Origin of the sequence: Halorussus ruber, from assembly GCF_004765785.1 — an archaeon.
GTDB classification, from domain to species: domain Archaea; phylum Halobacteriota; class Halobacteria; order Halobacteriales; family Haladaptataceae; genus Halorussus; species Halorussus ruber.
Genome location: NZ_SBIT01000007.1, coordinates 163,861 through 345,812 on the forward strand (window position 1 = coordinate 163,861; position 181,952 = coordinate 345,812).

Genomic DNA, 181,952 nt, shown 5'->3' on the forward strand with positions numbered 1-181,952 from the left:
CACCTCGCCGACCGAACCCCCGGCGGAGCGGACCTCGGGGTCGTCCTGACCAACGACGCCGACGCGCCCGTGCTGGAGAAAGCCGACAAGCGCGGCATTCCCACGGAAGTCGTCGAGCGCGAGGAGGGAGAGTCCCGCAAGGACCACGAACAGCGCGTGGTCGATGCACTCGCGGACTACGACTTCGACCTCGTCTGCCTCGACGGGTACATGCGCATCCTCTCGGATACCTTCCTCGGCGAGATGCCCCTGACGCTGAACGTTCACCCCTCGCTCCTGCCCGCCTTCCCCGGGATGGACTCCCACCGGCAGGTCCTCGACTCGGGCGTCAAGACCACGGGTTGTACGGTCCACGTGGTGACGGACGCGACCGACGACGAGGGAGCGGTCGTCGAAGACGACGTCGACGGCGGCCCCATCGTCACGCAAGAGCCGATTCCGGTCTACGAGGGCGACGACGAGGCCGACCTGAAAGAGCGCGTCCTCTACGAGGGCGAGTTCAAGGCCTACCCCCGCGCCGTGAAGTGGTTCGCGGAAGGCAAGTTGGAGGTCGCCGACGACCGGAACGAGGTCCGCGTCGAGGCCGACGAGGGCGGGGAGTTCCCGGCCCGGAAGGTCGAGACCGCCGACCGCGCGGCCGATTTGCGGTACGGCGAGAACCCCCATCAGGACGCCGCGCTCTACGGCGACGCGACCTGCGAGGAGGCCAGCGTCGTGGACGCGCCCCAACTCAACGAGGGCGCGAAGGGGATGGGCTACAACAACTACAACGACGCCGACGCCGCGCTGAATCTGGTCAAGGAGTTCGACCGCCCCGCCGCCGCGGTCATCAAGCACACCAACCCGGCCGGATGCGCCACCGCCGACACCCTCGCGGAGGCCTACGACCGGGCGCTCTCGACCGACCCCAAGAGCGCGTTCGGCGGCATCGTCGCGCTCAACCGGGAGTGCGACGAGGAGACCGCCGAGCAGGTCATCGACTCGTTCAAGGAGGTCGTGGTCGCGCCGGGCTACACCGACGCGGCGCTCGACACCCTCTTCGAGAAGGAGAACCTGCGCGTGCTGGATGTCGGCGACGAGGATTCCTTCGGCGAGATTACCGAGACCACGACCGAGAAGGACCTCGTGGGCGGGCGACTCGTCCAAGAGCGTGACCTGCAAGCGCCGACCCGCGACGAGCTGGAAGTCGTCACGGAAAAAGAGCCGACCGACGACCAGCTCGACTCGCTGCTGTTCGCGTGGCAGACCATCAAGCACGTCAAGTCCAACGCCATCCTGTTCGCCGACGGCACCGAGACGGTCGGCGTCGGCGCGGGGCAGGTCTCCCGCGTGGACGCGGTCGAGATTGCCAAGATGAAGGCCGAGAAGGACGCCGAGGGCAAGTCCGCCGAGGGCGCGGTCATGGCCTCCGACGCCTTCTTCCCCTTCCCCGACGCCATCGAGGCCGCCGCCGAGGCGGGCATCGAAGCGGTCGTCCAACCCGGCGGCTCGGTCAACGACGACGACGTCATCGAGGCCGCCGACGAACACGACATGGCGATGGTCTTCACCGGGAGCAGGTGCTTCCGGCACGACTGACGAACCAGCCGTAGATTCCGCTCCGCCGACCACTCCACCGGTTCCACTTCGTCGAACAGCCACCACAGGTGGGATGAAGGGGCCGCCCGGTCGCAGTCACGTGAGCGAAGCGGACGTGACCTTGGGAGACGCAGTTTGTCTCCCAGCGCCCGAAGGGCTTGGTCGCTTGCTCGGCCACTATCTGCGCCGGGCGGTGTCTCACCGAACGAAGTGAGGTGATGGCTCGGAAGTCGCAGTCCGCGCAGGCCGAAGGCCGAGCAACGACCGCGACCGGGTGGGGCTTCAAGAAGCGTTCACGGTCGCGTTTTTCTCGAACTCGCGTTTTCTATCGCATCGTTCCCAATCGTCTCGCCAACTCCCGACCTCCCGTAGAGGACGAGATTCAAGTGCGGTCGTCGCCAACGACCACGTGATGGGACTCGCAGACGACCCGAAAGTCAAACTCCTCGGCGGCGGCTTCGCGCTCTCGCTGTTCGCGCTCGTCGGCCTCGTCGGGTTCGGACTCGTCGCCGCGCTCTCGACGCTCGCCGCGCCGCCCGCGGCAGGCTCGCTCGTCTTCGCCGTCCTGAGCGCCGTCGCGCCGTATCTCGTGGCGTCGGCGCTGGTCGGGACGCTCTCGTTTTTCCTGCTGGTCGGGCTTACGATTACGGCGGTCCGGAGCGCCTCCATCCCCCGCAACGAGCGCCTCGCGCGCTTCGCAAGACTGCTCGAACGCTACTCCTCGGAGGCCCGAGAACTCAGACTGTCCGAGCGCCTCGAACCCACGACCGAGGACCGCATCGACCAGTTGAAACAGGAGTACGTCGAGGGCGAACTCACCGAACTGGAGTACGAGCGCCGCCTACAGGACCTGATGGCCGACGACAGCGTGAGCGACGAGCGCGTCCGGCGCGAGTACGAGCGGACCGACCGGACGGGGCGAGAACGCGAGTACGAGTGGTGACGGACGACTGGTCCGCCTGCGAGAAGACAACTATTTGTTTGCTAGAGAAACCTAATTAGTTCCTAGAAAACAATTTTGATGGTGTTGTCTCGTCTCCCCACTCGGACGACCGCGACCGTCCGCTCGATCGATTCGACGCCCCAGTTCAGTTGACCCGGTCGATAATACTCTCGATTCGGTCGCGTAGGTCGGACTCCGATACTCTAAAGCGCGCCGCGTTTCTTCACGCAGACATGGACTACCACGAGGCGGCGAACTTCCTGTTCGACTTGCGGCGGTTCCGCCCTAAGCCCGGGACGGAGTCGACCGCGGAGTTGCTCGCCCACCTCGGAAATCCCCACGACGGGGTCGATTTCGTGCAGGTGGCGGGGTCGAACGGGAAGGGTTCGACGGCCCGGATGGCCGAGCGCGCCCTGCGAGAGGCGGGCCTCGACGTCGGACTCTACACCTCCCCGCACTTCGACGACGTGCGAGAGCGGGTGCAGGTCAACGGCCGCAAGATTCCGAAAGCCGCGCTCTCGGAGTACGTCGAGTCGGTCCGAGAGTACGTCAACGACCGCGCCGCGGACGGCGAGTCGCCGACCTTCTTCGAGGTCATGACCGGACTCGCGCTCTGGCACTTCGGCCGCGAGGAGGTGGACGTCGCGGTCCTCGAAGTCGGCATCGGCGGCAAGTACGACGCCACGAGCGTCGTGGACCCGGTCGCCAGCGCGGTCACCAGCGTCACGCTCGAACACACCGGCATCATCGGCGAGACTATCGCGGAAATCGCCCACGACAAGGCTCACGTCGCGCCCGACGAGGCACCGCTCGTGACCGCGACGACCGGCGAGGCCTTCGACAACGTTCGGGCCCACGCCGGGGACGTGATTCGCGTGGGTGCGGAGGACGACGCGGACACCGAAGGCGAAATAGACGTACAGGTCGAGTACGGCGGCCGGACCAACCACACCGAGGCCGCCATCTCGATTTCCGGCCCCGACTGGGAAGTCGAGACTGCGACTCCCCTCCTCGGCGAGTATCAGGCCCGGAACGCTGGCGTGGCGGCCGTGCTGGCCCGGCAGGTCGGCGACGTGACCGAGGAGCAACTGGCCCGCGGCCTCCGGAAGGCCGACTGGCCCGGCCGGTTCGAGGTCATGGGCCGGGACCCCGTCGTCGTCCTCGACGGGGCGCACAACCCCGGCGCGTGCGAAGCCCTCGCCGACACCCTCGGAGAGTTCGAGGACGAAATCGACGACCTCCTCCTCGTCTTCGGCGCGATGCACGACAAGGACCTGCGGGGCATGGCCGAGGCCCTGCCGACCCCTGACCGAGTCGTCGCCTGCCAGCCGAATCTCGACCGCGCCGAGGACGAGGCGGTCGTCGCCCGCGCCTTCGAGGAGGCCGGTGCAGGCGAGGTCTTAACTCGGAACGCGGTCGAGGGCGCGCTGGAGAACGCCTTGGACGCCGCCGACGAGGACGACCTCGTGGTGGTCACGGGGTCGCTCTACGCCGTCGCCGAGGCCCGGACCCGGTGGACTCGCGCCGAGATTCCCAAGCGCATCCGGAATCTGGACGACGCCCGCGAGGCCTTGGAGGGCGCTGACGTGACCAGTCCGGGCGTCTGGCGGATGCGCGGCAAGTCGGTCCATCGCGTCCTCAAGACTCGCGTGCAGGTCCGACAGGCCCGTTACCTCAAAGAGGAGATGCTGAGCCTCGGCGGGGAGTGCGCCCTCTCGGGCATCAACGAGCAGGACGACGAGAACGTCGACGTGGTGCTGATGGGCACGCTGGCCCAGTTCAAGCGCCTCGCCGGGAAACTCGACGGCCAGCCCTACGGCCTGTCGGTGTTCGCCGACGACGTGCGCGAGGCGCTGGGAATCCAGACCGCACCCGACCGCCGGGGCTACCCGTGGGAGGACGGCACCGCGGTCATGGGCATCCTGAACGTCACGCCCGACTCCTTCCACGACGGCGGCCGGTACGAGGCCGTCGAGGACGCAATCTCGCGCGCCGAGGAGATGGCCGAGGCGGGCGCGGACATCATCGACGTGGGCGGCGAGTCCACCCGACCCGGCGCGGACGAGATTTCGGTCGAGGACGAAATCGACCGCGTGGTCCCGGTCATCGAGCAAATCGCGGATTTGGACCCGCTGGTCTCCATCGACACCCGGAAGGCCCCAGTCGCCGAAGCCGCCCTCGAAGCAGGCGCGGACATCCTCAACGACGTGTCGGGCCTCGAAGACCCCGAGATGCGCTTCGTCGCCGCCGAGTACGACGTGCCCATCGTGGTGATGCACAGCATCGACGCCCCTGTGGTTCCGGACCGGGACGTCTACTACGACGACGTGGTCGAGGACGTAATCGACGAGTTGGAGGAGCGCGTCCTGCTGGCCGAGAAGGCCGGACTCGACCGCGAGCAGGTCATCGTGGACCCCGGCCTCGGCTTCGGCAAGCAGAGCGCCGAGAGCTTCGAGCTACTGGGCCGGACCGACGAGTTCCACGCGCTGGAGTGCCCGGTTCTCGTCGGTCACTCCCACAAGTCGATGTTCGGCCTCATCGGCGAGGAGGAAGGCGAGCGCGGTCCGGCGACGGTGGCCGGGACCGCGATTGCGGCGGAGCGCGGGGCCGACATCGTCCGCGTCCACGACGTGGCGGAGAACGTCGCGGCGGTGAACGCGGTCGAAGCCGCGGACAATCCGGAGCGATTCGGGGAGTAGGCGGCTCCATTCCGTTTTAGATATTTCTTTACAAACTTATTGCAAAAAGCGTATATATTTCTCCAATTTAAATTAGAATAATGAATAGTAAGGTGCGCGTGCTGGCCGTGGTCGCGGTACTAGCTCTCGCGGTACTCGCTGGATTCTACGCTACTGAAAGCCAGAATACGGGAAAAAACGAACGGAACGTCGTGATAGAAGCGTGCGATTCGTTGCCGGATTACGACTACGAGCGAATGGTCGAGCGTGTCGAGGATATAAAAGGTGAGCAACTGAAGCGGAATCTGTCGATTTGCGTCGAGCAGGAGGAGAATGGCATTGACACGACCACGAATCAGCGACAGTTTGCCCGTATCGAGGAGCCCGGTCTCTCGTTCTTCGGCCTCAACTCGACGACAAACTCGCAGCAACGGTCGTCACTCGGTCACACGGAGTTTTCACCGAGCGGCGGACCAATCGAGATTTTTCTGGCGAACGAAACCGTCGTCGAGAACGTCTCGTGGATTTCCTACGAAGGTCTCGTCGTTCACGAACTGAATCATGCAATCGAAATTGCTGAGCAAACTTCCCGTAATGCGACTTCGACCGAGCGTGTGGCTCCTCCCCAGACGACCGATGAAATACTTGTACGACAAGCCCTCGGAAATGGAGTCTCTATGTACGTTGCGGACCTATACGTTCAAAAGTATGGCGGTTATCTAAACGTCTCTGTACTTAGCGCCGACGCCCAGAACTGGAAGCGCCGAGTCATTCAATCGGTTTACTCTGCAGGATATCGGTATAGCAAGCAGACAGACCAGCGAACCGAGCCAACGACGGACTGGCCGAATTCGACGGCGCAAATTCTTCATCCGAACGAGACTCAGAGCGTAACAGGATTGCCATCACGTCCGGACCTGCCAATAGGGTCATTGGAACACGTCCGAACTGACCGAATCGGTGAACTGTTCCTTCGAGAGACGCTCGTCAGTAAGGGCATAAGTTTCGAGCGTGCAAGTACTGCGGCCGATGGTTGGACGAACGACCGGATGGATTACTTTCGGACGGACGGTTCTGCTGTCGTCACTTGGCGCGTCACGTGGCAGAATTCGAGTGAGAAGGACGAGTTCGTCGAGGTGTACAACGAAGTTTACGACTACGAGACAAGAGGCTCCTTTCAGTCTGTTAGTTGCCGAGAATCGGGGAGATATCTTGTTACGTCCAAAAAATCAGTGACTTTCTTGTTTTGCGATAGTTAACAGCAAAACATCGGGTCACAACACTTGTCCATTGGTTCCTCGTAACAACTGGTAGACCCGTCAGAGTAAACACAACAAATTCGTTCGTGTTTCGTTTGCATTGCGCCACAGTTGTAACAACAGGAACTCGGCGGACACGTGTATCCGTCAGTCCCACAAGACTTCTGGATTGAGACGTCGTCGTCGCTACTCTCTACGGTTTGAGTCGAGAGATCATCTTCGGCCGCGGGATCAAGAACAGTAATCAAATTGCCACTTCGGTTCTTCACAGTAGCGAAACTCCGACCGAGCTGGGGTTGCACGTTGATTCGGACAATTCGTGTCGGTGTTTTTCGCACGATAGAAATGTGAGCCGTAAACTCGCCCTTTTGCTCCGATGCAGTCACGTACGTCCCCTCTACGGGGTCATTCTCAGCAGGAGCGGTCATGATTTTGACACCGGCAGATCGAACATCTGCGATATTTGCTGATGTTAGAAAACCGTTATCAGTAAGCTCAGTAAGTAATTCAGAACCGTGCTTTGTTACCACTTTATTGATGCTAGCTGGCTCCTTGTAAGATTCTATCGCTCTTTCGGCTTTCTGGCGCATTTCGGAGCCTTTTCCTTTGGAACTTGCACTAGCTGTGCTACTCAGGCCAAGAATAGAGGCGAAAGAGGTGGCCAATCCTTTGAGAAGGGGTCTTCGTTCTGCAGAAGTGTCGTTGTCGCCGTCAAAGACGTTGTGTCCGTCACTAACGCTGTTTAACATCGAACGCCGATTTGTCTCGGGATTGCTATCCTCAGACATCATACTATATTATAAATACTATAGTTAAATAAATTACTATATTATTAGGATAGGATTTAGACTGATAGTAGTATTCAGGTATGGTCGGATAACGTCATACCTGTGCTAAATTTGGATTCATTGAGGGTGGAACTGCAGGAAACTGCATTTCCAGTAGGCAAAAAGGCAGTCAGTCGCTCAGTTCGGAATATCCATCAGCGCCTGCCACGTGTCGTGGCTGACCACACTGTCAACCGTGATTCCGGCGTTTGTCTGGAAGTCCTCGATGGTGCTCTCGGTCTCCGGACCGTAGTAGCCGAGGAAGTATCCTTCGACGTACTTACAGCAAGACGACCAACAGCGCCACGACCGCCACGACCAGCACGACGCCGCCAGCGACCGCGGCGGGTTCGAGCCAACTCATTCGCTCGTTTGCCTCGTCGTACGCGGTCAGGTAGGTGTCGAGGACGGCCTCCTCGTCGTACTCCGAGAAGTTGTCGTTGAAGTCCAGCCGCTCCATCTCGCTGGCCGCGACGAGGGCGTCGGTGAGTTCCTGCTCGCTGGTGGTTCTGAACGCGCGCTCCTCCTGTTCGACCAGTTCGTGGGCGCTCGACTCGACGTGGTACTCGACGACGCCAGCGCAGCCGCAGGTCAGCGCCCGGAGCATGTCGGTCGGGAAGGCCTCCCGGCGGGCGGTCTGAGCGTAGACGTGGGCACCCTTGAACGCCGCGAGGCGGTTTTCGAGCGGTTGGTCGCCCGCGAACGAGACGCGGTCCTCGATTCGCAGGTCCCGGACCTGTCGCTCGTAGACGTCGCGTTCGGGGCCGTCGCCGATGACGACCGCAGACCAGTCGCGGTCGCGGAGTTCGGCGAGCGCCAGCAGCAGGCTTTCGAGGTTGGCGTCGGCGTCGAGTCGCCGCGAGTAGACGATGTCGGCGACCTCTCGGGGCTGAATCTCGCGGATGGCGTCCACGTCGATGGCGTTGGGCACGACCCAGACCGCCTCGCCCTCTGCGCCGAGTTCTCGGACGCGGGTCTTGACGGTCTCGGAGGGCGCCAGCACGAGGTCCGGCGTCGTCGCGGCGAGTCGCCAGATGGGGTCGTCGGCGTCGCCCGCGTCGGGCGAGGAGTACCAGTCCACCACGAGGGGCGCGCGGAGGACGAGACTGGCGAGTTTCGCGGCGAGGAGGTGTACCGGGTCGGCGACGGTGGCCTGAATCACGTCCGGGTCGATTGCCCGGAGTTCGGCGAGGAGCGCGACGGCGAATCGGCCCTCACCGGGCGGTTCGCTGGTGACTGCCCGGTAGGTCACGCCGTCCTGTTCGAACGTCTCGTGGTCGCCGTCCCACCACTGCGCGCAACAGACGACCACGTCGTGGCCCCGGCCAGCGAGCGCCTCGGCGGTGCGCCGAATTCGCCGCGTTGCCCCCGTCTCGCGGTGCTGGGCCACCGTCTCGGAGACGAACGCGACGCGCATACGAACCGCCACGAAGCGGCCCACTAAAAACCCAACCCTTCTCCGTCGAGACGAAGAGCAGATTCAGAGACGACAGGTGGGACCGACAGCAGAAATGGAGTAGTGAACGCTTCTTGAAGCCCCGTCCGGACGCTCTGTCTTACGGAATTGCGAGCGCAAACAGCAGGAGTGAGGTGATGGTGTCTTTTTGAAGCCCCCGCCCGGTCGCGGTCGCTCTGCGGCATATCCGCGGCTCTCAACACCGCCCGCCGCGGATAGGGGCCGCGGAGCGACCAAGCCCTTTGGACGCGACCGGGCGGCCCCTTCATCCCACCCGCGGTGGACTGGCCCATCAAGCGTTCGCTGGTGGACTGTTCCGCCGGTCGTCGCTCGGTGGATTTTCCGCCGTGGCGCGCGCTGGCGTCTTGCCGAGCAACGTCGTTCGAAAATCGAAGATTTTCGTGAGCACGCGAGAGCACAGCTCTCGCTGCCCTCGCGGGACGTTGTCCCGCTCAGTCACGAGAGCGTCGCTCTCGGACGACGAGGCAAGGCTCGGAAGACGCCGTCTTCAAGGCTGAAGCTAGCCGCTCGCCGGTTCTCCCTCTCGACCGCTGGCTTCCGTCGAGTCCCACCGATTTTCGCCGTCCCGATATCGCTCGGTCCGCTACCGTCTCGACCAGAGAAAGACAACTAAAGATATATTTGAGAAATAGACAGAGTTCTCAAATAGGTACAAAGTTAGTCCTCTAATTGGAGAATGAAGTCCGGCGCGGCGTTGTCGGCGCGCTGTCGCCACTGCCGGAGGTCGTAGGTGTGGGCCAGCGCAATCGTGCCGAAGGCGGCGATGACCAGCAGGGTGTACTGAACTCCAGAGACGAGCGTGAAGGGGTACAACCCCATCCAGACCGACGCCAGCGCGACGAGGCTGACCGCCGAGAGGACGAGGTACAGTCGGTGCCACGGGAGCGAGGTCTGCGGGTCGCTCGCCAGTTGGAGGTCGAGGCGGGCCGCCCGCTCGGTCGCTCGCACCACGCCCTCGTCGGGGTCGTAGTGAAGCACCCCCGCGGTCTCCAGTTTCGGGAGATGTGTCTGGTGGAGGGCGCTGTACACCGATTTGCGTTGGCTCGACGATACCTCCGATACTGTCGCGTCGTTCTCCCACGCGGCGACCTGTTTGGCGAGTTCACCGAGTTCGACCGGCCCGCCGTATCGTTGAAGGTAGTAGAGGACATAGCGTCGTCGGAGATTCTTCACGGCGTGGAAGACCTCCTCGCGGGACGGACGTGCTGTTTCGGAAGCCATTCGTATCGGCAATACAGAGTACGAAACGACGGATAAACCAGTTTGAACGTTTAGCGAACCAACGGGATTGTTCAGCGATTCAACCGAAAGTTGCCAGAGAGACCGCCCGGGGAAACTCGCCGTTCTGGCGGCCGGTTTCGATTCGAATCCGGTGGCGGAACCGCTCCGTCGGCGTCCGCGGCCCCCGCGACCGAACTGACCGACCGAGGAGGACTGAATCGACTGCCTCCTCGCGGCGGTCGGCGGACACCGCTCGGGAACCCGGCGTTACGCGCCTTCCATTGGTGGTTTCAACCGAGACCGAGATATAGTCTCCGTGTAAACTCAGTCGAATCACCGGACGGCATCGGTTTATCGAGAGAGCGACCAGAGACGGACGGTCGCCCTCGGTGGGAGCCTCCTCGTTGTCGGCGGAGCCTCCTCGAACTCGGTGGGAGTCGCGGCGAGGGCGCGCCTTCGACCCGGTTGGAGGTTCCGGAGTCCAAAACGCTTTAGCTGTCGGCTTGCAAGCAAGCCCCATGCCGGAATACGATTTCGAGCGGTATCTCAACGTGCGGAGCGCGAACACGCCGTCGTTCGGCCCCGACGGCGAGCGCCTGTCGTTTCTGATGGACACCACGGGCGTCCCGCAGGTGTGGCGACTCGACAGCCCCCAGACGTGGCCCCAGCAACTCACGTTCGAGGAGGAACGGGTCTCGTTCGCCGACTGGTCGCCCGAGCGCGACGAACTCGTCTTCGGGATGGACCAGGGCGGCGACGAACACACCCAGCTGTTCCGCCTCGACGGCGACGGCGAGACCATCACGCCCCTGACCGACCAACTCGACGCCATCCACAACTGGGGCGGGTGGAGCCACGACGGCGAGCGCTTCGCGTTCACGGCCAACCGGCGCGACCAGTCGGTGTTCGACGTGTACGTCCAAGGCCGCGACGAGCGGGGCGACGACGCCGAACTCGTCTGCGAGGGCGACGGCTGGTTCATCGCAACCGGGTGGAGTCCCGACGACGAGCGCCTCGCGGTCACGGAGATGCACTCTAGCTTCGACTACGACGTCTACGTCCTCGACGTCGAATCCGGCGACTTGAACCACCTGACGCCCCACGAGGGCGACGTTCGATTTCAGAACGTCAACTGGGGACCGGACGGCGAGGCCCTCTATCTCACCACTGACGACGGCGCGGACACGATGTACGCCGCGCGCCTCGACATCGAGACCGGCGAGATAGAGACCGTCGAGGAGGGCGGCGACTGGAACGTCGAGAGCCTGACCGTGGACGAGGACACCGGTCGGTTCGTCCTCGGTCGGAACGTGGACGGCTACACCGAACTCACGGTGGGCGAACTCACCGGCGAGACCGAGTACGAGGAGTTCGCCGACCCCGACCTGCCAAAGAGCGCGATGGGCGGCGGGACGTTCGACGACGACGCCGAGCGATTCGCCGTCACCGTCACCGGTAGCACCGAGAACACCAACGTCTACGTCGTGGACGCCGAGACCGGCGAGTCGGAACGCTGGACCGACGCCGCGACCGCTGGCCTCCCGAAAGAGTCGTTCGTGGAACCGGAGCTAATCCGCTACGAGACGTTCGACGGTCGGGAGATTCCGGCCTTCTTCTCGGTGCCCCAGACCGACGACGGCTCGGGGACCGAAGACGACGCGGCCGACGATGGCGGGATGCCCGTCATCGTGGACATCCACGGCGGTCCCGAGAGCCAGCGCCGCCCGACCTTCCACGCCGTCAAGCAGTACTTCCTCAACCGGGGCTACGCCTACTTCGAGCCGAACGTCCGCGGGTCGTCGGGCTACGGCAAGGCCTACACTCACCTCGACGACGTGGAGAAGCGGATGGACTCGGTGGCCGACATCGAGGCGGGCGTGAAGTGGCTCCGCGACCGCCCCGAAATCGACCCCGAGAGGGTCGTCGCCTTCGGCGGCTCGTACGGCGGATTCATGGTGCTGGCCAGCCTGACCGAGTACCCCGACCTCTGGGCGGCGGGCGTGGACGTGGTGGGCATCGCCAACTTCGTCACCTTCCTCGAAAATACGGGCGACTGGCGGCGCGAACACCGCGAGGCCGAGTACGGGTCGCTCGAAGACGACCGGGAGTTCCTCGAATCCATCAGTCCGACCAACAACATCGAGAACATCGAAGCGCCCCTGCTGGTCCTCCACGGCGCGAACGACCCCCGCGTCCCGGTCGGCGAGGCCGAGCAAATCGCCGAGACCGCGGCCGAACAGGGCGTCCCGGTCGAGAAACTCATCTTCGAGGACGAGGGCCACGGCTTCACGAAGCTGGAAAACCGCATCGAGGCCTACACCAAGATGGCCGACTTCCTCGACGAACACGTCTGAGGGACGCCCTCCTCAGACACTCGGCGGATGGTCGTCCGCGCCGAGTCGGGTTTTCCGGCCGTGATAGACGTGCGCCGCTCCCGAGAGCGTGAGCAGAACCGCCATCGCTCCGGCGAGCGCGACGCCCGGAACCTCCTCGAAGGGCGAGACGCCGACGGCCGCCGCGAGCGCGACCGAGGAGAACAGAAGCCCAAGTAGCAGGTAGTACTGGCTCCAGGAAATCTCGCCGCCGGGGACGATTTCGAGATACACCTGCAAGTCGACCAGTCCATCTGTCGCCGCGACCGTACTCCGCGAGGAGTCGAACTCGACCAGTCCGGCGTCGTCCATCTTCGGCAGGTGGGCCTGCTGGAGCGCGTTGTACACTCGCTTGCGCTCGGTAGAAGTCACCTCCTCGGGTCGCTTGTCGTTCTCCCACGCCGCAACCGTCCGGGAGAGGTCGCGCAACTCGGCCTCGCCGTCGGCGTCCAGCAGGTAGTGGACGACGTATCGGCGACGGCGGTTGCTCAGCATCTCGAAGACGACCTCCTGGGTGAACTCCTCTGGCGAGTCGGGTGCGGTCTCGGGTCGTTCGAGCGTTCCGGTTGACATTTTCTCGGTAAGTTCTCCCTGTCGGTTCGGGACGGTCGGTCAACGACAGCTTATCCATAATTTTCAGCCACCATTTATCTTCCGACGAGTTACAGTTTCGCTGGCGCTGAAACCATCTCTGTCGGAAAGGCGGCTTTCGTAATCAGGCTCCTAGGCCGCTCTCGGGTGCGGTTTTCCACCCTATAAGCACCCCTTAACGGACCTTCTGGGTCGGCATGTGCAACCTTCTCGGTTCGTATGGAGGACTTATCGGAGTGTATGGATAATGCGGGATAGGTCGTCGTAGTGAAACGAGTGCTCCCGGCCGACCGGGCCTCGGAGAGCACCCGAAAACACGACCTAACCATGAAATCGAATCTGGAACTCGACCGGCGGAAGGTACTGAGCACAGTCGGCGGCCTCGCGCTCGCAGGAAGCGGTCTGGCGGCCTTCACGGGCGGTGCGGCGGCGAAAGTCAGCACGGAGTTCACCGCGAACAACGCGGGCACGGTCACTTCGCCCGACGGTAGCATCCGGAAGGTGCTGGTGGACACGTCCGGCACCGTCTCGTGGAGCGGCTTCGACGCGACCGCGGAGACCGCCACGGTGACGCTCGAAGCCAAGGAGAAAGGCTCGCACCCCAACAACTACGCTCCGCTGACGAGCACGTCCCTCGCGGTCAACGGCCTCTCGGGCGAGCGGGACTTCCAACTCGATACGGTGGACCTCACCGAGCAGTTCGGCGACGACCACTTCGAGTCGGACACCGACGGCGAGAAGAAGACCACGGGCATCGACCTCCGGATTTCGGTGACGATTACGACCAACGGCGGGTCGCCCCACGACGCGAACGCGGCCGACACGATGTGGGTCGGCGCGGACAACGCCGCCTCCGACACCAACATCGACGGTGAGTCCGACGCGAGCGCGTCGAGTTACGACCAGAAGTTCTCCTCGCACGACGGAGAGAACGAACTCCTCATCACTCACGGCGACGAGACGTACACCTTCCATCTGGACGTGACGACGTGGAAGGACCCGAGCGCCTCCGGGTTCAACGACGACGCGGACAACTGGAACCTCGCTATCAACCTCAACGCGGCGGCCAGCGACAAGGCGAACTTCCAAGTCTCGCGCAAGCCCGACGGGTCGGTCGAAGTCACCCCCGCGGGTAGCTCCGGGTGGGGTTCGGGGAGCGCCCCGAGCAGTCTCGAAGCCAGCGCGACCGACGACGGGACGCTCACCGTCTCGGTCGCGGCCAGCGAGTTCGGCGGCACCTACAGCGTGATGGGACAGGCGACCGCCGGGGGCGAGTACCCCGCGACTCGCGTCTCGAATACCGAGGGCAAGGGCTTCAACGGACCGGCGTTCGACGCGAGCGACAAGTACTACCTCACCGTGAACGCGCCGTAAGCGTCCCTCGCACCGACGGTAGTCAGTTTCGCTGTCATCCACCGACCCGCGCTGGCCTCGCGGGGGTTCGACTCCCCCGGCGGGTCCTCCATGAACACCGACCGACGCCGATTTCTGGGCCTCCTCGCGGGCGTCGCGGCGGGCGGCGCTGGTGCCTCGGCGCTCGCCCGCACCGGCCGGGCCGACGCCGGAGCCACCTTCGCGGCGAGCGACGTGACCGTTCGGACTCACGACGGCGCGCTGGGCGCGCTGACGATTGCTCCCGCGGGGACCGTCTCGTGGTCGGGCCTCGAGGAGCCCGCCGAGAACGCGGCGCTGGTGCTGTACGCAAAACTCGACTCGGCGCTCCGGTACCGAGAACTCGACGGCCAGCGCCTCGACGCCGCCGGACTCCACGGCGAGACGGAATTTCGGTTCGAGACGCGCGACCTCCTCGACGGACGGGGGTTCTCGCCCGCCGACTTCACGCCCGACGACGGCGAGCGCCGGACTCGGACCGTCCGACTCAGACTCGGCGTCACGGTGTTCGGCGCAGACGAGACGGTCTTGACCTCCGGGTACGCCGACGCGACGTTCGACGTGACGGTCGAGAACCGCCCCGAGGAGACGGGGGCCGACGGCCGGGCCAACACCGGCGGCGAGGCCGAGAACGGCGGCGGGAGACCCACCGAAACCACCACCGAGACGACAACCACCACCGAGGAGACGGAAACCACCACCGAGGAGATGGAAACCACCACCGAGACCACGACTGCCGAAACGACCACCGCGACTGAAACCACCCCAGCCGAGACCACGACCACTACGACCGAAACCACCGCGACCACGTCCGAGACTACCACGACCGAAACCACCGCGACCACTACGACCGAGGCGACCACCGAGAGGGGCGACGGAGGAGACGACGGCGGGAAGGACGGGAGAAATAAAAACAGTGGGGGAGAAAAGGAAAATAGTAGTAAAGTAGATAGAAAATATAGTGAAGAAAATAAAAACAATGCCAGCGAGCGGAGCGACGCTGTCGCTTCGCTCGCGTCCGCTACCGGGGAGTGACCGACGTCGATGGCTCGAAGGGCGTTCCTCTCGGCGGTGCTCACCAAGCGCGGCGTCATCCTCGCGCTCGTCGTCGGGGTCGCGCTCCTCGGGGCGGGATTCGGCTTCCTGCCGGCGCTCCTCGGCGGGTCGGACGACCCCGGAGGCCCGGCGGACGGGGCGACGCCGACCGCGTCGGCGTCGGGTGAGACCGCCGAAACCGCGAGCGAGGAGAGCGGAACCGGGACAGTTGCGGAGCGCGGCGAGACGCCAGCGTCAGTTGCCACCACCGAGCGGTCGGACGGAACCGCGGGGTCCGACGGCGGGACGGCCGGGCGAACGCTGACGACGGACTCCGCGGGGACTGCCGACGGGACTGCCGAGGACGGGACTGAGGACGACGAACCCGACGACGAGACGGGCAACGGACCCGCCGAGGTAGGCGTCCGCGCCGAGAGCAACGCCTCGGCGTCGTCGCTGGCGGACTACCCCAGCAGGAGTCGGAGGTTGAACGCGGTCGTGAACCCGCCGAACGCCGCGAGGACCGCGGGCGGCGCGTAGACCACCACCGGGTCGTCGGTGTCGTCCATCGCGTGGGCCTGCACCCCGACGCAGACGACGAACACGCCGATTTTCAGGCCGACGAGTCCGGCGAGGCCGAAGGTGTCCACGGCGGCCCGAACCAGCGCGTTGGCCTCGCCGACCGACGAATCGAACGACAGGAGCGTGATGGTGGTCACCACGTCGCCGACGCCGTAGGTCGCGGCGGCGACGATCCAGAGCCAGTAGAACCGGTCGGTCTGCCCCTCGAACGCGGTGCCGTCGAGCCGCTCCGAATCAGCCATTCGGTGACACGTACCGAGACCGACAGTAAATTCCTGTCGGTCGGGGACCTCCTCCCGAGAAGCGGAAGCAGAAGCGGTTTTTCTCCCCGGGTCGAATTCACGAGCGTGACAGTCACCGAGCGCTCGCGCCGCCGAGTAGAGGACGCGCTCGACCGCCTCCGGGGAGCGTACGGTGACGAGGAAATCGACGTAGTCGAGAAGACGTGGCACCATCCGCCGGAGGCCTACGAAGGCGTCCGCCGACGATTCGAGGCCGGAACCCTCGGCGGGGGCGGCGTCTGGACCACCGACGAGGAGGGCCGGGTACTGTTGGTCCGTCACGAGGGCGACACCGCGTGGAGCGACCCCGGTGGCAAGCAGGAACCCGGCGAGAGTCTGGCGGCGGGTGCCCGGCGCGAGACCCGCGAGGAGACCGGCGTCGAGGTCGAACTCACGGGCGTCCGGCAGGTCCACCGCATCGAGATTCGAGACGAGAGCGGAGACGAGTTGCCGATTCATCGACTCATCGTCATCTTCGACGGCGAGCGCGTCTCGGGGGAGACACGTCCTCGGGAGGGCGAAATCGCCGAGGTGCGGTGGTGGCGCGAGCGCCCCGACGACCTGCTGTACCCGGAACTGGCCGAGTTTCCGATTCCGGCGGAAGACTGACGAAGCGCGTGTGTCAGATAACGCCCGTCGTGTCGGCCGCCTCGATGGCGGCGTCCTCGCTCATCCCGTTGCCCAGAATCGTGTAGCGGTCTCGAATCTCGTGGGCCGCGGTCAGCGCGGCGACGACCGTCTCGGGGTCGATGCCCAACTCCTCGGCGGTGGTCGGCGCACCGATGGTTTCGAGCGCCCGTCGGACGCCCTGCCAGTTGCCGCCGTGGAGGTACTCGGCGATGATGGTGCCGACCCCGACCTGATGGCCGTGGAGCGCGGCGTCGGGGACCATCCGGTCGAGTTGGTGGGAAAAGAGGTGTTCCGCGCCCGAGGCAGGCCGCGAGGAGTCCGCGATGGACATCGCCACGCCCGAGGAGACCAGCGCCTTGACGACCACCCACGACGACTGCTCTAACCCCTGCTTGATGGAGTCGGCGTTGTCCACCAGCATCTCGGCGGTCATCTCGGCCAGCGCCGCCGAGTAGTGCGAATACTCGACGTTCTGGAGTCGGTTGGCCAGCCGCCAGTCCTTGACCGCGGTGTAGTTGCTGATGATGTCCGCACAGCCTGCGGTGGTGAGTCGCCACGGCGCGTCGGCCAGAATCTCGGTGTCCGCGACGACCGCTAGCGGCGGCTCGGCGGCCACGCTGTGTCGAGTGTCGCCCTCGGGGACCGACCCGCGCCCCGAGACGATGCCGTCGTGGCTCGCCGCCGTGGGGACCGAGACGAACCCGGTTCCGAGGTCGTCGCTGGCCATCTTGGCGATGTCGATGGCTTTGCCGCCGCCGACGCCGACGAGGTAGCCAGCGTCCACGTCCTCGGCGACTTCGATGACGCGTTGGACCGACTCGAAACTCGCCTCCGAAATCTCGACGATTGCGGGGTCGTCGCCCGCCTCCTCGAAGTCCGCCGCGACGCGTTCGGCGGCGACCTCGCGGGGCGTGGGGCTGGTCACGACCAGCGGCCGCCCCTGCAGGTGGAGTTCCGAGACGGCCTCGACGGTGCGGTCGAGGACGCCGTGGCCGACTACCACGTTGCGTGGCAGACGAATCCACGTCGATTTGTCGAACATACCCGCTACTCTCTTGCGGGCGGGGAAAACAGTTTACCTCTCTGCCGGGGTGTGCGTGCCCTCGACAGGCGGTGGCAGGCTGGCGGTGGTGTCAGGCGATGATGGGCCGACAGGGCGAGCAGGCGGCGTCGAGAGAATGCTCCGGAGGGAAACAAATATATTTGTTAGAGGCTCAAATATGTTTCCTGAGGACAACAGCACAATCGTCTGCGCCTTACTCTCGTAGCGTCCCGCGCGAGGAGCGCCACTCCGACTTCGCCGGGCACTGGTCCTTCCGGAGCGCGTGGCGGACCGCCAGCACGTGTCGGGCGAACGCCGCGACCGCCAGCAGGGCCGCGCCGACGACCGCGTTCTGCGAGAAGCCCGCAATCGGTCCCGCGACGAACCACTCGGGGAAGAACACCGCGCCGGAGACGACGAGGAACCACGCCGTCGCGCCCGCGGCCTGTAACACCGCGAGTCCGATAGTCGCGCGCTGGACCAGCGACGCGCGCAGAGTTCGACCGCGGACGACGTTGTCCGCCGCGGTGAGCCGCGGCACCAGCGCGACGGCGAGCGCGAGTCCGGCCCCGACGACCCCGAGGAGGCTGTCGGCGAACTGGACCGCTGCGAGCCAGCCGACCCACAGCAGGGTCTCGGCGAGCGCGAGTCCGGCGACCGCTTGGGCCGGAATCGGCCGACTCCATCCGTTGACCGTGACGTGCGACAGCAACGCCTCTACCAGCATCCCGGCTGAGAGGCCGACCACCCCGACCAGCGCCGTCGCGGAAACCGGCTCGGCGTCGCCCACCAGCCCGAGCCAGACCGACAGCGCCGTAACCTCGACGACCGTCAGGAGGACCACCCCGACTCCTCTGACGGTCGCCCGTATGGCCTCGCGTATCATCGTCGGACCGGCGAGGACGGAGACGTTCGGCGGCGACGATACAGTAGCATAGTCCGACGAACGATTGCAGGGGTGTTTGTTATCAACCGCCTGAAAGCGGTAGCGCAGCCCTGCGAACGGTCTCAAACCCGGATTAACGCCCCGCTCGGCGGCTTCAGAAATCGAGAGTCGAGTATACGATTTCCACCCGACACGATTGTAGGGAGAGGACGGTCTGACGCTCGCCGGAGAGACAGTCTGACTCCCAGGAGAAACGGTCTGTCCCGATTCAGAGCGTGTCCAGCACGCCCAGCACGCGCTCCTCGGCCTCGCGGCCGGGGTCGTACTCGCTCCCGTCGCGGTCGCTGTCGAGGGACTCCTCGACCGTCTTCTCCATCGCCTCGTCGAGCGGCGTCGAATCCCACCCGAGGGCGGCCAACTTGTTCGTGTCCAGCACGTGGGGGTAGTCTCGATAGAGGATGAAGTCCTCGAACGAGAGGTCCGCCGCGGCGAGTTCGCGCTCTCCGGCGTGGACGATGTCGATTTGGGTATCCAGCGCGTCCGCGACGAGTTCCAGCATCTCGTCTATCGTCACGATGCGGCGGTCCCCGACGTTGTAGGACTCGCCGGGCGTGCCCTCCTCGGCGACGGTCCGGAGCGCACTCGCCACGTCCTCGACGTAGGCGCGGTGCCAGACGTTGTCGCCGTCGCCGGGCACGACCACGCGGTCGTAGTTGGCGACTCGGTGAATCCAGTAGTCCAGTCGCTCGGTGTAGTCGTGGGGGCCGTAGACGATGCAGGGCCGGACGCTGTAGGCGTTGACGCCCCGCTCTGCCGCGGCCCGAATCGCTCGGTCGCCCTCGGCTTTGCGGTTGCCGTAGGTCTCACCCGAGTCGTCGGTGGCCTGTTCCATCGTGCAGGGCCGGAGTTCGGTCTCGCCCTCGCGCTTGGGAATCTCCTCTCTGCCGTAGGCGTCGCCCGACGAGATGTAGACGTAGGCGTCCGCGTCGGAGAAAATCTCGGTCGCGGCCCGGACCTCGCGGGGTTTGTAGGCCACGCAGTCGAAGACGGCGTCGGGTTCGACCTCGCGGCGGGCCTGTTCGAGCGCCGATTCGTTGGTCCGGTCGCCCTCGTGGTGAGAGACGCCCTCGGTGTCGGCGAAGGGGTTGTCGTGGTTCCCGCGGTTGAAGATGGTCACGTCGTAACCGTGGTCGAGCAACTCCGAGACGAGGTGGCGGCCGATGAATCGCGTGCCGCCGACGACGAGTGCGGTGTCCATGCCCGGGCTTGGTCGCCCCGTTTGAAAGGCCTACTGGAGTCGGAAATCCGCCCGGACGACCGAATTTGACGAATCGACAGTTCTCTCTGAGAACCGAAACGATTGCTTCGGGCTCGCGGAAAAATCCACCGCATCGTCCTACTTTCGCCTGATTTGCGCGAATCGGGTACAACGTTTATCAATGAAAACCACGAATAAGAGTAGCATGGGACAGAGAGAGGCCGAGTCAGACGGAATCGAAATTCGGGAAGCCGAAACCGGTGACGTCGAGGGGATTCGAAACGTCGCGCTGGAGTCGCTCCGCGCGTCCTACGCCGACGTCCTCGACGAGGAGGTCATCGAAACGGCGGTCGAGAAGTGGTACGACGACGACGCGATGGACGCCGAACTCGAAGAGGAGGGGATGCTCTACCTCGTCGCCGTCGCGGGCGACACCGTCGTGGGGTTCTCCCAGAGTCTGGTCCCCTCCGAGGACTCCACCGGGACCATCCTCTGGTTGCACGTGGACCCCGACAACCGCGACCAGGGCGTCGGCTCGACCCTGCTGAAACACACCCAAGCCGTCCTCTCGGAGCGCGGCGTCGAACACGTCGCCGCGGAGGTGCTGGCGGGCAACGAGAACGGGACTCAGTTCTACGAGGCGAACGGCTTCGAGCGGACCACCGAGCACGAGACCGAAATCGGCGACGGGACCTACACGGAAGTCGTCTACGTCCAAGAGGGCAAGGAGAAGTTCGAGGCCCGCGAGTACGACGGCCAGACCCTCTACGTCAACTGGGTCGAGAGCGACCGCGGGTCGAAAGCCCCGTTCTACGCGGCCTACAGCGACGAGGGCGGCGAGGACCTCTTCGGCTACTTCTGTTCGAACTGCGAGAGCTTCGACACCGCGATGGACTCGATGGAGCGACTGGAGTGCAATAACTGTGGGAATACGAAGAAGCCGGTTCGGTGGGACGCCTCGTATCTATAGCCTGCTAACACCGACACCTACTCTTCGAACTCAGAGAGTTCAGTCTGCTTTCCGATTTCGGATACAGCTTTTTGTTTGCAGTCTTCGCGTAACTCGTCTTTTAGACCTTTAATCCGCCATTTCACCCATTTGTTTTCTAAAGCTTTTTCAAGGTCATCACGAGCAGTATAATTTGAGACAATTTTGTACTCAGCACGGTCATCCTCCCATTCAGACAAGAAGTTGATATTCTTACCACCTTCAATCAAATCATCAACGATTCTCTGAATACGGTCTTCCCGGTAATTTAATGTACTATTTGATACATATTCTGCGATATCTTTACGGTCTACACATGGATACCGTTCTTCAACCCGACGTGCTTGAACAACGATCCGAAGTCTATCAACGATTGTAGAAGTGGGTAAGATATCTGCCTGACCGAAACTTGTCCTAATCCGGTCTAACTCGGAGTTGAGAGTTTGTACAGAATGGGTAAGTCTTCGATCAAGTTCTGCTAGCATTTTATCTGGTTGTTCGGATGAGAGATTATCGGGGAACGTCTTTGGTCTAGCTTGATTCACCCATAACGTATCAGAGTGAGGATCAATAACCCATGTGATGATATCTTCTCCCTCTGCGGCAATCTCTCTCGCAATTTTATCCCCGTGTTGGACATATGTCACCAATACGAATTCAAAATGGGTGATATCATCTCCAAGATACTCCTCTTCTAAATACTCTTTATGCTGATTGGCTTGTTCTTTTCGTTCAGATAGTTCATTTACCACCCTTGTTGCATTGCTCGGAATGGATGATTTAGCTTCGCCCAAGATAACATGGCCATCCATATCATAGAGAAGGAAGTCAACATTTTGAACTCCTAATTCCTCAAGTGGTTCGGCAGTAATGAATTTGTATCCTGCTGGGGCACCCTCAGCAAAGGGGAAGATCGCGTAGCTGATTAGTTTACGATGTTGACGTTGAGTGTCAATTTCTTTTCGTAGGTTTTCGCGCTTCGATTTCTCTGGAAACTCCCTGAGTTTCTGTTCAATACATTTTCCATATATACCTCGAAACTTAGTCTCATGACCCTCTGGCACCGATTCAGGAGGATCAATGTTAGTCATATTAAGAGGCAGACTGGGTTTCGTAGAGGTGCATCTTTGCCCCGCCGTCTAACAGCTGTATTATAGCTAAATAAAACTCTACGAGGGAGGGAAATGAACAATCTTGCTTTGGAACAATGCGCATTGAATCTTCGGTAGCACTTACGTTAAAAAGCGATCCTCTAGTCTCATCAGCTACCTGTGCAGAAAAATCAAGTGAACCCGCTTCTGCTGTGACATCCGAAAAGCTAAAATTCAGTTCATCGCTATTTCTAGTCCCTCGAAGAAAATTCTCGGCTTGCAACAGGGTAACCTCTTGATCGAAGACAATTTCTCCCGAGCTAACTTCCGGTACTGTAATTTTCAAGTTTCCCGGCATCACCTCTTTTTTTTCGAATTTTATGCTTCTAGCAACATCTCGTAAGTTAAGGACGTTTTGAACAACTTCGCGCACTAGTTCAAATAGAATCTCAAAGCTTTCTTTATTTATCGTTAAGAGAGTAAACTTCCCAGAAGTATCAATTTTGATTTGAACATTTTCGTGTTCGTACTGAATTCGAGTTGGAACGACTCCATACTCATCCCGAAACTCATCTAATCGCTCTCTTCCGTCGATACCTCTATACTCAATTTCACGGTCAACATCCGGACGAATTCTTGCATCTGCTAAGCTAGGAACTCGCTTAGATTTAAATTCTGATATACGCATGTCCTCATACCGAGAAAGAACAATTTCATTCATTTGCTGAAAGTCTTCGGTCATAATTGGCATTGGGGAGAGATGCTCACTTCGTTCAAAAACAGGTTGAAGTGATTGTCTTATTGCTTCTTCAGTTTCGGCAGTAATGATCATTTGGAGATCTTGTTCGTACTCACCAACGTAGAATTCAGCTATCTGTTCCGCACCTTTTCGATTCACATATTCCCCCACAAACTTTGTAACCTCTCCGAAATCCTCAACTTCATAATGCCCCTCTAGATATTCTTCCCATCCATCCTCAGAAAGATAGAAGAAGGATTTAATCTGATTATAGTGATAGCCCTTTAGCACAGATTCAGATGACTCTATGATAACCCGGCAGAACTCACGTAGTGTATATTGGTCATCTGGAATGTGCATCGGGAACTGAAGTCTTCTCTTATCAAATCATGACACGGAGGGGTACATATTAGTTGCCCATTCGGAGTGGAAGTGAAACTGAAGCGCTTCTGCTTAGACCTTCAACTATCGTGAGATAGAAAATAACCGCTAGTCCGCCCCGCTCTGCACCGCCCGCCCGCCTTCCTCACGGACCTGCGCCTGCGGCGGCAGCGAGTTCCGCACGTCCTCGCGGCCCTCCTCGGTCACGGCCCGAGCGTAGGCCTCGGGCATCACCTTCACGAACTGCGAGAGCGCGGCGTCCCAGTTGTCCAGCAGCTCCGCGGCGCGCTCGCTGTCGGTGTAGGCCGCGTGGTTCTCCACGAGGCGGCGGAGGACGCGCTCGTCGCGCTCCGAGAGGGAGCGTTCGAGGCCGACCATTCCCTCGTTGAGGCTGTCGGCGAAGTCGCCGCCGTCGTCCAGCACGTAGGCAATCCCGCCGGACATTCCCGCGGCGAAGTTCTTGCCCGTGTCGCCCAGCACCGCCACGACGCCGCCGGTCATGTACTCGCAACCGTGGTCGCCGACGCCCTCCACGACGGCCTTCACGCCGGAGTTGCGGACCGCGAATCGCTCGCCAGCGACGCCGTTGACGTAGACCTCGCCGCCGGTCGCGCCGTAGAGCGCGACGTTGCCCACGACGACGTTCTCGGTGGGGTCGTAGGCCGCCGAGTCGGGCGTCTCGACCGCGATGCGGCCGCCCGAGAGGCCCTTGCCGAGGTAGTCGTTGGCCGCCCCTTCGAGGAGGAAGTCCACGCCCGACTGGAGGAAGGCACCGAAGCTCTGGCCCGCGGTCCCCCGGAACGAGACCGAGAGCGTCCCGTCGGGCAGGCCGCCCTCGCCGTGAATCTCCGAGATGCGCCCCGAGAGCATCGCGCCGACTGCGCGGTCCTGATTGGCGATGTCGGCGTCGAGCGCGACCGGTTCGGCGTCCTCGACTGCCGACTCGGCGGCGTCCAGCAGGTCCCGGTCGAGGAGGTCCCCAATCTCGTGAGTCTGCTCCCGCGTTTTCGTCCGCTGGGGTTCCGCCCCGTGGTCGGCCGGTTCCGCGATGACTCCCGAGAGGTCCAGTCTGCTCGCCTTCGGGTGGTCGGTCTCGCGCTGTTCGAGGCACTCGACGCGCCCGACCATCTCCTCGACCGACTCGAAGCCGAGTTCGGCCATAATCTCCCGAAGCTCCCGGGCGATGAACGTCATGTAGTTGACGACGTGTTCCGGTTCGCCGGGGAAGCGCTTGCGCAGGTCCTCGCGCTGGGTGGCGACGCCTACCGGGCAGGTGTTCTCGTGGCACTGGCGGGCCATCACGCAGCCCGAGGTCACGAGGCTGGACGTGCCGAAGACGTACTCCTCGGCCCCCAGAAGCGCCGCAATCGCCACGTCGCGCCCGGTCTTGAGTCCGCCGTCCACGCTGACCCGGATTCTGGAGCGCAGGCCGGTCTCCCGAAGCATCTGGTTGGCCTCCGCGAGGCCCAACTCCCACGGCAGGCCAGCGTGCTTGATGGAGGTCCGGGGACTCGCGCCGGTGCCGCCCGAGTGTCCCGAGACGTGGACCACGTCGGCGTTGGCCTTGGCGACCCCCGCGGCAATCGTCCCGATGCCGTCCTCCGACACCAGCTTGACGTTCACGTCGGCGTCGGAGTTCGCGGCCTTCAGGTCGTGGACCAACTGCTTGAGGTCCTCGATGGAGTAGATGTCGTGCTGTGGCGGCGGCGAGATGAGGCCGACACCCGGCGTGGCGTACCGGACGTGGGCTATCATCTCGTTGACCTTGCTTCCCGGCAGGTGGCCGCCCTCGCCGGGTTTCGAGCCTTGGGCCATCTTGATTTGAATCTCGTCGGCGTTGGCGAGGTAGGCGCTCGTGACGCCGAACCGCCCCGAGGCGACCTGCTTGACGTTGCACTCGCGCTCGGTGCCGAATCGCTCTGGCGGTTCGCCGCCCTCGCCGGTGTTCGATTTGGCCCCCAAGCGATTCATCGCAATGGCGTTGTTCTCGTGGGCCTCGGGCGAGAGCGACCCGAGGCTCATCGCCGCGGTCGAGAACCGCTTCACGATGGACTCGACCTCCTCGACCTCCTCGACCGGAATCGACTCCCGGTCTTCCGAGTCGAAGTCCAGCAGGCCGCGCAGGGTCCGCGGGCCGCCGTTGTGGTCGTTTGCGGCCTCGGCGAACTCGGCGTAGGTCGATTCGTCCCCCTGCCGGACCGCGCGCTGGAGGGTGCCGACAGTCTCGGGGTTCCACTCGTGACGGCGGCCGTTCGACCGATGCTCGAACTCGCCCTGCAGTTCGGGTTCGGGGGCGTCATCGCTCTCGTCACCCTCGCTTTCGCCGTCACCCTCACCGACGCCGCCCCGGCCATCGAACGCCTTCCGGTGGCGCTCTCGGAGGTCGTCCTCGACGCCCTCTACGCCGATGCCCTCGGTACGGGCCGGAGTGCCCGCGAAGTACTCGGCCACGAAGTCCGAGTCCAAGCCCACGGCCTCGAAAATCTGGGCACCGCGGTAGCTCTCGACCGTCGAGATGCCCATCTTCGCCATCGTCTTCTGGAGGCCGTCTTCGAGCGCGTGGACGTAGGCCTCGATGGCGTCGGCTTCGCTCGCTCCCTCGGGTCCGGACACGATGTCGGCGATGGACTCGAAGGCCAGCGTGGGGTTGACCGCGCCAGCGCCGTAGCCGACGAGGCACGCGAGGTGGTGGACCGTCCGGGGGTCGCCCGACTCCACGACGAGGCCGGTTCGGTTCCGGAGGCCGTTCCGGACGAGGTGGTGGTGGACCGCGGCGGTTGCGAGGAGACTGGGAATCGCAAGCCGGTCGGGACCCACCTCGCGGTCCGAGAGGACCACGATTTCCGCGCCCTCCTCGACGGCCTCGCTGGCCTCCTCGCGGACGCGCCGGACCGCGGCTTCGAGGTCGGCGTCGTCGCTTCCGGGGTAGGTAATATCCACGGTCGCGGTCGGAATCTCGTCCTGCTCGCGCATTTCGGTCGTCTCGGCGTCGGTCAGGACCGGCGAGTCCAGCACGAGTTGGCGGGCGTGGGCCGGGGACTCCGACAGGAGGTTACGCTGGTTGCCCAACCTGCTTTCGAGGCTGGTCACGCAGTCCTCGCGGAGGTAGTCGATTGGCGGGTTCGAGACCTGCGCGAACAGCTGCTTGAAGTACGAGAACAGCGGTCGGTCGAACTCCGAGAGGACCGATAGCGGCGTGTCGTCGCCCATCGACCCCACAGGGTCCTTTCCGTCCTCGGCCATCGGTTCGAGCAGCTGGTCCAACTCGTCGCGGGTGTAGCCGAAGGCGGTCTGGCGCTCGCGGAGACTGGCGTCGAGGCGCGCGTCGGGGGTCGCCGAGGCCCGCGGGTCGTCGGCGTCCGCGTCGAGTTCGACCTGTTCGCTCTCGACCCACTCGCCGTACTTCTCGTCGGTCAGGTCCTCGAAGACCTCCTCGTCGGGGACGACGCGGCCCTCCTCGGGGTCGGCCAGAAACAGTTGGCCGGGTTCGAGTCGGCCGCGGTCCCGAATCTCGCTCTCGTCGGTGTCGAGCGCGCCCGCCTCGCTGGCCATCACGAGGCGGTCGTCGGTCGTCACGTCGTACCGGCAGGGGCGCAGGCCGTTCCTATCGAGGACCGCGCCGACGCGCTCGCCGTCGGTCGCCGCGACCAGCGCGGGACCGTCCCACGGTTCGAGGAGGGAAGCGTGGAAGTCGTAGAACTCCTTTCGCTCCTCGGCCATCTGGTCGTCCTTGCGCCACGCCTCGGGGACCATCAGTCGGAGCGCGTGGGGGAGTTCGCGGCCGCCCCGCAGGAGGAGTTCCAGCGAGTTGTCCACCGCGGCGGTGTCGCTTCCCTCGGGGTCGGCGACGACCGGGGTCACGCTGTCAGCGTCGAAGGCGTCGGATTCGAGGTCGTTCTCCCGGGCGCGCATCCAGTTGACGTTGCCCCGGATGGTGTTGAACTCGCCGTTGTGGATGACGCGGCGGTAGGGGTGGGCGAGGTGCCACGCGCCGAGGGTGTTGGTCGAGAACCGGGCGTGGACCATGGCGAAGGCGGTCTCGAATCGCTCGTCGCGCAGGTCGGGGAAGTAGTCCGGCAGTTGCTCGCCCTTGAGCAGGCTCTTGTAGACGACCGTCTGGCGGTCGAGCGAGCAGACGTAGAACCGGTCGGCCCCCGCAACATCGACGCCGCCGACGGAGCGTTCGAGGACGCGCCGGGCGACGTAGAGTCGGTCGTCGAAGGTCTCGGGGTCGAGCGACTCGTCTCCCGCGGGTCGGACGAAGCACTGCCAAATCGCGGGTTCGCAGTCGAGCGCGGTCTTGCCGAGGTCCGAGTTGTCGGTCGGGACCTCGCGCCACGCGAACAGGTCGAGGCCCTCGTCGGCGAGAACGTCCTCGGCGAGCGTCTGGAGTCTCTCGCGGGCCGGGTCCGATTTCGGGAAAAATACCGTGCCGACCGCGTACTCGTCGGGGTTGGGAAACTCGCCAGCGAGGTCGCCGCCAATCTCGTCGGCGAAGAACTCGTGTGGCTTCTGCAAGAGGACGCCCGCGCCGTCGCCGGTGTCCTCCTCTGCGCCGGTCGTGCCGCGGTGTTCGAGGTTTTCGAGCAGTTCGAGGCCGTCGGCGAGGACGCCGTGGCCGCCGCCGTCGGCGAGGTCCATCACGACGCCGACGCCGCAGTTCGCGCGGTAGTCCTCGGGGTCGGCGAGGAGAGCGGTGTCGGCTTGCTGGTCGGTTCGCACGCCGGTTCGACCACCCGGTCGGGATTGGTCTCCGGAGTCGGAAGGTGGGTACTCGGTCATGGACTAACAATCCGCGAACCCCTATAAGAGGCTACTCCTGAATGTATAAATGGAAGATATTGTCCAATAATGATCCTTATACTACCTAAGTCATCATTCAACGCCGAAACGACCGTCGAGTTCCGACAGTATCGGAATATCGGCTCTCAGGTCAAAAGTAGTAGAAACGGGAGGGAAGAGCAACGAGAGAGAGTAGAAACGGGAGAGGAGAAACGAGAGAAACTACCATTCCGTGAGCGCCTGCGTCCCGTAGTTCCGAGAGAGGACGCCCAAGAACGTCAGCACCGCGCTCAGCGCCGACGCCCCGCCGACGTAGAACACCCAGTCGATTTGCATCGTCATGAGGGCACCGCCGAGCATCGGCGCGAGGACGCTCCCCGGCCGCCAGACCAACTCTCGGATGCCGAAACTCGACGCGACGCTCCCGTCGTCGGTGCCCTCGTCGGCGAACAGGGCCATGCTGGCGGGTTCGCGGATGCTGTCGGCGACCCCGAGCAGGCCGTTGCAGACCAGCAGGGGGAGGAAGGCGGCCGAGAGCGTCCCGACGACCGGGAAGGTGGCGGGCAAGTCGAGTGCCGTTCCGATGGCGGGCGTGAACGGAACCGCGATGGCGACCAGTCCGTAGAGGCCGCCGCCGACGAAGACGAACAGCGAGCGCCCGGCGCGGTCCGAGAGTCGGCCGGTGTAGGGCTGCAGAAGCATGTTCGTGACCTTCTCGGCGGTGAGGACGAGGCCGACCGCCAGCGGCGCGGTGTAGCCCAGTCCGCCCCGCGCGGCGGTGACGCCAGCGTAGATGGGGACCCACGTCCGGACCAGCGTGACCGCGACGGCGTACTGGGCGCGGAAACTCGTGAGGGTCCAGAGTCGGCGGTTGAACGCCAGACCCGCGAAGGGGTTGCCTTTCACGCGAGTCTCGTCCTCGTCCAGCAGGAACCAGACGCCGACCATCGCCGGAACGAGGAGGGCGACGAGGACGGTGTAGACCGCCTCGAACCCGCCCCAGCGGTAGAGCGCGCCCGCTGCGAGACTGCCGAGGATGCCCGCCGCGAGTCGCCACGAGTTGGCCTTGCCGATGTGGTTGGCCCGCCGGTCGGGCGGCGAGAGTTCGCCGACCAGCGCCAGCGACATCAGTCCCGACCCGGTGACGGCGACGCCTTGCAGGCCGCGGACGAGGATGAACTGCCACGACTCTGCCGCGGGGTTCGAGACGAGCGCGAACGCGACGTAACTCGCCACGCTCACCCCGAGGACGCCCACGAGGACGAGGCGCTTGTCTCCTCGGTCGCCCGCCCACGCCAGCGGGATGGTGGCGAGGGTCTGGGCGCCCGTGAATGCGGTCGTGAACAGGCCGACGACGAACCCGGTGGCCCCGAACAGCGTGATGTACTTCGGCAGGAGCGTCAGCAGCGTGACGAACCCGAACCCGGAGGCGAACCGCGTCAAGTAGAGCGCGTAGAACTTGAGTTTCTCGTCGTTCACACCGGATTGGCTCCTCGGGACGGAAAAGCCGTTTCGGAACAGCGACGGATTTCACCGCGTTCAGCGGCCTATTTTGCCGGGTTCGCCGACCGCAACCCGCCCCGTCGAAGTTCGCACTCCGGAAATCGGCTCTGACGGAAAGACAACTATACATTTTCTAAACATAAATATATGTGTCTTTACAAATGGTAGAAGTTGCAAATGGTGGAATCAACTCATGCGTCGGCGCGTGCGGTCGCGGTCCGTGCCGGGCCGCGCCTCGCGCGCGAGGGAGTCGGCCGCCTCCGGCGGCCGACGAGGTTGGGGAGGTGTGAGGTCCGCGGTAGCGGTGCGGGGCGGTTGCGGTAGACGGCGTTGTTCAAGCCTGAAGCTAGCTTCTCGTCGCCTCCCACTCTCGTTCTGAGATATTGATATACTCGACAAACGATACTCTGCCGACGAATTAGGAAACAGACCAGAACGCTCGGCTCTACCGACGGCCGAAGAAACGAAAAACCCGAATCCGCGACTCAGCCCTGCCACTCAAGCACCGTCGCGGCCCACGTGTAGCCGGTTCCGGCCGCGAGGAAGCACAGCACGTCCCCCGAATCGACCAGGCCGCGCTCCAGGCCCTCGTCCAGCGCGAGAATCTGGTCCACGCTCTGGACGTGGCCGTACTCGTCGAGGTAGTAGTTTTTCGCGTCCAAGCGGTCGGTCAGCAGGTCGTGGAAGGACCGCTTCATGTGGGTCAGCGCGACGAAGTCCAAGTCTTCACGGTCGTAGCCCGACCGCGAGAGCGCGTCGTCGGCGACCGCCTCGAAGTTCGGGAGGCTCACGTCCGCCAGCCGCTCCTTCATGCCCTCCGGGTCGGGCACGTCGAGGGCGTGGAGGCCCTGCTCGACCGTCGCGTGACTCGCCGGGTTCCGGGACCCGCCAGCGGGCATGACCACGTCCTCCGAGAAACTGCCGTCCGTCAGCGCGGCGCTCTCCCGAATCGTGGCCCGCGTCCTGCTCTCCTCGGGGTCGGCCTCCAGCACCATCGCGCAGGCCCCGCTCCCGAAGTTGAACATGAACGACGAGTCCTCGTTCTCGTAGTCCACGAGGTCCTCCTCGCGGCTGGCCGAAACCAGCAGGGCCGTCTCGGGCGCGTCGGCGACGAGTTGGGACTTGGCCTGCCGGATAGCGAGGGGTGCCCCGGCACAGAGCGCGTAGCTCTCGACCGCGAAGGCCCCGTCCGCGCCGATGCGCTCGGCGACGTTCGCCGCCGCGCTCCAGACCACGAAGTCCTTGAACTCCGACCCGTGGTAGAGGACCATCTCCACGTCTGAAGGGTCGATTCCGGCGTCATCGAGGGCGTCCTCGGCGGCTTTGACGCACATGTCCGTCGCGTGGTCTGCGTCGGGTGGACAGACTCGCTTCTCGCGGACGCCCATCTTCTCGACCACGACCTCCTCGGGAATGTCGCTCTGGGCGGCTATCTCCTCGCCCGTGACGACCTCCTCGGGCACGTAGGTTCCGTATCCGGTCAGTCCGACTGTGGATTCGTCTGGTTCTGTCACTTCTCGTCACCTCGCAGTCGCGCCGCGACCTGCTTGCCGACCGGGCCGCCGAGGCGGTCCCGAACCGTCCCCAGCAGCCCGTTCGGGATGAACAGGACGAACAGCACGAAGATGACGCCGACGTAGAGTTCGGCGTGGCCGTTGAGGAAGGTGTCGATGGCCTGTCCGATGGTCAGCCCGTTGTAGAGTTCGGTCGTCATCGTCGCCTCGCCGAGGTGGTCCCGGAGGTAGGGGAGGAGACCGCCGCCTTCCCCGGACTTCGAGAGGAACTCGGTGACCGTCTCGTCGAAGAGCCAGCCGTAGAGCGGTCCGGCGAGGGTGCCGAACCCGCCGATAATCGACGCCAGCAGGGCGTCGCCCGTCACGAGGAAGTAGAAACTGCTCTCGGGCGAGACCGACCGCTGGAAGCCCGCGAACAGGCCCCCGGCGACCGCAGCGAAGAACGCCGAGACCGCGAACGCGCCGAGTTTGTACCAGAAGGTGTTGTAGCCCACGGCCTCGGCGCGCTCCTCGTTCTCGCGGATGGCGACCAGCACCTTCCCGAACGGCGAGTGGATGATGCGCTGCATGGCGAAGTAGCACGCCAGCACCACGAGGCCAATCATGTAGTAGGAGACCTCGGTCGTCCCGAACGAGAGGAATCCCAGCAAGCCCTCGACGCTGTCGCCCGCGAGTTGGCCGATGGCCAGATTGAGCGAGTCCACCCCGGGCACGCCGATGCTAAACGGTTCGGTCCGGCCCAGTACCGCGGGGCCGTCCCGCGGGTTGCTCGCCACGAAGTCCCAGTCGCGGACGAACACGTACAGCACCTGCGAGAACCCGAGTGTGATCATGGCGAAGTAGACTCCCGACAGGCGGAACGACACCGCGCCGATGAGGACCGCGAGGACCGCCGCCACGAGTCCCGCGAGAACCAGCAGGTAGATAAAGGGCGTGCCGGTCCCGAGCATGGGTATCTTCCCGTTGGCGACGAGGATGACGAAGTACGCCCCCGTGCCGTAGAAGGCCGCGTGGCCGAACGAGAGGTAGCCCGTGTAGCCGCTAATGAAGTCGAACGACATGGCGAACAGCCCGAAGTACAGCACCGTAATCATCGTCTCCACGTCGGGCAGAACCGTCACCATCTCCGCGCCGACCGGCGAGTTCGTCAGCGCCGAGTGGAGCGCGGGGTAGGCCGCGAAGAACGCGATGACCGCGACGTGGACCGTCTGCTCGCGCAGGTAGCGAACCGGCCACGACGCCGCCTGCTCCCCTTCCGTCTCGGACTCGGGAGCCGCGGCGTCAGCGGTTTCGGTGCTAATGGCCGCCCACCTCCTCGACGCCGAAGATACCCTGCGGGCGCAGGATGAGCATCGCCACGAGGATGAGGAAGATGGTCATCTCGGGCAGACTGGCGAAGTCGATTTCGTTGACGAACCACCACGTCGTCACGGAGTCGGCCATCCCGACGATGACCGCGGCGACGACCGTGCCCCGGAAGGTGCCGAGGCCGCCGATGATGACGACCACGAACGCCGGGAGGAGCGTGTCGGCGGCCAGCGGGACGCTGGCACCCCACGCGGGGTCCCACATCAGGAGCGTCCCGGCGACGCCGGCCACGCCAGCGCCGAGCGCGAAGACCACGGTGAACACCCGGCGCACGTCGATGCCCAGCGCCTCGGTCATCTCGGCGTCCTCGCTCCCGGCCCGGATGACGAGTCCGTAGCGCGTCCGGGTGAGGAAGGCCCACAGGCCCGCGACGGTGGCCGCGCCGACGACGATTTCGAACAGCGAGAGGCCGCTGACCGAGATGAGGCCGAGGTCGACCGACTCGGAGAGGAACCACGGCTTGGTCCCCAAGGCGGCCTGCCAGTCGCTGGTGGGTTGCATCCCGTAGAACAGGACCGCGATGCGGACCAGTTCGTCCAAGATGAGCGTCAGCCCGAACGTCAGCAGAATCTGGTAGACCGGCGGGCGGTCGTAGAGGCGTCTGATGAGTCCGACCTCGACCACGCCGCCCAGCCCCGCCAGCAGGGCGAACGTCACGGCCAGCGTCAGGAAGAACACCAGCAGGCGGGTCGCGCCGCCGGACGCGCCGCCGACCGCGAACACCATCAGCAGGCCGCCCAGATACGCGCCGATCATCGTCATCGACCCGTGGGCGAAGTTCAGCACGCCCATCAGGCCGAAGATGAGGGTCAGGCCGCCCGCAATCATGACGTAGATGGCGGCCTTCGCCAGTCCGTCCACGAGGACCGACGCGAGGTTCTCCGGTCGGAGGAACTGGCCGAGCGCGTCGATGAACCCGGCAAGGACGATTTCCATCATGCCGACAGATACCTCCTGAGTCGCTCGTCGTCCGCAGCGGTCTCGTCGGCGTCGCCCTCGTCCACGACCTGCCCGTTGTCGATGACGTAGAACCGGTCAGCGAGGTCTAACGCCAGCGGCAGGTTCTGCTCGACCAGCAGGAGCGTGGTGTCCTCGGCGGCGTTCGAGAGAGCCTCCGCGACTCGCTCGACGATGAGCGGCGCGAGACCCTCGCTCGGTTCGTCCACCAGCAGGAGGTCGTTCTCGCCGACCAGCCCGCGGGCCAGCGCGAGCATCTGCTGCTGGCCGCCCGAGAGGGTTCCGGCGTCTCGGTCGGCGAACTCTCGCAGGTCGGGGAAGGTGTCGAAGGCCTGCTCGATGGCTTCGCGGGCGTCGCGGTCCTTGGGCACCGCGACCCGGACGTTCTCCTCGACCGACAACTGGGTGAAGATGCGTCGCTCCTCGGGAATCCAACCGACGCCCATGTCGGCGACCTCGTGGGTCTCGCGCCCGGTCAGGTCCTCGCCGCGATAGCGAACGGTGCCCTCGCGGGGCGCGGTCAGTTGGAGGATGGTCCGGAGCGTGGTCGTCTTGCCCACGCCGTTCCGACCGACCAAGGCGACGACCTCGCCCTCCTCGACTTCGAGCGAGACGCCTTCGAGGATGTGGCTCTCGCCGTAGTAGGTGTGGGCGTTCTCTACCTGTAGCAGTGTCACGTTTTAGCCTCCTCTATATTTGTTTGAGAACTGTCTTCGTTGCGATTAGCAACAGGATTGTGTTTCTGTGTGATAGTATGGCTCCGCTCGGCGGTATCGCTGGAAAAAGTCGCTGGATTGGTGGCGTGATTCCTACTGTTCGCGCGAGAAACGTCACGATGGCCGCGACGACTGCCGAAACGGTCACGACGACCACAGGGAAGAAGGCTCAGAAAGCCCCCGCCCGGTCGCGGTCGCTCCTCGACATATCCGACGGACGTCGTTGCGACGGATAGGGGTCGAGGAGCGACTGCAGTGAACGCGACCGGGCGGCCCCTTTCATCCACCCAGACGGTTGTCCGGTCTGCCGGGCGCGTCCCGGTAGACTGGTTTGCCGAGCGCGTCCCGGTGGATTGGTCCACCGAGGTCCCCGCGAGAGGCCGCCGGGCGCTCACGCCGTCCCCTCCTCCGGGTCCGTCGAGGAGTCGCCCGCGGGCGATTCCGCGTCTCTCTCGCCGTCGAGACTCCCGGCCTCGTAGCCGCCGAGGTAGGCCTCCTGAACCGTGGGGTCGTTGCGGACCGCCTGCGGTTCGCCCTCGGCGATGACCTCGCCCTGATTCAGCACCACGACGCGGTCAGAGACGTTCATCACGATGTCCATGTTGTGTTCGACCAGCAGAACTGCGTGGTCGGTCGCCACGTCCTCGATGAGGTCGATGATTTCGTCCACGCTCTCGGAGGAGACCCCCGCGTTGGGTTCGTCCATGAGCAACACGTCGGGGTCGCCAGCGAGCGCGACCGCGACCTCCAGCTGGCGCTTCGCGCCGTGGCTCAGGCTCTCGGCGGGGGTGTGGGCCTCTGGGGCGAGTCCCACCCGGTCGAGGATGGCGTGGGCCTCCTCGACGTGCTCCTCGAACGCCCCGGCGTTGCGCCAGAACTTCGCGGAGTCGCCGCTGGCGGCCTGTGCGGCCACGCGGACGTTCTCCAGCACCGTGCTGGTCGGAAAGACGTTCGTAATCTGGTACGACCGGTGCAGGCCGAGGTCGGCGGTCTCGTAGGGCGTGGCGTCGGTCACGTCGCGCCATCCGTCCTCGCCGTCTCGGACCTCGACGCTCCCCGTGGTCGGGGTCAGCACGCCGGTCAGCAGGTTGAAGAACGTCGTCTTGCCCGCGCCGTTCGGGCCGATGAGCGAACAGAGTTCGTTCTCCGCCAGCGCGAAATCGACGTCGTCGACGGCGGTGAGGCCGCCGAACTCCTTCGTCAGTCCCGAGGTTCGCAACATGGCCTACAGCGAGCAGTTCATCTGGCTGCTGTCCTTGGGAATCGTCGCTTCCTCGGCGTCGATGGTGGCCAGCGGTTCGCTGGGCATGACGGCCGCCTTCCAGCTGTCGCTCCACTCGTCGGTGGTGGGCACCACGTCGGCGACGGTCATGGCCGACCGGGCCTGGTTGTTGTACGACTGGAAGGTGTAGCCGTTCTTGCCCTTCGGGGTGTCCGTGACGGTCATCCCGCTGAGGGCCTCGGCGATGTCCGCGCCCTCGGTCGAACCGCTCTGGGTGACCGCCTGCGCGATGGCCGACGCCGCGGTGAACGTCCCGGAGGTGAACAGGTCCGGCACCGTGCCGTAGGTGCTGGTGTAGGTGTCCACGAACTGGTTGTTGATCTCGTTGTCGTACTGGTTCCAGTGGTAGCGCGTCGTGAACGGCCCCATGTTGGCGTTCTGAATCTTCTCCTTCGTCAGGGGCTTGCCGAGCGCCTTCTGGAGGGTCTGGCCCACGACGCCGTTGGTAATTCGAGTTGCGAGGCCGCCGAACACCCGGTAGTCGTAGCTACCGTTGAGGAAGGCGGTGAACAGCTTCGGCAGGGTGTTGACCGTGAACCCGCCGACGATGCCCTCCGCGCCCGCTTCCGACGCGTTGTCGAGCAGGCCCTTCCACTCGGAGTGGCCCTGCGGGACGAACTTCTTGCCGACGATTTCGACGCCCTCGTCTTTCAGCACTTGCTCGTAGTTGTTGACGACCGCCTTGCCGAACGAGTAGTCCGCGCCGAACAGGTAGACCTTGCTCACGTCGGTCTGGTTGGCGACGTACTTCCCGCCGGAGCGGGCGTCCATCGCGGTGTTCTCGCTCGCCCGGAAGACGAGGTTCCCGCAGGTCTCGGAACTCGCCGTGATATCCGCCGAGGCGGCCGGACCCACCATGTACGGAACTTGGGCCTGCTTGACGACCGTCTTGATGACGCGGTTGGCCGCGCCCGAGGAGGCACAGCCGAACAGCATGTCTATCTCCTCGTCCTGCACGAGGCGGGTCGCCAGCGATTGAGCCTTGCTGGCCTTGAAGCCGGTGTCGCGGACGATGAGTTCGTAGTCCACGTCGCCGACCGTCGCGGTGTAGGTGCCGGTACTCCCGCTCTCGATCGGGTCCGTGTCACCCTTGTACGCCAACCCGGAGTAGAACCCCCAGAGGCTCTGCTGGCCGTAGTACTTGATACTGCCGGAGGTCGGCTGAAGCACGCCGATTTTGACCTTTCCGGAGACGTTCGATTGGGTCGTCGTCTTCGCCGTGGTTTCTGTCATGCCGCTTTCGGTCGTCGTGTCGCCGCCTTCGGTCGTCGTCTCCTGTCCACCGTCGCCACCTGTACATCCCGCGAGGCCCGCCGCTCCGGTCGCGCCGAGCGCGGTGAGCCATCGCCGTCGTGAAACGCTGTCATCTGCCATAACAGATTGGAATAGTTACTTCCCCTCGGCAAATACTGCGGGGTTAACATGTGAACAGCGGAGCCGAATTTCACGCGTTAACCCTCGGTTTTTCCCTTCCCGGGCGAGTTTGACCGGGTATGACGGACGAAGTCGAATCACCAGAGCTGACCAGCGACGACATGCTCGTCGTGGACGACGACCGATTCGCCCCGGAGAACGTCGCGCTCGTGACCGGCGCGGCCTCCGGCATCGGGCAGGCGACCGCCCTCGTCCTCGCCGAGAACGGTCTCACCGTGGTCGGAACCGACGTGGACGAGGAGGGCCTCGCGGAAACTGAACGAGAGGCCGAGGACCTCGGCGTCGAAGGAACCGTCGAGACCGTCGCGGGCGACCTCCGCGAGGACGTCCCGGAGATCGTGGATTCCGCGGCCGAGTACGGAAACATCGCCCTCCTCGCCAACGTCGCCGGGATGCAGCACATCGACTCCATCGAGGAGTTCCCGATGGAGGCCTACGACCGGATGCAGGAGGTCATGGTGCGCGCGCCGGTCCAACTCTCGAAGGAGTGTCTGCCCCACATGCGGGAGACCGGATTCGGTTGCGTCGGCAACATGGCCTCGGTCCACGGCCACTACGTCACCAGCGACAAGGTGGCCTACAACGTGGCGAAGTTCGGGATTCGGGGCCTCACCCAGTCCATCGCCGCGGAGGGCGGGGTCGGAGGCGACGACGCCGACATCCGCGCCTTCTCGGTCAGCACGGGATACGTCGAGACGCCGCTCGTGACCGACCAGATTCCGGACACCGCAGAACAGCGCGGCATCTCGGTCCAAGAAGTCGTGGAGGACGTGATGCTCGGCCAGTCGCGCACCACGGAGATGATGACCCCCGCCGAGGTCGCCAACCTGTTCGTCTTCGGCTTCTCGAAGCACGCCAGCCACCTCAACGGCGGAGATTTGCGCTTCGACGACGGGATGACGCTGACCTACGAGTAACAGAGTTGGCAACCCGCTGTCGTTATTTGGAATCGTCCACGTAACTGCCCTTCAGTTTAGAGTATGAATATATCAATGGAGGTCATGTTTAGCCTCGATTGTCGTACACCGAATCCAGCGAGTACTTCACGTATGTTACCTCGCCAGAATCCCATTCAAATCCGAACTCATTCTCAATCACTCGAATACAATTCTCAATCGATAGTCGAGTTTGAACGTACCACTGAGAGTCAAACCAAGAAGCTAAAAGGGAGTTTAGTAAGGTCACAGTGCAAATAGCTGCGTGGTCGTGTACTTTGAAACCGTACTCGGTATCGTACGAGAAATTATGGCCGACGTCATTCCGACAGAGTCGAATAAATTGCGCAAGTTTCGCCTGTGATTCAGTAATTTCACTACTGTCTTCCGCTTCCACAATTACGTTGTATAGGCGCTTATCACACCCCGTTCTCTCATTGAAACATTGCTGAAGGAATGACCCAGTCCGCATCAGAGCGGGCGTGACATGGTTTTGTTTTAAACACAAGTCGGTCTCACTCAATTCAGTAAGCAAGAACACCAGCAAATCTTGCTCATCTCCGGCAAACTGAACAAGATACGATGTAATGTTAGCAATAACGCTCCTCCGACCCCTCTTCTTAAGATCTGCTCCGAACACGTCCTTCCATTCATCCAGCGTATCCGCTCTCCAACTTTCTCCTCTCTCGATTTCGTACTCGCCTTCTGGTTCAATCGTGTCCGGATCGACCGTGTACACCCACTCAAGTACTTCGAGTAATCGTTCGATATATAATTCTCGTTTTGATAATCCCATTTATCTCTCTATCAGCTATATCTTCCTCTTGCATATAAGTCTCTGTCCAGTCAGTAAGTATTACGTACTGAGTAAATTAACCGAACTAGTCACCTGTCGAAAAGCAAATGAAGAAATCGTATTACCAGCTAACGATCCCTGCTTGATGCCCTCGAATCACTTTCCACCGCTCTCGGGAAGCACGTGTTCGACCTTCTCGAAGGGAATCCACCCGACGTTCCGGCCGTGGCTGTCCTTGAGTACCAGTCCCTCGCGGCCCTCCTCGAAGGCGTCGCACGAGATGCTCGGGCCGTCGGTTCGTTCGACTCGTGGCATAGTTCGGACGATTCAGCCGAGTCACAAAAACGTGCCGCCGGGTCGGTTCTCAGCCCGCGGTCCTACGCGGCTATCTCCCGGCGCACGCCCCACAGAAGCGCCATCCCGACCGCCGAGCAGACCGCCAGCGCGCCCCAGCCGACCCGGTAGCCTGCGGTGTCGGCGAGGAGGCCGAACGCGGGCGGGGCCAGCAGGCCGCCGACGTTGATGGCGGTCTGGCCGCCCGCGGTCGCCGCGCCGAGTTCGTCGCTGGCCACGATGTCGCCCAGACAGGAGTAGTAGACCCCGGTCGAACCGAGGACCGTCAGGCCGAGGCCGCCGAAGACGCCCGCCGCGACCGGGAGCGCCGTGATTCCGACAGCCAGCGACCCGAACAGCGCGATTCCGGCGCTGAACTGCGCGAGCGAGACGGTCGCCGCGCCGCCAGCGCCGCCGAGGCGGTCAGCCAGCGACCCGGCACCGATTCGGCCCGCGCTCCCCGCAATCTGAGTCGCCGCGAGGACGACCCCGCCCGCCGCGGCGCTCGCGCCGACCACGTCCTCGACGTAGAGGATGACGTAGCCGAGCATCGAGAAGATGGTCGCGCCGACGAACACCCCGGCGGCGACCAACAGGAGGTACGCCCGGTCGTCGGCCAACCCCGAGAGGTCGGGGAGTTCCCACCGACCGGACCCGCCGGTGCCGGAGTACGCTAGTGGGAAGGCGACCGCGTAGGCGGTGGCGACGACCGCGATGGCCCAGAAGCCGACGCGCCACGCCGCGAACGCCGCGACGCCGGTCACGACCAGCGAGGCCGCGCCGCTCCCGGCGGTGACGCCGACCTGCTTGATGCCCATCGCCAGATTCTCCCGACCTCGGGGCGCGGAGGCGACGATGCCCTTGTTCGAGGCGGGCATCGCGGTGGCGTAGGCCGCGCCGAGGAGCGCCGCCGCGCCGAGGAGGGGCAGAAAGCCGGGTGCGAGCGAGACGGCGACGGTGCTACCGGCCAGCACCAGCAGGCTGGCGACCATCGCGGTGCGCTCGCCGAACCCGTCCACGGCGGCACCGCTCGGGAACAGCGCCAGCGTGTAGCCCACCAGCGCCGCGGTCAGGAAGACGCCCACGAGGGTGCGCGAGAGGGCGAACTCCTCGCGGACGAACGCGGTCGAGGCGAAGATGCTGTAGTAGCAGAGGCTCGCCGCCGTCTGCCAGCCAGCGATGGTCGCCACCGGTCTCCAGCCACGCTCCACGAGTTCACCTCACCGACGCCGGGAATCGCCCGACAACGCTCCGTCGCACTCGGAAATCCATCCTGCGCTCGCTTGGCAGGCGAGTCCGGTTAAGCTTGCGTCTCCGGCAGGCCGGGACCGGCGGACCCCGGCCTGCCGGTTCGGGCGCGCTCGGTGGAACAGACTACCAAAAGTGCTCTCGGAATTTAGATAGTTGCTTTCGAATAGGTAATTCGTTCTTTACTGATTGTCTAGTTGTCTTTCGGTGCGTGCGCTCGGCGAATCAGACCACCGGAATGCGCCCGACGAATCGACCGCCGTGGGGTGGATGAAGGGGCCGCCCGGTCGGGGTCCGAAGGACCGTGGTCGTCTGACCGACCACTTTCCGTCGCAACGACGTCCGTCGGATATGTCGGTCAGCGACCCCGAGCGGGCGGGGGCTTCAGAAGACAGCAACACGTCGATTCTGCGGTTCGCGCTCGTCGGACAAAGATTCCCGAGAACCGACCGAGAAGCACCGATAGGCGTTCGGAAACTCTCGCTCGTAGAAAATCCAAAAATCCGTTATTCTAACTCCTCAAGCGCCTCCACGACCCGCTGAATCATCTTCTGCTGACCCCGCCGTAGATTCTTCGACACCGCCGGTTTCGACACGTCGAACTCGTCGGCCAGATGGCCCAGCGTGGCTCCTCGGGGGTTCTCGAAGTAGCCGTCCGAGACCGCGGTCTCCAGCGTCTCGCGTTCCACGTCCGAGAGGTCACGACAGCCCTCGATGAGCGTCATCGCGGCTCCGGCGTTCTGCACGAAGTCCTGCATCTCGGGCAGCTCGGTGTTGTCCCGCTCCAGCACGTCGTACTCGTTGTCCCGCTCCAGTTCTGCCAGCGTGGTGTCGGCGTCCCCGATGCCGTCGAAGCCGACGTGCCAGACCTCGCTCCCGCTCTCGATGTAGAACGGGCCGGTGATGTAGCCGCCGTTGTCTCGAATCGTCGCCATCGCGTCGGTCTCGCCGATGACCGTCCGGATGTGCGCGACGTTGTCCCGGCGCGTGAGGAGTTTGTAGTCGCGCATGTTGTCGTGGTTCCGAAGGGTCGAGAGGCCGTTCGAAAGCTCCTCGCGGGTCTCGCCCTCGACCATCATGCGCGTCTCTAATTGGTCGTTGACCCGGTCGAAGTCCCACTGGATGGCCGAGAAGCCGACGGCGTGGTCGTCAGTAGTGTCTATGAACGGGCAGTCGTACTGCTCCATGTCCATCGTGATGTCTATCATGGGCCTGCCCTTGCTATTGGACCCCATACGGTAGGTGGCATAAAAGAGTTTTCTTCGATTCCGGTAACCTTCGCCAAATAATTACCGATGTGCATCGAAATTCATCTCTCTATCATTCGGCACACTACCCGTACCATGACGCGTCAAGGTCTCACGACCGTCCCACGCCTCGGTCTCGGCACGCAGAACACCGATTCGAAGACCTGCATCGGCGGTCGCCCGCCGCGAGTTCGAGCCGAGAACGGTCGAGAGCTCCGAGTGGCCGAGAACCCCGAACGGTCGAGAACCCCCGAGCGTTTCCGACGCCGAAACCACTTTCCTCGCTGTCGCCCTACGTGCTGTTGCTATGGCTCAAACACCGGAATCCAGCGACCAGTCGCTACTCGACGGGATGCCGCGCCTCGGTCTCGGCACGTGGGAGAACACCGACGCCGGGACCTGCGCCGACAGCGTCCGTCAGGCCCTCGAAATGGGGTATCGCCACATCGACACCGCGCAGGCCTACGACAACGAGGAGTACGTCGGCGAGGGCATCGCCGACGCCGACGTGGACCGCGAGGAGGTCTTCCTCGCCACGAAAATCTGGACGAGCAACCTCTCGTACGACGACGTAATCCACACCGCCAAGGAGAGCCTCGACAAGCTCGGCGTGGACTACGTGGACCTGCTGTACGTCCACTGGCCCGCCAACGAGTACGACCCCGAGGACACCCTGCCCGCGTTCGACCAGCTCTACGACGACGGCCTCATCGAGAACGTCGGCGTCTCGAACTTCGAGCCGCGCCATCTGGACGAAGCGCAGGAAATCCTCGACGCGCCCGTCTTCGCCAACCAAATCGAGTGCCACCCGATGCTTCCCCAGAACGAACTGGTCGAGTACGGGCAGGAGAACGATATCAACACCGTGGCCTACTCGCCGCTGGCCCGCGGCAAGGTCTTCGACGTGCCCGAGATTCAGGAGGTCGCCGAGAAGCACGACGCCTCCGAGGCGCAGGTCAGTCTGGCGTGGCTCCTCCAGCGCGACGGCGTGGCCGCGATTCCGAAGGCCTCCAGCGAGGACCACATCCGCGACAACTGGGGCGCGTTGGACCTCGAACTCGACGACGAGGACGTCGAGAAAATCGAGAGCGTCGGCGAGCGCGACCGGCAGGTGGACCCCGACTTCGGTCCCTGGAACTGAACCTCGCTGAACACAACATTTTACTCACACGTCTTCGATTTCGAGAGTGATGAGTAGTCCCCGCGATAGGTCTCCCTCCACCGTCCGGTCGCTCCACCGACTCGTCGAACACTACACGCCCGACGGAACGCTCGGGCGGACCCTGCTCGGCGCGCCAGCGATTCTGCTCGCGCCGTTCCTGTTCTTCGGCGGTATCTGGTTGGTGGGTCTCGGGGCCACGTTTATCAGTTTCGTTATGGGATTGCTCGGAACTGTCCTCGGTGTCCCGACCTTCCTCCTCGGCGTCCTCACGCTCTGGCCGGTCTACCTCTCGCTCATCGGCAACGTCGAGTCGCCCGAGGAGTACCCCGAGGGCGCATCGAAACCGGGCGACCTCCGCGAATCCCGCAAAAATCCCGAAACTCCCGAGGAGGTCCTGAAGCGTCGCTACGCCGCCGGGGAACTCACCCGCGAGGAGTTCGAGCGTCGGCTCAACGAAGTGATGGATTCCGGCGGAAGAGAATCCGCCGGGGTGGCGTCCCGAGGCGTCGAATCCGAGGGCGGTGACGACCGAGTGCGCTCCGAGACCTCGGCGAGTCGATAGAAACAAAATTTCTATCGGCTAATAGTTCTGAATCCAACCCCGAAAGTTCATATTCGCCGTAACGTATTAAAACGCAGATGCACGGCGGAACAAGTAGCACCGGTCTGGTCGGGGCGATTCGGTACGACTTGCGACGACTGCACGAGAGTTGGATGGCGCTTTTCTTCCCGCGCCAGCGGGGGTCCCAGAGCGGCGTCCTCGGCAAGTGGGAACCCTCCTCCACGACCGGAAAAGTCGCGTACAGAGCGTGGAGCGCGGTCGGCACGCCAGTCGTGGGTCTCCTCTACCCCCTCGCGCTGTTCGGGTTCGCGGCGCGGTACTACACCCGGAAGATAGACGGGACCGCGACCCGACTCGGCGTGGTCGGCGTCGTCCTGCTGTCGCTTCTGGTGTGGGGTGGACTGACCGCGCTCGCCCGGATTCGGTTCTCGACCGACGGCTTTCTGGCGGTCGGGGCGGCGGGCGGCGTCGCCACGATTGCCGCGGTACTGGCGTACCTCACTGGAACTCGGGGCGGGCGCGGTAGCACCGTCCTGCTGGCGTACCCGTTTGCGATGACGGCGCTGTTCCTGCCGCCGGTCGTGGCGGCGCTCTACTCGCCGACGCTCTCGGAGGTCATCTTCCCCAAGAGCTACACCCTCGCGGTCTGGTTGCTCGACAACCCGCTGGACCTCTGGGGGGTCAACACCTTCCTGCGCGAGCAGTTCACCCTCGAAGGGGCCAACTACGTGGCGATGTGGTTCGGCCTCTCGGTGCCCGTCGGGTGGTTCCTCGGCCTGCTGGTGACGCTGGCCGACATCGTTCGGCCGAAAGGCGACTGACGTTCGCGGGCGACGAAACGGGAGCGACTCGACCGCGAGCGGAGAACAACGCTTTTGCTCTGTTCGTCCTGAGGTTGGCACATGGAGTTCAATCTGCCCGTGACCGCCGCGGCATTGCTCGGAATCGTCGCTCTCGGCACCGTCGCGCTCATTGCGATGGAATTCATGGCCACGAGTACGGTGCTGATGATGGTGACCCCCGCGATGCTGGTGTTCGGCGCAATCGCGCTGTTCCTCGGCGTCAAGCACGGCGAGTACCGCGCGGCGCGCTAACTGCGACAGAAGATTCATGTCGTCCGGGTGACCCCACAGCAATATGGAACAGTCTCGCGCGCTCGTCGGAGTCGCCCTCCTCGTCGGCGGGGCGGTCGGTGCCCGCTACGCCCACGTCCTCGCCCGGTGGGACGAGCGACTCGACTCTATCGGAAGCACGCGCCGCTGGGACGAGGTCGAACCCGCCACGTGGAAGGTGACGCTCGTCCTCCTCGGCGCGCTCGCCGGGTTCACAATCGGCGGGTTCCTCCTCGCGTCGGCGCTCGTCTGAAAAAGAACGGAATCGCTAGAAATTCTACCGCGAGCGAGGAGCGCTAGCGACGAGCGAGCGGACCAAGGAATCCCTCGAAGGCCGTGCCTCCGGCACGGCCTGAGGGGGTGACGCCGTGTTTTTCATGAACGTTTTCCCAGGGAGAGCGCGCCTACGGCGCGCTCGACCGCACCGGAAGACAAACCGCGTCTTCCGAGCCTTTGCTCGCTACGCTCGCAAAGACAGGAAAAGGTTCACATGTAGCCGAGGTCGCGCAGGCGCTCCATCAGGTCTTCTTTGTCCTGGGCGCGGCCCGCGCGCTCGGTCGTGTCTTCGAGGTCCTGCAGCCACGCAGGCTCCTCGTCGGACTTCTCGGTGCTGACCTCGCTACCGAGCGAGCGGAATCCGGCGAAGTACTTGGGGCTGACCGGGATGTCGTCCTGCGTGAGACCGTTCGGCAGGTCGTCGTCGGCCTCGGGCACGTAGCCCTCGTCGGGGTAGTCTTCGACCGTGTCCGGCACGACGTAGTGCCAGAAGGTGTCCCAGACCGCGCGCTCGTCGAACTGGAGAATCGGCTGAACGCGGTCGTGGGGCGGATAGATGTCGGGGTCGTGGCGCGGGCTGAAGAACGTCTCGTCGGCGCGGGCCTCCTGTTCGTCCCAGCGGACGCCGGAGATGATGCCGTCGATGTCGAGGTCTTCGATGGTGTCGTTGAGCGCCACCGTCTTCAGCAGGTGGTTGCCCACGTAGGTGTCCAGCAGGAAGGGGAAGGTGTCCTCCTCGTACTCTAGAATGTCGCGCACGTGGTGCTGGTTGTGCTCGTTCAGGGCGTCGATGGGGATGTCGTCGCCCGGTTCGAGGTCGTTCTCCTCGGCGTAGTCGCCCACGTCGTCGTTGCTGGCGTAGACGACGTCGAGGTCCCACTCGTCCTCCCACTTGGCGACGAAGTCGTGAATCTCGTCGAAGTGCTGGAAGTGGTCGATGAAGACCGCGGTGGGGGTCTCGAGGTCGTACTTCTCGGCGACCTCCTTGATGAAGTACAGCGTCAGCGTCGAGTCCTTGCCGCCGGTCCACATCACGGCCGGGTTCTCGTACTGTTCGAGGCCCTGCCGAGTCACTTCGATTGCCTTCTCGATTTTGTGTTCCATCGAGGGGTAGTCCTCGGGGTCTTCGCCTTCGCCGTCGGTGTAGTCCACGTCGACGTAGTCTGGGAAGTCTTCGGGCATCGTTCGTAATTACATCTAATTACCAGGGTAAAGTGCTTTTCGGCTTTTCAATCGAGCAGGACGACCACAATCACTCGAAGGCTCCCGTTACCGCGGTCTCAGTCCGTCTTTGGTGATATAGAGTAGCACGGTAAAACGACGCACGACTCCTCGCGCTCGGCCCAAAATCTAGATTTGACAGCGAGCCGAAGACTCGCGCACCAGCTTCGCGCCACACCGTTTTTGTACCGCGAGCGAGGAGCGATAGCGACGAGCGACCAGCTCTTTTTTGTTCGACATCTTTTCGAGTAGCGAGGGACTTCGTCTCTCGTACCGTGCGAGCGGCGAAGCCGCGAGCAGAGAGCGGTGCCCGCAGGGCGCGAACGAAGTCCGCGCCCGAAGACACCCGACGACGAAAAAAGGTCGTAGTCAAAAGGTGGTTAGATAAACTCGTTGTCCCGCCAATCGACGCCGCTGGACCCGGAGTTCGAGGAGTCCGGTCCTTCCACGACTTCGATGGAGGCCGGGCGGTCCTCGCCGTCCACGATGCGGGTCGCCTGTAGTTCGCCGTCCTGCTCGGTAATCGCGGTGAGCGTACCCTTCTCCGCCAGCCGAGCGAGGTCGCAGAGGACCAGAAACATCGGGTACTGGAGCGCCGTGTTCTGGAGGACCGTCTCGCGGTCGCCCTTGAACGCGGCGACTTCGATGAGTTCGCCGAGGGGTTCGTCGTCTTCCTCCTCGTCGAGTTCCTCGGCGTCGTCGCCCCATCGAGGTCCTTCGCGCATCTTCTGTTCCTCCTCGGTGTAGACGCGCGTCTCGGAGATGCTGGCCTTCAACTGCGCGGTCGGCGTGTACTTGCTGATGCTGTCGTCAGCGGCGACGGCGCTGATGATGAGCGTGTTCTTGCGCCGGGTGATGTCGACGCTGGCGATTTCCGGCGGGAGGTCAGGGTCCTCCTCGAAGTGGTCGTAAACGTTTTCGAGCGGCAGTTCGAGCGTCGAGTGAAGTCGATATACTTGCCCCGTCATTTGTGATTTACATGCAGGTTCCCGGCTGACGACACGGTACACGGGAGTGTAGGCGGTCCGTACATATATGGTCTACTCTTTTGGTCCTCATTTTCATCGCCGAAATTACGATTCACGCCGACAGCTCGTCCGCGAGTTCGCCTCGCTCTTCGAGTTCGGCCAGCACGTCGCTCCCGCCGACGAATTCGCCGTTCACGAACGTCTGGGGGATGGTCTCCCATCCGCTGTGGTCCTCCAGCGCGGCCCGATGCTCCGCGAGCGCCTCCAGCACGTCCACCGTCTCGTACTCGTCGCGGTGGGACTGAATCAGTTCGAGCGCCTTCTGGGAGTAGCCGCACTGGGGCATCAGCTCGTTGCCCTTCATGAACAGGACGACTTCGTTGTCCTCGATGGCGGAATCGACCCGCTCGCGGACCTCTTCCTCCGTCAAGTCACTTCCCGGCTGAAAGGTCATACCGTCCGATACGCACCCGGCGCGCAAAGAAGTTGTGTTACTCCTCGTCGCTAAAGACTCCTCTTTGAGGAGCTATTGTTCAGCGATTTCAACTGCTTTTTCGGTCAGTTCGTACCGATACGGGTTCCGGAGTATCCGAATCGGTTCATAGTCGTTCCCTTTGTTGACTTTCTCTTCCTCCTCTATTGCCTCAATCGCAGTCTCGAGGTTTTCCCGCCAGTCCCAAATCTCACCATCCTCCGTAAGATCTTCCTTCTTCACTTCTTCTTCTATCTCGTCCAACCCGACACCTAGTGCCTCAGCGACGACTTCCCGCTTAGTTAGGTCATCAGTACCGCCATCTGCGAGAGCAAGAGGCTCCAAGTCATCAAGCAACCTGTCAGTTTCGTCCTCCAAGAGTTCCTCTAAGTCCTCATCATTCACAATTTCGTCTCGCCGGTCGTGAATGACCAACCAACGTCCGCCATTAAACCAGCGACGGACGATGTCGATTTCGTGGAGATGGTTAAGACAAGTTCCTATTTTCACCTCTACGATGTCACCGTAAACTCGCTTGATATGGCGCTTTTTTAGACTGTTCTCCTCGGTGGGGACCATCGCATCCAAGTACATGGTCAAAGCAAGGGCCGCAATGCTGTCCGTACTCGGAATTCCTCCTCGTTCGTCTCGAATTTTGTCTTCGAGGTCTCGTAGCGTCATTGTGTTTTCTAGAGTTGACACTTCTCCTAGATTACACCGGTGGTTTTAATACAACAGAGTGAAGCGTAGCCAATGTACGCGTACTCTGCCGTAAGAGCCGGCTCATCAAGGGATGGTGACGGACCGCCCTAACGGTCTGCCACCCAATACGTCCTACTCACGTGCCAGTTGTACTTATCGCGTACGTCTACTCAAAATGAAGATGGCGTCTTACTTATTGGTTTTGGTAACTAAGGTTAGTGGTGTATCTTAAAATAACTTTCCGAATAGATAGTAATAGCTTTACAGAGTCTCTAGATGACATAATCCTGCGAATCGAGTTAAGCAAGTTTAGTTGTATAACTACATGAGTGGGTAAATCATTACTGGAAGATATGGTTCTTTTAAATAGCTACACTCGTATTGGGAGGCTAACTTTTACTCGTCGTCGCCGACGCGGACCACGTTGATGAGCGAGTGGACCGGGACGCCGTTCACGTCGTCCACGCCCTGCTTGTCCACGAGGACGACGCAGGCGACCGGTTCGCCGCCCTCCTCGCGGATGGCCTCGACCGTCTCGGTCATGGTCGTCCCGCTGGTGATGGTGTCGTCCACGACGTAGCACTCGCGGTCCCGAATCTGGGCGAAGTTGCGCGAGAAGGTGCCCCCGAGTTCGTCGATGTCGCCCTCCTCTTCCCACTGGTGTTTGCTCGGCGCGTAGGTTCCGAGGTCGGTGTCGAGTTCGCGCGCGACGGCGGTGGCGAGGGGCGCGCCCGCCTTCTCGATGCCGATGGTCAAATCGACCTCCTCGCCCTGTTTCTGGAGGAGGTCGGCCATCGCGGCCCCGGCGTGGTAGAGTCGGTTGCTGTCCCGGCCGAACGCCGACCAATCGACGTGGATGTCGTGGGGCCCGCCCGAGGGTTTCGGGGAGGGCGTGGTCGTCGCGCTCGCTCCCGAACTGCTACGCTCGACCAGCCAACTGGCGGTCTCGCGCGAGACGTTGAGTTCGTCGGCGATTTCGCCCTTCGACCGGCCTTGCTCTGCGAGGTGTGCCGCGCTCTCGATGAGGTCGTCTACGTTCTTCATATCTGGCTAAATTGGACTGCGGTCTTTATTGTCGTTTCGTCGTGCCGAGACTGCGTCTCGGCGCTCGCCGAAGTTCCTTCGGCGGTGGCGTCAGCAAATGCGGTCTCGTAGTCGTCGAGAGTATGGACTCCCGTCACGAGGTCGTCGAACAGCCACTCGGGGAGGTCCGCGAGCGTCTCGACCGCCGCCTCGAAGTGCGAGACGTTGGAGTTGACGCTCCCGACCAGCGCCTTGTTGTTCATCACGAACTCCTTGTGGAGTCGTCCGCCGTCGATTTCGAACTCCCACGGTTCGGGCACCCCGAGGAGTGCCCCGACGCCGTTGGGCGCGAGCGCCTCGATGCACTCGAAGGCGTGGCGGGCGTAGCCCGTGGCCTCGTAGACGAAGTCCATCTCCTCGCGGGCGTCGGGAATGTCGGTCACGGGGGTCTGGCGGGAGTCGATGTACGTCCCGCCCAGTTCCTCGATGATGTCGATGGTCGGGTCCGGCCGGTCCCTGCGGCCGAGGCAGTAGGTCCGGTCGTAGCCCTCGGCTTCGAGCATGGCGAGCGTGAGGAGGCCCAGACTCCCGTTGCCCAGCACGAGGCCGGTCTCCGGGTCCCAGTCGAACGCCGAGCGCGAGGCGTAGGCGTGTTCGATGGCCTTCTCGGAGATGCTGATGGGTTCGACCAGGAATCCCCACTCGGCCAACTCGTCGGGCACGGCCACGAGGTACTCGGCGGGACTGGTGAAGTACTCGGCCATGAACCCGTGCGCGCCGTCGATGCCGCGCTCGACGCACTCGTCGGGCGGAGCCATGTCGGGTTCGCCGCGCTCGAAGTACTCGTTCGGCCCCTCGGCGGGCGGTCTGCGCACGGTCGGCACGACCACGTCGCCCTCCTCGAAGGCGGTCCCCTCGGCCGATTCGACCACGCCGACCGCCTCGTGGCCGAGGACGAGTTTGTCCTCGCCTTCGGGGAACCCGCCGTGGCTCCCCTCGATGACCTCGCGGTCGGTCCCGTCCACGCCGACCCGGAGCGTCCGGACCAGCACTTCGCCGGGTCCGGGGTCCGGGCGCGGGAGGTCGGCGACGGTGGGCGAGGTCTCGCCTCGCCGAATGGCGATTGCTTGCATGACAGGTGGTAGAACGCGAGGGGACAAAAGATTTATTCTATACCGAGTAAACATCTGTGGTTGGGTGGGCCGGTCGAACCCGAACGCCTGTCAGCGTCCCGCCCACCGCGCACATTCCGGCGCTCCTCGGCTTCACACGACCGATACCGGCGGGGCTGGCGCGCAGAACTGCGCGCGCCAGCCGACTCGACTGGACGCGCTCGGTGGCACTATCCACGGGGATGGGCTTGGTGAACCATTCCACGAGGACGCGCTCGGCGTATCTTCCTGCTGTCTGGGTGGATGAAAGGGGCCGCGCTGTCGCGTGCAGTTTAGTCACTCGTCGGCCCCTATCCGTCGCAACTACGTCCGTCGGATATGCCGACGAGCGACCGCGACAGCGCGGGGGCTTTCTAAAACAACAACCCTACTGCGTCTCCTGCGGTTCGTCGGAACCACTCTCCTACCGTTCGTCCAAATCCGTCTCCCGCGGCCCGTACTCCAAATCCAAAATTCCCCTACGCCCAGAGGTCGTAGAGGTCGTCCCGAATCGCCTCTCGAACGACCCGACTGTCGATTTCGACACCCGAATCCCCATCTTCACCGACCTCCCGAACCACGCCGATTTCGCTCGCGTCAATCCCCTCGGCTTCAAGCGCATCAAGTCTGTCCGCCACCTCGTCCTCCGGAACGGTCGCCAGCAAGGCCCCGGAGCCGAAAATCCGGAGCGGGTCCACGCCCATCGCCGAGCAGAGTTCGGCGGTCTCCTCCCGAACCGGAACCGCGCTCCGGTCGATGTCCAGCATCACGCCCGAGGCCGTCGCCAACTCCAGCATCCCGTTGAGCAACCCGCCCTCGGTCGGGTCGTGCATCGCGGTCGCGGCGTCCCGCAGAATCCGCGACTCGGGCACGACGCTGATGTCGCCGAAGAAGCCCTCGGCGCGGTCGAGGAGGGCCGAGTCAACGTCGAGGTCGTCGCGGAAGTCCGAGGCCAGCACGGCGGTCCCCTCGATGCCCGCGCCCTTGGTCAGGAGGACGCGGTCGCCCGGCTCTGCCCCGCCGGTGGGGACGTACTCGTCGGCCAGTCCCATCGCGGTCATCGAGACCATCGGGCGCTCCAACGCCGGGGTGTACTCCGAGTGGCCGCCGACGATGGCGACGCCGAGTTCGCGGGCCTCCTCGTCCATCTGGCCGGTCAGCGCGTCCACGGTCTCGGGGTCGTCGTCGGGCAGAAACATGACGTTCGTGAGCCACCGCGGGTCGGCCCCGCAGGCCGCCACGTCGTTGCACGCGACGTGGACTGCGAGGGTGCCGAGGCGCTCCTCCGCCAGCGAGAGCGGGTCGGAGTTGGCCACCAGCACGCTCCCGTCGGGGAGTCGCATCGCCGCGGCGTCCTCGCCGTAGGCCGGTCCCATCTCCACCGCGTCGTCGTCCGCGCCGGTCCGCGCGAGGACCCGCGCGAGGTCCTCGGGGTCCAGTTTGCCTATCATATCTCCCTCTCGGTGGTCGGGGACCTAAGGTGCGGCGAACGGCGTAACGGGTTCCGGCGCTCCGCTAAACAATGAAAATATTGCTAAAATATATCAAAATATTTCTTTCCGATCAGGCGCTACAGACCCGATGGAGGTCGTCGAGCGACTGGATGTCCCACGTCGGCCAGACGTTCAGATCCCAGTCCTGACGGTGGGGTCGCCGGATGAACGCCGAGTCGATACCGGCGTTCTCGGCGGCCTGAATGTCCGAGACGTTGTCGCCGACGAACAGCGCGTTCTCGGCGTCGAGGTCCGACAGCGCGCGCTCGATGTAGTGGGGGTCGGGCTTTCGCAGGTCCAAACTCTCGATGGTCGGCTCCCGGCCGTAGGCGGTCGAGAAGTGGTCGCGCATCTCGAAGTGGTCCAGCAGGAAATCGACCGTCGCCTGCTGGTTGGAACTCACGATGCCCATCTCGACGTCGAGGTCGGCCAGCGTGCCCACGTCGCCGTAGGGGGTCTTGCGTCCCGTGCGGGCCTCCACTTGCTGAGCGCGGGCGAGTCGGGTGTCCCGCGCCTGCCAGAAGGTGTCCGGGTCGAGACCGTAGGTGTCGCAGACGGTATCGACAGAGGAGGGCGTCGCACCAATCGTCATGTCCTCGACGTGGTCGGGGTCGCAATCGGTCACGCCGAAGTCCGCGAACGTCGCTTCCGTGGCGTCTCGCAGGACCTCGAAGTGGGTCCGACCGACGAGGACACCGTCGTTGTCGAAGATGACGGTATCGTAGGTCATACTCTAAGAAGAGTTGGGAGGGTTATAAGGATTTCAGTTACGTGAGTCAGGTTTAGCTACCGTCGTCGTTATTCGCATCCTCTTCGGACCACCGTCGATTTGAGCCACCCGTAACGTCAAAATCGACACCTGTATCGCTTGATTCGCTAGAATCTCTGTGGTTGTCTGCGCTCCCCGATTTCTCTTTTTCACGTGTGAGGTTCTCAGCAATCGCAAAGCCGAGTAACGCACCCGCAAGAGCGCCTCCCGGTCCGAAGGAGATACCTGCAAAGCCGCCTGCGATAGCCCCACCGACGCCTGCACCACTACCGGGTTCGTGTCGAGTGGTACCACCGTCTGTCTCCACCGCAGGGCGGGTCATGCCCGTTAGTTCTACTTCTAGGTCATTAAGTTTCCGGGTCTGCAACCGATTTTGGGCGACGACGAGTCCGATTAGCACTCCCAGAAGTTGCGTTTCGACCGAGACGCCGAGATAACCAGTCATACCCAAAAATGGCGATAGAAGCATCCTAATCGGAATCGAACTCGCTGCTGTCGTCGCCAAGTTGATTACTGGAGTCGATATTTGATTGTAAATCCAGTTTGTGACGAACCAGACGACCGCTGCAATGGAAAGCTGGAGAAAAAGCGGTAACTTCGCGTACCAGTTTTTGAGACCGTAATAGCTGTGAGCGAGGCTGTCGCCTGCAGAATCCCACGCCTCTCGAAGTGATTTACGGGCTTCGGCGAGACTGTATTCAGAATCAGTATTCTCGGTATTGGAATCATCGTCGGTCCTCGTAATCACTCCCCGGATTCGGTTTCGGGTGTATCGTCTATATCAGCTACTTTGACGGATAGGTTTAACTTTGGTTATTTAGAAATCTGTTCTTGGTCGACCCCGAACTTTATCCCCGAAAACGACCCAGTTCCGGCATGGAGCGGTACGACCAACTCTATCGACTCTACGACGAGTTCGACGCCGCGACCCTCCGGGCCTTGCAGGACTTCGTGGACCTGTTTCCCCCGGTCGATTCGCGCGTCGCTCTCGAACACTGGCAGGAAGTCGAGGAGGAACTCGACGACCGGAAGGCCGAGATTCGGGACGCCTTCCCCGCGACGGGCGGGACGTTCTCCGAACTCGCCGCGCGGGCCTCTCGGGACCAGGCGTTCACCGCGCTCGACTTGCACACCAAGTACGACCGAGGAGTAAACGTCCTCGTCCTCGACGTGGACGAGACCCTGCGCTCGGCTGGCGGGACCGACAACGAAATCCCGCGCGAGACGCTCCACCTCCTGACCGAGTTCCACGAGGCGGGGATGCCAATCGTGGTCTGCACCGGCCAGACCCTCGAAAACGTCAAGGGCTTCCTGATTCAGGGCCTCGGCAACGAACTCGTCCACTCAGGGGACCTCTCCATCGTCTACGAGGCCGGGACCGGGGTGTTCACGCCGGGCCACGGCGCGGACACCAAGCGACTCCTCTACGAGAATCTCGACTCGGACGTGCGGGCCATCTTCGACGCGGTGCGCTCGCGGGTCCTCTCGGAGGCCCCCGAGCGACTCCGCCGCGGGTGCCACCTACAGGGCAACGAGTTCAACGTCACGCTCAAGCCCAACTTCGAGACCGGGAGCGCCGACGCGCGCGAGGTCATCGACCGAGCGCTCGTCTACGAACTCGACCTCCTCGGTACGGTGGTCGCGGAGGAGGTGGTCGCGGAGGAGGTCAAGGAGGTAGAAGAGGGCGCGGAAGGCGAGTCCCAAGCCCCCGACTGGGCGCGGGCCTACTACGCGAGTCAGGACCCCGAAATCCGGGGCGTCCTCGAAAGCGAGGGCGAGACGCCCGACTGCGACCCCGAGGACGTGCCCGACGCCGTCAGCGACATCTTCGAGCGCATCGACGTGGCCTACTACGAGGCCGACGCCGCAGAAATCGGGAGCCTCGAACTCAACAAGGTCGTGGGCGTCGAGGCCGCCTTCGACGTGCTTGGTCTCGACGACCCGTTCGCGGCCGTCATGGGCGACAGCAAGAGCGATCTGCGGGTGATGAAGTGGGTGGCCGAGGAGGGGATGGGCATCGCGGCCGCGCCGGAACACTCCTCGCGGGACGTGCTGGACCACGTCATCAAGACCGACGAGTTGGTCTTCGACCGAGGAAAGGCGGGCGAGGTCCTGCGCACGATTTTCGCCATGAATCGGCTGGCGAAGTTGGGGTAGCAGGCAGAACGTGGGTTTTGCGAGGCTCCCGTGATTTTGGTTGCTGGCTTGGGGCTCCGGAACTTCGGGGTTGGTGTCGAGAAGCTAGCTACTGCCGAAGCCGAGGAGTTTCCGCACCGCTCCGCAACCGCCCCGCAACCGCCCCGCGATAGCCTCACACCTCCCCAGCCTCTTCTCACTCCGTTCGGTCATCCACCGGCAGACAACCCGCGTCTGCCGAGCCTTCGGCTTCGCCGAAGACCTCGCGCGAATGATGGCGCGACACAGGGTCGCGCCAGCGCGCCCAGCAGAGGTCAAGACGGGCGTAGCGCGTACTCGACCCAGAAATTCCTCGTAGCAAGTATAATTATAGTTGATACGCACGCAAAGGATAGAAACGCGGAAGAGAATCGAGAAAACGCGGAAAGAGACGGGTTAGACGTTCAACCGGAACCGGACCGTGTCGCCGTTCTCCAGCGAACTCCGGGTCGAGAGCGTCTCGGTCGAGTCGAAGCGCTCGCGCACGACCACGGTGTCCGAGCGCAGGCGTCGGCCGTCGAGGACGCCCGCGCGGACCTGCGGGCCGTGCTGTTCTGCGAGTTCGTCCACGACGTCGGCGACCGTCGCGTCGTCGGGCACGGCGACTCTGGCCTCGTGGGTGCCGGTGCGGGCGACGAGGGTTCCGGTGAGTTTGACTGTCACGTTCATATCTCCCTCTCGGACCGCTACTGACTAAAAGTTTACTCACACTCGAAAAAGTACTCTCGAAGTGCCACCCCTTAAGGACGCGGCTCCCGACGAGTCGGGTATGGTGGACAACGCACCCAGTCCCGGCGAGGAGGACCCGCTCTCCGTCCACGGCGTCGTCCCGCCGACAGTCACGGCGTTCGAGGCGGACGAATCGGTCGATTACGACGCGACCGCGGCCCACGCGCGATTCGTCGTGGACCGGGACGCGCACGGCGTCTTCCCGCTCGGGACCAACGGCGAGTTCCCGCTGTTGACCCCCGACGAGCGCGAGGGCGTGGTCGAGGCCGTGGTCGAGGAGATCGGCGACGACGCGCCGGTCATCGCCGGGGTCGGGGCGGCCAGCACCCGCGAGACGGTGAGCCACGCCGAACACGCCGAGGAGGTCGGCGCGGACGGCGTGGTGGTCGTCACGCCCTACTACTACCCGCTGGACCACGACGCCGCGGTCCGCCACTACCGGCGGGTCGCCGAGGCGGTCGAGTTGCCGGTGTACGTCTACCACATCCCGAGCAAGACCGGCAACTCGCTGTCGCTGGACACGCTGGACGCGCTCGCGGAAATCGAGAATCTGGTCGGCTTGAAAGATTCGAGCAAGGACGTGCCGTGGCTCGGGCAGGCCATCGACGCCCACCCCGAGCTGACCTTCCTCGCGGGGTCGGACTCGCTTCTGTTTCCCGGTCTGGAGGTCGGCTGTGCGGGCATGGTCAGCGCGGTCGCCAACGCCTTCCCCGAGCTCGTGGTGGACCTCTACGGGGCCTACGACGAGGGCGACGAGGAGCGCGCCCGCGAGTTGCAGAGCGAGGTCTACGACGTGCGCGACGCCCTCAAGCGCGGCCCCTACATGGCGGGCGTCAAGACCGCCCTCGACCTGCGGGACGTCGGTTTCGACCCCGGCCCGCTCCGGAGTCCGCTCCGGAAGATGGACGACGGCGACCGCGCGGAGTTGGAGTCTGACCTCGCCGACCTCGGTCTGCTCTGAACCGTTCCGTCCGTTCCATTTTGTTCTCCGTGAACGGTCGGAACTTTTATTCTGATTGACACCGTTCGAAATGTGTGCGACGGTCCCCGCGGTAGCGCGAGCCGCCCGACGTGTCGCGCATCGGGAACGGGAGTGTTCGCAACGAACGACAGCCATGAGTACCGCCCTCCCCCTCAACAAACGGACAGTCCTCGGTGGACAGTACCTACTGGTCGGCGCGGCGGGCGCGCTGGCCCTCGAAAGCCCCCTGCTGGCCGTAGCACTCATTGCAGTCGGCGTGTACCTCCTCGTCAGACCGGTACTCGCGTGAGTCGAGAGCGCTGAGACCTTCAAATTTTTACTCCGTGCAGAGTAAGTAGTTCGCATGGTTCGCAACTACGAGTCGCTCCACGACCCGAACGCCGAGTACACGATGCGGGACCTCTCGGCGGAGACGATGGGTTGCGGGGGCGAGCGCGGCGAGGGTCGGGACGTAGAGATTACCGACGTGCAGACGACGATGATAGACGGTAACTTCCCGTGGACGCTCGTCCGCGTCTACACCGACGCCGGAGTCGTGGGAACCGGCGAGGCCTACTGGGGTGCGGGGGTGCCCGAACTCGTAGAACGCATGAAGCCCTTCGTGGTTGGCGAGAACCCCCTCGACATCGACCGCCTGTTCGAGCATCTGGTCCAGAAGATGTCGGGCGAGGGGTCCATCGAGGGCGTGACCGTGACCGCCATCTCGGGCATCGAGGTGGCGCTCCACGACCTCGCGGGCAAGATTCTCGACGTGCCCGCCTACCAGCTGCTGGGCGGAAAGTACCGGGACGAAGTTCGGGTCTACTGCGACTGCCACGCCGGGGAGGAGGCCGACCCCGAGTCCAACGCCGACGAGGCCGAGCGCGTGGTCGAGGAGTTGGGCTACGACGCCCTGAAGTTCGACCTCGACGTGCCCTCGGGCCACGAGAAGGACCGCGCGAACCGCCACCTCCGGAACCCCGAAATCGGGCACAAGGTGGACATCGTGGAGGCCGTGACCGAGCGCGTCGGCGACCGAGCGGACGTGGCCTTCGACTGTCACTGGACGTTCTCGGCGGGGAGCGCCAAGCGTCTGGCCCACGCGCTGGAAGAGTACGACGTCTGGTGGCTCGAAGACCCCGTCCCGCCGGAGAACCACGACGTCCAGAAGAACGTCACCCACTCGACCACCACGCCAATCGCGGCGGGCGAGAACGTCTACCGCAAGCACGGCCAGCGCCGCCTCATCGAGGAGCAGGCCGTGGACATCATCGCCCCCGACATGCCCAAGACCGGCGGGATGCGCGAGACCCGGAAAATCGCCGACCACGCCGACATGTACTACCTCCCGGTGGCGATGCACAACGTCTCGTCGCCCGTCGCCACGATGGCCTCGGCCCACGTCGGCGCGGCCATCCCGAACTCGCTGGCTGTCGAGTACCACAGCTACCAGCTCGGCTGGTGGGAGGACCTCGTGCAGGAGGACGTCATCGAGGACGGCTACATCGAGATTCCCGAGAAGCCCGGACTGGGGATTACGCTGGACATGGACGTTGTCGAAGAGAAGATGGTCGAGGGCGAAGAACTGTTCGACGAGGTCTGAACACGGAATTCTCCCGCCTCTCGTCAGACTTCTAGAGAACGCCACAGTTTTGTCCTGCGCCTCTGCGGACACAGGTATGTCGCGCCTTCCCCTCCTCACCCCCGCGCGCCGCGACGCCCTCCTCGCTTTCGTCGCGCTCGCGCTCCTCGTCGCGCCGGTCTGGGCACCCGCCCTGCACCTCGACGACCCCGCCCAGCGCTACGAACGCGCCCGAGTCACCGCCGAAAACGGCACTATCGAGTACGCCAACGAGTCGCGGGAGCCGACCCGCGCGCCAGTCAGCGACGAAATCGCCTGCACCGAGCCGTTTTTGCAGTCGCGGGGCTGTTTCTTCGAGCAGTACCTCGCGGAGGGCCACACGATTCCGACGGGCGTCTGGACGACCAACCCCGGCCAGAGCTACCTCTCGACGTTCCACCGGTACCGGTACGCCGCGCCGAACGGGTCGGTCTACAGGGTGAGCTACGTCGCCAACGAGTCCGTGCAGAACGACATGGGCCTCTACCGCGTCGAGTTGGCGCTCGAACCCGAACCCGCCGACGAGGTCCTGCACTCGGTCTCGATTTCCGCCGAGCGCGTCCCCGACCCGATTCGGCGGGCCGCCGAGACTGGAGTCGCCACGTCCCACCGCGAAATCGAGGTCCCCGAGTCACCGGTCCGACTGGCCGACGGCACCTACTACCGGGTGTACGAGGCCGGGGAGACCGACCCGTCGAATCTGATGGGACTCCTCGACGGCATCGTGGGCTACGGTTTCCCCCTCCTCGGCCTCGCGCTGGTCGGCCACCTCCGGGGTCGGTTCGAGGTTCGGTACGTCGGCGAGGAGTGATTCCCGACCCTCGATTTTATCGCGCTCCTCGTCGTGGAACGGTAGCACATGCCACGACGACGCGACTACGCTATCGACCACCGACTCAGCGACGACGACGAGAACATCCACAGCGCGTGGGACAACTCCCTCGACCCGGTCCTGACGGTCGAACCGGGCGAGGTGGTGCGCTTCGAGTGCCGGGACGCCGTGGACCGGCAGGTGGGCGTCCAGACCACCGCCGAGGACGTGCCCGACATCAGTTTCGACCCGGTGCATCCCCTGACGGGGCCGGTTGCAGTCGAGGGCGCACAACCCGGCGACGTGCTGGAGGTCGAACTGCTGGACCTCCAGCACAAGGGCTGGGGCTACACCGCGTTCTGGCCCGGAGAGATGGATTTAGGCCTGCTTCCGGAGGATTTCGAGGACCCCGGGCTTCACGTCTGGGATTTGGAGGGCGACGTGGGCCACTTCGTTGACGGCATCGAGGTCCCGCTGGACCCCTTCCCCGGCGTCATCGGGGTCGCGCCGGACGAGGCGGGCGAACACGACACGCTCCCGCCGCGGTCGGTGGGCGGGAACATGGACGTCAAGCACATGACCGCGGGTTCGACGGTCTATCTCCCGGTAGAGGTCGAGGACGCGCTGTTCAGCGTCGGCGACTGCCACGCCGCGCAGGGCGACGGCGAGGTCTGCGTCACGGGCGTCGAGGCCCCGATGTTCGTGACCGCCCGGTTCGACGTGCGCTCGGGGATGGACATCGAACAGCCGCAGTTCGAGACGCGCGGGCCGTTCACGCCGACGGGCCGCGACGAACCGATGTACGGCACGACCGGTATCAGCGACGACCTGATGGAGGCGACGAAGAAGGCGGTCCGGCAGATGATAGACCACCTCCACGAGGAGCGCGGCCTCTCGCGGGGCGAGGCGTACCTCCTCTGCTCCGCGGCGGTGGACTTGAAGATAAGCGAGGTGGTGGACGCGCCGAACTGGACCGTCTCGGCGTACCTGCCGGAGAGCATCTTCCCCTAATCCGGCGGGCGTTCAATCGACGGTCGTGGAAGCCTCGCCCGGCCGATTCTCGGCAATGGACGAACACCGGCCGCAGGCGTCGAGTTCCCGCTGCTCGGCCTCGCTCCGGGGCAGGGTTCGAAACGAGTCGGACGCGAACGGACTGCCCTCGTTTATCGACCTTATCTGAGTAACAAAGCCGAGAGAGTTATCTGAGTAACAAAGCCGAGAGAGCGAGCGTGGCCTCCGAGCGGAGCGAAGCGGGTGCTGTCACTCTCGAAGTCACAACAAGTACCTCCGGTTCCGACGAACGCGGCCCACCGCCGATTTCTAGTCACAAACCTGCCACGCGAGGTGGCAGGCGGGCACGCTGTGGAATGTGGTTGGGACACGTACCAACAGCCGTGCCGTCTGAGACTACGATTCCCTCCGGTATCAAGCTTGTGTGATTAACTGGGTTACAAGGATAGATTCGTTCTGTAGCGACCGTCGCAGAATTACCACGGCTGGCGAAATCGGAATCGGCCGAGCGAGACTCTCGCAGAGACGCCGGGCAGAGGTAGTGCGAAGAACAAGTCCTATTGGTTGCGGACGATAACGTCTATTGGACTTCCCGTCTCCGCGGGAAGAGGTTGGGACACATGAGTTCGAGCGATTCAAACGAAAACCGCAATCAAGCGGTCGAGTTGTTACAGCAGCTCGGGTTGAAGGAGTACGAAGCAAAGTGTTTCGTCGCACTGTCGCGCGTGCCGGAAGCGACGGCCAAAGAGATAAGCGAGAGTTCCGAGGTGCCGCGAACCCGCGTCTACGATGCGGTTCGAATCTTAGAGGCCCAAGGCCTCGTCGAGGTCCAGCACGGGAATCCCCAGTTGTTTCGGGCAGTCCCGGTCGAGGAGGCCATCTCGACGCTCCGCGACCAGTACGAGTCGCGGTTCGACACGCTCAAAGACGCCATCGAGGACCTCGACCGACCGGCCGAGAGCGACAGCGACTCCGTCCACGAGGTGTGGTCGCTCTCGGGAACGACCGCCATCGCCAATCGGACTCAGCAACTCGTGGAGAACACGTCCGACGAACTCTTCCTGCTCGTCGGCCACGAGAGTCTGGTCACCGACGACCTGATGGGGAGTCTGAGCGAGGCGACCGACCGCGGCGTCTCGGTCATCGTCGGCACGGAAGACCAGTCGGTTCGAGACGCGATTCGAGAGCGAGTTCCCCGCGCCGAGGTGTTCGTCTCGAAGTTGGACTGGCTCAACACCTCCTCGGACCCCGACGACGCCGACGAGGTGCGCATCGGCCGCGTGCTGTTGGGCGACAACTCCACGATTCTGGTCAGTTCCATCGACCCCACGACCTCGAAAGAGCGAGCGGTGTACGGTCGCGGTTTCTCGAACGGTCTGGTCGTCATCGTCCGTCGGCTGATGGCGACGGGACTGATTCGGTCCGACGACCCCGCCAAGCGAGGTGGCGACGAGTAGCGAGTCCCGACTTCGGACCGTAGGGCGGTACGGAAAGTGTTCTCAGACTGCGAGTTCCTCACGACCGCAGCGTGTCGGTCACGTCGTACCAGTGAATCAGACTCGTCGCGGTGAACAGCCCGACGACGAGAGCGGCGGGAGCGAGTCGAGCAACGCCAAACTGGGTGGGGAGCCGGGAAACTCCCACGAGTAGACCGACTCCCAGCGCGGTTACTGTCAAGTACGTCGTGTGCCACGGCATCGACGGCGTCCGCGGGCGGAATCGGGGACGCATTCACTCACTTCCTCACACGAGGATAGCGCGTGGCAGGATAAGATTATTTTGGCGGGAGTTGGTCCGTCGCCAGTCCGAGCGGAAACCGAGCGCAGACCGCTCGCACGTCGCGGAGCGGAGTAGCTACGACCGCTGTCCGGTCTCCGAAACGGCCTCCCCGTCCAGTTCGAGGAGTTGGAGGGCCTGTCGGATGTGGTAGTTCTTCTCGGTGTTCTCTTCGGCCTCTATCGCGGCCTCTAACTCCTCGACGGCCTCCTCCTGTTGCCGATGCTCCGCCATAGCGATAACTCTCACGCCCGAGCAAATAACTGTAACGAACATCTGAGTTACACACCCGTTGCGCCGGAAACACGGCGTCCGCCGCACAGCGCGTCAGTCTCGGATACAGCGGTGTCCGGCGTCTATCGGGCAAACAGAGCATTATTCCCCCTAATTATAGAATTAAAAACATTTACTAAACGAATATTCTTGTGTTTCAATCGGTTTCACGTCGGCCGCTACGAGACGGGCAGTCGCGCACGGACAGGGCTACCGCGGAATCGGAGCAAACGTTTACCTCGCTCGCCGTCGCACGCTCTTCGACTCCTCGCCCGCCATGACCACCGTTCGCCCGCCATGACCACTGTTCGCCCGCCATGACCACCGCTCAGGACTCGACCGCGCGAGAATCCGCGCCGTGCCGTGGGACTCGCCGACCGTCAGGGTCGTGTTCGCGGCGACCGCGCTCGCGCCGCTCGGCGTCCCGCTGGTCAGCCCCGCGCTCCCGGTCGTCCGCGACGCCTTCGTCTCGTGGAACACGTCCTTCTTCGCGTACCTGCTGGGACTCCCGGTCGCGGCGTTCGCGTGGGTCGCGCTCGGCGAGGAGCGACTCGACGCCGGGACCGCGAACTCCGACGCCGCGAACCCCGACGCCGCGAACCCTGACGCCGCAAACGCCGACGTCGCAAACGCCGACGCTAGGACCGCAAGCCGGGGCACCGCCTACCTCCGCGAGGCGGCCCGAACGCTGGCCCGCGGGCCGCGGTGGTCCCCTACGTGACCGCGTTCGCCACCGAGGTCCTGCTGTTCGGGGGCGTCATCACGACGCTTCCCTTCCTGCTGGACCGCGAGTACGGCGTCTCGCTGGTGTTCAGCGGCGGGGTCATCACCGCCGCGGAAGTCGCCTCGGCGGTCGTCGCCGCCGGGAACGGTCGCCTCGCACAGCGGTTCTCCGACGAGCGACTCATCGCGCTCGGCTACGTCTGCTACGGCGTCGGCCTCTTGGTGGCGGGCGCGGCGGCCTCGCTCGTCCTCGTCGTCGCCGGGGCGATGGCGCTCGGGGCCGGAATCGGCCTGACGATGCCCTCGGTGGACGCGCTCCTGAGCGACCTCGTGTCCGCCGAGTACCGCGCCGGAGCCCTGAGCATCCGCAACAGCGTTACCTTCCTCGGCAGGGCGGTCGGTCCGATTCTGTTCGCCGGAATCGCCGCGACCACGGGCTACCGCCCGCTCCTGCTGGCCGCCGGGGTCGCGGGTCTCCTCGGTGTCCCGCTCACGCTCGCACTGAGCCGGTGAGCGTCAGGGCCGTGGCAGTCAGGTCTGGACCAGCGCCGGGTCCACCTGCCGCCCGACCCAGAGCAGACTCCCGACCAGCAGGACGACCGCGGCGGGAATCAGCCACTCGAAGACGGTCAGCACGGCGCTGGAGGCCTGAATCCCGAAGATGACGAGGACGATGGGGCCACAGCAGGCCGCCCCGGACAGCAGGGCCGGAATCCCGGCCAGCACGCCCGACGAGGACGAACCGATGCCGCAGGCTTTCGGCTGTCGCCACGCGACGTAGGTCACCGCGAGGTTCAGGCCCACCAGCAGGGCGATTCCGAGTCCGATGGCGGTGTTCAGCGAGAGCAGGTACGTCCCGACGCCGAACTCCACGAGCGCGACCGGTTCGAAGGAGAGGGCGCTGTTCGCGGGTTGAAACAACCGCCCCAGCGGATTTCGGGCCACCGTCAGTCCGAACTCGCCGCCACCGACTCCGCCGCCGAACGTGAGGAGGTCGCTGAACCAGAGGTACGCCAGCAGGTAGGCGAGGGCGACGCTCCCGAACACGGCCTGCCCGTCGCGCCGCCCGAGCGCCGCGCCGATTGCGAATCGGGTCCGCGAGAGAGTCAGGGGGATTCGACCGCGAGAGGCGGTTTCGGTCGCCATCAGGAGGCCTCCTCAGTCGGGTCCACCAACGCCGTACTCGGGTAGAACCCCGACCACGCGAACCACATCGCGTCGAAGGCGTACACCCGGTCGAGCGGCAGGTCCGCGGGGTCGTAGCTGGTCCCGTCGTCGGCGACGACCTGCCCCTGCGCTCCCTCCTCGCGGCTGAACGACGCGCCCTCGGGATTCCGGTAGACGTACCCCGTGTCGAGCGTCGAATCGTAGACCGCGAGATAGGTGGTTCCGCTGGTCCCACCGACTTGGCCCGAGAGGAGGCCCTCCTCGCGCAGGGCGGCCTTGCGGAAGGCGATTCGGCCCGACCCGGTCCGGGCACCCAGCACGACGCGCTTGTTCGATAGTCGGTCGTCGGACCCCAGCGGCGGGAACAGCGTCGAGTTCCGACCGTAGTACCCGCGCCGGTTCGAGACGTAGGAGCCGTAGGGGTCGTTGTCGTAGTTCCGGACGTGGCCGGTGTCGGTCGAGAGGATCGCCGTCTCGGGGTGGACCTCCTTCCAGCGGTTCCACCGGGTCCAGACCAGTCGGAACTCCCGCAGGGACTCGCCCTCGAAGGTCCCCGAAATCGCGGTCGCCAGCACCTGCGGCCACCGGCTGTCGGTCTCGCGGTCGTACATCACGAGGTTGTTGTTCAGCAGTTTGCCCGAGACGCCGAAGGTGGTCTCGCCTCGCTGGAACCCCATCGCGGTCCCGGTCAGCGGGCAGTAGGTCACCGACACGGCCTCGTCGCCCACCACGTCGTTGACGATTTCGTGGTGGACCAGTATTCGCTGCGGGTAAGCCCTGACCTCGCCGTTCCGGACCAGTCCGAACACCACGTCCTCGGCCCGCAACTCGTCGTCGGCCTCGTCGGCGCTCCAGAACTTCGGGTCGTCGATGGAGGGGATGCCGTCTTTCGGCGGCCCGCCGGAGAGGACCTCCTCGCGGAGGGTCCCGAAGTCGTACTCGACCGGGAGCCGGTCGGCCGCCAGCGGGAGGCCCCGCTCAGTCGGTCCGCTCGCGGTGGTCTGTTCGCTCGTGGTCGCCTGTTCGCCGTCCTGTCCCCCTGCTCCCCGTGGCTGTCCTCTCCCGAGACACCCCGCGAACCCCGAGAGCGCGACCCCTGCCGCGGCTACGAACGCTCTCCTCGAACTCCGTTCCATGAGGGCCGGTAGGCCACGAGTCAGGTTAACGCTTCTACGGTTGTGTCGCGGGACTGCACAGCCGATAGTTGGAGAAAATCGGTGTCGAAGGAAATCAAGCCTCTTCAATTTATTGGCCGAAAACTGGCATATCGTCGGCGTAACAGGTTCTTTCCCGTCTAGCGGTGGCTTCATACCGGATACGAGGAATAATGTTTTATGCTATGCACGGGATTCGCTAAATGATGGGTAGAATGCCGTGACATCCTCACCCGCCCTACAGAGCGAGACTTCCTGCACAGCAGGAATGCCCTATCGCAGAGGTTTCGGAACCACACTCCTCGGTTCTCGAACGGGTGGTTCTCACCCTCGAAGCCGAGGCGTTCCATGGCCCTGTCACAGGGGCACCCATCTTCGGCCATGTCATCGTCCCACGGTTTCTCAATGGGACTCTCACCGCCGAAGTCGCCCAGCGAGGAACCGGGCGAAGATGGTCCGTATTGCGCGACACAGTGCAACCGTGCCAGTTCCCGATATGTCACCAATATACTTCAAAATACCGACACGCACGAGAGTACAGACCGCTGAGTACATTCCTCCCCGCAGTAAACGGCGGGGGTTCCTGCTTACGGAAAGATGAAGACCGGGATTCTTATCGTGGACGACTCGGAGTTCATGCGACAGCGGGTCAAGAGCGCCTTGGCGGACGACGAGTACCGTATCGTCGCCGAAGCGCCGAACGGAGCGTGGGCCATCCAGAAGTACAAGGAGAACGCCGACGACATCGACCTAATTTTGATGGACATCGTGATGCGGAAGGCAAACGGCCTGAAGGCCACCGCCGCCATCAAGAAACTGGACGACGACGTGCGGGTCATCATGTGTACCAGCGTCGGCCAGCGCCAGAAGATACAGTTGGCCGCGCGGGCCGGGGCCGACGCCTACATCACGAAACCGTTCGAGGACGAGGAGCTAACCGACGCCATCGACGGGGTGGTCGCCTGATGGACCAGCGACCGACCTCTGGCGCGAGCCACCGACCACGGGACGCGAGCGACCGCCGACGGCGAGCCACGTCGCGGGGGTGCCGGTATGGACCCGACTGACGACGCCTTCTTCCGGGAGGCCAAGTCCCAGATTCGGGCGCTGAGCGACGGCCTGCTGGCGCTCGAACGCCGCGATGAGGGCGGCGAGGACGGCGGGGGCGGTGAGGACGGCGACGCCGACGACGGTGTCGCGGTCGCCGAACTCTTCCGGGTCGCCCACTCGCTGAAGGGGTCGTGTCGCACCCACGGCCTCGCCGAGGCGGGGGACCTCGCCCACGCCCTCGAAGACGTGCTGGACGCACTCCGGGCGGGCGAGGTCGAGCCGACCCCCGAGCTGGTAGACGACGCGCTGGAGACCGTGGACGTGCTGGAAGCGACCGTCCGCGACGCGGCGGTCGGGAGCGGCGTCGAGGGCGACCCGGAAGCGACGCGGGAATCGCTCCGCGCGACCCTCGATGCGGTGCGCGCCGAGTCGCCCGCCGACGCCGACTCCGACGCGTCGGCCACTCCCGGCCTCCTCGGCGACTCCGGGGCCGAATCGGCGAGTTCGGGCGACGACTGGGACCCGGCGGACGACGACCTGAGCGACGACGTGGTCGCGGCGCTCGAAGAGACCTCGGAGTTCGACGACCTCGACTCGCTCCTCGACGGGATGGACGACCCCGAGGAGGACGAGGAACTCGACGGCTGGGGCATGCTCGGTGAGGACGAGGAGGAAGACGCCTCGGACGCCGAGGACCGCTCGGTGCCCGACGAACCCGAGGAGTCCGCGACGCCCGACGAACCGGCGTCGTTCTTCGAGCGGACGAAGGCCGAGGTGGAGTCCGACGACGAGAGCATCGACTCGCTTCAGGAGGACATCGACGCGGTCGAGTTCGGCGAGTTCGACGACGAGGACAACTACACCATCGAGGAGTTGATGGAACTCGAACCTGACGAGGAGGCCGACGCCGAAGCGTCGGCCGACGAGTTCGCGGAAGAGGTAGAGGCCACTCCCGAAGGAGTGGCCGACGAGTCCGCGGAAAAGGCCGACGCCGAAGCGTCGGACGACGAGTCCGCGAAGGGGATAGAGGCCGACGCCGACGAGGCGCTCGCGCCCGACGCCGCGGACCCCGATTCGTCGCCGGACGACCAGCCGAGCCTCGACCCCGCGTCCGCCTCGCTCGACCCGTCGCCGGACTCGCCCGACGCGTCGGGCGAGTCCGGCGAGTTTGACGACGCCGAAGCGAAAGACAACTCTGCAATCGCCTCAGATGATTCTATAATTTCTTCAAATAACTCTACCAGTCCATCGGATAACGCTGTGATTGCCCCCGGCTCCGGCGTCGAGAGCGAATCCGAACCCGCCGAGTCGGAGTCTTCGGTCGATGCCGCGGACGACCCGCTCGGCCTCGCGGACGACGACTCGCTCTCGGTCGAGGCCGACACGTCACCCCCGACCGAGGAGGAAGACGGCGAAATCGCGGCGGCTAACGCCGAACAGGTAGGAACCGAGGCAGACGGCGAAATCGCGGAGGCTGACGCCGAGCAGGTAGAAACCGGCGCAGACGCCGATGCCGACGGCGAGGAGACCGAGACCGGCACCTTCGTCTTCGGCGAACCCGAACGCGACGCGCCAGCGGACGATACGCCCGAAGACGAGGCGGACATCTCGCCCGAAGACGAGGAGTCGGAAACGGGCGAGGTTTCGCCGGAACTCGAACCCGGCGCGTCGGACTCCGCCGCGGCGGAATCCGACGCCGACCCGGTTTCGGCGACCGACTCGACACCCGACGCGGAGTCGGTTCCGGACGCCGATTCGACGCCGGACGCAGAGTCCGTTCCCGATGTGGATTCCGTCCCCGACGCCGACTCGCTTCCGGACCTCGGCGACGTGCCGGAGGCCGACTTCGTGCCGGATTCCGACTCCGATTTGGACACAGAAGCGCTCGCAGACGCCGAATCCATCGCGGAGTCCGCGTCCGACCCGGACGCGGATTCGACCGCGGAAGGTGATGCGCTGCCAGAGAGCGATTCCCCACCGGACGCCGATTCCGTGCCCGAGGATGATTCTCTACCGGACGCCGACACCGTGCCGGAAGCTGACTCCCTGCCGGACGCCGACTCCCTGCCGGACGCCGACACCGTGCCGGACGCCGACTCCCTGCCGGACGCCGACTCGGTCCCCGAGGGCGACCTCGGCGTGGACCTCTCGGGGGACTTCGGCGAGGTCGGCGACGAGTTCTCCGACGACCTCTCCGGCGGCGTCGGCGACGACTTCGGTGCCAGCGAGACCGAGATGGACGTCTCCGTGGACGAGGAGATGGCGGCCTTCGAGTCCCGATTCGGCGACCTCCTCGGCGAGGGACCGACCGACGACGAGGAAGAGGGCGCGGTCTTCCGGTCGGCGGTCTCGACCATCGAGGAGAGCCAACTCGACGCCGACCAGTTCCCGACCGCAGACGCCGTCGAGGGGTCGGGCGAGACCGGCGACTTCGACCGACTGCAGGCGATGACGGTGGACGTGGACACCGCCGACAAACTGCTGGACGTCGCCGAGGAACTGTCGCTGTCGCACCTCCGACTCGACGAGGCGGTCACGCCCGAGACCGACGACGCCATCCGCGAGGAGGTCTCGAACCTGCTGCGCATCGTGACCGAGTACCGCCGGACCGTGATGGACGTGCGACTGATGGCGCTGGAGACCGCCATCGACACGATTCCCCGGACGGTCCGCGACGTGGCCCGAGCGCAGGACAAGGAGGTGGACCTCGTGGTCAACGACGCCGACGTGGAACTCGACCGCTCCATCCTCGACCGCCTGCGGGACCCCCTCGTCCACCTCGCGCGAAACGCCGTGGACCACGGCATCGAACCGCCCGAGGAGCGCGAGCGGGCGGGCAAGCCCCGCGAGGGGACCGTCGAAATCTCGGCCGAGCGCGTCGGCGACGAGGTCATCATCGAACTCGCCGACGACGGCCGGGGCGTGGACCCCGAGGAGGTCCGCGAGCGGGCAATCGAGCGCGGCGTCGTCTCGCCCGCCGAAGCCGACCGACTGAGCGACTCGGAGACCTACGACCTGCTCTTCGAACCCGGATTCACCACGACCGAGGAGGTCACGGACGTGAGCGGCCGGGGCGTCGGCATGGACGTGGTGAACCGGACTATCGCGGACCTCAACGGCACCGTGACGGTCGAGAGCGACCCCGGCGCGGGAACCGCGGTTCGGCTCACGGTCCCGGTCTCCATCGCGCTGACCGAGGTGCTGTTCGTGGAAGTCGAGGGCCGGACCTTCGGCATCCCGATGACCGCGGTCGAGCAGATTACCCCCACGCCGCCGGTCGAGACCGTGGAGGGCCGGGACGTGGTCCGGCGCTCGGACCTCGACCTCGTGGGCGGACTGCCCGAGGGCGTCGAGGCCGAGGACGCCTATCCGCACGTGGACCTCCGGGAGGCGCTGGAGTTGTCCGAAGCCGAAGACGGGGGAGAAGAGCGAGCCGACCGCGATGCTCCGGGCGCACCGGACGACCAAATCGTCTGGATTCGGGCCGAGACCGGCCGACGCGCGGTCCGGTGTGACCGCGTGGTCGCCTCGCAGGAGGTCGTGGTCCGGCCCTACGGGGACCTCCTCCGAGACGTGCCCGGCGTCAGCGGCGCGACCACGCTCGGCGACGGACAGGCCGTGAACGTGCTGGACGTGAGTTCTCTATGAAACTCGACGTAGATACCCTCGGGACGTTCTACGAGATGGCGCGCGAGGGGGCCGGACTCGCCGCGAACCGGCTGAGTTCGATGACCGACATCCCGGCCAGAGTGGACGTGACCCACCTCAACTTCACCCGGGACGCCGCCATCGCGCGGGACCTCTCGGGCACCGAGTGGGTCGGCATCCGGGTCGAACTCTCGGACGGGTTCGGCGGGACCTCGCTGCTGCTGTTCGACGCCGAGAGCGCCGAGACCATCGCCACGGCCGTCATCGACGGGATTCCGACGGTCAGGGAGGGCACCCTGCAGGAGAGTACCGTCACCGAAATCGCCCAAATCATGAACAACGGATTCGTTGACGGGTGGGCCAACGTGCTGGACACCAACATCGACGTGTCGGCCCCGACCTACGTCAGCGCCGACCGGCCCGACGAGTTCCTCCGAGAGACCGAGCTGACCCCCGACGAGGAGGAACTCGCGGTCCTGTTCCGGAACAACCTCGAAGCGGTCGGCGAGGAGCTGACCTTCCGTCACTACCTCGTACCCGACACCGAGACGGTCCAGAACCTGTTTCAGGCCCGCTCGGAGGAGCGCGCCATCGAGTTCGAGAAGCTGGTCGGCTTCGACCGCATCGCCCAGCGCGGCGCGACGCAGGTCGCCGACAACCTGACCCAGATGACCGGTATCGAGATGGACGTGGACATCCGGCGCATCAACTTCATCTCGCTCGACGCGATTCCCAGCGAGGTCTCGGCCGAACCGATGGTCGGGGTGGCGTTCAGCTTCGCCGGGATGCCAAGCGGCTATTTGCTGTTCCTGTTCGACGCCGACTCGGCCCGCAGGCTCGTGAGCCAGAGCCTCGAAACCGAGACCGCCCGGAATCTCGGGTCGTTCGAGCGCGACGCGATTCAGGAACTCTCGAACGTGATGGCCAGCGGGATGCTCGACGGGTGGGCCAATCTGCTCGACACCACCATCGACCACTCGACCCCGGCCTACGCTCACGACATGGGCGCGGCGGTCGTGGACCCCCTCGTCGTCGGCCTCGGCGACTCCCAGGAGTTCGCCTTCGTCTTCGACACCCGAATCGAGGCGGTCGATACCGAGGTGGACTTGGACATCTACGTCATCCCCGACGAGGAGGACCTGCGCGAGGCGCTGGGGGCGTTCGACATGTCGCGGGTCGCTGCGACCCAACCCGAGGCCTCGACAGACCTCTCCGAGCAGGACGTGGATTTGGACTACTGGGACGAGCTGTGAGCAATCGTCTTGTTTTCTACGAAAACAAAATCATACATTAACGCACGAATCGAGTCTCCTCGGTTCTCGGTCACTTCGGTTCGGCCCTCGTTTCGAGACGAGACGGTGAAACTCGTCGCTCGGGCGCGGCGGCGCGCAGTTCTGTGCGCCGCCGCGCCGTCACGCCGTTCCCCGAACCACCGGGCCGTCGCGCTACTCGTTGATTCTAAAGGACAGCTCCTCGCATTGATTTTTCGTATCCCTTTCGTTTTATAACTATCCGGTCATGTTGCGTGAAGATTTATTACGCCATGCCGAATGGGTTCTCTCAATGTCCAACTTTCCGCGCGCGTTCGTCCCTACTTTCCTCAGGCGAAGCCGACCCCTCAAGGTCGGCCTGACGATGGTAGTCGTCGGAGCGATTGCGGCAGGCGGAGTGTACGCGACCGGCCGGTTCGACCGAGTGGTCGCCGGAGCCACCTTCGGCGGGGCGCTGGCGGCCGGATTCGTCGCCACCGTCTCGTCGTGGCGCACCGCGAAATCGTTCGACCGACTGGTCGAGAGCGCCGACCGGCGGGCCGAGGGCGATGACCCCGCCTTCGACACCGCCCGCGTCGATTGCGTCGGCCGGGTCGCCGACTCGATGTCCGACACCCACGAGACGCTGGTCGAGGAGCACCGAGCGCGCCGCGCCGCCGAGGAGCGCGCCGAGACCGTCGAAGCCACCGCCGCTGAGTACGCCGATGTCGCTGCCGAGTGCGCCGACGGAAATCTCGACGCGCGCATGACTCCCGACACCGACAGCGAGGCCATGGCCGAACTCGCCACCGAGTTCAACGCCACGCTCTCGACCTTCGAGGAGTCCGTCGAGGACCTCACGCTCCTCGCCGACGACGTCGTGACCTACGGTCAGGAAGTCGCGTTCGACACCGCCGAGATCACGACTGGGAGCGACGGGATGGCCGACTCGCTCGAAGCTATCGCCGCCGAGGCCGAGACCCAGACCGACGACTTGGAGGCCGCGACGGTCCAGATGAACCGCCTCGCGGACGCGGTCCAAGCGGTCGCCGAGTCCACCGACGAGGTGGCGACCATCGCCGAGAAGACCGCCGAGACCGGCCGCGAGGGCCGCGAGGCCGCCGACCGCGCCGTCTCCGGCATGAACCACATCGAGACCGAGTCCGAGGAGACCGTCGAGGCCATCGAGAGTTTGGAATCCGAGGTCCAGCAGGTTGACGAACTCATCGACTTCATCGGCGAAATCGCCGAGCAGACCAACATGCTGGCGCTCAACGCCCACATCGAGGCCTCTCGGGCGGGCGAGCAGGGCGCTGGCTTCGCGGCCGTGGCGAACGAAATCAAGGAACTCGCCGAGCGCACCAAGGAGGCCGCCGCCGACATCGAGGAGCGCCTGACACGCATCCGCCGCCAGACCGACCGGACCGTGGACGAGGTCCGAGACACCAGCGCGCGCATCGCCCAGCAGACCGACTCGGTCGAGAACGCCGCGGAAGCGCTCGCGGACATCGCTGGCTACGCTCAGGAGACCAACGCTGGCGTGCAGGAAATCAGCGACGCGACCCGAAAGCAAGCCGACTCGACAGAGGAGGCCCTCGAAATGGTCGAGGACGCCGCCGCGGTCAGCGCGGGCATCGCCGACAAGGCCGAAACCGCCGCGGGGTCGGCAGACGCCCAGACCGGCGCGCTCTCGGAGGTCACCGAGACCGCCGCCGACCTCGCCGAGCAGGCGACTCGCCTCGGCAACGCGCTCGAATCTCTCGACGCCGACTACGAGGTCGCTGGCGCGGACTTCGAGACGCCGGTCGTGGACGAGGCGGTTTCGGCCGACGCTCCGAACGACACCGAAGGCCCGGCGGCCGACGCCTCCGAGGAGGACACCGCGGAGTCCGAAGTTCCCGGGGACGAGAATCCCGCTCCGGCCGAGACGCCGGAACCCGACGGCGGTGAAGTGACCGGCGAAGAGCAGACCCACGACGAACCCGACGACGCCGCCGGAGGCGAGGAGGCCTGAGATGAGCGGCGGAATTTCCAGCGTCGAACCGGTGCGGACCTCCGGCGACCGGCGCGAGTGGGTCGAGTTCGTCAACTTCAACCTCGGCAGCGAGGTCTACGCGCTGGAACTCGGGCGCGTCGAGCAGATTCTGCCCGACCCGAGCGTGACCGAGGTGCCCCAGACCGCCCCGACCATCGCGGGCGTGACAAATCTGGGGAGCGAGATTCCGGTCGTGGTCGAGGGGCGGGCGCTGTTGGAACTGCCCGACAGACCGCCCGCGGCGGAGCCGACCCTCCTCCTGCTGGACCGCGACGACGCCCGGCCGACCGGCCTGCTGGTGGACGAGGTACTCGGCATCGAAGCCCACAACGTCGATACGGTCGCGCCGCCGGGTACCATCGAGGACTGGTCGCTCCCGGTCGGTCCGCGGTGGTTCCGCGCCGTGGTGGACGACCCGGACCGGGCGGGCCAGCCAATCGGGGTGTTCGACCTCGACGCAATCGTCCGCGAAGCGAGGGGGCAATCGTGACGCCCGAAGAGTTCGCGGCCGGGCAGGACGAAGAGTCGTCTCCCTCGGCGGGCGACGACCGACTCACGGTCCCCCTCGAAACGCTGGCGGTGCTGAACTGGCTGGGCGACACCGCGATTTCGGGGGTCGAGTCGCGCATCAACGACGTGCTGGACGACGACCTGACGGTCACGACCGAGCAGGTCAAAATCGGCTACGCGGACCAGCAGACCCTCGACAGCCAGTTCCACACCGACCAGCGCGCCGGGGCGCGGGTCCTCCTGAGCAAGCCCTTGGTCGGCAACGTGCTGGTCACCTTCCCGATGGACAGCGCGAACAAGGCCGCGGCGCTGATGCTCCAGCGCGCGGTCGAGGACCTCTCGTCGGTCTCGACCGAGATGGGCCGGGACGCGTTGACCGAACTCTGCAACATGATGGCCAACGGGTTCGTCGACGAGTGGGCCACGCTGTTCGAGACCACCATCGACACCGGGTCGCCCGTCGCAGTTCAGGACCCCGAGCGAACGCTAGTCGCGCGCATCCTCAAGCAGTACGAGGTCGGCCTGTTCATCCGGTCGAGACTGCGGATTCCGGAACACGGCATCGACGCGACCATCTACATGTTCCCCGGCAAGGAGGAGTTCGTCACCAAAATCTCGGCGGTCGGCCTCGGGGTGATAGAGTGAAGACCTACGAGGGCAATCCCGACGAACCCGACCGCAACCGGCGCTTCGTCGGCGTCTCGGAGTACGAAGTCGTCGCCGACGGCGAGACGCTAATCGCCTACGGCCTCGGTGCCTGCGTCGGCCTCGCTATCTACGACCCCGAGAACGGCGTCGGCGGACTGGCCCACTCGATGCTCCCGCGCCAGTCCGACGGCGACGGCACCAGCGAGGGCAAGTACGTCGATACCGCGGTCGAGACCATGCTCCGCGAGGCGGTCTCGGCGGGCGCAAGTTACGCCGCGCTGGAGGGGTACATCGTCGGCGGGAGCGACCTGCTGGACTTGCAGAAGCTCCCCCGCGAGGTCAGCGACAACAACGTCGCCACCGCCCGCGAGGAGTTCGCGGATTTGGACGTGCCAGTCGAGGGGGAGGACGTTGGCGGGAGCAGGGGTCGGACGGTCGAGTTCGATACAGGGACAGGAGAGATTCGGGTCGTGACGGCCTACGACCCGGAGCCGACGCTGTTGCGGGAAGGGGACGACTGATAGAACTAGTTTTTGGGCCCGTACGGGCTTGTTGGTCAATCTACTGGGCAGTTCTGACGGCCGAGTAATCCCTCAAATTAATATCACCGAAGTATCTACCTTCGCTTATGACTGAGACCGCCAATATCGAAGTATACTGCGACAACACCGATGGCGAACAGGATATGTTCGCCGTTGTCAGCGAACACCGTCCTGACTTGCCGAAACCATTCGAAAGCCAACTCCAAGAATGGGTTCAAGAAAACTTTGACCACTTGGAAGTGGGTGATTCGCTACCGGAAGCGGCCAAAATGGAGTACGAGCCGAACGAGGATATCGTTGAGTTTCGAAGGAAGTAGACTACTCAACCCTCATCATTACTGACACGGAACGAACGGTCAAGGTTTTTATCACGGGAACTACTCAAATCGACCAATGCAGGCGTCAACGGCACGAGACGACATCTTAGACCACGCGCTTTCCATTAGTCCCAGTCAATTCGAGCAACTCTGCCGTATCCTGATTCGAGAGTCCGAAAAGACACGGGAACTCAAGCTCACGCCGACCTCGGGAGACCAAGGTATTGACGTACATGCGGTCGTTGACCGAGACTTGTTCCAAGCGCGTCTCGGCGTACAGGCCAAACGGAACGACGAAGGAAACAACGTCTCCTCGGACACTATGCGGAGATTCAAGGGGTCACTTAGTGAGGGAGAGTATCACGTAGGCACCTTCGTCACGACGGCGGACTTCACCCAGCCAGCTATTGATAGTGCAAAAAAACGGTATATTCGCCTCGTTGATGGCCATCGCCTCTCCGAGATAATGCTCCAGAGCAATCTGGGTGTCGTCCAAGAGGGTGAAAACGAGTGGGCCACGGACTGGGAGTTTTGGAACCTGTTCGAGATCGAGCGCGATGACCTCCTCCTCTCCGACGCCATTCCTCAAGCAGACACCGTTGAGACTCTGAATGTAGTTCTTTTGGCTATTGACGCGGACAACACAGTCAAGCCCACCATCAAGGAGTTCATGGAGGAGCAGACGGGAGAGGGTTGGCGTCCCCGGCAGGCCGATTACTACTGCCAAGCCGCGTGGGCACTCGGACTGGTACATAAAGATACCAAAGTTGAGTACGCTGGGTACGAGCGACAGCAATGGACGCTGTCGAGAGTCGGTCAGGAGTACGTCCAGTATCTGAACGCGAACGATGCAGACTCGGCAGAGGCCCTGCTCTTTGAACGGATTCGAGAGATGGAAATTGCAAGGCGCGTATTGGTTAAACTCGAATCTCAGGGCACGATATCGCATGAGGAACTGCAAGAACTTGTTCATGAGAACACGCTCCCCGGCGAACTTGATGAAGGACTATCACAAGATACGTCGTATCGCCGCGGAAACACGGTAGGTCGTTGGATAGAACGACTCCCTGAAGTGGTGCGTCATCCACCGGACGGCGCACCGGAGTATCAGCTCAAGGGTTCCACATACGAGTACCTTCGAAAAGGGTTGACAGACTTCTAAGCGTCGTCTTCTTGGCCGAACGAACTCAGAGTCCCCTGCCGCATATGTTGGGGAACGTTGGTGACGATGATTTCTTTTGCTCCCGTACGGTCATCTCCATTGCGGTTGATAGAGCGGTTGGCTGTTATTGACTCAACCTCAAATGCGTCTGGTACGTCATCTTCCTCGTAGAGTTGCCGGGCAGGTGGCGAGTTTGAAATGGTGACGTACACTCCCTTTTCATGTAAATCCACAGCAAGGTCGCGGAGTTTTCTCTGCTTGTCCGCACCGAATCCGCCTGCTAGATAGTCATCAAAGTTCGCAGTTTCAGACACCGGCTTGTATGGAGGATCAAAGTAAACAGCGTCCTTCTCACCTACAACGTGTTTGACGTAAGTAAAGTCTTGATTTCGGATATCCGTGTTTTGGAGTGCATCGTGGGCCGCCCGAATTCGTTCCTCGCGTACCACATCAGGACTTGTTCTTCTTCCGAACGGCACGTTATACTTCCCAGACTGGTTTTCACGATACAACCCGTTGAAGCAGGTTCGATTCAAGAAAAGCAGTAAAGACGCCTCCAATACTTCATTCTCACAAAGCCCATGCTGTCGGAGACTGTTGAATTCGTCCCGCTTATCATAGTAATATTCTTCTGTCGCCTCGTCGTCTAACTCGTCAATCTCGCGTTGGTGTTTCTTGTTCGTCTCAATGAGTTCCTCGTGGTTATCTCGCACTTGGCGGTAGAAGTTCATCAAGCGTGAGTTTAGATCGTTTATCGTCCCGTTCGGCGGTTGGAGGTCAAAGAAGACTGCTCCCCCGCCGAAGAACGGCTCATGATAGTGATTAAAGTCGGACGGAAGACGCGGGACTATTTCGTGGAGAATTTGAGACTTCCCGCCCGCCCATTTCAATACAGGCTTTACACTTGCCATTCTCGCTGTTCAACTGTGGACGGTGGTGCGTGATAAATGCACCTTCTCGTAACGCACCATCAGCCATACTACCAACGACTGTTATTCAGAGACATCAGTCCTACTCAGAACTGCCGGACCGCTTTACTTTCTCCCCGAACTTCTCCCGAACCTTCTGGACCTTCGGTTCGGCCTGAATCGAGCAGTACTGGTCGTTGGGATTCTTCTCGTAGTAGTCCTGATGATACTCCTCGGCCTCGTAGAAGGTCTCCAACGCCTCCACTTCCGTCACGATTTCGTCGCCGTCGTAGGCTCCTTCGGCGTCCAACTCGCGGAGGAATCGCTGGACGACCTCCTTCTGGTCGTCGTCGTGGTAGAGGACGATAGACCGGTACTGGGTGCCCACGTCGGGTCCCTGCCGGTTGAGTTGCGTCGGGTCGTGGACCGTGAAGAACACCTTGAGTACGTCCTCGTAGCTCATCTTTTCGGGGTCGTACTCGACCTGCACGACCTCGGCGTGGCCGGTGTCGCCAGAGCAGACCTCCTCGTAGGTGGGGTCCTCGGTGTCCCCGCCCGCGTAGCCGGAGGTGACCTCCTCGACGCCGTCGAGTTCCTTGAACGCCGCTTCGGTGCACCAGAAGCATCCGCCGCCGAGCGTGGCTAATTCGGTGTCTGTCATGGGCGGGTGTAGGTGTCGCTGACGGTTAGGTTTGCGGGAAGCGGCTAGGCGAGGTTGTTTTCTCGGTTGATGTTGGGTCGGAGTCTTTGATGGGCAGAGTCGGTTCGAGAACGACAGCAGAAGAGACAGTGATGATGTCTTCTTGAAGCCCCCACCCGGTCGCTCTGCATCAGCACAGTCTCGGCAGGAATCGGAACTGTGAACGTTTCCTGAAGCCCCCGCCCGGTCGCGGTCGCTGAGCGACATATCGCGGGCCTCTCCGCACCGCCCGGCCCGCGATAGAGGTCGCTCAGACGACCAAGCGTTGCGCGACCGGGCGGCCCCTTCATCCACCCGTGGTGGAGTGGTCAGTCGAGCGCGTCCGGCGGTTGACCGACCGAGTGCCTGCTGGCGGGAGAAACTTATAGGTGTGGTAAGCAAACAAAAGCAATGCTTTAGAAAATAATTAATTATTCTGAGGCCAATTCGCACAGACTCGCCCGAGCGTATCCTGATAGCCTGCGCCACCGAGCGCGAGCCTCAGACCTCCCCAACCTCCTCACTCCCGCGCAGAGCGCGGTCGTTCGTCCCTCGCGCGAGTCACTCGTTTCGCTTCGCTCACTCGCTCCCGCGCGCCGGACAGCCGACTCGAAGAAGCGAAATCCCCGAAAATCAGCCACCTCGAACTCCGCTCACAGAACGTCCAGAACCACGATAGAGAGGTAGAGCTGTCCGAGGCCGGCGAGAATCATCACCACGGCGGCGGCCCGCTCCAGCGTCCCTGAGTACTGCCCGAGGTCACGCCACGTCTCGACGCCCACACTGGTCAGTAGGGTCACCCCAACCAGCGGGGCGGCCACGCTCCCGGCGTAGACCCCGACGACCGCGACGCCGCGGGCGGGCGAGAACGCCAGCGCCTGCGTGACGACGCCGAGGAACAGCGGCGCGACGCATCCGGCGGCCGCGAGGGCGTAGACCGCGCCGAACACGCCGAAGCCGACGACCGACTGAGGACGCTCGGGGAGCGCGACCCGCAAATCGGGCGCGCGGCCCGTCAGCGTCAGCGCGCCGAACGCTACCAGTCCCACGCCGACGATAGGCTCGAACAGCGGGAGCGCCGAGGTGACGGTCTGGCCCACGGCGAACGCGAGCGCGGCGATGGCCCCCAGCGCCACCAGCGCGCCGACGGCGGCCGCGCCCGCCGCCAGCAAGTCCGAGGAGTCCTCGCCCTGCTCGACGTAGTAGCCCACGTAGCCCGGAAGCAGGGGGAACGCGCAGGGCGCGAAGAAGGTAGTCACGCCGGTCGTCGCGGCGAACGCCAGCGCGCCAGCGAACTCCGAGGCGGCCATCCCTACGCCAGCGCCTCCTCGACCTGTTTCCGGAGCGTCTTCGCGTCCGTGACGCCGGTCTCGGCCCACGCGACCTCGCCCTCGGCGTCGAAGACGGCGACGTGCGGGATGCCGCCCGCGCCCAGCGCCGACATGAGTTCGCTGTCGGGGTCGTGGCCCAGCGTCCACGCGCCGTCGTTCTCGCGCCACCAGTCGCGGATGTCGCCCTTCGAGAGGCCGCCGCCGAGGCGCTCGTTCGTGACCGAAATCATCGCCACCTCGTCGCCGTACTCCTCGCGGACTGCGCCGAGCGCGTCCATCTGCTCCTTGCAGGGGCTACACCACGTGGCGAAGAGGTCCACGACGGTCACGGTTCCCTCGGCGGGGACCCGCATCTCTCCGGCCTCGGAACCGGGCGCGTCGAACGTCTCGACGGTCAGCGGGAGCGAACTCCCCGACGACCCGAGACCGTCGCCTAGCACCCACGCGCTCGTCCCGGTCAGGCCGAGACCGCCGAGCGCGACCAGCAAGCGGCGTCTGTTCATGTTCGAACGGTTTCGAGGTCGGAAATTATCTGCTTCGCTTTCGGTGACTTCGACCGGTAGGCTCGTTCGACGTAGCCGTCGGCATTCACGAGGAAGGTGAGCGCGCTGTGGGTGAACATGTACATGTCCATGTCGTCGGGGTGGGTGCGCTCGAACATCACGCCGAACTGCTCCTGGACGACCGACTTCGCCCGGTCTTTGGACTCGGGCCGGAGGAAGTGCCAGTTCTTCGAGTCGGCGTCGACGTTCATCTCCTCGGCGTAGGCCTCGAAACGCTGCGCGTCGTCGCGCTGGGGGTCGAACGTCGTCGGGAAGAACTCCACGTCCCCAGCGTACCCCTCGTTCAGCGAGTGAGTGTGGACGTTGCGCATCGTCGAGATGAGGACGGGACAGACCGTGTTACAGTGGCTGTAGAAGAACGTCAGCACCATCGGCTTGTCCACGCTCCGGAGTTCGACCGACCGGTCTTCCATCGGGGCCGGAAGCGTCACGTCGGGGACTTTCTGGCCCCACGCCGGGTAGGGTACGTCCTCGCTGGCGAACTCGCGGTCCGGTTCCGAGAGGGTTACGTTCGAGTTCCCGCCCGAGTCGAGCATGCCGGTACAGCCCGCGACGCTCCCCGCGAGGCCGACCGCAGTCGCGGTCCGAAGAAAGTTGCGACGGTCCATACCTGTGTCTCACCACTGGCGGCCTAAAGGTGGTCTGGTGCGATTCTCGAACGAGCGTCGCCACGCTTTCAGTGCTACGTGTCGCGCATCAACAGTGGTCACGAACCGCCGCGACGTCCTCCTCCGAGGCCGCAAGCACCTCGCCCGGCGTCAAATCGGTCTCGCGCCACGCCAGAAGCCGTCGGTCCGCGCCCGGCGAGACGACCGCCTCGGCGTAGATGTCCACCTGCTCGCGCTCCTCGGCGGGGTCGTAGTCGAGGCCGTTGAATCCCGCGTCGGCGGCGTACTGCTCGACGAGTTCTCCCGCGGCGCGCCGGTAGCGGTCTGGCAGGGTGTCGTAGTCCGGCGATACGCCGTGGGACTCGACCGCCCGGAGGAGCGCGGTCCCGACGTGGCGACTCATGTCCGAGAGGCCGGTCGGTCCCGACACCGCCCGGTGGTCGTGTTCGTACCGGCCCAAATCGACCTGCGCGGTGCCCTCGAATCCGGCGTGGGCGAACGCCTCGCCCAACTGGCCGACCTCCAGCCCCCAGTGGCGCTCGACTCGGAGCGAGCGCACGAGGTCGCTGGTCGCGCCGAACTCCCCGGCCAGCGCGTACCGGAAGGCCCCCAAGTAGTCCAACACCGCCGCGTCGGGGTTGGCGTCGGCCAACGCGCGCACGAGTGGTTCGTAAAAGAGGCGACAGAGTCGCCCGTAGAGTTTCCCGTTCTCGACGCGGGCGTAGTAGCCCTTCGAGAAGTCGTAGCCCTGCGCGAGGGGGTAGCACAGTCGAGACACGTCGGCGGCCTCGTAGGTCTTGGCGTCGGCGTCGTGGACCACCACGTACTCGCTGTCGGCGGTGGCGACCCCGAGTGCGAGCCACACGTCTCGGCCTTTCCCGGCCTCGCCGTTCAGGCCGCGCTCGGCCAGCAGGTCGGTGACGCCCGGTCCGTTGCACCACACCACCGACAAGGGCAGGTCGAATCCCCCCAACCAGTCCAGAAACGGCCCGACCTTCTCCGGCGGCGCGCGAAGCGGGACGACGACCTCCTCGGGCGCGACCGACTCCAACTCCGAGAGGACGCGCTCGGCGGCGAGTCCGGCGTACTCGCGTTCGGTCATCGGTACGACCACGGCGGTCCGGTCGGTCGGCGCGTCCGGCACTCGGCCCGTCAGGTCGTGTAGCGTGGCGATTCGCTCCTGTCCGTACTCCATTGGGTGGGAGTTGGGAGGGAGGATTGAAAAGGAGGTGGAATCGGAAACAGTAGTAACTCGCCGGTTCGAAAAGTAGTCTTTTTTGACTATACGTTCGTCATGACCGATAACAGGTGACTGACGAGTGGGAACTCGACTCGACCCGGTGTGGGTCTCGTGGCCGTACGCGAGAATCAGACGCGAGGTTCGGACCGAGCGCGGCGACGTGACGCGGTTCGTCATGCAGTTAGAATACGACATGAACGCGACTCTCGACGGACGAGGAGACTCGGACTGGCGAGTCGTCGCTCGGTTCGACCACGACCCCGAGGAAGCGCAGGGTCACGACGTTACCGAGGAGGACTGCACATGGACGTGTATCGAAACGGCGAGAAGTACCGCCGGGCGTGGGACTTTCCGGAAATCGACCTCAACGACGCGCCGGGATACTGTCGAGAGTACCTCTGTCGGCACAGCGACTGGTTGCTCTCGCGCTTCGAGAAGTGGCACGGACTTCGCCAAGTGACAGACTAATCCTCGATTGGTTCCCACTCTAGCGTTTCCGGATGCGGATACTCGGCGTCTTCTGGAGGTTCGAACTCCGATTTCGGTTTCCCGGTTCGCTCCGAGAGAAACTCCGAGACGCTCAGTCGGTCGTCGTTCTGGAGAGACATCGGTCGTCTTCTTCGACTATGTTGCCACACCGATATAAAACTGTGGGAGTGTCCGGTTTCAGTCCCCACGCGCCACGCTCGGGTCTCGACCGCCGGTCGGAAGCTTATTCCCGGCCCACAGCACGACCAGCACGGCCAGAATCGCTATCAGCAGCCCCCCGAAGGTCCGGAACACCGTGTTGTAGGCGAATCCGGCGTCCACCAGCGCGCCGACGACGACGCTCCCGGTGGCCTGCACTATCATCATCGACCCGCTGTACAGCGAGTAGGCGCTGGCGCGGTTCTCGTCGGGGAGCGAGTCGAGCAGGTAGGTGTCGAGCGCGGGGAAGAGGCTGTGGACGACGTAGCCCAGAATCGCGGTGACGGCCGCCAGCATCGCCAGTCCCTGCGCCGCGGTGAGCGCGAATAGACAGGCGACGAACCCGCCGAGAATCGACAGCATCAGCGGGACGTGAGGCAGGCGATCTGCGAGTCGGCCCGTGACCCAGAACGCCGGGACCCCGGCGGCGAACACCACCGTGAGGAGCGTGTTGGCGGTCCCGGCGTCGATACCCTTCGTCGCGGTCACGTACTTCACGTAGAAGTTGAACAGGCCGTTCCAGACGAACCCGGTCGCGCCGAGGATAGCGATGCCGCTCAGGATGATGGGCCACTGTCTGCGGGCGGCCGTCAGCAGGTTGCGGTCCTCGGTCCCGGCGTCGGGCATCTCGATTTGGCGCGCGGCCCAGTAGAATCCGCCGGTCGCAACGGCCGCCACGACCGCGATGATACCGAAGACGGCGCGCCACGGCGCGGCGAGTAGCACCGCGCCGACGAACAGCGGAGCAATCACGGCCGCGAGCTGACTCGCGGTGCCGTGAATCCCGAGCGTCCGACCGACGCGCTCGGGGTAGAGTTCCGTCAGCAGGGGGTTCGCCGCGATGAAGTACGCGCCGCTGGCGACGCCCATCAGGAACGCGCCGACGCCGAGCATGACCACCGAGTTGGCGACCGACATGAACGCCGCCGCGCCGGTCAGCACCCCGCCGGTCCCGAGGACGACCGTGTGGCGGTCCACCCGCGTCAGCAGGTAGCCCGTCGGAATCCGAGGCGTGGCGCTCCCCAACCACGCCAGCGTGGCGACGAGGCCCGCCGTGGACTCGGTGAGCGCGAACGCCGCCGAGAGCGGTTCGAGCAGCGGCGCGAACACGATTCGGGCGAGGTTGACCAGAAAGACGACCGAACACATCGAAGCGAAGACCCGACCACGAGACACGCTCGACTCTACTCCGAGGGCACAGTCAAACCTTCCGAATCCGGCGAACTGAACGTTTCAACCGAGTGTTAGTGAGTCCGTGGCGGGTTCGCATGGGCCGAGGTAGCGGCGTTCAGCGACTGAAATACACCTCTCTTGATCGTATTTTTATTTTCTTAGCGATTGTGAATATTCCTTTGCCGAGGGAACGACCGCGGGTCGCGTCCGATACTTCGAGACCACAGTCGCCGTTCCCGCGGCGTAGGCAGACCCTACTGCGGAGAACGGCCCCCAAACTTTTCCCCGGGTCCGTCGTACTCCAGTCGCTATGAAATCTATTCGTCGCGGCCTCTGGGACGGCGAAGTCGAGAAGGACACTCGGGGCCGATTCGCGTGCGGTATCTGCCGTGAGTCGCTGACGGTCCCCGAGTCGGCGGTCTCCGACGAGTCGGCAGACGAGTCCATAGAGACCGACGGCGGGGTCCGGTCGTGTCCGGAGTGCGGCCGGTCGTGGAAGTCGCGCCAGACTCCTCGCTGGCGGACGACCGGCGGATAGACGGCGTCCGCGGTGCAAGCGAAACTCGTTCTACTCGGCCACCGCGTCGAAGGCGGGTGGCGAGACGGCCGGAGCGTCGCCGTCGCATTCTCAGTAATCGACCGACCCGTAGGACAGCAACGCAATCAGTACGAAGCCGACGAACGTCGCCACGACCAGAAAGCTACTCAGGGGCTTGCCGTTCACCACCGAGTGGACGAACCAGACGGCACCCCACGCGAGAAAGAACCCGACGATGCTCTCGATGGAGATGATGGGCCTCACGTTCGGCCCGACGAACTAACAAAATAAATAGCTATCTTTCACTCGAACACCGCGTCGAAGGCGTCCGCGCCGAGGGGGTCGAAGCGCCCGGCCTCGACGTTCTCCTCGACGTGTTCGGGTCGGCTCATCCCCACCAGCGAGGAGGTCACGCCGGGCGCGCTCCGGGCGAAGTTGATGGCGCGCTGGACCGTGGTGTCGCCCTCCAGTCGGTCTTCCACGTCCTCGGGAATCTCGCTCGCCAAGTCGCCCTGCGCGATGCTGGCGCTGGTGAAGACGTTCAGGCCCGCCTCGTGGGCGAACCAGAGCGCGCTCTGGGGACCCTCCGGCCCCTCGTGGGACTCGACGGTGAACCCGTCGGCCATGAAGACGTTGAAGGGCAACTGAATCGCCCGGAGGTGCGTCGCGGTGTTCTCGGCGGCCTTGGCGGCCTTCCGGGCGCGAGAGACGATTTCGGGGAGCGAGAGGTACTGGTCGTCGCCCTCGGGCACCCGGAGGGCGTTCCACGTCGCCACGCCGTACTTCGAGATGTCGCCCTCGGCGGCGCGCTCCTCGAGTCGGGTGAAGGTGGCTTCGAGTTGGTCGTAGACCTCCTCGCGGGACCGAGCGTGGAGTTGCGTCTCGGGGTTGTGGACGTAGTAGAGGTCGATCTCCTCGACGCCCAGATTGTCGAGCGACCAGTCCAGTTGGGTGTCGATGAAGTCGGGCGCGATGCAGTGGCTTCCCCGCGCCAAATCTTCCCGCTCGACGAGGCCGGTGTCCACGAACTCGCGCTTGACGTACTCGCCGGGATTCTCCGGGCGCTCGCCGTCGAAGGGGAGAAAGCCGCCCTTGGTCGAGACGAACGCCGAGTCGCGGGACACGTCGGCCTCCTCGATTGCCCGCCCGACGACGCGCTCGCTCCGCTGGCACCGGTAGTTGATGGCGGTGTCCACGACGTTGATGCCGCTTTCTAGCGCCGTCGTGATGGCGTCGCGGTACCGCGAATCGACCGCGTCGGTCGAGTCGCCGAGGTAGGTCCCGACCCCGACCGACGAAATCGCCAGTCCGTCGAACCGCCGGAAGTAGGTCCGACCGAAGTCGTCGCCGTGTTCGAGTTTGTACTCGTAGGTTCCGTCGTCGGTGGCCATGTCGGGGGGTAGCGCCCCGAAGCGGATAAGCGCGCAGGATTCGGGGCGGTTCGGTTTCCGAGAAAACCCGCACCGAAATCGGCGATTTCGAAGTGGAAATTCCAATAGGTTAGCCGCGTGTCGTATTATCCATGTTCGAGCGTTCGCCGACTCCCGACGCTTCCGGAGGAGTCCCGGGCCGCCCGTCTGACAGCGCGCTCCCCGGTCTGCTCGACCGGTACGCCGACTGGGGGCTGTACGGTCTCCTCGCGGGGACGATTCTGGGCCTCTTCGCGTTCGTCACCAACCCCGTGCCGGACCCCTCGTTCCCGTGGGCGACCCTGCCCGCTTCGCTTCGACTCCCGGTCGCCCAACCCCGAATCGAGCATTGGCCGGTGACTTACACCGTCGCCGTCTGGCTGTGGGTGTTCTGCTTCCCGGCGGTGTTTCTGGCGGGCTACCGGCGGTACGGACGAAAGCGGGTCGGCGGCGACCTGCGCGGCTCGACTCTCTGGCTGGTCGGACTCCCGGCCGCCGCGATGCTCGCGCTGACGACCTACTGTCGGTTCTTCTGGCCGAAGCTCTCCCCGGCGTCGTGGAACGCACCGTCGTACACCTTCGTCTGCTGGCTCTACTGCTCGTCGTACGTCCCGGCGTGGAGCAACGCGGCCTACGCCGTCGCCGCGCTCGGCCTCGGCGCGACCCTGCTCGCACGTCGAGACGCCGACCTGACGAAGTACGCGCTGGCAACCTTCGGCGTGCTGGCGCTCCCGCTCGGCCTGCCTGCGCTCTACGCGGCGTATCTGCGCCACCAGTAAGATTTCCCAGAAGGAGTTACACGTCGCCGTTCAGCGCGGCGAAGATGTCGTCGGCGAGTTCGGCTTGGGACCACATCGCGGCTTCGGCCCCGCTGGCGTAGGCCGCGCCCTCGACCGGAACCTGTCCGCCGCCCATCCGAGCGTGGCCGCCAGCACTCGCGCCGGGGATGTCGGTGGCGACCGATTCGAGCGCCTTGCCCATGTGGACTCGGTCGTCGCGCGACCGCCCCGAGAGGTGGACCGTCTCGTCGCGCCGACCGAAGACGACGACGGCCGTGACGCCCTCCAGTTGGAGGAGTTCGTCGGCGGCCTGCGGGATGGCGTCGGCGTTGTTGATGCGCCCCACGTCGCTGACCGCGAACGACCCGCGGACGTCCCGGCCCGAGATGGCTTGGGATTTGACTTCCAGCACCTCGGCGCTGACCTGCGGGTTGGCGATGCGGTCGAGCAGGTCCTCGTCGATGCCCTCGTAGAGGAAGGCCGCGGCCTGAAACTCCGACTCGGTACACCCGCTGGTGAGTTGCTTGGTGTCCGACTGGATGCCGTAGAGCAGGCCCGTGGCGACCTCCGAGGGGACGACCAGTCCGTCGCTCCCGTTCTCGGCGTCGGGGCCGACCGGCGTCCCGCCCACGTCTTCGAGGTACTCGGCGATGATGGTCGCGCAGGCACCGTACTCGGTGCGCTGGTCGGTGAACTGCTCGCCGGTCCCGTTGCCGGGGTGGTGGTCCACGACCGCGTAGGGTTCGACGCGCTCGGCCCCCTCGAAGCCCCGGGGCGTGTTGTGGTCCACCAGTACTACGTCCTCGGCGGCGAGTTCGCTCACGTGGTCGATTTGGCCGAGTTCGAGGTCGAGGACGGTTCTGAACGCGCGATTCTCCTGATGGCGGATTTGGCCCGCGAACTGGAGCGTGGCGTCGGTGCCGACCGCTTCGGCGAGGTGCGCGACGCCGATTGCACACGCCATCGCGTCGGGGTCGGGATTCGGGTGCATCAGGACCGCAATCTCGTCGCGCTTGGCCAGCGCGCGCTTGAGTCGCGCCCCCATCGGTCGCCGAATCCACCGGACGACGAGCCACAGCGAGGCCACCAGCGCAAACGTGGCGAGGGCGGCCGCTCCCACGAGTTCCGGGGAACTCAGGCCGTAGGTCTCGACGGCTCGGACGACCTCCCGAATCCGGAGTTCCGGAACGGTCGGCAGTTGCATGTTCCCCACCGACAACCCCGACGAACAAGAAATTTTCCCGATACGTGGGAAATTGAGGGGTTTACTCCGGTTGGTTCCTGTACGCTTCGATTTCCGGGCGGTACCCCTCCCGATAGGTCGGATAGTTGAAATCGTAACCGAGGCTTCGTAGCTTCTCGTTCGAACATCGCTTGCTGGTCAGCAGGCGGCGTCTGGCCCGCTCGGAGAGGTCGTCGGCGTCGAGTCGCTCCTCGACGGTCTGCTTCGGGGGGCGCTCTCGGTTGCACTCGTCGGCGAGCCAATCGGCGAACGCCCACCGCGAGACGGGTTCGTCGTCCGCGACCAGCACGACCTCGCCGCGAGCGAGGTCCTGCTCCAGCAGGAACCGCACCGCGCCCGCCGCGTCGTCGCGGTGAATCATGTTCAGGTAGCCCTCGGTGACCGGCCCCTCCAGATACCGCTCCAGTCGGGTCCGACCGGGACCGTAGATGCCCGCGAACCGCGCGACGGTGCCGTCGAGGCCGTTCTCGGGTGCCTCCTCCAGCGCCACGCGCTCGGCCTCGGCCAGCACTTCGGTTTTGTCGGTTTCGGGACTCAACGGCGTCTCCTCGTCCACCCAGTCGCCGCCGTGGTCGCCGTAGACGCCCGTGCTGGAGGTGTACACCAGTCGCTCCGGCGGGTTCTCCCGCGCCCCGAAGTGTTCGACGGCGGTCCGAAGCCCCTCGACGTAGACCTCGCGGGCAGCCTCGGCGTCTCTCCCGCCGGAACTCGCCGCGAAGACGACGGCGTCCACGTCCGGCACCGCCGCCAGCGTCTCGCCGTCGGTCACGTCGGCCCGGACCGCCTCGAATCCGGCCTCCTCGATGGCGTCGAGGCCCGACTCCGAGCGCCGGACGCCGACCGCGCGGTGGTCCTCCGCTGCGAGTTGGCGACCGAGTTCGAGTCCGACGTAGCCGCATCCGAGTATCACCACGTTCATGTTCGAATCTTTGCGCGAGCGGGGATAACTCCCGCGACAGCGAGTGAGAACAGAGACGATAGAACAATTGTTTGGGAAACGTATTTATTTCTTTAGCCAATATTCTGGTTTCTTTCAATCAGATGGCTTCGCCTCCGCGATGGCAGGCCGACCAGCCGCCAGCGGGCGCTCGACTGAGGAAACCACCAGCGAACGCTCGGCTGAACTTTCTTCGGGTGGGATGAAGGGGCCGCCCGGTCGCGTTTACGTGGTCGTCTCAGCGTGGCCCTATTTCGCGCCGGGCTGTGCGGAGAGGCGCGAAATATCCCGCTGAGCGACCGCGACCGGGCGGGGGCTTCAGAAGACAACATCACGGTTCAGTTGCGGTAGTTGACATCCTCCCCGCGCTAAAGGGCGGGGCTTTCTCCTTGCACTTCCGTAACGAGTTCCTGACCATCATCTACTCCTCTCAAACCGACTCCCCGAACCTCAACTTTAAGACCGAAGACGGGACGAACCCGGCCCATGTTCGACGCACCAGTCGAGACGTGGTACCTCTGGGTCGGCCTCGCTATCGCCAGCACCGCCGCGGTCGGTCTCGCGGCCACCCTGCCCCGAGCGCCGCCGCCGGACGCCGCCAGCGCCGCCCAGACCGTCGATTCCGTCGCGGCGAGCGCCCACTCGACCACCGGCGTCCACCCGCTGTCGGCCGACGCCGCGCGAATCGGTCCGTATCGAATCTGGCTTCGGGACGACGGCCGGTCGGGCCACGCGGCGCTGGCCTACGGTCCCGTGACGCCCGTTCGGCGCGACACCGCGCTCTGGGACGTGCTTCGGGGCGCGCCGCCCGAAGCGGCGTTCGGCACGCCCGCCGACTTCCGTCGGGCCGCGGCCGAAGCCCGCGACAGGACGCCCGAGTGGCGCTCGACCGACCGACTGACCGTCCGGCGCGTGACGTGGGAGGGCGTCGATGTCACGCTGGTCGGATGAGGAGAATCCTCGCGCGCAGGTCGAACCGCTGGCGGCGCTGGTCGCGGTCTTCGCCGTTGGAGTCGCGCTGACGGCCTACACTGGAGTCCTCAACGCAGCTCTGCCGACGCCCGACCGGAATCTCGCGGAACCGACCGTCGAGCGAGCCGAGCGCGCGGTCGGCGACGAGAGCGGCGTCCTCGCTCCCGATGCGCTCTCCTCGGGCCTCAGCGCCGGTCCCGACGGCTACCGACTCAATCTCACGCTCCAAACCGGCGGGCGGACGTGGCACGCCGGGCCAGTCCCACCAAAAAATTCGGATTCCGCCGACGCCCCTGATTCTACCCGACGCACAGTCAGCGTCCGCGTCGCTCCCGGTCGGATTCGCCCGGGGCAACTCCGCGCGGAGGTCTGGTCGTGAGAGCCATCAGTACCGTGCTGGACGCCTCGCTGTGCCTCCTGTTGGTCTCGGCGAGCGCGATGACGCTGGCCGGGACGCCGGCGAGAGACGCCGAAACCGGGGTCGGCCCGGATTCCGCGACCGGTCCGGACTCGGCAGACGAGACCGCCGAACTGGTGGCGACCAGCACCGCCCGCGTGACCTACGAGGAGGACCACGAAGCCACCAAGACCATCCACGACACGCTGGCGGGACTCCTCGCCAGCGCGCTCCGGGCTGACGCTCGACAGGACGCTCGAACCAACGCCACCGATTTCACTCGCGCCGTCGCCGACGAGGTCACCGCCACGCTCCGGCGCTACACCTCGCCCGACCTCGGCGTGCAGGTGGTCGCCAGCGAAGCCAGAGTAGGGTCGAGCGACCGAATTTCCGCGGGGAGCGAGCCGCCGCCGGAAATCGACGTTCACGCCGCGCGGTTCGCCCTCCGCGAGACTCGATTCACCGTCAGGACGTGGTCGGCGTGAGATTCGCCGAGGACCGCCGCGCTCGGGTCCCCTTCGCGCTGGTCGGGGTCCTCCTGCTGGTCGGAAGCGCGGCCCTCAGCGCCTCGCTCGCGGGGAACCCCGCCCCGCGAACCGACGAGTCGGTCGGCGTCGCAGTCGAGCGGGCCACCGCGGCCTCCTCGACCGCGCTCCGAGGAGCAGTCGCCCGCGCCGGTCGGCAGGCCGCCCGCCAACCCGTCACCGCCCCGGCGAACACCACCCTCGGGCGCGTCCTGAACGACTCGACGCCCTATCGGGACTCCCTTCGGATTCGAATCTACCTCGCGGCCCGCGACGCCCTGGATTCGGTGGCCATCCAAGCAAGCGACGTGCAAGCCTCGGTCTCGCTCCCGCCCGTCTCGAACGCCACCGAACTCCGGCGGGCCAAGCGCCGGGTGAGCATCGAACCGGCCAGCGGAAACAGAAGCGCCGACGCCGCCGAGAGTTCGGGTCTGCGTGTCCGAATCAGCAATATCACCGTCACCGCGACCCGCGGTAGCACCGCGACCCGCGGTAGCACCGCGACTCGCGGCGAGACCGCGACTCGCCGCAGTACCGCAACCCACGGAAATCGAATCGTCGAGCGCGAGGAGTTCTCGCCGACGCTGGTCGTGGCGACCCCGGCGCTGGCGCTCCACGAGCGCACCGAGCGGTTCGAGTCTCGGCTCAACCGCGGTCCGCTCGCGCCCGGCCTCGGCAGGCGACTCACGGCGCGACTCTACGCCGTGGGGTGGGTCCGGGGCTACGCCCAGTACGGTCGCGCGCCGATTCAGAACGTGGTGGCCAACCGCCACGTCGAACTCGCCGCGAACGGCGGCCTCCTGCGCGAACAGCGCGCCGTCTTCGGCCGGAGCGACCCCCGAGGTCGGCGGGCGCTCGGGTGGGCCACCGCCAGAGTCGGCGCGACAGACCTGCTCACGGCCGCGAACCATCGCCACGGCTCGGCCCGGACCGACCAACTCCTCGCCGCCGCAAAGCAGTACCAGAAGGAGAATCCCGTGCCCGGCGGGGTGACGGCCGACCGGTCGAGAAAAGCCGCGAGGAGGAAGCGAAACGCCGCCCTCCCGGTCGGCGTCAACCGGACCGCGGACCGGGCCTTCTCGGACCTCGTGAGGGGCCAGCAGGGGCCGAGCCTCGACGAGATTCTGCGGTCGTCCTACGCGGTCGATGCCCGGGTCGTCGCCGCAGTCCGGCGGGAGGAGCAGGAGAGCGAACCGCGCCCGGAACCGGCCTCGCCGGGCGCGAACTGGACGCTCGCGGGAACCGAGGTCCAGACGACGACTCGGGTCGAGGCCGCGAGCGGACCACTGTCGGAGACGCCGCAGGAGTGGCATCTCCTTTCCCACGAAACGCGCCGAGTCGTCCGGACCCGCGCGCTGGTCGCCAACTGGTCGCGGGGCAACGAATCTCGCCGGACGGTCCAGCGCTGGTCTGAGACGTTCGCGGTCCGAGTGGGGGTCGCAGGCGACCACGGCGTCGGTGGCGAGGAGGGAGACGTTTCACCGCCCTCGAACCCGGTTGCGGAGGTCCACGAACGAGGCGGCGCGCTCGACGGCCCGAATCTGGCGGGGATACCGGAGCGCGCCACCCAGCAGTTGGTCGCCGACCGCGGCGGCTACGACGCGCTGGCCCGGCGAGCAGTCGCCGGAACGCTCGACACCCGGTCCGAGGAGGTCGCGGGTCGGCGGCCGCCGGACCTCCGCGAGTGGGCCTACCGGGACGTGGCGGCCCTCCGCGAGGAGGTCCGGAACCTCTCGGTCGCGGTGCCCCGGCGGAAGGCCCTCGGCGAGCGCCCGCCTGCCGCGAAACTGGCCCGGAAAGTCAGCGCGCGCCGGGCAGACCTCCTCGACGCTCCGGCGCGCTACGACGGGGTGGCGGACAGAGCGAGAGTCGCGGCGCGGGCGGCCTACCTCGACCGAGTCGCGGCGAGGCTGGAGGCACGCGCCGACCGGGAGAACCGGACGCGAGTCGGCGTCGAGGAAGCGCTGGCAGATGCTGGCGGGTCACTCGACGGGGCGCGCCGGACGCTCCGCGCTCGGACGACGCCAGCAACGCCGCCGCCTCGGCCGATGGATGCCGACGGGCCGGGCGCTCCGGTCAACCTGAGCGTGACGGGCGCGCCGCCCTACCTCACGCTGGCGAAGTTGGAACACGAGGAGGTCCGGGCGATACCCGAGGGCGAGCGTCGGGCACTCCTCGCGGCGCGGAACCGGAACGTCTTCGCAATGCCCTTCGGGGACGCCGCCGAGAGGGTGGCGTCGGAAGTCGTGGGCGAGGGAAGTTCGAGGCGGGTCAGCCTCCGGGCCGGGGCGGTGGCGTTGCGGGCCGCGAACCGGACGCTGGCCGAGCGCGAGAACCGGAGTCTGGCGCGTCGGCGGGACCGGCTTCAGCGGTCGCTCGCCGAGTCGATGGCGGAGGCGAGGGCAATTCTGGTCGCGGAACTGGCGCTGGCTCGGTTCGACCTCCCGCGAAGCGAGCGCCGGGCGGCGGTCCGGGCAGGGTTGGCGCGGTGGAACACGACTGCTGGCCGGACGCTGGCGGTGGCGAACGGCTCTGCGGCCGCGGCCATTTCCGAGGAGGTGGTTCGGCGTCGCCCGGCGCTCCGGCGGGCCGACAGGCGCGACTGGGTCGCGCTCCGGGCCGAGTTGGCGGTCGAAGCCGCGAGTCGGCAGGTCGAGGGGCCGCGCCGGAGGCCAGTCAACCGGACCACGACCGCGACCCAGCGACTCGCCGAGACCGCGCTCAAGCAGGCGATTACGTCCGGCGTCGAGAACGCGACCGAGTACGCCAGCCAGCGGTGGTTCGGCGAGGTCCTCGGGTCGGTCCCGGCCGGGTTGCCGGTCGCGCCGGTGCCGGGCTACTGGTACGCCACGGTCAACGTCTGGACGGTCGAAATCTCGGGCCAGTACGCCCGGTTCGCGGTCAGCGCGCCGCAGGGGCCGCCCGGCGGGGCGGTCCGATACGTGAGGGAGAACGCGACGGTCAGGGTTGACGTGGACGGTGATGGTGAGGAGGACCTCCTCGGGCGCACCGCGCCGGTCGCCTTCGAGACGGGGACGACCGTCGTGGTTGTCGTGCCGCCGGGGCCGCCCGGCGTCGGCGACCGGGGCGGGAACCGGGACGAGACCTCGCCGGGCTGGACATCGGGGTGACCTGGAATTCGGAACTCGCCGGTTGATTTTCCACCCGGCGCGTGCTGACTCGTCTTTTCTTCCGGCGCGCGCTGGCGGACCCTCTTGTGGTCCGCCATCGTCGTGCGAGGGCCGAGGACCGCAGCGAAGCGAGGACCGCAGGCGGTTGGGGAGGCGTGAGGCTCGCAGTCGCGGTGCTGTGCGGTGGCGGTGACTCCAAGGATCAAGCCTGAAGCTAGCTCCCTCGAATCATCCATTCCAAGCAGTTGGAGTCAAGGTTTCGAAAGCCCTCGCGCGGTTCGCGCTCGCCCTTTCAGTCCGCCAGGAGTCGGCTATTTCACCGAGCGAAAAACGTAGATGGCGGTTCGTCTCTAAACACTCTCCCGACGAGTCACCGCTATCGAAGTGAAACCCCTTTCAATCGCGGTCACGTCGATTCGGGTATGCTCTACGACGATATCGAGGAGCCCGAGGCCACGTCGCCCGACGAACTCCGCGAGGAGTACGCCGCCGAACTCGCCGCAATCGTCGAGGCGGAGGGCGTCGATGCGGTCGCCGACCGGACCGGCGTGGACCGCGAGACGGTCGAGGCGCTGGCCGCGGGCGAGGCCGGTGACGTGCAACTGGAGGACGCCGCCGCCGTCGCCGCGCTGGCCGAGGACGCGCCGCCGCAGGACGCCATCGTGGCCGAGGTCCGCGACAACCTCCTGATGGGGATGACCACGGCGGTCCTCGACGTTGACACCATCGCGGCCGAAATCGACGCCGACATGGACGGCAAGCAGGTCCACCAGAAAGTCGAGGGCCGCGCGCCGATGACCCTCGGAGAGTACGCGACCATCTATCACTTCATCGCCAGTCGCCAGCAGTGAGGCCGCGCTGGAGAATCAAAGGATTAAATAACTGCTCTAAAGCAATATTTTGTTTTCCTTAAGAAATATATAGATTGTCGAACCGGTCGATGGCGAACTGCTCGATTGGGTGGTCGGTCTCGCCCTCGGCCGCGAGGTCTGCCAGAATATCCCCGACCACGCTCGAAAACTTGAACCCGTGGCCCGAGAACCCGCACGCGACGGCGACCTGCGGGTATTCGGGATGGGTGTCGATGATGAACCGCTCGTCCGGCGAGTTGGTGAACAGGCAGGTCTCCAAGCGCGTCGTCGGCCCCGCGGCGTCGGCGAAGTAGTCCTCGGTGTACTCCCGCAAAATTGCCTCGTCGGTCGGAGTCGGTTCGCGGTCCATCTCGTCGGGGTCTACGACCTCCTCGCGGTGGTTGTACTTGCCGATTTTGAACCCCGGCACGCCGTGGACCGGGAAGCCGTAGAGGTACGCGCCGTCGTCGCACCGCAGGGAGAAGACGGGGAAGGAACCGGGGTCGAATTTGTCGCGCTCCTCGGGTTGAAACCACCCGAGGACTTGGCGCTCGGGTTCGAGGACGGGAGCCAGTTCCGGCAGGAGGTCGCCGGTCCACGCGCCCGCCGCAACCACCAGCGAGTCGGCCTCGTGGGTTTCCGTGCTTTCACCGCGCTCGACCTCGACTCGGACCCCGCCGTCGTCCAGCGGCGTCCAGTCGAGAACCTTCGTCCGGGCGTGAATCTCGGCCCCGCGGTCGTAGGCCCCTTCGACGTGGGCCACGATGCAGTCTTCGGGCACGAGAAAGCCGCCCTGCGGCTGGAAGACGGCCCTGTACTCCTCGGGCACGTCGTAGCCGGGGAACCGGTCGTTCAACGCCGCGCCCGACAGCACGTCGTGGTCGAGACTATGCTCCCGGCAGGCCCGGCGCGCGCCCTCGAAGATGTCGCTCTCGGGCGGCCCGACCGCGATCGACCCCGTCTCGTGAATCAGGTCCTCGCCCAGCGCCGCCCACTCGTCGTAGGCCGACCGCAGCAGGGGCACGTAGGAGGGATGCTCGTAGTACGCGAGGCGGATGATACGAGAGAAGCCGTGCGAGGAGCCCTGCGAGTGCGGGATGTTGTATCGCTCGACGCCCAGCACGTCGAGGCCGCGGTCCGCGAGGTGGTAGGCGGCCGCGCTCCCCATTCCGCCGACGCCGACGACGATGGCGTCCCTGCGTTCGGTTTCGGAATCTGGGGCGTTGGCCGTGGTTTCAGTCTCGGTCATGACCGGCGACACGTCGGCGCGGGGGTTAGGTTCTCGGGTTCCGTGAAGAATTGTGAGCCGTAGTGTTCAGCTGTGCCGATACCCCGTCAGCGGGATGGTTAGGGCCTCGAAAGCCCTCGCGCGGTTCGCGGTCGCCCTTTCAGTCCACCGAGGCCCAGACCGCCCCGCACAGCACCGCCACCGCACCGCGCCCCGAACCTCCCCGCCGCTCCCGCGCAGAACTGCGCGGGGGCGGCGCGTCCCGTGGATTGTGACAATTCACGAAATAATCGATGCGACCACCCATCACGCGAGAGTTTAAATCCGAGGAGGCGACGACTCCGGGGCCATGCGAGACCTACTGGCGCGATTCCGCGAGGACGAGGCCCCCGACTGCGCCTGCGAATCGACCATCGAGGACGACACCCTGCTCCTCGACGCCGCAGACTGCCCCGGCGCGGGCGACCTCGGGGCCGAACCGACCTGCCGAGCGACCGCCGTCCGCGCGCTGGCCGACCGAGAGGCCGAGGCGGTCGTGACCCGGACGAAGTGCTTGGAACGAACCTACGAGGACGAGGCCGCGGCGCTCCTCGTCGCCGCCGGGCGATTCGTCGAGCGCGCAGCCTTCTACGACGAGACCCTCGCGGCGCACGGCGAGTCCGACCCGCTCGGGGCCGCCCGCGCCGCGGTGGGTCGCGCGGGACCGGTCGGCCGAATCGTCGCCGAGACCGGCCTCGCCGAGTGCGCCCGCAGAGTGGACGACTACGAGGAGGCACTCCGGCCCTTCCTCGGTCCGCCGATTGCAAAAGCGCGGGTGGCCGCCGACCCGCCGCCAGACGCCGCGCTCGCCGAGACCCGCCGACTCGACACGGGCGCGACGGTCCGAATCTACGACGACGAGCGCGCGCTCCGGACCTACCACCTCGAACCGGTCGAACACGGCTTCGACGCCGCGGCGCGCGAGGTCCTCGCCGACGCCTACGGACTCCTCGCCGAGGGGGCGGTCTCCTCCGGCGAGCGCGCGCCGGGCCGGGCAGTCCGGCGCGTCGTGGATGAAAGTGCAGGTGAAGACCGGGATGCCGACGCACCGGTCGAAGCCATTGCCAGCGCGCTCCGCAAGCACACCCGGGGCTACGGCGTGCTGGCCGACTTCTTCGCCGACCCCGCGGTCTCGGACGTGTTCGCCACCGCACCGGTCGGCGAGAACCCCCTGCGCGTCTCGGCTGACGGCGAGCGCATGGGGACCAACGTCCGACTGACCGAGACCGGCGCGCAGGCCCTCGCCTCGCGCTTCCGGCGCGAGAGCGGCCGGGCCTTCTCCCGGGCCGCGCCGACGCTCGACGCGACCGCCGAGGTCGCTACCGGAGAGGGCACGATTCGCGTCGCTGGCGTCACCAATCCCGTCAGCGACGGGCCGGGGTTCGCCTTCCGCGCTCACGACGCGACGCCGTGGACCCTGCCCGCGCTGGTCGAAAACCAGACTGTCCCCCCTGACGCCGCGGCACTCCTCTCGCTGGCCGTCGAGCGCGCCGGGGCCGGACTCGTGGCCGGGCCTCGCGGCGCTGGCAAGACCACCCTGCTGGGCGCGCTCTGCTGGGAACTCCCCGCCGAGACCCGGACCGTCGTCATCGAGGACACGCCCGAACTCCCCGTCTCCGCGCTCCAGCGCAGAGGGCGGGACGCCCAACCCCTCCGGACTGAAACCGGCGACGGGCCGGGCCTCGCGCCCCCCGAAGCCCTCCGGACCGCGCTCCGATTGGGGGAAGGTGCCCTCGTCGTCGGGGAGGTCCGAGGAGAGGAGGCCGCGGTCCTCTACGAGGCCATGCGAGTCGGCGCGAGCGGTGACGCGGTCCTCGGGACCATCCACGGCGACGGCGGCGAGGGAGTCCGCGAGCGCGTCGTCTCGGACCTCGGCGTCCCGGCCTCGTCGTTCGCCACGACCGACTTCGTGGTGACGACCGAAGCCGTCTCGACTCCCGCGGGTAAGCGCCGCCGCGTCAAAGCCATCGAGGAGGTGGTCGGCGGCGACCGGTTCGAAAGCCTGTTCCAAATCCGCGGGGACGAACTCGCCGCCACGGGCCGCATCGACCGCGGGAACAGCGCGCTGGTCGCGTCGCTGGCAGATCCCGACGAGTCCTACGCCGAGGTGCGTGAGGCCGTGGCCGAGCGCGCCGCCCTCCTCGGCGAACTCGCAGATGGCGGTCGGACCTCGCCGAAAGCAGTCGTCTCGGCCTACGCGAATCGCGGAGGAGATTCGTCGTGACTCGGATTCAGTTTGTCCTCGCCCTCCTCGCGCGGTGCTGTCCCCGGGCTGTCACGACTTCGGACGACGAACTCGCCGACCTCCGGCGGGCGCTGGCCTACCTCGACTGGGGGACGGACGCCGAGGAAATCGTCCGGGCGGGCTACGGGGCCGCGATGCTGGCCGGAATCACGGGGATTGCGGGAATCGCAGGGACTGCGTGGCTCCTCGGCGCGTCGGTGGCTCCCGGTTCGCTCCGCGCGCTGACTCCCGCTCTCACCCTCACTGCGGCCGGGGCGCTCGCCGTCGCGCTCGGTGCGATTCAGGTCTCCCGGCGCGGGCCGATTGCGCTGGCGACTGCCCGGCGGACTGCGGCGCTCGGCGCGGCCCCCGCGCTGGTCGCTCGGGCCGTCCTCCGGATGCGGGTCGAACCGGCGAGCGAGCGGGCGGCGGCGTTCGCGGCGCGAGGTCCGGGGGCGCTGGCCGACGACCTCGCCGAGCGCGTCCGGCGCGCCGAGGGGACTCCTCGGTCGGGCCTCGGGGACTTCGGGTCGGCCTGGGCCGAGTGGAACCCGCCGCTCCGGCGGGCCGCGTTGCTGGTCGAGGCCGCGGCGGACGCTCCGGCGGGAGAGCGAGAGGCCACGCTCGACCGGGCGATGGACGCGATTCTGGATGGCACGCGGGACAGGATGGCCGCGTTCGCCGAGGAGGTCCGCGGGCCGACGACCGCGCTCTACGCCTTCGGAGTCCTCCTCCCGCTCGCGCTGGTCGCGGTGCTTCCCGCGGCGCGGGTGGCCGGACTTCCGCTCTCGATTCCGGTGTTGGTGGCGCTGTACGACGTGGTTCTGCCCGCGGTGCTGGTCGGGGCGGGCGCGTGGCTGTTGGTCCGGCGACCCGCGGCGTTTCCGCCGCCGGAGGTCTCGCGCGAGCATCCCGAGGTGCCCGAGAGGAGCTTGTTGACGCTCGGAACTGGCGCTTGCGTCGGGGCGGCGGCGCTCCTCGGGACCGCGCCGCTCCCCGACTGGACGCGCTGGCCCGCCGCGGTCGGGTTGGCGGTCGGCGCGGGACTGGTGGTCCGGTTCCGGCCCGTGAAGCTGGTCAGGGACGACGCTCGCGCCGTGGAGGCCCACCTGACCGACGCGCTCTACCTCGTGGGGCGGCGCGTCAGCGACGGCGAGGCCGTCGAGTCGGCGATTGCCGCCGCCGCGCCGGAGGTCGCGGGCCGGACCGGCGAGATGCTTGCCGAGACGGCGGGCGTCCAACGGCGGCTTCGCGTCGGGGTTCGGGCGGCGTTTCTGGGCGAGTACGGCGCGCTCGCCGACGTGCCGAGTCCGCAGGCCCGGAGCGTGGCCGCGCTGCTGGCCATCGCGGCGCGAGAGGGTCGGCCCGCGGGCCGAGCGGTGGTCTCGATGGCCGACCACGTCGAGGACCTCCAGCGCGTCGAGCGCGAGGCCCGGCGGGAACTCGCCAGCGTGACGGGCACCCTGCGGAACACGGCGGGCGTCTTCGGACCGCTCGTCGGCGGCGCGACCGTCGCGCTCGCCGACGGGATGGCCGCCGGGACGCTCGGGAAGCCGCTCCCGACCGCCGCGCTGGGGCTGGCGGTCGGGAGCTACGTCCTCCTGCTCGCCGGGATTCTGACCGCGCTGGCGACCGGGCTGGAGCGGGGCTTCGACCGCGCGCTCGTCGGCTATCGGGTGGGGCTGGCGCTCTGCTCGGCGGTCGGCGCGTTCCTCGCGGGGTTCGTCGGGGCCGGGTTTGCGGTGTGAGGCGGCTTCGGGGCGGTTTCGCGCCCGAGAACGCAGGCCACGGAGTGCACTCGGCCAATCAGCCGACCGGATGCGCCGGAACTGCGCTCGGCCGCATCGGTGCTGTCGCGGCCGAGCGCAGTTACCAGCGGGGAGGGACGGGGCGCGGTGCGGTCGCGGTGCGGCGGCAGTTGCGGAGCGGTCGCGGTGCGGTGGCGGTTGCGGAGCGGTTGCGGTTGCGGAGCGGTTGCGGTGCGGCGGCAGTTGCGGAGCGGTCGCGGTGCGGCGGCGGTGACTCCTGTGTTCAAGCCTGAAGCTAGCTCTGCCACGCAAAGCAATCTCTATAGGTGCTAAGAAAATAAACATAATTTCAAAGAATAGCTCTACAATTCCGAAGCCGCTATCGAACCGCGACGACGACGATTCGACGCCCGTCCGCGCGGACCAGTCGAAGCGTCACCTCGTAGGTCGCGCCGCCGCGGAGGACCAGCGCCCGCGAGTCCGCAGTCGAGCGAGTTCCGTCCCGAACGCCTCGCCCCGTCCCGCCACGAACGACTCGCAGGTCGGCCCCGACCCGGCGGACGTGACGACGGCCACCAGCGACTCGGAAGACGAGGATGTCGCGCGCGGCGGTATCCGCCTCTGACACCGACCCCCGTTCGTCCGCCGACGCGCCGTCGGGCACCCCGCCGAGCGCGACGAACGAGAGCGGGGCCTCGGTCGCCGAGTCGCCGGGGAGCGACAGCGTGAGCGTCCGGCGCGCGCCGGGGGCCTCCTCGCGGGCCAACTCCTCTACGGCGGTCCCGACTCGGTCGAGTTCGCGCTCGGTGAGTCGCTCGGTCCTGCTGGCGCGGGCCTCCTCCAGCGCCGGGGTCGTGACGGCGACGAGCGCCACCGCGAGCGCGACCCCGAGGAGGACCCGTATCACGAGAGCCTCCTCGAAATGCGGACGAGGAGGCCGGAGTCGTCGCTCTCGGGGGGAGTGTCGGACGCGCGTTCGCCGGTGCGACTCCGGCGCTCGCGGTCGCACCGACACTCGCACTTGCAGGTTCGAAGGCGGCGACTCGCGGGTTTCTCCGCCGCGCTGTCGTCCGGCCCGCTCTCGCCCGGTTCGGCCTCGTCTAATCGGGCCTCGACCGACTCGGCTTTCGCCAGCGCGGCGTCGGCCCGGCGCTCGACCGACTCGTTGACCGCGCGGACATTGCCGACGTAGCCCCGGAGGGCTTGGGTCGCGGCGTCGAGGTCAGCGAGGCGCTCCTCGGCGTCGTCGAGTCGCCCGGCGAGTCGTTCGACCTCGCGGGTCAGTTCGGCGGCGTCCCGCAGGTCGGTCAGGTCGCTGTCGTCGTCGGTCAGCGCGCGCTCCACGGCGCGGAGTCGCCGGTCGAGCGTGTCGCGGTCGGACATACGACCGTTGGCTTCGCCTTCGGATTTAAACCTACGTCCGCCGAAATAGTGATAAATATCCAATACTTCCGTCATGTCCGTAACGTAACCGGAAATACCCGATTTCAGAGGTTACGGGTACCGAATCACGCAGACGCCGGAAGGTTGATTAACCGTCAATTCAACCCAACGCCCATGAAAGTCGTCCTGATTGGCGTCGGACAGGCCGGGGGGAAGCTAACCCAGCGGTTGGCCCAGTACGACCAGCAGATGGGTTTCGGTGCGGTACAGGGAGCGCTCGCGGTCAACTCCGCCGAGGCGGACCTCCGGGAGTTGGACCTCGATACCGTCCTCGTCGGACAGGACCGCGTGAAGGGCCACGGCGTCGGCGGTGACAACGAACTCGGTGCCGAGGTCATGCAGAGCGACGCGACGGAAGTGATGGACGCCTTGGACGGCCGCATCACCGCCCAAGCCGAGGCCATCTTCGTCGTGGCCGGACTCGGCGGCGGCACCGGGTCTGGCGGCGCGCCGGTCCTCGCGCGAGAACTCAACCGCGTCTACGAGATTCCCGTCTACGGCCTCGGCGTCCTCCCCGGCCGGGGCGAAGGCGCGATGTATCAGGCCAACGCCGGGCGCTCGCTCAAGACCCTCGTCCGCGAAGCCGACGCGACCCTCCTCATCGACAACGACGCCTGGCACACCTCCGGCGAGAGCGTCGGCGAAGCGTTCGACAAAATCAACCAGAACATCGCCCAGCGCGTCGGCCTGCTGTTCGCCTCCGGCGAAGCAGTCGAAGGCGTCGGCGAGAGCGTCGTGGACTCCAGCGAGGTCATCAACACCCTCCGGTCGGGCGGCATCGCCACGCTCGGGTTCGCCAGCGCCGAGGCCGCCGAGGACGCCGAGGCGAACGTCAACACCGTGACCTCCATCACCCGGAAGGCGCTCCTGAGCAATCTCAGTCTCCCGAACGCGGTGGAGGCCGACTCGGGCCTGCTCGTCGTGGCGGGCCAACCCGAGGCCATCCCCCGGAAGGGAGTCGAGCGCGCCCGGAAGTGGGTCGAAGACCAGACCGGCAGTCTGCAGGTCCGGGGCGGGGACTTCCCGCTCGACAGCGGTCGGCTGGCCTCGCTGGTCCTGCTGGGCGGCGTCGAGCGTTCGGACCGCATCGAGGAGTTCCTCGAACGCGCCAAGGAGGCCAGCGAGCAGGCCGACGAACCGAAGCAGGACCCGGCCGAGAAGTTCCGCAACGAGCAGTTAGACGACCTGATTTAGCGGAACCGGTTTCTAACCAAGTTCTGTTGGCTCCGATGCCAACATTAATGTTGTTGGCAGTAGTACCATCATACGTCGATGGCTCCGAGCGACCGTGACGATGTCGTCGTCGTTTTCGACCGCCGCCGTGACTTTGGTACCGAAATCGTGAAACTCCGCGTTCTTCGGGTTCCGCGCTCGGAGAAGTTCCCAGAGGGAGTCAAGTACGCATACCACTACGCAGAGAAAGGAGCAGACGCCCCGTATCTCCGGTACGATAATCACCATGGAGTACACGAACGACACGAAGGTGAACACGTCGAAGAAATCGAGTTTCCGGGATACGAAGCGTTGCTCCGGCAGTTCGCTCGAGAAATTCCCGTCCACCTCGATTTGCGCCGCTAACTCGGTCGCAGGAGTCAGAAAGGACACTTCCACGCCAGTATGACCGAACCAGAAACCCAACCCACGACTCTTACGATTCGCGTCGAGTCGGCCGAATCGTTCTTCGAAGACGCCTTAGACGACCTCGAACGACTCGGTGACGACGAAGTTTCAGAGACTCACGTCCTCAGCCTCCCCGACGAGGAGGCCCTCGACCGAGTGCTGAGTCCGAAGAACTTGGAATTGCTTCGGACGACGGTCAACGAAGAGCCAACGAGCGTCAGGGAGTTGGCCCGTGCTGTCGAGCGCGACGTGAAGAACGTCTCGACTGCGGTCAACGAACTCGCCGAACTCGGCGTCCTCGAACTCGAACAGGACGGACGTGCGAAGCGACCTGTCGTCTGGTACGACGAAATCGAGGTCCGGTACTCGCTCAGGAACCCGGACCTCGGCGGACGGTCCGCTGGCCTGTCGTAGCCTCAGACCAGGCTCTTCCCGTCGAACTCGCCAGCGTCGTACTCCATCTCCATCAGGTCGAGGATGGTCGGCGTGATGTCGTAGAGGTCCACGTCCCGAACCGTCGCCTCGGGGTCGTCGATGAACAGCGAGGCGTTGTCGAAGCTGTGCATCCCGTTGCGGGGGCCGTGGCCGAAGACGCCGTCGTGGCCCTTGAATCCGGCCTTGAGGTCGAAGCCGTAGTTCGGGATGGCGACGAGGTCGGGCGCGATGTCCTCGTGGTCGCCGCGGAAGGCCTCCTCCTTCTCGACCACGCGGTCACAGACCTTCTCGCCGTTGGGGCCTTCGAGGTTTTCGAGGGCCTCCTTGAGTTGGGCGCGCTTCTGTTCGTACTCGCTCTCGGGGACGCTCCCGCGGGGTTCGCGGCCTTCGAGGTTGATGTAGAACCGGCCGGGAATCAGCGAGTAGGCCTCGGTGTCGTCCGAGATGTCGCCCAGCTCCTCGTGGTCGTCGTCCTCGTAGGAGAGCCACCCCTCCTGTCGGAGCCACTCGTTGAAGTGGACCTCGTAGTCGAGGCTGGTGAACCCGTGGTCGGAGGCGACCATCATCGTCACGTCGTCGGGGAGGTTCTGGCGAATCTCGCCGAGGTAGCGGTCGACCTTCTTGTAGAAGTCGAGGAACTCCTCTTTGTACTCGCCGTCCTCCTCGTAGTGCTTGTAGAGGAAGTGGTTGACTCGGTCGGTCGTCATGAAGACGCCGAAGAACAGGTCCCAGTCGTCCTCCTGGATGTAGTGTTTGAACGCCTCGTAGCGGGCGTCGAGGGTCTTGTGGGCGTTCTCGATGAACTCCGACTTGTCCTCGTCGTGGCCCAACTTGGCGTTGGCGTCGATGCGGTAGTCGGTCGACTGGAGGTATTCGCGCATCTCGTCGGGGTAGGATGCCTTGTCCACGCCGGGCGAGAGGAAGCCCGAGACCATGCGCTGGACGTTGCGCTGGGGCGGGAAGGTGACGGGGACGTTCATCACGGTCGCGTCCCGGCCCGCGTCGGCCACGCGGTCCCAGAGGCGGGTCGCCTGCACGTCGCGGCCCATCGGGACGTAGGTGTCGTAGGAGCCGACCTCGCGGTCTTGGAAGCCGTAGACGCCGGTCTGACCGGGGTTCACGCCGGTCGTGAGCGCGGGCCAGCAGGCCGACGACTCGGGGGGAACGATGCTGTCGATTGCGCCCGACGACCCCTCGTCGGCGAGCGCGCCGAGATGCTCGAACTCGTCGAAGTGGTCCTCTAAGAAGCTGTACGGAACGCCGTCGATACCGAAGAAGGCAACGCGAGGCTTGTCGTCGCCACGAATCCTATCGAAGAGACCCATGTACCCCGATACGACGGGGCGCTACAAGAAATTTCTTTTCGTCGGCACGGGCTTCGACGTGAACGATGATGAAGGATTCCGGCGGCGCGGCTGGTCGAATCGGCCGACGCTCGACGCTGGCAGAAGGCCGCGAGGAGTCGGTCGAACCCGATTGTCGAGGCGTTAGCTGTGGATGCCCATCGCCTCGATCTGTTCCTGATAGCGGTTCCGGATGGTGACTTCGGTGACTTGGGCCACGTCGGCGACCTCGCGCTGGGTCTTCTTCTCGTTGCAGAGCAGCGAGGCGGCGTAGATGGCGGCGGCCGCGTATCCAGTCGGGGACTTGCCCGACAGCAGGCCCTCCTCGGCGGTGGTCTCGATGATTTCGTTGGCCTTGGTCTGGACTTCTTCGCTGAGTTCGAGTTCAGAACAGAATCGCGGGACGTACTTCTTGGGGTCCACCGGTTTCATCTCCAAGCCGAGTTCCTGGGAGATGTAGCGGTAGGTCCGACCGATTTCCTTTCGTTCGACGCGCGATACCTCCGAGATTTCTTCGAGGCTTCGCGGGATGCCCTCCTTCCTGCAGGCCGCGTAGAGCGCGGAGGTTGCGACGCCCTCGATGGAGCGTCCTCGAATCAGGTCCTCCTTGAGCGCTCGTCGATAGATGACTGAGGCCACCTCCCGCACCGACCGCGGGACGCCGAGCGCCGAGGCCATGCGGTCGATTTCGCTGAGCGCGAACTGGAGGTTACGCTCGCCCGCGTCCTTGGTCCGGATCCGTTCCTGCCACTTGCGCAGGCGGTGCATCTGACTGCGCTTCTTCGAGGAGATGGACCGACCGTACGCGTCCTTGTCCTTCCAGTCGATGGTGGTCGTCAGCCCCTTGTCGTGCATCGTCTGGGTAGTAGGGGCACCCACGCGGGACTTTTCCTGCCGTTCCTGGTGGTTGAACGCGCGCCACTCAGGACCGGGGTCGATCTGTTCTTCTTCGACGACGAGGCCGCAGTCGTCACACACAAGTTCCGCCCTGTCGGAACTCTTTACGAGGTTGTCAGAACCACACTCGGGGCATTCCCGTACACCCTCTGACTCATCCTCGGTTTGCTCCGCCTCGGCTTGGCGCTCCCGCTGGCGAGTGGACCGTGTCATCGCACTTTTATAGTAGTAGTGCGGACGCACTTAAACCCTCGCCCGGTAATAGCTCCTTTCTCGAAGGTCAAAATAAGCCACGAGCGTCCTTCGTTCCGAATCCGGCCGATATTTAAAATGACCCGCGGAAATCGCCATCGGAAAGTGTATAAGCGGGTATCGTGGAACAGACGCCATGCCCGTCATCGAGTGCGACGTGGACGCTGCCCGCGAAAAACTGGTTGCCGCAGGTGCCGACGTGTCGGCGGGCAACTCGGAACACGAGGAGTGGCGCGCGGAGTACGGCGACGCTAACGCGGTCGCCTACGACGAGAAAGTCGTGGTGCAGGGGTCGAACCCCCAGGACATCGAGACGATTCTGCGAGACGAGGGCGGTCACGCCTACGTCTACTTCGACGGCGCGAGCAGGGGGAATCCCGGCCCCGCCGCCGTCGGCTGGGTCATCGTCACCAGCGACGGCATCGTCGCGGAGGGAAGCGAGACCATCGGGCGCGCGACCAACAATCAGGCCGAGTACGAAGCCCTCATCCGCGGCCTGCGCGCGGCCCGAGACTACGGCTTCGACTCGGTCGAGGTCAAGGGCGACTCCCAACTCATCGTCAAGCAGGTCACTGGCGCGTGGAAGACCAACGACCCGGAACTCCGCGAACACAGGGTCACGGTCCGCGAGATTCTGACCGACTTCGACTCGTGGGAGCTACAGCACGTCCCGAGAGAGATAAACGAGCGCGCCGACAACCTCGCAAACGAGGCGCTCGACGATGCCTGAGTCCGAATCCGACGACACCGACGACGCCGACGCAGAGCTTCCAGAATCGACCGTAGAGCGCGCCGAACGGCTCACTCGACTCGCGCGCGACGCCGTGGACGACTCGGAGGCCGCGGCCTACCGCGAGGAGCGGGCGGAACTGCTGGCGGACCACGACTTCAGGGCGCGCGTCCGAGACGACGACACGGGCGCGACGCTCGTCCTCCACCCCGCCGAGTGGAAGGAAGACGGTACTATCCGGCCCGAGCGCATCGAGGACACGACTCGCGCGGTCGAGATTTCGCTGTCCGGGCCGGGCGACCCCGACGAGTGGGACGACGTGGACGAACACAATCGAGAGCTCGCGGCGCGCGTCCGAGAGACACACGGCGACGTTCACGGCGACAACGCCGCCGCGTTCGCGGACTTCATGGGCAACCACTACGCTCGGCCGATGGACGCGGCGACCAGCGGCGAGGTGGAGGAGTTCCTCGACGAGTACTTCCCCCGGAACGCGTGGCCGTCAGAAAAGCAACGTGCGGTCGTCGAAGAGTCTATCGACCTCGTGTTCGAGGCCGCCGACGAGTAGTCGTCGCTGTATCGTCGGGAGTCGGTACTATTCGTTGTCTGCGACGAGGTCGCGGACCTGGTCGCCGCGGTCCTCACCGGTAACGAACTTCGAGAGCGTCCACTGAAGGGCGTCTACGACGACGGCGAGGCCCTCGTCGGTGAGTTCGTACTGGTTGGTCCGCTTGTCGAGTTCGCTCTTCTCGACGTATCCCTTCTCGACCAGCGTGTCGAGGTTGGGGTACAGGCGGCCGTGGTTTACTTCTTCACCGTAGAAGTCCTCCAGCTCGCGCTTGATGGCGAGACCGTACATCGGCTCCTCGGAGAGGATGGTGAGGATGTTCTTCTGGAAGGCGGTGAGGTTGCGCGCGGTACTCGTCTCTGTGAGTGTCTGTGCCTCTGACATAGACTCTGACACCCTGCGATTTGTCACGATGGTATTTAATCCTTCCTCACTCGGTCGGAGGTTCCGTAGTTTATCGGCGAGTTGTATCACCGATTTTTATGTATCTTAAGTTCCCGGCCGAAAATTGGCTTTAGCTGTCACGCAGTTTTCCTCTTTTACTGGCAGTACCGATAGCCCGATGCCGAAAGGACTTTCCGGACTTCGGACGGATTCTCGGACTGCAACATGGCTAACCTCTGGGAAGACTTAGAGACTGGACCGAACCCGCCCGAGGAGATTTATGCGGTCGTCGAGTGTCTAAAAGGCGAGCGCAACAAGTACGAGTACGACAAGGACATTCCGGGTGTCGTCCTCGACCGCGTCCTCCACAGCAACGTCCACTATCCGAGCGACTACGGCTTCATCCCCCAGTCCTACTACGACGACGAGGACCCCTTCGACGTGCTGGTCCTCGTGGAAGACCAGACCTTCCCCGGCTGCGTCATCGAGGCCCGTCCGGTCGCGCTCATGAAGATGGACGACGACGGCGAGCAGGACGACAAGGTCATCGCCGTCCCCTCGGAGGACCCCCGGTACGACAACGTGCAGGACGTCGAGGACCTGACCGAACAGCAGAAGGACGAAATCTCGGAGTTCTTCGAGACGTACAAGAACCTCGAAGCGGGCAAGCAGACCGAGACCCTCGGCTGGGAGGACAAGCAGTCCGCCCAGGACGCCATCGAACACGCGATGGACCTCTACGAGGAGAACTTCGCCTAACCCCCGGATTTCTCCGGCCATTTCCGGTTTCTGATAGTCTCAGACGCCGGATAACTGCCAGAAACTATTTCACGGTGGCCTGAACAAGCCGAATCGATGGCTTTCGGGTCTGCGCTCGGCGGTGCCGAGATGATTATCGTAGCCGCGACGCTCTTGCTCTCGGGCGGACTGGTCTTCTACGCCGCGCAATCGGTCACCGACTGGCGACGGGACGACGGCGACGAACCGGTCGACGCGCTCAAGCATACAATCGCGGGCCAGAACCGGGTCGCCCTCGTGGTGCCGGAAGGCCCGAGTATCGACGCCTTAGCCGCGGCGGTCGGGTTACAGACGCTCTGCACCGAGTGGGGCGTGACCGCCCACCTGTTCGCCGAGGGACCGGTCACGGGCGAGGACAGCAAGACGTTCTGCAACATCTTCGACCTCGAACTCACGGTCATCGGCGACGGGGCCGACGAACTGACCGACGCCGACGCCGCAATCGCGGTCGGCGGCGGTGGCGGCGTCCCGCGACTCTCGAACAACCCGCCGGTCGTCGCCGTGGTTCGCCACCGGCCCACCGCCGAGGAGAACATCCTCACGGTGACGCCGACCGACGACGGCGCGACTGCGACCACGGTCACGCGCCTGCTGGAATCCGAATCTGTCGTCCCCGACCAGCGGGTCGCCACGGCGCTCCTCCACGGGATTCGGGCCGGGACCCGCGAGTTCCGGCGCGCGAACGGGACTCACGACTACGAGGCCGCCGGGTTCCTCCACACCTACGCCGACCTCGGGCGCATCGAGGACCTCCGGTCGCCGGGCATGAGCGGCGACACCTTCGACGTCATCAGCGACGCCATCGCCAACCGCGAGCGCCGGGCGAGCTTCGCCGTCACGAACGTCGGCGCGGTCCCCTCGGTCTCCGCCCTCGAAGAGGCCGCCGACACCATGCTCCGCCTCGAAGGCGTCTCGACCGCCGCCGTCTTCGGCATCCACGAGGAGACCATCGTCGTCTCCTGCCGGGCCGAGGACGTGCGAACCAACGCCTTCGACATTCTGGACTCGGCGTTCGAGACCAGCGAGACCACCGGCGGGAACACGGACGCCGCGACCGCGAGAGTTCCGCTCGGCCTCTTCGCGCAGGTCAACGGCCAGCACGAGGAGACCCTCGACATGCTCATCGACGCGAGTACCCGAAAGGCGCTGTTCGAGGCGTTCGAGAGTTCGTAACTACTGGCGGGTCGTATCTCCCCCGACACGCCGGTTTTCGGGGTTTACAGTTCAGCGAATCGCTCTATCGTCGAGAAACACGAAACTCGTGCATTCACACATCATCGCTTTTTTACGTTCTTTCTGTCACGTTCACTATCATGGTTCGCGCCGAACCGTACTCTCTCTGGGTCGAACGAGTCTCTCGATGGTTACGGTTCGACCGAATCTCGGCCTGTTTCCTCGACGATGAATCGTACGCGCCATATCTGTTCGTCCTTACTCTGGTCTTTATCGACGTCCCGGTACTCTCGACTATCGGCTATCTCGTCCACGAGGGTGAAACTGTTCACCCGCTACTGGACTACTCGTGGTGGTTTCTGGTTCCGCTCGGACTAGTCGTCGGAGTCATCGGCATCCGCCGGATTCGGTCGGAGTTCACCGACGCAGTCGAGAAGGTGGGTCAAGGAGACGGCAACATACGCGTCTCAACCCCGCGTCGCTTCCGTTGCGCCCTCTTTGTGTTTGCACTCGTGCTGTACTACGGAATCATCGCCCAGAACCTTCCACAGTTGTTACTCTCGGAGGGGAAAATCATCGGTGCGGTCAAGTGGGTGGTGCTCATTCCAGCCGGATACGTGACGATAATCGTGGAGTTGTTCTCCGTCTACGTTCACGGACTCCTCTTTCTGCCGCTCGCCATCGACCGGCGAGACGTTCCCCTCGACTTTTCTGATCCGAAGAAGCTCGGTGGGATGGAACCCGTCGGCTCGCTGCTCCTCACGGGGACTAACTTCTACTTCTTAGGTTTGACTCTTTGGACCGGAACGACAGTTCTCGGCCCTCTTACCGGGATTTACGGTGCAACTAACTCAGCCCCGGGTAGAGAATCTATCGCCTTCTTCGTGGTGGCATGGTTCACCGGTATTTTCCTGTTCCTCTTCTCGCTGTATATTGTCGGCAAGAACACTCGCAGACGAAAAGAGGCCGAGATTAGCAGAACGATTCGGGAGATTCAGCGGTGTGGGCGCGGTCCGACTGCGTTTACGGGGAACGGGTTCGATACCGAGAAGGGGACTGCCGAGTGCGTCCGACTGTACGTCTACCTCGATTGGATAGACCAGACGGAGACGTACCCGGTAGACGTCGAAAAGATGTGGACGATGTTTGGGAGCATCGTACTCCCGGTATCGCTAAAGTTACTCCCGTTCGTCGTATGAACTGTCCCCGGCGGTTGGCACCGTCCGTAGATTCAAATACCGAGCCGCGGCCAACCCTGTCCGTGACCTGAGAGTCGCCGCGAGGAGGCCAGCGAAATCGGCGGTGCGACCTCCTCGCGGTCGGACAGCACCACCTGCAAGCCCTATTCGGATAGCGACTGCTGGACCGCGCGAGTAAGGTTCAAATCGCTCGGGTCCCAAAGAGCGACGAATGCGTCTCGACGAGTACATCGAGGGTCTCGGCCCGGACGAATCCGACCGCAAGCGTCGCCTCGCCGAGGAGAAGTCCTACGAGATTCTCGACTACGTCGAGGACTTCCAGGACCGCTTCTCGGAGGTCACGCAGGGCGACTCGCTGGTCGGCAGCACTTCGCCCTCGGTGTTCGTCGGGCGGTCGAACTACCCCGACGTCTCGACGGGCATCCTCTCGCCGGTCGGCGAGGAGGACCGCGCCTCGGAGTTCACCACCGACAGCGAGTGGTACGAGCGCGGCCTCGACATCGACAACGTCCTCCAGTACCGGACCGGCCTGTTGAACTCGAACCACTCCGCGAACGTGGACAACGTCAGCGACGCGTGGGACGGGTTCGTCGGCACCCAGCGCGAGGTCGCAATCGCCGACCGACCGGTGTACGTGGAAATCGGCCTCTCGGACTCGCTGGACCTCGATTTGGACGTGGACGATATCACGACCCCGACCGGCCCCTCGGCCCGCGCCACGTCGGCGGACCTCACCGAGAACCCCCACGTCCCCCGGCCCGTCAAGAAGACTTTGGAGGACGACGACTGGCAGGCGCAGGGCGCGATGACCTACCTCTACCGGAGAGGCTTCGACGTCTACGAGATCAACGACATCCTCTCGGCGGGCGCGCTCGGCAGAGGCCAGAACCGGCGACTCGTCCCGACGCGGTGGTCGATTACCGCCGTGGACGACACCATCGGCCAGTTCCTCCGGGGCCAGATTCGGGACCGGCCGAGCGTCGACCAGACGCGGGTCTGGGTCAACGAGTACATGGGCAACCGCTACTGGGTCGTCCTCACGCCCGGCCAGTGGGAGTACGAACTGGTCGAGATGAAGGCCCCGGGGAGCATCTGGAATCAGGACCCCAACGGCGAGACGTGGATGGGGAGCGCCCACGAGGGCTACGAGGGCCGAACCGGCTACGTCGAGGAGACCGCCGGGGCCTACTACGCCTCCCGGCTCGCGGTGCTGGAACACCTCGAATCCATCGGCAGGCAGGCCAAGTGCCTCGTATTGCGGGAGGTCTCGGACGACTACTGGGCACCGGTCGGCGTCTGGCAGATCCGCGAGAGCGTCCGCAACGCTTTCGAGGGCGAACACGGCGTTGCAGAGACCTTCCACGGCGCGGTCCGCGAAATCGCGCCGCAGCTACCGGTCTCGCTCGCGGCACTCCGGCGCAAGTCCCACATGCTCTCGGGCCTGCAAGCGAACCTCGCGGACTTCTCCTGACGCCTGTCTCGTTCGTCACTCCTCGCCCTCTGGGTCGCCGTCGATGTCCAGCGTAATCGTCAGCGGTCCGTCCGACTCCGCTATCTCGATACCCCCGGAGTAGCGGTAGTCGTCCACCGGGTCCTCGTAGCCCTGGATGGTGCCGCCGACCTTGCCCCGGACGACGTTGTCCTCGATGGTGTCCACGCCGAGCGTGCCAGCCTCCTCACCCGCCTCGACGCGCCCGGAGACGCGGAACTCGTAGCCGACGCGCTCGTCTGGGGCTTCGAGCGTGATTACGTTCGAGAGGTCGCCTTCCGTCGTGTCTCGCACCAGTTCGTCGTCCACGTAGACCTTTCCGGGACCGTCGAGGCGGAGGCTCACGAGTTCGCCCGTGAACCGGAACGAGTCCTCGCCGCCGTCGGAGACCTCGCCCTTGGCCGCGGTTCCGCCGAGGACGGCGTCCCGGTCGTCGGCGGCCTCGCCGCGCTCGACCGACCCGCTCACCCGGAAGGTGTAGCTGACGGTCTCACCTTCGGCCGCGCGAACGACGAGTTCGCGGCCTTTCTGTGCGCGGTCCTTCTGTGCGCTCGCGGGGTCGGTGTCGTCTGTCACGGCGAATCCCGTTCCGAATCAGTCGTCCCGACGGAAACGTTCGATTGTCCGTTCGTGACACGACGCCCGTAAATCCGAGTCGTGTTCTCCCTAATCGAAACCGCCTCGCGCGTGAGAAGACTTATTCCGCTGGTCGAACCAGTTCCGCACATGGTCCCCCTGTTCCTCGGCCTGCCCGGCGGGATGGAGTTGCTGGTCGTCCTCCTCGTCGCCGTCATCCTGTTCGGCATCCCGCTGGTGTTGCTCGGCGGCGGCCTCTACCTCTACCGGTCCAGTCAGTCCGAAAGCGCACCGGCCGAAGAAATCGAGGCCCTCCGCGAGGAGGTCCGGCAGCTCCGCGAGGAGATTCGGGAGTCCGACGACGAACGATAGGTATCGACGACTACGCGGCGTCGAGGTTGGCGAACGCCTCGTCTACGAACTCGCCCGTGTCGCTCACAATCGTCTCCCACTCGTCGTCGTCGGGAGCCATGCCGACGAGGCGGGCGATTTTCATGATGCTGACGTGGTAGACGGTTTGCCTGCCGGGTTCCTCCTCCCAGACGACCACGTTGCACGGGAACAGCGCGCCGATGCGGTTGTCGCTGGCGTCGAGCGCCCGGTCTGCCATGTTCGGGTTGCACGCCCCGAGGACGTAGTAGTCGTCGCGGCCCGCGTCGATTTTCTCGTTCAGCAGGTCGGACGCCGAGAACTCGGTGGCGACGCCGAACCCCGCGTCGGTGAACACCTCGCGGACGTGTTCGACCGCCTCGTCGTGGTCCATTTCGAGCGTCGCGCGCTCCTCGCCGATGTCCTCGTCGTCGAGTGCCGTCGGGTCGATCGGAAGCGTCATGCCTGACTCGCTTCGCCGCGGACGATGATAAACTCCGTTCCCGGTAGTGGAGTTGGCGCTCGCACGTAAGAAATTAAAATGTTGCTTAAGGATATTTGATTGTTGCTCAAAGAGTTGTTCTGGTTTCTTTCTCGCCCGAGCGGGCCGACCGACTAAATCGGAATCGGGAGCCACGAGAGCCATCGGACGACCCGTTCAGGGGCGATCAACGGCGGGTGAAGCACCAGCCAGTCCAGCACGCCGAGACCGACGCCGTGGGCAACGACCGACGGCAGGATGGAGTTGCTCTTGTAGTCCACCGCGCCGAACAGCACGTCGGTCGGCCCAGACAGCATCAGTTCGATGGGCGGCTTGTACATGTGGTGGAAGGCGTAGACCACCGGGCTGATGAACACGCTCTTGAACCCGATTTCGCGCACGCCGACGCAGAGCAGACCCCGGTAGTAGGTTTCCGCCGCCAGCGCGACGACGAACTGGGCGACCGCGTGGGGGAGAAACTCCCCGAGCGCGGCGCTGGTCTCCCACATCGGGTAGTAAGCCCGAATCGTCGGGAGCGAGGAGCCGACGACGTAGAACGGGACGACGAACAGCGAGAGCAGAATGGTGTTGCGAATCGCGGTCCCATCGACGCGGTATCCGAGGTGGCGGCCGTGCCGGACTGCCAATGCGAGGGGTGCGAGAATGTAGACAATCGTGTCTCGAACGAGTCGCTCGTCGAGTCCGCGCACGTCCCACGACATCCACACGGCGGTCAGGACGGCCCCTGCGAGGAGCGCGCGCTGGACCCAACTCAGCCGGGCGACGCCCCGGCGGACCGACCGAGCGACCGACACGCTACTCGTCGGCGGTCGGGATGGGTCCGGTGCCGACGACCGACCGGACCTCGTTGGTGAACTCGTGTTTGCTCTGGAAGTACGTCTCGTCTACCGACTCCAGCACGTCGGCCAGCTCGCGCGGACCGTCGGGCGTCCGGATGACCGCGCCCTCCTCTTTGCGGAGGATTTCGCTCTTCTGAATCGGCCAGTAGAGCCGCGAGGCGACGCGCGCGAGCGGCGCTCCCTCGACGGGTTCGCCCTCGCCGAGTTCGACGGCAGGTTCTGCTTCTTCCTCGTTGTCCTCAGCCATACGCCGCGATTCGAATCCCGAGGGATTAGTGCTTTCGGAAAGACCTTTTCGAGCAGTCGCTCGCTGGTCGTGGTCGCGCTGGTCGTGAGCCGGTGCGCCTGATAGCGCGGATAACCGCGGTCGGGTTACTCTCGGACGACGACGTGGCCGTCGCTGTAGACGGTGACTTCGTAATCGAGGAGCGAGAATACGACGTGGCCGCTACCGCGAGGCATTCCGTTGTGTCGGTCGCTGAATAAGTTGTCGAGGGCGTCGGGGTCGATTTTCTCGTAGAGCGGAGTGCCGATCTCGGCGGGGTCCACACCGGCGGCGTCCGCGACCGCGTCGACGACCGCGGCGCTCAGCGGTTGGTCCCGGTCGTAGGTCTCGCTCTCGGTAATACCGTGGGTCTCGTTAGGATTCTCGGTCGCGTGTTCACTCATTTGTCATCTGCCTCCGTGCAATCGAAGCTACTCAACTTTGCCCCATCAAGGTATAAAAATTCACCGTATACCATTTGAACAAGTTGGAATCGTGTCAATAGTAACGACGAGGTCGGCTACTCGGTCTCGTAGTCGCCGCCGTACTTCAGGAAGAAGTAGGCGAGCGCGATTATCGACACCATCGCGGCCATCGTCACGATGCCGATGACTCTCGCGCTCTCGGGGATGGCGGGGACACCGCCGCCGTCGCCGCCCTCACCGCCGCCGCCCGCGTCCGCCGAGACGGTGAGTTCCGCGACCATCCCGGCCGTCTCGTGCGGGATGCAGAAGTAGCCGTAGGTCCCTTCGACCTCGAACGTGTGCTGGTAGGACTCGCCGCCAGCGACGTCACCTTCCGGGTAAGCGTCCCGCGCGGCCTGCTCGCTGTCGAATCCGCCGGAGGCGAAGTACTCGGCCTCGTCGGGAATCTCGTCCTCGTAGGCAGTCACAGAGTGACCGACGGTCCCGACGTTCTCCCAGACGACGGTGGTTCCGGGTGCGACAGTCGCCTCGTCCGGGTCGAAGACGAGGTTGTCGGTCATGTCGATGGTGCGCTGGTTGCCCTGTGCCTCGGCCCTGCCCGCGGCGTAGGACGACGCGACGGTGCCCGCGGCCGCACCGAGAAATCCCCGCCGAGAAACTGCTGTGGAACTGTCTTCCTCCATCGAGAGGTATCTCTACCGCGACGGGCAAAGTTGTTGCCCCGATTAGGGCCGTTCCGACGCGATTGTCCGAATCGCGTCGGCCAGCACGTCGATGCCAATCGGCAGGGAGTCCTCGTCCACGTCGAAGGTCGCGGTGTGGTGGCCGCCGGGGTGGTCGGTGCCGACGCCGACGTAGGCCGCCTTGCCGCCGTTCTGCTGGACGGTCCGCATCAGGTAGGTCGCGTCCTCGCTCCCGCCGAGTTCGTCGCGCTCGACCACGTTCTCGACGCCGCCAGTTTCGCCCGCCACGTCGGCGACGATGGAGACCAGCGCGTCGTCGCTCTCGGCGCTCGGGGCCTCGCCGTTGGTCGTGAGTTCGACCTCGCAACCGTGCATCTCGGCGGCCGACTCGATGACGCGCTCGGCCTTCGCCTTCATGTAGTCTTTGAGTTCGGTGGTCTCGCCCCGGACCTCGCCCTCAACGAAGGCCTCCTCGGGGATGATGTTGGTCGCGGTGCCGCCGCCGACCTTGCCCGCGTTGACCCGAGTCGCGCCCTCCTCGTGGCGCGGAATCGAGTAGAGGTTCTGGACCGCGGTCGCCATCGCCTGCACCGCGTTCTCGCCCTCGTTGGGTCGGCCGCCAGCGTGGGACGGTTCGCCCTCGAACTCGGCTCGGAAGTGACTGACCGCCAGAAAGCCGTCGAGGCCCGCGACGACCTCGCCGGTCGGGTGGTCGAGGCCGATGTGGGCCGCCAGCAGGTAGTCCACGTCTTGAAGGTGGTCGCTCTCGGCCATCGACTTTCCGCCAGCAATCATCTCCTCGCCGGGTTGGAAAAAGACCTTGAGCGTGCCCTCGAAGTCGCTGTCCTTCACGGCCTCGATGACGCCGAGGCCGATGGTGGCGTGGGCGTCGTGACCGCAAGCGTGCATCGCCCCCTCGTGCTTCGACCGGAAACCTTCTTGGACAGGGGCGTGGTCGTCGTCAGTCGATTCCGCCCGGAGGAGGCCGTCGATGTCTACGCGGAGGCCGACCGTGGGGCCGTCTTCGGGGTTTTCGCCGTCGAGGACGGCGACAGCGCCGGTGTAGCCGCCTTCGAGTTGCTGGAGGGTTTCTTCGTCCGCGCCAGCTTCGCGGGCCTGTTCGTACCACTCGGCGAGTTCCTCGTCGTCGGGGACCGCCATGCGTTCCTCCTCGGCGATGGCGTCCCGGCCGACGTGCAGGTCGTCTACGCCGATTCGTTCTAGCTCCTCGACGATTCGGGCGGTCGTGTAGAACTCCCGCCACGCGGGTTCGGGGCGCTGGTGGAGGTCGCGTCGAATCTCGACCAGTCGGTCGCGTTCTGCCTGTTGGCTCATGTGGGTTCGGAGGGGCGCAGGGGGCTTAAGTTCTGGAGGCCCGGCAAGACAGGTTTGCCTTAGCGAGTGATTACTTATACTGGTACTGAATATATTCCACCGACAGTATGGTAGATACGGGAGACGAGGAGTCACCAGAAGAGTCAGTCGCAGAGGAGCTGGCAGACGCCAGACAGGCCCGGAGCGGCCCCCGAATCGAGTTCTACGGCGGCCCCGCGGCCAGCGCCATCCCCATCGCGCTGTTCATCGCGTGGGCCGTCTTCCAGAGCGGTCTCATGCGAATCGGCGACACGACCGGTCTGGTCGCCGGGATGCTCATCTCGCTCGTCGTCGGAATGTTCTTCGCCAAGGGCGACTGGAAGACCTACGCCAACACCATCTTCGAGGGGATGACCCAGCGCGTCGCCGCGACCGCCATCGTGGCGTGGCTCTGGGCGGGCATGTTCGCCGACACGATACAGGCCGGTGAGTTCGTCAGCGGTCTGGTCTGGGCCGCCCAAGCCCTCGAAGTCGGCGCGGCGCTGTTCCCGGCTATCACGTTCATCCTCGCGGCCCTGCTGGCGACCGGCATCGGCACGGGCTACGGGACCACCATCGCGTTCACGGGACTGTTCTTCCCGGCGGGCGTGCTGCTCGGCGCGAACCCGACGCTGCTGTTCGGGTCGATTCTCTCCGGCGCGGTCTTCGGCGACAACCTCGCGCCGGTCTCGGACACGACCATCGTGAGCGCGGTCACCCAAGACGCCGACATCGGCGGCGTGGTCGCCTCGCGGTTCAAGTACGCCATCGTCGCGGCGGTGCTGGCGTTCTCCGCCTACCTCGTCGCGGGGTCGGCGATGTCCGGCGTCGACGTGGCTGGAAGCGCGAACATCCTCGGCGGACAGGCCGAGGCGCTCGGTCTGGTCCACCTCGCGTCCATCGGCGTCGTTATCGCCACCGCAGTGAGCGGTCGGCACATCGTCGAGGCCATCTCGTGGGGCCTCGTCGTCGCGGTCGTGGCGAACGTCGTCTTCGGCCTCGCGCCGCTCTCGGAGATGCTGCTGTTCCGAGCGCCCGCGAGTTCCGGCTTCGCCCAAGCGCTCGAGTTCCTTCCCATCGTGACGACCGTTCCGGCGACCTCCTCGGACATCGGCGTCTCGGGGACCATCTACTCGGGCGCGGCCGGGTTCTTCCCGCTCATCGTCCTGACGCTGCTCATCGTGGCGGGAGCGCGCATCATGATTCGCGGCGGCGGTTTCGAGGCGGTCCAGAACTTCCTGCTCAACAGGGTCGCCACCAGCGTCCGACGGGCCGAGACCACGATGGTGCTGGGCACGGCGTCGGTCAACGCGATGATCACCATCAACACCGCCGCCGAAATCGCCATCGCGCCCTACGTCGCACGCATCGGCGAGCGGTTCAACGTCAACGGCTACCGGCGCGCGAACATCCTCGACGCTAACACCTCGGCGCTCGGTTACATCTTCCCGTGGGCGGGCGGCGTCCTCGTGGGATACACCGAGATGCGCGGGCTGGTCGAGGAGTTCGACTGGTTCACGCAGGCGATGCTGGTCAACCCCGCCGAGGTCTGGCCGTTCGTCTTCCACGGCTGGCTCCTCTTCGCGGTGTTCATCATCTCTGCGCTGACCGGGTTCGGGCTGGAGTACACCACCGACCGCGAGTCCGAGGAGGTGGCGCGCGTGTGACATCCTCGCCAGCCAGATTCGGCGTGGCTCCCTGCACAGCAGGAACGCCCGTCACGGCGGTTCCGGAACGAATCGTCACAGTCCTCGACCGGAGCGGTCTGCTCCGTCGGAACCGTGGTGTTCCGCGGCCCTGCCACTGGGGCACCCATCTCCGGCCGTGTCATCGACCCACGGTTTCTCGATGGGACTCTCACCGCCGAAGTCGAACGGTCGAACACCGTCCGAAACCAACAGCAAGTCGCACACGGCACAGCCGTGTAGATGTGACTATATCACCGATGAGTTTCAAATCACCGATTCGTACACCAGCACAGACCACGAAACGTACTCCGTCCTGTACTGACGGACGAAAGTCTTCCCTCACGGTGAAACAATGAGCCTCCGCAAAAAGTACTTCGCGGGCTTGGGCTTCCGGACGAACAAGCCCGACTTCGAACCGGGCGAGGAGATTTCGGCGTTCGTGACGGGCTACGAGGACGACACCCCAATCGTCCGCGTCGGCGACACCATCCTGCGCGTCGAGGGCGCGCCGGAAGACGCCCTCGACACCCGCGTCAGACTCCGCGTCGAGGAGTTCGACCGAAACGACCACGACGGGACCGCGACGTATCTGGAGACGGTCGGCGAGTCGTCGTTCTGAGTCCGGAATCGCGGTTTTTCTTTTCGAGAAGCAGATGAACCACGATTGTTTAGGAAATTAAAACGTCGTTTAGATGATTGTAACTCATGCTTTGGCGCGCGCTGGCGGACCACAAGAGGGTCCGCCATCGTCGCGCGAGGTCTGCGCGAGCGAAGCGAGTCACGGCCCGTCAGAGCGTGCCGCTGACGGTGCTGTGCGGGAGACTCCTGTGTTCAAGCCTGAAGCTAGCTTCCTCCGACCGTCTCCCTCTCCGAAACCCGCCGCTCAAACCATCCGCCGCTCGAAACCGCTCGTCGCTCGAACCCGAAGCTAACCTCCTCAATTCTCTACTTCCCCGAAGCCGGTGACACCGGCCGTGAAGCCGGAAATCCGTGAACCGGCGTCAGACAAGCGAAATCCGAGAAGAGCCGAACCCGAGAAGACCCGAAGGGATTAGGCCATCTGCTCGATCTGCTCTAACTCCACCTCGATGTGGACGCCGTCGGGGAAGTCGAACTCCGCGACTTGTCGGGCCAACTTGTTGTGGCCGACGATTTCCAGTTGGCGGGTGTAGACCGTGTAGTCCCACGACCGGAACTGTCGGGTCTCGTCGCCCGCCGTCGATTTGTACTGGGGCACGCTGAGGCGCTCGGGAGGTGCCGAGTGCGGGCCGCGGAGTTCCGCGCCTTTTCGTTCTGCTGTCGAGCGAATCTCGTCTACGACGTTCTCCAGCGCGGGGCGATTCCCGCTCTGAAGCCGGATTCTGGTTACGAAGGTCATGGCTGGGAGTTGGGTATCGAAGTGCTTCAGCATCGAGGTACGTAAAACGTCTGTTCTCTGCGCGCGATACGCTGTCGGTCGTTCGCACGCGACAAGCCATCGTCGCTTGCGCGCCATTCTCCGACATTCTCTTAACGCACCGCCGTATACACTCCGGTAAATGACGGTTGAAGCTACGTCCGCGGGCGCGATCCTCTATCGGGATACCCGCGGTCGCCGGGAATACCTCCTCCTCAAGTCGCGTCCGGGCGACTGGGAGTTCCCCAAAGGCGGCGTGGAGGGGGACGAAGAGCTACAGCAAACAGCCATACGCGAAGTGAAAGAGGAGGCGGGCATCCAGGACTTCCGCCTGCTCGACGGCTTTCGGGACGACTACGACTACGTCTTCGAGGCGAACGGGAACACCATCCACAAGACGGTCCACCTGTTCATCGCCAAGTCCTACGAGGCCAGTGCGGAACTCTCTCACGAACACCGCGACCACCAGTGGCGCGACTACGACCAGGCCATCAACACCATCACGCAGGACGGCCCGCGGGAGATTCTCGAAGACGCCCACGAGTTCCTGAACGAGAAAGAGGAGAACGGCGACGTGTAGTCGCCAGCGGTCCGAGCGATTACTCGCAGTCCGGTTCGTCTTTTTTCGACGGTCTACCGCAGACTCGCCAGCAACGCCGCCTCCGATTCCGAATTACTTAGGCCGGACGGCTTCCAACTTCAATCGTGAGCGACGCGGACCGAAACAGAGGGGCCGACGCGAGCGCCGAGGCCGACCCGGAGTTCCTCTTCGAGTTGCGGACCTGCCGGTGGGCCGAGCGCGAGTGGCCGCCCGGTTCGGACACCGACGGCGATTCGAACTCCCGGCCTGCCATCGTGGCCCGGCAACTCGGCACCGGGCGCAGACGCTGGGACACCATCGTCGTGGAGGTGAACCCCGACGCCTTCGGCCAGCGGGCCAACTTCGGCCCTCGGCGACTCGACTCGGACCTGCTGGACGTGATTCCTCACGCACCCGCCGACTGGCAGTACTACCGCGACGCCCTCCCGAATCCCGGCTACCCGTGGCGCTACGTTCGGGAGTCCATCCACCGCGCCGACGACCGCGGGATTCTCGACGTGCGAAAGCGCAACAACCGCATCCAGATTCGCCGCAAGTGGGCCTACCCCGACTGGGTCGAGCGCATCGTCGCCGTCGAGAACAAGCCCGACTTGGACGCCAGCGCGGCCCGGAACCTCAGCCAGCAACTGGAGTACGACGTGGCGCTCGCGCTGGCCGACGAGGTCTGGGTCGCCACGCGCGCGACCGGCGAGTCGGTCGAACCCGCCCTGCTCGAAAGCGTCCCGGTCGAGGCCGGAATCCTGACAGTCGATGCGGACTCTCGCTCGGCCGCAGTCGAGTGGTTCCCCCGGAGCCTCGACGCCGACGCGCCGGGAACCAGAATCCTCGAACGCGGGGACAGCGGCGGCGAGTACGGCTCGGCGGCGGCCCGCTTCGAGTACGCCGACCCCGAGTGGAAAGCCGACAAGCGCCTCGAAATCGCCGAGCGCGCCTACGAGAAGGGCTGGCGGTCGTTCGCCGAGACGATGCGCCCGGACTGTCGGCACTTCCAGCTGCGCCGGGAAGGCCGGACCCTCTTGCCGTACTGCGGTGCGAAAGGGTGCCACCAGACCAGCTCGGAGTGCTCGGGGTCATGCCCGGAGTTCTCGCCCGAGCCGCCCCAGTGGCGGACGAACGGCTGGCCCATCGAGGGCGGGCCGGGCAAGGGGATTCGGAAACTGCTGGAGAAGCGTCGAGAGCGCAATCGCCCGGGGTAGTCGAGCCGACGGCAGAGTCGAACCGACACGCGCCGGTTTTCGAGCGGCCCCACCGCCGTGAAAGACACGGAAAGTGCTTTCACCCCGAGTCGGTGGATAGTAACGTGGGGGTAAAGCGCATGCCAAAGAAACCGCCGTTTCCGGAGAGCGACCGCGACGGCGACAGAAGCGCGCCCGACATCGGCGATATCATCGGTCGTATCATTCGGGAGCCGACGAACGGCACGGGGCAGTAACGCCGTCTCAGGCCGCTTTTCTTTCGCCTCGGGGTGGAAGTCGATGCTTACTCCGCGACCGACACCTCGACCGAATCGCGCTCGACGGTCAGCCTGAACGTCGGCACGGTCCGGTAGACGACTTCCACGACGCCCTTCCGGCGGAGCGACTGGAGGGCGCTCCGCACGTCCCCGGCCTCGGGGTCGATGTCGTACTCGGCGCGCAACTTCTGGAGGACCGACACCACGCTTTCGGAGTCCTCGTCCGGTCCGGCCACGACCGAGAACACCTGTTGCTGGAGTTCCGGCACCCGGATGGCCGCGGGCGTGCCCTCGCCCTCGTCGTCCACCACGCCGGGTTCGACGTCTACCAACTCAGCGGCATCCTTGTTCGCTCGAATCAGGCTGTTGTCGTCCCGGTAGTAGTAGTCCTTGAGTTCGCTTTCGAGGTACTGGTGGACCTCGCTACCGCTTTCGAGCCCCCAACGCTCCTGTAGCTCCGAATTTTTGGTCGGCTGTAGCTCCACGAGGTCGGCGAGTCTCTCGCGGGCCTCCTCAGAGAGAGTCATCGGTCGGCGCTACGGCGGGGTGATATTTCCACTTTCCGGAAGGAAGAAAGTGCGTGGACGTTCGTCCAGTTCGTCTTCCCAGATAAGTATAGGTTCTTTATGAAAATATAGGATTTTCTTTTGGAATTATTTAGTTGTCTTGGCGAAACGACGGCGGATGCGACGAGAAGCTAGCTACTGCCGAAGCCAAGGGGACACCGCGACCGCACCGCTGCCGCGGACCACACCCTCCCCAACCGACTGCGTTGCTCGGGGTTCGCTTCGCTTACACCCTGCGCTACTCGTCCCTCGCGCGGCCGACGGGTCGCACGAGAGCGACCCGTCAGCGCGCGCCGGGAGAGAAGTCAACATCTATAGCGCCGAAATCGAAAAGTGAAACCTCGCAGAAACCTCTCTCCGTCTCGGAAGGATTATTCCCGCGGCGGCCGACGTGGTACGTATGTCCGATTGGGAGACCATCACGCTCGACTACGACGAGGACGTGGCGACGCTGACAGTGGACCGACCCGACCGACTCAACGCGCTCAACGTCGAGACGCTCGAAGCCATCGAGGAGGCCCTCGCGGAGGCCGAATCCGAGGGCGTCGGCGCGCTGGTCCTCACCGGCGCGGGCGAGGACGCCTTCGTCGCTGGCGCGGACATCAGCTACATGCAGGACCTCTCGACGCCCGAGGCCCAGGCCTACGCCGAACTGGGCCACCGCGTCGCGGACAAACTCGAGCAGTTCCCTGCACCGGTCATCGCGGCCATCAACGGCTACGCCTTCGGCGGTGGCTGTGAACTCGCGCTGGCCTGCGACCTCCGCGTCGCGGCCGAGAGCGCGGTCATCGGCCAGACCGAAATCGACCTCGGCATCATCCCCGGCTGGGGCGGCAGTCAGCGCCTCCCCCGCCTCGTCGGCGACGAGATGGCGCGCAGGCTCATCTTCTTTGGCGAGCGCATCGACGCCCAAGACGCCAACGAACACGGCCTCGTCGGCGAAATCGTCGCTGGCGACCAGTTGGACGACCACGTGGCCGAACTCGCCGCCGACCTCGCGGACAAGCCGACCTACGCGCTCGCCGCCGCCAAGGAGGCCATCAACGAGTCCCACGAGACCAGCCAGCAAGCGGGCCTGCGCTACGAGCGCCGCCTCTGGAGCGGCCTCTTCGGCACCCACGACCAGCGCGAGGGGATGGAGGCGTTCTTGGAAGACCGCGAACCGGAGTTCGAGTAGTCAATCCTGCGGCGCGGCCCCAACTATCTCCTCGGCATCTGAAACCGTCTCCTCGACTTGCGTGTAGACCAGCACCAACCCCAGCGCCGCCAGTACTCCGCCGAACGTGAAGGGCCAGACGAACCCGAACGTGACGAGGAATCCCGACGCCAGCGGGCCGATGGCGGTCCCCAGCCCGAACGCCATCGTGAGAATCGAGAGCTTGGTGCCCGACTCGCCCTCCTTCGCCAAGTCTCCGGCCAGCGCGAGCGACGGGGCGAACACCATCGCCACCGCGACGCCCTGCACGAATCGCGCCCCAACCATTCCCGCCGGCGTCGTCACGAACCCCTGCGCGAACAGCGCCGGGACGAGCAGGACGAACCCCCAGACGAGGAAGGGTCGCCGCCCGTAGATGTCGCTGGCCCGCCCGATTGGCACCTGAAAGACGACGTTGGCGATGACGACCGCCGCGAATTCGAGCGCGAACAGCACCGACCCCTGCGAGAGTCGGTCAGAGAGCTGTGGCTCCAGCGTCGCAAACAGGCCGATGCCGATGGCCATGAACAGCGTGGCGATGCCGAGGGTGAACACCGGGTCGAGACCCGAGTCCTCGGGGTCCGTCACGGAGACCGCGAGTTCGTCGCCCGCCGCGGCCCGGGTCCGCTCGGGGTCCTCGACGAAGAGAGCCACCAAGCCGAAACTCGTCGCCGCACCGAGGAGCGCGAGCAGGAACGCCGCGGTGAACCCCGAGACGGTCCCGGCGGGAGTCGCGTAGGGTCCCAACTCGATGAGGAACCCGGCGACGAGCGGGCCGAACCCGAAGCCGACGAGCCGGAAGGTGTTGAACACGCCGAAGTTGCCGCCGCGGGTCGCGTCGGTCGCCAGTTCGTTGACCAGCGCCACCGTCGCGGGAATCGCCAGCGCCGCGCCGACGCCCTGCAACATCCGGAGGCCCAGCACCGCGGCGTAGCTCTCGGCGAAGACGTAGGCCCCGCTGGCAATCCCGAGCAGGGCCAGTCCAACCAAAATAAACGCCTTGCGCTTGCCGGTCCGGTCCGAGAGCCGCCCGGTGAACGGCTGGCCGAAGCTGTTGAGGAAGCCGAACAGCGAGAGCGCGACCCCGATGAGAATCGACTGGGCGACCGCGACGCCCAGAAACTCCGCGCCGCCGCCCGGCGTGTCCAAAATTACGTCGTCGAGAAACTGCGGCAGGACGACGATGAGAAACGAGTTGCCGACCGCGTCTATCATCCGGGCGAACGCGAGGGTCAACACGCGCCTGTCGGTTCCCAACAGCGCCATCGTCGGAAGATGGGGTTCCGCCCGCAAGTCGGTTATGGTAGTTGGTAGCACGACCTCGACAGCCGCCAGCACGCCCCGACACTCTCTGACACGGTTTCGGTCACGCGGGTCGTGGGTAGATTTATCAGCGCTACTGTCTTATCCGGCAGTCTCAGACGGGCTTCGGCGAGTGCCGAGGCTCACGAGGACGCTCCATGACGACGAACACACCAAAATCGGCGGGCGAGCGCGGAGGGCGACGGCGATAGTGGCGGGACTCGTCTTCTGGGCGCTGGTCGCGCTGGCGACGCTGACCGGCCTGTTCACGGCGTGGACGCTGGGCGCGAACAGCAACTCGCCGCCCTTCGCGCCCGCTATCGGCGCGAACGCCATCTCGACCATGCGGGCCGCCTTCCTCATCGGGATTCTGGCCGCGATTGGGGCGCTGACGCAGGGCGGGAGCATCTCTGACACGGTCGGCGCGGGCCTCATCGACGGCGTGGCTATCTCCTCGTTGGCGGCGACGGCGGGCCTGCTCACCGCGACGGCGTTCATGGCGTTCGGCGTCTACACCGGCTATCCCGTCCCGGCGGCGTTCGCCACGACCGGGGCGATGGTCGGCGTCGGCCTCTCGCTCGGTGGCGACCCCGCGTTCGGCACCTACCGGCGAATCGCCACCTTCTGGGCGCTCGTGCCGCCGGTCTCCGGCGGACTGGCCTATCTCACCGCCACCATCCTCCGGCGCGACGACATCCCCGAGACGGTGAGCGTCCCTCTGCTGGCGGGACTGGTCGGGGCCATCGTGGCGAACGTCGAGTTGAGTGTAATTCCCTCGCCCTCGGGGGCCGAGCAGGGGTCGCTCGCGGCCTATCTCGCGGGATTCGTGAACACGCCAGCAGTCGCGGGCGTCGAGGTCGCCGCGGGCCTCGCCACGCTGCTGTTCGCAACTGGAAGTTTCCTGTTTATCCGGCGTCGAACGCAAGTCTCGGTCGATGCGGGCGTCAAGACCTTCCTCGTGGCGCTCGGGAGCGTCGTTGCCTTCTCCAGCGGCGGGAGCCAAGTCGGCCTCGCCACGGGACCGCTTGAGAACCTCTACCGGGCGGAACTCGGCCTGCCGGGTATCGTCCTGCTGGCCATCGGCGCGACCGGTATTCTGGCCGGGGCGTGGATGGGCGCTCCTCGGCTCTTACAGGCGACTTCGCGGGAGTACGCCCAACTCGGGATTCGGCGCTCCATCGCCGCGCTGGTGCCGGGGTTCGTCATCGCGCAGGCCGCCATCGCGCTGGGCATCCCCATCTCGTTCAACAACATCATCATCTCGGGGGTCATCGGCGGCGGTCTCGCCGGGGGGTCGGCGGGCGTCTCGCGCCGGAAAATCGGGGTGACGCTGGCGTTCTGGGTCATCACGCTGGTCTCGTCGGTCGCGGTCGGCTACGGCGTCTACTGGGCGTTCGCGCAGGTTCTCGGGTGAGGAGAAGGCTGAATGACCCATTTTTGGGGTTGCGACGGCGGCCGACCGGCCGCCGGGAGGCGCTCGGCCGACCAACCGCCAGCAAACGCTCGACTGACCAGACCACCAGAACGCGTCTGCCGACCAAACCACCACGGGTGGGGCTTCAAGAAGACACTACCACCGCAATCCTGCGGTTCTCGTTCCCGATCACACTAAGGAGGAGAGCGACTGAGCAGCGGATTCAAGAGACCTTCATCAGACCGATTCTGCGGTCAGTTTGGCCGGTGACGGGAACTCGCAAACCAACTCATCGAACGACAGTCACCGAGACGGGAGCCTCCCCGACCACTTTCGTCGCCACGGTCCCCAGCAACCGCCGAGCAATCTCGCCGCGTTCGCCGCCGTGGCCGCCCATGACGACGTGGTCCGCGTCCGACTCCTCGACGTACCCGACGATGGTCTCGGCCGGGTCGCCGGTCTCGATGGCGGTCTCGACGCGCCGGTCGGCCTCGACGGCGCGTTGCTTCGCGCGGTCGATGATTCCTTCGGCGCGCTCGCGGGCCGCCTCGCGCCGCTTCTCGCCGGGTTCGAGGAGACCGCCCTCGCTCATCGACTCGTCAATCGGCGTGACCACGTTCAGGACCGTAATCTCGCAGTCGAAGGTCTCGAGCGCGAACACCAGCGCGTCGTCGGCCAGCGGCGACCCGTCCAGCGGGACGAGGACGTGTGTCGGTTGCATACTGGTGGGTTCGGGGGCCGGACACAAGTAGTTCGGCGACCATGGGATTGACTATTTCTCGACCTCGCCTCGGGGTGAGAACGAGTGTGAGCCGCCGGAAACGGGACACGAACCGCAGAGCCAGGAGTGCTGGCGTCTTTTTGAAGCCCCCGCCCGGTCGCGGTCGCTGAGGGACCCCTATCCGTCGCAACTACGTCCGTCGGATATGTCGCTCAGCGACTACAGTGTACGCCGGGAGACAACCCGCGTCTCCCGAGGTCACACTCGCACCGGGAGACAAACCGCGTCTCCCGAGCCGTCACCTCACTTCGTTCGGTGAGACTCCGCTCGCGTGACCGCGACCGGGCGGCCCCTTCATCCATCCCACGGCGGTTGGTCGGCCGACGTTCGCTTGTGGTCTGGTCGGCCGACGTTCGCTGGCGGTTGACGCACCGGGCGCGTCCGGCGCTCGACCGGCCTGCCGTGGCGGCGCTGAACGCCGCTTGGCGCAGGAGGCGGCTAGTCGGTCGAAGCAGAGGAGAAATAATTACAATTTATTGAGAAATGCTTTTCTATATTTAATAATCAAATACTTCCCTCTCACTCCTTGCCTTCGATTCCGACTACCTTCGCGTCCCCGTCCAGAAGAACCCGCATCTCGTCGCCCTCGCAGGCGACGGTCACAGCGAGGTCCCACGGGTCCTCCGACCGGACCTCGACGGCGTCGTCGCTCACGACGAATGGAAGTTCCCAGAGCGGCCGACTCGTCACGTCCACGCCGCGCTCGTAGAAGAACGAGACGACCGCAGGGTGGTTGAGGACCGTCTCGCCGGGCGTGGTCCACATGAATCCGCCGCAGTGTTCGCAGGTGTGGGCGACGTAGGGGATTCTGTCCTCCTCGCTGCGGTATCGGAGTTCGCCGGGCATCCGTCCGGCGCACCAGACGCAGACGTCCCGGTTCATCAGCATCACGTGGTGGCGCACCCACTGGTCGAACGTCTCCAAGCGGTCGGCGTCCGCGTCCCGCGATTCGACCGCGCTCGGCGGGAACTCCACGGTCATGTACTCGCGCTCGCACTCCGGGCAGGTGATTCGGAGGACCGCCTCGTCGTACGACATTTCGAGCGAGGTCCCGCAGTCGAGGCAGTCGCTGTCGATGTCGCGCGGTTCGAGTTCGGTCTCCCGCGTGAACAGACCCGCCACGATGGTCCGGTAGAGGAGTTCGCCGGGATAGGTCAGACTGTAGCCCTCGTCGGTTCGCTCGACGAACTGCCCGACCAGCGTGTCGAGGTGGTAGTTGAACTTGCCGGAGTCTCGAATCCCGGCGCGCTCGCGGAGTTGCGAGAAGGTCAGTACCTCCTCGTACTCGTCGTAGGGGGCCTCGGCCAGCGCCCGGAGGATGGTCATCCGGGTCTCGTCGGCCACGACCCTGAACACGTCGGCGGGGTTCGGTTGGTCAGATTCGCTCATTCACGTGTTGTCGTGGCACCCCCACAGTTAAAAGGGTATTTCGGATTACAGGACCAGTTGCGGCCCGTCGGTTCGCACTCGACCGGAGTACAGAAGACCTGCGAGAGTGAGAAAGGGGCAACGATTAGTCGCTCGACTCCGAACCTGCGCGCATGGAAACCACCGACGCCTTCGTCGGCCTGACGTGTGTCGATTGCGGCGAGACGTTCGACGCCGAGGAGACCACGCATCGGTGTCCCGACTGCGACGGAATCTTGGACCCCGACTACGACTACGACGAAATCGACATCTCGCGCGAGGACCTCGAGTCCCGGCCCTTCGAGTCGATGTGGCGCTACGAGGAGTTGCTTCCCTTCCCGCAGAGCGCCGCCGTCTCGATGGACGAGGGCGCGACCCAACTCGTGGAGTGCCCGCGACTCGCCGACGAGTTGGGCGTCGAGCGCGTCCTCTTCAAGGACGAGGGGCGCAACCCGACCGGGACGTTCAAGGACCGCGGTCAGACCGCCGCTATCACGGCGGCCGTCCAACACGGCGCGACCGACGTGGCGCTGAACTCCGCGGGCAACGCCGGGCAGGCCGCCGCGGCCTACGCCGCCCGCGCCGGACTCGACTCGCACGTCTTCCTGCCCTCGCGGGCCGGGTTCACCAACAAAGCGATGGTCAACGTCCACGGCGGCGATATGAAGGTCGTGGAGGGTCGCATCGGCGACGCCGGGGCGGCCTACGAGGACGCGATGAAAGACCACGACGACTGGTACTCGGTCAAGACGTTCGTCACGCCCTACCGCCACGAGGGCAAGAAGACGATGCTCTACGAAATCGTCGAGCAGAACGACTGGGAGGTCCCCGACGCGGTGGTCTACCCGACCGGCGGCGGCGTGGGTCTCGTCGGGATGCACAAGGGGGCGAAGGAACTCAGAGACCTCGGCCTCATCGACGAGGTTCCGTCGATGTACGCGGCCCAGTCGTCCGGATGCGCGCCCATCGTGGAGGCGTTCGAGGAGGGCGAGGAGGTCCACGAGGTCTGGGAGACGCCCGACACCATCTGCGGCGGCATCGAGATTCCCGACCCCGGCGCGAGTCCGCTCGTCCTCGACGCGCTCGAAGAGAGCGACGGCGGCGCGGTCGCCACCAGCGACGAGGACATCCTCGACAGCGCAATCACGGTCGCACAGCACGAGGGCTTAGAGATGGGCGCGACCTGCGCGGCGGCCGCCAGCGGCGCGTGGGAACTCGCCCGCCGCGGCGAGTTCGGCGAGGACGACACCATCGTCCTGCTCAACACCGGCGCGGGCAACAAGGACGACGACGTCCTCCGAAGCCACCTGATGAGTAAAGGAATCTAGCGTTCGACGCTGACGGGCTCCTCGGCGATGAGCCACGCGTCCGGCGACTCCTTCGACCGCAGTTCGAGGCTCCCGTCGTGGAAGTGAGCGGTAATTCGCTCGCTCGTCTCGGACTCTGACATCGTAGTCGTCGCTACGCGAGAGTCGGCTATTACTATACGCCGTCTACGGGCGGAGTACAGGCGGTCTACGCCGGGATACGCCGCGTCTACGGGCGAGTAAGCCCGACCGGACTGCGAAAAATGGGACTCGAAACGGGCCCGAACGCGGGGGTCGAGGTCAGTAGAAGTACACTTCGAACTCGTCGCCGCAGCTGCTACAGTCTACGACTGCGCCCGTGAGTCGGTCGGCGTCCCGAAATTGGGGGTCGGGTTCGCCGCCGTCGGTGACGACTTCGACTGACCTGTCGTCGCAGTTCGGACACCCGATACTCATGTCTGCTTGCGACATACCTTCGAAGTCACCCCTGCGACGGTTAGTTATACACCGTCTAGTCGGCCGCCAGCGCGAGGAGTGCCGGGTGCTAACTCGCTATTAGATTCTCGATAACACTGCACCGAGCGCGGTTCGCGCCCGAAGGGCGTGGTCGTCTCAGCCGACCCCTATCCGGGCGCGCAGAACTGCGCGCCCGGATATGTCGCTGAGCGGCCGTCACGTGAGCCAAGCGAGGGTGACCTCGGTAGTCACGGCCCGCGCAGGCCGCAGGCCGAGCAGGAATGTCTACCGGCGGCGAACCGCGCGAGGGCTTTCGAGGACATTGCTGTCCAGTCTACTCCCACTGCTTCTGAGGAAGAAAACTCCCACGACCACCACGACCCCACCACAGACAAATATAAGTTTTAGACGCGGCTAAATCCGGTATCGAATGTTGAGCGACGTGATGGAGGACTACCTCAAGTCGATATACGCCCTCCAGCAAGAGGACGGCGGGCCGGTCGCAACCTCGGCCATCGCCGAGTACCTCGAGGTGACCTCGCCGACCGTGACCAGCATGGTCGAGAAACTCGAAGACAGGGGGCTGGTCGAGCGCGAGAAGTACAAGGGGGTCGAACTGACCCAAGAGGGCGAGACCGTCGCGCTCGAAGTGCTTCGCCACCATCGCCTGCTGGAGTCGTACCTGACCGAGCATCTGGACTACTCGTGGAGCGAGGTCCACGAGGAGGCCGACACGCTCGAACACCACATCAGCGAGGAGTTCGAGCGCCGGGTCGCCGAGGTGCTGGACGACCCCACGGTGGACCCCCACGGCGACCCCATCCCGAGCGCCGACCTCACGCCGCCCGAGGACGACACCACCACGCCCCTCTCGGACCACGACGCGGGGGACCTGCTGGTCGTCTCGCGGGTCAGCGACCGCGACGAGGAGGAACTGCGCTACCTCGCCGACGCGGGCATCGCCCCCGGAACCAGACTCGAAGTCGCGGACGTGGCCCCCTTCGGGATGGTGACGGTCCGGTTCGCGGACGACGGCGAGCGCGACCAGAGCCTCCCCGAGAACGTCGCTCGGTCGATTCGCGTCCGGCCCGCAGATGACGACTCGGACCCGGATTCGGACTCAGAGAGCGACGGCGGCGACGGCGAGGGCAACAGCGAGGAGATCGAGGCCTGACCCGACCTCATCCCTAACCCGACCCCGTCCTGTCGGAGAGACAGTTTTTTCTCGGCAGAAATCAGTAGTTCCGACCGATGCTCGATTTCGTCGTCTCGGCGCTCGCTGGCGTCGCGCTCGGCCTCTCGCTGGCGGCCCCGCCCGGTCCGATGAACGCCATCATCGCCGAGGAGAGCGTCCTCCGCGGGTGGGGGTCGGGCTTCCGGGCCGGACTGGGCGCGATGTCGGCCGACGCCTGCTTCTTCGTCCTCGCGTTGCTCGGAGTCGTCACGGTGGTCAGGGACGTGCCGGTCGTCCAGCAGGTGCTGTTCGGCTTCGGGGGCCTCCTGATGCTGTACTTCGCCTACGGCGCGGCCACCGACGCCAACGCCGCGTTCGGCGGCGACGCCGCCGCTGACGGGGCCGGTGAGATAGCAGACCGCGAGGACAGCAAGGGCTTCAGGAAGGCGTTCGTGCTGGCGTTGACCAACCCCTACCAGATTCTCTGGTGGCTCACGGCGGGCGTCGGCCTGCTCGACCCCGGCACCTTCACCATCGACGCGCTCGGCGGTCTCGCCATCTCGACCGGGAGTCCCATCATCGTCGTCGGCTTCTTCGGCGGCATCGGGCTGTGGATAACCGGGTTCCCGGCCGCGCTGGTGACCGTCGGGCGGCGCGTGGACGCCTTCGCCCCCATCGTGGCGTACCTCAGCGCAATCGTGCTGGCGCTGGCGGGCCTGTCCTTCCTCTCGAAGGCGACCGGGATTTTAGCGTGATTATACCGTCTCCGGCTACGGCCGACGCTGGGTCCGACGGTCGGCCGAGGTCTCGCGGTCCATCTCGGGGACCTCGCCCTCGAGCCACTCGCGGAACCACTTGACGCGCTTGAGACGCTTGTGGGCGATTCCTTCGGCGGTCTCGCTCTGGACGCGCTTGGCGGCGTCCTTACCGCGCTCCATCACCCTATCGACCATCTCGGCGGCGTCCATGTGGGTCCGGGCCTCGTAGCCCATCCGCAACAGCATCAGGGCCGTGCCGTTCGCGCCCACCTTGTCGAGGAGGTCCGCCTCGATGAGACACTGCGTCTCCTTGGGCAGGTCGGTCACGTCGCCCTGATAGGAGTGGTTCTCGACGGCTTTGCAGACCTCCTCGACGAACGATTCGGGGAAGTCGCCGTGGGTTTCGAGGTACTTCCGGGCGATTCGCGCGCCCTCCTCGGCGTGGACTTCCTGGTCGGCGTCCAACTTGGCGATGTCGTGGAACAGCGCGGCGACCCGCGCCACGTCCACGTTCGCGCCCTCCTTCTCGGCGATGGTGCCCGCGAGGTCCACCACGTTGAGGATGTGGTTGAACCGGTATTCGGCAGAGTGCCACGGGTACCACCGCATCCGACCGCCGCCGTCTTCGTTCTCGACGCTGGCGGCGAGGTACTCGTAGACGAAGTCCTTCATCTCCTCGAATTCGGCCTCCGAGACGGGCGACTCCTTAATTTCGACGCCCACAGAACCACCTCGATTCGCAGATGTCCGTACTCATTCTTACTCGTATAAACGTATGATTGACTCTTTAGACTTACGACGAAGACACTCAGAACTGCTGGTCCGTTTCTGCGCGTTCGTCCGGAACGGCGGTCGCTCGCCGTGAAACCGGTGGCGGCGGGCCGAATCAGCAGTCAGACAGTTCGATTTTCCCGTGCGGGATTTGCCGACGAGTCCTGAAGGGCGAACTCGATGCGCTCGGTGTCCTCGCCCTTCGAGGTCCGGTCGAGTATCTCGATTCGCCCGACGTCGCCGAGGCTATCGACGTGCGTGCCGCCGCAGGGGCAGTAATCGAAGTCCTCGACTTCGACCACGCGGAGGGGGTCCACGTGGTCGGGGATGAGATTCAGGAGCGCGCGGCCCTCGTCGGTCCGGGCTTCGACCTCCTCGCGGGGGCGCTCGGCCTTGGTGACTTCGAGGTCGCGCTCTACGGCCTCGTTCGACAGGCGCTCGATTCGCTCGACGTCGGCCTCGGAGAACTCCGCCGGTTCGAAGTCGATGCGCGAGCGGTCGGCGTGAATCTGGTTCCCGGCGGTCTCAGCGCCGTACTCGTCCAAGACGACGCGCGAGACGACGTGCTGGGCGGTGTGCATCCGGCGGTGGGCCTCGCGGCGCTCGGCGTCGATTTCGCCCCGGATTTCGTCGCCCGGCTCCGGCATGTCGCCCGCAACGTCCTCGACGTAGTGGCGCACGTCGCCGTGGTTCTTCCGAACCTTCGTGACGGTCGCGCTCCCGCCGTCCCACGACAGTTCGCCGCGGTCGGCGGGTTGGCCGCCGCCCTCGGGGTAGAAGTACGTCCCGTCGAGGACGACGTACTCCTCGCCGGTTTCGGTCACGGTCGCCTCGAACGCCGTCACGTCGTCTTCGTCGGGGAGGTAGCGTTGCTCTGTCACACTCGGCCAAAGGCAGTCGAGGCGCTTAACCTGTGGGTTGGCGGAACCTACCCGAGCCAGCTACCCAGTCGCCGCCGGAGGCGCTTCAGCATCGGGGCGCGCTGTCGCTCGTCGTCGGCGCGGTCGGTCGCTCTGTTCGCCGCTCCGCGAGGAGTCGCCGCGGCGGTCGGTCGGCTCCGCTCGCGGGACCGAAACAGGTCGCGGGTCGCCAGCGCGAACAGCGACGCGCCCAGCAACGCCCAGCGGACGGCCCAGAACCGCATCGCTCGGCGGAGGAGGGCGTAGCCGAGGCCGACGCAGACGAGTGAGGACGTTACCAGTACTGTCGGTTCCATCTCTCTCCGGATTGGGAGCGTTCATCCAATCGATACGTATGCGTGGGGACCATGCGAGCGGACAGACGATACGCATTGGTTTTGTTATGTGTTCCCTGACGCGGTTTTAGGTTCCCGCAGGAGACTATTGTAAATAACGCATCTACCGGTAAACGACGCCTGAACGGTCGGTAATCGGTCCCAAACGACTCACCCGAACGCAATCACGACCGCCAGCAGGCCCGCGAGGATGCAGAGCAGGCCGACCCGGCGCTTGTGGTCGGCGAGGGCCTCCTCGGGTTCGGGCGGGACGTTCAGGAGGTCCGACTGCACTTCGAGGACGGTCTGGGGAAACAGGAAGTCCGCGAACCCCCACGCCAGAAGCAGGAGGCCGACGGCGAGTTTCACGGGGACGCGCATTCGAGTGACACTAGTCAACGTGGAACAAGAAATAGGTTACTCAGAGGCGTTGACAACCATACATAAGTTCTAAAGAAATATTTCTAAATGCTAAAGAATTAACTTACTGTCTCACTACCCTGCGAACGGGTCCGTGACGGAAATCCGGCGACATTCGCTCGGAGACTGCTCCGAGACTCTCAGAAACCTCCGAGCGCCGAAAGTTATTATCTCGCGCAATCCTACACTCTCGACGTGAGGAACTACAGGCTCACCTCGGTCTGGGGCATCCCCATCCAAATCAACGTCTCGCTGTTAGTGGTCCTGCCCGTCTTGGCGTGGCTGATCGGAAGCGGCGAGCAGATCGACTTCTACACAGACATCATCAACGGGTTCCCCATCGTCGCGCTCGACGCCGCGGCCCTGCAAGTCGGAAACACGCCGTGGCTCATCGGCATCTCTGCGGCGGTCGGCCTGTTCGTCAGCGTCGCGCTCCACGAACTCGGCCACGCGTGGGCCGCCCGACGCTACGGCATCGAGGTCGAGTCCATCACCCTCTGGCTGCTGGGCGGCCTCGCCAACCTGAAGTCGATGCCCCGCGAGTGGAAGCGCGAACTCGTCATCGCGCTCGCCGGTCCGGCGGCGAGCGTCCTCGTCGCGGCCGTCTGTTACGGTCTCGTCGTGGCGCTTCCGGCGTCGGCCCCGACGCTCGTGTTCGTCGTCGGCTGGCTCGTCGTCACGAACGTCGTCCTCACCATCTTCAACCTCCTGCCCGCGTTCCCGATGGACGGCGGTCGAGTCCTCCGAGCGCTACTGGCCCGGAACCGACCCTACGCGGAGGCGACCCGGACCGCGGCGCGAGTCGGCTCGCTGTTCGCCATCGGCTTCGCCATCCTCGGCGTCCTCTCGTTCAGCCCGATGCTGTTCCTGCTGGCGCTGTTCGTCTTCGCGGCGGCCAACGGCGAGTCCCGACTGGTCGCGCTGGAGACGCTTCTTGACGGCGTAATCGCGGCGGACGTGATGACCGCGGACGTGCGGACCGTCTCCGCCGACACCCCGCTCTCGGAACTTGGCACCCGGATGTTCGAGGAGCGACAGACGGCTTACCCGGTCGCGGACGACTCCGGGTCGATCGTCGGCGTCGTCTCGCTGGACCAACTCCGCCGCGGCCGCCGCCGCGACGCCGAAACCGTCCGCGAGGTCATGGCCGAGACCGTCCCGAGAGTGGCCGAGGAGACGCCCATGTTCGAGGTCCTGAGCCTGATGAACGAGTCGAGAGCGAGCGTGGCGCTCGTCGAAGCAGACGGGGACGTGGTCGGGACGATTACCGGCGCGGACTTGGCGACGGTGCTGCAAGTTCGCCGGGAGGCCGGTACGCCGGTCGGTCCTCGGACGGCGATGTAGCTGGGAGATACTCTTACTGTGGGAAATTTTATCGTAGCTCTGTGCGGGTCGGACGTGTTAGTATCTGATTTCTGTTGTTAGGCTCACCGACAGAATGAGGGTTTTTCGTCGCAGTTTAAGGGAACTTCGTCCCAGAGATGTTTGAGCGTTTTTCTACTCGTCCAGCCTTCCTTTTCAGAAATATCGTCAATAGCGGCACACGCCGTCTCTTCAGAGATGTACCCAGATTGTCGGAGAAGCGCCACCGGTACGCCGAGTGAGAGAAGGCCAACGTTGAGGACGTCCAGATCGAGTGTTCGTGTCAGATATGCTCTCCCACCCTCGTACAGTTCCTCGTCACCACTATCCATCAGTAAGATACCGTCGATGTCCCGAGCGTTCTTCTCAACGAGGACTTTGATCGACTCTTCACCCGTATCGAACCGGGTTGACCCACCACAGAACTCGACATTCATCGGGGACTCTTCGGTATCAAGCGCATCGAGAACACGGTCGGCAGCGTCTCCTTTGCTCTCCTCTTCTTCAGTTGCAAAGTCTTTCTCACCACTTTGTTTATGGGTGTGCAATTCGGATTCGCATTTGTTTGTCGTCGTAATATTTTGATGTCTGGAGAATACGTCCCAACAGTCCAGCCGAGCATAGGCGATGAGCGCATCTGTGTCTGCAACTAAAGGGTGTACTGTCACGTTATTTATACTCCTGCGATCGAGTCATCATCTCTGTCGGTGGTGCTCGCATACGTCTCGAAAAGAGCGTTCGGCTAGTCCGATATGTACCGCGAACTATCTTCTGAGAGAACTTGCCGCGACCCCTTCGTCGTCGCATCAGCAACGTCGAACTCTGTCTCTCCTAGTAGCTGTTTCGCTACCTGTTCCGAAATCTCTCCCTCGTCGAAGAGTTCGTAGATATCGGCTTTGTCACGGTCGGTCAGTTGCGACCGAACCGCCCTCAGGACATCACCCTCGATGGGTTCGTCCGTGATTTCTTCGGCAACACGGACAGCCTCAGGGAGTGTTGGATGTTTGAGAGACATAGGCCTGTTCCTACGAGGGAATAACGTAGGAATTGGCTATAAGCGTTTTCATCGTTGCCATATCGTGAGCAGATGGGGACGACGTCAACATTAGTTGTGTCCGTAAGGATACTACTGTCTAGGGACCCAGTCTGAGGAGAATACGAAGGAATCAGTATCGATTCCGAATCGGCGGTGCTGCAAGTTCGCCGGGAAGCCGGGACGCCGGTTACTCCTCGGACGGCGATGTAGCTGAGATTTAGAACAAGTATAAGGAATTTGTCATAGTCCCGGGCGGATTCGAACCGCCGTCATGGGCTCGCTTCCGTGACGACTCGTAACCCGACACGTCCAAAGGCCCATATGATTGGCCGCTACACCACGGGACTACACTCGCTTCGCTCGTTTGTCCCGTGAGCATCGAGAATCCTTCGGATTCTCTCAACACCGCAGGAGTTCTCCTGCGAGGCTCGCGGTCCGTTGGACCGCTCACCATCACGGGACTTCACCTGTTTCTAACGCGATGAGGCACTTGAACGTATCGCAATCGAAAGACACCGAGAAGAACTCACACCCTAGTCCGCTTCGCCTTCCCCGACTAGCTCGGCGCACATGTCGGCCTCGGCGTCGAAGCAGTCCGGGCAGTGTGGTTCCCGGTCGATGATGGTGTCGAGGCGCTCGGCGACCGTCTCGTCGATGACGCTTTCGAGGGCCTTGGCCTCGCTCGGGAACTCCTCGACTTCCAGCACGTTGTGGAGGAAGCGCTCGATGATGCAGTAGGTCTGGAGGGCCTCGCGGGCCTGTTCGATGCCGTCGTCGGTGAGCGTGACGCCCTTGTACTTCTCGTGGTCGGCCAGCCCGCGGTCCTGAAGCTTGCCTATCATCTCGTTGACGCTGGCCGGACTCACGTCGAGGCGGTCGGCCAGCGCGCCGGTCGAGGCCGGACCGTTCTCCATCTTCTGCACGAGGTAAATCGCCTTGAGGTACTGGTCTGCCGTGTTCATTCTCTGGCCTCCATCACCGCGGTCACTTCCTCGACGCCGTGGGCCTCTTCCTCTCGAATCTCCTTCAAGGTAGCGAGCAACTCCTCGCGGTCGAGACCGAAGTCGGTGTCGCTGGATTCGATGGCCTCGATGAGGTCGTCGTAGAACTTGTAGGCGGTCTCCTCGCCGTGGAGTTGGTCGTAGAGGACGCCGTCGAAGTCCTCCGGCCCGGTCTGGGCGTAGGTGGCTTCGACCAGCGCCTCCACCTCTTCGAGGGGCACGGCCTCGGCGTCCAACTGGTCGATGAGCGCTTCGAGGCGCTCGCGGTGTTCGGCCGACTCCTCGCGGGCGTCTTCGAGGAGTTCCTCGATGTCGTCGTCGCGCTCGTCGGGCGAGAGCGTCTCGTAGTGGCGCGCCGCGCGGACTTCCACGACCTCCTCCAGCACGACGGCGATTTGGAGGAGGCGGGCGAGTTGGTTGTCAGTCGAGACGCGGTCGTGGACGCTCATCCCGACCACCCGTGATTGCTCGGCGATGCGGCTATCATTGGTACATTTTCGGGAGTTGGGCGACTTAACAGGTTTGGTCCCGGCTCTCGGTCGAACGACGCGAGAAAAGGAAGACGAAAGCGAAGAGCCGAAAGGAAGACGCTACTCGTGCAGTCGCTCTTCGATGCGGGTCTGGAGGTCCTCGCGGAGTTCCTCGACTTCGACTTCTTCGAGGACGGGCACGAAGAAGCCCTCGACCAGCATGTTGCGGGCCGACTCGTCGTCCAGACCGCGGGAGGTCATGTAGAACATGTCCTCCTCGTCGATCTGGCCGACCGTGGCCGAGTGGCTGGCCTCGGTGTCGTGGTTGTTGATGATGAGCTTCGGGGAGGCGTCGGCCTCGCTCTCGTCGCTCAGCATCAGGGTGTTCTCGCGCTGGTAGGAGTTGGTGTCCCACGCGTCACGACCGACGTCTTGGACGCCCTCGTAGACCGAGCGGGCCTCGTCGTCGAGCACGCCGCGGGTCACGAGATCCGCGGCGGTGTGAGCCGTGTTGTGCCAGACGCGAGCCGCGATGTCGAAGTGCTGGTCGTCGTGGCCGAAAAAGGCCCCGACCGTCTTGGTCTCCGAGCCCTCGCCGTCGAGGTTCGTCTCGACCGAGGACTTCGTCAGGCGCGACCCGATGTTGCCCTCGACCCAGTTGACCGTGGCGTAGTCCGAAGCGCTACCGCGCTTGAGCGTGTAGTTGTACGTCTCCTCGTCGAGGTCCTGCAGCGACCCGTACTGGACGTGGCTGTTCTCGCCCGCGGCGACCTCCACGATGCCGCTGTAGTAGCGGTCGCCCTCGACGTCGTCACCGGTGTCCTGTCGCTCCAGAATCGTCACCGAACTCGACTGCTCGGTGACGACCAGCGTGTAGTTGAACAGCGACTGGGAGTTCTGGGTCGTCCGGATGGTCACGTCCTCGGCGTCGACGTTCTTCGGGACGTAGACCAGCGTGCCCGTGCTGAACAGCGCGGTCGAGAGCGCGGTCAGGTAGTTCTCCTGCGGGTCGATGACCGACCCGAAGTGTTCCTTCAGGAGGTCCTCGCGCTCTTCGATGGCTTCCGAGATGGGCAGGACTTCCGCCTCGTCGGGACCGACTTGGTCCTTCTGTTCGGCGGCGTTCAGCGGGTCCACGAACTCCTCGTAGTCGAGCGCGTCGAGGTTGGTCCAGTCGCGGCCCGGCGTCCGAATCACGTCGGGCATCTCCAACTCACCGAGCGCGTCCAGCGCGTCGAGGCGGGTCTCGAGGAGCCACTCGGGTTCGCCGAGCTCCTCGGAGATTTCGCGGACGGTCTCTTCGGTGATGGTCTCGTGTACCTGCGTCGCAGTCATCCGAGACTCCCCTCCATTTCGAGTTCGATGAGTCGATTGAGTTCGACGGCGTACTCGATGGGCAGTTCCTCCGTAATCGGCTCGATGAACCCGGAGACGATCATCTGCTTGGCGTCGTCGTCGTCCAAGCCCCGGCTCTGGAGGTAGAACACGTCCTCGTCGCCGATTTTGCCGACGGTCGCCTCGTGGGCCACGTCCACTTTCGACTCGTCGATCTCCATGTACGGCATGGTGTCGGAGGTGGACTCGTTGTCGAACATCAGCGCGTCGCACTCGACCGACGTGGAGGAGCCGGTCGCGCCCTCCGAGATGTGGACCAGACCGCGGTAGTTGGTCCGGCCGCCGTCCTTGCTGATGGACTTGGACTCGATGGTCGATTTGGTGTTCGGCGCGTTGTGGTAGACTTTCGCGCCGGTGTCGATGTTCTGGCCCTCGCCAGCGAACGCGATGGTGATGTTGTTCGCGGAGGCTCCGCGGCCCTTCAGGATGGTGCAGGGGTAGAGCATCGTCGCCTTCGACCCCATCGACCCGGAGACCCACTCCATGCGCCCGCCCTTCTCCACGATGGCGCGCTTGGTGTTGAGGTTGAAGGTGTTCTTCGACCAGTTCTGCACGGTCGAGTACTGGACGTGAGCGTCCTCCTTGACGAACACCTCGACGCCCCCGGAGTGGAGGTTGTGGGTGCCGTACTTGGGTGCGGAACAACCCTCGATGTAGTGAACCTCGCTGCCGGGTTCGGCGATGATGAGCGTGTGCTCGAACTGGCCCATGCCTTCCGAGTTCATCCGGAAGTACGCCTGCACGGGCATCTCGACGGTGACGTCCTCGGGGACGTAGACGAACGAGCCACCGGACCACACGGCACCGTGAAGCGCCGCGAACTTGTTGTCCGACGGCGGGACGCAGGAGGTCATGAAGTACTCCTTCACGAGGTCCTCGTGTTCTTGGACTGCCTCGTCCATGTTGCAGAACACGACGCCCTTCTCCTCCCACTGCTCCTGCATGTTCTGGTAGACGACCTCGGACTCGTACTGGGCACCGACGCCCGACAGCGCCTTGCGCTCGGCTTCCGGAATGCCCAGCTTCTCGAAGGTGTCTTGGATGTCCTCCGGCAGGTCGTCCCAGCTATCCGCGCCTTCGCGCTTGTCCACGTCGGGACGGATGTACGGGACGATCTCCTCGATGTCGAGCTCCGAGAGGTCCGGCTGGCCGGGCCAGTCGGTCGGCATCGGCATGTTCTGCCAATGCTCCAGCGCGCGGAGTCGTCGGTCGAGCATCCAGTCGGGTTCGTCCTTGTCCTCGCTGATGAGGCGGACGACCTCTTCGGTCAGGCCCTTGTCGGACTTGACCGCCGCGCTCTCTTCTTTCTTGAACGAGAAGCGCTCCTCTGTGTTTGTCTCTTTTAGTTGATCTTGTTCCGAACTCATGCTATCACCTTATGCTGCCTCGTAGACTTCTTCTCGGACCCAGTCGTACCCCTTGTCTTCGAGCTTCTCGGCGAGTTCAGCGCCACCGCTCATGGCGATTTCGCCGTCGAGCATGACGTGAACGTGGTCGGGTTCGACGTAGTCGAGAATCCGCTGGTAGTGGGTAATCTGGAGAATGCCGGTGCCCTGCTCGTCGCGCAGGGCGTTGATGCCGTTGGACACGTCCTGCAGTCGGTCGATGTCCAGCCCGGAGTCGATTTCGTCCAGCACCGCGATGGACGGTTCGAGGATGGCGGCCTGAAGCACCTCGTTCTGCTTCTTCTCGCCGCCGGAGAAGCCCGCGTTGAGGTAGCGCTGGGCGAACTTCTCGTCCATGTCGAGCAGTTCCATCTTCTCGGAGAGAATCTGCTGGAACTCGGCGACGTCGACCTCGCCCTCGTCGGCGGGACCTTCCATCGGACTGGTGTCGTAGCCAGCCTCGTCTTCTTCGTCGGCCGCTTCCTCGTCTTCGTCCTCGAACAGCTCCTCGCGCTCGTCGAGCTTGGCGTTCAGGGCCTGTCGGAGGAAGTTGACCATCGTGACGCCCTCGATTTCGGCGGGGTACTGGAAGCCGAGGAAGACGCCGAGCGCGGCGCGCTCGTTCGGTTCGAGGTCCAGCAGATTCCACGTTCGCATGTCGTCGGGAATCTCGACCTCGTCACCGAATTCGTTCTCTTCGAGGTGAAGGAGGACCTCGCCCTCGGTTACCTCGTAGGCCGGATGGCCAGCGACGACTTTCGCCGTGGTAGATTTCCCGCTCCCGTTGGGACCCATCAGGGCGTGAATTTCGCCGGATTTGACCTCGAGGTCGACGCCGTTGAGAATCTTCTCGTCGGCTTCGACGACCTCAGCGTGTAGATTTTTGAGTTCTAGCGTTGCCATTGTTAGGCTCACCTAAGTCGTTCTGAGAAAGGGTCGTGCGACCCATAATGCTTTCGCATTCCCACGTAAATGGTTTCGCGCGCCGGAAAATAACTTTCCGGAATGAGAAAAGCTATCACGCAGACCGCGAGGGGAACGTAGCCTATTCCTCAAACGAAACTGCCGAGACCGGTCTGTTCCTGCCCGGATTTGACCTCGTCCCACGAGATGTCGAGGGCTTCGAGGATGCGCTCGATGGGACCCTGCAGCGTCTTGTCGAGCATCTTGTCCCAGTCGATGTCGAACTCCTCGGGCACCTGGTCCGCGAACTCGAAGCAAATCACGTCGGGGTCCTTCTTGAACTCCCGATAGAGCCTATCTTCGCGGGAGCTCCCGCTCGGGTCGAAGCCCTTCTCGTTCTCCATTCTTTGCCAGAAGTCGGGGTGGACGCCTTCGAGGTAGAGGCGCTTGGGCTTGCTCCCGCGCTGGAAGTTCGTCCCGAGCATGACGTTGGCGTACTTCGCGCCCCGGACCTGTGCGGTGTCGGTGTCGTAAGCGTCGAGGCGCTTGCCGATACCGCCGGGGATGCCCACGTCGTCCAGATTCACGTTTCCGTCCTGGTAGTCCTCGATGACATCGTGAACGTAGTCCTTCACGTCGTCCAAGTCCTCACCGTGGACGATCATGTCGATGACGTTCTTTTGGACCTCTTTCGTGATGGGCGCGATGTCCGAGCGCTTGTACTCGAAGCCCGTGATGTCGATGTCGTCTACGTCCTTGCCCTCCTTCCAGACGATGTGGCCCGCGTAGCGCTTCTTCTTGCCCGCTTGGAAGAACCGCCGGTAGAGTTTCTCGAACTCGATCTGGAAGCGGTGTTCCTCGGCGTTGAGTTCCTCGCGCGCGAAGTCGCCGTACGCCTCGTTGATGTGTTCCTCTATCTGGAAGGACTGTTCGATGGCTTCATCCTTGTCGACTCCACCACCGAGTTCGAGCATGACTGAGTCGGTGTTATGGAGGACAATACCACCGACTGCATCCACGAAGTTCTCGTTGTCCTCGACGCTCAAGTCGTAGACGTACCCATTGTGTTCAACCTCGGTAAGCACGGGTTCTCGACCAGACCGATAGTAATCACAGGTCCGAATCGTGTACGAGTCCTTCGAGTCGCGGTACTTGAGCGAATGTTTCTTCCCGCGTTGCGTGAGCAACATCGACAGTCCGGCGGCCAGTTCACGGCTCACCGTCTCGAAGTCGAAGTTCCGCTCGGCGTACTCGTCGGAGTACCTCGGGAACTCGCGCGATCCGTCACCTTCTACGAGCATCTGAAGGAACACATCCTGTTTCTCTTCGGGGAGGTGGAACACGAATGACGGAATTCGTTTCCCTCGGGAGGTCTGTCCGGCGAACTCTCGGAAGAATACTGCCGAGAGTTCGTTCATCATCTGTAGTTTTAGCGTACCGTCGTCGTACGTCACCGAATCGTCGCCGCGGAGGGTTCCGTATTCGACGGTTCGCTCGTCGCGCACATCACTCGCCACGATGCAAGCGGTGGTCCCATTGAACAGGCGATGATAATCCTCTTGCAACTGTTCGAGCCATTCGCGGTTCGATTCGGCGATGCTTGCGCAGAATCGACTCTCTGTCGTCTCCTCAGTCGATGCACTTCCTTCAGGAACGTACGCACCGAGAAGTCGAAGCAGGGCTTGGCCGTCCTCGCTGTCGAGGTCGATGTGCCGCTTGACGGTGACGGTCTTGTCGAGGCCGTGGTGGTGTTCGTGGCCGAACCAAACACACTCGTCGTCGGCGTGTATTCGCTTCGTTTTTGTCGTCGTTCCGCCAGTTCCACGACCGTCTTCGTACTCTCGCTCGTATCCCTTTAGAACCTCGTAGACGTCAATTTCTCCGACTTCTTCGACTTCGGGTAGGTCCGGAGTCCGCAAGGGGGCATCTACGTCCTCGGGCGTCGCCTCGACCAACTCGTTGCCGTCTTCGACGACGTAAGAGTGGTCGCGCGTCGTCACAGACTCGCCAAACTTGTGCTGGAGTTTGACGACCTCTTTGTCCGTCTCGTGGCGAATGACTCGTTCGATGGATTTCCACTCTGCATCTCCATCGTCGTTCACGGATAGTGCTTCCCACCCGTCGAGCGCGGCGTAGTCCTTCGGTGATTCGACGCTGGCGACGGGGCCGCCGTCGGCGGTCACGAGAATTTCGTCGCTCGGTCTCGGCGTTGCCAACTCGAACAGTTCTTCGATGGGTCGAATCCGGACTTCGCCGTCCGGGTCACGTACGACGATGGGTCTATCGCCGGTTACGCTGTCTCCGTATGCCACCTCGTACCCCATCTTTTTGGCAGTTTCTTGGGTGTACTCGATGACGTCTCGCCCGGTCGCCGTGATGGCGGCACCCATCGCCTTGTCGTAGAGACGGAATCGTTCCCATCCCAACACCCCGTACAAAGAATTCATAATCACCTTGACAGCTCTCTGCTGGCGGTCGAACCGCTCGTACTCGGGGGTGTCGGGTTCGCGCTCGTTCCGGAGGGCCTTCTTCTCCTCGCGCTCGGCCAGCGTCTCGTCGATGATTTCGCGGATGATGCCGTCAGGTTCCTTCCGGAAGTGGGTCCCTGTGGGGGCGCGATAGGTCTCGCCGTCGTACTCGTCGGGGTCCACCTTGGTCTCGGGCGAGGCGTTGATGGTGGTCATCGACATGGGGTAGAGGCTCTTCAAGTCCAGCACCGTCACGTTCTCTCTGACCCCGGTAATCGGCTCGAACACCGCGCCGCCCTCGTAGTCCTCGCTCTCCTGTTTGCCCTTCGAGGGGAGCGCGAACTCGCCGTGGGCCTTGTGGAGGACGTACATGTCCACCGCGTCGCCGGGCGTCGTGGCGTCTTCGAGTTTGCACCCGACGAAGGAGGCCACCTCCTCCCAGAAAGAGACGATGTCCTGCTTGCGGTCGAGTTGGACGCAGAGTTCCACGTCCCTGACGTTGTATTCGAGGAGTCGTGCGGGGTCCTCCTCCCAGAGGTCGCCGATGTCGCCGGGGTAGCGCTCCTTGCCGACGCCCAGCTCGACTTCGCCCACCGCGTCGAGGCGGTAGGATTCGAGTTCGGAGAACTGGGTGCGCTTGTAGCCGTACAGCAGGTCGAAGACGACCCGGCCCTTGACCGTCGGCGCGCCCCAGTCCGAATCCCAGACCTCGTTCACGCGCGAGAGGCGGTCCGAATCGAGGTCGTACTCGTGGGGACCGTTCAGTTCGTCCAGTCGGTCGATGAGGTAGGGCGCGTCGAAGTCGTCGGCGTTCCACCCGGTGACGATGTCCGGGTCGGTCGTGTCGAGGTAGTCGAGGTAGGCTCCGAGCATCTCGCGCTCGTCGCCGAAACTCCGGACTTCGAGGTCGATGTCCTCGATGGGGTCGTAGCCGGGGAGTTCCTCGGGGGCCTCGGCGTCGCCGACCGGCGCGTCGTAGAGCCACGCGATGTAGGTCTCGTCGTAGGAGTCGAACGTCGTGAGACAGATAATCGGCTCCTCGCCGTCCTCGGGGAAGCCAGAGCGGTCGTCGACCTCGATGTCGAAGTAGTGGATGCGGGGGTCGGCCTGCACCTCGACGGTCTCCAACTCGTCTACCTCGTCGTGGAAGTGCAGGTCGCCCTCGTCGTCTCGGCGCTCGGGAATCCGGATGCCGCTCTTGATGTCCTTGTCGATGAGGAACCGGTTGGGAAACAGGATGTCGGCCTCGTAGTGGTCGAAGTCGTCGCGGATGTTCCCCACGTCGCGGGGCGTCTGGCCGAATATCTTGGTCAGTTTTTCGCCCCGGATGCTCTCGTAGGGGTCGCCGTTCTCGTCGGTCGTCTCGCTGCCGGTGAGTCGGTCGTACTGCTCTTCGGGCGGGCCGTCGAGCGAGGAGGTCGGCGCGTAGAAGTAGGGTTCGAACTCGTGGACGTGGACGTGTTCGAGGCCGTTGTCGGGCGTGCGACCGAAGACGTGGACGATGGGCGTCTCGTCGTCGCCCGAGCCTTCGATGGTGTAATCGACTTGGATGACAGAGAGTTCGATTTCGCCGTCGGGCGCGGGAAGCCAGTCGTCCTCGTCCACGACCGAGTCGGCGGACTGGTCGGCGCTTCCGGCGACGGCGCGGGCCTCTGCCGCGACGTCGCGCTCGGTATCGCCCTCAGAAAATTGGTGGAGACCAGATTGTTCGTCGTCAGACCCCGAATCGCTCATATGCCCGGAGTTTGGCCCTTTCGGGTAAAAACCCTCCCTTTTCAGGGACTAGTCGGGACGATTCGTCCGGGAAACCTTTCCGCGACGGAAAGATATATAATGTGTTAACACTTACCACGGGACGAGGTGACGCCTATGTCCGACCACGTCAACCCTGGCGACGAGCTGGATCGTGCGGAAGCGGCGCTTCCCGAACCCGCCGACTCGGAAGCGACGATCGAGTCCTACGACACAGAGGACGGCGTCGTATTCTACGACGCGGAGAACCCGTTGGCGTGGTTGAAAGCGGGCCGACCGCTCACGCTTAAAGAGCAAATTTAACGCCGACGAGGACGAAGCGCTTTTCCTCGTTCCTTCCGGATTCGAAGTGTGGCCTCCGACGATTCGACGCCGGACGACAGCGACGACTCGGTAGCCGAGCTTCTGCCCGAGGACCCGCCGCAGGCCGAGACAGACCTCCTCCCGGACAATCCCGCGGACAACCTCGGTACGGACGACCTCGTGCCCGAGCCGCCGTCGGTGCCCGATACGTCGAAAAAGGAGGACGAGGCCGACACCGAACTCAAAAAGCAGTTCTGGTCGCTCGTTCTCATCTTCAACGTCGCGCTGTTCGGCATGAGCCTCGGCCTGATGGTCGCCGGTTTTCGCGGTCGCTGGCAGGTCGGCGGCGCGATTTTCCTGGCGGGCGCGTTCGCCTTCCTGCGCGGCTGGCGGCAGTATCAGTCCGTGACCAGCGACGACGAATAACCGACTGCTTTCCCGCGACTTCCCGACTGACTGCGCTCGGCCGACCAACCGCCAGCGAATGCTCGGCCGACCAACCGCCAGCGAACGCTTGGCCGACCAACCGCCAGCGAACGCTTGGCCGACCAACCGCCAGCGAACGCTTGGCCGAACTCCTCTCGGGTGGGATGAAGGGGCCGCCCGGTCGCGGCCGAAGGCCGTGGTCGTCTCCGCGAGCAACTATCCGCGCCGGGCGGTGCTGAGAGGCGCGGATATCTCGCGGAGCGACCGCCGGGAGACAAACCGCGTCTCCCGAGGTCACGTTCGCTTCGCTCACGTGACCGCGACCGGGCGGGGGCTTCAATAGACGTTCACGGCCACGATTCCCCCTTGAATCCCCAATAAAACAAGGCGACTGGCGGGGGCTTCAGGAAGACACCACCACCGCAATCCCGCTGTTCGCATTCCTAACCACGCCAAGATAGAGCAACCGGACGAAGCCTTGCGAAACGAGTTCCCGAAGTCCAGAAAGCCTAACCCCGGCCCGCGCCTACCACGGCCCATGAGAACCGTTCGGGACGATACCGGCGATATCTTCGTCCTCGTCAAGGAGTCGGGCGACTCCTGTAAGGTCCGGAACCCCGAGACCGGCGAGGAGACCCATCGAAAGCGCGACGCGCTCGAACCCGTCTCCGGCGAGTCGCCGCTTTCGACCGCCGCGCGGGCCGTGCCGGAACCGGCCCGGCGGATTCTGACCGCCGCGCCCGACGACCGGGCGCTCGGCCTGCTCGTGGACCTCCGCGAGCGCGGCCCGCACTCGGTTCGGTACCTCCTCGACGCCACCGACCTCTGCGAGAGCGACCTGCTGGGGCTGCTCACCGAGTTCCGCGCGGCCGGTCTGGTCGCGGAGACGACCGTGATGGGCGAACGCGGCTACGCGACGACCGACGCGGCGGACGAGGGCCTCCGCTTTCTCACAGAGAGATAACTATACAATTCTTAAGCCCTCAAAAACAATCCTCAGAGAAACAATTTTCTTTCTTTGCCTCAGTCAGCCGCTTCCAGCAGGCTCTCCCGGCGCTCGACCGTCGAGCGGTTCGACACCGAGTCCTTCTCGACGTACACCACGTCGTCCGCGGCGGCGACGAGTTCGTCGTCGTGGCTCACGACCACGATTTGCTCGACGCCCAACTCCCGCATCGATTCGATGAGTTCCGCGAGTTGCGAGACGTGGCCCGAGTCGAGGAAGACGGTCGGTTCGTCCAGAATCAGCGGCGGCATCGGCGCGGTCCCCTCGATGCCCTCCGAGAGGAGCCGGTAGATTGCACAGCGCAGGCTCAGGTTGAACAGCGCGCGCTCGCCGCCGGACAGTTGCTCGGGGTCGAGCGGTTCGCCGTCCTTCTGGTAGACGGTCAACTCGTACTCGCCGTCGAGTTCGATGCGGGCGTACGAGTCGTTCTGGTAGACCAACTCGAAGACCTCGTTGAGCATCTGCTCCAACTGCTCGACGTTGCGCTGGCGGAGTTCCGCCCGGAGGTTGCCGTACATCTCCTGTAGCTCGGCGGCCTCGTCGCGGAGCGATTCGAGCGATTCGACCCGCTCCAGCAGGTCCTCGCGCCGACTCCGGAGGTTCTCCAACTCCTCGATTTCGTTCTCGACGCCGCCGATGGCGCTCTGGAGGTTGTCGCGCCGCTCTCGAAGCTCGTCCAGTTTCACCTCGACGTCCTTCAGATACTCCTCGGCCTCTTTTCTGTCCTCGCGTGCCGACTGCACCTTCTGCTCGTCGTAGCTCTCGCGCAGGTCGCGGCGTCGCTCGCGCTTGTCTTCGAGTCGGTCCCGGCGCAGGTCGTTCTGGTCGTCGAGGCTGGCGCGCTTCTCGCGGTGGCGCTCGATGTCGGCCTCGGCGTCGGACCGGTCGCTCCGGAGCGACCGAATCCGGTCGAGTCGGTCCTGCTTGGCCGCAATCGCCTCGCGCTCGGCTTCGAGTTCCTCGACCGTCTCGCGCCGGTCGTCGGCCTTCTCGCGCAGATTCTGGGCGTCCTCGCGGCGCTCCTCGGCCTGCGATTCGAGTTCGTCGGCCTCCTCGCGCAGGTCTCGGGCCTCTTCGCGCTTCGCTTCGACCGTCTCCTCGCGGTCGGCGACCGACTCTTTCGCCAGCTTCCGGTTCTCGCGCAGGCTCTGGACCTCGCGCTCGGCCTCGACGAGGGCTTGGGCGCGTTCGACTTCCTCGCCGACCTCCTCGCGCCGGTCGCGCAGGTCGGATAGTTCGGTCTCCAACTCGGCCACGCGCTCGCGGTCCTCCTCTATCGTATCGACGTGGGGCGAGTCCTCGACCGGTTGCCCGCACTCGGGGCACTTGCCTTCCGCCAGCAGTTCCTCGGCCTCGGCCACGCTGTCGCGGGCGCTCTGGAGGTCGGCCTTCGCGTCCTCGATTCGGCTCTGGATGTCGGATTTGGCCTCGCGGCGGTCGCCGAGGTGCGACTCGGCCTCGCCGAACTCGACGGGCGCGTCCTCGAACTTCGCGCGCTCGGCCTCGATTTGGTCGTCCAACTCAGCCACGCGTTCGCGGCGCGCTTCGAGGTCGGCCTCGGCCTCGTCGGCCTCGGCCTCGCGCTCGTCGGCCTCGGCGCGCTTGTTCGCCGCGCGCTGTTCGGTCTCGTCGGCCTTCTGAGCGAGGTTGTCGGCCTGATTGCCGAACATCTGTGCCTGCGTCTTCGCGTCGTTGAGTTCGTCGGCCACGGCCTCGTCCTCGGCGTCGAGTTCGTCCAGTCGCTCCTCGATGGCGTCCTCGTCGGCCGAATCCAGTTCGGTCTCGGCCAGCAGGTCCGAAATCTCGTCGTCCAACTCCTCGACGCGCTCGCGGAGTTCCCGAACCCGCTCGCCGTGTTCGGACCGCTGCTGCTCGGTCTGGCTGATTTCGGACTCCAACTCCTCGATGTCGTCCGAAAGGGTCTCCAACTCCTCGCGCTTCTCCTCGTAAGTCTCCAGTACCTCGACGGCCTGCTCGCGGGTTTGCCGAGCAGTCTCTTGATTCTCCTCGAATCGCTCGATTTCGCCCTCGGTCTCCTTGAGCTTCGACTTGAGGTTGTTCAGGCGCTCGTGGAGGTTCTTCTCCTCTTTCTGCTCGATTTGGGCGTCCAACTCCGAGAGGCTCCCGCGCTTGTCGTCCAGCACGGACTTGACCCCGAGGCGTGCGTCGCTGGCGCGTTCACGGTACTCCTCCAGTTTCCCGAGCTGGAGGAGGTCGTCTATCATGTCTTGGCGCTGGGTCGGCGAGGCGTTGATGAGCTTGTTGACCTCGCCCTGCCGGACGTACGCGCAGTTGACGAACGCCTCCGAGTCCATCCGGAACAGTTTGGTGACCTCTGCGCGAACGTCTCTGGCACCCTCGACCGTATCCTCGGGCGTCTCCAGCACGCACTCGGCGGTCGTGGCGCGCTCGCCGGTCGCCCGAATCCGCCGCCGGACGTGGTAGTCGCCGCCCTCGTGGGTGAACCAGAGTTCGATGATGGCCTCCTCCTCGCCGATGGTGACGACGTCCTCCAGCGTCCGGTCGAGCGCCTTCGCGCCGTAGAGCGCGAAGAAGCAGGCTTCCAGCAGCGAGGACTTCCCGCTCCCGTTCAACCCGTGGATGACGGTCACGCCCCGGTCGAGGCGCAGGTCGGCGTCGGCGTAGCACTTGAAGTTCCGCAGGCGAACTCGGTCGAATTTCATAGGTACTCCTCCAGCGTTCCGTCGTCAGCGTCGGTGTCCGTCCCACCGGAATCGGCCGCGGCCGATTCCCGCTCGGTGGCCGAATTGGTTTCCGTCCCCGCCTCGGTGGCCGAGTCGGCCTCCGCCGCGTCTCCCGTCTCGGCCTCTGCCGCGTCACCCGTCTCGGCTTCCGCCGCGGCCTCCGCGACTGCTTCCACGGCCTCGGCGTCGTCGGGGTCGGGCGCTTTCTCCTCGCGCTCGTCGGTGTCCGGTGGGTCGTCGCCCGCCTCGCTTGCCTCGTCGGGCGCGGCCTCGAACGCCGAGAGGTCACCCTCCTCGACCAGTTCGCTCACCCGGTTCTCGACCGACTCGCGGACGTTCGAGTCGGCGACTTTGCTCGCCCGGACCGTCTCGTCGAGGCCGCGGGCGGCCTCGCTCAGGCCGAGGTCGCGGACGCGCTCTCGCACCGCGTCGTCGGGGTCGGCGAACGAGACTTCGACCTCGCCGTCGTCCTCGTCTATCTCCCGACGGTCCTTGACGCGGGCCACGAGTGCGCCCTCTTCGAGCGCGAACTCCTCGACGGTGGCGGGCGGAATCTGCTCGCCTTCGCCGTCGATTTCCACGACCACGACGGCCTCCTCGACGTCTCGCTCGCGGATTTTCTCGCGGACTCGCTCGATGCCCTCGCCCTCCGCGAGGTCCGCGGGGACGTACTCGAAGTCCCGCGTCGCGTCGATTCCCCGGCGGGTGATGGTGGTCTCGCCGTCGAACTCCACGATGTTGTAGCCCCGGTCCTCGCGCTCGTCGGTGCTACACCGCTCGGTCGAACCGCAGTAGGTGACCCACGTGTCCGCCACCTCCTTGGTGTCGGGCTTGTGGTTGTCGCCCAGAAGCATCGCGTCGAAGTCGAGGTTGGCCTCGGTCAGGACCTCCTCGGCGTCCCAGTCGCCGAGGTCGAACGGCTTGAACAGGCCGTGGCTCACCAGCGCAGCGTGGGGTCGGTCGTGGTCGGCGAACTGGTAGTCCAAGTCGTCGCGCTTGGACTTGGGCACGTGGTCGAGACCGTAGAAGGCCGTCTCGCCCACGACTTCGGGCGTGTCGTCCAGTCTCGTCGCCAACCCCAGCATCTCGAAGAGGTCGAGCCATTGGCGACCGCGAGTCCCCTCGTGGTTGCCGACGATGGCGAGAAACGGGATGTCGGCGTCCCGTAGTTTGCCCAGAATCGAGATGGTTCCGTGGAGGGCGTTCAGGTCGGGGCGGCGGTCGTGAAAGAGATCCCCGGCGTGGACGACGGCGTCCACGTCCTCGGCGATTGCGTCGTCGATTACCTGCTCGAAGGCCCGGAGGAAGTCCTCCCGTCGCTCGGGAGCGTGGTACTGCTGGTACCCGAGATGGGTGTCCCCCGTGTGTATCACCCGTGTCATTGATTCGTGGTTTGCATCCGGAACCTAAAGGCATTCCGCGACGCGGCGACTCGGCGGGAGTTGGAAACCAGGAGGCGTCTGTCGGGCATACCCCGGAGTCACGCGCGATAGTATATAAAATTAGACCCACCCGAGGTCCACCGTCCTCCCGTCGAACACCGTCCCCCTGTCGAACCGCGGTCCGAGGAGTCCTTCAGTCGAGGTCCAGCGAGTAGAGTCGCTTGCGAGCGTCCGAGAAGGAGAACCGCGAGTCCACGATGCCCTCCTCGTCCAGTCGGTTCAGCGCGTACCGAACCGTCCGGTCCGGGAGCAGGGACTCCTCGGCGATTTGGCTCTGGGTTAACGTGTCGTTATATTCGAGTACCTTGGCGACGAGTTTCGCGCTCGGCGGCAGTTCCCGTATCGCCTCCGACGCATTCTCCCCCGTGAGCCGACTCTTCTCCCGTTGAGCAGTTTCTGAGGCGCTCATCGTGTCCCGTACTTCTAGATACAGGCTAATAATATTTCCCTTTCTAAAATATAACCTGAAAGCATCAAGTCGCGTCCACGACCGGGCGAGAAACGTGCGATTGTCTGACACTCGTCACACCCCACCCGAAGCCTCTTATGAGGGTGGGACCTAGACCGTCGTGATGACCGATACTGTGGAAGACGTCGATCTCCCCTACGACGAGGAGAGCGCGTCCCAGCAGGACAAGATTGAGGCCCTGCAGGAGCGGTTGGAGGTTCTGGAGTCTCAGAACGAGGAGATGCGTGACAAGCTTCTGGATGCGAACGCCGAGAACAACAAGTACCAGCAGAAGCTCGAACGCCTGACCCACGAGAACAAGAAACTCAAGCAGTCGCCGCTGTTCGTCGCCACGGTCCAAGAGATCACCGACGACGGCGTGATTATCAAACAGCACGGCAACAACCAGGAGGCCGTCACCGAGGTCACCGACGAGATGCGCGAGGACCTCGAACCCGACGACCGGGTCGCCGTCAACAACTCCCTGTCCATCGTGAAGACGCTGGAGAGCGAGACCGACGTTCGCGCCCGCGTCATGCAGGTCGACGAGTCCCCGCAGGTGTCCTACGAGGACATCGGCGGTCTCGAAGACCAGATGCAGGAGGTCCGCGAGACGGTCGAGATGCCCCTCGAAAATCCCGACATGTTCGGCGAGGTCGGCATCGACCCGCCCAGCGGCGTCCTGCTCTACGGCCCGCCCGGCACCGGCAAGACGATGCTGGCGAAAGCCGTCGCCAACCAGACCGACGCCACCTTCATCAAGATGGCTGGCTCGGAACTGGTCCACAAGTTCATCGGCGAGGGCGCGAAGCTGGTTCGTGACCTCTTCGAGGTCGCCCGCCAGCACGAACCCGCCGTGCTGTTCATCGACGAAATCGACGCCATCGCGGCCAAGCGCACCGACTCGAAGACCTCGGGCGACGCCGAGGTCCAGCGCACGATGATGCAACTGCTCAGCGAGATGGACGGCTTCGAGGACCGCGGCGAGATTCGAATCATCGCGGCCACGAACCGCTTCGACATGCTCGACCGCGCCATCCTCCGGCCCGGCCGGTTCGACCGCCTCATCGAAGTGCCCAAGCCCGACCAGGAGGGCAAGGAGAAGATCTTCCGCATCCACACCCGCGACATGAACGTCAGCGAGGACCTCGACTACGCCAAACTGGCCGAGGACGTCGAGGACGCCTCCGGCGCGGACATCAAGGCCATCTGTACAGAGGCCGGGATGTTCGCCATCCGCGACGACCGGACCGAAATCACGATGCAGGACTTCGAGGACGCTAAGGCCAAAATCGAGGCCGAGGACGACGACGACGAAGTCTCGAAGACCTTCGCCTGACGGGCCTCGCCTGACTCCTCGTCACCGTTTTTCTTTCTCGCAGACGCGACCGATAGCCGTGCTACCGTGACAAACTGAGACATTCTCGCCCGCGGGGCGGTAGAAATGGGGAATCGTTTTAGCCTCCACGGCGGAATGGCCACCTATGACTCAATCGGAATCAGAGCGCCAGTTACTCTCCCACGTCCTCGTCCCCGTGGCAGACGAGGAGGACGCGCGGTTGTCGGCGCGCGAACTCGCACCGTACAGTCCCGAGCGAGTGACCGTCCTGCACGTGGTCGAGAAAGGCGAGGGCGTGCCGGACAAGACGCCCGTCGAGCAGTCCGAACAACTCGCCGCCGAGGCGTTCGAGGCGATTCGGGAGACCTTCCCCGACGCCGAGGACGAGACCGCCTACCGGCGGAAAGTCGTCGAGGCCATCCTCGACGTGGCCGACGAACTGGACGTGAGCGCCATCGCCTTCCGGCCGCGCCGGAGCGGGCGACTCACCCGACTCCTCACGGGCGACCGGACGACCAAGTTGGTGACGAAGGCCGACCGGCCGGTGGTCACACTACCACAAGGGGAGGACGGATGACATCGGGCGACGAAGAACTGGCCAAGGACCTCGGTCTCCTCGCCGCGCTGACCATCGGGGTCGGGACGATGATCGGCGCAGGGATTTTCGTGCTTCCGGGGCAGGCGGCCGCGGCCGCCGGACCCGCCGTGGCGCTGTCGTTCGTGGTCGGCGGCGTCATCTCGCTGTTCACCGCACTGTCGGCGTCTGAACTCGGCACCGCGATGCCGAAGGCTGGCGGTGGCTACTACTACATCAATCACGCGCTCGGTCCGCTGTTCGGGTCGGTCGCCGGATGGGGCAACTGGATGGGACTGGCGTTCGCCAGCGCGTTCTACACCCTCGGGTTCGGCGAGTACCTCGCCACCTTCCTCCCGATTCCGGCCGTCGGACTCGGCGTGATGACGCTCTCGTCCTTCCAAATCGGGGCGCTCCTCGCCGGGTCGGCGTTCATCGCGGTCAACTACGTCGGCGCGAAGGAGACGGGTCGCCTGCAGGTGTTCATCGTCGTCACGCTCGTGGGCATCCTCACGCTGTTCTCCGCGCTGGGATTCCTGCAAGCGGACCTCTCGACGCTCCGGCCGTTCTTCCCGGCCGAGACCGGCGGTGCGACCGCGATTCTCCCCGCGACCGGACTCGTCTTCGTCTCCTTCCTCGGGTTCGCCAAGATTACCACGGTCGCCGAGGAGCTGAAGAATCCGGGACGGAACCTGCCGCTGGCGGTCGTCGGAAGCGTCCTCATCGTGACGGTGATGTACGCCGTCATCATGGTCGTCCTGATGGGCGTCATCAACTGGCGACAGCTGAGTCCCGAGTTTACCAAGACGCCCGTCCTCGACGTGGCCGAAATCTCGTTCGGCGCGTTCGGTCTCGGCGCGATTGGGGTCGGACTGCTGACGTTCGCCGGTCTGCTGGCGACCGCCTCGAGCGCGAACGCCTCGATTCTGGCCTCCTCGCGCATCAACTTCGCTATGGGTCGAGACAAGCTCATCAGCGCGAAGCTCAACGACATTCACCCCAAGTTCGCCACGCCCTACCGGAGCATCGCGGTCACGGGCGGTCTCATCCTGCTGTTCATCGTCGTCGGCGACGTGAAGACGCTCGCCAAGGCCGGAAGCGTCCTGCACCTCATCGTCTACGGACTGCTGAACGTCGCGCTCATCGTGATGCGCGAGTCCGACGACCCCGAGTATCAACCCGACTTCGAGGTGCCGCTCTACCCGGTCGTGCCGATACTCGGCGCGCTGACCTCCTTCGGCCTCATCGCGTTCATGAAGCCGATCGAAATCGGGCTGTCGCTGGTGTTCGTCGGGGGCGGCATCGTCTGGTACTTCGCCTACGGCAAGTCCCGGACCGACAAGCAGGGCCGCCTCTCGAATCTGGTCCTCTCGCGGAGCGACGAGATGCCCGACCCGGCGGTGTCGGCCGCGACGTCCATCAAACCCGACGGCGGCGAGTACCGGGTGATGGTGCCGCTGGCGAATCCGGAACACGAGAAGGACCTCATCACGCTGGCCAGCGCCGTGGCGAAACAGCACGACGGAGTGCTGGACGCGGTCCACGTCATCACGGTGCCCGACCAGACGCCGCTGGCCCACGCCGCAGACCACCTCGACGAACACGAGGAGAACTACCACGAGATTCTCGACGAGGCCCAGCGGGACGCCGAGACGTTCGGCGTGGACGTCGAGACCCACTCCATCGTCTCCCACCGGTCGTTCGAGGAGATTTTCTCGGCGGCAAAGACCCACGACGCCGACCTCGTGGTGATGGGGTGGGGCGAGGACGCTCACGGGTCGCCCGGTCGGGTCGAGAGCGCGGTGGACGACCTCGGGATGGACATGCCCTGTGACTTCCTCGTGCTGAAAGACCGCGGATTCGACCCCGAGAAGGTGCTGGTGCCGACCGCGGGCGGCCCCGACTCGGACCTGAGCGCCGAAATCGCCAAACTGCTCAGAGACGCCTACGACTCGGAGGTCACGCTCCTGCACGTCGCCGACGACGCCGCGGAGGGCGAGACCTTCCTCGAAGAGTGGGCCGAGAAACACGACCTCGGGGACGCCCAGCGCCGGGTCGAAACCGGCGACGTGGAGTCGGCCATCGAGCGCGCCGCCGCCGACTGTTCGATGGTCATCATCGGCGCGACCGAGCGCGGTCTCCTCTCGCGGCTCGTCAGCGGGTCGCTGGTCCTCGACGTGGTCGAGGACGTGAACTGCTCGGTCCTGCTGGCCGAGCGCGCTCGCAACCGGGGCATCCTCGAACGCCTGTTCGGGCAGTAGCGTCCGGAAAATTGGCCCCGTTGAAGTGTTCTTCCGTCGAGAAGATTGCTCCGGCGATGCGGAATGTAGAGCGTGGGTGTTCGTTTAGGCTTCGCACGCCAGTATCGTTTATTGTTTACTATCAATAACCACCTTTATCCTCTTGGGAGCCTTCTAGTAAAGCACGGAATCACAGGCTGTGCGTTTGTCCCCACCGATGAAGGGGCCGCTTGAACCGGGTCTACCGGACGTGCAGGGGAATACCCCCTCGTTCTCTTCGCGTGGTCGTCACGCGGAACGCAACACCGACGCTGAGCGTTCCGCATCACGAGACACCAAACAATGTCACAGACCACCGATTCGGCGTCGCTCGACGCCATGCTCGATATGCTGAGTAACACCCATCGCCGCCGTATCCTGCTGGCGGTCGCAGACCACAACCCCCGCGACGAAGACGAACTCACGCAGGGCGGGGTTGCGCCGAACAACACGGACGACGGGCGACTCGAACAACTGAAGATAGCACTCCAGCACACTCATCTTCCAAAACTGGCCGAGCGAGGCTACATCAACTGGGGCCCCGACACGCGGACGATTCGGCGGGGGCCAAACTTCGACGACATCGCACCGCTCCTCGAACTCGTGGACAACCACGCCGACGAGTTGCCGGACGACTGGCCGTAGCGAAGACGTAGCGAGAGATTCGCATCACAAATTGCGTACCGATACAAGTAAAAACTACACATCTCAACGGGGAAGATCTCCTTCTCGTTCTCAGTACGACTCCCGAATCACGCGCCTCTCTTCGTCGTCGCGCACGGTCACCACGTCGCCCGTGTTCTTCCAAATCGCGCGCTCTGCGCCCCAGTAGAGGTGGAACTCGGTGTCCTCGCCCGACCCGGAGTGGAGCGTCACCGGCTTTCGCGGGTCGAGGAGGAACTCGTCGGGGAACTCGTAGGTCGTCCCGTCGCTGTTCTCGACGGTCCACCCCGTCAGGTCCAGCGGTTCGTCGCCCTCGTTGCGGAACACCAGATACTCGTCGTTCTTGTTCCAGTGGTCGTAGCCCAGCGCGTCCTCGTGGATTTCGTCCACGGCGAGGCCGACGGCGAGTCGCGCCGCGGCCCGGCGGCGTCGGTTGTCCAGCACCTCGTCGGGGACGCCCTCGGCGGTCGAACCGCGCGCCGGGTCGGTGTCGGGACTCGATTTCTCCTCGGCGTCGATTTCTCTTTCCTCCCCTCCTCTGTCACCCGCTTCGGATGCTTCGTCCGCGCCGGGCACCGGCGCGGACCCCACCGCGACGACCGACACGTCGGCCTCGGGCGCGTCGGCCACGCCGGTCTCGGCCCGGCGGACGAACCGGTTGAAGTAGCTCTGCTCGCCGTTTTTCTTCTCGCGCTGGTAGCGGAGCGCGAGGTTCGCCGACTCGAACTTCTCGAAGAAGGCGTCCCACGCGACCGTTTCGAGGTTCTTGTCCGGTTCCTCCTCCGGAAAGTCGAACCGGAGGACGCCCAAGTCCTCGCCCTCGCCGGTTCCGACGACGCGTGCGGGTTCGCCGTCGCGCTCCTCGGCCCACTCGCGGATTTCGTCGTAATCTGTCGTGGTTCTGGTCGCCCACGGTTTCGTTTCGCTCATTCCCATTCCCCCGCAGAGAGGGCGACGGCGAACCGCTTATGTATTCGGCTTCGGACACTATCATCTGTCTCTAAGCAACCAAAACAATTACTTTAGAAATATTTTGGGTCAGAAAAGAAAGCAGAACATTTCTCTGCCGATGCGTCAGCCGAGCGCGACGAACACCGCGTAGGGGACGACGAAGAGGGCGAAGAACATCGCCAGCAGAATGACGCCGTAACCGGCGAGCGTTCCGAACGCGGTCAGCCACGAGGGGTGGTCGAAGTCGGCGGGCAGGTTCATACTCGATACGTTCGGCCAGCGGGCCTTAATCCTACCTGAACGCGACGAACCGTCCTACCGGATGATGTCGCCGATACGCCGGGCCTCGCCCGTGATTTCGGGGTCCTCCTCGACGATGCGAAGCACCTCGTGGTCGGTCACGTCGAAGTAGTTCTTCCCGGTCGCTCCCTCGATGAGGTCCTTCGAGAGTCGGAACTCGGTCCCCTCGTACACCACGTCCACGCCGTCTTCTTCGAAGGCGAGCGTCGTCATACCCCGCCGTTTGGCCGCGCCATTTAAAAACCCATCCGAACGAACACGACGAATGTTCGATTTCTGGAGATTGTCTGACGGAAGTTTATTAGGCGTGAAACGAAAGTTACCGGTGTGCCACTCGGCTCGGACCCCCTAGACGAACTCTCGATTCCCGACGGGACGACCGTCGAGGAGCACGATTTGGTGACCGACGGTGACATCATCGTCGGCGGACAGAGTACCGTCGAGTTCGGGGTCCGGGGCCACAACGTCATCGCTGGCGAGCGCGTCCAGTTCGGCGGCCACATCGAGGCCGAGGCCGACTGCCGCCTCGACATGTGGTCGGACGTGCAGGACAACGTGCTGGTCGGCCGGGACGCCTACCTCGGCGAGCGCGTCCACGTCGGCGGTCGCCTGATGGTCAGCGGCGACTTGGACATCGGCGACGACGTGGACATCGAACGGGGCTTCGAGGCCAACGGCTGGATCGTCATCCGGAACCCGATGCCGACCATCGTCTTCCTCTTCGTCTACCTCCAGCAACTCCTGCGCATCGGCGAGGAGGAGGCCGCCGAGGAGGTCGTCTCGGACCTGCTCGACAGCGAGGAAATCGACGCCGAACCCGTCGTCATCCCGCGGAACGGCCACGTCTCGGACGACTCGTGGCGGGTCTCGACGCCCGCGACCATCGGCGACGACTGCCGACTCCACGGCAACATCCGCGCCGAGTCCATCGACGTCGGCCAGCGAAACGACGTGTTCGGCAGTCTCCGCGCCCGCGGCGACATCTCGGTCGGCGAACACACCGTCATCCACGGCGACGTGACCACCCGCAACGGGACGGTCGAACTCGCCGACGACGTGGAGGTCAGGGGCGACGTCTCCTGCGAGGACCTCCACTTCCACGAGGGGGCGCTCGTCGACGGGACGATGCGCGCCAGCGGCGAGATGTCGATGGTCAAGGCCGGGACCCACGAACACATCGCGGCCGACGGCGACGGCGGCCGCAAGCGATTCCACGGCGACTCGGACGAGGAGGTCGGTGCGACCGACGAAAGCGAGACGGTGGATGCAGACGAGACGACCGGACGGTCCAGCGAGTCCCTCTCCGACGAGGACATCCCCGACGTGACTATCGCCGACTCCGACACCGCCGAAACCCCGGAGTAACTCGACTCCTCCCGAAGTACAGCCACCTGTCATTTCCGGCGTTTTTTTCAGAATCAGTACCCCACTCTCGACGGATTCGCTAGTCGCTCGCCGGGTTCGGCGAGACGACGACAACCCGAAATAACCGTTTCGGGGTTAATGTAATAAACATTGACGGTGATATACTGACGACGTATGGGAGAGAGACTCACTCTTGGACGGTGGTGTCGATGCACTCGGTAGTGCTGACGAAGGGCGTGCCCGACTTCAGGGAGGGGCAGGTGTCGTTCGACGAGGACGGCCACCTCGAACGCGGTGCGACCCCCACGGTCATGAACCCCAACGACGAGTACGCCTTGCAGGCCGCGCTCCAGACCAAGGTCAAGCAGGGCGGGACCGTCAGCGTGATGAGCATGGGGCCGCCGGGCTACGAGAGCGTGCTGGAGGAGGCGATGAGCGTCTACGCCGACGACCTCTATCTCCTGTCGGACCGCGAGATGGCGGCGGCGGACACGTGGTCTACCTCCATCACGCTCTCGGCCGGTATCGAGCAAATCGCCGAGGCCGACCAGTCGGGCGAACCAGACCTGATATTCGCGGGATTCAAGACCGCAGACGGCGAGACCGGCCAGACCGGACCTCAGACCTGCTGGTGTCTCGACCGGCCCATCGTGACCCACGTCATCGCGCTCGACGTGGACGAGGACGAGGAGAAAATCCGAGCCAAGCGCCTCGTCGAGGGCGACGTGGACGAAATCGAGACCGTCGAGGCCCCCTTGCCCGCGTTCGTCGTCACCGACCCCGAGTTCGACCCGTCGTATCGGCGGGCCGAACACCGACTCAGACACAAGCAACTCAAGGCCGAGACCGAAGAGCGCGTCGAGGAGTACGAGGACCACCTCACCTCGTGGAGCGCCGAGGAACTCGATTTGGACCCCGACTTCATCGGTCTCGACGGCTCGCCGACAATCGTCTCGGGCGTGGACCCGATTCCGAAGGCTCCCTCCGAGCGCGAGGCGACGATGGTGACCCCCGGCGACGAGGATGGCATGGAACAGGTTTTAGACGAGATGCGACCCCTCGCGGGAGGTGACTGACCGTGGCCGACGAATCCCCCGAGAACCCGGACCTCGACCCGAGCGAACACACCGTGAGCGAACTGGAGGAGAAGCTCGCGGGACTGGACGACTCCTCGGAACTCGACGCGGTGCTGGCCGCCGAGCAGGAGGGCAAAGACCGCAAGACCGCGACCGAGGCCATCCGGAGCCGAATCGAGGAGTTGGAGGACGAGACCGAAACGGAACCGGCCGACGCCGACCACGAGGAGGAGTACGCCGACGAGGGAGGTACTGACGCCCCCGAGGAAGCCGGGGAAGCCGACGAGGGCGAGGCCGCGCCGGACGAACAGGTCAGCTACGAGGCCGAGAACCAGACCCGAGACAAGAAGCACGTCCGGGCGCTGAAGGGCGGCGAGTACGGCGACATGTGGGTCTACTGCGAGACGCAAGCCGGGGAACTGCTGGACGTGTCCAAGGAGATGCTCGGCAAGGCCCGCGAACTGATGGACGACTACAACGACGAGTACGCCACCGACGAGCGCGTCGTCGGCGTCCTCGTCGGCGACGAGTCCATCGGCGACCTCACGGACGACGTAATCGCCTACGGCGCGGACGTGGCGATTTACCACGAGGACCCGAGGTTGGAACGCTTCCGCCACAAGCCCTACACCGAAATCGTCTCGGACATGGCCCGCGGCGGCGCAGAACCGCCGAACTGGGCGACCGGCGAGACGGGCACCGAACCCACCGCCGAGTGGCGCGACTACGACAAGCCCCGGTACTTCCTCTTCCCGGCGACCAACAACGGCCGGGACCTCTCGGCGCAGGTGCAGGCCGAACTCGACTCCGGATTGGCCTCGGACTGTTCCGGGCTGTCCATCCAAGAGGAACTCATCAGCAACCCCGTCAAGACCGGCGAACCCGGCGAGAAGGTCGAGTTCGACCGCGTGCTCCACATGAAGCGCCCGGACTTCTCGGGATTCGAGTACTCGACCATCCTCTGTCTCGACAACCCCGGCCGAGAGTTCCACCCGCAGGGGTGTTCGGTGATTCCGGGCAGTTTCGAACCCATCGACCCCGACTACGAGAAGGAGGGCGAGGTAGTCGAACACGACCTGTCGCTCCGAGACGACTGGTTCCGCGTGGACGTGACCGACTTCGACAGACTGGACGAGGGCGTCGATTTGACGGGCCACGAAGTCGTCGTGGCGCTCGGTCGCGGCATCGGCGACGACCCGACCGAGGGCATCGAGTTGGGTCTCGATTTGGTAGACGCCTTCGAGGACGCCGCGCTCGGCCTCTCGCGGGGCGTCGTGACGGCGTCCTACGATATGGACGGCCACGTCGCCGACTACGTGTCCGAGGAGCGCCAAATCGGCGAGACCGGGCAAATCGTGCAACCGACCCTCTACATCGCGGCCGGAATCTCGGGCGCGGTCCAGCACAAGGTCGGGATGGACGAATCTGACACTATCGTCGCAATCAACACCGACACGGACGCCCGGATTCGGGACTTCAGCGACTACTTCATCGAGGGCGACCTGTTCGAGGTGCTTCCCCGCCTCGTCGAGTCCATCGAGGCGGGCGAACTGAAACTGCGAGCGGAGGCGAGCGATGACTGACCGCGGACGGAAGCGAGCGATGACGGACCAGCACAACGGAGGCAAGCGATGACTGACGAGTACGAACACTACGAGGCGGTCGTGGTCGGGGCGGGACCCGGCGGGGCCGCCGCCGCGGCGGTACTGGCGCGAAACGACGTGGAGACCCTCGTCCTCGAACGCGGGGTCGAAGCCGGGTCGAAGAACGTGACGGGCGGCCTCATCTACGCCGAGGAGTCCGCGCCATACACCGTGGACGGCCTCTTCCCGGAGTTCCGGAGCGAGGCCACCGAGCGCCCCGTCACCGACTACTACCTGCACAACGTGGCGGGCGAGAAGGTCAAGACCTTCGACATCACCGACCTCCACGAACACGACACCGAGTGGTCCGACGCGGTCCTGCGCCGGAAGATGGACTCGTGGATGGCCGACCGGGTTCACGAGATGGCAAACGAGACCGGCGGCGGCCTCCTGACCGACGTGCGAGTGAACGGCCTGCTCCGCGAGGGCGGCGAAATCGCGGGCGTCACCTGCGACGAACTCGACCCCATCCGGGCCGACCTCGTGATTGCGGCAGACGGCGTGAACTCGGAGCTGGCCCGCGACGCCGGACTGATGGACTGGGAGGACCCCGAGGAGTGGTTCCAAGGCGTGAAAGCGGTCGTGGACGTGCCCCCTGAGGTCATCGACGAGCGGTTCGGCGTCGGCGACGAGGAGGGCGAGGCACACCTGTTCTCTGGCGACCTGTTCGAGGACGTTCGGGGCGGCGGGTTCGTCTACACCAACGAGGACAGCCTCTCCATCGGGTCTGTCTTCCACCTCGACAGCATCGTCGAGCAGGAGGCCGAACCCCACCAGCTGCTGGACAACCTGCTCACCCATCCCCTCATGGCCGACTGGCTGGAGGGCCACTACGACGAAGTGGAGTACAGCGCGAAACTGGTGCCCGACTCGAAGAAGGCCGCCCATCCCGCGCCCCATCAGGGTCGCCTGCTGGTGGTCGGCGACGCGGCAGGCCAGATGCAGGCCCAAGGCCCCATCATCAAGGGGATGAACCACGCCGTGAGCGCCGGGGCGCTGGCTGGCGAGGCCTTCGCCGAGGCCAAACTCCGCGGCGACCCGGACAAGGCTGGCGAACTCTACGAGCAGAAGCTCCGCAACGAGGGCATCATGGGCAAGCTCAGGCCGAAGGGGTATCAGGTCGCTCGCGCCCTCGGCGAACACGACGCCGTGACCGAGATGGCCGACTCCCTGCTGACCTCCTCGGTCGGCCGCCTCGGGGTCAAGGTGGCGGGCGGCCTGCTCGAAGACCTCTACTCGTCGCCCCATCTCTCCCAAATCGTGCCCGACACCCAGACGCCCTACGTCACTCTGCCGACCGTCATCGCCGAGGAGTTGGGCGACCGGGTCACGGGCGAGGCCGACTACGAACCCAAGGACCTCGTCACGCGCATCGGCGACCTGACCTACGATACCGACGTTGGCAACCCCCACATCGAACTGCGGGACAACTCGGTGGAGGCCAGCGGCGCGGCGGTCTACGCCTGCCCGGTCAGCGCCGAGGGCTTCGGCGGCGGGTGCTACCGCGAGGAGACCGTCAAGACCAACGGGAGCGAGGAGAAGCGCATCAGCCTCGACACCCAGCCCTGCGTCGAGTGCGGCACCTGCGCCGTCGTGGCGGACACCGACTGGGAACACCCCCGCGGCGGCAAGGGCGTCGAGTACAAGGAGGGGTGAAACGCACGTGACAGACTCCGAACCGCGATGAGCGACTACCGCGACCGAATCGAAGTCCTCGCCGAGCGCGCCCGAGCCGACCGCCGGGGCTTCGACCCGCCCGAGGACCCGCCGGACGAGGAGCGCGCCGTCGAGTTCGCCCGGGACGGCGTCGGCGAGGTCGTCGCGGTCTACGTCGAGGCTCGGACCGGCGAGTTCGCGCCGCTCGACCGCCCCGAGATGTCGGGCATGGAGCGCGCGCTCAACGACTGGCTGGCGCTCTACGCCCGGTGTCACGGCCGCGAGGTGGACCTCGACTGCACCGTCCGAGAAGCCGCCGAGGCGGTCATCGAGACCCGCGACGTGGTCGAGAGCGCCCGCCTCCTGACCGGAGTTCCGGACAGAGATGCGGACCGCGACTCCGGCGTCGCGTGGCGGTCACAGGGTCGAGTTCGGTAGGCGGGCGCTCGGCCGACCAACTGCCGCGATTACGCCTTGCCGACTAGCCGCCGAGAGTGCGCTCGGCGAACCGTCTCACGGGGTGGGATGAAGGGGCCGGTCGCTCGCGTTCATTGTAGTCGTCTGGCCGATCCCTATCTGCGACGGGTTGTGCGGAGAGGAGCAGATATGTCGGCCAGCGACCGCGAGCGACCGGGGGCTTCCAAAGCCATCGCGGTTTCGACGCTGCTTTTGGTACTCGAACCGTCGAAGCGACCCACCTCGACGCACCTTCTACTAGACATATAATTACATTAGGTAGAAGAATATAGATATTGTTTAAGAAATTGTATAGTTAGTTAGCAGACTGCACTACTCTTAACATCAACTCCCGAACGCGAGAAAGGACTAAGTAGCCGCGGAGTGTGTTATCATTGACCATGAAGTTCTCCGAAACGCTGGAGTTCGGCCACGAGGACCGCAAGCGAATCTACGAGTACGTCGAGAGCCACGGCGAAGTGGACCTCGAAGAGGCCCGCGACGTGCTTCACGTCGACCCCGGCGGGTTCCGCCACCACCTCGCCATCCTCAAACGCGACGGCTATCTGGAGGAACACGACGGGATGCTCCGGGCGTCGTTCGAGGAGGGCGCGGCCGAGGAGTACGAAGTCGACGGCGTGGAGTTCACCGTCCGGCCCGCGCGACAGGAGGACCTCGCGGGCATCGTCGGCGCGATTCGGCGCGTCGCCGAGCAGGGAAGCTACATCGTCGCCGAGAGCGTGGCCGACGAAATCGACCACGACGAGGCGCTGCTGCGGCACAACGAAATCGAGTCGCGGATGTTCTTCGTCGCCACCGTGGGCGACGATGTGGTGGGATGGGTCCACCTCTACGCGCCGGAACTCGACAAACTGGCCCACACCGCGGAACTCACCGTGGGCGTGCTGGACGACTATCAGGGCCACAGCATCGGGAGCCACCTGCTGGAGCGCGGGCTGGAGTGGGCCGCCTCGAACGACTACGAGAAGGTCTACCAGAGCGCGCCCTCGACCAACGAGTACGCCATCGAGTTCCTGAAAGACCACGGCTGGGAGACCGAGGCGGTGCGCGAGGACCACTACAAGATAGACGACGAGTACGTGGACGAAGTGATGATGGCGGTCGAACTGTAGTCGCACTTCCGCTGTTTCCTCGCCGGAAAATAGCGCGAGCGTGGGTCGCTCGACGCCGGTCACTCGCTCTGCTGTTCGTGAACCGGGAAGGCGACCTCGACGGTCGTCTTGTAGTTCTGTATCTCGCCGTTCTCCACGTCGGCGGTCCAGTCCTCGACCTCGACGCCGTGGATGTCGTCGATGGTGTGGCTCGCCTGTTCGACCGCTTCGTGGGCGGCTTGCTCCCAACTCTCCTCGGACGTGCCGAGGACTTTGATGATTTTTACTGCCGTCATGGCCAACGGCGATACGACGGGATTCGTGTAGCGTCTTGTGGCCGCGTTGAACTGACGGTGAGCGCCGGGCAGAACCGGAGCGGACCGAACGTTTGCGTCCGAACTTCGGACTCGCGGAACCGAAAGGGGCTTTTCTTCGACGCCGGTAGCCCCTAGCATGATTTCCATCGCGCTGGCGGGCAAGCCCAACGCGGGCAAGTCCACCTTCTACAAGGCCGCCACGATGGCCGACGTGGACGTGGCCAACTACCCGTTCACGACCATCGACGCAAACCGCGGGGTCAGCCACGTCCGGACCGACTGCCCCTGTCTCGAACGCGACCAGCGTTGCGGCGACGAGAACTGCCACGACGGGAAGCGATACGTCCCCATCGAGTTGCTCGACGTGGCCGGACTCGTCCCCGGTGCCCACGAGGGCCGCGGGTTGGGCAACCAGTTCTTGGACGAGTTGACCAACGCCGACGCAATCGTCAACGTCGTGGACGCCTCCGGCGGGACCAACGAGGAGGGCGAACCGGTCGAGGTCGGCACCTACGACCCCGTCGAGGAGGTCGATTTCATCGAGGAGCAACTCGACCAGTGGCTGGCAAGCATCATCGACCGCAACTGGGAGTCAGTCGAGCGCAAGTCCCGCTCGCCGGACTTCGACATCGACGACGCGCTGGCCGACATGCTGACCGGGTTCGGCGCGACCGAGGCCGACGTGGCCGCCAGCCTGCGGGAGATAGAGTACCCCGAGGACCCGATTCAGTGGACCGACGACCACCGCGAAGCCCTCGCCAGAGACGTTCGCGCCCGGACCAAGCCCATCGTCCTCGTGGCGAACAAGGCCGACATCGCGCCCCCGGAGAACATCGAGCGCCTGCGAGAAACCGGCAAGCCCGTCATCGCGGCCACCGCCGAGGGCGAGTTGGCCCTGCGACAGGCCGAACAGGCCGGAGCCATCGACTACGACCCCGGGGACGAGGACTTCGAGGTGCTGGGCGACCTCTCGGACGAACAGGCCGCCGGTCTCGACCAGATTCGAGAGGTCATGCAGGAAGGGGGCGGCACGGGCGTCCAAGCGGCCCTCAACACCGCGGTCTACGACCTGCTGGACCAGATTACGGCCTACCCGGTCCAGAACGAGACCAAGTGGACCGACGCGAAGGGCAACGTCCTGCCCGACGCCTTCTTGCTGCGGCGCGGTTCGACGCCGAGGGACTTGGCCTACGCAGTTCACAGCGACATCGGCGACGGCTACCTCCACGCGGTGAACGCCAAGACGAAGCGCGAGATAAGCGACGACTACGAACTGGAAGAGGGCGACGTGGTGAAAATCGTGAGTACGGCGACGTAGAGTCAATCCGGAACCGCCCGCTTCGACTGCCCGACAACAATCCTTTTGCCCGCCGCGTCCGCGCCGATACAGCATGGCATCGCTGGCCGCCCGCATCTGGACCGTCACCCTCGCGCTCCTCGCGGTGGCCGTGGCCTGCCTCCCGCTTCTCGTCCGAACCGGCGCACCCCCCATCTACGTCGCGTTCGGCGCGCTCGCCATCGGCTACGTCTCGGTTCAGGCGTGGCGCTCCGGCGGTCGGTTCGAGTTCGAGTCTGCGATTCGGAACCCGGAGGCCCGAACCACGTCGCGCGCCCCCGAAATCCAGACCGCGCTGTTCGAGGTCTGCGAGCGGGCGGAGCGGCCGGTCCCCGAGACCGTCTTGGTCGAGATGGACGTACCGGGGGCCGAAATCGGCTACGACGACGGGACTCCGCTGCTCGCGGTGGACCCCCGACTGCCGATCGTCGTCGGGCCGGTCGGCCTCCGGGCTATCTTCGCCCACGAACTCGGCCACCTCGGGCACGACATCCACACCGACGCGGTTCGGCTCTACCTCCCGCAAGTCGTCGGCTTCACCGCGTTCTGGGCGGCCGTCCTCGCCGGGCGCGGCCCGACCGCCGCCACCCTCGGGAGCGCGGCGTACCTCGGTCTGGCGTACTCCTCGGACCGCCGCGCCGCGATTGGGAGGGCCGTGCTGAGTCTCGGCGCGGAACCGCTGGCGCTGGCCGCGAGTCGGTACGCCAACCGCCTCGAGGAGTACCGGGCCGACGCCTACGCCGCGCGAATCGTCTCGCCAGCGGAACTGACCGAGGCCCTCTATCGAATCGCGGCCATCGCAACCGGGGACAACGACGAGGACGTGACCGGGCCGACGCCGTGGGAGGCCGACCGGTCGCTGGTCTCCTCGGTGTTTGGGACCCACCCTTCCATCGAGCGCCGCGCCGAGGCGCTGGACTGCGAACTTCCGGCGTGGGTTCGACCGTATCGCCCGCATCACGCTGGTAGCGGCGAGGAGTAGCTCCGACGCTTCGGTCTTCTTTAGCACTTCAAATAATTCCGAAAGTTTACGTGGCGTTTTTCTCCTTCGCTGTCTCATAGCGTCTATGGCATCCGTCGATTCGGACCTCGTCAACCAGTTGGCTCGCCACGACGAGTACTTCACCGCCCGCGAACTCGTCCGGTTCCTCGAACGTCACCACCCCGTCGAGGGGCCGGGCATCCCCGGCGACCTGCTGGAAGCCTACGCCGACGAGTTGGACTACGACCGCGACCGGTTCGACACCTCGCTTCAGGACCGACTCACCGACGCCCGGTCGTGGCGACCCGGCGACCGCCTCTACCGAATCGGCGACAACGTCAGCATCTACCCCGAGTCGTGGCACGAGCGGCTCGCCGACACGACCGATCTCTCGGAGTACGTCGAGGTGATGCTGGAGAGCGTGCAGGCCCCCGAAGGAATCGAAATCGACCGAGACGACCTCGGAGTCACCCAAGAGGATCTGCTGACCGCGGTCGAAATCATCGGCGAGATTGACCACGGCGAGGCCCGGAGCATCCTGAAGCGCCAGCGCCTCGACGGGGACCTCGTCCTCTACGCCTTCCAGAACCCCGAAGAACTCGTGCGACTGCCCAGAGAAGATAGCGAGTGAGGAGTACGCCTGAGCCGTGAGTCGCACACTTGCGCTCCACAGGTGAGTGAGTCGCTCGTGCCGAGCGACTCATTCCGCGAAGAACTCGACCAGCGACTCGGCCACTTCCTCGGGCCTGTCGTGCTGGACCCAGTGGGTCGCCTCCGGAAATCGCTCGATTCGGAGGTCCGACACCCAGCGGTCGAGACCCTCGGTCAGTTCCACGCCGAGCGCGTCGTCCTGTTCGCCCCACAGGAGTAGGGTCGGCACGTCCACGTCGAGGTTTCGGCTCCCGCGACCGACCAGTCGCTTGACCTCCCGGCCCAGAATCTCGCGGAACAGCGCCCGGTAGTAGTGTATCGCCGAGGAGAGCGCGCCCGGTCGGGCCGCGGCCTCCCGATACCGCCGGAGGTCCTCGTCTCCGAAGGTGTCGGCGCGGGCGGTCTCGCACAACAGCGTCTCGACTCTGGCGGCGTCCCGCGCGCCGAGCCACGCCTCGGGAAGCCACGGCAGTTGGAAGGCCATCGCGTACCACGACCGCTTCCACTGCTCGGGATTTCGGCCGAGTTCCCGGCGGTAGGCCCCCGGATGGGGCGCGTTCAGGACCGCCAACTGCTCGACCAGCTCGGGGCGGCGAATCGCTACCTCCCACGCCACCACGCCGCCCCAGTCGTGGCCGACGACGCGGGCCGACTTCCGGCCGAGGAGTTCGACGAGGCCCGCCACGTCGCCGACTAACTCCTCTGTCCGGTAGCTTTCGATTCCGTGAGGCTTCTCCGACAGGTTGTACCCTCGCATGTCCGGCGCGACGACTCGGTACCCCGCCTCGGCCAGCGCCGGAATCTGGTCGCGCCACGAGTACCAGAACTCGGGGAACCCGTGGAGCAGGACCACGAGGGGGTCCTCCTCGTTTCCGGCCGCGACGTAGTGGAGTCGCACGTCGTTGACGATAGCCTGCTCGTGGGTCCACGGACCGTCGATGTCCATACACAACGTGACGGAGACGAGGAAGTAAGCCTTGAGGCACCCAGTCGAAAAAAGCGGGTCGATGTCGGTCCGCGGACTACATCTCGGTCGTGGTCTCGTTCGCCATCTCGCCCGCGGTCGTGGTCTCGTTCGTGGCGTCGTCACCGAGCGTCGCGTCGATGACGTCGTAGTCCACGATGATGTAGGCGGTCTCGACGACCGGTGCGCCGTCCATCGTGTAGGGGTCGTCGGCCTCGGGGAACTCGTACTGCTGGTTGTCGTTGGTGTCGCGGTGGGGCATGGCGACCAGCGTCTGGCTCTCGCTAATCGTCTCGTTCAACTCGACGACCACGTTGCTGTGTTCGCCGGGTTCGAGGTACGTCGAGTTGCCGACCACCGGACCGACCGAGACGTTCTCCGCGGAGGCGTAGTCGCCCGAGACGTTCCGGGCCTCGTGGACGACGAGGAATCCGCCTTCGGGGACGACGACGCGTTCGAGGACGACGGTCGTCGTGTTCGGCTCACCGTCGGTGAAGGTGAAGCCCGCGCTCTGGTTGAGGAAGATGACGCTCGCGGTCGCGTTCTCGGCCTCCTCGGCCATCGTCGTCTCACCCGCCATCGTGGTCGTCTCCTCAGCCATCGTCGTCTCCTCGGTCGTGGTCTCGTTGCCATCCATCGCAGTCGTGGTGTCCTGTGCCATCGGCGCGTCGTCGGTCGCCGTCGGCCCGACGCTCCCCGCCAGCGCCGCGCCGGTTCCGACGACCATCAGTGCGACGACTGCCAGTACTGCTGTTTTTCGTGTCATCGTGTCTCCGGACGAACCGACGCCGGTCTCGGGGAAGAACGTGTCAATCGTTTATCTGACGAACGGGAGCATACCACTCGCCAAGTCCGGACTGAACTTCCGTAATCGGTCGATTGCGTCGAGGACGGTGGAGGTGGTCCGACAAGTTGCGCTCGAAATCGAAGTTACGACGTGGAACGCTCGACGCAAAATCGAAATTACGCGAGCGGCCGGAACCACACGGCCACGAGGAGAAGCGCCAGAAAGAGGTACGACCCCCGGACCAGCAGCATCGTCGCCAGTTCGGCGTCGGCCCGTCGCGCGACGCCTGCCACGGCACCGAACCCGGCGACGGCGGCCACGCTACTCGGCGGGAAGACCGCCAGCGCGGCGAACGCGACCACGAGGAGCAGGGCAGTCGCCATCAGCGCGTAGGCCGCGGTCCGGGCGCGGCGCGGGCCGACCGTCACCGCGACGGTGCGTTTCTGGATGGACTTGTCGTACTCGAAGTCTTGGGCGTCGTCGATGACCTTCACGCCCGAGAGCAGGACGAGGAAGACCGCGGCGAACGCGACCGCGATGGGTGCGAGCGCCCCGGCCTGAGCGTGGAACCCGCCGACGAGCGCCAGCGCGATGCCGAGGGGGTAGCCCGTCGTCGCGGTCACCGGGTTGGTGTCCAGTTGGGGCGCGTGGTGGTACGCGATGAGCCACGTCGGCAGGGTCAGCAGGGCGGTCCCGACTCCGGCGACGACCCAGAGCGCCAGTAGGCAGGTCAAAAAGAGCGCGGTCGAACCTGCGAGCGCGGTCTTGCACCCCCGTTCGGAGAGGGGATGGTCGTCGTCCTCGTCGCGGACGTAGAAGTCGACGTAGCCGTCCTTGACGTGGGCGGTGTAGACCGCCGCGAAGATGGCCGTCGCGTGGAGGAGTCCGACCGCTGGCGCGAACCGCCCGGCCAGCACGCCGCCGAACAGCGAGCAGGCGACCGGCGGGAGCATGAACACGGGGTGGACCTGCGAAGCTAGTGCGCGGGCCGCGGGGACGACGCCGGACTCCCGGCGCGAGATGGGCATGGTCCACCTAGACGGGAGCGAGACGCATAAAATCTCAGGGCGGCTAGGGGAGCAAGCGAGAACTGGGTACCTGAAAACAGACGGGCCGGAGCAACGATGAAATCCTATCAGGAAGCTAACTTCAGGCTTGAGCCTAGGGGTCACCGCAACCGTACAGCACCGCTACCGCGGGCCACACCCTCCCCAACCGATTGCGCTTCTCGCTTCGCTGCGATGCTCATCCCTCGCGCGGGAATGGCGCGGCGACAAGACGCCGCGCCAGCGCGCGCCGAACCGGTGGTTCAGACGGAGCGAGTTCTAAGCAATAATTATAGTTATTAAGAAAATAAAAACAATTCTTAAAGAAACAATTTGATTGCTTTCCAGATTACCGAACCGCGTTCGTCGCCTCGCGCATGATTTCCAGCGCCTCCTTTATCTGCTCCATGTCCGTCGCGTAGGAGATGCGGGCGTAGCCCTCGCCGTGGTCGCCGAAGGCCTCGCCGGGCACGACGACGACGCCGCGGTCGAGGACCTCGTCGGTCCAGCCCTCCGGCACCTTGGGCATGGCGTAGAACGCGCCCTTCGGCGTCGGGCAGTCCAGTCCCATGTCGGCGAAGCCGTCGAGAATCACGTCGCGGCGCTCCTCGAACGCGGCCACCATCTCGTCTACGGGGTCCTGCGGGCCGGAGAGGGCGGCCTCGGCGGCGAACTGCGCCGGGGCGGAGGCGCAGGCTTGGACGTACTGGTGGACTCGAAGCATGCGCTCGATGCGGCGCTCGCTCGCGGCGACCCAGCCGAGCCGCCAGCCGGTCATCGAGTAGGTCTTCGAGCAGGCGTTGACCACGACGACGTTGTCCGACTCGGCGAACTGCATCGGCGAGTAGTGCTCGCCGTCGAAGACGATGTGTTCGTACACCTCGTCGGAGATGCACAGCACGTCGTGTTCGTCCGCGATGCGGGCGAACTCCCGCACGTCCTCCTCGCTCTGGACCGCGCCGGTCGGGTTTGCAGGGCTGTTGACGATGAACGCCGCGGTGTCGTCGGTGATGGCCTCCTCGACCGCCGCGGGGTCGAGGGTGAGGTCCTCGCGGAGCGCGACGGGCTTGGGTTCGCCGCCCGCGATGCGGGTCAGCGCGTCGTAGGAGACGAAGCCGGGGTCGGGGAAGATGACCTCCTCGCCAGCGTCCACGTGGGCCTCCATGGCGAGGTGGAGCGCCTCGCTCCCGCCCGCCGTCGCAATCAGGTTCTCCGGCGGGACCGAAAAGTCGTTGTCCCGCTCGTGCTTGGCGCTGATGGCCTCTCGTAGCTCCACCGTCCCCTTGTTGGAGGTGTAGGCGTCGGCCTCGCCCGATTCGATGGCCTCGACCGCGGCCTGCCGGGCGTGTTCGGGCGTCGGGAAGTCCGGTTGCCCGATTCCGAGGTTGATGGCGTCCTCGCCCGCCGCCTCGAACACTTCTCGAATCCCGCTTATCGACACCTGCTCGACCCTGTCGGAGAAGTCCGTCATACGTCCGACAAACGCGCCCCCAACGATAATTGTTGGTGTTTCGGGGTTGACCGGAAAATCAGGCTGACTGAAAAAACAGGTCAGGACAGTCGTGCCGCGATGTCGGCTTCCGTGATGATGCCGACCGTGTTCCCGCGCTCGGTGACGATGACGGCCTTGTTGTGGCCGAGGTCGGTACTCAACTCGTCTAAGGTCGCGGTTCGGGACTTGGTCGGGAAGCTCTCGCCCATGAACTCGCTGACCGGCTGGTCGCGGGCGTCCTCGCCGACGCTCATCAGGTCCTCGAAGCTGATAGAGCCGACCGGCACGCCGTCCTTGATGACGGGCAGTTGGGAGAAGCCCTCCTCCTGCATCTTCGTGACTGCCTTGCTGACCGGGTCGTCGGGGCCGACGCTGACCACGTCCTCGTGCATCAGGTCCCCCGCGCGAACGATGTCGCCCTCCGACTCGTCGAGCGCGTCCACGATTTCTCGGAGCGTCGAGAGCCGCGGGTCCACGTCGCCGCCCTCGATGCGGGCGATGAGCGGTTGCGAGACGCCCGCCCGGTCGGCCAACTCGCTCTGGGTCAGGCCGAGTTCGTTCCGGCGCTCCCGGATATCTTGGGGCGTCGGTAGTTCCATGCCCACGCATAACTACGGGTTATAGATAAAGGTTCGGTATCGACAGTTGCTGGTGTTGGACGGACTGTTGGATAATGAACTGTCGGAGCGGCCAGTTAGGCTTCGAAAGCCCTCGCGCGGTTCGCGGTCACGCGAACGAAGTGAGTGTGATCTCGGAAGACGCGGGTTGTCTTCCGGCGGTCGCTCAGCGGGATATGCGGCGCGCGCAGAACTGCGCGCGTAGCATAGGGCCACGCTGAGGCGACCAAGGTAAACGCGAACCCCGCTCGCCCTTTCAGTCCACCAGGATGGCGGTTGCTCCACCGGCCGAGACTGGCAGCTGTTCTGCCAGTCGAAACTAGCAGGCTGATACACCGGCCGAAACCGGTGGCTGGACGCGCTACTCGAAACTGGTGAGTAACTGGTTCGCCAGAAAGAGGAGCGCGCTCGGACTACTCGCTACCGCCGAGTTCGATGTCCTCGTCCTCCTCGTACTCGATAGTCTCGACCACTTCGAGGGGCACGTCGCGGAGCGCGCCGCCGACTTCGCTCTTGGCGATGCGCTGGGCGTGCTCCTCGCTGTCGGCGTTGAAGACCTTCATCTCCAGCAGGAGACCCACCAGCGCGGTTCCGGCCGCGATGAACGCCGAGTCGAACGGTTCCGCGCAGGCCGGGCAGGTCGTCGCGCCGACCTCGACTTCCACGTAGTCCATCTCGCGGTCGTTGAGTCGCTTTCCGGCCTCGCTGACCGCGACGCCGATGGCGTCGTCGATGTCCTCTACGTCGCGTACCAACCAAGCCGCCTCCATCGCAACGAGATAGTTGCTCATATCTGGGGGTCGTTCCGTGATGTTTCGTGTCTTTCGGTTTCCGAACGGGTCGGTCGGCCGTTCTGAGCGTACGAGTAGCACGACTCGGGGTACCGCAACTCGCGGTGCCAAGACTCGAAGTACCGTGACTCAGGATACCACGACCCAGGCGTCGATTCGACCGCGCCGGAAGTGCGCCCGAACCGCGCACGTGAGCCGGATAATTCTCATAAGTTATGCGTACGCCCGGCGTCGCCAAACCGGTGCCTACGTCTGCGCGGGTCGATACTCGTCCTCTGTTGGACATAACGCAACCTCGATTGAATCGCAAGCGGGCGTCGGGGTAAAAGGTTTCTATAGACCATTATGAAATCTACATTTCAATAATGCTTTTATACTCGGTTGGCCCACCCTCGCCTGAGGTACGAACTCCGATGCCCACACGGCTCACCCGTGCAATACTGTTCGCCCTGTACCAGACGAGCGTCGCGGCAAGCATCCTGTTGCTTCCGCTGGCAATCATGACCAGACAGGCAGGCCTCACGCTCCCGGCCCACCGGGTGGTGAAGCGACTCGAACAGGCGTACGACGCGACGGCGTAGAGGCGACTCTTTCTCGGAACACTCGCCCGCCGAGCGACTGCTGTCGCCAGTTCGGTTGCCCGTGCGGACCCACTCGCTCAGCCTCCCGTTTCGGATAGCTGATGGGAGCGCGCCCGTTCTTCCACCGGAACACCGTTTCGAAGTCGTCCGCAAGAGTGGGTTTTATCAGTGCTGGCGGACAACAGTTCGGTAATGCCTAGCCCAATGCAAGGTTCCGAGTTCTCCCAGAACGCCTCGCGTCTCGAACCCGACACGAATCCCTACGAGCCGGAACTCGGCTCGCTCCCGAATCGGTCGGTCGACACCGAGGACATCCAGGAACTCAAGACCGGAACGACGACCATCGGTCTCACCACCACCGACGGCGTCGTGATGGTCACGGACAAGCGCGCCAGCCTCGGTAACATGGTCTCCTCGAAGACCGCCCAGAAGGTCGAGGCGGTCCACCCGCGAGGAGCGCTCACCATCTCCGGGTCGGTCTCGGCGGCCCAGTCGCTCATCCGGACGCTGGAGGTCGAGAACAACCTCTACGAGACGCGCCGCGGCGGCGACATGAGCATGCAGGCGCTCTCGACGCTGACGAGCAACCTCCTGCGCTCGGGCGGCTTCCTCATCACGGTGCCGGTCCTCGGCGGCGTTGACGACGAGGGAAGCCACATCTACTCCTACGACGCCCTCGGCGGCGTCACCGAAGAGGTCTACAGCGTCTCCGGCTCCGGCTCGCAGTTCGCGCTCGGTGTCCTCGAACAGGACTACCACGAGGACCTCAGTCTCGAAGAGGGCCGCGAGGTCGCCATCCGCGGACTCAAGAGCGCGGTCGAGCGTGACACCGCCTCCGGGAACGGCATGTGGCTCGCCGAAATCACCGAGGACGGTGCCGAGATTAGCGACTACGAGGACTACGACGCGCCGCTGTAATCTGGAGTCGGTCGGGCAGTTCTGGCCCACTAAATTTTCTCAGTCCACGCGACCAGTAGTGGCGACTGCGGAAACGTCGGAAAGCGTGAAAGTCGGGAAAACTGGGAAATCGGGCCGCCGCTCAGTCCTCGCGCTCCATCTCGGTATCCCCGCGGCCGACCCAGTTGGCGAAGGTCCCCTCCAGTAGCGTCTCGGACTGCCTGTCGATGTACTGCTTCTGCATCCCGTGGACCGCCTCCTCGAAGCTCTCGCCGTCCTCCAATCGCTCCCTGACGCGCTCTCGCTTCCAACTCGCGGGAGTCAGTCGGTGGCGGGCGCGCTGGCGGAGCGGGTAGAGGTACTTGGCGGCCTGCTGGTCGCTGAGGCCCCGCAGTTGGAGACCGTCCTTGGCGTGGGCGAAGATGTCCTCGTAGACGCGCTCGTGGTCGGTGGTCTCCTTGCCGTCGTTGGTAATCCAGTAGAGGTCGGCGTCGAGACCCTCCCGCATGGCGTCGTAGAAGTTGTCCTTGGCGACCACCCAGTCGAGGTGCCGGACCGGGTGTTCGCGCCGGAACATGGATTCGAGGAGTCCGGCGAAGGCGGCCTGAAACGCGATGGAGTCCCTGACGGTGGGTTGGGCCGCGATGGGCCGGAACTCGATGCGGGCGTTGGCGGCCGACCGGGTCGCCCCGCCGAAGACGGGCCGGACCCACCGCCAGTAGGTGCCGTGCTTGTGCCGGAAGTGGGCGAACTCGTCGTCGAAGCGGTCGGTGGTCGAGACCGGCATCGGGACGATGGTCCGGTCGGCGGCGATTCGCTCGACGGCCTCCTCGACGCTCCCCACGTCGCGGGGGAACCGCACCTTGTCGGGGTCGTCGCCGTCCCGGTTCAGCACCGTCTCGAAGACGCTGATGCGATGCTCGTCCCACCCGTCGGCAAGAATCTCCTCGGGGTCGGCGTCGGGTTCGTAGAGGTCCGGCGGGAAGAACGGCGAGTTGACCCCGAGCGCGAGCAGAGGTCCCGCGATGCGGACGGCGTACTGGAAGTAGGTCGGCAGGTCGCGGGCGTGGGGGACCTGATAGTGGGGCTGAATCGAGGTGATGAGGCTCTCGGGCATCACCGTGTCGGCTTCCAAATCGACGTGAGGAGCCTCCAGTTTCATCCCGGCCCGCGCGTCGGTGTTGGCCATCGCGTGGTAACGCACCGAGTCGCTCATGTTCGAGGCGATGCGGACGCCGCGGTCCTCGACGCTGGTGGTCAGGTACTGGCGGGCGCTCTCGCCCTCCGGCGGGATGGTCCACATGGCGTCGCTGACCAGTCGCATCCCCTCGGCGGCGGTCCGGTCCTCGGCGGCCGAGAGGCGGGCCTTGACCTCGGCCTCTTGGGCCGCGAGTCCGTGGGTGTTCAGCGGTTGGGGACTCGTGGACATCTCGGCGTTGTGCAGACCGAGTTCCTTCTCGAAGCCGATGAGGTCGAGGAGGCGTCGGGGGACGCGCCGGAGCGCGGCCGTCTCGGCGTCCACCGCGTAGAACTCGTACTCGAAGCCGATGATGGCTTGGGGGTTGTCGAACGTCCCGGCGTCTACCTCCTCGACGATGACCTCGGCGTCCTCTTCGACCCGTGCTTGGAACTGTTCGGGGTCCACCGAAAGCACGTCTTCGACCTGCCCTGCGAGGTCGGACTCAGGCATACGCGGTACGTCGAACGCGGTTCCCTTCAAAGCACGGGCCAGCGTTTGCTACGCGGTATCGTCCGACTCGCTCGGTTCGTGCTGACGAGTGACTGGCCTCGGCCCGAGACCCCGCGCGACCCGGAACAGCGCGAGGTCGAGGAGCGCGAACAGGCATCCGACGATAGCCCCGACGACGAACGCCAGAAGCGACCCGACGCCGCCGAACGCGAGGTAGTAGGCGACGCCCGCAATCGTCACCGTCGAAGGCGGGAACACCGCCGCGAACAGGAGCATCCAGAGGAAGAGGACGCCGTCGACCCCGGCCCACTTCCCGGCGGTGCCGACGACGACCGACGCCCGGACTGACGCCGAATCGGTCCCGGCGTCGGCAATCGCGCGGAACGCTCGGCGGTTGGTCCACCACGTCGCCGCCCAGAGGCCCAGATAGAGCGTGAGGCCGACGGCCGTGTCGAGAGCCGAGAGGAGGTCTCCGAGCGGACCGGCGAGATAGAGCGCGGCGACCAGCAGGGCGACCAGCGCGGCGGTGTGGAAGGAGGCGAGCGCCCAGACCACGAGTGGGTCGTCGCCGACGCGGTGGAGAGCGAGGAGGTCAGACTCCCCGGCGAGCGAGTCGGCGTTTTCAGCCATGGGCCAGCACCTCCGCGAGCGTGACCAGCAGCGCCAGCGACACCGCAGTCGCGCCGTAGCCGACCCGGAGCGTGCGAGTCGTGGCGCTCGCCAGGGTCGAGGCGTTCAGCTTTCGACACCGGACGACCGCGAGCGTCCGGACCAACGAGGAGGCCAGCAGTCCGAGGACCAGCAGGAGTTTCACGGCGAAGACGGTGCCCCAGTCGGTCTCGGCTGGCGGGACGGCGGGCGCGAGGCTCCCGAGGTTGCCGACGCCGGTCATCACGAGGAGTGCCGCCGCGGCCCAGAATCCGGCCTCGTAGACGCCCGCAATCTCGACCGCGGCGTCGGGTTCGACCGCCGACTCGCCGACGCCGGACCGGCGGGCGAGCCACCAGACCGCGACCGCGCCGCCGACCGCGAGCGCCATGGCGAGGACGTGGAGCAGGCGAACCGCGAGCATTCAGGTCTCCTCCCGCGAGGTCGTCGGAGCCGATAAAACCCGCTCCTCGGGTTCTGTCGGGGCGGTTCGCGGCCGCACCGGGTTCATGGGCGTGGAGGGAGGGCATCGTTCGGAGTAGCACTCCTCGACTCGAAAAGTGTTGCTCCTCGGAGAGCTACGAGAGATGAGAGGTCTGGCGTAGAATCCTCTCGAACTCACCCGGCGCGCGTGGTGTTTTTGAAGTAAAGTCGGCGCGCGCTGGCGCGGCTTCCGTGCCGCGCCATCGGCGCGCGAGGTTGTCGGGAGCGTAGCGACCGACTGCTCGGCAGACACGGTTTGTCTGCCGGTGGACGAGTGAACGACCGAGCGTAGTGAGGGAGTGAACGAGGAGGTTGGGGCGGTGTGAGGTCCGCGGTCGCGGTGTCTGCGCGAACGAAGTGAGCGCAGGCTCGGAAGACGCGGTTTGTCTTCCGGTGCTGTGCGGTAGACTCCGAGGCTTCGGCAGTAGCTAGCTTATTTCAGTCTTCCACCTCACCGCTCTCCCTACCTCACCACTCTTCCTCTCTCACCGCGCTCCCTCTTTTACAGTCAGCAACCTCCTCGCCGCCTTCCACCTCGTCCCGGAATCAGCCTCCAAACTACCGGCTAGAGACCAGTAGAGGGTTGCTAGAAACAACTATACCTATTCTAAACAAATAATTAGTTGTCCCTAACCCAAGTCACACCGAGAGTCGGACTATTTAAATCCGAACAGTAACTACTCCCGAGCGATGGAATTCGGGGAGTTCGCGGACGCGGCGGCCGAAATCGAAGAACTGAGCGCCGACACGGAAATCGCACAGCGAGTGACGACGCTCTTTGAAACATCGAGCGACGACCTCCCCGTGCTGGCCCGGTTCGTGCAGGGTCGAGTCTTCCCGGCGTGGTCGTCCAGAACGCTCGACATCGGGCCGAACTACTGCTACGAGGCCATCGCGCGAGCGGCCGGAACCAACGTCTCGGCCGACGACGTGGAGGAGAAACTCGCCGACGTGGGCGACATCGGCCAAGTCGCCGCGAGCTACGACTTCGGCGGCCAGCGGGGCCTCGGGGCGTTCACCGGCGGCGGAGCAGGGGGCGGCGGAGCAGGAAGCGGCGGGTCGGGCGGCGGAGGGAAAGACCTCACGGTCGCCGAAGTCGCCGAGGAACTCGACGCGCTCGCCGACGCCGAGGGGTCGGGGAGTCAGGACAAGAAAATCGACATCCTGTTCGGCCTGTTCAACCGCGCCGACGGCGACGAGGCCCGGTATCTCGCCCGCCTCGTCCTCTCGGAGATGCGCATCGGCGTCGGCGAGGGCACCGTCCGCGACGCCACCGCCCAAGCGTTCGAGGTCCCGGCCGAATCGGTCGAGCGCGCGCTGCAGGTCTCGAACGACTACGGCGAAGTCGCTCGGGTGGCCCGCGAGGAGGGCCAGTCTGGCCTCGACGCGATGGACCTCGAACTCGGTCGCCCGGTGCAGGCGATGCTCGCGCAGGCCGGGACCGTCGGCGACGCGCTGGACGACTGGGACGAGGCCGCAATCGAGTGGAAGTACGACGGCGCGCGCGTCCAGATTCACCACGACCCCGCGGGCCTCGACTGGGCGGGAGGCGACGGAACCGGCGCGAGCGACCCCGAGTCGCGCGAGGTCGCGGTCTTCTCGCGGAACATGGAGGACGTGACCGACGCGCTCCCCGAAGTCGTCGAACACGTAGAAAAGCATCTCGACGACCCCGCGATTCTGGACGGCGAGGTCGTCGCCACCGAGGACGGCGATCCGCTCCCGTTTCAGGAGGTCCTGCGGCGCTTCCGCCGGAAACACGACGTGGAGCGCGCCCGAGAGGAGGTCGAGTTGGACCTGTTCGCCTTCGACTGCCTCCACGCCGCTGGCGAGGACCTGCTCCGGACGCCCCTGCCCGAGCGCCACGAGCGACTGGAGGGGGTCCTCGACGCGGGCGTCTCCTCGCTCTGGATTTCCGACGACCCCGAGGAAATCGCCGACGTGGAGGCCGAGGCCCTCGACGCGGGCCACGAGGGCATCATGCTCAAGAACCCCGATTCGGACTACTCGCCGGGTCGTCGGGGGAAAAACTGGCTCAAGCGAAAGCCCGACGTTGAGACCCTGGACTTGGTGGTCACGGGCGCGGAGTGGGGCGAGGGCCGCCGGGCGAGTTTCCTCGGCACCTTCCTGCTCTCGGCGCGCGTCGGCGAGTCGGGCGACGAGTTCGAGACCCTCGGCAAGGTCGCCACCGGTATCACCGACGAGGAACTCGCCGACCTGACCGAACTGCTCGAACCCCACATCCGGACCCAAGAGGGGCAGGAAGTCGAAATCGCCCCCGAAGTCGTCTTCGAGGTTGGCTACGAGGAGATTCAGGCGTCGCCGACCTACTCGTCGGGCTACGCCCTGCGCTTCCCGCGATTCTTGGGCGTTCGAGAGGACAAGACCCCCGAGAGCGCGGACTCGCTGGAGCGCGTCGAGCGATTGGCCGAAGAGCAGTAGATATTTCTCCGGGTTTCGGTTTCGGGAACCGCACTGTACTTTCGGCTTCGGGAACCGCACTATACTCCCGGCGCGCGGGGGTGCGCGCAGAACTGCGCGCACCCCTCGCGCGAGGGAGTCGGCCGCCTCTGGCGGCCGACGAGGTTGGGGAGGAGTGAGGTGCGGTCGCGGTTGCGGTGCGGTAAACGCCTCGGCTTCGGCGATAGCTAGCTCTGCTCCACTTCCCACCGCTAACCGCCGTCCACTATCTCCAAGAAAATTGCTCAAAACGGCACTGTCTAGTTACGCACCTCCTGAATCGGGGTGCGTCCATCGAGTGCTTGATGCGGTCGTTGTGCGTTATAATAGTGTGTAAACTGTACAAGCCACTCGCGGGCGCTTTGCTGACTGCCCACCC

Annotated in this window: 179 protein-coding genes and 1 tRNA gene (1 of these 180 running past the window's edge); 84 read left to right on the top strand and 96 right to left on the bottom strand. The window is 64.9% G+C overall.

Features of this window, described 5'->3' with window-relative positions:
- The 4 genes from purH to EPL01_RS12155 form a co-directional block, all read left to right on the top strand.
- Nucleotides 1-1,578, top strand: the 3' portion of a protein-coding gene (purH, locus tag EPL01_RS12140; protein WP_135825535.1) for a bifunctional phosphoribosylaminoimidazolecarboxamide formyltransferase/IMP cyclohydrolase. It extends 48 nt beyond the left edge of the window; only the last 1,578 of its 1,626 coding nucleotides appear in the window; its start codon lies off the left edge, out of view; it ends in the stop codon at nt 1,576-1,578.
- A 412-nt stretch (nt 1,579-1,990) separates the two neighbouring features.
- Nucleotides 1,991-2,521, top strand: a complete 531-nt coding sequence (locus EPL01_RS12145) for an inorganic phosphate transporter (protein ID WP_135825536.1) — start codon at nt 1,991-1,993, stop codon at nt 2,519-2,521.
- Nucleotides 2,522-2,754: 233 nt separating this feature from the next.
- Nucleotides 2,755-5,220: a dihydropteroate synthase gene (folP, locus tag EPL01_RS12150; protein WP_135825537.1), complete on the top strand. Its 2,466-nt coding sequence runs from the start codon at nt 2,755-2,757 to the stop codon at nt 5,218-5,220.
- Between the two features lie 80 nt (nt 5,221-5,300).
- The gene (locus EPL01_RS12155; RefSeq protein ID WP_135825538.1) at nt 5,301-6,458 is read left to right on the top strand and encodes a hypothetical protein; all 1,158 of its coding nucleotides are present in this window, start codon (nt 5,301-5,303) and stop codon (nt 6,456-6,458) included.
- Between the two features lie 965 nt (nt 6,459-7,423).
- On the opposite strand, the gene EPL01_RS22615 is transcribed toward EPL01_RS12155, so the two are convergent.
- From EPL01_RS22615 to EPL01_RS12170, 3 genes are all read right to left on the bottom strand, one after another.
- The gene (locus tag EPL01_RS22615) at nt 7,424-7,621 is read right to left on the bottom strand and encodes a peptidoglycan-binding domain-containing protein (RefSeq protein WP_135825698.1); all 198 of its coding nucleotides are present in this window, start codon (nt 7,619-7,621) and stop codon (nt 7,424-7,426) included.
- Complete coding sequence (locus EPL01_RS12165) at nt 7,566-8,702, bottom strand: glycosyltransferase family 4 protein (protein WP_135825539.1); 1,137 nt, start codon at nt 8,700-8,702, stop codon at nt 7,566-7,568. Before EPL01_RS12165 ends, EPL01_RS22615 begins: the two co-directional genes overlap by 56 nt.
- Nucleotides 8,703-9,419: 717 nt before the next feature.
- Nucleotides 9,420-9,983: a DUF7344 domain-containing protein gene (locus EPL01_RS12170; protein ID WP_135825540.1), complete on the bottom strand. Its 564-nt coding sequence runs from the start codon at nt 9,981-9,983 to the stop codon at nt 9,420-9,422.
- Nucleotides 9,984-10,501: 518 nt separating this feature from the next.
- Between EPL01_RS12170 and EPL01_RS12175 the strand changes: the two genes are divergently transcribed.
- Nucleotides 10,502-12,337, top strand: coding sequence for a S9 family peptidase (locus EPL01_RS12175; protein ID WP_135825541.1), 1,836 nt, complete (start codon nt 10,502-10,504; stop codon nt 12,335-12,337).
- Nucleotides 12,338-12,349: 12 nt separating this feature from the next.
- Here the strand turns inward: EPL01_RS12175 and EPL01_RS12180 are convergent, their stop codons facing one another.
- Nucleotides 12,350-12,928 (bottom strand): DUF7344 domain-containing protein, encoded by a 579-nt coding sequence (locus EPL01_RS12180; protein WP_135825542.1) that lies wholly within the window; start codon nt 12,926-12,928, stop codon nt 12,350-12,352.
- Nucleotides 12,929-13,273: 345 nt separating this feature from the next.
- Between EPL01_RS12180 and EPL01_RS12185 the strand changes: the two genes are divergently transcribed.
- From EPL01_RS12185 to EPL01_RS12195, 3 genes are all read left to right on the top strand, one after another.
- Entirely contained in the window at nt 13,274-14,320 is a 1,047-nt protein-coding gene (locus EPL01_RS12185; RefSeq protein WP_135825543.1) for a hypothetical protein, read from the top strand.
- A 90-nt stretch (nt 14,321-14,410) separates the two neighbouring features.
- Nucleotides 14,411-15,373 (top strand): hypothetical protein, encoded by a 963-nt coding sequence (locus EPL01_RS22040; RefSeq protein WP_210424137.1) that lies wholly within the window; start codon nt 14,411-14,413, stop codon nt 15,371-15,373.
- Nucleotides 15,374-15,382: 9 nt separating this feature from the next.
- Nucleotides 15,383-15,913 (top strand): hypothetical protein, encoded by a 531-nt coding sequence (locus tag EPL01_RS12195; RefSeq protein ID WP_135825544.1) that lies wholly within the window; start codon nt 15,383-15,385, stop codon nt 15,911-15,913.
- On the opposite strand, the gene EPL01_RS12200 is transcribed toward EPL01_RS12195, so the two are convergent.
- Nucleotides 15,838-16,197, bottom strand: a complete 360-nt coding sequence (locus tag EPL01_RS12200; protein ID WP_135825545.1) for a DUF5658 family protein — start codon at nt 16,195-16,197, stop codon at nt 15,838-15,840. The genes EPL01_RS12195 and EPL01_RS12200 overlap by 76 nt on opposite strands.
- Before the next feature lie 105 nt (nt 16,198-16,302).
- Here EPL01_RS12200 and EPL01_RS12205 point away from each other — a divergent pair, with 105 nt between their 5' ends.
- The gene (locus EPL01_RS12205) at nt 16,303-16,845 is read left to right on the top strand and encodes an NUDIX hydrolase (RefSeq protein ID WP_135825546.1); all 543 of its coding nucleotides are present in this window, start codon (nt 16,303-16,305) and stop codon (nt 16,843-16,845) included.
- A 13-nt stretch (nt 16,846-16,858) separates the two neighbouring features.
- Here the strand turns inward: EPL01_RS12205 and EPL01_RS12210 are convergent, their stop codons facing one another.
- From EPL01_RS12210 to EPL01_RS12220, 3 genes are all read right to left on the bottom strand, one after another.
- On the bottom strand, nt 16,859-17,908 hold the full coding sequence (locus EPL01_RS12210) for an NAD(P)-dependent glycerol-1-phosphate dehydrogenase (protein ID WP_135825547.1): 1,050 nt from the start codon (nt 17,906-17,908) through the stop codon (nt 16,859-16,861).
- Nucleotides 17,909-18,122: 214 nt separating this feature from the next.
- A complete protein-coding gene (locus EPL01_RS12215; RefSeq protein WP_135825548.1) occupies nt 18,123-18,794 on the bottom strand; it encodes a hypothetical protein in 672 nt (223 codons plus the stop codon).
- 268 nt (nt 18,795-19,062) lie between these two features.
- A complete protein-coding gene (locus tag EPL01_RS12220) occupies nt 19,063-20,052 on the bottom strand; it encodes an NAD-dependent epimerase/dehydratase family protein (RefSeq protein WP_135825549.1) in 990 nt (329 codons plus the stop codon).
- A 205-nt stretch (nt 20,053-20,257) separates the two neighbouring features.
- On the opposite strand from EPL01_RS12220, the gene EPL01_RS12225 reads away from it, so the two are divergent.
- Nucleotides 20,258-21,022, top strand: a complete 765-nt coding sequence (locus EPL01_RS12225; protein WP_246045689.1) for a GNAT family N-acetyltransferase — start codon at nt 20,258-20,260, stop codon at nt 21,020-21,022.
- A gap of 17 nt (nt 21,023-21,039) precedes the next feature.
- Here EPL01_RS12225 and EPL01_RS12230 read toward each other — a convergent pair whose 3' ends face one another.
- The 10 genes from EPL01_RS12230 to EPL01_RS12275 form a co-directional block, all read right to left on the bottom strand.
- The gene (locus tag EPL01_RS12230) at nt 21,040-22,131 is read right to left on the bottom strand and encodes a hypothetical protein (RefSeq protein WP_135825550.1); all 1,092 of its coding nucleotides are present in this window, start codon (nt 22,129-22,131) and stop codon (nt 21,040-21,042) included.
- A 1-nt stretch (nt 22,132) separates the two neighbouring features.
- On the bottom strand, nt 22,133-23,230 hold the full coding sequence (locus EPL01_RS12235; protein ID WP_135825551.1) for a hypothetical protein: 1,098 nt from the start codon (nt 23,228-23,230) through the stop codon (nt 22,133-22,135).
- Nucleotides 23,231-23,359: 129 nt separating this feature from the next.
- Nucleotides 23,360-28,033 carry a glutamate synthase large subunit gene (gene gltB, locus EPL01_RS12240; RefSeq protein ID WP_135825552.1) on the bottom strand — a complete coding sequence of 1,558 codons (4,674 nt, stop codon included), beginning with the start codon at nt 28,031-28,033 and terminating at the stop codon, nt 23,360-23,362.
- 222 nt (nt 28,034-28,255) lie between these two features.
- On the bottom strand, nt 28,256-29,512 hold the full coding sequence (locus tag EPL01_RS12245) for an MFS transporter (RefSeq protein WP_135825553.1): 1,257 nt from the start codon (nt 29,510-29,512) through the stop codon (nt 28,256-28,258).
- A 509-nt stretch (nt 29,513-30,021) separates the two neighbouring features.
- Complete coding sequence (locus tag EPL01_RS12250; protein ID WP_135825554.1) at nt 30,022-31,050, bottom strand: 3-oxoacyl-ACP synthase; 1,029 nt, start codon at nt 31,048-31,050, stop codon at nt 30,022-30,024.
- Entirely contained in the window at nt 31,047-32,174 is a 1,128-nt protein-coding gene (locus EPL01_RS12255; protein ID WP_135825555.1) for a branched-chain amino acid ABC transporter permease, read from the bottom strand. The genes EPL01_RS12250 and EPL01_RS12255 overlap by 4 nt, the downstream gene beginning before the upstream one ends.
- A gap of 172 nt (nt 32,175-32,346) precedes the next feature.
- On the bottom strand, nt 32,347-33,357 hold the full coding sequence (locus EPL01_RS12260; protein WP_135825556.1) for a branched-chain amino acid ABC transporter permease: 1,011 nt from the start codon (nt 33,355-33,357) through the stop codon (nt 32,347-32,349).
- Entirely contained in the window at nt 33,354-34,052 is a 699-nt protein-coding gene (locus EPL01_RS12265) for an ABC transporter ATP-binding protein (protein ID WP_135825557.1), read from the bottom strand. Before EPL01_RS12265 ends, EPL01_RS12260 begins: the two co-directional genes overlap by 4 nt.
- Before the next feature lie 430 nt (nt 34,053-34,482).
- Nucleotides 34,483-35,313, bottom strand: coding sequence for an ABC transporter ATP-binding protein (locus EPL01_RS12270; RefSeq protein ID WP_135825558.1), 831 nt, complete (start codon nt 35,311-35,313; stop codon nt 34,483-34,485).
- A 3-nt stretch (nt 35,314-35,316) separates the two neighbouring features.
- The gene (locus EPL01_RS12275) at nt 35,317-36,747 is read right to left on the bottom strand and encodes an ABC transporter substrate-binding protein (RefSeq protein ID WP_135825559.1); all 1,431 of its coding nucleotides are present in this window, start codon (nt 36,745-36,747) and stop codon (nt 35,317-35,319) included.
- A 119-nt stretch (nt 36,748-36,866) separates the two neighbouring features.
- On the opposite strand from EPL01_RS12275, the gene EPL01_RS12280 reads away from it, so the two are divergent.
- Entirely contained in the window at nt 36,867-37,724 is an 858-nt protein-coding gene (locus EPL01_RS12280; protein ID WP_135825560.1) for an SDR family NAD(P)-dependent oxidoreductase, read from the top strand.
- 970 nt (nt 37,725-38,694) lie between these two features.
- Here EPL01_RS12280 and EPL01_RS21670 read toward each other — a convergent pair.
- The 3 genes from EPL01_RS21670 to EPL01_RS12290 all read right to left on the bottom strand — a co-directional run bounded on the left by EPL01_RS21670 (nt 38,695) and on the right by EPL01_RS12290 (nt 41,327).
- Entirely contained in the window at nt 38,695-38,853 is a 159-nt protein-coding gene (locus EPL01_RS21670) for a hypothetical protein (RefSeq protein ID WP_168215897.1), read from the bottom strand.
- Between the two features lie 62 nt (nt 38,854-38,915).
- Nucleotides 38,916-40,082: an MFS transporter gene (locus EPL01_RS12285; RefSeq protein ID WP_135825561.1), complete on the bottom strand. Its 1,167-nt coding sequence runs from the start codon at nt 40,080-40,082 to the stop codon at nt 38,916-38,918.
- Nucleotides 40,083-40,625: 543 nt separating this feature from the next.
- Nucleotides 40,626-41,327 carry a helix-turn-helix domain-containing protein gene (locus EPL01_RS12290; RefSeq protein ID WP_135825700.1) on the bottom strand — a complete coding sequence of 234 codons (702 nt, stop codon included), beginning with the start codon at nt 41,325-41,327 and terminating at the stop codon, nt 40,626-40,628.
- A gap of 346 nt (nt 41,328-41,673) precedes the next feature.
- Here EPL01_RS12290 and EPL01_RS12295 point away from each other — a divergent pair, with 346 nt between their 5' ends.
- The 5 genes from EPL01_RS12295 (at nt 41,674) to EPL01_RS12315 (ending at nt 44,455) form a co-directional block, all read left to right on the top strand.
- Nucleotides 41,674-42,507 carry an aldo/keto reductase gene (locus EPL01_RS12295; protein WP_368279413.1) on the top strand — a complete coding sequence of 278 codons (834 nt, stop codon included), beginning with the start codon at nt 41,674-41,676 and terminating at the stop codon, nt 42,505-42,507.
- A 49-nt stretch (nt 42,508-42,556) separates the two neighbouring features.
- A complete protein-coding gene (locus tag EPL01_RS12300; RefSeq protein WP_135825562.1) occupies nt 42,557-43,090 on the top strand; it encodes an SHOCT domain-containing protein in 534 nt (177 codons plus the stop codon).
- Nucleotides 43,091-43,167: 77 nt separating this feature from the next.
- Nucleotides 43,168-43,911, top strand: coding sequence for a hypothetical protein (locus EPL01_RS12305; protein WP_135825563.1), 744 nt, complete (start codon nt 43,168-43,170; stop codon nt 43,909-43,911).
- Nucleotides 43,912-43,992: 81 nt separating this feature from the next.
- Complete coding sequence (locus tag EPL01_RS12310; protein ID WP_135825564.1) at nt 43,993-44,184, top strand: DUF7333 family protein; 192 nt, start codon at nt 43,993-43,995, stop codon at nt 44,182-44,184.
- A 43-nt stretch (nt 44,185-44,227) separates the two neighbouring features.
- On the top strand, nt 44,228-44,455 hold the full coding sequence (locus EPL01_RS12315; RefSeq protein ID WP_135825565.1) for a hypothetical protein: 228 nt from the start codon (nt 44,228-44,230) through the stop codon (nt 44,453-44,455).
- A gap of 233 nt (nt 44,456-44,688) precedes the next feature.
- Here EPL01_RS12315 and EPL01_RS12320 read toward each other — a convergent pair whose 3' ends face one another.
- The 9 genes from EPL01_RS12320 to EPL01_RS12360 form a co-directional block, all read right to left on the bottom strand.
- Nucleotides 44,689-45,660 (bottom strand): phosphoadenosine phosphosulfate reductase family protein, encoded by a 972-nt coding sequence (locus tag EPL01_RS12320; protein WP_135825566.1) that lies wholly within the window; start codon nt 45,658-45,660, stop codon nt 44,689-44,691.
- Between the two features lie 419 nt (nt 45,661-46,079).
- Nucleotides 46,080-46,667, bottom strand: coding sequence for a DUF7110 family protein (locus EPL01_RS12325; RefSeq protein WP_135825567.1), 588 nt, complete (start codon nt 46,665-46,667; stop codon nt 46,080-46,082).
- A gap of 112 nt (nt 46,668-46,779) precedes the next feature.
- Nucleotides 46,780-47,121 carry a glutaredoxin family protein gene (locus tag EPL01_RS12330; protein ID WP_135825568.1) on the bottom strand — a complete coding sequence of 114 codons (342 nt, stop codon included), beginning with the start codon at nt 47,119-47,121 and terminating at the stop codon, nt 46,780-46,782.
- A gap of 72 nt (nt 47,122-47,193) precedes the next feature.
- On the bottom strand, nt 47,194-47,820 hold the full coding sequence (locus EPL01_RS12335; RefSeq protein WP_135825569.1) for a hypothetical protein: 627 nt from the start codon (nt 47,818-47,820) through the stop codon (nt 47,194-47,196).
- Between the two features lie 417 nt (nt 47,821-48,237).
- Nucleotides 48,238-48,885: a transcriptional regulator GfcR gene (gfcR, locus tag EPL01_RS12340; RefSeq protein WP_135825570.1), complete on the bottom strand. Its 648-nt coding sequence runs from the start codon at nt 48,883-48,885 to the stop codon at nt 48,238-48,240.
- Complete coding sequence (locus tag EPL01_RS12345; RefSeq protein WP_135825571.1) at nt 48,882-49,997, bottom strand: glucose 1-dehydrogenase; 1,116 nt, start codon at nt 49,995-49,997, stop codon at nt 48,882-48,884. The genes gfcR and EPL01_RS12345 overlap by 4 nt, the downstream gene beginning before the upstream one ends.
- A gap of 497 nt (nt 49,998-50,494) precedes the next feature.
- On the bottom strand, nt 50,495-51,466 hold the full coding sequence (locus EPL01_RS12350; protein ID WP_135825572.1) for an AIR synthase family protein: 972 nt from the start codon (nt 51,464-51,466) through the stop codon (nt 50,495-50,497).
- A gap of 112 nt (nt 51,467-51,578) precedes the next feature.
- Complete coding sequence (locus EPL01_RS12355; RefSeq protein WP_135825573.1) at nt 51,579-52,238, bottom strand: HAD family hydrolase; 660 nt, start codon at nt 52,236-52,238, stop codon at nt 51,579-51,581.
- A gap of 52 nt (nt 52,239-52,290) precedes the next feature.
- Nucleotides 52,291-53,025 carry a hypothetical protein gene (locus tag EPL01_RS12360; protein ID WP_135825574.1) on the bottom strand — a complete coding sequence of 245 codons (735 nt, stop codon included), beginning with the start codon at nt 53,023-53,025 and terminating at the stop codon, nt 52,291-52,293.
- A gap of 128 nt (nt 53,026-53,153) precedes the next feature.
- On the opposite strand from EPL01_RS12360, the gene EPL01_RS12365 reads away from it, so the two are divergent.
- Entirely contained in the window at nt 53,154-54,434 is a 1,281-nt protein-coding gene (locus EPL01_RS12365) for an HAD family hydrolase (RefSeq protein ID WP_135825575.1), read from the top strand.
- Nucleotides 54,435-54,848: 414 nt separating this feature from the next.
- On the opposite strand, the gene EPL01_RS12370 is transcribed toward EPL01_RS12365, so the two are convergent.
- The gene (locus EPL01_RS12370; RefSeq protein WP_135825576.1) at nt 54,849-55,121 is read right to left on the bottom strand and encodes a MoaD/ThiS family protein; all 273 of its coding nucleotides are present in this window, start codon (nt 55,119-55,121) and stop codon (nt 54,849-54,851) included.
- Between the two features lie 100 nt (nt 55,122-55,221).
- Here EPL01_RS12370 and EPL01_RS12375 point away from each other — a divergent pair, with 100 nt between their 5' ends.
- The 6 genes from EPL01_RS12375 to EPL01_RS12395 all read left to right on the top strand — a co-directional run bounded on the left by EPL01_RS12375 (nt 55,222) and on the right by EPL01_RS12395 (nt 61,042).
- The gene (locus EPL01_RS12375) at nt 55,222-56,142 is read left to right on the top strand and encodes a dihydrodipicolinate synthase family protein (RefSeq protein ID WP_135825577.1); all 921 of its coding nucleotides are present in this window, start codon (nt 55,222-55,224) and stop codon (nt 56,140-56,142) included.
- A gap of 154 nt (nt 56,143-56,296) precedes the next feature.
- Nucleotides 56,297-56,452: a hypothetical protein gene (locus EPL01_RS21675; RefSeq protein WP_168215898.1), complete on the top strand. Its 156-nt coding sequence runs from the start codon at nt 56,297-56,299 to the stop codon at nt 56,450-56,452.
- A gap of 54 nt (nt 56,453-56,506) precedes the next feature.
- Nucleotides 56,507-57,745, top strand: coding sequence for a mandelate racemase/muconate lactonizing enzyme family protein (locus EPL01_RS12380; RefSeq protein WP_135825578.1), 1,239 nt, complete (start codon nt 56,507-56,509; stop codon nt 57,743-57,745).
- Between the two features lie 76 nt (nt 57,746-57,821).
- Complete coding sequence (locus EPL01_RS12385; RefSeq protein ID WP_135825579.1) at nt 57,822-58,574, top strand: DUF8127 domain-containing protein; 753 nt, start codon at nt 57,822-57,824, stop codon at nt 58,572-58,574.
- A 48-nt stretch (nt 58,575-58,622) separates the two neighbouring features.
- The gene (locus EPL01_RS12390; RefSeq protein ID WP_135825580.1) at nt 58,623-59,585 is read left to right on the top strand and encodes an acetamidase/formamidase family protein; all 963 of its coding nucleotides are present in this window, start codon (nt 58,623-58,625) and stop codon (nt 59,583-59,585) included.
- Nucleotides 59,586-60,205: 620 nt separating this feature from the next.
- A complete protein-coding gene (locus tag EPL01_RS12395; RefSeq protein WP_210424138.1) occupies nt 60,206-61,042 on the top strand; it encodes a TrmB family transcriptional regulator in 837 nt (278 codons plus the stop codon).
- Nucleotides 61,043-61,100: 58 nt separating this feature from the next.
- Here EPL01_RS12395 and EPL01_RS21680 read toward each other — a convergent pair whose 3' ends face one another.
- Nucleotides 61,101-61,283 (bottom strand): hypothetical protein, encoded by a 183-nt coding sequence (locus tag EPL01_RS21680; RefSeq protein ID WP_168215899.1) that lies wholly within the window; start codon nt 61,281-61,283, stop codon nt 61,101-61,103.
- Nucleotides 61,284-61,439: 156 nt separating this feature from the next.
- Nucleotides 61,440-61,595, bottom strand: coding sequence for a hypothetical protein (locus EPL01_RS21685; RefSeq protein ID WP_168215900.1), 156 nt, complete (start codon nt 61,593-61,595; stop codon nt 61,440-61,442).
- Nucleotides 61,596-61,992: 397 nt separating this feature from the next.
- Between EPL01_RS21685 and EPL01_RS22045 the strand changes: the two genes are divergently transcribed.
- Nucleotides 61,993-62,355 (top strand): hypothetical protein, encoded by a 363-nt coding sequence (locus EPL01_RS22045; RefSeq protein WP_210424139.1) that lies wholly within the window; start codon nt 61,993-61,995, stop codon nt 62,353-62,355.
- The gene (locus tag EPL01_RS12405; protein WP_168215901.1) at nt 62,352-62,870 is read left to right on the top strand and encodes an MFS transporter; all 519 of its coding nucleotides are present in this window, start codon (nt 62,352-62,354) and stop codon (nt 62,868-62,870) included. The genes EPL01_RS22045 and EPL01_RS12405 overlap by 4 nt, the downstream gene beginning before the upstream one ends.
- Before the next feature lie 18 nt (nt 62,871-62,888).
- On the opposite strand, the gene EPL01_RS12410 is transcribed toward EPL01_RS12405, so the two are convergent.
- Nucleotides 62,889-63,503: a hypothetical protein gene (locus EPL01_RS12410; RefSeq protein WP_135825582.1), complete on the bottom strand. Its 615-nt coding sequence runs from the start codon at nt 63,501-63,503 to the stop codon at nt 62,889-62,891.
- Nucleotides 63,503-64,660, bottom strand: coding sequence for a DUF3179 domain-containing protein (locus tag EPL01_RS12415; RefSeq protein ID WP_135825583.1), 1,158 nt, complete (start codon nt 64,658-64,660; stop codon nt 63,503-63,505). The genes EPL01_RS12410 and EPL01_RS12415 overlap by 1 nt, the downstream gene beginning before the upstream one ends.
- A 615-nt stretch (nt 64,661-65,275) precedes the next feature.
- On the opposite strand from EPL01_RS12415, the gene EPL01_RS12420 reads away from it, so the two are divergent.
- The 9 genes from EPL01_RS12420 (at nt 65,276) to EPL01_RS12460 (ending at nt 75,840) form a co-directional block, all read left to right on the top strand.
- A complete protein-coding gene (locus tag EPL01_RS12420; RefSeq protein ID WP_135825584.1) occupies nt 65,276-65,644 on the top strand; it encodes a response regulator in 369 nt (122 codons plus the stop codon).
- Between the two features lie 87 nt (nt 65,645-65,731).
- Nucleotides 65,732-69,376, top strand: a complete 3,645-nt coding sequence (locus EPL01_RS12425; protein WP_135825585.1) for an ATP-binding protein — start codon at nt 65,732-65,734, stop codon at nt 69,374-69,376.
- Nucleotides 69,373-70,629, top strand: a complete 1,257-nt coding sequence (locus EPL01_RS12430; protein ID WP_135825586.1) for a chemotaxis protein CheC — start codon at nt 69,373-69,375, stop codon at nt 70,627-70,629. The genes EPL01_RS12425 and EPL01_RS12430 overlap by 4 nt, the downstream gene beginning before the upstream one ends.
- 310 nt (nt 70,630-70,939) lie before the next feature.
- Nucleotides 70,940-72,640, top strand: a complete 1,701-nt coding sequence (locus EPL01_RS12435) for a methyl-accepting chemotaxis protein (protein ID WP_168215902.1) — start codon at nt 70,940-70,942, stop codon at nt 72,638-72,640.
- A 1-nt stretch (nt 72,641) separates the two neighbouring features.
- A complete protein-coding gene (locus EPL01_RS12440) occupies nt 72,642-73,151 on the top strand; it encodes a chemotaxis protein CheW (protein WP_135825587.1) in 510 nt (169 codons plus the stop codon).
- Entirely contained in the window at nt 73,148-73,816 is a 669-nt protein-coding gene (locus EPL01_RS12445) for a chemotaxis protein CheC (RefSeq protein ID WP_135825588.1), read from the top strand. The genes EPL01_RS12440 and EPL01_RS12445 overlap by 4 nt, the downstream gene beginning before the upstream one ends.
- Complete coding sequence (locus tag EPL01_RS12450) at nt 73,813-74,340, top strand: chemotaxis protein CheD (protein ID WP_135825589.1); 528 nt, start codon at nt 73,813-73,815, stop codon at nt 74,338-74,340. The genes EPL01_RS12445 and EPL01_RS12450 overlap by 4 nt, the downstream gene beginning before the upstream one ends.
- A 107-nt stretch (nt 74,341-74,447) precedes the next feature.
- Entirely contained in the window at nt 74,448-74,678 is a 231-nt protein-coding gene (locus EPL01_RS12455) for a hypothetical protein (protein ID WP_135825590.1), read from the top strand.
- Between the two features lie 76 nt (nt 74,679-74,754).
- Nucleotides 74,755-75,840, top strand: coding sequence for a restriction endonuclease (locus EPL01_RS12460; protein ID WP_135825591.1), 1,086 nt, complete (start codon nt 74,755-74,757; stop codon nt 75,838-75,840).
- Here the strand turns inward: EPL01_RS12460 and EPL01_RS12465 are convergent.
- The 6 genes from EPL01_RS12465 to EPL01_RS12490 form a co-directional block, all read right to left on the bottom strand.
- Nucleotides 75,837-76,751, bottom strand: a complete 915-nt coding sequence (locus tag EPL01_RS12465; RefSeq protein ID WP_135825592.1) for a DNA adenine methylase — start codon at nt 76,749-76,751, stop codon at nt 75,837-75,839. The two genes, EPL01_RS12460 and EPL01_RS12465, sit on opposite strands and share 4 nt — an antisense overlap.
- Nucleotides 76,752-76,851: 100 nt before the next feature.
- Entirely contained in the window at nt 76,852-77,409 is a 558-nt protein-coding gene (gene msrA, locus EPL01_RS12470; RefSeq protein WP_135825593.1) for a peptide-methionine (S)-S-oxide reductase MsrA, read from the bottom strand.
- Between the two features lie 671 nt (nt 77,410-78,080).
- Nucleotides 78,081-78,737 (bottom strand): cytochrome c biogenesis CcdA family protein, encoded by a 657-nt coding sequence (locus EPL01_RS12475; protein WP_135825594.1) that lies wholly within the window; start codon nt 78,735-78,737, stop codon nt 78,081-78,083.
- Between the two features lie 2 nt (nt 78,738-78,739).
- The gene (locus tag EPL01_RS12480) at nt 78,740-79,261 is read right to left on the bottom strand and encodes a TlpA family protein disulfide reductase (RefSeq protein WP_135825595.1); all 522 of its coding nucleotides are present in this window, start codon (nt 79,259-79,261) and stop codon (nt 78,740-78,742) included.
- Complete coding sequence (locus EPL01_RS12485) at nt 79,258-79,929, bottom strand: SCO family protein (RefSeq protein WP_135825596.1); 672 nt, start codon at nt 79,927-79,929, stop codon at nt 79,258-79,260. The genes EPL01_RS12480 and EPL01_RS12485 overlap by 4 nt, the downstream gene beginning before the upstream one ends.
- An 88-nt stretch (nt 79,930-80,017) precedes the next feature.
- The gene (locus EPL01_RS12490; protein ID WP_135825597.1) at nt 80,018-81,124 is read right to left on the bottom strand and encodes a glycosyltransferase family protein; all 1,107 of its coding nucleotides are present in this window, start codon (nt 81,122-81,124) and stop codon (nt 80,018-80,020) included.
- A 348-nt stretch (nt 81,125-81,472) separates the two neighbouring features.
- Between EPL01_RS12490 and EPL01_RS22050 the strand changes: the two genes are divergently transcribed.
- Nucleotides 81,473-81,637 (top strand): DUF7718 family protein, encoded by a 165-nt coding sequence (locus tag EPL01_RS22050; protein WP_210424140.1) that lies wholly within the window; start codon nt 81,473-81,475, stop codon nt 81,635-81,637.
- Nucleotides 81,638-81,835: 198 nt separating this feature from the next.
- Here the strand turns inward: EPL01_RS22050 and EPL01_RS12500 are convergent, their stop codons facing one another.
- Entirely contained in the window at nt 81,836-83,032 is a 1,197-nt protein-coding gene (locus EPL01_RS12500) for an MFS transporter (RefSeq protein WP_135825598.1), read from the bottom strand.
- Between the two features lie 307 nt (nt 83,033-83,339).
- Between EPL01_RS12500 and EPL01_RS12505 the strand changes: the two genes are divergently transcribed.
- Entirely contained in the window at nt 83,340-83,567 is a 228-nt protein-coding gene (locus EPL01_RS12505; RefSeq protein ID WP_135825599.1) for a hypothetical protein, read from the top strand.
- 90 nt (nt 83,568-83,657) lie between these two features.
- Here EPL01_RS12505 and EPL01_RS21690 read toward each other — a convergent pair whose 3' ends face one another.
- Together EPL01_RS21690 and EPL01_RS12510 are read right to left on the bottom strand one after the other, a co-directional pair.
- Nucleotides 83,658-83,831, bottom strand: a complete 174-nt coding sequence (locus EPL01_RS21690; protein ID WP_168215903.1) for a hypothetical protein — start codon at nt 83,829-83,831, stop codon at nt 83,658-83,660.
- Nucleotides 83,832-83,869: 38 nt separating this feature from the next.
- Nucleotides 83,870-84,958, bottom strand: a complete 1,089-nt coding sequence (locus tag EPL01_RS12510) for an aldo/keto reductase (protein ID WP_135825600.1) — start codon at nt 84,956-84,958, stop codon at nt 83,870-83,872.
- A gap of 131 nt (nt 84,959-85,089) precedes the next feature.
- Between EPL01_RS12510 and EPL01_RS12515 the strand changes: the two genes are divergently transcribed.
- Entirely contained in the window at nt 85,090-85,755 is a 666-nt protein-coding gene (locus EPL01_RS12515; protein WP_246045690.1) for a hypothetical protein, read from the top strand.
- Nucleotides 85,756-85,771: 16 nt separating this feature from the next.
- Here EPL01_RS12515 and EPL01_RS12520 read toward each other — a convergent pair whose 3' ends face one another.
- Both EPL01_RS12520 and EPL01_RS12525 read right to left on the bottom strand, forming a co-directional pair.
- Complete coding sequence (locus tag EPL01_RS12520) at nt 85,772-86,959, bottom strand: DHH family phosphoesterase (RefSeq protein ID WP_135825601.1); 1,188 nt, start codon at nt 86,957-86,959, stop codon at nt 85,772-85,774.
- A 61-nt stretch (nt 86,960-87,020) separates the two neighbouring features.
- Entirely contained in the window at nt 87,021-87,917 is an 897-nt protein-coding gene (locus EPL01_RS12525; RefSeq protein WP_135825602.1) for an SDR family oxidoreductase, read from the bottom strand.
- A 504-nt stretch (nt 87,918-88,421) separates the two neighbouring features.
- On the opposite strand from EPL01_RS12525, the gene EPL01_RS12530 reads away from it, so the two are divergent.
- From EPL01_RS12530 to EPL01_RS12550, 5 genes are all read left to right on the top strand, one after another.
- Nucleotides 88,422-88,886: a DUF7283 family protein gene (locus tag EPL01_RS12530; RefSeq protein WP_135825603.1), complete on the top strand. Its 465-nt coding sequence runs from the start codon at nt 88,422-88,424 to the stop codon at nt 88,884-88,886.
- Nucleotides 88,867-89,286 carry a DUF7285 family protein gene (locus tag EPL01_RS12535; protein ID WP_135825604.1) on the top strand — a complete coding sequence of 140 codons (420 nt, stop codon included), beginning with the start codon at nt 88,867-88,869 and terminating at the stop codon, nt 89,284-89,286. Before EPL01_RS12530 ends, EPL01_RS12535 begins: the two co-directional genes overlap by 20 nt.
- Nucleotides 89,283-89,789, top strand: a complete 507-nt coding sequence (locus tag EPL01_RS12540; RefSeq protein WP_135825605.1) for a DUF7284 family protein — start codon at nt 89,283-89,285, stop codon at nt 89,787-89,789. Before EPL01_RS12535 ends, EPL01_RS12540 begins: the two co-directional genes overlap by 4 nt.
- Complete coding sequence (locus tag EPL01_RS12545; RefSeq protein ID WP_135825606.1) at nt 89,786-92,959, top strand: DUF7286 family protein; 3,174 nt, start codon at nt 89,786-89,788, stop codon at nt 92,957-92,959. Before EPL01_RS12540 ends, EPL01_RS12545 begins: the two co-directional genes overlap by 4 nt.
- A gap of 422 nt (nt 92,960-93,381) precedes the next feature.
- Nucleotides 93,382-93,810: a DUF5791 family protein gene (locus tag EPL01_RS12550; RefSeq protein WP_135825607.1), complete on the top strand. Its 429-nt coding sequence runs from the start codon at nt 93,382-93,384 to the stop codon at nt 93,808-93,810.
- 58 nt (nt 93,811-93,868) lie between these two features.
- Here the strand turns inward: EPL01_RS12550 and solA are convergent, their stop codons facing one another.
- A complete protein-coding gene (gene solA / locus EPL01_RS12555) occupies nt 93,869-95,059 on the bottom strand; it encodes an N-methyl-L-tryptophan oxidase (protein WP_135825608.1) in 1,191 nt (396 codons plus the stop codon).
- A gap of 328 nt (nt 95,060-95,387) precedes the next feature.
- On the opposite strand from solA, the gene EPL01_RS12560 reads away from it, so the two are divergent.
- Together EPL01_RS12560 and EPL01_RS12565 are read left to right on the top strand one after the other, a co-directional pair.
- Nucleotides 95,388-97,301, top strand: coding sequence for an ATPase, T2SS/T4P/T4SS family (locus EPL01_RS12560; protein WP_135825609.1), 1,914 nt, complete (start codon nt 95,388-95,390; stop codon nt 97,299-97,301).
- Complete coding sequence (locus EPL01_RS12565; protein ID WP_135825610.1) at nt 97,298-99,049, top strand: type II secretion system protein; 1,752 nt, start codon at nt 97,298-97,300, stop codon at nt 99,047-99,049. Before EPL01_RS12560 ends, EPL01_RS12565 begins: the two co-directional genes overlap by 4 nt.
- 379 nt (nt 99,050-99,428) lie before the next feature.
- Here EPL01_RS12565 and EPL01_RS12570 read toward each other — a convergent pair whose 3' ends face one another.
- Both EPL01_RS12570 and EPL01_RS12575 read right to left on the bottom strand, forming a co-directional pair.
- Nucleotides 99,429-99,956, bottom strand: coding sequence for a DUF7311 family protein (locus tag EPL01_RS12570; protein ID WP_135825611.1), 528 nt, complete (start codon nt 99,954-99,956; stop codon nt 99,429-99,431).
- Nucleotides 99,953-100,432: a DUF7310 family coiled-coil domain-containing protein gene (locus tag EPL01_RS12575; RefSeq protein ID WP_135825612.1), complete on the bottom strand. Its 480-nt coding sequence runs from the start codon at nt 100,430-100,432 to the stop codon at nt 99,953-99,955. The genes EPL01_RS12570 and EPL01_RS12575 overlap by 4 nt, the downstream gene beginning before the upstream one ends.
- 174 nt (nt 100,433-100,606) lie before the next feature.
- Here EPL01_RS12575 and EPL01_RS12580 point away from each other — a divergent pair, with 174 nt between their 5' ends.
- The 3 genes from EPL01_RS12580 (at nt 100,607) to EPL01_RS12590 (ending at nt 102,526) form a co-directional block, all read left to right on the top strand.
- Nucleotides 100,607-101,686 (top strand): tubulin/FtsZ family protein, encoded by a 1,080-nt coding sequence (locus EPL01_RS12580; protein ID WP_135825613.1) that lies wholly within the window; start codon nt 100,607-100,609, stop codon nt 101,684-101,686.
- Between the two features lie 78 nt (nt 101,687-101,764).
- Complete coding sequence (locus EPL01_RS12585; protein ID WP_135825614.1) at nt 101,765-102,070, top strand: toxin-antitoxin system TumE family protein; 306 nt, start codon at nt 101,765-101,767, stop codon at nt 102,068-102,070.
- Nucleotides 102,071-102,109: 39 nt separating this feature from the next.
- Complete coding sequence (locus tag EPL01_RS12590; protein WP_135825615.1) at nt 102,110-102,526, top strand: HVO_A0114 family putative DNA-binding protein; 417 nt, start codon at nt 102,110-102,112, stop codon at nt 102,524-102,526.
- A 2-nt stretch (nt 102,527-102,528) separates the two neighbouring features.
- On the opposite strand, the gene EPL01_RS12595 is transcribed toward EPL01_RS12590, so the two are convergent.
- Together EPL01_RS12595 and EPL01_RS12600 are read right to left on the bottom strand one after the other, a co-directional pair.
- The gene (locus tag EPL01_RS12595) at nt 102,529-103,872 is read right to left on the bottom strand and encodes an alkaline phosphatase family protein (protein WP_135825616.1); all 1,344 of its coding nucleotides are present in this window, start codon (nt 103,870-103,872) and stop codon (nt 102,529-102,531) included.
- Nucleotides 103,873-104,034: 162 nt separating this feature from the next.
- The gene (locus EPL01_RS12600; RefSeq protein ID WP_135825617.1) at nt 104,035-105,000 is read right to left on the bottom strand and encodes a transcription initiation factor IIB; all 966 of its coding nucleotides are present in this window, start codon (nt 104,998-105,000) and stop codon (nt 104,035-104,037) included.
- 175 nt (nt 105,001-105,175) lie between these two features.
- Here EPL01_RS12600 and rnhA point away from each other — a divergent pair, with 175 nt between their 5' ends.
- Both rnhA and EPL01_RS12610 read left to right on the top strand, forming a co-directional pair.
- Nucleotides 105,176-105,769, top strand: a complete 594-nt coding sequence (gene rnhA / locus EPL01_RS12605; protein WP_135825618.1) for a ribonuclease HI — start codon at nt 105,176-105,178, stop codon at nt 105,767-105,769.
- A complete protein-coding gene (locus EPL01_RS12610) occupies nt 105,762-106,337 on the top strand; it encodes a DUF7108 family protein (protein WP_135825619.1) in 576 nt (191 codons plus the stop codon). Before rnhA ends, EPL01_RS12610 begins: the two co-directional genes overlap by 8 nt.
- A gap of 27 nt (nt 106,338-106,364) precedes the next feature.
- On the opposite strand, the gene EPL01_RS12615 is transcribed toward EPL01_RS12610, so the two are convergent.
- Nucleotides 106,365-106,721, bottom strand: a complete 357-nt coding sequence (locus EPL01_RS12615) for a PadR family transcriptional regulator (RefSeq protein ID WP_135825620.1) — start codon at nt 106,719-106,721, stop codon at nt 106,365-106,367.
- A 225-nt stretch (nt 106,722-106,946) separates the two neighbouring features.
- On the opposite strand from EPL01_RS12615, the gene EPL01_RS12620 reads away from it, so the two are divergent.
- The 4 genes from EPL01_RS12620 to nreA all read left to right on the top strand — a co-directional run bounded on the left by EPL01_RS12620 (nt 106,947) and on the right by nreA (nt 111,362).
- Nucleotides 106,947-107,480: an inorganic diphosphatase gene (locus tag EPL01_RS12620; RefSeq protein ID WP_135825621.1), complete on the top strand. Its 534-nt coding sequence runs from the start codon at nt 106,947-106,949 to the stop codon at nt 107,478-107,480.
- A 96-nt stretch (nt 107,481-107,576) separates the two neighbouring features.
- Nucleotides 107,577-108,692 (top strand): DHH family phosphoesterase, encoded by a 1,116-nt coding sequence (locus tag EPL01_RS12625; protein ID WP_246045691.1) that lies wholly within the window; start codon nt 107,577-107,579, stop codon nt 108,690-108,692.
- Nucleotides 108,693-108,832: 140 nt separating this feature from the next.
- Nucleotides 108,833-109,891, top strand: coding sequence for a hypothetical protein (locus tag EPL01_RS12630; protein ID WP_135825622.1), 1,059 nt, complete (start codon nt 108,833-108,835; stop codon nt 109,889-109,891).
- Nucleotides 109,892-110,102: 211 nt separating this feature from the next.
- Complete coding sequence (nreA, locus tag EPL01_RS12635; protein ID WP_135825623.1) at nt 110,103-111,362, top strand: DNA repair protein NreA; 1,260 nt, start codon at nt 110,103-110,105, stop codon at nt 111,360-111,362.
- Nucleotides 111,363-111,377: 15 nt separating this feature from the next.
- Here nreA and EPL01_RS21695 read toward each other — a convergent pair whose 3' ends face one another.
- Nucleotides 111,378-111,956 (bottom strand): hypothetical protein, encoded by a 579-nt coding sequence (locus tag EPL01_RS21695; protein WP_168215904.1) that lies wholly within the window; start codon nt 111,954-111,956, stop codon nt 111,378-111,380.
- 150 nt (nt 111,957-112,106) lie between these two features.
- On the opposite strand from EPL01_RS21695, the gene EPL01_RS12645 reads away from it, so the two are divergent.
- Nucleotides 112,107-112,328: a hypothetical protein gene (locus EPL01_RS12645; RefSeq protein ID WP_135825624.1), complete on the top strand. Its 222-nt coding sequence runs from the start codon at nt 112,107-112,109 to the stop codon at nt 112,326-112,328.
- 10 nt (nt 112,329-112,338) lie between these two features.
- Here EPL01_RS12645 and EPL01_RS12650 read toward each other — a convergent pair whose 3' ends face one another.
- The 6 genes from EPL01_RS12650 to EPL01_RS12675 form a co-directional block, all read right to left on the bottom strand.
- Complete coding sequence (locus tag EPL01_RS12650) at nt 112,339-112,788, bottom strand: DUF302 domain-containing protein (protein WP_135825625.1); 450 nt, start codon at nt 112,786-112,788, stop codon at nt 112,339-112,341.
- A 152-nt stretch (nt 112,789-112,940) separates the two neighbouring features.
- A complete protein-coding gene (locus EPL01_RS12655; RefSeq protein WP_246045692.1) occupies nt 112,941-113,621 on the bottom strand; it encodes a CPBP family intramembrane glutamic endopeptidase in 681 nt (226 codons plus the stop codon).
- Nucleotide 113,622: 1 nt separating this feature from the next.
- Nucleotides 113,623-113,913, bottom strand: a complete 291-nt coding sequence (locus tag EPL01_RS12660) for a DUF5789 family protein (protein WP_135825626.1) — start codon at nt 113,911-113,913, stop codon at nt 113,623-113,625.
- A gap of 125 nt (nt 113,914-114,038) precedes the next feature.
- Nucleotides 114,039-114,335, bottom strand: a complete 297-nt coding sequence (locus tag EPL01_RS12665; RefSeq protein WP_168215905.1) for a DdfA family disk-determining factor — start codon at nt 114,333-114,335, stop codon at nt 114,039-114,041.
- Between the two features lie 116 nt (nt 114,336-114,451).
- Nucleotides 114,452-115,039 carry a plastocyanin/azurin family copper-binding protein gene (locus tag EPL01_RS12670; RefSeq protein ID WP_135825627.1) on the bottom strand — a complete coding sequence of 196 codons (588 nt, stop codon included), beginning with the start codon at nt 115,037-115,039 and terminating at the stop codon, nt 114,452-114,454.
- Between the two features lie 42 nt (nt 115,040-115,081).
- The gene (locus EPL01_RS12675) at nt 115,082-116,374 is read right to left on the bottom strand and encodes an amidohydrolase (protein WP_135825628.1); all 1,293 of its coding nucleotides are present in this window, start codon (nt 116,372-116,374) and stop codon (nt 115,082-115,084) included.
- A gap of 107 nt (nt 116,375-116,481) precedes the next feature.
- Between EPL01_RS12675 and EPL01_RS12680 the strand changes: the two genes are divergently transcribed.
- The gene (locus tag EPL01_RS12680; RefSeq protein WP_135825629.1) at nt 116,482-118,059 is read left to right on the top strand and encodes a Na+/H+ antiporter NhaC family protein; all 1,578 of its coding nucleotides are present in this window, start codon (nt 116,482-116,484) and stop codon (nt 118,057-118,059) included.
- A gap of 373 nt (nt 118,060-118,432) precedes the next feature.
- A complete protein-coding gene (locus EPL01_RS12685; RefSeq protein ID WP_135825630.1) occupies nt 118,433-118,699 on the top strand; it encodes a DUF7513 family protein in 267 nt (88 codons plus the stop codon).
- A gap of 432 nt (nt 118,700-119,131) precedes the next feature.
- On the opposite strand, the gene EPL01_RS12690 is transcribed toward EPL01_RS12685, so the two are convergent.
- Entirely contained in the window at nt 119,132-119,458 is a 327-nt protein-coding gene (locus tag EPL01_RS12690) for an uS10/mL48 family ribosomal protein (RefSeq protein WP_135825631.1), read from the bottom strand.
- A 160-nt stretch (nt 119,459-119,618) separates the two neighbouring features.
- On the opposite strand from EPL01_RS12690, the gene EPL01_RS12695 reads away from it, so the two are divergent.
- Nucleotides 119,619-120,056, top strand: a complete 438-nt coding sequence (locus EPL01_RS12695) for a bis(5'-nucleosyl)-tetraphosphatase (RefSeq protein ID WP_135825632.1) — start codon at nt 119,619-119,621, stop codon at nt 120,054-120,056.
- 125 nt (nt 120,057-120,181) lie between these two features.
- A complete protein-coding gene (locus EPL01_RS12700; protein ID WP_135825633.1) occupies nt 120,182-121,273 on the top strand; it encodes a DUF5787 family protein in 1,092 nt (363 codons plus the stop codon).
- Between the two features lie 283 nt (nt 121,274-121,556).
- Here EPL01_RS12700 and EPL01_RS12705 read toward each other — a convergent pair whose 3' ends face one another.
- Nucleotides 121,557-122,057: a DUF5797 family protein gene (locus EPL01_RS12705; protein ID WP_135825634.1), complete on the bottom strand. Its 501-nt coding sequence runs from the start codon at nt 122,055-122,057 to the stop codon at nt 121,557-121,559.
- A 439-nt stretch (nt 122,058-122,496) separates the two neighbouring features.
- Here EPL01_RS12705 and EPL01_RS12710 point away from each other — a divergent pair, with 439 nt between their 5' ends.
- Nucleotides 122,497-123,273, top strand: coding sequence for an enoyl-CoA hydratase/isomerase family protein (locus tag EPL01_RS12710; protein WP_135825635.1), 777 nt, complete (start codon nt 122,497-122,499; stop codon nt 123,271-123,273).
- Here EPL01_RS12710 and EPL01_RS12715 read toward each other — a convergent pair whose 3' ends face one another.
- On the bottom strand, nt 123,274-124,557 hold the full coding sequence (locus EPL01_RS12715) for an MFS transporter (RefSeq protein WP_135825636.1): 1,284 nt from the start codon (nt 124,555-124,557) through the stop codon (nt 123,274-123,276).
- Nucleotides 124,558-124,804: 247 nt separating this feature from the next.
- On the opposite strand from EPL01_RS12715, the gene EPL01_RS12720 reads away from it, so the two are divergent.
- Nucleotides 124,805-126,007 (top strand): inorganic phosphate transporter, encoded by a 1,203-nt coding sequence (locus tag EPL01_RS12720; protein ID WP_135825637.1) that lies wholly within the window; start codon nt 124,805-124,807, stop codon nt 126,005-126,007.
- Nucleotides 126,008-126,296: 289 nt separating this feature from the next.
- On the opposite strand, the gene EPL01_RS12725 is transcribed toward EPL01_RS12720, so the two are convergent.
- Entirely contained in the window at nt 126,297-126,728 is a 432-nt protein-coding gene (locus EPL01_RS12725) for a universal stress protein (RefSeq protein WP_135825638.1), read from the bottom strand.
- A gap of 579 nt (nt 126,729-127,307) precedes the next feature.
- On the bottom strand, nt 127,308-128,177 hold the full coding sequence (locus tag EPL01_RS12730; RefSeq protein WP_135825639.1) for a winged helix-turn-helix domain-containing protein: 870 nt from the start codon (nt 128,175-128,177) through the stop codon (nt 127,308-127,310).
- A gap of 152 nt (nt 128,178-128,329) precedes the next feature.
- Here EPL01_RS12730 and EPL01_RS12735 point away from each other — a divergent pair, with 152 nt between their 5' ends.
- On the top strand, nt 128,330-129,523 hold the full coding sequence (locus EPL01_RS12735) for a threonine synthase (protein ID WP_135825640.1): 1,194 nt from the start codon (nt 128,330-128,332) through the stop codon (nt 129,521-129,523).
- Here EPL01_RS12735 and EPL01_RS22495 read toward each other — a convergent pair.
- Nucleotides 129,520-129,645, bottom strand: coding sequence for a hypothetical protein (locus EPL01_RS22495; protein ID WP_281275368.1), 126 nt, complete (start codon nt 129,643-129,645; stop codon nt 129,520-129,522). The genes EPL01_RS12735 and EPL01_RS22495 overlap by 4 nt on opposite strands.
- A 157-nt stretch (nt 129,646-129,802) precedes the next feature.
- Nucleotides 129,803-129,973, bottom strand: a complete 171-nt coding sequence (locus EPL01_RS21700) for a hypothetical protein (RefSeq protein WP_168215906.1) — start codon at nt 129,971-129,973, stop codon at nt 129,803-129,805.
- Nucleotides 129,974-130,388: 415 nt separating this feature from the next.
- Between EPL01_RS21700 and EPL01_RS12740 the strand changes: the two genes are divergently transcribed.
- Nucleotides 130,389-131,132 carry a metal-dependent transcriptional regulator gene (locus EPL01_RS12740; RefSeq protein WP_135825641.1) on the top strand — a complete coding sequence of 248 codons (744 nt, stop codon included), beginning with the start codon at nt 130,389-130,391 and terminating at the stop codon, nt 131,130-131,132.
- A gap of 77 nt (nt 131,133-131,209) precedes the next feature.
- Nucleotides 131,210-131,887, top strand: coding sequence for a LysE family translocator (locus EPL01_RS12745; protein ID WP_135825642.1), 678 nt, complete (start codon nt 131,210-131,212; stop codon nt 131,885-131,887).
- 15 nt (nt 131,888-131,902) lie between these two features.
- Here the strand turns inward: EPL01_RS12745 and EPL01_RS12750 are convergent, their stop codons facing one another.
- The 4 genes from EPL01_RS12750 to EPL01_RS12765 form a co-directional block, all read right to left on the bottom strand.
- Entirely contained in the window at nt 131,903-132,613 is a 711-nt protein-coding gene (locus tag EPL01_RS12750; protein WP_135825643.1) for an HD domain-containing protein, read from the bottom strand.
- 170 nt (nt 132,614-132,783) lie between these two features.
- The gene (locus tag EPL01_RS12755; RefSeq protein ID WP_135825644.1) at nt 132,784-133,542 is read right to left on the bottom strand and encodes an alanyl-tRNA editing protein; all 759 of its coding nucleotides are present in this window, start codon (nt 133,540-133,542) and stop codon (nt 132,784-132,786) included.
- A 47-nt stretch (nt 133,543-133,589) separates the two neighbouring features.
- Nucleotides 133,590-133,877, bottom strand: coding sequence for a hypothetical protein (locus EPL01_RS12760; RefSeq protein ID WP_135825645.1), 288 nt, complete (start codon nt 133,875-133,877; stop codon nt 133,590-133,592).
- Between the two features lie 189 nt (nt 133,878-134,066).
- Nucleotides 134,067-134,276, bottom strand: coding sequence for a hypothetical protein (locus EPL01_RS12765; protein WP_135825646.1), 210 nt, complete (start codon nt 134,274-134,276; stop codon nt 134,067-134,069).
- A gap of 234 nt (nt 134,277-134,510) precedes the next feature.
- Here EPL01_RS12765 and EPL01_RS12770 point away from each other — a divergent pair, with 234 nt between their 5' ends.
- A complete protein-coding gene (locus EPL01_RS12770) occupies nt 134,511-135,659 on the top strand; it encodes a site-2 protease family protein (RefSeq protein ID WP_135825647.1) in 1,149 nt (382 codons plus the stop codon).
- A gap of 83 nt (nt 135,660-135,742) precedes the next feature.
- Here EPL01_RS12770 and EPL01_RS12775 read toward each other — a convergent pair whose 3' ends face one another.
- From EPL01_RS12775 to EPL01_RS22210, 9 genes are all read right to left on the bottom strand, one after another.
- Nucleotides 135,743-136,345 (bottom strand): hypothetical protein, encoded by a 603-nt coding sequence (locus tag EPL01_RS12775; RefSeq protein WP_135825648.1) that lies wholly within the window; start codon nt 136,343-136,345, stop codon nt 135,743-135,745.
- 74 nt (nt 136,346-136,419) lie between these two features.
- Nucleotides 136,420-136,692 carry a DUF8065 family protein gene (locus EPL01_RS12780; protein WP_135825649.1) on the bottom strand — a complete coding sequence of 91 codons (273 nt, stop codon included), beginning with the start codon at nt 136,690-136,692 and terminating at the stop codon, nt 136,420-136,422.
- Between the two features lie 264 nt (nt 136,693-136,956).
- A tRNA-Gln gene (locus EPL01_RS12785) sits at nt 136,957-137,060 on the bottom strand.
- Nucleotides 137,061-137,246: 186 nt separating this feature from the next.
- Nucleotides 137,247-137,675 carry a metal-dependent transcriptional regulator gene (locus tag EPL01_RS12790; RefSeq protein WP_135825650.1) on the bottom strand — a complete coding sequence of 143 codons (429 nt, stop codon included), beginning with the start codon at nt 137,673-137,675 and terminating at the stop codon, nt 137,247-137,249.
- Nucleotides 137,672-138,163 carry a ferritin-like domain-containing protein gene (locus EPL01_RS12795; RefSeq protein ID WP_135825651.1) on the bottom strand — a complete coding sequence of 164 codons (492 nt, stop codon included), beginning with the start codon at nt 138,161-138,163 and terminating at the stop codon, nt 137,672-137,674. The genes EPL01_RS12790 and EPL01_RS12795 overlap by 4 nt, the downstream gene beginning before the upstream one ends.
- Before the next feature lie 141 nt (nt 138,164-138,304).
- Nucleotides 138,305-139,519: a Fe-S cluster assembly protein SufD gene (gene sufD / locus EPL01_RS12800; RefSeq protein WP_135825652.1), complete on the bottom strand. Its 1,215-nt coding sequence runs from the start codon at nt 139,517-139,519 to the stop codon at nt 138,305-138,307.
- Entirely contained in the window at nt 139,516-140,946 is a 1,431-nt protein-coding gene (sufB, locus tag EPL01_RS12805) for a Fe-S cluster assembly protein SufB (RefSeq protein WP_135825653.1), read from the bottom strand. Before sufB ends, sufD begins: the two co-directional genes overlap by 4 nt.
- A gap of 9 nt (nt 140,947-140,955) precedes the next feature.
- A complete protein-coding gene (sufC, locus tag EPL01_RS12810) occupies nt 140,956-141,867 on the bottom strand; it encodes a Fe-S cluster assembly ATPase SufC (RefSeq protein ID WP_135825654.1) in 912 nt (303 codons plus the stop codon).
- A 149-nt stretch (nt 141,868-142,016) separates the two neighbouring features.
- Nucleotides 142,017-146,069 carry a DNA polymerase domain-containing protein gene (locus EPL01_RS22210; protein ID WP_135825655.1) on the bottom strand — a complete coding sequence of 1,351 codons (4,053 nt, stop codon included), beginning with the start codon at nt 146,067-146,069 and terminating at the stop codon, nt 142,017-142,019.
- Nucleotides 146,070-146,204: 135 nt separating this feature from the next.
- Between EPL01_RS22210 and EPL01_RS12820 the strand changes: the two genes are divergently transcribed.
- From EPL01_RS12820 to EPL01_RS12835, 4 genes are all read left to right on the top strand, one after another.
- Nucleotides 146,205-146,390: a DUF7331 family protein gene (locus EPL01_RS12820; protein ID WP_135825656.1), complete on the top strand. Its 186-nt coding sequence runs from the start codon at nt 146,205-146,207 to the stop codon at nt 146,388-146,390.
- A gap of 48 nt (nt 146,391-146,438) precedes the next feature.
- A complete protein-coding gene (locus EPL01_RS12825) occupies nt 146,439-146,816 on the top strand; it encodes a DUF7322 domain-containing protein (RefSeq protein ID WP_135825657.1) in 378 nt (125 codons plus the stop codon).
- A gap of 58 nt (nt 146,817-146,874) precedes the next feature.
- Complete coding sequence (locus EPL01_RS12830) at nt 146,875-147,159, top strand: hypothetical protein (protein WP_135825658.1); 285 nt, start codon at nt 146,875-146,877, stop codon at nt 147,157-147,159.
- A gap of 195 nt (nt 147,160-147,354) precedes the next feature.
- Nucleotides 147,355-147,780 (top strand): DUF7346 family protein, encoded by a 426-nt coding sequence (locus EPL01_RS12835; RefSeq protein ID WP_135825659.1) that lies wholly within the window; start codon nt 147,355-147,357, stop codon nt 147,778-147,780.
- A 59-nt stretch (nt 147,781-147,839) separates the two neighbouring features.
- Here EPL01_RS12835 and rad50 read toward each other — a convergent pair whose 3' ends face one another.
- From rad50 to EPL01_RS12850, 3 genes are all read right to left on the bottom strand, one after another.
- Complete coding sequence (gene rad50 / locus EPL01_RS12840) at nt 147,840-150,506, bottom strand: DNA double-strand break repair ATPase Rad50 (RefSeq protein ID WP_135825660.1); 2,667 nt, start codon at nt 150,504-150,506, stop codon at nt 147,840-147,842.
- Nucleotides 150,503-151,909, bottom strand: coding sequence for a DNA double-strand break repair protein Mre11 (gene mre11, locus EPL01_RS12845; protein ID WP_135825661.1), 1,407 nt, complete (start codon nt 151,907-151,909; stop codon nt 150,503-150,505). The genes rad50 and mre11 overlap by 4 nt, the downstream gene beginning before the upstream one ends.
- 193 nt (nt 151,910-152,102) lie before the next feature.
- Nucleotides 152,103-152,378 (bottom strand): MarR family transcriptional regulator, encoded by a 276-nt coding sequence (locus EPL01_RS12850; protein ID WP_135825662.1) that lies wholly within the window; start codon nt 152,376-152,378, stop codon nt 152,103-152,105.
- Between the two features lie 163 nt (nt 152,379-152,541).
- On the opposite strand from EPL01_RS12850, the gene pan1 reads away from it, so the two are divergent.
- The 4 genes from pan1 (at nt 152,542) to EPL01_RS12870 (ending at nt 157,254) form a co-directional block, all read left to right on the top strand.
- Nucleotides 152,542-153,756 carry a proteasome-activating nucleotidase Pan1 gene (pan1, locus tag EPL01_RS12855; protein WP_135825663.1) on the top strand — a complete coding sequence of 405 codons (1,215 nt, stop codon included), beginning with the start codon at nt 152,542-152,544 and terminating at the stop codon, nt 153,754-153,756.
- A 145-nt stretch (nt 153,757-153,901) separates the two neighbouring features.
- Entirely contained in the window at nt 153,902-154,333 is a 432-nt protein-coding gene (locus EPL01_RS12860; protein WP_135825664.1) for a universal stress protein, read from the top strand.
- Nucleotides 154,330-156,591, top strand: coding sequence for an amino acid permease (locus EPL01_RS12865; RefSeq protein WP_135825665.1), 2,262 nt, complete (start codon nt 154,330-154,332; stop codon nt 156,589-156,591). The genes EPL01_RS12860 and EPL01_RS12865 overlap by 4 nt, the downstream gene beginning before the upstream one ends.
- A 321-nt stretch (nt 156,592-156,912) precedes the next feature.
- Entirely contained in the window at nt 156,913-157,254 is a 342-nt protein-coding gene (locus EPL01_RS12870; RefSeq protein WP_246045693.1) for a DUF7344 domain-containing protein, read from the top strand.
- A gap of 90 nt (nt 157,255-157,344) precedes the next feature.
- Here the strand turns inward: EPL01_RS12870 and EPL01_RS12875 are convergent, their stop codons facing one another.
- The 3 genes from EPL01_RS12875 to EPL01_RS12880 all read right to left on the bottom strand — a co-directional run bounded on the left by EPL01_RS12875 (nt 157,345) and on the right by EPL01_RS12880 (nt 158,736).
- A complete protein-coding gene (locus EPL01_RS12875) occupies nt 157,345-158,202 on the bottom strand; it encodes a lamin tail domain-containing protein (RefSeq protein WP_135825666.1) in 858 nt (285 codons plus the stop codon).
- A gap of 144 nt (nt 158,203-158,346) precedes the next feature.
- Complete coding sequence (locus EPL01_RS21705) at nt 158,347-158,484, bottom strand: hypothetical protein (RefSeq protein ID WP_168215907.1); 138 nt, start codon at nt 158,482-158,484, stop codon at nt 158,347-158,349.
- A gap of 54 nt (nt 158,485-158,538) precedes the next feature.
- Nucleotides 158,539-158,736, bottom strand: coding sequence for a DUF5800 family protein (locus tag EPL01_RS12880; RefSeq protein WP_135825667.1), 198 nt, complete (start codon nt 158,734-158,736; stop codon nt 158,539-158,541).
- Between the two features lie 114 nt (nt 158,737-158,850).
- On the opposite strand from EPL01_RS12880, the gene EPL01_RS12885 reads away from it, so the two are divergent.
- The 6 genes from EPL01_RS12885 to EPL01_RS12910 all read left to right on the top strand — a co-directional run bounded on the left by EPL01_RS12885 (nt 158,851) and on the right by EPL01_RS12910 (nt 165,852).
- Nucleotides 158,851-159,888, top strand: a complete 1,038-nt coding sequence (locus tag EPL01_RS12885; RefSeq protein ID WP_135825668.1) for a polymer-forming cytoskeletal protein — start codon at nt 158,851-158,853, stop codon at nt 159,886-159,888.
- 209 nt (nt 159,889-160,097) lie between these two features.
- The gene (locus EPL01_RS12890) at nt 160,098-160,964 is read left to right on the top strand and encodes an electron transfer flavoprotein subunit beta/FixA family protein (protein WP_135825669.1); all 867 of its coding nucleotides are present in this window, start codon (nt 160,098-160,100) and stop codon (nt 160,962-160,964) included.
- 2 nt (nt 160,965-160,966) lie between these two features.
- Nucleotides 160,967-162,547 (top strand): electron transfer flavoprotein subunit alpha/FixB family protein, encoded by a 1,581-nt coding sequence (locus EPL01_RS12895; protein WP_135825670.1) that lies wholly within the window; start codon nt 160,967-160,969, stop codon nt 162,545-162,547.
- Between the two features lie 48 nt (nt 162,548-162,595).
- Entirely contained in the window at nt 162,596-164,263 is a 1,668-nt protein-coding gene (locus EPL01_RS12900) for an FAD-dependent monooxygenase (RefSeq protein WP_135825671.1), read from the top strand.
- A 27-nt stretch (nt 164,264-164,290) separates the two neighbouring features.
- Nucleotides 164,291-164,701, top strand: a complete 411-nt coding sequence (locus EPL01_RS12905; RefSeq protein ID WP_135825672.1) for a DUF8055 family protein — start codon at nt 164,291-164,293, stop codon at nt 164,699-164,701.
- A 419-nt stretch (nt 164,702-165,120) separates the two neighbouring features.
- On the top strand, nt 165,121-165,852 hold the full coding sequence (locus EPL01_RS12910) for a bifunctional helix-turn-helix transcriptional regulator/GNAT family N-acetyltransferase (RefSeq protein WP_135825673.1): 732 nt from the start codon (nt 165,121-165,123) through the stop codon (nt 165,850-165,852).
- Nucleotides 165,853-165,911: 59 nt separating this feature from the next.
- Here EPL01_RS12910 and EPL01_RS12915 read toward each other — a convergent pair whose 3' ends face one another.
- Nucleotides 165,912-166,127 (bottom strand): dodecin family protein, encoded by a 216-nt coding sequence (locus EPL01_RS12915; protein WP_135825674.1) that lies wholly within the window; start codon nt 166,125-166,127, stop codon nt 165,912-165,914.
- A gap of 157 nt (nt 166,128-166,284) precedes the next feature.
- On the opposite strand from EPL01_RS12915, the gene EPL01_RS12920 reads away from it, so the two are divergent.
- From EPL01_RS12920 to EPL01_RS12930, 3 genes are all read left to right on the top strand, one after another.
- A complete protein-coding gene (locus EPL01_RS12920) occupies nt 166,285-167,466 on the top strand; it encodes a redox-regulated ATPase YchF (protein WP_135825675.1) in 1,182 nt (393 codons plus the stop codon).
- 73 nt (nt 167,467-167,539) lie between these two features.
- A complete protein-coding gene (locus tag EPL01_RS12925) occupies nt 167,540-168,466 on the top strand; it encodes a M48 family metallopeptidase (RefSeq protein WP_135825676.1) in 927 nt (308 codons plus the stop codon).
- Between the two features lie 85 nt (nt 168,467-168,551).
- On the top strand, nt 168,552-169,097 hold the full coding sequence (locus tag EPL01_RS12930) for a hypothetical protein (RefSeq protein WP_135825677.1): 546 nt from the start codon (nt 168,552-168,554) through the stop codon (nt 169,095-169,097).
- Nucleotides 169,098-169,166: 69 nt separating this feature from the next.
- Here EPL01_RS12930 and EPL01_RS12935 read toward each other — a convergent pair whose 3' ends face one another.
- The 6 genes from EPL01_RS12935 to EPL01_RS12960 all read right to left on the bottom strand — a co-directional run bounded on the left by EPL01_RS12935 (nt 169,167) and on the right by EPL01_RS12960 (nt 174,814).
- Nucleotides 169,167-170,063: an alpha/beta fold hydrolase gene (locus EPL01_RS12935; protein ID WP_135825678.1), complete on the bottom strand. Its 897-nt coding sequence runs from the start codon at nt 170,061-170,063 to the stop codon at nt 169,167-169,169.
- Nucleotides 170,064-170,139: 76 nt separating this feature from the next.
- Complete coding sequence (locus EPL01_RS12940; RefSeq protein WP_135825679.1) at nt 170,140-170,847, bottom strand: DUF7282 domain-containing protein; 708 nt, start codon at nt 170,845-170,847, stop codon at nt 170,140-170,142.
- A gap of 197 nt (nt 170,848-171,044) precedes the next feature.
- Complete coding sequence (locus EPL01_RS12945) at nt 171,045-171,896, bottom strand: UbiA family prenyltransferase (protein ID WP_135825680.1); 852 nt, start codon at nt 171,894-171,896, stop codon at nt 171,045-171,047.
- Nucleotides 171,897-172,263: 367 nt separating this feature from the next.
- Nucleotides 172,264-173,385 carry a pyridoxal phosphate-dependent aminotransferase gene (locus EPL01_RS12950; RefSeq protein ID WP_135825681.1) on the bottom strand — a complete coding sequence of 374 codons (1,122 nt, stop codon included), beginning with the start codon at nt 173,383-173,385 and terminating at the stop codon, nt 172,264-172,266.
- A gap of 80 nt (nt 173,386-173,465) precedes the next feature.
- Nucleotides 173,466-174,005 carry a CBS domain-containing protein gene (locus EPL01_RS12955; protein WP_135825682.1) on the bottom strand — a complete coding sequence of 180 codons (540 nt, stop codon included), beginning with the start codon at nt 174,003-174,005 and terminating at the stop codon, nt 173,466-173,468.
- Nucleotides 174,006-174,436: 431 nt separating this feature from the next.
- Nucleotides 174,437-174,814, bottom strand: coding sequence for a DUF555 domain-containing protein (locus EPL01_RS12960; protein WP_135825683.1), 378 nt, complete (start codon nt 174,812-174,814; stop codon nt 174,437-174,439).
- A 413-nt stretch (nt 174,815-175,227) separates the two neighbouring features.
- Here EPL01_RS12960 and EPL01_RS21710 point away from each other — a divergent pair, with 413 nt between their 5' ends.
- Together EPL01_RS21710 and psmB are read left to right on the top strand one after the other, a co-directional pair.
- A complete protein-coding gene (locus EPL01_RS21710) occupies nt 175,228-175,395 on the top strand; it encodes a hypothetical protein (RefSeq protein WP_168215908.1) in 168 nt (55 codons plus the stop codon).
- A gap of 204 nt (nt 175,396-175,599) precedes the next feature.
- A complete protein-coding gene (psmB, locus tag EPL01_RS12965) occupies nt 175,600-176,313 on the top strand; it encodes an archaeal proteasome endopeptidase complex subunit beta (protein ID WP_135825708.1) in 714 nt (237 codons plus the stop codon).
- 121 nt (nt 176,314-176,434) lie between these two features.
- Here psmB and EPL01_RS12970 read toward each other — a convergent pair whose 3' ends face one another.
- From EPL01_RS12970 to EPL01_RS12980, 3 genes are read right to left on the bottom strand one after another with little or no spacing between them, the layout of a single operon-like run.
- Nucleotides 176,435-177,982, bottom strand: a complete 1,548-nt coding sequence (locus tag EPL01_RS12970) for a glutamate-cysteine ligase family protein (protein ID WP_135825684.1) — start codon at nt 177,980-177,982, stop codon at nt 176,435-176,437.
- 48 nt (nt 177,983-178,030) lie between these two features.
- Entirely contained in the window at nt 178,031-178,612 is a 582-nt protein-coding gene (locus EPL01_RS12975) for a DUF7965 family protein (RefSeq protein WP_135825685.1), read from the bottom strand.
- Nucleotides 178,605-179,054, bottom strand: coding sequence for a hypothetical protein (locus tag EPL01_RS12980; protein ID WP_135825686.1), 450 nt, complete (start codon nt 179,052-179,054; stop codon nt 178,605-178,607). Before EPL01_RS12980 ends, EPL01_RS12975 begins: the two co-directional genes overlap by 8 nt.
- 749 nt (nt 179,055-179,803) lie before the next feature.
- Between EPL01_RS12980 and ligA the strand changes: the two genes are divergently transcribed.
- Nucleotides 179,804-181,555, top strand: coding sequence for an ATP-dependent DNA ligase LigA (ligA, locus tag EPL01_RS12985; protein WP_135825687.1), 1,752 nt, complete (start codon nt 179,804-179,806; stop codon nt 181,553-181,555).
- Nucleotides 181,556-181,833: 278 nt separating this feature from the next.
- Here ligA and EPL01_RS12990 read toward each other — a convergent pair.
- On the bottom strand, nt 181,834-181,952 hold a 119-nt coding region (locus tag EPL01_RS12990), incomplete at its 5' end, for an integrase core domain-containing protein (protein ID WP_135824065.1).

Excerpts from the sequence above, each read along its gene's own strand:
- EPL01_RS12320 (WP_135825566.1), bottom strand. The coding sequence starts at position 45,660 with ATGCCCGAAGACTTCCCAGACTACGTCGACGTGGACTACACCGACGGC.
- EPL01_RS12630 (WP_135825622.1), top strand. The coding sequence starts at position 108,833 with ATGGTTCGCGCCGAACCGTACTCTCTCTGGGTCGAACGAGTCTCTCGA.
- EPL01_RS12390 (WP_135825580.1), top strand. The coding sequence starts at position 58,623 with ATGCCACGACGACGCGACTACGCTATCGACCACCGACTCAGCGACGAC.
- EPL01_RS21680 (WP_168215899.1), bottom strand. The coding sequence starts at position 61,283 with ATGCCGTGGCACACGACGTACTTGACAGTAACCGCGCTGGGAGTCGGT.
- EPL01_RS12980 (WP_135825686.1), bottom strand. The coding sequence starts at position 179,054 with ATGCTCGCGGTTCGCCTGCTCCACGTCCTCGCCATGGCGCTCGCGGTC.
- EPL01_RS12575 (WP_135825612.1), bottom strand. The coding sequence starts at position 100,432 with ATGTCCGACCGCGACACGCTCGACCGGCGACTCCGCGCCGTGGAGCGC.
- EPL01_RS12345 (WP_135825571.1), bottom strand. The coding sequence starts at position 49,997 with ATGCAAGCAATCGCCATTCGGCGAGGCGAGACCTCGCCCACCGTCGCC.
- EPL01_RS12185 (WP_135825543.1), top strand. The coding sequence starts at position 13,274 with ATGAAATCGAATCTGGAACTCGACCGGCGGAAGGTACTGAGCACAGTC.
- EPL01_RS12225 (WP_246045689.1), top strand. The coding sequence starts at position 20,258 with ATGGGACAGAGAGAGGCCGAGTCAGACGGAATCGAAATTCGGGAAGCC.
- EPL01_RS12725 (WP_135825638.1), bottom strand. The coding sequence starts at position 126,728 with ATGCAACCGACACACGTCCTCGTCCCGCTGGACGGGTCGCCGCTGGCC.
- EPL01_RS12790 (WP_135825650.1), bottom strand. The coding sequence starts at position 137,675 with ATGAACACGGCAGACCAGTACCTCAAGGCGATTTACCTCGTGCAGAAG.
- mre11 (WP_135825661.1), bottom strand. The coding sequence starts at position 151,909 with ATGACACGGGTGATACACACGGGGGACACCCATCTCGGGTACCAGCAG.
- EPL01_RS12260 (WP_135825556.1), bottom strand. The coding sequence starts at position 33,357 with ATGATGGAAATCGTCCTTGCCGGGTTCATCGACGCGCTCGGCCAGTTC.
- EPL01_RS12740 (WP_135825641.1), top strand. The coding sequence starts at position 130,389 with ATGTTGAGCGACGTGATGGAGGACTACCTCAAGTCGATATACGCCCTC.
- EPL01_RS12560 (WP_135825609.1), top strand. The coding sequence starts at position 95,388 with ATGCGAGACCTACTGGCGCGATTCCGCGAGGACGAGGCCCCCGACTGC.
- EPL01_RS12665 (WP_168215905.1), bottom strand. The coding sequence starts at position 114,335 with ATGAGTGAACACGCGACCGAGAATCCTAACGAGACCCACGGTATTACC.
- gltB (WP_135825552.1), bottom strand. The coding sequence starts at position 28,033 with ATGACCGAGTACCCACCTTCCGACTCCGGAGACCAATCCCGACCGGGT.
- EPL01_RS12730 (WP_135825639.1), bottom strand. The coding sequence starts at position 128,177 with ATGAGCGAATCTGACCAACCGAACCCCGCCGACGTGTTCAGGGTCGTG.
- EPL01_RS12395 (WP_210424138.1), top strand. The coding sequence starts at position 60,206 with ATGAGTTCGAGCGATTCAAACGAAAACCGCAATCAAGCGGTCGAGTTG.
- EPL01_RS12350 (WP_135825572.1), bottom strand. The coding sequence starts at position 51,466 with ATGATAGGCAAACTGGACCCCGAGGACCTCGCGCGGGTCCTCGCGCGG.
- EPL01_RS12415 (WP_135825583.1), bottom strand. The coding sequence starts at position 64,660 with ATGGAACGGAGTTCGAGGAGAGCGTTCGTAGCCGCGGCAGGGGTCGCG.
- EPL01_RS12430 (WP_135825586.1), top strand. The coding sequence starts at position 69,373 with ATGAAACTCGACGTAGATACCCTCGGGACGTTCTACGAGATGGCGCGC.
- EPL01_RS12945 (WP_135825680.1), bottom strand. The coding sequence starts at position 171,896 with ATGCCCATCTCGCGCCGGGAGTCCGGCGTCGTCCCCGCGGCCCGCGCA.
- rnhA (WP_135825618.1), top strand. The coding sequence starts at position 105,176 with ATGCCCGTCATCGAGTGCGACGTGGACGCTGCCCGCGAAAAACTGGTT.
- EPL01_RS21670 (WP_168215897.1), bottom strand. The coding sequence starts at position 38,853 with ATGCCACGAGTCGAACGAACCGACGGCCCGAGCATCTCGTGCGACGCC.
- EPL01_RS12335 (WP_135825569.1), bottom strand. The coding sequence starts at position 47,820 with ATGACGCTACGAGACCTCGAAGACAAAATTCGAGACGAACGAGGAGGA.
- EPL01_RS12215 (WP_135825548.1), bottom strand. The coding sequence starts at position 18,794 with ATGATACGCGAGGCCATACGGGCGACCGTCAGAGGAGTCGGGGTGGTC.
- EPL01_RS12505 (WP_135825599.1), top strand. The coding sequence starts at position 83,340 with ATGAAATCTATTCGTCGCGGCCTCTGGGACGGCGAAGTCGAGAAGGAC.
- EPL01_RS12820 (WP_135825656.1), top strand. The coding sequence starts at position 146,205 with ATGTCCGACCACGTCAACCCTGGCGACGAGCTGGATCGTGCGGAAGCG.
- EPL01_RS12695 (WP_135825632.1), top strand. The coding sequence starts at position 119,619 with ATGACGGTTGAAGCTACGTCCGCGGGCGCGATCCTCTATCGGGATACC.
- EPL01_RS22210 (WP_135825655.1), bottom strand. The coding sequence starts at position 146,069 with ATGAGCGATTCGGGGTCTGACGACGAACAATCTGGTCTCCACCAATTT.
- EPL01_RS12520 (WP_135825601.1), bottom strand. The coding sequence starts at position 86,959 with ATGCAACTGCCGACCGTTCCGGAACTCCGGATTCGGGAGGTCGTCCGA.
- EPL01_RS12830 (WP_135825658.1), top strand. The coding sequence starts at position 146,875 with ATGCTCGGCCGACCAACCGCCAGCGAACGCTTGGCCGACCAACCGCCA.
- pan1 (WP_135825663.1), top strand. The coding sequence starts at position 152,542 with ATGACCGATACTGTGGAAGACGTCGATCTCCCCTACGACGAGGAGAGC.
- EPL01_RS21685 (WP_168215900.1), bottom strand. The coding sequence starts at position 61,595 with ATGGCGGAGCATCGGCAACAGGAGGAGGCCGTCGAGGAGTTAGAGGCC.
- EPL01_RS12455 (WP_135825590.1), top strand. The coding sequence starts at position 74,448 with ATGACTGAGACCGCCAATATCGAAGTATACTGCGACAACACCGATGGC.
- EPL01_RS12765 (WP_135825646.1), bottom strand. The coding sequence starts at position 134,276 with ATGCGCGTCCCCGTGAAACTCGCCGTCGGCCTCCTGCTTCTGGCGTGG.
- EPL01_RS12675 (WP_135825628.1), bottom strand. The coding sequence starts at position 116,374 with ATGAGCCAACAGGCAGAACGCGACCGACTGGTCGAGATTCGACGCGAC.
- EPL01_RS12955 (WP_135825682.1), bottom strand. The coding sequence starts at position 174,005 with ATGGAACTACCGACGCCCCAAGATATCCGGGAGCGCCGGAACGAACTC.
- EPL01_RS12465 (WP_135825592.1), bottom strand. The coding sequence starts at position 76,751 with ATGGCAAGTGTAAAGCCTGTATTGAAATGGGCGGGCGGGAAGTCTCAA.
- EPL01_RS12255 (WP_135825555.1), bottom strand. The coding sequence starts at position 32,174 with ATGGTGACGGTTCTGCCCGACGTGGAGACGATGATTACGGTGCTGTAC.
- EPL01_RS12155 (WP_135825538.1), top strand. The coding sequence starts at position 5,301 with ATGAATAGTAAGGTGCGCGTGCTGGCCGTGGTCGCGGTACTAGCTCTC.
- EPL01_RS12420 (WP_135825584.1), top strand. The coding sequence starts at position 65,276 with ATGAAGACCGGGATTCTTATCGTGGACGACTCGGAGTTCATGCGACAG.
- sufB (WP_135825653.1), bottom strand. The coding sequence starts at position 140,946 with ATGAGTTCGGAACAAGATCAACTAAAAGAGACAAACACAGAGGAGCGC.
- EPL01_RS21705 (WP_168215907.1), bottom strand. The coding sequence starts at position 158,484 with ATGAACCTGCCCGCCGACTTCGACCACCCCTCGTGGCTGACCGCGTTC.
- EPL01_RS12515 (WP_246045690.1), top strand. The coding sequence starts at position 85,090 with ATGTTCGAGCGTTCGCCGACTCCCGACGCTTCCGGAGGAGTCCCGGGC.
- EPL01_RS12315 (WP_135825565.1), top strand. The coding sequence starts at position 44,228 with ATGGAACAGTCTCGCGCGCTCGTCGGAGTCGCCCTCCTCGTCGGCGGG.
- EPL01_RS12910 (WP_135825673.1), top strand. The coding sequence starts at position 165,121 with ATGAAGTTCTCCGAAACGCTGGAGTTCGGCCACGAGGACCGCAAGCGA.
- EPL01_RS12760 (WP_135825645.1), bottom strand. The coding sequence starts at position 133,877 with ATGGAACCGACAGTACTGGTAACGTCCTCACTCGTCTGCGTCGGCCTC.
- EPL01_RS12780 (WP_135825649.1), bottom strand. The coding sequence starts at position 136,692 with ATGTCTCTCAAACATCCAACACTCCCTGAGGCTGTCCGTGTTGCCGAA.
- EPL01_RS12290 (WP_135825700.1), bottom strand. The coding sequence starts at position 41,327 with ATGATAGACATCACGATGGACATGGAGCAGTACGACTGCCCGTTCATA.
- EPL01_RS12610 (WP_135825619.1), top strand. The coding sequence starts at position 105,762 with ATGCCTGAGTCCGAATCCGACGACACCGACGACGCCGACGCAGAGCTT.
- EPL01_RS12690 (WP_135825631.1), bottom strand. The coding sequence starts at position 119,458 with ATGACCTTCGTAACCAGAATCCGGCTTCAGAGCGGGAATCGCCCCGCG.
- EPL01_RS12715 (WP_135825636.1), bottom strand. The coding sequence starts at position 124,557 with ATGGCGCTGTTGGGAACCGACAGGCGCGTGTTGACCCTCGCGTTCGCC.
- sufC (WP_135825654.1), bottom strand. The coding sequence starts at position 141,867 with ATGGCAACGCTAGAACTCAAAAATCTACACGCTGAGGTCGTCGAAGCC.
- nreA (WP_135825623.1), top strand. The coding sequence starts at position 110,103 with ATGCGTCTCGACGAGTACATCGAGGGTCTCGGCCCGGACGAATCCGAC.
- EPL01_RS12385 (WP_135825579.1), top strand. The coding sequence starts at position 57,822 with ATGTCGCGCCTTCCCCTCCTCACCCCCGCGCGCCGCGACGCCCTCCTC.
- EPL01_RS12165 (WP_135825539.1), bottom strand. The coding sequence starts at position 8,702 with ATGCGCGTCGCGTTCGTCTCCGAGACGGTGGCCCAGCACCGCGAGACG.
- EPL01_RS12310 (WP_135825564.1), top strand. The coding sequence starts at position 43,993 with ATGGAGTTCAATCTGCCCGTGACCGCCGCGGCATTGCTCGGAATCGTC.
- EPL01_RS12710 (WP_135825635.1), top strand. The coding sequence starts at position 122,497 with ATGTCCGATTGGGAGACCATCACGCTCGACTACGACGAGGACGTGGCG.
- EPL01_RS12410 (WP_135825582.1), bottom strand. The coding sequence starts at position 63,503 with ATGGCGACCGAAACCGCCTCTCGCGGTCGAATCCCCCTGACTCTCTCG.
- EPL01_RS12210 (WP_135825547.1), bottom strand. The coding sequence starts at position 17,908 with ATGTTCGACAAATCGACGTGGATTCGTCTGCCACGCAACGTGGTAGTC.
- EPL01_RS12475 (WP_135825594.1), bottom strand. The coding sequence starts at position 78,737 with ATGGCCGCCTCGGAGTTCGCTGGCGCGCTGGCGTTCGCCGCGACGACC.
- EPL01_RS12220 (WP_135825549.1), bottom strand. The coding sequence starts at position 20,052 with ATGGACACCGCACTCGTCGTCGGCGGCACGCGATTCATCGGCCGCCAC.
- EPL01_RS12625 (WP_246045691.1), top strand. The coding sequence starts at position 107,577 with ATGGCTTTCGGGTCTGCGCTCGGCGGTGCCGAGATGATTATCGTAGCC.
- EPL01_RS12330 (WP_135825568.1), bottom strand. The coding sequence starts at position 47,121 with ATGACCTTTCAGCCGGGAAGTGACTTGACGGAGGAAGAGGTCCGCGAG.
- EPL01_RS12860 (WP_135825664.1), top strand. The coding sequence starts at position 153,902 with ATGACTCAATCGGAATCAGAGCGCCAGTTACTCTCCCACGTCCTCGTC.
- EPL01_RS12510 (WP_135825600.1), bottom strand. The coding sequence starts at position 84,958 with ATGGCCACCGACGACGGAACCTACGAGTACAAACTCGAACACGGCGAC.
- EPL01_RS12660 (WP_135825626.1), bottom strand. The coding sequence starts at position 113,913 with ATGGCTGAGGACAACGAGGAAGAAGCAGAACCTGCCGTCGAACTCGGC.
- EPL01_RS22495 (WP_281275368.1), bottom strand. The coding sequence starts at position 129,645 with ATGTCAGAGTCCGAGACGAGCGAGCGAATTACCGCTCACTTCCACGAC.
- EPL01_RS12835 (WP_135825659.1), top strand. The coding sequence starts at position 147,355 with ATGAGAACCGTTCGGGACGATACCGGCGATATCTTCGTCCTCGTCAAG.
- EPL01_RS12440 (WP_135825587.1), top strand. The coding sequence starts at position 72,642 with ATGAGCGGCGGAATTTCCAGCGTCGAACCGGTGCGGACCTCCGGCGAC.
- EPL01_RS12920 (WP_135825675.1), top strand. The coding sequence starts at position 166,285 with ATGATTTCCATCGCGCTGGCGGGCAAGCCCAACGCGGGCAAGTCCACC.
- EPL01_RS12590 (WP_135825615.1), top strand. The coding sequence starts at position 102,110 with ATGACCGAACCAGAAACCCAACCCACGACTCTTACGATTCGCGTCGAG.
- EPL01_RS12180 (WP_135825542.1), bottom strand. The coding sequence starts at position 12,928 with ATGTCAACCGGAACGCTCGAACGACCCGAGACCGCACCCGACTCGCCA.
- EPL01_RS12230 (WP_135825550.1), bottom strand. The coding sequence starts at position 22,131 with ATGACTAACATTGATCCTCCTGAATCGGTGCCAGAGGGTCATGAGACT.
- EPL01_RS12460 (WP_135825591.1), top strand. The coding sequence starts at position 74,755 with ATGCAGGCGTCAACGGCACGAGACGACATCTTAGACCACGCGCTTTCC.
- EPL01_RS12670 (WP_135825627.1), bottom strand. The coding sequence starts at position 115,039 with ATGGAGGAAGACAGTTCCACAGCAGTTTCTCGGCGGGGATTTCTCGGT.
- EPL01_RS12550 (WP_135825607.1), top strand. The coding sequence starts at position 93,382 with ATGCTCTACGACGATATCGAGGAGCCCGAGGCCACGTCGCCCGACGAA.
- EPL01_RS22050 (WP_210424140.1), top strand. The coding sequence starts at position 81,473 with ATGGACGTGTATCGAAACGGCGAGAAGTACCGCCGGGCGTGGGACTTT.
- EPL01_RS12705 (WP_135825634.1), bottom strand. The coding sequence starts at position 122,057 with ATGACTCTCTCTGAGGAGGCCCGCGAGAGACTCGCCGACCTCGTGGAG.
- EPL01_RS12870 (WP_246045693.1), top strand. The coding sequence starts at position 156,913 with ATGTCACAGACCACCGATTCGGCGTCGCTCGACGCCATGCTCGATATG.
- EPL01_RS12145 (WP_135825536.1), top strand. The coding sequence starts at position 1,991 with ATGGGACTCGCAGACGACCCGAAAGTCAAACTCCTCGGCGGCGGCTTC.
- EPL01_RS12950 (WP_135825681.1), bottom strand. The coding sequence starts at position 173,385 with ATGACGGACTTCTCCGACAGGGTCGAGCAGGTGTCGATAAGCGGGATT.
- EPL01_RS12295 (WP_368279413.1), top strand. The coding sequence starts at position 41,674 with ATGGCTCAAACACCGGAATCCAGCGACCAGTCGCTACTCGACGGGATG.
- EPL01_RS12615 (WP_135825620.1), bottom strand. The coding sequence starts at position 106,721 with ATGTCAGAGGCACAGACACTCACAGAGACGAGTACCGCGCGCAACCTC.
- EPL01_RS12175 (WP_135825541.1), top strand. The coding sequence starts at position 10,502 with ATGCCGGAATACGATTTCGAGCGGTATCTCAACGTGCGGAGCGCGAAC.
- gfcR (WP_135825570.1), bottom strand. The coding sequence starts at position 48,885 with ATGAAGAACGTAGACGACCTCATCGAGAGCGCGGCACACCTCGCAGAG.
- EPL01_RS12490 (WP_135825597.1), bottom strand. The coding sequence starts at position 81,124 with ATGGAGTACGGACAGGAGCGAATCGCCACGCTACACGACCTGACGGGC.
- EPL01_RS12325 (WP_135825567.1), bottom strand. The coding sequence starts at position 46,667 with ATGACGGGGCAAGTATATCGACTTCACTCGACGCTCGAACTGCCGCTC.
- rad50 (WP_135825660.1), bottom strand. The coding sequence starts at position 150,506 with ATGAAATTCGACCGAGTTCGCCTGCGGAACTTCAAGTGCTACGCCGAC.
- EPL01_RS12680 (WP_135825629.1), top strand. The coding sequence starts at position 116,482 with ATGGTAGATACGGGAGACGAGGAGTCACCAGAAGAGTCAGTCGCAGAG.
- EPL01_RS12530 (WP_135825603.1), top strand. The coding sequence starts at position 88,422 with ATGTTCGACGCACCAGTCGAGACGTGGTACCTCTGGGTCGGCCTCGCT.
- EPL01_RS12380 (WP_135825578.1), top strand. The coding sequence starts at position 56,507 with ATGGTTCGCAACTACGAGTCGCTCCACGACCCGAACGCCGAGTACACG.
- EPL01_RS12645 (WP_135825624.1), top strand. The coding sequence starts at position 112,107 with ATGGTCCCCCTGTTCCTCGGCCTGCCCGGCGGGATGGAGTTGCTGGTC.
- EPL01_RS12375 (WP_135825577.1), top strand. The coding sequence starts at position 55,222 with ATGGTGGACAACGCACCCAGTCCCGGCGAGGAGGACCCGCTCTCCGTC.
- EPL01_RS12925 (WP_135825676.1), top strand. The coding sequence starts at position 167,540 with ATGGCATCGCTGGCCGCCCGCATCTGGACCGTCACCCTCGCGCTCCTC.
- EPL01_RS21675 (WP_168215898.1), top strand. The coding sequence starts at position 56,297 with ATGAGTACCGCCCTCCCCCTCAACAAACGGACAGTCCTCGGTGGACAG.
- EPL01_RS12370 (WP_135825576.1), bottom strand. The coding sequence starts at position 55,121 with ATGAACGTGACAGTCAAACTCACCGGAACCCTCGTCGCCCGCACCGGC.
- EPL01_RS12365 (WP_135825575.1), top strand. The coding sequence starts at position 53,154 with ATGGAGCGGTACGACCAACTCTATCGACTCTACGACGAGTTCGACGCC.
- EPL01_RS12280 (WP_135825560.1), top strand. The coding sequence starts at position 36,867 with ATGACGGACGAAGTCGAATCACCAGAGCTGACCAGCGACGACATGCTC.
- EPL01_RS12355 (WP_135825573.1), bottom strand. The coding sequence starts at position 52,238 with ATGACCTACGATACCGTCATCTTCGACAACGACGGTGTCCTCGTCGGT.
- EPL01_RS12620 (WP_135825621.1), top strand. The coding sequence starts at position 106,947 with ATGGCTAACCTCTGGGAAGACTTAGAGACTGGACCGAACCCGCCCGAG.
- EPL01_RS12650 (WP_135825625.1), bottom strand. The coding sequence starts at position 112,788 with ATGACGCTTCCGATCGACCCGACGGCACTCGACGACGAGGACATCGGC.
- EPL01_RS12930 (WP_135825677.1), top strand. The coding sequence starts at position 168,552 with ATGGCATCCGTCGATTCGGACCTCGTCAACCAGTTGGCTCGCCACGAC.
- EPL01_RS12795 (WP_135825651.1), bottom strand. The coding sequence starts at position 138,163 with ATGAGCGTCCACGACCGCGTCTCGACTGACAACCAACTCGCCCGCCTC.
- EPL01_RS22040 (WP_210424137.1), top strand. The coding sequence starts at position 14,411 with ATGAACACCGACCGACGCCGATTTCTGGGCCTCCTCGCGGGCGTCGCG.
- EPL01_RS12600 (WP_135825617.1), bottom strand. The coding sequence starts at position 105,000 with ATGACACGGTCCACTCGCCAGCGGGAGCGCCAAGCCGAGGCGGAGCAA.
- EPL01_RS12425 (WP_135825585.1), top strand. The coding sequence starts at position 65,732 with ATGGACCCGACTGACGACGCCTTCTTCCGGGAGGCCAAGTCCCAGATT.
- EPL01_RS12905 (WP_135825672.1), top strand. The coding sequence starts at position 164,291 with ATGAGCGACTACCGCGACCGAATCGAAGTCCTCGCCGAGCGCGCCCGA.
- EPL01_RS12480 (WP_135825595.1), bottom strand. The coding sequence starts at position 79,261 with ATGAACAGACGCCGCTTGCTGGTCGCGCTCGGCGGTCTCGGCCTGACC.
- EPL01_RS12305 (WP_135825563.1), top strand. The coding sequence starts at position 43,168 with ATGCACGGCGGAACAAGTAGCACCGGTCTGGTCGGGGCGATTCGGTAC.
- EPL01_RS12195 (WP_135825544.1), top strand. The coding sequence starts at position 15,383 with ATGGCTCGAAGGGCGTTCCTCTCGGCGGTGCTCACCAAGCGCGGCGTC.
- EPL01_RS12970 (WP_135825684.1), bottom strand. The coding sequence starts at position 177,982 with ATGCCTGAGTCCGACCTCGCAGGGCAGGTCGAAGACGTGCTTTCGGTG.
- EPL01_RS12580 (WP_135825613.1), top strand. The coding sequence starts at position 100,607 with ATGAAAGTCGTCCTGATTGGCGTCGGACAGGCCGGGGGGAAGCTAACC.
- EPL01_RS12735 (WP_135825640.1), top strand. The coding sequence starts at position 128,330 with ATGGAAACCACCGACGCCTTCGTCGGCCTGACGTGTGTCGATTGCGGC.
- EPL01_RS12535 (WP_135825604.1), top strand. The coding sequence starts at position 88,867 with ATGTCACGCTGGTCGGATGAGGAGAATCCTCGCGCGCAGGTCGAACCG.
- folP (WP_135825537.1), top strand. The coding sequence starts at position 2,755 with ATGGACTACCACGAGGCGGCGAACTTCCTGTTCGACTTGCGGCGGTTC.
- EPL01_RS12745 (WP_135825642.1), top strand. The coding sequence starts at position 131,210 with ATGCTCGATTTCGTCGTCTCGGCGCTCGCTGGCGTCGCGCTCGGCCTC.
- EPL01_RS21710 (WP_168215908.1), top strand. The coding sequence starts at position 175,228 with ATGCCCACACGGCTCACCCGTGCAATACTGTTCGCCCTGTACCAGACG.
- EPL01_RS12935 (WP_135825678.1), bottom strand. The coding sequence starts at position 170,063 with ATGGACATCGACGGTCCGTGGACCCACGAGCAGGCTATCGTCAACGAC.
- EPL01_RS12900 (WP_135825671.1), top strand. The coding sequence starts at position 162,596 with ATGACTGACGAGTACGAACACTACGAGGCGGTCGTGGTCGGGGCGGGA.
- EPL01_RS21700 (WP_168215906.1), bottom strand. The coding sequence starts at position 129,973 with ATGTCGCAAGCAGACATGAGTATCGGGTGTCCGAACTGCGACGACAGG.
- solA (WP_135825608.1), bottom strand. The coding sequence starts at position 95,059 with ATGACCGAGACTGAAACCACGGCCAACGCCCCAGATTCCGAAACCGAA.
- EPL01_RS12595 (WP_135825616.1), bottom strand. The coding sequence starts at position 103,872 with ATGGGTCTCTTCGATAGGATTCGTGGCGACGACAAGCCTCGCGTTGCC.
- EPL01_RS12525 (WP_135825602.1), bottom strand. The coding sequence starts at position 87,917 with ATGAACGTGGTGATACTCGGATGCGGCTACGTCGGACTCGAACTCGGT.
- EPL01_RS12850 (WP_135825662.1), bottom strand. The coding sequence starts at position 152,378 with ATGAGCGCCTCAGAAACTGCTCAACGGGAGAAGAGTCGGCTCACGGGG.
- EPL01_RS12960 (WP_135825683.1), bottom strand. The coding sequence starts at position 174,814 with ATGAGCAACTATCTCGTTGCGATGGAGGCGGCTTGGTTGGTACGCGAC.
- EPL01_RS12915 (WP_135825674.1), bottom strand. The coding sequence starts at position 166,127 with ATGACGGCAGTAAAAATCATCAAAGTCCTCGGCACGTCCGAGGAGAGT.
- psmB (WP_135825708.1), top strand. The coding sequence starts at position 175,600 with ATGCAAGGTTCCGAGTTCTCCCAGAACGCCTCGCGTCTCGAACCCGAC.
- msrA (WP_135825593.1), bottom strand. The coding sequence starts at position 77,409 with ATGACAGACACCGAATTAGCCACGCTCGGCGGCGGATGCTTCTGGTGC.
- EPL01_RS12235 (WP_135825551.1), bottom strand. The coding sequence starts at position 23,230 with ATGCACATTCCAGATGACCAATATACACTACGTGAGTTCTGCCGGGTT.
- EPL01_RS12940 (WP_135825679.1), bottom strand. The coding sequence starts at position 170,847 with ATGACACGAAAAACAGCAGTACTGGCAGTCGTCGCACTGATGGTCGTC.
- EPL01_RS12200 (WP_135825545.1), bottom strand. The coding sequence starts at position 16,197 with ATGGCTGATTCGGAGCGGCTCGACGGCACCGCGTTCGAGGGGCAGACC.
- sufD (WP_135825652.1), bottom strand. The coding sequence starts at position 139,519 with ATGACTGCGACGCAGGTACACGAGACCATCACCGAAGAGACCGTCCGC.
- EPL01_RS12685 (WP_135825630.1), top strand. The coding sequence starts at position 118,433 with ATGAGCCTCCGCAAAAAGTACTTCGCGGGCTTGGGCTTCCGGACGAAC.
- EPL01_RS12275 (WP_135825559.1), bottom strand. The coding sequence starts at position 36,747 with ATGGCAGATGACAGCGTTTCACGACGGCGATGGCTCACCGCGCTCGGC.
- EPL01_RS12170 (WP_135825540.1), bottom strand. The coding sequence starts at position 9,983 with ATGGCTTCCGAAACAGCACGTCCGTCCCGCGAGGAGGTCTTCCACGCC.
- EPL01_RS12270 (WP_135825558.1), bottom strand. The coding sequence starts at position 35,313 with ATGTTGCGAACCTCGGGACTGACGAAGGAGTTCGGCGGCCTCACCGCC.
- EPL01_RS12585 (WP_135825614.1), top strand. The coding sequence starts at position 101,765 with ATGGCTCCGAGCGACCGTGACGATGTCGTCGTCGTTTTCGACCGCCGC.
- EPL01_RS12880 (WP_135825667.1), bottom strand. The coding sequence starts at position 158,736 with ATGACGACGCTCGCCTTCGAAGAAGACGGCGTGGACGTGGTGTACGAG.
- ligA (WP_135825687.1), top strand. The coding sequence starts at position 179,804 with ATGGAATTCGGGGAGTTCGCGGACGCGGCGGCCGAAATCGAAGAACTG.
- EPL01_RS12435 (WP_168215902.1), top strand. The coding sequence starts at position 70,940 with ATGTCCAACTTTCCGCGCGCGTTCGTCCCTACTTTCCTCAGGCGAAGC.
- EPL01_RS12300 (WP_135825562.1), top strand. The coding sequence starts at position 42,557 with ATGAGTAGTCCCCGCGATAGGTCTCCCTCCACCGTCCGGTCGCTCCAC.
- EPL01_RS12875 (WP_135825666.1), bottom strand. The coding sequence starts at position 158,202 with ATGAGCGAAACGAAACCGTGGGCGACCAGAACCACGACAGATTACGAC.
- EPL01_RS12890 (WP_135825669.1), top strand. The coding sequence starts at position 160,098 with ATGCACTCGGTAGTGCTGACGAAGGGCGTGCCCGACTTCAGGGAGGGG.
- EPL01_RS12865 (WP_135825665.1), top strand. The coding sequence starts at position 154,330 with ATGACATCGGGCGACGAAGAACTGGCCAAGGACCTCGGTCTCCTCGCC.
- EPL01_RS12485 (WP_135825596.1), bottom strand. The coding sequence starts at position 79,929 with ATGGACCGTCGCAACTTTCTTCGGACCGCGACTGCGGTCGGCCTCGCG.
- EPL01_RS12975 (WP_135825685.1), bottom strand. The coding sequence starts at position 178,612 with ATGGCTGAAAACGCCGACTCGCTCGCCGGGGAGTCTGACCTCCTCGCT.